Raw genomic sequence first — 220,367 nt, forward strand, 5'->3', positions numbered from 1 at the left:
ATCGCGCCGCTGTACCCCGAGGCCAATGTCGCGATGGGGCTGCGGATGACCCAGGACATGGCGTTCGACGCCACGCCCGCGATCCGTGATTTCGGCTGGGCCGCCCGCGATTTCCGTCCCCGCTTCGATCAATCCATGAACACGACCGTCTTGCGGCCGTTGAGGATGACGCGGTCCTCGAGGTGATAGCGGATCGCCCGCGCCAGCACGCGGCGCTCGATGTCGCGGCCCTTGCGCACGAGATCCTCGGGCGTGTCGCGATGGCTGATCCGCTCGACGTCCTGGTCGATGATCGGACCTTCGTCGAGATCGCTGGTGACGTAATGCGCCGTGGCACCGATCAGCTTGACGCCGCGCTCATACGCCTGGTGATAGGGCTTTGCGCCCTTGAAGCCAGGCAGGAAAGAGTGGTGGATGTTGATGCAGCGCCCTGACAGGCCGGCCGACATCTCGTCCGACAGGATCTGCATGTAACGGGCGAGCACCACGAGGTCGGTCTGGGTGTCAGCGACCAGCTTCAGGATGGCCTGCTCCTGGTCGCGCTTGGTGTCCCTGGTCACCGGCATGTGGTGGAACGGAATGTCGCCGAAATCGAGTCCGGCATAGGTCTCGCGCGGATGGTTGGAGACGATCGCGGTCGGGATCATCGAGAGGTCGCGGGTGCGCCAGCGATAGAGGATGTCGACCAGGCAGTGGTCGAATTTCGACACCAGCAGCATCACCCGGCGCTGGCCGGCGCGGTCGCGCATCTGCCAGTCCATCGCAAAGCGCTCGGCAATCGCCGCGAAGCCGGTCTGCAGCGCCGGCAGGTTGACAGCAAGATCGGCCGCCGTGAACACCACGCGCATGAAGAAGTGACCCGTCTCGAAGTCGCCGAACTGCTGGGCATCGAGAATGTTCTGACCATTGTGGGCGAGGAAGGTCGAAACGGCGGAGACGATCCCGGGACGATCCGGGCAGGACAGGGTCAGGACGTACTGGTGGTTGGACATGGCGATAACGTCACCGGGCAGGATGAAGTGAGAATGATGCGGCAGGCTTGTCGCCCGTTCGGGCCCTGCTCTATCACCGTCCGCAGGCTTGCGCCAACGCTCGGCGTACAGGCAGGATGAACAAAACATCCCCCCTCGAGCTTCGAGCACGACCATGGCTGACAGGCTGACCGGCAACCGCATTCTGATCCTGGAAACCCGCGAGGAGGCCCAGTTCTCGCGGCTGCTCGCCGAGCAGGGCGCGGACGTGCTGCAATGTCCGATGTTCACGATCCAGGACGCGCCGGACCCGGCCCCGGTCGAGGCCTGGATCCGCCGCTGCATCGACCGGCCGTTCGATGACCTCGTGCTGATGACCGGCGAGGGGTTGCGGCGGCTGATGACCGTGGTGCGCCGAATCGGGGTGGAAGCGGAGTTCATTGCTGCGCTGGGCAAGGCACGCAGATTCACCCGTGGGCCCAAGCCGGGGCGCGCCCTGCGAGAGCTCGGGCTGGAGGCGCAGGTCACGACCGAGAAGCCGACCTCCGAGGGGGTCGCCGAACTGCTGGCAAAGCACGATCTCAAGGGCCATCGGCTCGGCCTGCAGCTTTATCCCGACAAGGACCATTCGGCGCTGATCGATGCCATCAGCGCCACCGGCGCCGACGTCGATCCCGTGCTGCCCTACGCCTACGACGCCAAGGCGGCCGACGCCAACATCCTCACCGCCATCGACGAGATGACCGCCGGCAAGGTCGATGCGATCGCGCTGACCAGCTCGGGACAGCCGCGGCGATTGTTCGATGTCGCCAAGGCGCATGGCGTGGAGAATCGGCTGCGCCAGGGCCTGGCGCGCACGCCGATCGCGTCGGTGGGTCCGGTGGTCACCGATGAGTTGGCGGCGCACGGGCTGTCGCCGTCGATCACGCCGGCAGGCGAGGCGTATTTCATGAAGCCGCTGATCTCGGCCATGGCGACGGCGCTGGGCGTGAAGGCGCCACGCGTTTCACCCAACTAACGGTGTCGTCCGGGCTTGACCCCGGGCTTGGCCCGGGACCCATACCGCGTGATTTCCGAAATGGGCAGGCGGCCCGTACCGCGCGTCCCGCGACGTTCGGTGGCTATGGGTCCCGGCTCGAGGCCGGGACGACGGCGGAGGGCTCAGCGGCCTGGCCCGTCTCCTTCAGGAATGCTTGATACGCGCGCGCGATGCCGTCCTCCAGCGACGTCGTCGCGCGCCAGCCGAGCCTGGCGAGCCGCGAGACGTCGAGCAGCTTGCGCGGCGTACCGTCGGGCCGCGAGGGATCGAAGCTGATGCGGCCCTGATAGCCGACGGCTTCGGCCACCACACGAGCGAAATCGGCGATCGTGATGTCCTCGCCGGTGCCGATGTTGACCAGTTCGTCATGCGAATAGGTCTTCATCAGATGCACGCAGGCATCCGCCATGTCGTCGACGTAGAGAAACTCGCGCCGCGGCGTGCCGGTGCCCCACACCACGACATCAGGCGCATCCGAGAGCTTCGCCTCGTGGAAGCGACGGATCAGCGCCGCGACGACGTGGCTGTATTCGGGATGATAGTTGTCGCCGGGACCGTACAGATTGGTCGGCATGACGTTGATGAAATCGGCCCCATACTGGCTGCGATAAGCCTCGACCATCTTGATGCCCGCGATCTTGGCGATCGCATAGGGCTCGTTGGTCGGTTCGAGAGGGCCGGTCAGCATCGCGTCCTCGCGCAGCGGCTGCGCGGCGAGCTTCGGATAGATGCAGGAGGAGCCGAGAAACATCAGCTTCTCGACACCGTTCACATGCGCGGCGTGGATGACGTTGGTGGCGATCGCAATGTTGTCGTAGATGAACTCGGCGCGCAGCGTATTGTTGGCGACGATGCCGCCGACCTTGGCGGCCGCCAGGAAAACCACCTGCGGCCTGGCCTGCGCAAACCACGCGAACACCGCAGCCTGGTCGCGCAGGTCGACCTCGCTGCGCGGCACCGTCAGAAGCTCGACGCCCTCGTTTGCCAGCCGCCGCGCCAGCGCACTGCCGACCATCCCGCGATGGCCAGCCACGAAGACACGTTTGCCCGCAAGCTCAAACGGCGCTGCCATGGGCAGCCTCCTGCCGCGCGGCACTCAGATCGCTCGAGACCATTTCCCTCACCAGCTGCGCGAAGCTCGTCTTCGGTGTCCAACCGAGCTTGTCGCGCGCCTTGCTGCAATCGCCGATCAGGAGGTCGACCTCGGTGGGCCGGAAATAGGTCGGATCGATCCGCACCACCGCCTTGCCGGACTTGCAATCGATGCCGGTCTCCTCGACCCCCTCGCCCCGCCATTCGATGCGGCGATCGACCTCGGCAAATGCGAGCTCGACCAGCTCGCGCACCGAATGCGTCTCGCCGGTCGCCAGCACGAAATCGTCCGGCGTATCGGCCTGGAGGATGCGATGCATGCCCTCGACATAGTCGCGGGCATGGCCCCAGTCGCGCTTGGCCTCGAGATTGCCGAGATAGATCGTCTCTTCCAGGCCGGTCTCGATCCGGGCGACGCCGCGGGTGATCTTGCGCGTGACGAAGGTCTCGCCGCGGATCGGACTCTCATGGTTGAACAGGATGCCGTTGCAGGCGAACATCCCATAGGCCTCACGATAGTTCACCGTGATCCAGTAGCCGTAGAGCTTGGCGCAGCCATAGGGCGAGCGCGGATAGAATGGGGTGGTTTCCCGCTGTGGGATTTCCTGGACCAGGCCATAGAGCTCCGAGGTCGAGGCCTGGTAGAAGCGCGTCTGCTTCTCCATCCCGAGAATGCGAATGGCTTCCAACAGCCGCAGGACGCCGAGGGCATCCGCATTGGCGGTATATTCCGGGCTCTCGAAGCTGACGCCGACATGGCTCTGGGCGGCGAGGTTGTAGATCTCGTCGGGGCGAATCTGCTGCACCAGCCGGATCAGGTTGGTGGAATCGGTCATGTCGCCATAGTGCAGCAGGAACGGCACGTCGCCTTCGTGAGGGTCCTGGTAGAGGTGATCGATCCGCGCTGTGTTGAAGGACGATGATCGCCGCTTGATGCCGTGCACCGTATAACCGAGGCCGAGCAGGTATTCGGCCAAATAGGCACCGTCCTGCCCGGTCACGCCCGTGATCAGCGCCACCCGGCCTCTGCAGTCCTGCCTCGCCATCTTCACTCCAACACCGTCGCTGCCCTTCCGGACCTCCATTCCAAGTGAGCAGTCCATAGCCGAGGCCGTGGGTCAAGCGCACTGGAAATCGCCCGCCGGCGCGCCGGAGTGAGCGTCCGGCGCGGGGTCTGATCTAGTCCCCGTAGCAGCGCAGGCGGTCGAGGTCGAGGACCGTCACGCCGCCATACTCCACCCGGAGCAGGCCCTCGCGTTCCAGCGCCTTGAGACATTGGTTGGCGTTTTGTCGCGACAGGCCCGACAGCGCCCCGATCTCCTCCTGGGTGATCTCGAGGTGGCGGGTCGTGTTGGGATAGAGGATCGGATTGAACAGCGAGGCGATGCTGCGGGCGAGCCGCGCGGTGGCGTCCAGCGTGCGGCCGACCTCCACCAGGCCGATGAACTGGCCGAGGCGCTCGTTGAGCTGGGTGACGAGGAAGCGGTTGAAACCGACGCTGTTCTCGAACAGCCACATGAAGGTCGGCCGCTCCATCAGCGCAACGCGGGTGGCGCGTAGCGCCACCACGTCGTAGCGGCGCGGCTCGTTCTTCAGCACGCTGCCCTCGCCGAACCAGGCGCCCGCCGACATGCCAGCGAAGGTCGTCGCCTTGCCGCCGCGCGAGACGGTGCTCATGCGCGCAAGACCAGTGACGATCCCGGTCCAGTAATCGAACTGGTCGCCGCGCAGGAAGATGTGCTCGTTGGCCGCGTAGGATCGCTCGACGACGCCGGCCGACGCCGTATCGATTTCATCGGGCTTCAAATGGCGCGACCAGGGCGCGATGCGCAGCAGGGTATCGGGAGAGATCAAGCCGTCATCTCGTCACTTCGACTCTTGCGGCGACGATATTGCATCGCAACAATCCGGTGGTGAATTTTGCCTGGGAAATGTCAGGCGCAAGACAGTTCCTGATAGCGCTTTCCCCTATCGAGGACCACCGCAATCGGCGCCCGAATCCCGCTGCGGACAACGCTGGGCGCTTCGAGATGCGGCAAAATGCGCCCGCCCGGGCGGCCCGTCATTCGTCGGATGGCGCGGAACCTGCCCCCGGGATAGGATCGCAGCCAAAGCGACGAACGAACGTCGCGCGACACGATGCCTGAAGAGCGCGCCAAGCGCCTAAAACACCGTTCGGGAGGACGACTTGGACTATACGTTGGAAGCGCGCGGAGTTTCGTTGCGTTTCGGTGGGGTGCGAGCCCTGACCGACGTCAGCTTCGGCGTTCGCGAGGGCGAGCTGTTCTCGATCATCGGACCCAACGGCGCGGGCAAGACCTCGATCGTCAACTGCATCTCCGGCCGCTACAAGCCGACCGAGGGCCGCCTGTTCCACCGCGGCCGCGACATCACCGGCATGCCGCCGAATGCGCGCGCCAATATCGGCATCGGCCGCACCTTCCAGAACCTCGCGCTGTTCCACCACATGAGCGTGCTCGACAACATCATGGTCGGGCGGCACCATCTCCTGAAGAACAACTTCCTCACCGGCTCGCTGTACTGGCTCACGGGTGCGCGGCGCGAGGAGCTGAAGCATCGCGAGAAGGTCGAGCAGATCATCGACTTCCTCGACCTGCAGTCGGTGCGCAAGGCACCGGCCGGCACCCTCTCCTACGGCCTGCGCAAGCGCGTCGAGCTGGCGCGCGCTATGGCGCTGGAGCCGCATCTCATTCTCCTCGACGAGCCGATGGCCGGCATGAACTTCGAGGAGAAGGAGGACATGGCCCGCTACATCGTCGATCTGAACGAAGAATACGGCATGACGGTCGTGATGATCGAGCACGACATGGGCGTCGTCATGGACATCTCCCATAGCGTCATGGTGCTCGATTTCGGCCGCAAGATCGCGGAGGGCGATCCCGCAGCCGTGCTCGCCGATCCGCATGTCAAGCGCGCGTATCTCGGCGAGGAGGACGAGCTGCTGGTCGATCCAGACGAGGCGCCGTCCATCGCGGAGGACGCCGCATGATGGACTATGCTGATCGCGTCAAGCAGGCCGACACCTATCCGAAGCTGCTGCGGCTCAATGCGAAAGAGCACGGCACGGAGATAGCGCTGCGCGAGAAGGATCTCGGTCTCTGGCGCACCTACAGCTGGGCGGACTACCAGGCCCGTGTGCGCGATTTCGCCCTGGGCATGACCGAACTCGGACTCGGCAAGGACGACGTCGTCGGCATCATCGGTGACAACCGGCCGGACTGGGTCGCCGCCGAGATCGCGACGCATGCGATCCGGGGCCATAGCCTCGGCCTGTATCGCGACGTGCTCGACGACGAAGCGGCCTATCTCCTGAACTACGGCGAGGCGCGACTCGTGTTCGCCGAGGACGAGGAGCAGGTCGACAAGCTGCTGAACCTCGCCGAGCGGGTGCCGGCGCTGAAGCACATCGTCTACTCCGATCCGCGCGGCATGCGGAAATACGACGATATCAGGCTGATGCCCGCCGACAAGCTCGCCGAACTCGGCCGCGCCCGCGCGGCGCGCGAGCCCGATCTCTACGACCGCATGGTCGATGCGACGGTCGGCGATGACGTTGCCATCCTCTGCACCACCTCGGGCACCACGTCGCATCCCAAGCTCGCGATGCTCTCGGCCGGGCGCGTGCTCAAGCACTGCGCCACCTATCTCGCGTTCGATCCAAAGGGACCGGACGACGAATACGTCTCGGTGCTGCCGCTGCCGTGGATCATGGAACAGGTCTACGTGCTCGGCAAAGGTCTGCTCTGCCGGATGAAGGTCAACTTCGTCGAAGAGCCGGATACGATGATGAACGATTTTCGCGAGATCGCGCCGACGTTCGTGCTGTTCGCGCCGCGCGTCTGGGAGCAGATCGCCGCCGACGTCCGTGCCGCTGTCATGGATGCCTCGCCGCTGAAGCAGCGGCTCTATCACATGGGCATGTCGAGCGGCCTCGCCGCACTCGAAAAAGGCCAGCATTCCAGTTTTGCCAACATGCTGCTGTTCCGGGCGCTGCGCGACCGGCTCGGCTTCACCCGGCTGCGCTCGGCCGCAACCGGTGGTGCGGCGCTCGGGCCCGACACCTTCAAGTTCTTCCGCGCCATGGGCGTGCCGCTGCGGACGCTGTACGGCCAGACCGAGCTGCTAGGCGCCTACACGCTGCATCCGGACGACAAGGTCGACCCCGATACGACCGGCGTCCCGATGGCTGCCGACATCGAGATCAAGATCGAGCAGCCCGACAGCCAGGGCATCGGCGAGATCCTGGTGCGCCATCCCAACATGTTCTTAGGCTACTACAAGAATCCGGAGGCCTCGACGGCCGACATCAAGGACGGCTGGATGCATTCGGGCGATGCCGGCTATTTCAACGACGCCAAGCAGCTCGTCGTCATCGACCGCATCAAGGACCTCGCCGAGACCGCGCGCGGCGAGCGCTTCTCGCCGCAATATATCGAGAACAAGCTGAAATTCTCGCCCTATATCGCCGAGGCAGTCGTGCTCGGCGCCGGCCGCGAACATCTCGCGGCGATGATCTGCATCCGCTACTCAATCATCTCGAAATGGGCCGAGAAGAACCGCATCGCGTTCACCACCTATTCCGATCTTGCCTCGCGCAACGAGGTCTATGCGCTGCTGCAGAAGGAAGTCGAGACCGTCAACACGCATCTGCCGCCGGCCCAGCGCATCGCCCGCTTCCTGCTGCTCTACAAGGAACTCGACGCCGATGACGGCGAGCTGACCCGCACCCGCAAAGTGCGACGTAGCGTGATCAACGAGAAGTACGCCGATATCATCGACGGCATCTACGGCGGCAAGCCGGCCATCCCCGTCGACACCGTCATCCGTTTCCAGGACGGCACCACCCAACGCATCCGCACCACGCTGAAGGTGGTCGATCTGGGTGGGCACGGTGCCGTGGCGGAGGCGGCGGAGTGATGCGGATGCTCCAGCAAGCCGCGCTGCGCATGGCTGCGCCCTCTCCCCTTGTGGGAGAGGGCATCTCCGCCGGTCAACGCGGACGCGGTCGGGTGAGGGGTCTCTCTCCCCTGGCTCGCCCGCGGAGAGAACCCCTCACCCGGCTGCGCTGCGCGCAGCCACCCTCTCCCACAAGGGGAGAGGGGTACAGCGTGCCCACACCATGAACACCGCCTTCCTCATCCAGCTCCTGGTCAACGGCCTCGTTGTCGGCACGCTCTATGGCGTGGTCGCGATGTCGTTCGTGCTGATCTACAAGGCCACCCAGGTCGTCAACTTCGCCCAAGGCGAGCTGCTGCTAATCGGCGCCTGGGTGTGCTGGACGATGCTCACCAAATTCCAGGTGCCGTTCTGGGCCGGCATGCCGCTGACGCTGATCTTCATGTTCGCATTCGGCATCGCGGTGCAGGTGGTGATCCTCAGGCCGATGATCGGCGAGCCGATCATTTCCGTCATCATGGTGACGATCGGCCTGTCGACCGTGTTCCAGGCGGCGCTGAAATGGATCTACGGCGTCAACCCGCAGCCGTTCCCGCCGGTGTTCGCCAGCAAGGCGGTCGACATCTTCGGGCTGCAGATCCAGACCGTCTACGTCATGAGCTTGGTGGTGTCGGTGCTGATGATGCTCGGCATGGCCTGGTTCTTCAAAGCATCGAAATACGGTCTCGCGATGCGCGCCACCGCCTTCAACCAGCAGGTCGCGCAATCGCTCGGCATCTCCGTGAAGAGCGTGTTCGCGATGGCATGGGCGATCTCGGCGACGGTGTCGGCCGTGGCCGGCGTCGTCGTTGCCGTGGTCAACGGCGTCTCCTCGGGCCTGTCGGCCTACGGCATCAAGGTGTTTCCGGCGGCGATCCTCGGCGGTCTCGACTCGGTCGGCGGTGCCGTGCTCGGCGGCATCATCATCGGCCTGCTGGAGAACATCGCACAATATGTCGACAGCGAGTATCTGCACTGGGGCAATCTGTACGAGATCGCACCGTTCTACGTGCTGATCATCATCCTGATGATCAAACCTTATGGCCTGTTCGGCACCAAAGACATCGAGCGGATCTGAACCATGGTCGCACGTTCCACCATTCCCGCCGGTGACTTCCGCACCTCCTATGCGGCCGACACCACGATCTTCCCGACCAGAACCAGCCGCAACTTCGCGATTGCCGGCGTGATCCTGCTTTGCTTCGCGCCGCAGGTGTTCACGGAATTCTGGTTGTCGATCGCGATCCAGATCGGCATCTTCTCGATTGCCGCCCTCGGACTGAACATCCTGGTCGGTTTCACCGGCCAGATCTCGATCGGCCAAGCCGGCTTCTTCCTGCTCGGCGCCTTCACCTCGGCCTATCTCAACAACGCCTATGCCATCCCGGTGTTCTTCGCGATCCCGCTGGCCGGCGTGGTCACGGCGCTGGTCGGCCTCGTGTTCGGCATTCCGGCGGCCCGGCTGAAGGGGCTCTATCTCGTCATCGCCACGCTCGCCGCGCAATACATCCTGCTCGACTTCTTCTCGCGCGCGGAGTGGTTCTCCGGCGGCTCGGTGCCGGCCTCCGCCAATCCATTCTCGATCTTCGGCTACACGTTGCGCGGCGACCGGCAATATTTCTACGTGGTGCTCGCTTACGTGCTGGTCTGCTACCTCCTGGTCACCAACTTGATGCACACCCGCGACGGCCGCGCGCTGATCGCAATCCGCGACCATTATCTCTCAGCCGAGATCATGGGCATCAACCTGACCAAGTACCGCACGCTGTCGTTCGGCCTCGCCGCATTCTTCGCAGGAATCGCTGGCGCGCTTTATGCGCACTACCAGCTGGTGGTCTCGCAGGAAGGTTTCGGCATCGAGCGTTCGATCCTGTTCCTGGCCATGATCATCATCGGCGGCACCGGTTCGGTCATGGGCACCTTGATGGGAACCGCCTTCGTCGTGCTGCTGCCGGAATCGATGGAATGGCTTAGCCATCATCTCAAGGGCGGCGCCATCGACAAGGCACTCGCGCTCAACAACAACATCACCTTCCTGCGCGAGATCGCGATCGGCCTGATCATCATCGGCTTCTTGATGTTCGAGCCGGATGGGTTGGCGCATCGCTGGCGACAGATCAAGACGTACTGGAAGCTCTATCCGTTCTCACATTGATTCCAACCAACAGGGACCGGCGACAATCCGGCCCAGACCACCACAGGAGGAAGCACTATGACGATGAAATCATGGCTCGGCTCGGCGGCGCTGGCGCTGCTCGCAGGCGCCTTCGCCACCTCGGCCCAGGCGCAGCAGATCGCGATCGGCCATCTGCAGGATCTCTCCGGCGGCACGTCGGACGTCGGCACGCCCTACGGCCAGGCCGTGGTCGACACCTTCGCCTGGATCAACAAGAATGGCGGCGTCGGCGGCAAGCAGCTCGCGGTCGACAGCAACGACTATGGCTACCAGGTGCCGAAGGCGATCGCGCTGTACAAGAAGTGGTCGGCGCCGGACAACAAGGTCGCGGCAATCATGGGCTGGGGCACCGCCGACACCGAGGCGCTGACCGGCTTCCTCGCCAACGACAAGATCCCGGACATGTCCGGCTCCTACGCCGCCGCGCTGACCGATCCGGAAGGCACCAGCGGCAAGGCCAAGCCCGCGCCCTACAACTTCTTCTACGGCCCGAGCTACTCGGACGCGCTGCGCGCCGAGCTGACCTGGGCGGCTGAGGATTGGAAGGCCAAGGGCAAGCCGGGCAAGCCGAAGTTCGTCCACATGGGCGCCAACCATCCCTACCCCAACGCGCCGAAGGCCGCGGGCGAAGCGCTCGCCACCGAGCTCGGCTTCGAGGTGCTGCCGCCGCTGGTGTTCGCGCTGGCGCCGGGCGACTACAGCGCGCAGTGCCTGAGCCTGAAGAGCTCCGGCGCCAACTACGCCTATCTCGGCAACACCGCGGCCTCCAACATCTCGGTGATGAAGGCCTGCAAGAATGCCGGCGTCGACATCCAGTTCCTCGCCAACGTCTGGGGCATGGACGAGAACGCCGCCAAGACCGCGGGTGACGCCGCCGATGGCGTGATCTTCCCGCTGCGCACCTCGGTCGCCTGGGGCGGCGATGCGCCGGGCATGAAGACGGTGCAGGAGATCTCGAAGATGTCCGACCCCACCGGCAAGATCTATCGCCCGGTGCACTACGTGGCCGCAGTCTGCTCCTCGCTCTACATGAAGGAAGCACTTGACTGGGCGGCGAAGAATGGTGGTGCCACCGGCGAGAACGTCGCCAAGGGCTTCCACCAGAAGAAGGACTGGGTGCCGGCCGGTATGGAAGGCGTCTGCAGCCCCTCGACCTGGACCGAGAAGGATCACCGCGGCACCTTGAAGGTCGACCTCTATCGCGCCCGCGTCTCGGGTCCGACCGATGGCGACCTCAACGACCTCATGGCGAAGGGCGTGATCAAGCTCGAGAAGGTCAAGACCATCGAGCTGCCGCGCAAGGCCGAATGGGCGGGTTGGTAAGCTAGCGAGCGGCGGCTGAGTAACCTCGGCAGCCGCCATACACGATCGTCATCCCCCGCGAAAGCGGGGGATCCAGTACGCCGCGGCCTCTCGATCGAGCATCGGCGTCTCTGGAATACTGGGTCCCCCGCCTTCGCGGAGGACGACAGCAGTGGACAGCTACAATGACCGAGACACTCGACACTCCGCGAGCCGGCGCAGCCAGCGCGACAGCCGCCCCGCTGCTCTCTGTGCGCAACATCGAGGTCGTCTATGATGACGTCATCCTGGTGCTGCGCGGGCTCAGCCTCGATGTGCCCAAGGGCGCGATCGTCGCGCTGCTCGGCGCCAATGGCGCCGGCAAGTCGACGACGTTGAAGGCAATCTCCGGCCTGCTCAAGACCGAGGATGGCGAGGTCACGCGCGGCGAGATCATGTTTGACGGCGCGCGGATCGACGGCATCGATCCGGAGAAGATCGTCCGCCGCGGCATCTTCCAGGTCATGGAGGGCCGCCGCATCGTCGCCGACATGACCTCGCTCGAAAACCTCAAGCTCGGCGCGTTCACGCGCAGCGACCGCGAGGTCAACAGCGACATCGAGATGGTGTTCAACTATTTCCCGCGGCTGAAGGAGCGCACCGGCCTCGCCGGCTATCTCTCCGGCGGCGAGCAGCAGATGCTGGCGATCGGGCGTGCGCTGATGGCGCGGCCGAAGATGATCCTGATGGACGAGCCGTCGATGGGCCTGTCGCCGCTGCTCGTGAAGGAAGTGTTCGCGATCATCAAGGAGATCAACAGGGATCTCGGCGTCACCATTCTTCTCGTCGAGCAGAACGCGCGCGCGGCGCTGTCGGTGGCCAGCCACGGCTACATCATGGAGCAAGGCAAGGTGGTGCTCGACGGCACCGCGGACAGCCTGCGCGACAATGAGGACGTCAAGGAATTCTACCTCGGCGGCGCCGGCGACCAGCGCAAGAGCTTCAAGAACCTGAAGAGCTTCAAGCGGCGGAAGCGGTGGCTGTAGCCGAACTCTCTCCCCGTCATGGCCGGGGCTTGACCCGGCCATCCATGCGCGAGCCGCAACGATGAACGACGTGGATGCCCGGGACAAGCCCGGGCATGACGACCGCAAGATTCAAGGACTGGGTACGATGCCCCACTACGACGCCCTCGAGACCCGCGATCCCGCCGCGCGCGAGCAGGATCTGTTCCGCCGCCTGCCCGACGTGCTGCGTGCGGCCACGAAGGCGCCCGCTTATGCCGAGCGTCTCAAGGGCATCGACCCCGGTGCCATCACAACCCGCGCTGCGCTGGTGCAGCTGCCGGTCCTGCGAAAGTCCGAGCTCCCGGCCCTGCACAAGGCCGCGCCGCCATTCGGCGGCTTCGTCGCGCAATCGCCCGGCGCGTTCTCGCGGCTGTTCACCTCCCCCGGACCGATTTTCGAGGCAGAGGCTGCGCACAACGATCCCTGGCGCGGCGCACGCGCCCTGTTCGCCTCGGGCTTCCGCCCCGGCGACGTCGTCCTCAACACCTTCAGCTACCATCTGACGCCCGGCGGCTTCATCTTCGACGCCTCGGCGCGCGCGCTCGGCTGCGCGGTGATCCCCGCGGGGCCCGGAAATACCGAGGCGCAGTTCGAGCTGATCGACGCCTATCGCCCGATCGGCTACAGCGGCACGCCCGACTTCCTGAAGATCCTGCTCGACGGCGCCGCCAGCGCCAGCCGCGACGTCTCCTCGCTCAAGCGCGCGCTGGTGTCGGGCGCCGCATTCCCGCCGTCGCTACAGGCAGAGATCAAGGCACGCGGCATCGATGCCTATCAGGCGTTCGGCACCGCCGACCTCGGCATCATCGCCTATGAGACGAGCGCACGCGACGGCATGGTCGTGAACGAGGATCTGATCTTCGAAATCGTCCGCCCTGGCACCGGCGATCCGGTTGCGCCCGGCGATGTCGGCGAGATCGTCGTCACCTCGCTCGATCCCCACCATCCCTGGATTCGCCTGGCGCTCGGCGACCTCACCGCCGCCCAGCCCGGCGTCAGCCCGTGCGGCCGGACCAACATGCGCATCAAGGGCTGGATGGGCCGCGCCGACCAGACCACCAAGGTCAAGGGCATGTTCGTGCGCCCCGAGCAGGTCGCCGAAATCGGCAAGCGCCATCCCGAGCTCGGCCGCCTCCGCCTGGTCGTCACCCGCGCGGGCGAGACGGACGCCATGACCTTGAAGGCCGAATGCGCCTCGCCGTCGGACAGCCTTTCCGAGGCGCTGAACGCCAGCCTGCGCAGCGTTGCCAAACTCGGCGGCCAGGTCGAGTTGGTCGCGCCGGGCACGCTGCCCAACGACGGCAAGGTGATCGCCGACGAACGCTGAGTCCGGTTCCAGCGCGGCCAAGCCTTGCAGCGGCGGCATGAGCGGCGCGGCCGGCACCGCCCATGCGCAATTGTCGCTTCACGCGCCCTCTCCTATACAGCCATGTCAGCTTCCTCGGAGTTCATCCGCATGGCCTTCCCGCGCGCGTCCAAAGCCCTGTCCCGCTTCACGGTGCTCGATCTGACGCGGGTGCGCGCCGGCCCGACCTGCGCGCGTCAGTTCGCTGACTGGGGCGCCAATGTCATCAAGATCGACGCTGTCATGGAGGATGGCGGCGAGGCGCTCGGCGGTCCGCGCCGCGGTGCCGACTTCCAGAACCTGCATCGCAACAAGCGCGCGATGGCGCTCAACCTGAAAGACTCCCGGGGGGTCGAGGTGTTCATGCGGCTTGCCAAACAGGCCGACGTCGTCATCGAGAACTATCGCCCGGACGTGAAGACCAAGCTCGGCATCGACTACGAGGCCGTGCGCAAGGTCAATCCGCGCATCGTCTATGGCAGCATCTCCGGCTTCGGCCAGGACGGCCCCTATGCCAAGCGGCCGGGCTTCGACCAGATCGCGCAGGGCATGGGCGGACTGATGTCGATCACCGGCGCGCCCGGCGAAGGCCCGATGCGCGCCGGCATCCCGATCGCCGACCTCTCCGCCGGCCTGTCCTGCGCGATGGGCATCCTCACCGCGCTGCTCGAGCGCGAGGTCTCCGGCGAAGGCCAATGGGTCCAGACCTCGCTGCTGCAGGCGCAGATCTTCATGCTCGACTTCCAGGCCGCGCGCTGGCTGATGGAGAAGGACGTCGCGCCTCAAGCCGGCAACAACCATCCGACCAGCATCCCGACCGGCGTGTTCAGGACCTCCGACGGCTACATCAACATCGCCGCGACCGGCGGCCGCATCTGGGAACGGCTGTGCCAGACGCTCGGCGCACCCGAATGGATCGACCATCCGGACTACGCGACCGCACCGGCGCGCTCGAAGAACCGCGACGCGTTGAATGCCGAGATCAGCGCGCGCACGCTGGCGAAATCCAGTGAGCAGTGGGTCGCGGAGCTGAACGCCGCCGGCGTGCCCTGCGGGCCGATCTACGCGATCGATCAAATGTTCCAGGATCCCCAGGTGAAGCATCTCGGCATGGCGCAGCCAGTGCCCAACGATGATGGTCGCGACATCACGCTGGTCGCGCAGCCCTTCACCTTGTCCCGCACGCCGAGCCGGATGGCGGCGCGGCCGCCGGAGTTCGGCGAGCAGACCGAGGAGATCCTGTCGGAGTTCGGCTTCACCGACGGCGAGATCGCCGATCTCCGGCTGCATCGCGTCGTGTGAGCAGTTGCAATATGACGACGCCGCGGCATCCCGCCGCTGTGGCCCAGATGTCACCACGATGGAACTTCGACCTGGGCGGGATTGAGGCCAAGGCAAGACAGCGCTAATCTCTTTTCATCAGTTGGCGCGGACCTCAGGGCCCGTGCGTGTGTGAGGAGTAGGCTTCATGAGCGCGACGGAATTGAACGATTTTCTGACGGCGATGGACATCGTGCGCGACGTCAACGCGGCCGCTCTGAGCCATCCCGGCGCTCTTCCGTTCGACGAGACGATGCTCGACAACGACTCCGACTGGTACGACATGCCGGTCGTCGAGAAGGCCAACTAAGAGTGTTCTGAAGCGCGCGTCTCTTCTCATATAAAATCTGCTCGAAGCCTTCGTCTCGGACAGTCCGGACGGAGGCTTTTCCTTTTCGAGCGTAGAGCCGATCGACCTACCAAGTGGCGAGCGGGCCTGATCCATCTCTCCGCAACAAAAAAAAGCCCGACGCAAGCGCGCCGGGCGAGGTGATCGTCTCGGGAGGAAACATCAGGGCGCGATGACCAGAGATCAGGCACCGCGCGTGAGCAGCACAACGTCTGCCCATGAATGAAGCCTACCACCGCGCTGCCTAAAATGCTGTCATCGCAAAGACACAACCTCTGGAGAAGCGCGGAAGCGTTTCGAACAACGGTCCGTTGCAGCCAAAGACGGTCTGAAAAGCGTGGCGGCGGTGCCACAGTCCGGCTGGGAATCGCTTCAACGGCATCTCGAACCATGCGGTCCGAGACACCGCAGCATCTCCTCTTACGCCTCTGCCTTCGCCGCCGGCGCGTTTGATTTGCCGAAACTCGCCACCAGCCGATCGATCAGCGGCCAGAACAGCAGCACGATTGCCAGCGTCGTGATGGTGCCGACCAGGCCGTTCGCCCAGAACACCTTCATGTTGCCGCCGGAGATGATCATCGACTGCCGGAAGGCGTCCTCGGCGCGGCTGCCGAGCACCAGCGCCAGGGTGAACGGCGCCAACGGAATCCTGATCTTCTTGAAGACGTAGCCGACGACGCCGAAGCCGAGCATCAGCCAGACGTCGAACATCGCGTTCTGGATCGCGTAGGCACCGATCGCGCAGGACACCACGATCATCGGCGCAACCGCCGCGAACGGCACACGCAGGATCGAGGCGAAGATCGGGACGGTGGAGAGCACCAGCACGAGGCCGACGACGTTGCCGAGATACATCGAAGCGATCAGGCCCCAGACGAAATCCTTGTGCTCCACGAACAGCAGCGGTCCGGGATTGAGGCCCCACACCATCAGGCCGCCGAGCAGGATCGCCGCCGTGCCGGATCCGGGAATGCCGAGCGCCAGCATCGGCAGCAGCGCCGCGGTGCCCGAGGCATGCGCCGCGGTCTCCGGCGCGAACACGCCCTCGATGCGGCCCTTGCCAAAACTGTCAGGATTTTTCGAGAACCGCTTGGCGAGATTGTAGCCCATGAAGGAGGCCGCGATCGCGCCGCCCGGCGTGATGCCGAGCCAGCAGCCGATCGCCGACGAGCGCAGCAAGGTCATCCAGTATTTCGGCAAGTCCTTCCAGACCGCGAGCACCGTGCGCAGCGAGATCGACGCGGCGTGGCCGCGCAGCGCGAGGCGCTCCTCCATGGTCAGCAGGATCTCACTGATGCCGAACAGGCCGATGACGGCAACCAGGAAGTTGATGCCGCGGAGCAGATCGGTCGAGCCGAACGTCATCCGCAACTGTCCGGACACGGTGTCCATGCCGACGCCGGCGAGCAGCAGGCCAAGCGACATCGCAATGACGGTCTTGTGCTTGTCCTCGCGTCCGAGACCGACGAAGGAGCAGAAGGTGAGCAGATAGACGGCGAAGAACTCCGGCGGGCCGAACTTCAGCGCAAAGGACGATATCCATGGCGCCAGGAAGGTGATCAGCAACACCGCGACCAGCGAACCGATGAAGGACGACGTGAACGCCGCCGTCAGCGCTTCCGCCGCCTTGCCCTGCTGCGCCATCGGATAGCCGTCGAAGGTGGTTGCGACCGACCACGCCTCGCCTGGGATGTTGAACAGGATCGAGGTGATGGCGCCGCCGAACAGTGCGCCCCAGTAGATGCAGGACAGCATCACGATGGCCGAGGTCGGATCCATCGAAAAGGTCAGCGGCAGCAGGATGGCGACACCGTTGGGGCCGCCCAGTCCGGGCAAGACGCCGACGAACACGCCGAGCACCAGCCCGACCATCATCAGCGCCAGCGTCTTCCAGGTCAGGAGAACCGCGAACCCGTGCAGCAGCAGACCCAAGGCTTCCATAATTACAATCCAACTGTTTCCACGTCATTGCGAGCGAAGCGAAGCAATCCAGTTTCGAACGCGCTGCCCTGGATTGCTTCGTCGCTTCGCTCCTCGCAATGACGGAGGAGAGACTGGTGTCAGTACCCGAACGCCGCTTCGAGCGGTCCCTTGGGCATGAGCACGTCGAACACGATATCGAAGGTCACGAACATCACGGCGCTGAAGAGGATCGCCGTGAGCAGCGATTTCCAGATCGCGATCTTGCCGACGATGCGCATGAAGCCGGCGATCAGCAGGAAGCTCGCGACGTAGATGCCGAGAAACTGCATGGCGATGCAGAACAGCAGCGTCGGCACGAACACCGCCATGACGCGGCGCAGTTGCGCCCGCGTCACAAAGGTCTCGACTGCCTCCTTGCGCGACAGATACGCCGCGCCGATGCCGTAGAGGCTGGCGCCGCCGAGGATCACCGAGAGATAGAACGGGAAGTAGCCAGGCTCCGGACCGGTCGAATCCCAGGACGCGCCGGTCCGCCAATTGTCCCAGGCGAGCACGACGGCCAGCGCAAGCAGCAGCAGCGATACCGCGACGTCGACGGCCCGGCTGGAGGTGACCGCCGGAGAATTCTCCTCCGGCGCGGTCGGATCGTCGACGGCGATCTCGAGCTCAGCGTTGGACATCGACCTTCCCTAATCCCCTCGCCTCGCCCGGCCTATTTGGCGACGAAGCCGGCTTCCGTCATCAGCTGCTTGTTGAGCAAGCCGTCCTCTTCGAGGAACTGCAGCATGTCCTTGCCGGTGAGGAAGATCGGCTTCAGCGCCTGCTTCTCCATGTAGTCCTTGTATTCAGCCGTCTGCACCAGCTTGCTGAACAGGTCGACATAGAACTCCTGCTGCTCCTGGGTCACCTTGCCCGGCAGGAACATGCCGCGCAGCATCAGATACTGCACGTCGAGCCCCTGCTCCTTGCAGGTCGGGATGTCGTTCCAGGACTGCGTCTCCGTCACCTTGGCGGTGTAGGAGATGCGCTCCTTGTCGAACACGCACAGCGGGCGGACCTGGCCGGCGCGCCAGACTTCGAGATTCTCTGACGGATTGTTGACGTTGGATTCGGTGTGGCCGCCAACCAGCTGGGTCGCGGCCTCGCCGCCCGACTTGTAGGGCAGATAGGAGAACTTGGCGCCGGTCTTCTTCTCCATGAACACCGTGAGCACGTGGTCCTCGCGCTTCGAGCCGGTGCCACCCATCTTGAACGGCGAACTCGACGCCTTGGCGGCCTCGATGAACTCCTTCACGGTCTTCGGACCGTTGACGTTGTCCCACAGCACGAACTGATCGAGCGCGATCACGGCGATCGGCGACAGTTCTTTCCAGTCGAAAGGCAGCTTGGCCGACAGCGGCAGCATGTAGATCAGCGAATAGGCGATCAGGATCTTGTTCGGATCGCCGTCGCTGGACTTCATGTACATCAGCGCTTCGGCACCCGATGCACCGCCCTTCAGCGAGACCACAACCGGCTGCTTCAACAGGTTGTTCTTCTGGATCGCGGCCTGCATCATCCGCGCCATCTGATCGGACGCACCACCGGCGCCGGCAGCGACGACGATCTCGACCGGCTTGGTCGGCTCCCAGCCGGCAAGGGCCGGCGCGGCTGCGAAAAGGGCCACCGTGGTGGCCGCGATCTTGATCAGGTTGCGCACGTGTTTTCTTCCCCGTTCCAAGCGCCTGCTTGTATCCTACCAGGATACTGCCGCCTTATTGTGATCACTTCAAGAAAACAAGCAAGATGCAGCCTCATGGCGTCGACATAAGGTCGCAAGAGCAGCATCGGACTACTTGCCCTTCCAGTTCGGCGTCCGCTTGTTGAGGAAAGCGTCCATGCCCTCGCGGAAATCCTCGCTCATATAGGCGCGCAGGATCAGGTCCTCGCCCTCGTCTCGCGACAGCGTGCGGCGGATGCGGCGCACCGCCTCCTTGGTCACTTCGAGCGTGATCGGCGCATGCGAGGCGACCAGCTTCGCGGTCTCCAATGCACGCGACTGCAGGGTGTCGACGTCGGGCACGATCTCGTTGAGCAGCCCGAGCGCGAGCGCCTCCGGCGCCTCGACCAGCCGCGCCTTGAAGATGAGATCCTTGGTGCGCGCCGGTCCGATCAGCGACACCACCCGCGAGATGTTGGACATCGACAGGCAGTTGCCGAGGGTGCGGGCGATCGGAAAGCCCATGCGGGTGGTTTCGGTGCCGATGCGGATGTCGCAGCAGGCGGCGATGCCGGCGCCGCCGCCGGTGCAGGCGCCCGCGATGGCTGCGATCACCGGCACGCGGCACATTTCCAGCGTGCCGAGCACGCGGTCGATGCGCGCCTCGTAGTCGAGCGCGTCCTGCGCGGTCTTGAAGGCGCGGAACTGGGAGATGTCGGTGCCGGAGGCGAAGGCCTTGTCGCCGGCACCAGTCAGGATCAGCGCCTTGATCGACCGGTCGGCGTTGATGGCCTCGCAGATCGAGGCCATCTGGTCGTACATCGCGAAAGTCATCGCGTTGCGCGCCTGTGGCCGGTTGAAGGTGATCTTGGCGATGCCGTCGTCGACGGCATGGATCAGATCGTCGGAGCCGGTCACAGGTGCGGTCATCAGGCCACCTTCGGAATCGGCGCCGCCTCGCGCGCCTTGAGGACGTCCATCGCCGCGAGCACGCCACCGGCGCGATGCGGCACGCCAGCGAGCGCAAGGCCCATCTCGACGCCTGAGAGCGTGCCCATCAGCATCAGGTCGTTGAAGTGACCGATATGGCCGATGCGGAACACCTTGCCCTTGATCTTGTTCAGGCCGGTGCCGAGCGACATGTCGAAGTTCTCCAGCACCGTCTTGCGGAACTGATCGGCATCGTGACCCTCGGGCATGACGACGCCGGTCAGCGCCGGCGAGTGCGCCTGCGGATCCTGGCACTGCGTGTCCAGGCCCCACGCCTTGACGGCGGCGCGCGTCGCGAGGCTGTGACGGCGATGGCGCGCGAACACGTTCTCGTGGCCCTCCTCCTCCAGCATCTTCAGCGCCTCGTTGAGGCCCATCAGGTGATTGCAGGCCGGCGTATACGGGAACGTGCCGAGCTTGTTGAAGGTGATGATCTCCTGCCAGTCCCAGTAGGAGCGCATGCCGGGATTGGCCTTGGCGACGGCGAGCGCCTTCTCCGAGACGGCGTTGAAGCCGAGGCCCGGCGGCAACATCAGGCCCTTCTGCGAACCGGCAACGGACACGTCGATGCCCCAGGCGTCGTGCTCATACTCCATCGAGCCGAGGCCGGAGATGGTGTCGACCATCAACAGTGCCGGATGGCCGGCGCGGTCGAGCGCCTTGCGCACTTCGAGCGGCGGCGTGAGGCAGCCGGTCGAGGTCTCGTTGTGCACGACGCAGACGGCCTTGATCTTGTGCGCCTTGTCATCGACCAGCCGCTGCTCGATCGCGGCGATGTCGGCGCCATGGCGCCAGTCGCCGGCGACGAAGTCGACATCGAGCTTGAACTTGTCGGCGATGCCCTTCCACAGCACCGCGAACTGACCGGTCTCGGCCATCAGCACCTTGTCACCGGGAACGAGCGTGTTCACGATCGCCGCTTCCCATGCGCCGGTGCCGGACGACGGATAGATGATCACCGGCTGCTTGGTGCGGAAGATCCGCTGCGACGCCGCCAGCACGGCGAATCCGAGCTCGGCGAACTCGGGACCGCGATGGTCCAGCGTCGGCATGTCCATCGCGCGCAGCACGCGGTCGGGCACGTTGGTCGGCCCCGGAATTTGAAGAAAATGCCGTCCTGTGTGCACAGTCATTGGCGTCCATCCCCGGTCATTTGGTTGGTGCGCGGACGTGGCATCCCACGCGTTCGTCGCGCTTTTCTCCCGCCAGACCGCTGGCGTCAACAAAGAAGACGCGAGCACCGATCGCTTCGGGCTGACATCTTTCGGATGCACACAAAACTCCCACTCCTGTGCAGTGCGGCATGATCGGACCGTCGCAGCAGTTGCACCCGATCGGCCTCATTTCACCATCGCGAGATGCCGTGGCGTATTACCGGGCAAGGGTTGCTCCAGAACTTCCATCGCTGCATCCGCACCGCCCGCCCGATGCGGCACGCCGGCGACGCGCAGCCCCATCTCGACACCACTCAGCGCCGCCATCAGGGTCAGCGCATTGCACTCGCCGAGATGGCCGATGCGGAACACCTTGCCTGCGACCTTGGAAAGGCCCGAGCCGAGCGACATGTTGTAATTGTCGAGCACGACCTGACGGAACGCATCGGCGTCGTGCCCGGGCGGCATCAGCACAGCCGTCAGCACCGGCGAGTAGTCCCTCGGCTCCTGGCACAGCACCTCCAGGCCCCAATGCGCGACGGCGGCGCGGGTCGCCGCCGCGAGCTTCTGGTGGCGTCCGAAAACCTGGTCCAGCCCCTCTTCGAGCAGCATCGCAATTGCTTCACGCAGGCCGTAAAGCAGGTTCGTCGCCGGTGTGTACGGGAAGAAGCCGTTCGCGTTCAGCTTCAGCATGTCCTCCCAATCCCAGAATGACCGCGGCATCTTGTTGGTCTTGGCGACCGCACGGGCCTTGTCCGAGATGGCGTTGAAGCCGAGCCCCGGCGGCAGCATGAAGCCCTTCTGCGAGCAGGACACGGCGACGTCGACCTTCCACTCGTCGAAGCGGAAGTCGGCCGACGCCAGCCCCGAAATCGTGTCGACCATCAGCAGCGCCGGATGCCGGGCGCGATCCATAGCGGCGCGGACCTCAGCGATCCGGCTGGTCGCACCGGTCGAGGTCTCGTTGTGCACGACCATGACGGCCTTGAGCTGATGCGCCGCGTCGGCCGTGAGCTTCTCCTCGATCACGGCCGGATCGACGCCGCGGCGCCAGTCGCCGGAGATGAAGTCGACCTCGATGCCCCACCGTGCCGCCATCTGCCGCCACAGCGTGGCGAAATGGCCGGTCTCGACCATCAGCACCTTGTCGCCCGGCGCCAGCGTATTGACGATCGCAGCCTCCCACGCACCGGTCCCCGAGGACGGATAGATGATCACCGGGCTCGTCGTCTTGAAGATCGTCCGTGAGCCGCTGAGCACGGCCTTGCCGAGTTCGGCGAATTCGGCGCTGCGGTGATCGATCACGGGCATATCCATCGCCCGCAGCACGCGCTCGGGGACCGGACTGGGACCCGGAATGTGCAGGAAATGACGACCTTGGTGGCGGGTCACGGCAGAACTCCGGATAGACGGCATCAAGACACCGATAATTGCATTCAAAATTACTATTACACAAGACAAAATTGCATTCATATATGAGGTCGACCCAATTGGTATCACCCGCTACAATCGCATCATATGAGTTCCACGATTCCCGACATCGAGACCCACTCCGTGGCAGATCCCGGCGTTCGCCCGCCCTCGGCGCGCGACGAGACCTCGTTGCATGACGAGATCCTCGCCCGGTTGCGCCACTACATTGTCGAGGGCCACGTCGCCGATGGCGGCCGGCTGTCCGAGCGGCAATTGTGCGAGATGCTCGGCGTCTCACGCACCCCGTTGCGCGAGGCTCTCAAGGTCCTGGCCGCCGAGGGTATCGTCGAACTGCTGCCCAACCGCGGTGCCCGCGTCCGCCCCTTGAGCGCGGCCGACATCCGCGAGCTGTTCGACCTGATGGGCGGCCTCGAAGGCCTCGCCGGGCGCCTCGCCTGCGAGAAGATTTCGGATGAAGCGATCGAAAAAGTCGAGCAGCTTCATCATGATATGTACGGATTTTACATGCGGCAGGACATGCAGAACTACTTCCGCGTGAACCAGCTCATCCATCGCGCGATCGTTGAGGCTGCGGCCAACGCGACGCTTCAAGCGACCTATGAGAGCCTCGCAGGACGCATCCGCCGAGTGCGCTTCTCGGCCAATTTGGCCCACAAGCGCGAACGCTGGAGCGAGGCCATGCGCGAGCACGAGCAGATCCTGGATGCGCTGCGCCGGCGCGCCGGCAGTGAGCTGTCGGACATCCTGTTCCTGCACCTCCGCAACAAGGGTGCGGCCGCGATCGCGTACTTCGCAGAAGCCCAGGGCGGCGCGACATTCGCCGGCGCAAAGCCGGCCGGGGTAGACTAAGGTCGAGGGCAGCCGGACAAAATTGCATGCAATCCGGTTGACGCTACATCTTAAATGATTGACATCGGGTCGAGGCCCGTGGAACTGCGACACGACCAGGGCCGCCCCAGAGATCATCATGCCGCACGTCAAAGCCGGTCCGTCCAGCCTCGAACAGAAGCTCCGCGCCGAGATCAAGGGCGATGTCTTCTTCGACGCCTTCAACCGCGGCCGCTACGCCACCGATGCCAGCTTCTACCAGGTCATCCCTGCCGGCGTGATCGTGCCGCGCACCATGGACGAGGCGCTGCGCGCGCTGGCCATCGCCCGCGACGACGGCCGCATCGTCACCCCACGTGGCGGCGGTACCTCGCAATGCGGCCAGACGGTCAACGAGGGCATCGTCGTCGACTTCTCCAAGCACCTCAACCGCATCGTCTCGCTCGACGTCGCGGGCCGGACCTGCGTGGTCGAGCCCGGCATCGTGCTGGACGACCTCAACCGCCAGCTGAAGAAGCATGGCCTGTGGTTTCCGGTCGACGTCTCCACCGCCTCGCGGGCGACGATCGGCGGCATGGCCGGGAACAATTCCTGCGGTGGCCGCTCGCTGCGCTACGGCACGATGCGCGACAACACCATCGCGATCGACGCCGCGCTCGCCGACGGCACGCTGGCGCATTTCGGCGAAGTGCCGCGCGATCTGAATGACGTCAATGCGCCGGATGAGGCCCGCGCGCTGTTCCGCGACATGCTGGCACTGGGCCAACGCGAGGCCGCCGAGATCGCCGACAAGTTTCCCAAGGTGCAGCGCCGCGTCGGCGGCTACAATCTCGACGCGCTGACGCCGCGCAACGCTGCCAACAACCTCGCCCACCTGCTAGTCGGCTCGGAGGGCACCCTCGCCTTCTCCACCAAGATCGAGCTGAAGCTATGGCCGCTGATCCGCACCAAGGTGCTCGGCGTCTGCCATTTCGGCAGCTTCTATCAGGCGATGGACGCAGCCCAGCACCTCGTCAAGCTGAAGCCGATTGCGGTCGAGCTGGTCGACCGCACCATGATCGGGCTCGGCCGGGACATCGCGATGTTTCAGCCGGTGATCGCGGCCGCCGTGCGCGGCGATCCCGACGCGATCCTGGTGGTGGAGTTCGCCGAGGAGACCAAAGACGAGAACCTCGCCAAGCTGAGGCAGCTCTCCGAACTGATGGGCGATCTCGGCTTCTCTTGGAGCAATGAGCCGCGCAAATGGGGCGGCGTGGTCGAGATCACGGAGCCTGCGCTGCAGACCGCCGTCGCCGACTTCCGCGCCGCGGGGCTCAACGTGATGATGTCGATGAAGGAGGCCGGCAAGCCGGTGTCGTTCGTCGAGGATTGCGCCGTACCGCTGCCGCACCTCGCCGACTACACCGCCCGCCTCAATGAAGTCTTCGCCAAACACGGCACCCGCGGCACGATGTATGCGCACGCCTCCGAAGGCTGCCTGCACGTTCGTCCGGTGCTGAACCTGAAGCTGGAGAAGGACGTCAAGGCGATGCGCGCGATCGCCGAGGAGGCCTTCGCGATGGTCCGCGAATACAAGGGCTCGCATTCCGGCGAGCACGGCGACGGCATCGTGCGCTCGGAATTCCACGAGCAGATGTTCGGCAGCCGCATCGTCGCCGACTTCAGGGAAGTGAAGCAGCGCTTCGACCCGCACAACATCCTCAACCCCGGCCGCATCGTCGATCCGCCCAAGATGGACGACCGGTCGCTGTTCCGGTATCCGCCGGACTATCGCGTCGACGACATCAAGCCCGTGCTCGACTGGTCGGCCTATCCCGGCGCCGCCGGCGGCTTCCAGGGCGCGGTCGAGATGTGCAACAACAACGGCGCCTGCCGCAAGCTCGACGGCGGCGTGATGTGCCCTTCCTATCGCGCTACCCGTGACGAGAAGGATGTCACGCGCGGCCGCGCCAACACGCTGCGGCTGGCGATCTCAGGCCAGTTGGGCTCCGGCGCCCTCTCATCCGACGAGATGATGGAGACGCTGAAGCTGTGCGTCTCCTGCAAGGCCTGCCGCCGCGAGTGTCCGACCGGCGTCGACATGGCGAAGATGAAGATCGAGGTATTGGCGGCACGAACTCAAACGCACGGCCTCACCCTGCGCGACCGGCTCGTCGCCTATCTGCCGCGCTATGCCGACCTGGCCGCCCGCTTTGCGCCTCTCGTGAACTTGCGCAATCACGTCGCGCCGTTGCGGGCGCTAATGGAGGGTGTTGCCGGCATCAGCGCCAAACGCAAGCTGCCGGTTTTTCGACGCGACACCTTCCGCCTCGATGCCGAAGCGTTCGGTCCTGAGGATGGCCGCGAGGTGGTGCTGTTCGGCGACACCTTTAACCGCGTCTACGAGCGCGAGAATCTCGACGCCGCGTTACGCGTCCTGATCGCCGGCGGCTACCGCGTCTACCTGCCCCGCCCCGCCGATGGCGGCCGCGCGCTTTGCTGCGGTCGGACGTTCCTGTCCGCGGGTCTGGTGGACGAAGCCAAATCCGAGCTGCAGCGTCTGGTCGAGACCTACGCGCCGTTTGCATCACGTGGCGTTCCGATCATTGGGCTAGAGCCGAGCTGTTTGCTGACGCTGCGCGACGAGCTGCTGTCGCTGCGCAACGACGCCCCGGCAAAGACGATCAGCGCGCACGCACTGCTGCTGGAGGAATTTTTGGCACGCGAGGCGGAAAGCGGCCGGCTCGCGCTCCCGCTCGCCCCACTCCCCGGCAAGGCGCTGCTGCACGGGCATTGCCACCAGAAATCCTTCGCCGCCTTCAAGCCGGTCGAACAGGTGCTGCGTCTCATTCCGGAGCTGGAGGTGGAAACGATCGAATCCTCCTGCTGCGGCATGGCCGGCGCCTTCGGCTATGGCGCCGAGACCTACGAAGTGTCCATGCAAATGGCCGAAGCCTCGCTGCTGCCGGCCGTGCGCAAGGCGGACAGCGCCACCTTCATTGTCGCCGACGGCACCTCCTGCCGTCACCAGATCCGGGACGGGGCCCACCGTGGCGCCCTTCACGCCGCGCAGCTCCTGGCGATCAGCCTGGAGCGAGCGAAGCCGAGCGCGTAGTTCATGCGTAGGCAGCCGCGGAACGCGATCGCAATGTTCGTCATCGCGAGGAGCCAACGGGTCCGCGCAAAGCGCGGCCCGATGACAGGCTCCGCGACGAAGCAATCCAGGGTTTCTTGCTTGGCCCCTGGATTGCTTCGCTTCGCTCGCAATGACGGCCGATAGAGCCAACCTTCAATTCCAGATCACAAAGGACACCAACATGACCGACCTCACGCTCGACACCGCCCGTAAGATCCTCGACGCCACGCTGGCCAAGGGCATCGAGCAGAAGCTGAAGCCGCTCGCCGTGATGGTGCTCGACGACCGCGGCTGCCTGAAGGCGGCCGCTGCGCAGGACGGCACCAGCCTGATGCGGGCCGAGGTTGCGCATGGCAAGGCCTATGGCGCGCTGGCGCTCGGCCTCGGCTCCCGCGCGCTGTTCCAGCGTGCCCAGGAGCAGGCCTATTTCATCGACGCCGTGAATACGCTGGCACAGGGCCGCATGGTTCCGGTGCCCGGCGGCGTGCTGATCAAGGATGGCACCACTTTGCTCGGCGCCGTCGGCGTCTCCGGCGATACCTCCGACAATGACGAGATCTGCGCCATCGCAGGCATCGAGGCGGCCGGACTCAAGGCCAATGCGGGCTGAGCAGCGAAGCCCGAGCGACCTTTCGACACTCTGCGGCTCCCTCGGTCCGCGGACCGACGAGCCCGCATCACCCGGATCCCTCTGCCGGCGTTGACCGGCGGAGCAAGGCTGATCTCCCCTAAGAGAGCCTACCAAGGTTTCATCGGCGCGGTTGGGCCCGGCCGAAACATTGCCGCGGGCTGCACGTTTGTACGACGGGGCGCGTGGAGAAACCGGACATGCCTCGCAGACCAGCCCGCACCATCATCATCACCGGCGCGTCCGCCGGCGTCGGCCGCGCCATGGCGAAACGCTTTGCGGACGCCGGCGACCGCGTTGGCCTGATCGCCCGCGACGAGGAGGCGCTGCGCGACTTGCAGCAGGAGTTGCAGGAACGCTTTGCTCATGCCGAGTATGAGGCGGTGGATGTCGCCGACGCGCAGGCGCTGTTCGACGCGGCCGAGCGGCTCGAGCAGCGGCTGGGTCCGGTCGACATCTGGATCAACGATGCGATGGAGACGGTGTTCTCGACCGTCGCCGACATCACGCCCGACGAATTCCGCCGCGTCACCGAGGTGACCTATCTCGGCTTCGTGCACGGCACGATGGCGGCGCTGCGCTCGATGCGCCAGCGCGGCAAAGGCCGTATCATCCAGATCGGCTCGGCGCTCGCCTATCGCGGCATCCCACTGCAGGCAGCCTATTGCGGCGCCAAGCACGCCATCCGCGGCTTCACCGATTCGTTGCGCGGCGAGCTGATGCACGAGCGCTCGCACATCACGCTATGCATGGTCGATCTGCCGGCCGTGAACACGCCGCAATTCGACTGGGCGCGCGCGCACCTCGCACATACGCCACGACCGATGGGGCGGCCGGTCGAGCCGGAAGTGATTGCCGACGCGGTCTACCGCGTCGCCGATGGTGGCTTCCGTGAATATTGGATCGGCTGGCCGACGCTGCTCACCATCCTCGGCAACGCCGTCGCACCCGCCGTGCTCGACCGCTATCTGGCCGCCAAGGCGATCGCGGGGCAGCAAACCGATGTGCCGCTGGTCCCCGACCGCACCGACAACCTCGACAGGCCGGTGACGCGCTTGCACCGCACCCGCGGATCCTTCAGCCAGGGCGCCGCCCGGCAGGCCGTGCTCCTGCCCGGCGATGTCGCCCGCGCTGCGACGGTTGCGCTCGGGGCCGCAATCTTCTTTGCGCTGGGAGCAACGATGGGCCGGCGTCGGTGGCGCTAAACTGCCTGTCGGCTCTTGCGTGATACCGGTGAGCTGCGCTTCTCTGGTCCGCGGTGTCCATTCCGGTCCGGAGCGTTTCCATGACGATCGAGAGCATCAGCGCGATCACCATCGCCACCCACGACATGGCGCGTGCGGTCGCCTTCTATCGCGCGCTTGGCTTCGACGACATCCCCTATGGCGGCGCGGAGTCGCCGTTCACGACCTTCCGCGTCGGCGAGAGCTTTCTCAACCTGATCGCGATGCCCCAGGACAAGCAATGGAGCTGGTGGGGCCGCATCATCTTCCACGTCGCGGATGTCGACGCCGTCTACGCCAAGGCGCTGGACGCCGGCTTCTCACCCACGACTACGCCGCGCGACGCCGAATGGGGCGAGCGCTATTTCCACCTCACCGATCCCGACGGCCACGAACTGAGCTTTGCGCGGCCGCTCAAGCGCTGATCTAGTCTAGCCGAGCTCGAAGGTCGTGACGCCGAACACGCGTTCGGTGCGCCGCGGCGGGATCGGTCCGGTGTACATGCGCGCCGTCTCGAACACGGGCTTGAGGCCGAGACCTTCGGCGAGCGCCACCGCGTCCGGATTGATCGCCGGCACGTCGAGGAAAATTTCGCCATCGCCGATCGCGCCACACAACGCAGCAATAACGGCCTCGGCATCGGCGCGGCGATCCGCCACCAGCGGGCCGATCTTGTAGCCGCTGCGACAGGGACGGATCACGCCCCAAGCCACCAGTTCACCGCCTCTCACCAAAGCCAGGCCGACATGGCCGGGCGTGCCGATCCAGGCCTGCAGGAACGCGCGTCGCGGCGCCGGAAACACGGTCGCGTCCGATGCCTCGATCTCGGCGATAGGCAGATCCGCCAGGGCGACGAGATCGGGCTCGGCCGCGGCCGGCAGCGCCGCAGCACGGCCGCCATAGCGGATGTTGGCATAAGCGTAGTTGAAGCCGGACTTGCGATAATTGTCCTGCTGCGCGACCACGCCGTCGAGACCGACGATGCGCGATCCCGCATGCGCCATCGCCGCATCCCAGAGCCGCAGGCCGTAGCCGCACCCGCGCATGTCCGGACGCACGATGTAGAAGCCGAGAAAGGCAAAGTGGTCGTCATAGTTCACGCAGGACACGGTTGCGACCGGCGCACCGTCTCGTTCGGCGATGAGAAAGCCGTGAGGATCGACAGTGGCGAAGCAGGCCGCATCGGACAGGCCCGGATTCCAGCCCTCGGCCGCCGCCCAGTCGATGGCCAAACCAAGCTCGTCGGCACGCATCGGCCGGATGGTGAGGCCGTCGGTTGCAATTGGCCCATTCTGCGTCATCTCACAACGCTAGCGCCAACTGCCATTGTCCGCAGCAACAAAGATGCCTCCAGCTGGAAAATACGAAGCACAGCGATGGTTGCGCATGACGCTGCTCACAGCTAACGTCCATGTTCGCATGATGAGGACAAAGGCAGAAACGAAGCGCATGATCCCTCGCTGGCTGCGATGGACACTGCGGGGATGCATCGTCAGTGCCGCCTTGCTCGCCACCGGGCTGGCCGTCGTCTTCATCATGAATCCGCTGGCGGGGCAGCTGTTTCTGGCGATGCTCACCTCGCCCCTCTTCATGAACACGCGGCCACCTCCGATGTTCGAGCACGACGTTGCGGACTCCTGGGGCAAATGGGTGGAGAGTGGACAACGGCTCACCGCTCATCTTCAGACGGAATTCCCACCGGGAACACCCGCGGCCGCCTTGAAATCAACGCTGCTAAAGCAGGGATTTGAACCCTTCCCCGAATGCGTCCGCGACGGGAAGATCGTGGTCCGGCTTGGGGATATCCATGCTCCATGCCGAACGTCCGAGACCGCCAATGCGCACACCTACCGGTGGGGCAATCCCGTGTGTGTTCAGACGATTCACGTGAACTGGCAGGCGAATGGCGAAGGAGCCATCACCGACGTGCAGGCAAGCCCTGGTGCCGCCTGCTTATGAACGTCGAAGCCGCCTCTTCTCCCGCTGATGAGTTCTCATCCGCATGATCTTTCCGATCAGTTCTGACGATCTGCCGGCCCCCGCCTCTCGTGGCGAGCGGCTGCCGGCCATCGACATCCTGCGCGGCCTCGCCCTGTTCGGCGTCATGGCGATCAACGTCGTGTTCGAGTTCCGGGTCTCGATCTTCGGCCAGTTTCTGCCGGCATCGAGACCACATGAGTGGGGCACGACCTTCTTTGCCGGATCCTTATCGCCCGACATGACCGGGCTGCTGTGGGCCATCATCGGCGACTCGCCCTTCAATCGCGCGATTGAAGATGGTCTCGCACGGGCCGTCTCCATGAAGGCCTTCGCGCTGTTCTCGCTGCTGTTCGGAATCGGGCTGGCGATGCAGTTCGAGCGGATCGCGGCGCACCGCCGTGTCGCCCTGCTGCTCCGGCGATTGCTCGTCCTGCTCGCAATCGGCCTCGTGCATCTGACGCTGCTGTGGAACGGCGACATCCTGACCGAATATGCGCTCGCCGGACTGATCGTGCTGCCGTTCCTGTTTGCACCGAATTGGCTCGTGATCGCGTCCAGCCTCGCGTTGCTCGGCCTGTACTTCACCGGATGGCTGGTCAACGTGCTGCCGCTGCCGAGTTCGGCCTGGATGACGCAGCATGTGGCCGATGCCAATCGCATCTATGCCAGCGACAGCTTCCCTCAGATCCTCGCCTTCCGACTATCGGAGATCGGCGCCATCGCGCCGCTGCATCTCTGGATCTTTCCGCGCACGCTCGGGCTTTTTCTCGCCGGCATCATCATCTGGCGCTCCGGCGTCCTGCGCGATGCATCCCGTCATCGCGCCATGTTGCTGCTGACGGCGCTGGCCGCGCTTGCTGTCGCGATCGACGCCGGCCCCTCGCTGGCGACGGTCAGTCTGGCGATTGCCTACGCCGCGCTGATCCTCGCTGCAGCGAATACCGCATGGGGCGTCCGACTGCTCGGCTGGGCGGCCCCTGTCGGGCGGATGGCGTTCACCAACTACCTGATGCAATCCTTCGTCTTCAGCCTCGTGTTCTACGGCTTCGGCCTGTTCGGCCGCCTCAGCGTCTCGCTCGCGCTCGCCGTCGGCATCGTCGTCTACGTGGTCCAGGTGATCGCTAGCTGGTGCTGGCTGCGGCTGTTTCAGTTCGGCCCGGTCGAATGGCTATGGCGCAGCCTGATGTACGGCGCGCGCCAGCCAATGCGCCTCCCTCCAAAGTCCTGATCCGGCTACTTGCCCGGCCACACCGGCTTGCGCTTCTCGGCGAACGCCTTCAGACCTTCCTTGGCATCTTCAGTCATCGCAAGCAGCGCGATCTGGCTTTCGAGATAGGCGATCGCCTCGTCGAACGACATCGAGGCGATGGCGCGCATCGCGTATTTGCCGCGGCGGATGGCGGTCGGCGACTTGTCGATGATGCGGCCGATCAGCCAATCGACCTTGGCGTCGAGCTCGGCTGCCGGAACGACGTGGTTGAGAAGTCCGGCAGCCTGCGCGGCGTTCGCGTCGAACGGCTCCCCGGTGAGGGCCCATTCGTTGACGAGCCGCGGCGGGGCGATGCTCTGCAGCAGGCTCAGCACCTGCATCGGGAACACGCCGACCTTCACCTCAGGCAGGCCGAAAACAACGTGGTCCGCGGCGACCGCCATATCGGTCATGCACAACAGGCCCATGCCACCGGCCATGCAGACGCCGCCGACCCGCGCAATCGCTGGCTTGGTGGCATTCTGCGACAGCCGGAGCAGATCGGCGTAGTCGACATTGGGGCGCGAGAAATCCATCGCAAAGGCGGCACCCGAGTTCTGCAGATCGGCGCCGGCGCAGAACGCCTTGTCTCCCGCCCCCGTCAGCACGATCACGCGCACCGCCGGATCGTCGTGAGCCTGTCGATAGCCGCGCGATATCCCCGCGATGACGTCGCCATTAAGGGCATTGCGCTTCTCAGGCCGGTTGATGGTGATCCAGAGCGCCTGCCCGCGCTTGTCGATCAATACGCTGTTGTCGGTCATCGCCACCCTTGCCTATTCGTGAATTGCGAGATTGTGACGGGATAGCCGCGGCGGGCAAGGAAAACTTGCGTCAGCCGGCCGCGCGGCGGCCGATCTCGGCGATCACGCCGCGGAGTAGCGGAGGACGCACCGGCTCGAACTGGCCGTGGCGCAGAAATGCGATCGTCTGCCGGAACGACGTCGGATGCACCAGAAGGCTCATATGCGAGGCCTTGATCGTGGTATGATCCGCCATCTCGGCGAGCTTGCAGCTTTCGACCGAAACGCGCCCGTCATTGGGTGACGGCAGCAGGAACAACCCGGAAATGGGATCGAGGAAACGGCTGCCGGCAATCACGCCGATTTCATAGTCAGCCGGCGGCAGCGACGCGAGCGTGAGGTTCTTCGTCGTCACCAATTGCAGGCCTGCGGGCCCGAAATAGGCGCGATAGAGCCCGACATTCTGCAGCCGGTCGGCGATTTCGCTCCCGCCATTGGGGGTGCCGATCATGACGACGCGACCGAGCCGCGCCGGACGATGCCGAGCCATGTAGACCCGCGCCAATAGCCCGCCCATCGAATGGGTCACGAAATGGAGCGGACCGTCGAGCCCGGCAGCGAAGTCGGCGACTGCCGGGCGAATATCCTCCGCAAGATCCTCGAGCGGCTTCTTGCGGCTCTCGTAGTGCAGATTGAGTGTCGCAAACCCCGCGCGCTGCAGCCGCCTTTCGAGCGGACGCAGCATCAGCGAGCGGCCGGCGATGCCATGCAGCAGGACGACCCCCGCGTTGCGGGGGCCATGCTGTTGAGGACGCCGGCGCAGCGATGCCATCACGCGACTTCCCGCTCCTCCGCATCGCGATCCGGAGCGGTCGTCTTGGCGGCATCCTCGGCGAGGGCCTTGGCACCGACATAATCGGTCTTGCCCGAGCCGAGCAGCGGGATCTTGTCGACCACCATCACGACGGCAGGTACCGCAAGTTCCGGCGCGCCCTGCGCCTTGGCCTGGCGCTGCATTGCCGAGCGCTCGGCGTCCTTCTGCGTCGTGATCAACACGATGCGTTCTCCCTTGCGCTGATCGGGGATCGACACGGCCACCGATGCCGCCTGCGGCCACAGCGTCGCGGCGATCTGCTCGACCACCGTCAGCGACACCATCTCACCCGCGATCTTGGCGAAGCGCTTGGCGCGGCCCTTGATCGTGATGAAGCCCTGAGTGTCGATGGTGACGATGTCGCCCGTGTCGTGCCAGCCGTCCGGCAGCGCTTCGAGCACGCCGGGATTCTCCGCCCTGACGTAACCGAGCATGACGTTGGGGCCGCGGACCGAGAGCCGGCCGCCCTCCTCGATGCCCGGCACCGTTTCGAGCCGATACTCCATCAGCGGCGAGAGGCGGCCGACAGTGCCGACGCGGTTGGCCATCGGCGTGTTCATCGCCAGCACCGGCGCGGTCTCCGTCACGCCGTAGCCTTCGAGCACGCGGATGCCATAGCGCTCCATGTAGATCTGACGCGTCCGATCCTTGACCGGCTCGGCGCCGGCGATCACCAGCCGCAGCGTCCGGAAGTCATAGGCATGGGCCGATCGCGCGTAGCCGGTCAGGAACGTATCGGTGCCGAACAGGATCGTGGCACCGGTCTGGTAGATCAGCTCGGGCACGATCCGGTAATGCAGCGGCGACGGGTACATGTAGATCGGGATGCCCGCCAACATGGGCATCATCATGCCGCCAGTGAGGCCGAAGGAGTGGAACACCGGCAAAACATTGAACACAAGATCGTTAGCGTTGGCATCGACCCTGGCCAGCGCTTGCGCGGCATTCGCCAGAATATTGCGATGAGACAGGACGACCCCCTTCGGCGTCCCCTCGGACCCCGACGTGAACAGGATCACGGCCGGGTGATCGGCGTTGCGAGCGACGCGCGGCTTGGTGCCGTCGAGCACGCCCTTGATCTTGTCGGCAAGGCTGACGGACGCCTTGACGTCCTCGAGATAGACCAGACGGGCCTGCCCTTCGATCGCAGCGATCAGCTTGTCGAGCTTGCCCTTCTCGATGAAAGCGCGCGACGTCAGGACGGTCGTGACCTGCGCCGCCTTCATCGCCGCCAGAACGTTCACCGGACCGGCGGAGAAATTCAGCATCGCCGGGACCCGACCGATCGACTGCAGCGCCATGAAGACGACGGCGACACCGGCGGAGTTCGGCAGCAGCACTCCGATATTCTCGCCGACCATCGTCCCCTGCTCGAGCTTGCGCGACAACACCTGGGAGCCGAGCAGAAGCTTGCGATAGGTCAGCTTGGTGCCGAGCGGATCCTCGATCATGACCTTGCCGGTGTCATGGTCGCGATGGGCATGGGCCAGCGCCTCGAACAGCGTGCGGTCGAGCATGGCGTTCTTGACCATGGCTTCGATCATGACATCCTGAAGCGCTGCACCGGCGGCGTTGCGGCGGGTCTTGCCCTTCAGCGCCGCATCGACGGCAAGCTTCACCGGCGGCAGGATCGTCACGGTCACCTTGGGAAACCACGAGCGCTTGATCTGGCCGTCCTTGAGATAGCTGAGATGCGAGCGCTGCGCGCCCTCGATGCGCACGGGCACCACCACGGCATCGGCCTTGTCGGCGATCATCGCGGTGCCGTCATAGACCTTCATCAGCGAACCCGACACGGTGATTCGGCCCTCCGGGAAGATCACCACCGGCTCCTGGCTGGCGACGAGCTTGATGAGATCGCGGGCGCCGAGCGGCTTGGTCGGGTCGATCGTGATGTGACGCACCAGCTTGAGGAAGATCTTCGCCCACCAGGCCTTGGAGATGCCGGTGTCGACTGCGAAGGTCGCATCGATGGGCAGCACCGCGTGCAGCAGCGGGCCGTCGATCAGGCTGACATGGTTTGGCGCGATCAGCATGCGGGTGCCGGCTGGCGGCAGGTTTTCGAGACCGCGCACTTCCGTGCGGAACAGCGCGCGGAACAGCATCGCGCCGAAGTCGCGCACGCCCTCCCGGCCCCATTTGTTGAGCACGAACCACACCGCGCCGAAGCTCGCCAGCGCCAGTCCGAAGAAGATCCATGCGATCGCGACACCGGCCGCCTGCAGGCCTGCAACGCCGAGCGAGCCCACCACCATGAAGGCGGCCTGCAGCACATTGCCGGCGGCGATGACACGAGCCCGCTCGGTCGGCTCCGACCAGGCCTGCACGGCTGCAAATGCCGGAACCACGAACAACCCGCCGCCGAAGGCAAACAGGGCGAAATCGATCAGCATGCGTGCACCGGCCCAGGTGCCGACGAAGGCGAGTGGCGCAACGCCCTGCGCGGACTCGGTCGTGGCGATCGTCCACGCCAGGTCGAGGCCGAGCACGCCCATGACGATCGCGCCGATCGGCACCAGGGCAAGATTCGGTCTGACATGGCTGAGATGCGCCGCAAACAGCGAGCCGATGGCGATGCCGATCGCGAACACAGCAAGGCACAGCGTGACGACGCCTTCGGTCCCGCCGACAACATCCTTGACCAGGGCCGGCAGCAGCGACAGCACGACGGCGCCGACCAGCCAGAACCACGACACGATCACCATGCCGTCCCACAGCCGCGGCGCAGCGTGGAGCGATTTGAGAAGGTGCGACGTCGAGGTCCAGGGGTTGGCCGTGATGCGCAGATCCGGTGCTGACGGCGCTGTGTGCGGAATGCGCGACGCCGAAGCCCAGGAGATCACCGCGAGCCCGATCACTGCGAGAGCGACCCATCCCATATGCGAGGAGCCGGAGACGAGTTGGCCACCGGCGATCGTGCCGATGAGAATGGCCATGAAGGTCGCGCCCTCGACGAGCGCATTGCCCGTGGCGAGTTCGCCGACGGTCAGTTGGTCCGGCAGCATGGCGTATTTCACCGGACCGAACAGTGCAGCGATGACGCCGAACAAGCCCAGCGCGACGAACAGCAGCGGGATCGAATGCATGAAGAAGCCGAGCGCCGCAAATCCTGCCGCGAAGATTTCCGCGAACTTCAGTCTGCGCGCGACGACGCCCTTGACGTATCGGTCGGCCAACTCGCCACCGAGCCCGGAGAGCAGGAAGAACGGGAAGATGAAAACAGCCCCGGCCATGGTGACCAGCGCATCACCGTGCGCGGCCGCAGCGCCGTAGAGCAGCATGATGACAAGCGCGTTCTTCAGAACGTTGTCGTTCAGCGCGGAGGCGAATTGAGCGCAGAACAGCGGAGCAAAACGGCGCGACGACATCAACTGCTTGATCATGGTCATTTCCTGGTGTGTCGCGGCGGCTCTGCCGCTAGGATCGTGATTTGTCGAATTGGTGCTGAAAATGGACTGCGCTCGGCCGCGAGAGCCCTCTCAAGCGCGACGACCGGACCGGTTTGCATGACCCGCCGCTCGCAGCGGATTTTGCGATACCAGCGCAATGGTGTCGGCCAAGGTGAGGGACGACCACACCAGCGCGACAAGCGCCGTTGCAAGTCCACCCCGCAGTGACCAGTCGAACGGCAGCGCAACGATGCCGCCGCCGACCAGCACGAACGATATCGCGAAGGTCGTATGCAAAAAGCTTATCCACCGCGAACGCCGTCGGACGAACATCAAATGACGTGACGACATGGTGACCGCTTCCTTGTGCGTGAGCAGGAGTTTTGACCGACGTCAGCTCAGATCGCTGAGGTAGTGAAAGCAGCCGAACATCCCGCCACGACGGCTCCGGTGGCCCTCCCGGCCGGCGGCCCGAAACAATCCCCGGCCGGCAGGCTGTCTTGATCGTCGCGCCGCAAGCAGACCTGCGACATCACACGCATTGGCGATGCGCTCCACCGGGGCTGTGAGGAATTGCGACACCTTGCGGACCAAAGCCCTCAAGGGCGTGCGGACATCGGCGTCGAAGAACTGCGAACCGTGAAAGCTGAGCGTGTGCATGGTGGTGTTTCCTTTCTTGAGCAACGCTCAAATCAATATATGTATTTTGAGCATTGCTCAAGAACAATTCGCGCGCAAGGACGGCTGCGTGAACACGAGTTTGTGAGCTGTGTCTAATTACCGACACGGCTCGCAACCGTTTTTGACTGAGGTGTTTTTTGAAAAGACCGCGCGGAACCTAACCAGCCGCCTTGCGCAACCAGACCTTGTTGTCGTGGAAGGCGGCGCCGCCGATCGGCGCAACGGTGTCGGCAGCGGTGAGGGAGTTGATGCCGCGACCACCGATATGTGCGGCATTTGGATGAATCGATTCGGCAATCAGCACGCCCCGCCGGACCCCTTCGAAGAGCCGGGCTGTCAGCGAGGTCTGTCCCCGCTCGTTGCCGAGCGCAACCTCATCTCCGTCCTCGATCCCGAGCACCGCCGCGTCGAGCGGATGGATCATGACCGAAGGCACCCTCTCCCGCTGTTGGGACGAGGGCGTTTCGTTGAAGGATGTATTGAGGAACGAACGTGCCGGGCTGGTCGCCAGCCGAAACGGATGCTGCTCATCCGTTTCCTCGGTCACGGCCCAGTGGTCCGGCAGCGACGGCATCCGCTCGGGATTGCCCATCACGCGGCCGAACGGAGGATGAGCCCAATCGGCCCTGAAATGGAATTTGCCGTCCTTGTGCGCGAAGCCGTCGAGATAGTGCGAGGTGCGGAAATCCGGCTGCAGGTCGCGCCAGACATCCGCCTCGAGGCCGGCGATGTCGCCGTGGCCGCTCTTTCTCAGAGTGGCGTCGATCAGATCCCGCGGCGTCATCTCGAAGCCGGGATGAACTGCCCCCAACCGGCGCGCCAAGCCTTGCAGCACCTCATGGTTTGAGCGGCATTCGCCCGGAGGATCGATCAATTTCGGTCCAACCGAAATGTGCTGATGACCGCCGCCGTAATAGAGGTCGTCGTGCTCCATGAACATCGTCGCCGGCAGCACGATGTCGGCCATGCGTGCCGTCTCGGTCATGAACTGCTCATGGACGGCAACAAACAGATCTTCGCGTGCGAATCCCTGACGAACGAGATCCTGCTCCGGCGCGACCGTCATCGGGTTGGTGTTCTGGATCAACATCGCCTTGACCGGCGGGCCTCCGTACAGAGCCTCCTGATCTCCCGTCAGGATGCGTCCGATCTTGGATTGATCGAGGAACCGCGTGGAGTGGTCGATCGCGTCATGGCCCTCGATGATCGATTCGTCGAAATGCCAAAGCGCCGCATTGTTGAAGAATGCCCCGCCTCCTTCGTATTGCCAAGCGCCGGTCACGGCCGGAATGCAGGAGGCCGCGTGCATCTGCGTCGCACCGTTTCGGCTGCGTGTGAAACCATAGCCGAGGCGGAAGAAGGTTCGCTTAGTCTCCCCGACGAGCCGGGCAAAGTCCACGATGTCGGCGACCGGCACTCCGCAGATCTGCGATGCCCATTCCGGTGTCCGTGCCTCCAGATGCGCCTCGAGCTGGTCTGGACAATCCGTGTACTTTGCCATGTAGGCACGATCGGCAAAGCCATCGCGAAACAGCACGTGCATGACGCCGCAGGCGAATGCGCCATCAGTGCCGGGACGCAGAATGATCTTGACGTCGGCCTGCTTCATCGTCTCGTTGTCGTAGATGTCCACCGCCGCGATCTTGGCCCCCCTTTCCTTTCGCGCACGCGCGGCATGGGTCATGACGTTGACCTGGGTGTTCACGGGATTGGTTCCCCAGATCACCACCAGATCCGAGAGCGCCATCTCGCGCGGATCGACGCCGGCGATCTTTCCCGTGCCAATGGCAAAGCCAATCCGCGCAACATTGGCGCAGATCGTGGAATAGAAACGCGAGTACTTTTTCACATGGGTGAGGCGGTTGATGCCGTCCCGCATCACGAGCCCCATCGTTCCGGCGTAGTAGTAGGGCCAGACCGATTGAGCGGAGAAGTCGCGCTCGGCCTGCAAGAATCGCTCGGCAATCGTGTCCAGCGCGTCGTCCCAGGAGATGCGTTCGAACTGCCCCGAGCCCTTGTAGCCCACGCGGCGCATCGGATGCATCAGGCGATCTGGGTGGTGAATGCGCTCCGCATATCGCGCCACCTTGGCGCAGACGACACCCGCCGTGTAGGTCTGCCGTTTCGAGCCGCGCACCCGACCGATCGCTTTGTCATCGATGACCTCGACGTCCAGCGCACACGCCGACGGACAATCGTGCGGACAGGTGGAATGGCGAACTTTGATACGAGTCTGCTGATTCATTCCGTAACGCTAACATCAAAGCTCTCGTCATCCGAGAGCATTCACGCTGCACTCGCGGAGGATCGCGTTGCAGATCCGGAATGCTCGTCGGAACCACGCCACAAGCAGAAGGGATGACGTGCAGCTCTTGAACGCCCATCCCGCCTCAGGCGACCTCACGCACGAACTTTGCGGCGCACCATGATCACCCTTCGGGAAACTAGGAATATTTGTTGCCAACCCATATTAATATATTAATATATCAACCGAGGATACGCTCATGCCTGGTCGTGCTCCAAGGAAGTTGGCCCCGGCGCCCCGGCCCGTGGTGGCGCGAATACGCCGCAACGGTCGGCCGCGTGGCGCGACGGCGGCGTCGCGCATCTACGCTGATCTCAGGGCTGAGTTGGTATCCTTGGTGCGGCGCCCGGGCGAGCCGATTTCCGAAGCGCAGATCGCAACGGCCTATGGTGTCAGCAGGACGCCGGTTCGCGAAGCCATTCTGAAGCTTTCCGATGAAGGATTGGTCGAAATCTTCCCTCAGTCCGGAATTTTCGTGGCCCGCATTCCGGTTGCGGCGCTCCCGGAGACGATCATCATCCGCAAATCCCTGGAAGAGACCACCGCACGAATGGCGGCGGAGCAAGCAACCACGAGCCAACTCCTGAACCTGCACGCGACGCTGCAACGTCAGCGCGAGGCATGCGCTGCGAAGGATCGCGAGGCCTTTCACCAGGCGGATGAGTCGTTTCATGCCGGGATCGCTGAAGTTGCCGGCTATCCTGGGATATGGAAGCTCATCTTGCAAGTGAAGGTTCACGTTGACCGCTATCGCCGCCTCACTTTGCCTCAAATCGGACGGATGTCGGAAGTGATCGCTGAGCACGAGCCGATCGTGGCGGCAATCGAACAACGCAATCCGGACGGAGCGCGTGCAGCCATGGCAAGGCACCTGGAAAGACTGCTCGACGACATCTCGGCCATCCAAACGCTCAATCCGGACTACTTCGATCAACCAACCTAGCAACGAAGCCGCAGCATCCGACCGCGGGATCGACGATCAGGCAAAAGTCCGTGGGAGACACGACATGAAGCGACGCGATTTCATCAGACTCACTGTAGGGACTGCTGGCGCCGCGGCACTGCCACCGTTCTCGGCTGCTTTTGCGCAATCGAAGTCCGTGTTCAAGGCATCGGATGTACAGCCGCCCGGCTATCCGACGGTCGCAGCGACCGAAAGCCTTGGCAAGAAGCTCGCTGCCGCGACCAACGGCCGACTGACGATCCAGATCTATCCCTCCGCCCAGCTTGGCGCCGAGAAGGAAACCATCGAACAGACCCAGATCGGAGCGATTCAGATGTTGCGCGTCAGCGCCGGCGCACTCGGTCCCATCGTCGACGACGTCAACGTCGTCAACATGCCATTCCTGTTCAAGAGCATCGCGCATTCCGAAAAGATGATGGACGGTCCGATCGGGCAGGATCTGCTCGACCGCGTCAGCGCCCATCCAAGCGCAACTCTCGTGGCGCTGTGCTGGATGAACTCCGGCGCGCGCAGCATCTACAACACCAAGAAGCCGATCAGAACGGTCGAGGACGTCAAAGGCCTCAAGATCCGCGTGATCGGCAATCCGATCTTCATCGACATGATGAACGCGCTCGGCGGCAACGGCGTGGCGATGGGGTATGATCAGGTGTTCAGCGCGCTGCAGACCGGCGTGATCGACGGAGCCGAGAACAACCTACCGAGCTACGTATTCAGCAATCACTATACGGCTGCCAAATACTACTCATTGACCCAGCATCTTGTCATTCCGGAAGTGCTCGTGTTCTCGAAGCGGGCTTGGGCGAACCTTTCGAACGATGACCAGGCAATGATCAGGAAGTTTGCGCGCGAGGCTCAGATGGAAGAGCGGGAGCTATGGAAGGCCTATGAACGCGAGGCCATGGAAAAAGCCAAGGCGGCCGGCTGCGAGATCATCGACATTGCCGACAAGGCGCCATTCCAGAAGGCCGTCAAGCCGGTCTGGGACAAGTATGGTCCGAAGTATCAGGACATGATCAAGCGAATCCAGGACATCGCTTAGCGGTCGCGGCTGGTTACAGGCTCAATTTGCATATGAGCTTGTCCCACTTGCCAACCAGACGCCGCCGAAGGTCCGACGGCTTCTCGATATGCTCGCGCAACTGATAATGGCCCGCCCGGTTCATGCCGGCGTATCGTGCCTGCCGCTCGGCTTTTCGCTGATCATGCCGTGAGCGGCATTCTTGGCGACGGACATTGAATGGGGGCGAGCCGTCAACGCGGTCGGATCGCCCTAATCATCCTCGTCCTCGTCCGCCTCCACCAATCCGCGCAACGGCTCGGGATTGAGCAGGACAATCGCGCCGTGTTCGAGTCTCACCCAGTCTCGCCCGGCCCAGGCGCGCAACTGCTTGTTGATGCTCTCGCGCGTCATGCCCACCATCTCGCTGATCTCCTGCTGCGTGATGGCGATGGTGCGGCTGGCGGGATCCAGCTTCCGCTTCTCGGTCAAACCCAGCAGAGCGCTGGCCAACCGTCGCGGAAGATCCTGCAGAATGACCTGCTCGACCTGATCGCTGGTCCAGCGCAGCCGATCACAGAGCAGCTCGATGAACTTCATCGCGAGAACGGGCTGGCTCTTGACGAAGGGCAGAAACTCGCGACGGTCGATGACCAGTATTTCGCAGCTCGTGTTCGCCGTCGCATCGGCGGTTCGTTCGCGCCCATCAAGCAGGGCGACTTCGCCGAAGATCTCACCTGCGCTGATGAGGTTGAGAATCGCGTTGCGGCCGTCGGGGGACGACACGCTGATTTTGACGGTCCCGCTGATCACCGCGTAGAGGCTCAAGCCGGCATCGCCTTTCGAGAAGATAGTTGCCCCGCGCTTGAGCGAGGTCGGCTTGGCGTAGCGGCAGAGCTGGTCGAGCGCCTCCGGCTCGAGCTCGCGAAACATCGGGTGCTGGCGCAGCACCGTCAGCTTGCCGCTGCTGGACGATCGGCTGTTCGCCTTCTTCTCGTCAGTCACACCGCATCTCCCCAGCCGCCCCTATTCGCCGACCGAAGGAGATGTCGTGAGCTGGTGCTGGTCGCAAAAGGTGCCAAGGATCCCGGGCACGCCTGCAGGCACCAGCAAACACGATCCTTCGGCTCGCGACCGCCCATCCCCGGATTTCCACTCGGCTCCGGAATACGGCAGATCAACAGTTTGTCCAGGAAAATGCGCCGAAGATCAAATGCGGGTATCACAAATCGCTATGCCCCGGGGGCATCAAAGCCACCGAGGCACGAACGAGGCAAGAATTTGCAGTGCGGATAACCGTGCCCGACCGCGGTTCTCCAGCCGGAGAATGACGCGCCCATTCAGCACCGCAAAGGAATCCCGGCTTCAGCTCCGCTGCTTGGTCTGCGAATCAGCCCACAACAGGACCCCTGCAAACGCGACGAAAACAGCTACGACCGCAAAGCTGACCATCATGGCGTCGAAAGGCATGTCTCTCCCCCTCTTTGAGTTTGAGACATTGTTCCCCAACCACCGAACGCGGGTCTTTGACCCAAATCAATGCAAAGCCGCGGGGTAGAAGAACGCGGTTGAAAATCAGGCCGCAGCTAGCGCCTCTGCGCGCGCCGAGTCCCGAAGCGATACGCCACCAGGAAGGATGGCAATGATTCCTTCCCGCTCGAGCTTCGTGAACGTCCGGCTGACCGTCTCAATGGTGAGGCCGAGATAATCTGCAATATCCTGCCGGCTCATGGGCAACGGTACAATGTTAGAGGGGCCACGAAGCTCGACCAGCCGGTCCCTCCACCCGACGAGAAACGTCGCAACCTTTTCCTCAGCCGACCGGCGCCCGAGCAGCACCATGTGATCACGCGCTTGGTTCAGCTCTTGAACGGCCAATTCGTTCATCCGCCGCAGCAGGTTCGGCTTATCCTCGGCGAAACGGCCGAACGGTCCCTTCGCGAACTGGCAGACGGTCACCGGACCGATTGCGTCGGCCGAAAACCCGTGCCGCTCTTCGATGGTCATTCCCACGAAATCGCCCGGCAGCAGAAAGCCCACGATTTGCCTGCGGCCGTCGGGTAGGAGCTTATAGAGCCGCATGACACCATCGAGAAGATTGTAAAAGCAAGACGACATATCCTCCTGAGCGAAGACCGTCTCGCAGGTGGCGAAGTTGACGCGGCGGCTCAGCTGCTCGAACTCGCGCATCTCAATCTGGTCGAGTGACGCGCAAACGCTGAATCCCCTCACGGCACAATCCGCGCAGCCCTGCCCATGGAAATCGACTGCAACCAGAGACGTCTTCATAAAGGGCTCCGCTGGGCCACACGCAAGGAAGATAGCCGCATTCTACCGGATGCTCTGAGTTCCAGTTGATTCAAGTCAAATGAGTGCAGGATCGGGGCTCTATCGTGGCAGAAAATGCCCTGTGCTATGGACGTAATGCATGCAGCGGTCTGCCTTCTGCGTTCTTCTCTTGATCTCCTGCTGGATCTTGCCGTCGCATGCGGCGTCGACGCCGGAGCAGCGGGGACGAGCTTTCGCCAAGGCTCATTGCGCGCGCTGCCATGCCATTGGCCGGACTGGGGAAAGTGCATTCAAGCCAGCGCCGCCGTTCCGAACGCTGCACTTGCTTTATCCGATCGAAACGTTGGGCGAAGCCCTGGCCGAAGGAATCGTGACCGGCCATCCGGCCATGCCGCAATTCGAGCTGCAACCGCCTCAGATCAATGACCTGCTGTCGTATCTCAAGAGCCTGGAATAGATCGGCTTGCCGTTAGGGCTTTCGATTTAGAGCGCCTGTATCGTCCACGCCAGAATCGATTTGGCAATCTGGCCGAAAGCTGCGTCGAAGGCGGTCACGGCTTCAGCAGGTTGGAGCCGCGAGAGCGGCTCGCTCGCGTCAAACAAGCGCGAAGCGATGACCTTGCCGCTCTTGTCCACCAGACGAGCCGACAGGCCAATGTCCGCCACCGCAGCCGTCTCAGTGTTGATGCGAAACCGCCGAACATCGATCAGCAACTGAAAATCGGGCTGGCCGAGGTCCGTCGCCCTCAATGGCGCGTGTGCGACGTCGTAATTCTCGAACGTGTCGATCAGACGTGTCTGCAGCAGCTTCGGAATGCTGTCCGCCCATAGGACGTCGCCAAACCCGGGATAGTCCTTGGCTGGTGAAAACAGTATACGCTGCGTCTGCAACATCGCCACGGCCGTCGGCTCTGGAATGGCGAGTTGTCCCTTGAGAGTCTTGCTGATCGGACCAAGGTCCCGAGGCGCCGCCAGGTCGTAAGTGGTCTTCTGCGCCGGAGCGCCGCCGCCCGTCATTTTCTCGAGGCCCGACACAATCCCGTCCAGCTTCCCGGTATTTCGCGCAAGCCCCTCCGAAAACGTCTTGAGGTTGGCGATCGTATCTTTCAGAGGCCCAGCATTCTCCGCCAGGACGGCATCGACGCGCCGCAAGGCGTCGCGTGCGGCCTGCGTCATGCTCTGGCCCGCACCCGGCTCGGCGGTCAACGTCGAGCCGGCCGCCGCCGTTGCCGTCGACGAGCCGCCTTCCAGCGCGATCACCGGCACGCCCGTCAGTCCCTGAAACTCGAGTCCAACCCTGGTGTCGGTTCGGACCGGTGTGGTCGACGCCACGGAGATCGTTGCGTTGACCCGGCGCGGATCGTCCGGTGCCAAACCGAGCTCAGTCACCTCGCCCACGCGGATTCCGTTGAAGAGAACAGCAGCCCCAACCAGCAGCCCCGGCACGGATCCTTCGAACCGCACGTGATACGTCGTGCGTGGCCCAAGTCCTCCGGTGTTGTTCAGCCAATACACGAAGCCGAAGATCGCGACGATGGCCGCCAGGACGAAGCCGCCAATCACAGCAAATGGCGCACGCGTTTCCATCTTCAACTCGCTTTCGGTTGCAGCATCTGAGATCGCTTGCCGTGAAAATAGGCCTTGACCCAGGGATGTTCTGATCGGAGCAGATCGCTTATCGGACCAATCGCGACGATCCTGCCGTCGGCGAGGGCCGCAACGCGATCGCAGACGGTGTTGAGGCTCGCCAGGTCGTGCGTCACCATGAATACGGTCAATCCAAGCGTCTTCTGCAGCGTCTTGATCAGGGCATCGAAATCACCCGCCGAGATCGGGTCGAGGCCCGATGTCGGCTCATCGAGAAACACGATCGCCGGATCAAGCGCCAGTGCGCGCGCCAGTGCGGCACGTTTGGTCATTCCGCCCGATAGCTCGGCAGGAAATTTCTCGCCGTCCTCGGCACGCAGTCCAACCATTTCGAGCTTGGCGATTGCAATCTCATCCATCAAGCTCTGCGACATCTGCAGATTCTCACGCAGGGGAAACTGCACGTTCTGCTTGACCGTGAGCGACGAAAACAGCGCGCCCTGCTGAAACAGGATGCCCCAGCGGGTCGCTACATCCTGCGTGGCGCGTTCCTCTGCCCCCCCGAGAGGTATTCCCATCACTTCGATCGTCCCGCCGCGTCGTGGGATAAGTCCGATGATGGTCCGCATCAAGACCGACTTTCCGCCGCCGGATGCCCCCACCAAGCCCAGAATCTCACCCCGCCGGACGTCCAGCGACAATTTGTTCAAAACGACCTGCTGGCCAAAGCCGACGATGAGATCGGTGACGCGGATCGCACTGGACACGTCGAGATCCGCCATTGCTACATTCCAATGGATGCGAAGAACACGGCGAACAGACCATCCAGGACGATCACGAGGAAGATCGATTTCACGACGGATGTCGTCGTCTGCTGCCCCAACGACTCGGCACTGCCCTTGACCCGGAGGCCTTCGCTGCAGGCGACAATACCGATCACGAGGGCCATGAACGGCGCCTTGAGCATTCCGACCTCGAAATGGGTAACCGAAATCGCTTCGTGCAATCGCGCAATGAAGATCGCCGGGCCCATGCCGCCATACAGTTGGGCAACGAGCCCTCCCCCATATAGCGCCGCCATCGAGCCGATGAAGGCCAGCACCGGCAGCGTCAGGATCAACGCCACGATACGGGGCAGGATCAGCACCTCGACCGGATTCAGACCCATCGTGACCAGAGCGTCGATCTCCTCCCGCATCTTCATCGACCCGAGCTCGGCCGTGTAAGCGCTTCCTGATCGGCCCGCGACCATGATCGCAACGATCAGGACGCCGAGCTCGCGCAGCACGAGAATGCCGACCATGTCGACAACGTAGGACTCGGCGCCAAAGCGTCGAAAGTGAAAGATCCCCTGTTGAGCGATGATCGCGCCGATCAGAAACGTGATCAACACGACGATCGGAATGGCCTGCCAACCGATCCGGTACATCTGGTAGACGAGCGATGTCACCCGCAGCGACCTGGGACGGCGCAGTGTCCGCACCAAGGCAAACGCGAGCGCCGCTAGCATGTCGAGGAACACTGTGAAGTCGCCTGCTGCATCCAACGTGGAGCGCCCGAGATCGGTGAGCTTGGCCACGACCGGGTTCGGCGTCGGCCGTGACTGGGTCTCGTGTCGGTTGACCTGCCGGACCTCTTCGATCAATCCAAGGTAATTTTCTGCGACCCCGGTGATCTCGACAGAGCGGCCGGCAGCTGCCGCGCGGCGGCCCAGCTTTTCGAGCAGCCAAGCTCCGACCGTATCAATCTCGCTGATGGCCCCAAGATCGAGCTTGACCGCTCTTGCGTTGTTGACGGTGACCTGGGCAATGCTGGTCAGGCTCTCCAGTTCCGCCACGTCGCGGCATACCCAGGGTCCGCTCGGACGAAGCTCCAGAACGTCGCCCATCGCTTCGGCGGTCAATTTTGGATGAACACGCAATAGGATGTCTCCCTCACCGAGCAACAAGGCAGTTCCTAGATCCCACCGAGCGGCCAACCTTGATATGCCTCAACAGGCTTCGCGCCGCCAATTGAGCGAAATCAAGCCGGTGGCCGGGCTTCGTCCTAGAGTTATTCTAGCGACAGGATAAAGCATGACCACCCTTTCCGCGCGCCTCACCAAAGAGCTGGACGAACTGATGCAAGAACTGCGTGCGCTGGGCGGGCCGTTCAGAGATCCCGAGAGTGAGCACGCAGACGCGATTGCCAAGCCCGTCGCTGCGCTCATCGAAAGCCTTCGCGCCGATCTACGCGGCGCCGACATTCACTTGGAGCGATTGATCAGAACACGTCCGATCGCGGCGACAGCATGTGCGCTCGCGGTCGGCTTGGCCCTAGGCCTCCTTCTCCGGAGAACTTGAGTGGATACGGAAAACGCCCTCAAACACCTGCGCCTGCTCTGGCGCACCGACCGTGTCATCGCCGACATCAGGCTCCGGCACCTGCTCGCCGGCGCGGGTCTCCGCGCGTTTGCGGCCCTGATCGCGGTCTTCGGTCTCCTGATGCTCGAACTGGCCGCCTATCTCGCATTGGTCCAGATCACATCCGCCGTCTTGGCCGCTGCCGCGCTGGGGGCCTGCAATTTCCTGATCTCGGCAATCCTGCTCATCATTGCCGCACGTGCACCGTCCGGCCGTGAACTTGAGCTGGCCAACGAGATGCACTCCGCCTCGATGGATGCGCTGCAATTAGAAGCACGATCCCTGCAGACGAAGATCTCGAGCGCAGTTAACCACCCTCTCCTCAGCCTGCTTCCCTTGCTCATCATTCCGATGCTGACGATGCTCGTCAGGACGCTCCGATCGCACGGCGCGTCCGATGGCGAGGCCACAGGGCCCTCGACCGGCGACGCCTCCGCAACGTGATTTCGGACCAGCAGGCCTGGAGATGACGCTTCAGAGCGTCAGCTTGACATTGCACAGATCCCGCTCGGCCGGGTCGGTCTTGACCTCGAAGCCGAGATTCCGGCACATCTCCAGCATGACGACGTTCTCCTGCAGAACGTCGCCAGAGATCATCTTCAGGCCTTCGGCCTTTGCATATTCGATGATCAGCTGCATCAAGGCCCAACCGAGCCCTCGTCCCTTCAGATCCGACCGCAGCAGGATTGCGTATTCGCCGCTCTCATAGATCGAATCGGAATGGATCCTGACGACTCCGACCAATTCGTTCGTCGCCTCATCAAGCGCGACGAAAGCCATTGCGCGTGCATAATCGAGCTGCGTCAGGCGTGCGATGAATTCATGCGTGAACTCCTTCATGGGCGCGAAGAAGCGCAGGCGGAGATCCTCGGCGGTCACGTGCTTGAGGAACTCATGGATGATCGGCTCGTCTTCCGGTCGGATCGGTCGGGCAAGAATGCGCCAGCCATCCTTGACCTGGAGGTGCCGTTCCCACTGGCTCGGATAAGGCCGCACGGCGAAGTTTGACGGACCGGACCCCTTGAATTTCGGCGGTACCCTGCCGACGGCGACACGCGCATCGACAGCCAAGACGCCGCTTTCGTCGGCAAGCAACGGGTTGATGTCGAGTTCGCGAATCTCGGGAACGTCCGCCGCGAGCTGCGCGAGCTTGACGAGAACCATCGCGACCGCGTCAGGCTTGACGGCGGGGACATCCCGATAGGCCCGCAACAGGCGCGAGACACGCGTGCGCTCGATCAGATTGCGCGCCAAGTGCAGGTCGAACGGCGGTAGGCCGAGCGCCTTGTCGTTGATGATCTCCACCGCAGTACCACCGCGCCCGAAGACGACCACCGTGCCAAAAGTCGGATCATCGGCAATGCCCATGATCAACTCGCGCGCTTTGGCCCGCACGACCATGGCTTGTACGATCACGCCGGATATCCGCGCCTCAGGCCGCACAGCTCTTGCGCGCGCCATGATCTCGTTCGCCGCGTTGCGAACAGCCTCGGCCGTGGTCAGGTTGAGAACGACGCCGCCGACGTCGGATTTATGAATGATGTCGCGAGACAGGATCTTGAGCACCACCGTGGCGCCCTGAGCAAACAATTGATTCGCATAGCCGACGGCTTCGTCGATCGAAGACGCCGCGAATGTCGGCACCATCGCGATATCATAAGCTTCCAGGAGGCGGCTGATTTCGACGGGATCAAGCCAAGTTCTTCCGTCAGCCAGAGCGGCCGTAACGATGCCGCGGGCGACGTCAACATGCGGCGCAAAGGAGCTCGGCATGGCCGGGGGCACTGCGGCAAGCGACTCCACCACTTCGCGATGGCGGACGAGATGCATGAAACCTCGGACGGCGTCATCCTCCGTGGGATAGTTCGGAATTCCCGCGCCGCTCAATGTTTCAATGACCGGCTGCTCAGCACCGACCCATGCCGCCAGCACCGGCTTGGCCCAGCGCCGATGCTGCTTGCGGTAGTTGCTGACGAAGTCCGTGACCGCGATGGCAATCTCGCTCGCCGACGCAATCGCGGTCTGAACGTTCATCACGAGAATTGCATCGTTGGCCTGATCTGCAAGCAGTGCCTCGAGTGACGCCGTGTAGCGTCCTGCATCTGCATCCCCGACGATGTCGACCGGATTCGATCCAGACCAGGTAACCGGCAGCACGGCGTCGAGCTTGTCGTGAACGGCGGGAGAGAGCGTCGCGGCGACCCCGCCGAGCTCAACCAGCCGATCGACGGCGAGCACACCTATTCCGCCGCCGTTGGTCAGAATGGCAAGGCGCTTGCCTGTGGGCGATTCCACCCGCCCCAAGGTCTCGGCGCAGTCGAACAGCTCGCGCAGGTCTGAAACCCGCAAGACACCGGCACGCCGAAAGGCTGCATCGTAGACAGCATCTGCCCCCGCCAATGCGCCCGTATGCGTCGCGGCTGCTCTCGCTCCCGCGGCGCCCCGGCCCGACTTCACGACGACGACAGGCTTCACCCTTGCCGCCGCTCGCGCCGCGGACATGAACTTGCGGGCGTCCTTGACGGCTTCGATATAAAGCAGGATTGCGCGCGTCCCACCGTCCATCGCGAAATGATCCAGAAGATCACCAAGATCGACGTCCAATTGGTCACCGATCGAGACGATGCCCGAAAATCCAACGCCGCGCTGAGCTGCCCAATCCACCATTCCCGCGGCGATCGCACCGGATTGCGAGATCAGCGCCAAACTCCCTGCAATCGGCATGTGAGCGGAGAAGCTCGCATTGAGCTTGATCGAAGGCATCATGATGCCGAGACAGTTTGGACCGACCAGGCGCATGCCGAACTTCTGCGCGGCCCTCTCGACCTGGTCAGCAAGAGAATCGGGGCCGTGCCCGAGCCCCGAAGTGATGATCAGCGCGGCGGCCGTTCCCAAGCTGCCTGCGCGGTCGATCAGGCCCGGAATGGAGGAAGGTGGCGTCGTGATGACCACCAATTCCGGTACGAACGGCAGCTCATCGATGCTGCCCACCGACTTGACGCCGGCGATCTCACGATAGCGAGAATTGATCAGACCGACTTGACCTTGGAAGCCTGCCTTGATGATGTTGTCGAGGATGGCCCTTCCAACCGAGTTCGGCCGCGGACTTCCTCCGACCAGGGCGATCGAGCGAGGCAACAGCAGGTTCCGCAAGCGGTAGGTCGACATCTCGATATCCAATGTTGAGCGCAGAAGCCGGCAGTTTCCAATACATCAGTCTAGTTTCAAACCACCGGCGGTCCAGCGCGACGTATCAGCCCAGGACGAGATGATTGTGACGGACGCGTTCCTCGATACCTGCCTGCGGCTGCCGCCGAGGCGTTGATCGCCGTTCAACGCGCCGTGAGCCTTGACCGACATCAAAGGCGCAAGGTGCAGCATGATCTATCCCGCCAAACGTGGCCCACAAGGAGGCTCGTCATGCGCGCGATGGTGCTGCAAAAGCCGGGCACCCCCCTCCAGTCCAGCCATCTCGCGGACCCCGAGCCGGGTCCTGCCGAGATTCGCGTCAGGGTCAGCGCATGCGGTGTGTGCCGTACCGATCTGCATCTGTGCGATGGCGAGCTTCCCGACATCCCCTACCCCATCATTCCCGGACACGAGATCGTCGGCCACATCGATCGAATCGGACTTGCCGTGACGACACACAGGCTGGGCGACCGGGTCGGCATTCCCTGGCTGGGCCACACCTGCGGGCACTGCACGTTCTGCCAGCATGGCATGGAGAATCTGTGCGACGAGCCTACGTTTACCGGTTACACGCGCCACGGCGGCTATGCGACCTACGCGATCGCGGATGCGCGCTACGCATTTCCGCTCGAGGGCCCGATCGATGACGTGACCGCCGCGCCGTTGCTGTGTGCCGGCCTGATCGGCTGGAGATCCCTGGTCATGACGGGCGAAGCACAACGGCTTGGCATTTATGGCTTCGGCGCAGCCGGTCACATCGTTGCCCAGGTCGCCCGCCGGCAAGGGCGGCAGATCTATGCCTTCACCCGAAACGGGGACCTTGAGGCACAGGCTCTTGCCCAGCAGCTGGGCGCCACATGGGCCGGCGGATCAGACCATCTGCCTGACGTAGCTCTCGATGCAGCCATCATCTATGCCGCTGCCGGCGAGCTCGTTCCAGCGGCGCTTCGGGCCGTTCGCAAGGGCGGGCGGGTCGTGTGCGCGGGCATCCACATGAGCGACATCCCCAGTTTTCCATATTCTCTTCTCTGGGGAGAGCGCCATGTGATGTCCGTTGCCAACCTGACGAGGCAGGATGGCCTCGACTTCCTGCGCGTTGCCCGGGAGGCTCAAATCCGGCCTCATACGACCGCTTATCCGCTCTCCGATGCGAACGCCGTTCTTGCTCGCTTGCGCGCGGGTGACATACTCGGAGCGGCCGTCCTCGTCCCAGACAATTGAACGATTCGGAGCGCAACAGCGCCCATGGTGTCTCCATCCGATCAGGACCTCGTGTTCTCGTTCTTGAGCGATACGAACCTTCATCCCGGGGTTCGCCGCATCGACACGCACGCCGCGTCCGTTTTCCTGCTCGGCGACCGCGCGCTGAAGATCAAGCGGGCGATTCGGTTGCCCTTTCTCGACTATTCGACGCTCTCGCTGCGAAAGGCGGCGTGCACGAAGGAGATCGAGATCAATCGTCCGTTTGCGCCGGATATCTACCGTAGAGTAGCTGCAATCACCAAGACCTCGGACGGAAAGCTCGCTATCGATGGGACCGGCACAGCTATTGAGTATGCCGTTGAGATGCGTCGCTTCGATGACAGTCAGACGCTTGATCATCTAGCAAGAGACCATCAGATCAGCGCCGACACGGCGTCGTTGCTGGCCGACACCATCGCCACGTCACACCAGCTCGCGATTCGATTTGCGTCCAGCACGTGGATCGATTCAATCCCGCGGTGGATTGACGCGTTCATCACGAGCTTCAGAGCCAGCCGCCGATTTGACGTGACGGAAATCGATGAGCTCGAACTTGCTTGCCGTTCAACCCTCGCACGGCTGAAACCGCTGCTTCAGCAACGTGCTGACGCGGGGTACGTCCGGCGCTGCCATGGCGATCTCCATTTGGCAAACATCGTCATGGTCGACGACAAGCCGGTACTGTTCGATGCCATCGAATTCGACGACCGGATCGCCATCATCGACGTCCTCTATGACCTCGCTTTTCCGCTGATGGACCTGCTTCATTTTGAGCAGTCTGCCGCGGCCAATCAGCTTCTGAACTCCTATGTCTTCGTTTCATCGCCTGACGAGATGGAGGGCCTGGCCGCATTGCCGCTTTTCATGGCCATTCGCGCAGCCATCCGGGCCCAGGTTTTTCTGGCGAAACTCGACCGCGACCAAGCTGATCACTCTGAAGCCGATCGCTCCGAAATATTCGATACCGCCAACAGATACTTTCATTTGGCGCGCAGGCTGATTTCACCGGCGCCACCACTGATGATCGCGATTGGCGGCCTCTCGGGAACCGGGAAGTCCGCTTTGGCACGGGCGCTTGCGCCACTGACGATACCGCCGCCCGGCGCAATCGTTCTGCGCAGCGACGTTCTGCGCAAGCAATTGGCTGGCGTCGCGCAAACCGATCGCCTACCGAAAGCGGCCTATACGGCTGAGGCGAGCGCGGAGGTTTATCGCGAGTTGATGAACCGGGCTGCCCGCTTACTGGCCCAAGGGGTCACGGTCATCGTCGACGCCGTGTTTGCGAAGCAGAACGAGCGAACCGATATCCAGGCGCTCGCGAAGCGATTGAACGTTCCGTTCTCCGGGCTCTTTCTCGTCGCAGACCTGCGCATCCGGAAGGAGCGGATCCACCATCGGGTCAACGACGCCTCCGATGCGACAACCACCGTCGCCGAGGGGCAGGAAGGCTACGACCTCGGCGCCCTGGATTGGCTGCAAGTCGACGCCTCGGGGAGCCCAGAACAGACTTTGCGTCGGAGCCTAGCCTTGCTCGGGCTGCGAAATTGAACTCCGATGGGTGAAATCGCGAGAGCGGCGGCGGCGCGCTTTCACGTGTGCACATAGTCTCCCGGCGCGCAGCCAAGGTCGGTCGAGCCCTCGATTCCGACCTGCGGCGGCTGGCCCGGCACTCCTGAATGCTGGCCTAGCCAGCTGAACCAGGTCGGCCACCACGATTCGTCGATCCGAGGGGAGGTCTTCTGCCACTCGTCCGGCCCGAGATATGGCGCATCGGCGGCCTTGGTCCGCACCTGATGTGAATGTCCGGGCTCATCCGGCGGAGCCACGATGCCCGCATTATGCCCGCCGCTCGCCAGCACGAATGTCACGTCCGCATCGACCTCGTAGTGGATCTTGTAGGTCGACCGCCAGGGCGCGACGTGGTCGCGCACCGTCCCGACCACGAACATTGGCGTGTGAATGTCCGACAGAGCCACCGGCTTGCCCTCGACCTGATAGCGGCCCTCGGCAAGATCATTGTTCAAGAACAGCTTACGCAGGTATTCCGAATGCATCCGATATGGCAGGCGGGTCGCGTCTGCGTTCCAGGCCATCAGGTCGCTCGGATTCGCTCGCTCGCCGAGCAGATAGTCGCGCGAAACCCGCGACCAGATCAGGTCGTTGGAGCGCAACAGCTGAAATGCTCCAGCCATCTGAGTGGTGTCGAGATAGCCTCGCTCCCACATCATGTCTTCAAGGAACGCAACCTGGCTTTCGTTGATGAAGAGCGTCAGCTCGCCAGCTTCCGTGAAATCGGTCTGAGCCGCGAACAGCGTGATCGTCTTCAGACGATCATCCCCGTCCCGCGCCATGGCGGCCGCCGTAATCGACAGAAGCGTCCCTCCAAGGCAATAGCCCGCAGCATGGATCGGCACATTCGGCACGATCCTCCCGATAACGTCCAAGGCGGACATGACGCCAAACGAGCGATAATCGTCGAACGCGAGGTTGCGATCTTCCGCTCCTGGATTCCGCCAGGAGATCATGAAAACCGTGAACCCCTGATCCGTAAGGTGCTTAACCAGCGAATTGTGCGGCGACAGATCCAGGATGTAGTACTTCATGATCCAGGCCGGCACGATCAGGACGGGTTCGGGCCGCACCATCTCCGTCGTCGGCGCGTACTGGATCAGTTCGATCAATTTGTTGCGAAACACGATCTTGCCGGGCGCGGTGGCGACCGTCTCTCCGACGACGAAGTCCGGCGTGCCGCGCGAGGATCCGCCGGGCTGCAAAACCTGCATGAGGTCGCTGAGCCAGTTCTGCCAGCCGAAAACGAGATTTTCCCCGCCGCTCCGAAGCGACTTTTCGATCACCTCAGGGTTGGTCGCCGCGAAGTTCGACGGCGCGAACGTGTCGAGCAGCTGACGAATGGAAAAGTCGACGACGGCCTCGTTGGCAGGGTCGACGCCGCGCACGCCGGTGGTCGCCTTGTGCCACCAATCTTCCCCGAGCAGGAAAGCCTGGGCGAACAGGTTGAACGGCTGCGTGGCCCATTGCGGCTTTGAAAAGCGGCGATCCGTCGGCTGGGGCTTGATCAGGTCCCATGGTTGACGGTTCGGATCGGCAAAATGCACTGAACGCTCAGCGATCTTCCTCAAGGCCTGAAATGCCTGGTGCGCAACATCGATTTGACGCTGCGGCGCAGCCGCCAGATGACATGCCCAATCGAGATACGCCATCGACAGCGCCGCCGGCGAGATTCCGCCGGTCATCCGCGCCAGAACCGCGCTGAATGCCTTGTCCAGCTCATGATCCTCACGGCTGAATTCGCGGCCATCGGTGCCCGCGTCTAGCGAAATCGGCCTCGCTTCGGGCATCGCGAGCTGATCCGGCATCTTCGACGGAGGCATCTCATCTTTGGAAATCGCGTCGCCGCCTTGGACGACAACATCGTTGACGACAACGTCCTTCTTGGCGTCGCGGCTGCGCCGAGCCGGCCGCGCACCACCTGCGTTCTTCAGTTTCGCCACCGTTGCCCCACGAGATTTACGCTCGCCTCAATGAGGCGCTGACCATGCTTGAAAAGCCGGTCGCAATCCCGCCTGACAAAGTCAATCTGATGCCGCCCGCATTCTTCGGCCATCGTCTGGATTCCCTTGACGGAATGCACACCGGCCAGCTTGGATGTGAATTCCGCGAGAAGATGAGTTTCCGTTCGAACGCGATCCAGCGCCTCGTTGCTGGCGAACAAGATCTCCTCCAGAATGATCTGCTGAGAACCGACCAGCAACTCGAGCGCATGCTTGTTGGACAGCGCAACACGTTCCGACAGTTCGGCCGTTTCGGCGGCTAGAGCCTTTGCCCCGGAGAGCTCGGACATGGCACCCCTCCTCTCGCTGATTTGGAGATGTTACATACCACCACCTCAGGCGGGAACCTTGAGCTGCATCAATGACAAGGCAGGCGCCCTTTTGACCTGCGTCAATTTACGACCGCGACGACGGATTATCTTTAAATAAGCCCTGACATTGGAGTACGCCATGCGCGCCCATCAGATCATGACTCGCCCCGTCATCACCGTCACTCCGGATACGTCCATCGTCGACGCGGCCAACATCATGCTTCAACGGCATGTCAGCGGCCTTCCCGTGGTGGAGGCGAACGGCAAGCTCGTTGGCGTCGTATCGGAAGGAGACTTCATCCGCCGGACCGAAATCGGCACGGGCCGGCAGCGCGGACGCTGGCTCCGCTTCATTCTCGGGCCCGGCAAATCAGCTGCCGACTTCGTTCACGAGCACGGACGCAGAGTGTCGGAAGTGATGACGAAGGCGCCCCTGACGATCACGGAAGACGCCGCCTTGGCGGAAATCGTAGAGCTGATGGAGAAGAACCACGTCAAACGATTGCCGGTGGTGAAGGGCGATCAGGTGGTGGGGATCGTGTCACGCGCCAATCTCTTGCAGGCCGTGGCCAGCCTCGGCCGGCAGGTTCCGGATCCGACCGCCGACGACGACCACATCCGCAATCGCGTCATCGATAGTCTGGAGAAGGCCGACTGGTGCCCGTTCGGCCTCTCGGTCATCGTGAAAGACGGCATCGTTCATCTGAGTGGCGTCATCACCGAAGAGCGATCAAGGCAGGCTGCGGTGGTCGCCGCCGAGAATGTATCGGGCGTCAAGAAGGTTCATGATCATCTGTGCTGGGTCGACACCATGTCCGGCATGTACTTGAACTCGCCCGAGGACGACGACATGGCGAAAGCCAGCTGAGGCCGGTTGCGAGCGGCGCGGCGTCCGATTCGGCGCCCGTCACGACGGATGTGCCGACAAGGTTCATGCCGAGCCTGCGCTTTTGCCAAAGACGCCGGCTTGGCGCAGGGTATCGATCGCTTGCTCGGTGTATCCTAATTTGTCGCGCAGGACGGCGAACGTATGCTCACCCAGGCGCGGCGCAGCGCTCGGCTCGACCGTTGGCGTCAATTGCATGGAGATCGCCGGCTCGATGTTGGGGATCGAGGTCGCCGTCGGGTGCGGAAGGCGACAAATGCGGTCGCGCGCGCGGACCTCTGGGGCATTGAAGGCCTGCTCGACCGTCCGAACGCGACCGACGGGAACGCCGGCCTGATTCATTCGGCTGATCCAGACGTCCATCGGTTCAGCTGCAAAAATCTCGGCGATCATCGCGCGCAGCTTGGCACGGTTGGTCCATCGCGCCTTGCGCGTGGCAAAGCGGGCATCGATCAGAAGATCCGGACGAGCAAACACCTCCGTCACCAGCCGGTGATAGAGCCGGTCGTTGGCACAGGCGACATAGAGCGGCCCGTCCGCAGCTTCGAACACGCCGACTGTCGGCGAGTCGTTGGGGGAATTCCCGGTCCGGGTCGGGTTCACCCCGTTCATCAGATAAGCCGTTCCGAAGAAGCCAGTCATGGCCAGCGCCACGTCGAACAGGGCCACTTCGACGTGCTGCCCACGACCGAGCCGATGCCTGGCGGCGAGCGCCAACAGGATGGCGTTGCAAGCGGACATGCCGGTTGCGAGGTCGACGATGGGCGGACCTGTCCGCACCGGCGGCCCATCAGCGAAACCATTGAGCGACATGAACCCGCTTTCTGCCTGCGTGATCGGATCGAAGCCCGATCGCCATGCGAACGGTCCCGTCCGGCCATAGGCCGAGATCGAGCAGTAGATCAGCCCAGGATTGGTGGCGGCGACACTCTGATAGTCCAGACCAAACTTCTCCATCACCGACGAGGAGAAGTTCTCGACCACCACATCGGCCTTCGCGATCAGCGCCCGCGCGACCTCTCTGGCCTGGGGAACGGCGAGATCCAGCACCATCCCCTGCTTGTTGCGGTTCAGACTCAGGAAGGCCGCGCTCTCGCCGCCGCGTTCGGCATGCTCGTATGCGCGGGTATCGTCGCCCTTGCCGGGCTGTTCGATCTTGATCACGTCGGCGCCGAAATCCGCCAACGTCTGCGTGCAGGCCGGCCCGGCGACGACGCGCGTAAAATCGATGACCAGAAGACCGGACAAGGCGGCCGGCGCATCGGCCGCCCGTGGTCCGCGGTCTGGCAGCGCGACCTCAGCCGGCATCCGGAACGTCCTTCCCCTTTACGTCGATCGTCGCGAGCGATCGCTCCTTCGTGATCCGGAGTGCTTTGCAGCGGCGCCGAATCCCCTATCGTTAGCTCAATCATGCCCGCGAAAAAAGCCCGCCGAATTTCCGCGCCTGCTGCAGTGCAAACGGCCCGGATCGCGCGATTACGGCTGGATCAGCTTGCGCCAGTACAGCGAGGTCGGCCACGCCCAGGGCTGCGCCGGCTGGAACAACACATATCCGCAGCGGATGAAGTTGTTCGCCGAGGCGACATTGCCCGTGGTGTCGGACACGATGCAGCAAAGTCCGGATCGTCGCGCGCGCCGCTCGATCGCCCGCATCATTCGGCGCTGCAGACCGCTGCCACGCACGTCGGGAACGACGCCTACTCTCGAGAGATATCCCACTCCGATGCCCATGATCGATGGGATCATGCCGGCAAAGGCAATCGGCCGCCCCATCTCCGTCGTCGTCCACCACTGTCCGACCTCGAAATTCGGCAGCGGCGCATGACCGAGAAACGAGCGCTCATGAAGGTCCTTCAGGGTTTCGAGGACATCCGGCTCGCACGCATCGACCTCCCTGATGCGGAAGCAGCGTTTCCGTTGCAAGTCCCGGCTTGGCATGGTCTACCTGCCGAGCACGACTTTGACGCCGAGCCAGATCGCTCCGACGAGACCGGTCGCAATCACCGTGATCACGGCCTTGAATGTATAGCTCTGGGCTTGTTCCACGCTCTTGCGCCAGCGCCGCAAATGCTGAAAATCGGCACGCAGCTCGGTGATGGTTTTCGACATGGGCCGTTCCCGGGGATTGCTGATGTCTAGGGTGATGGAGGTCGTCACGAGATCGCATCGGCGGCTGCGATCATCACGAGACCTATCAGGGCGAGCACGATCAAATAGGCGGTCATCGTCGTCTCCCCTGCGTGCAAAAAAGCGCGGCAGATCGCAGCCGGAGCGCGATCGTTTCGGGCGCGAACCCTATCCCTCTGCTCACGAGGGGCCGCAGCAGGCGCAGCGACGGTCGCCACGCCCGCGGACCGGCCGGTTCGCGCCGGCCGGCCAATATCTCCAACTTCAGTCGCGTTCTTGCGTGCCTGATCGACCAGGACAGCCCGTTAGGAACCGCCGTCAATGTTGTCGTAACAGCGCGTTGCGCGCGGCGAAGCAAGCAGGTTACGGCGAAGCTTGCGAGGGCAGACGCCTTCGGGCTCACCGCCAGTTATTTCTGAAAATCAGACAATGACACTATGCCGGTGATTTGCCCGACGTGTCAAATTTGATCGAAAGCCGGCGATTGAACCTTACGGTTTCAGTAACCGCACAGCGGGTTTCGGCCCCTCGCAAACAAAAAGCCCGCTGCCGGATGTCCGGCGCGGGCTCTATGATTTTTTCGATGGTGGCAAAATGCACCTGATTTGCCCGACGTGTCAAGCGCGGTGAGCTAGCGAAGCGTGAGCGCATCGCGAACTGCCCGTCGGGCCAACAGCAGAAGGAGATGTATCGATGTATGTCGTCGCGATCGCTCTTGCTGTCCTGTCCGCGCTGTTTTACGCCGCCGGGCAGCATCAGCTCGGCTCCGTCGGCAGCGATGTCTGCCACTATGGCAGCCTGTTCTGCGACAAGCCGCACTACATGATGACGAGCGCGGTGCTCGCCGGCCTGTGGGGCAAGTTCGTCAGCATGCGCTGAGCCGAGAACATGCCCAGTGCCGCGCCGGTCAGTTCTTGATCGCGTAGAGCGGCGTCCTCACCGTGAGCTGATAGACCGGCTTGGGCGCCCAGGCAATCTGCGCCGTGACGCCGAACAGCCGGTTGTCGTCATCGTCCATGCGATCAAGATCGAACCGGATCAGCGGCTGGGTATAGGATGCGATCGGCGTGATCGCGAGCAGCTGCGCGCCGCCGAACGACTGGAGCCCGACCCGCGCCGAGACCTTCCAGTTGTTGTCCCACTGATAGAAGCCGCCGACATAGCCGGCCGTGGTGTCGCCGACCCGTGCCAGCGAGGCGTCGACGTCGATATGCGTGTACTGGACGCCGGCGAGCCAGCCCCGCGTTTCGTCCGGGTCGAGCGCGTACTTCGCCTCGACGACGGTGTTGAACGAGGTGGTCGCGAGCGGCGAGGACGGCACCGCGCGCGTCACGGTCGACTGCAGCGTGACGGTCGGAAGCGCGCCGCCATTCTGCTGATAGACGTCGGCCTGAAAACCGAGAAACCAGCTCGTGACGGCGACGTCCGACCAGCCGGACAGACCGTTGTAGGATGCGCTGCCGGTGAAGCCGCCGTAGAGCGACAGCGAGTCGCCGAGATCGAAGGTGAGCGGGACATCGACCCCGACGCCCTGGTTGGTCGGCGCCGACAGCTGCGGCAGTCCGGGGAGCGGCGGCCGGTCGAGCAGCTTCCGCAACGTCGCGATCTGCGACAGGGTGCCGAACAGGGAACTCTCACCGAGGCCCGTCGACAGCCCGCCGCCGGGCACGTAGGCATAGTTCGTGCGAAAATCGATGTAGACGTTGGGCGCGTCCGATGATGCATCGTCCGCTTCGTCGTCTGGTGCGCCTTTCGCGTCCTTTGCTAGCGCGCGGCCGCTCGCGACCATCGCCGCGCAAGCCATCACGGCGAACACCAGCCGCAACGTCCGCGCACGCCCCCGCAACCATTGCTCAACCGCCATCTGACGTCCCCCAGCGGATGAATTATGCCGGGTCGAGGCGCCGCTTCAAGAGCCGGTGAGGACTCTTGCACGGCTTGCAGGGCACAGCCGAACGGACGGTTATCCGGTGGGGGCCTGTTCCGGACCCACAGGGCGCGCGGCCATGACCTGACGCAGCACGCGCGACAGCTCGTCGACCGAGTAGGGCTTGTGGATCAGGCTGAACCCATGGCGATCGCCGTCGGCCAGGATGTCGCTGTAGCCGCTGTTGAGCACGATCGGAATCGAGGGCAGCCGCCGGCGAATCTCCAGACCGAGCGTGACGCCATCCATGCCGGGCATCACGACGTCGCTGAGCACGAGATCGAACCCCGCCGGATTGGCCTCGATCATGCGCAGCGCGTCGTGACCACTACGCGCCAGCGCGGTCCTGTAGCCGAGGTCCTCGAGCAGCTGCGTCGAAAACTCGCCGATCTCCGGGTTGTCCTCGACGACCAGCACGTTCCATCGCGCAGCGAGCAGGTCCGGACTGCGCTCCGTCCGCTCATGCGGCCCGAGCGGCTTGCCGGTGAGCGGCAGCAGCAAGGTCAGCGTCGTTCCCCGGCCGACCTCGCTGTCGGCCAGCACCTGGCCACCCGACTGATGCACGAAGCCATAGACCTGCGACAAGCCCAAGCCGGTGCCGCGGCCGACTCCCTTGGTCGTGAAGAACGGCTCGAAGATCCGGCCGAGCTGCTCCGGAGGAATGCCACAGCCGGTGTCGCTGACGGCGATCGAGACGAATTGCACCTGTCCGGTCGGCCCATCCTGCCGCACGAGGTCACCGCGAATGGTCAGTACGCCGCGGCCACTCATCGCGTCCCGCGCATTTGCGACGAGGTTCACCAGTGCGGTATCGAACTGATTGACGTCGGCGTCCACCGGCAGCGGCCGGGCGCGCAGGTCGAGCTCGATCACGGCCGGTGCGCCGAGCACGGTCTGCAGCATCTCCGCGATCTGCTCGACATGTCTCGCCACATCGAACACCTGCCGCTCCATCGGCGTGCGGCGGGCGAACGCCAGCAGCTGTCCCGTCAGCTTGGCAGCCCGGTCCGCCGTATCGGAAATGGCATCCACGTAGCGGCGCATGCGCTCCGGCGGCAATTGACGCCGGCGCAGCAGGTCCGCCGAGGATCGGATCACGGTCAGGAGATTGTTGAAGTCGTGCGCGACCCCGCCCGTGAGCTGGCCGATCGCCTCCATCTTCTGCGCCTGCCGGAACGCCTCCTCAGCCTGGCGCCGCTCCGTCAGCTCGATCGCCTCGGGGACGATCGCCGCGACCTGGCCGTTCTCGTCACGCACGGGGCGCATCTGGAAGTCGAACCAGCGCAAGCCCCCGACCGGCAGGTCGAGCTGAATTTCCCGGCGCGCCACGTCACCTTGCGCGACGATCTCCACCAGCGAGCGGATCACGTCGGGCATGCCCGGCGTGCCCGTGAACCAGGGCGTCTCCCAGAACGGCTGCCCGGCGACCTCGTTCAACGGCGCGGCGATGGCCTCGAGCGACGTCGCATTGGCATCGAGCAGCGCGCCATCGCTGGACAGCAGCGCCTGGAACGTATAGCTCGCCTCGAACACCGTTCGAAGCCGCGCCTCCTTGGCCTGCAGCTCTGCGGTGCGCTCGGAGACCTGGAGCTCGAGCCGCTCGTTGAGCTCGCGCAACGTGGTCTCGGCCTCACGCCGCACCCGCGCGAGATCGATGTTGACCCGGACACGCGCGAGCAGCTCGCGCGCGCTGAACGGCTTGCTGAGGTAGTCGTTGGCGCCGGCGTCGAGCCCCTCGACCTTTGCCTCCTCGCCAGCCCGCGCGGACAACATCACCACCGGGATGTCACGTAGCTGCGGATCGCTGCGCAGGGTCCGCAGCAGCCCGAACCCGTCCAGCTCCGGCATCATCACGTCGGTCAGGACAAGATCAGGGCGGCGGCGGCGCACGGCGTCCAGGGCCGCCGAGCCATCGGCGACCGCCTCCACCTCGTAGTCCTGACCGAGCAGGCGACGCACGTAGTCGCGCATGTCCGGATTGTCGTCCGCGAGCACCACCCGGTCCCGACCGGCCGCGATCAGGGTCCGCAGTCCCAGATCGTCGGGCGACGACGCATTCGGCAGCTCGGGCGGCCGGCCTCCGTTCAGCCAGCCCAGAGCCTCGTCGAGATAGGCTTGCGCCCGCATGTTGGTCGTGACCTGCGTCCGCGACGACCCGAGCTGCCGCTGCGGCAGATGCGCCGTGCCGAGCGGCATTCGCACCGTGAAGACGGAGCCGCGTCCAAGCTCGCTTTCGGCGATGATCTCGCCGCCATGCAGCTTCACCAGCTCCTGGACCAGCGCAAGGCCGATGCCGCTGCCCTCGTAGGAGCGGCCCCGCGCCCCCTCGACCCGACGAAAACGCTCGAACAGATGCGGCAGCTCATCGGGCGGAATGCCGGTGCCGGTGTCACGAACCGCGATCTCTGCATGCTGCCCGTCCGCGGCCAATCCGACGGTAACGGCGATTTCGCCCTCGAAGGTGAACTTGAAGGCGTTGGAGACGAGGTTGAGAACGATCTTCTCCCACATGTCGCGATCGACATGCACGGGCTCGGGAAGAGGCTCCGCATCGATGGCAAGGCGCAGCCCGGCGCGGTCGGTCGCGGACCTGAAATTGGACACGAGCTCGGACGTCAGGGCCACGAGATCGACCGGCTCGAAGCTCGCGGTCATGCGACCGGCCTCGATCCTGGAAAAATCAAGCAGCGTGTTCACCAGCTTCAGGAGACGGATGCCGTTGCGATGGATGACGTTGAGCTCGGCCTGCTCGGCCGCGCCGAGCTGGGCATCCGAACGCGCGAGCATGTCTTCGAGCGGGCTCAACATCAACGTCAGCGGCGTGCGAAACTCATGACTGATGTTCGAGAAGAACGTCGTCTTGGCGCGATCGATTTCCGCCAGCGCCTCGGCGCGTCGCCGTTCCGCCTCGTACGCGGTGCCATTGCTGGCGGCAGCGGCGATCTGGCCAGCCACGAGGCTCAGGAAGCGGGCGTAGCTCTCATCGTAAAGGCGGAACGGATTCAGCCCGGCAATCACGAAGCCGCTGTCGCCGGTCTCGCCGGACATGACAATCGGAATCACCACCGCCTGTTGTGGCGGCTGTCGCCAGCCGCCACTCGGGAAGTCCACGCCGAACGTCTGGCGAAGATCGCGCACCACGACCGGCGCCTGCAGCCGCAGCGCTTCAGCGAGCGGCCAGGTCGCCTCCGGCCCGATCGGCAGGCGGTGCTGTACCGCGGGATGAGTCTCGTCGATGCCAGTGAGTGCGGCGAGCTGCGCATTGGCGCCATTCTCGTGGCTCATGTAGATCATCACGAACGGAAGATCGCGCGGCTCCTGGGCCAGGGCTTGGGCACAGCGCGCGCAGGCCTGGTCGAGGCTACGGGCCTCAGCTGCCGCATTGGCGAGCTCACGCAGCAGCGACAGTTGGCGCTCGCTGATGACGCGCTGCGTGTCATCGGTGTTGGCGCAGAAGATGCCACCTGGAGAGCCGTCATCGTCCGGAATCGGGCTATAGGAGAACGTGTAGTACGTCTCCTCGGGAAACCCGTTGCGCTCCATGATCAGGAGCTGCGCCTCGACATAGGTGCCCTGGTCGCCGCCGCTCGCCTTGGCCAGCAGCGGACCGATGTCCTCCCAAATCTCGTGCCAGACGACGGAGGTCGGACGTCCGAGCGCCCAGGGATGCTTGCCGCCGATGATCGGTTTGTAGGCGTCGTTGTAGAGGTAGATGAGCTCTTTTCCCCAGCCGATCCAGATCGGCTGCTGCGAGGTCAGCATGATCCTGACGGCCGTCTTCAGGCTCTGCGGCCAACGCTCCGGCGGCCCGATCGAGGTGCCACCCCAGTTGAACTGCAGCATCAGTCCGGCGAGCTCGCTGCCGCCGGAAAACAGCCTTTCGCGTTCGGCCGAGCCGTGTCCCTGATCCTCGGTTGATCGCCGTTGATCCGGCAAGCCTGCCCCCACTCCCTGATGCACCGAAGCTTGCAAACGCAGGTCCTCACCTCCGGTTCCCACAGCGGGAACAAAAAGAGGCCGTGCGACTTCGAGAGACATGCACTGCGCTCCCGGGGAAGTTCTGACATGACCATGATCGTTGCGTCCGAGCCGAACAAGCCGAAGCGATCCACCTGGAGCGTATTCAGGCTACTCGGCCCGGGTCTGGTGACCGGCGCCGCCGATGACGACCCATCGGGCATCGCGACCTACTCTCAGGCCGGCGCGCAGTTCGGCTACGGGCTGCTGTGGACGGTGTTTCTCACCACCCCGTTCATGATCGCCATCCAGCTCGTCAGCGCGCGGATCGGCCGCGTCACCGGCAAGGGACTGGCCGCCAACATCACCTCGCTGGCGCCGCGTTGGATCGTTCTCGTCCTCGTGGCCCTGCTCGTCGGCGCCAATACGTTCAACATCGCGGCCGACATCGCCGCGATGGCGGAGTCGCTGTCGTTGGTGATCGGCGGGCTCAACCACGAACACGCGCTGATCTTCGCGGCGGCGTCCACGCTGCTGCAGGTGTTCCTGCCCTACCGACGCTACGCGCCGGTCATCAAGGTGCTCACGCTGTCGCTGTTCGCCTACGTGGCCACGGCGCTGATGGTCAAAGTGCCCTGGGGCACCGCGCTGCTGGCGGCGGTCTGGCCGTCTCCGTCCACCGATCCGGATTACCTGCTGACGGTGGTCGCCGTGCTGGGCACCACGATCAGTCCCTATCTGTTCTTCTGGCAGGCCTCCCAGGAGGTCGAGGAGATGAACCAGGGCAAGGTGGACCGTCCGCTCCGCGAGCTGTCGAAGAAGACTCATCCGGAGCTGCGGCGGATGAGGATCGACACGACGATCGGCATGATCTTCTCGAACGCGATCGCCTTCTTCATCATCCTGACGACGGCCACCGTTCTGCACGCCAATGGCGTCACGCATATCGATTCGGCGGCGCAGGCGGCCGACGCGCTGCGTCCGCTCGCAGGGGACTTCACCTTCCTGCTGTTTGCCCTCGGCATCATCGGTACCGGCATGCTGGCCATTCCCGTGCTGGCGGGCTCCGCCGCCTATGGCGTTGCCGAGATCTTCGGCTGGCATGCGACGTTGGAAGCCAAGCCCGACGAGGCCGTCGGCTTCTACAGCATCATCGCTGCAGCCACCCTCATCGGCTTCGGCCTCGGCTTCACCGGCATCGATTCGATCCACATGCTGGTGTGGAGCGCCGTGCGCAACGGCATCGTCGCGGTCCCGATCATGGCGATGATGATGGTGATCGTATCGAACGCCGAACTGATGGGCCGTTTCCGCGCCCGCTCCTGGCTGATCGCCCTGGGTTGGGTCGGCACCGCGGTCATGGCGGTGGCCGTCCTGGCGCTGCTGTGGTCGTTCGTCACAGGGCGCGCCTAGCCTCCAACCACAACGTCGATTCGCGTACATCCAACGCAGTTGCACAACGTCATTGGTGCAATGCGGCGCGGAAAGTGTGGTAACAGACCGGTCCCGCCACGCTGCCCCAATTGACGCCGATCAACGCAGACCGGCTCCGGCATGGCGAGGCTCGAAAAGGACCTCGGAGACTGCCGCCTTGACCCAACCGCAACGTATGAGCGCACCGACGCTCCCCACCTACTCCCCGCGCGGACTTGCGCTGCTCCGTGATCCACTGTTGAACAAGGGGACCGGGTTCACCGAGCAGGAGCGCGATGCGCTCGGTCTGCGCGGCTTTCTTCCTGCGGGCGTGATGTCGATGCAGGCGCAGGCGGAGCGGATTCTCGTCAACCTGCGCAGCCTCCCCGGCGATCTCGAGAAGTACGTGGCGCTCAATGCGCTGCACGATCGCAACGAAGCGCTGTTTTTCCGGGTGGTGTGCGACAACATCGACGAGATCCAGCCTCTGATCTACACACCGACCGTCGGTCTCGCCTGTCAGAAATACGGGCTGATCTTCCAGCGGCCGCGCGGCCTGTTCATCTCCGCCAATGATCGCGGCCGGATCGCGGAGATCCTGGCCAACTGGCCGTATCGGGCGAAGCTCATCGTGGTCACCGATGGCGAGCGCATCCTCGGCCTTGGCGATCTCGGTGCCAACGGCATGGGCATTCCCGTCGGCAAGCTCTCGCTCTACTCGGCTTGCGCCGGCATTCATCCGGAGCAGTGCCTGCCGGTGATGCTGGATGTCGGGACCAACAACGAGGAGTTCCTCCAGGACCCCTACTACATCGGGTTGCGCCAGAAGCGCATCACGGGCGCGGCCTATGACGAGTTCGTCGACGAGTTCATGACGGCGGCGCGCGCGGCCTTTCCGGGTGTGCTGATCCAGTTCGAGGACTTTGCGAACCACGCCGCCTTCAAGCTGCTGCACAAATATCGGGACGACACCTGCGTCTTCAACGACGACATCCAGGGCACGGCGGCCGTGGCGCTGGCGGGCCTGTTCTCGGCGCTGCGTATCACCGGCGGCAAGCTTCGCGACCAGCGGGTGCTGTTCCTCGGCGCCGGCGAGGCCGCCACCGGCATCGCCGATCTCGTCGTCTCGGCCATGATGGCGGAAGGCCTGTCCGAAGCCGAGGCGCTGCGGCGCAACTGGCTGACGGACTCGCGCGGGCTCGTCATCAAGGGCCGCGAGAATCTGCACGGCCACAAGCTGCGCTATGCGCATGAGCAGTCGCCGATCGGAGACTTCCTGACCGCGATCAAGACGCTCAAGCCGACCGCGATCATCGGCGTGGCGGCGGTCGGAGGTGCCTTCACTCCCGACGTGCTGCAGACGATGGCCGAGCTCAACGAGCGCCCGATCATCTTCGCACTGTCGAACCCGACGTCCAAGGCGGAGTGTTCGGCGGAGGCCGCCTATCGCTACACCCAGGGACGCGCCTTGTTCGCCTGCGGCAGCCCGTATGATCCGGTCAAGCTCGAAGGCAAGACCTTCGTGCCGCGCCAGGGCAACAACTCCTACATCTTCCCGGGCGTCGGGCTCGGCGCAATCGCCAGCGGTGCGCGGCTCGTGACGGACGAGATGTTCATGGCCGCGGCCCACACGCTCGCAAATTGCGTCACCGGCGCCGATCTCGAGCAGGGCAGCCTGTATCCCGCGCTCCCGCGCATCCGCGAAGTGTCCGCGCTGATCGGCGCGGCGGTCGCAGGGGTCGCCTATCAGAATGGGCTCGCCTCGGGGCCCGCGCCGAACGACCTGCTCGGCTTCGTCGAGTCCCAGATGTACGACGCGCGTTACTGAGCCCGACGCGGCGGATGTCCTGCAGGCGATGGCAGGGCATCCGCTCCGCTTCGCCGAGGCTCCTATGGACTGCGCCTTTTCGAGCGTTGTTGCTCAGGCGATCGCATTGCTCGGCGTCGGCCGGTCGGTGATCTGCTGGCCGAACAGGCTGCCGATCAGTTCGACCGCGACCCGCGCCGTCTTGCCACGCTCGTCGAGGAAGGGATTGAGCTCGACGATGTCGACCGAGCGGACCAGGCCGGAATCGTGCAGCAGCTCCATGATGAGATGCGCCTCGCGATAGGTCGCTCCGCCCGGGACGGTGGTGCCGACGCCCGGCGCGACCTCGGGATCGAGAAAGTCGACGTCGAAGCTGACATGCAGGACTCCGTTGCGTGCGCGGACCTTGTCGAGAATCCGCCGCATCAGCACCCCGACGCCGAACTCGTCGATCGCCCGCATGTCCGCTATGCTGATGCGCCGCAGACGCAACAGCTCCTTCTCCGCCCTGTCGATCGAGCGGATGCCGAACAGCTCGAGCTGCTCCGGCGGAAGGCTCGCCCGCATCTCGTCACCGAGCAGCCCGTCGAGGCCTGGCTCACCACAGAGAAACGCCGCCGACATGCCGTGCATGTTCGCCGTCAGCGTCGTCTCGGGCGTGTTGTAGTCCGCATGGGCATCGAGCCAGAGCACGAACAGGTCGCGTCCCTGCTCGTGCCAATGCCGTGCGACGCCGTTCACGGAACCCATCGACAGTGAATGATCTCCGCCCAGAAATACCGGGATCGCGCCGGTCTGCGCCAGCTGATGGCTCCGGCGCGCCAGCACCCGGGACCAGCGCTGGATCTGACGGTAGTGCTTCGCCCGGGTCGGCGGCTCGTCGTCGAGGTCCGCCATGTCGCTGATGCCGAGATCGCCATAGTCGGTGACCTCGAGCCCGAGGCTCTCCAGCAGCGTCACGAGGCCCGCCGTTCGCAGTGCGGCCGGTCCCATCAGCGTACCCCGCACGGACGCGCCGAGATCGATCGGGGCGCCGAGGATGGCGATGCGGTGAGGCGAGGCGTTGTCTGCAGGGGCCACGGTCTGGTCCTTTCATTGGGCAGAAGGAGCTTAGCTCGCCCGCGTGTGCGGCCGATGCCGGTTTCCCGCTCGATCCACCGGTTTCAAGAGACGTCAGGAATAGACGGAACCAATCACCTCAGCCCGCATTTCTGGATCGCGACGGACGACCGTGTCCACCCCCCCGATCGGACCGATGACAGTCTCTCAACCCGGCCGATGAGCGTCGAGAAGGCAACCAAAGTGAGCAGCGAAACGTTCGAAACTCCTCCGCAGCCGGGCGTGGCCGAGCGCGCACTCGACACCGCGACCGACGTGTCCCGCTCTCTTGGCGAGGTGATGGGCACGCTCAGTGCAGCCGTTGACCGGCTGAGCGAGGTCGCACGAGACGCGCGGCGCCCGGGCACTGCCCTGTCGACCCTGAGCGCCATCACGCGCGAGGCGCCGCTGGCGAGCCTGTTCGTGGCATTCCTGTTCGGTGTTGCGGTGGCGCGGCGGCGCTGACTTCGCGCTCGATCAGAATAGCCGCGGCCCGCGCCGGTCGAGCTTGGATTCCCACGTCAGCAGCGTCGCAGCGATGACCATGAGGAGGATCCCGGCGGCGCTGACCAGCACCTGCATGGCGAAGCCGCTGGAGACGTCCGTCAGGACGACCTGCCCGATGAACGCCAGCAGCACGCCGAGACAGTACATCGACAGCGAATTTTCCCCGCACCTGATCATCGCAGCCATCACGGGCCTGATCCGACCGTGCCACTCGAGCGGCACCAGTCGCGACACGACGAAGGCGAGCGACAGGAAATGCAGCAGTCGCACCGGCGCCAGGTGGCTCTTGTAGATTGGATAGATCATGCCCATGACGCCGGAGGGAATCAGGCTTTCCAACGACTTGAACTCCCAGCTCAGGGCCATGAACAGACCGAACGCCAGAAAGGCGAGAGCCAGGATCAGCAGCGCCCGTGAGTCCAGCAAGGGGCGCAGCCTTGCCGAGCCGACATAGGCGTACCAGGCGCCGATCACGAACAGGAACTGCCAGGCAAACGGATTGAAGTAGAGTTCGCCGCTCGGCCATGCCGGCACCTGCCAGCTGAACAGCTGCACCATCATGTACAGTACGAACGATGCCGACAGCGTCACGGTCGGACTACTCATCATCATCCACAGCACGATGGGGAAGCAGATGTGGAGGATCGCAAACGTGAGCAGAATGTCGGTATTGACCGGCGCGAATTGCAGCATCGCGACATGCAAGAGCGTGGGACCGGGCTCGCGAAAGAAGAACCCGGTGTTGGTCTCGTCGATGAATCGCGTTCCCTCTCCGATGACCCACACCAATGCCGCGTAGGCGAGCAGGAGCACCAGAAAGGCCGCATAGATTTCCCATGCGCGGCGCATCGCGCGCACGATAGTGGTGGCCCACCCCCGCTCCGGCAAGCCTCCGCCATAGGCAAGCATGCACGTGTAGCCGGAGATGAAGACGAACACTTCCGAGGTGTCGCTGAAGCCGTAGTTGCGCAGTGTCAGCCAGGCGAGCGAATTGTCCGGAACATGATCCACGAAGATGAACCACAGCGCGAGCCCCCGGCACGCATCGATGCGCAAGTCGCGTTTTCCATCGCGGGTTCCAACTCCCACGCCATCAGCATTCGCAGGCTTTCGATCATCCGCTGTCAATTTGGGCCCCGTCGAGGATCAGAAACGTTGTTGCAGATTCCTGCTGCGCTGTCCGACCTGGTTATCGCCTGGAACCTGCTGCTCTTACCGTTCACGTCGTGCGTGTGTGCACGTAAAACGTGCACACGAAACGTGACGCTCCTCGGAACATTTCCCGTGTTTGGGTGTTAACCAATTCACCTTCGTACGGCTGTCAATTGTTCCAGTCCCGTAGTTACCCGGATTGATTGTACGATGGTTAGACGTTGACTTGGAGTGGAAGAGTTAAAGGGGGGTTCCGTGATCCACCGAGGTGTCCAATATACGGTCGTCGCGACTGCTGAACCGGACATTTGGGAATGGCGGTACGAGTTCGGCGATCAGGTCAAGACCGGTCGGACTCAGACCAGGCTAGCCGCCCTTGCCGCACGGCGCGTGAAATCGAAGATCGATGCCGCGCTGCGCGCAGCGCAGTCCGGTTCCGTCCCCGCGGCCAATGTCGCCGAGCGGATGAGCATGTCCAAGGCGACGTCGCATGGATTGACCTGACGCACTCCCGGGTTGGCGCTCCGGCGCCACCATCAGGTCCCGGCTTTCCACCTGTTGAGACAGATCAAGGCGCCCGCGCCGGGATTTGTCATACTTATCAGATGGAAACTCTCGTATTTCGCTGCTCCCAGACGGGGTCAAACGTGCAGATCGGCGTGGTCGGGCCGCTGGTGGCCGACGACGCCTATTCGTACGAAGCCGTCGCATGTCCTTCATGCGGTCGCCTGCACCTCGTCAACAGGTGGACGGGAGAGATGCTGAGCGACAGAGGGGGTCGGACATGTCCTACGCTGCCCAGGAACTGACGACGGCCGCCGCCTCGCCCTTGCCATCTGTCATCGGCCGCCTAACTGCGCTGATCAGGACGCTTCTCAGCCGGATTGATCTCTCGCATTTTCCCAAATCCTGCTGCAACTGATCTGACAGAGCGTTTCCGATCTGGCTGCGAAACGCTACTCCGCGCGCGTCTTCCCGCCGGCGAACGACCGGCGAGCCGGCTCGAGACCGGGTTTCTTCGGCGCGGCCTGACAACGAGCACTGGTGAATCACACGCGACCGGGGAGTGTCTGTATGCGCGTCTACGCAATGAGAGTTCTGATGGCTGCCCTCTTCACGACGGCGGCCGGCCCGGTCTGGGCCGCCGATGCCGATCACGGCGCTGACCTGGCGCGCCGCTGGTGCGCATCCTGCCATCTGGTCGAAGGAACGCAGAAGCAGGCCAGCGCCGACGTTCCGTCCTTCGCTCAGATCGCGCAGAAGTCGGATTTCACTCCGGAGAAGGTCGCGTTCTTCCTGCTCGATCCGCATCCGAAGATGCCGAGCTTTCCATTGAACCGGCTCGAGGCGGCCGACATCGCGGCCTATATCGCCTCACTTCGCAAGTAACGTTTTTCGATCGGCGGCATCGCGCCGCCGATCACCGGCCATCGCCGATGCAAGCAATGGCCGGGACCGGGGTTGAGACCTTAGGATTTGGGCTCGGTGGCCTTGGTTGCCGCGGCCATGATCCCGGCGGTGATGGTCTTCATGTGCTCGCCGGCGTTCGTGAACTGGCTGCGCAGGAATTCTGACTGGATCCGCATGGCCTCCTCGAGCTCGGTGGCGTGAACGAGCTTGCGCGCGTGTTCGAAAGCGGTCCTTATGTTCTGCTCGGTGAGCGTCAGCGCCTGCTTCGACATGTCCGCGGCGGGACCCGGAACAGAGGTGATCGATTTTCCGGCCGCGTCGAAGAACATTTCGAAGGCTCTTTCCGCCTGCGCAATGGTCTTCTCGGCAAGATCGCGCAGTTCGGCGGGCACTTCCAGCTTGGTTTGGGTCATTGTAGCGTCCTCCACACACGGACCCAACTACCACATCTGCCGTGCCGCGTCCCGGTCGATTTGCGGTCGCGGCTCATGGAGGGGCTTCACAGTGCGGCGCGCTCCCGCGCAATCCGCAGCGACAGCTCGATGGATGCGAGATGGCGATCATAGATCCGCCGCTCCTGCTCGCCTTGAACCAGGCCGAAGATCTCACGCGCATGCTGCAGGGCGAGATCGAGCAGAATGATCGTCCTGCGAATATCGTCCTGACCGTCAGGTGGCCTTACCCGAGCGGCGCCGGGGCGGCCGGTTGCCGCGGCCGCAAGTCTGCCGTTGGAGTTCATCAGCGAAGGATCGGACACGGCCCTTCGGCGAAAGGGTACGATGTTGGTCATGGCCTCTCCCCGCTGCTCCGCAATGCGGATGTGATTCAATTTTTCGATTTAATACACACAGCATTTTACTGAAGCCTTCGATCGATCGCACACGGCACGGCCGCTCCGGCCGCATCGTCGCTGATGCGATTAACCCGAATGCAAAGCGGCGAGCCCAGCCGACGCTGACGGGCGTCGGCGCTGACGGCTCCAAGGCTCACCTCGAAAAGCAAGGCTCAGCTGAACAGCACGGCTCAGCTTGAAAAGCGGCGACGGTATTCCGAGGGCGACACACCGAGATGCCGCAGGAAGGCGCGGCGCATGCGCTCGTCGTCGCCGAAGCCGGCTCTCTGCGCGACCTCGACGACACTTCCGACCTGACGGCCCTCCAGCAGCAGCCGTGCCGTCTCGACACGCAGCGCCTCGACACCCTGCGCAGGCGTCATCCCGGTGCGGCTGACATAGGTGCGGGCAAATGTGCGCGGCGACATGCCGGCGCGTGCGGCCAGCGTCTCGACCCGCAGATCGCTCGCGATGTTCTCGATGATCCAGGCATGCAGCGAGCTGAACCGACCTTCGACGTCGGAGGCCTGCGCAGCCAGCACCGTCGAGAATTGGCTCTGCCCTCCGGGACGCTTGAGGAAGACCACCAGCCGGCGCGCGACGTCGAGTGCGATGGTGTGGCCGAAATCCTCCTCGATCATCGCCAGCGCGAGATCGATCCCGGCGCTGACACCAGCCGACGACCAGACGCGCCCATCCTGAACGAAGATGGCGTCCGGCTCGACCTTGACGTTGGGAAAGCTGTCTTGCAGGCGCGGACAATAGCGCCAATGTGTCGCAGCGCGCTTGCCTTCTAGCGCCCCGGCCCAGGCCAGCGCAAATGCGCCGAGGCAGACCGATGCAATCCGCCGGGCACCAGGCAGCACCTGCGAGATCCACCGCATCACGGTCTCGTCCTGCCGTACCTTCCAGATCCCGGGGCCGCCCGGAATCAGCAGCGTATCGACCCCTTGCGGGTCGACCGCTTCGAGCGGCGCCGTATCGATCATCAGGCCGACATCGGTCGGCACCAGGCCACCCTGCTCGGAGACATAGCTCAGCGCGTATCCAGGGGCCGGCAGCTCGATCTCGGCAAGCTCGGCAAAAACCTGGGCTGGCCCGGACACGTCGAGCAGCGTGACGCCGGGAAAGGCCAGGATCGCGAGCCGCCTTTCGGCCCCGTCCGGACGCAGCGCGGACCGCCGCGGCTTGGCAGAATTCGAGGGCATATTGTCCTTTAAGCCATCGGACGCGCGCTTGTATAGCCTGAGTTGCAGAGCTGGAGTTGTGCCATGGCGTTCAACCTGGATGGTCGATACCCGACGATCGCCTCCCCCTGGGACGACTACGGCGTCTATGGCTTCCACGATGCGTCGCTCATCGAAGTGTCCGATCGGCAACCGATCATGGACGCGATGAATGCGATCATTGCGGTTAACTGGAAAGCAACCGAGCCGCATTGGACCGCCGCGTCGTCGCCATTCGACGGCAGATTCAGTCTCGTTCTGGTCTACGATCACACCGGGCTGATCGCCTTTTCCGTCTACCGCGTGATGACCGTCGCACAGCGAATGGCCATTTACCGGAGTGGAACGGAGGTGCTGCCGGCACACCAGGGGCGTGGCCTGTATGGGTTCTTTACCTCGCAGATTCTCAAGCATCCCGGCTCGACCCCGCACAGCGAGGCCATCCTCTATGGCTGGCGGACGCGCAATCCGATCGTGTGGGCTGCCAACGCCAGGATCTGCGAGAAGGTTGCGCCGTCGCTGCTCGACGACGCCGCTGATCCCGAACTGCAGGCCGCGGGCGTCGAGATGTGCGCCCGGCTCTATCCGGGCAAATCGCTCGAGGTTCCCGGCATGATCATGCGCGGTGCCTACGGACACATCGAGCACATTCGGCAGGACTATCGCGGCACGGCCTCCCTCGTAGAGCAAGCCATGTCGCGCATCATCCCGAACTCGGCCGACGCGCTGTTCTCGATCGGCTACGCGAGGGCATGATGGCGGTGCTCGGACAACAGGCCGTCTCTGCTCCATCGATCAGGCTTGCGGACCGCGCCTATGTCGCATGGTCGGCGGTTGCCTTCGCTTATGCGATCGCTTTCCTGCAGCGGATGTCGCCGCAGACGGTCGGCCTCAGCTTCATGCGCGACTTCGGCACCGATGCCTCGGGCGTCGCGATGCTCGCCTCCAGCTATTTCTGGGGCTACACGTTGATGCAGATTCCCGCCGGCCTGCTGGTCGACCGCTATGGCGTCAAGCGCGTCGTCCTCTGCAGCATGGCCGCGTCGGTGATCGGCAGCTTCGCTTTCGCGCTGGCGCCCACCCTGCCCACCGTATTCATCGCGCGGCTGATCGTCGCCTGCGGCGACGCGCTGGTCTTCACCGCGCTGCTGAAGCTGGTCGCGCAGAGCTTCTCCGACGAGCGCTTCGGACTGATGTCCGGCATCTCCCAGGTGTCGGGCTACGCCGGCGGCGTGGTCGCCACCACCCCGCTCGCGGCCGCGGTCAGCGGCTTTGGCTGGCGCGCCTGCTTCATCGTCATCGCATGCGTCGGCCTCGCCAATCTTGGTTGCGCGGCCGTCGCATTGAGAGCCACACCGGCCAACCACAACGCAAAGACCCTGACGAGCGTGCTGCAGGCGAGCTGGCTCGCGCTCGGTTCAGCCGCGAATTGGGGCTGCGCGATGAGCTTCGCGTCGCATTTTGCCGTCGTCACCACGCTGGCTGGCGTCTGGGGGATTCCGATGGTGTCGCACTATTTCGGCATCTCGCCGTCCGCCGCCGGCGGTCCGCTGCTCGCATTCATGGTCGGCAATGCAGTCGGATCGATCTTCCTCGGCCATGCGGCCGATCGAACCCGATCGCTGGATACAGCGTTGATACGTATCAGCCTGCTGCGAATGCTGCTGGTCGCGATGCTGATGCCGGCGATCGCTCACACCTTCGGGCTGCTCTATGTCGGCGTGGTGTTTGCGGTGCTCGGGCTGGTGGCCGGAGGCACCGTGCCCCTGATCCTGAAATGCACCAAGCATCTCTACACGGCGGAACGGATCGGCGTCGGCGCATCGATCAACACGACGTCCGCCGGCATCTTCGCCGGGCTCGCGCAGCCGGTGATCGCTTTCGCCATGGTGGCCGCCAGCGGTCTTCATACCGGACCGGACACGAAGCTGCATGCCGTTGCGAACGACGCAGGCTACGCCACCTTGATCGCAATCCTGTTGCTGATGTCGCTGCCGGGAATTCTCGGCCCGCTGATGATGCGGCGAAAATTGATACTGGGTAAGCAAGCATAAAAAGAACAGAGAGGGTCAGTATGTCGCGTTTGTATTTGAGAAAGGACGAGGTCCGCGCCAGCTATCAGGTCAGCAGCTGGCAGAGCGTTCTGTTTTCGGAATTCGAAGCTCAGATGAGCAGCGATGCGCGCCCTTTCCCCTGCATATTCGGCGTGGCCGGCTATCGCCACGACCAGCTCCGCTATCTGTTCCTGGATCCCCTCGACGTCGACACTCTCGGCAAGCAGCTTGCTCTCTTCGTATCGGAATGTCGCTCGCATGGACCGAACACGTCCCTCGTGCTGTTCACGCGCCCGCGTCCGGTGCAGACTCTCGATGCGTACTACAAGAAGTTCTGGCGGCTCCTCGATCATCTGGCGCGGATCGACGGGAAGCCCTGGCCCGAAGAGATCCCGCAGGCCGTCGACGATCCGATGTGGGAGTTCTCGTTTGCCGGCGAGCCGATCTTCGTCGTCTGCAGCACGCCGGCGCATGTGATGCGGCAGAGCCGGCGCTCGAGCGCCTTCATGCTCACGTTTCAGCCCCGCTGGGTGTTCGAGAAGATTCTCGGCACCGACCAGGCCGCCGCCAAGTCGTTCGGCGAAGTGCGCAAGCGGCTGGTGCCATTCGATACGACGACGCCGTCACCCCTGCTCGGGCGCTACGGCAACCCGGAAGGGCGCGAGTACAAGCAGTACTTCCTCTACGACGAAAACCAGCCGCCGCCGGCGTGTCCTTTCCACAAGCTCGCGCAGACCAAGCCGCCTTCGATCGAAGACAAGGAGCAGGCCGCATGACCCAGATCATCGCCGGAACGAAGACCGAATTCACGATCGATCCCGATATCCTCGCACTGCTGCCGCGGCAGGGCTGCATCGAACTGCAGCACGACGCGGCCGGAAAGGTTCATTCCTTTCACACGCATCCCGTCGACGAAATTCTCGTGGTGATCCGGGGACGGCTGACCTTCAGGTGGGAGGGCGGCGAACGCATCTGCAGCGCCGGAGACAAGATCCTGCTGCCAGCCGGGACGCTGCACGAATCGGAGGCTCTGGATGATGCGATCTACGCGATCGCAACGCAGCCGGTGGCGGCGAGCAAAGAGAAAGGATGACGTCAGGACAGGGGACGGTCGGTTTCCGATGAGCGCTCTGACGTCAGCCGCTCAACCAATTCGATCACTTCAACACGCTGGCCGGGCGCCAGCTGCAGGAAAGCCTTCAACAGCCGAAGGCTTTCCACCGCATCGCTCGATGGGGCTCCGAGCTTGGTGTGCAGCTCCGCGATGAATGTGGAATTCTTCATCTCGCACCTTTGACAGGAAACGGTAATGCCAGTCCTTAGCAAACGTGAAGGCCTTGCGCGCAAGGTTGATACTGCAGCGATCGAGGCCGAGAGCCTCGGTTTGACGACAGCGACCCTGATCCTCCGAATGGCCCGCCTGGAAATCGACCGCGCGGAACCCGACGAGGTTGAAAGTATGCCAGCGAACAACTCCTGCAGCAAGCCAAACTGACCAGTCGGTCGATTTTGGCGGCACAATTTGAGCTTTCTGGCAGTTTCTGGCTACCGAAGCCAGCGAAAATGGTCGATTGGCGAACACCAGAGCGGATTACGGTGGAGGTAAGCTTGTCCTCCACATTAGAGGTCTTCTATACTTTGCCCGGGAGGACGATGGGTTGCGGATTTCGTGAGGGCTCCGCAGTCCCATTCCCGCGACAAAGTGGCTGCAGGAAGACCATGCGAACGTATTATTTCGACATGAAGGACGGCGTTCCGACCCGAGACCGCACCGGTCTCGAGTTCGCGACCCGCGCCGGAGCGATCGAGCATAGCCGGGATCTCGCCCGGCGGCTTCGTCACGATCCGCGCATCACGGATCGCAGACTATCGATCGTGGTGGTCGACGAGTCCGGCGCGGAAGTTCACCGCGAACCGGTCTATCCCGCGATCGCCAAAGCCAGCCTGTCCTGATTTTTCATCACGACGCCCGCCAAGCCCGGCCTGTGCCGCAAGTTTCCACCTATCGTCGAGAGCAAGGCCCCGCACACAACTATTAAGTGTGCACTCCGACGAAAATCATATCGGCCGCACGATAGATCCAGGCCTTGCGCGACGCCATTTCAACGTCGATCCGTCCGGACTTCGGGCCGTCCAGTTCTCATTGCTGCTTTTCCCAGAACGACAGCAGACCCTGCGAGGCGGAGCCGCCGATCACGCAGGGAATTCCAACGGCGACCTGGCCGAGGGCAGCCGCCGAGACGCAGCCGAGCGCCAGAGCCCCCACCCCGAGTTGCCCCCAGAAGTCCATGTTGCGGCGTGCGTCGGAGCCCTTGATCTTGAGTTCCTCGACCGCGGCGACGGCGTCCTTGCGCACCGCGCCGAGCTGTACCGTGTCGGCGGCCTCGACGACCTCGGCCAGCGGCGCCTTGACCGGACCGGTCTGCCGCGCCAGTTCGCTGCGCAGATAGTCGCGCAGGCCGGCGTCGCGCACCGAATAGCTGGCGAGCGTGTAGCGCGCCATGCTGCCGATCGTCAGCTTGTCGACCGTGTCGCGGCTCTTGGACCACGGCAGCATCTGCACGATGCGCTGGATCGGCACGTGCGAGCCCGTCGCGAAGTAGTAGCCCCAGAGAATGTCGAGCAGATCCTGGTGGGTCGCGTAGCTCAGCCGGGTATCGAGCTTGCGCTCTTCCTTCTTGAACGGGTTCTGCGTCATCGCACCGCGCAGCTTGTCCATCATACCGGGCTTGGTTTCCTCGAGAGGAATCTCCATCAGCGTCTGCTGCGTGCCGCTGAGATAGCCCTCGATCATGACGCGACGGCCCGGCATCTTCGGCGCCACCTTGCGCATGAGGTTGCGCCAGTCCGGCACTCCCGAATAGGCGATCGCGCGCACGATCACCCACTCCTCCTCGGGAGGAACGGGGAAGAAGCTGGTTACGAGCTGCTCTGCCTTGGCGGGGTTGGAGCCGATGGCCCCTGCGATGAAGCCGAGATAGATGCCCGCGTTCTCCGGCTCCTTGAACGTCTGAGAGTGGAACATGACGCGGACCGCCGCAGGCACATGCGCGTAGTCAGGCTTGGTCCGATAGTTGTAGATCCATTGCTGGACCACGGCGAGCGACGTCTGCGGATCGATCTCCGGAACGGGCGCCGCCGCGACGACGGATTGCAGGAAAGTACAGGCGATGAGGGCCAGCGCGATCACTCGCATGGTCTGCTCCCATTGACACACGCCACATCAGGCTCGGCGACAGGACCGCACGAGCAAAGGCATCCAGCGTTTGGATCGCGTCTGCGTCGAAACTGCGACGAACATGCATTCCAGCGGCTGCCGTCATCGCAAATGTGATCGCGGGCCAACAACGCACCACGGCCAAGACATGATTTGGCCGCGCACCCGAACTTGCATCGCGGCGATGACGAGCATGCAGGGACATCCCGTGATGAGCGCCCGGAGCACAGGCGGACGCGGCTCCGTCAGAGTCCGGCGCACCATGCCGCTTGTTGCGGCACTGGCCGTGATGTCGATCTCAGCTGCCAGCGCGGCAGATTCGATTGTCGTGCAGGGAAACAAGCGGATCGATTCCGATACGGTGCGCGCCTACTTCCACGCTGACGCACGCGGCCTCTACGATGCGGCCGCCATCGACGCAGCGCTGAAGGGGCTGGTCGCGACCGGATTGTTCGACGACGTTCACGTCGATCGCGGCAACGGACGGGTCGTCGTGCGGGTCTCCGAAGCAAAGGTGCTCGACCGGGTTGCCTTCGAAGGTAACAAGAAGGTGAAGGACGCCGACCTCACCACCGCCGTCCTGTCGAAGCCGCGGGCCGGCTTGCAACGCGCAACGGTCCAGGGTGACGTCACCCGCATCATCGAGGCCTATCATCGCGTCGGACGCGACGACGTCCGGGTGGTGCCCGAGATCATCGACCGCGGCAATGATCGCGTCGACCTCGTGTTCACGATCACCGAGGGCAAGAAGACCCCGGTCAGGACCATCAGCTTCGTCGGCAATCATGCCTATGGCGCACGGCAATTGCGCGCCGTGATCAAGACATCGGCAACGCACGCGCTGAGCTTCTTCACCGGAGGCGATGTCTACGATCCCGACCGGATCAACGCCGATCGCGAGCAGATCCGGCAGTACTACCGCGATCACGGCTATGCCGACGCCGAAGTGACCAGCGTCAATGTCGACTACGACCGGGCCAACAGCGGGTTCGACGTCACCTTCGCGATCGATGAAGGCCCGCTCTATCGCTTCGGCAAGATCGAGCTGTCGTGCAACGTGCCGGATCTCGCCTGCGAGCGCCTGCGCCCTCTGCTGCTGGCGCAGGACGGTGAGACGTTCGACGACGGCAAGCTGACGAAGACCACCGAAGGGCTGACGGCCGAGCTCGGCAAGATCGGCTTTCCGTTCGCGCAGGTCGAGCCGGTCATCCTGCGCAATGCGCCGGCACGTCTCGCCGATATCCGCTTCCAGATCGACCAGGGCCGGCGGAGCTACGTGGAGCGCATCGATATCCACGGCAACACGCATACACACGACGACGTGGTGCGCCGCGAATTCGACTTCGCCGAGGGCGACGCCTACAACAAGTCGCTCGTCGACCGCGCCGAACGACGCCTGCGCAATCTCAACTACTTCAAGACCGTCAAGATCTCGCAACGGCAGGGCTCGACGCGGGATCGCGTGGTGCTGGATGTGGAAGTGGTCGACCAGCCGACGGGCGACTTCAATGTGTCCGGCGGCTATTCCAGCACCGACGGCCTGCTGGCGGAAGTCAAGATCGGCGATCGCAACGTGCTCGGCACCGGCAACACGGCGCAGGCCACGTTCACCTATGGTCAGTTCGCCCGCGGCGCCACCCTCGCGTTCACCTCGCCCTTCGCGCTAGGCCGCACCACACCGGGATTCGAGCTGTTCGGCCGCCAGAGCACTGCGACCGCGTTCCAGTCGTTCGGCAGCAATACCTACGGTGGCGCAGTCACGCTCGGCATGCCCGTGAGCGAGCAGACCGCCATGCTGTGGCGCTATTCGCTGTTCGACCAGAACGTCGTCCTGTCTCCCGGCGTCAACCCGGCCACGGTGTCCTTGCCCGTCCGGCAAGCCGCAGCCGCCGGACGGCAATTGGTGTCGCAGCTCGGCACCACCGTCACCACCAGCACGCTCGACAACAACAAGCTTCCGACCAGCGGCATTCGTTCCCAACTCAGCCAGGATCTTGCAGGACTCGGCGGTGACGTGCGGTTTCTACGTACGACCGGAGATGTCCGCTATTACCGGTCGATCAACAGCGACCTGACGGGAATGGTTCGCGCCCAGGGCGGCTACGTCACGGGCTGGGGCGGCAAGCAGGCGCCGCTGCTGAACAGCTTCTTCGGCGGTCCGACCATGGTGCGCGGCTTCGCCCCCGGCGGCTTTGGGCCGCGTGATGTGACGCCGGGATCGACCATGGACAATGTCGGCGGCAGCTACTATTGGGCCACGACCGCGGAGCTGCAGAGCAACATCCCTGGACTGCCCCAGGAATACGGGTTGCGCGCATCGGCCTTCGTCGACGCCGGCACCGTGTTCGGCTATCGGGGGCCGACCCAGAACGTCCAGGTGGCCAACAGGAACGTCCTGCGATCATCGGTCGGCGTCGGGATGACCTGGGCCTCGCCATTCGGGCCGCTGACGGTCGATTACGCCGTGCCGCTGAGCAAAGCGGCGTACGACATCGTCCAGCCGCTGCGCTTCAGCGCCGGCGGCTTCTGACGCCTGCCCTCTGTCGGCTTGCAGGTGAGGCGGCAGCGCTAAAGCGCTGCCGCCCGGCCTTGTCTCAATACGGATGATAGTAGTGGACCCGCGGCCTATAATAGGGGTGGCCGTAGTACGGGTGGCCGTAATATGGACGCGGCGCGTAGTACACCGGCGGCGGTCCATAATATCCCGGTTGGGCGTAGTAGCCGGGACCGGCATAGTAATAGTCGTCATCGTGCTGATGCGCGGCGATCGCGCCGATGGTTCCGATCATCGCGCCCATGATCGCGAGACCGGCGGCAGGATTGCCGCGGTAGTGACGACGATAGCGCCGGCGGGCGCTGAGATCAGTCGCATCGCCGGACGTACCGGTCGTGAGCAGCTGTTTGCCGGCTGGTCCAGACGACCGGGCGAGCACCGTGGTCGGCTCGCTCGCCGTCATGATCAGCATCGCCATGGCTGTGAGTGCGATCTTCCGGCCGGTCGAACCAAACAGATAATGTTCGCAGGACATGTGATCCCCCGTCTCTTCGCTCATTTCCAAATTACAACACGACGCGAGATGCAGCTTGATCTGCGTCAACCGGCAATTCAACCCGGTTGCGCGCAGCAAATTTCCATCCGCCCCCGAACGTGCTTAGACGCACGTCCACACTGTCGGGTTCAATCCAGATCTCACCGATTTTTCGCGAACCAACTGCCCCTCATTGGAAACCAATGCCTTGCACGTTCATGACCATGACGGCCACCCGGCCAAGAGGATATTCGATGACTGCCAAGCTCGCGCGATTGTTCGGAGCCATTGCCATGCTGACTGTTACCGCCTCCTCCGGCATGGCCGACGATACCAAGACGTCGCTGTTCAAGGTCGTCACCGTCAAGGACGAGATCGTGATCGGCCTGAGCGCTGACGAGCTGAAGACGATCGGCGGCACCGACGCGGGCGCCATCGCGCATGCGCTGGCGCAGAAGGGCGACCTGACGGCGTGGCAATACAACGTCCATCGCGGACCGAACGGCGAGCTGCAGATGGCGCCTTCGGCCAAGATTGCCCTGCTCGCCCACGCCTCGCTGCGGGTCGAGCCCTATAGCACCACCTATGCCGTGACGCCGCATCCTTGATCCCAAGAGAAGTGCGGGCGCCCGCGAAACGCGATCGGTTCGCGAGCGCCCCTCCCGCTGGTTAAGGCCAGGGATCGATCCGGCGGGTCGGACGCGTCGCCTCCCGATACGACCCAGCGGGTCGTCCGTTCGAAAAGCCGTAGACCACGGCCAGCCGATCCAGGCATTCCTTGAAGCGGCGCGCGAAATAGTCATTCCAACGCTGGCTGGCCAGACCTCGCTTGTGCCCGACCAGCTCCATCGTGAGACCATGCACCAGGATGTCGTGCACGATCGCCGCCCCATCTGCGCCGAGCTCGCGCTCGGCCCGGTTCAGCCTGACCATGGCCTGACGCTGGCCTTCGGTGAGAAGCTCCCGGCCCTGGGCACCATCCACGTGATCACGCGAGGGATCGATCGCCTGGGGCCCTCGCTCGGCGCGCTCCCAGTCGGACTGGAAGGCGCGGCCGGCGCGATATTGCGCATCATCCAGCTGCTTGTGCGCGTGCAGCCGTCCAAGCGGGTCGTTGCGCACGGATCGAAGCGCGACGATCTTCTCGCCCGGTTCGAGCGCGAGGGGATCGTCGATTTCGACGGCGACCACATCGGCATGCGGCGGCAGATCATGAGCCCTGCGGTCATGGCTCTTCGAGATGCGAATCGACTTGCTGCGTTTGGGTCGCGCCATTTTTGTCCTCCGGCATGCGGGTTGAGATCGGGTCTGGTCGGCGGTGCCTGCCGGCTACGCCGCGGCAACGAGCCGCAAGATCAATGGCCGCATCGGGCGGTCGGCGATGACCTCCGGATTGCGAGTCAGGTGGAAATGCGGGCTGCAATAGCTCGAGCCGGGCCGGCGCGGATGGCCGCAGAAGGTGATGGGATCGTCGTCGCGGTCTCCGCCGTAGGGATAGCGGCAGTCGCCGGGCTCGAGCTGATCCAGCGACAGCAGCCGGGGACTGATGCCGACACAGCGAAGCCGCACCGGGGCCGGCAGCTCGGGAGCCGAAACCGGAATCCGCCTGCCGTCCGTCTCCTTTTGGTCTCTGACCCGGCGTCGGCGGCCGGATCCCATGAAGGCAGGTGCCGGCCGGAGATCCGGTCCGCGCGCGGCTTTCGGGCCGCCCGGCGCCGCCAGCCCCAACCGCTTGCCGCGGCCGAGCGTCGCATTCCGGGTGTAGGCGGTGCCGAATTCGGTATTCAGGGCCCGCGCGATCTCCGCATAGGACAATCCCTTGGCATGAAGCTCTCGCAACATCAGTGAATGTCGCTCTGGCCAATCGGTGGACTGCATTCTCGCCTCTTCGTCTGCATCGGGGAGCGCCGGGACGGCCGCGCCTTGGCGCGCTCCTCTTCCCGACCGGCTCAATTTCCGATATTCCGAACGAAAAGTCAAGCTTGAGTTCTGATTATCGGAAAGATATAGTGCTTCATCAGATTCGCAACGGAGAAATGAAGTCATGTTGGACGTCGCCATGATCGAGCGTGCCCTGGAGAAGCCGGGGAAGACCAAAGGCGGCCTGGCCCGCGCCATGGGGGTGCGCCCGGGGGCCGTCTCCGAGATTCTCGGGGGGCAACGGCTGATCAAGGCCGCCGAAATTCCCCTGATCACGGATTACCTCGAGCTGAACTCGGTTCCGATCATGGGGCGGGTTGGCGCAGGCTCCGTCATCGAGCCGGAATACGAGCAGGTGCCGCTCGAGGGCCTGGGAGAGGTCGCCCTGCCCTTCCCGATTTCGGAAGAGACCATCGCCTTCGAGGTCTCGGGCGATTCGATGCTGCCGAAATATGAAAACGGCGACGTGATCGTGGTCTACCGGGACCAGCGGCACCCGCTGTCGAGCTTCTACGGCGAGGAAGCGGTGGTGCGGCTCAAGTCGGGCGAGCGCTATCTGAAGACGATCGAGCGCGGCAAGTCGTCGTCCCTGGTCAACCTCAAGAGCTTCAACGCCAAGCCGATCGTGGGGGTCAAGCTGGACTGGATCGGGGAGATCTTCGTCACCCTGCCGCGCGGCCAGATCCAGCGGATGCGGAGCAAGTCGGCGGCCCGCGCCCGGGCGGCACGAGCTGCCAGCAAATAAAGCAGGACGGAGGGCGACCTCCGTTCCTGCCCCCGCACCGGTGAACATCACCATTGACATTTTTCTGTTTTTCAGAAATAATGCCGCGGTAGTGACGACTCACCCGAGCTGGCGGTGCATGCAGTACTTCGTCGTGATGATCGACTACGGCCGTCGGGGACGGGAGGCCGTGGTCGACCCCGAAATGACCCGGCGCGACGTGATTGCACGCGTGGCGTCGGGGGAGTTTTCGAACATCAGCTTCATCCATGAGATCCTCGACCACTCTGTCGAGGACATCACCGCGGACATCATGTCCGAAGCGGCGGTTCCGGAGCTGGTCGGCATCGACGCCGACCTGCAGGCCGCGCGGTTCGATCATGAACGCGATCTGCGCAAGCACGAGCAAGTCTAGCGGAAATCGCGCGGGACGCTGCCGGTGCGAGCCGAGGACCGGCGGGCCGCTGTAGAGCCGGTCCGCCGACTGATCGTCAAACCAGATCAGACCAGAAAAACGGTCGAACCGGTGGTCTTGCGGCCGGCCAAGTCGGCGTGGGCCTTGGCGGCGTCCTTGAGCGGATAGGTCTGGTTGACTTCGATCTTCACGGCGCCCGACCTGACGACGTCGAACAGCTCGTTCGCCATCGCAACAAGGCTCTCGCGCTTGGCCGCATAGGTGAACAGGGTCGGCCGGGTCACGAACAGCGAACCCTTCTGCGCCAGCAGCCCGAGATTCAGCGGATCGACCGTACCCGAGGACTGACCGAACAGCACCGCGTAGCCGAGCGGCGCCAGGCAGTCGAGCGACTTCAGGAACGTATCCTTGCCGACGGAATCGTAGACCACAGGCACCTTCTTGCCCCCGGTGATCTCGCCGACGCGCGCGACGAAATCCTCGCGCGAATAGATGATGGTGTGCTCACAGCCATGGGCCTTGGCCTGCTGCGCCTTGTCGTCGCTGGAGACGGTGCCGATGACGGTAGCTCCCAGATGCTTGGCCCACTGGCTCAGGATCAGACCAACGCCGCCGGCCGCCGCATGCAGCAGAATGGTGTCGCTGGCTTTCACCCGATAGGTCTGCCGGATCAGGTATTGGACGGTCAGGCCCTTCAGCATCATCGCCGCCGCCGTCTTGTCGTCGATCTCGTCGGGAAGCTTGAGCAGCTGGGCCGCCGGGATCAGACGCGCTTCGGAATAGGCGCCGAGCGGTGATGAACCGTAGGCGACGCGGTCGCCGACCTTGAGATCCGAGACTCCTTCCCCCAACTCCTCGATCACGCCGGCACCCTCGCTGCCCAATCCGCTCGGCAGCTGGACAGGATAGAGGCCGGAACGATTGTAGATGTCGACGAAATTGAGACCGACGGCGGTGTGCCGGATACGGGCTTCGCCTGGACCAGGCTTGCCGACGCTGACCTCCTCCCAGACGAGCACCTCGGGACCACCGGTTTTGTGGAAACGAATGGCGTTTGTCATGGTCTTTGTCCTCCCTGTTGGACCAGTGCCGTCCCGTTCGGCCGCCTCATGGCTTGGCCCGAACGGTGCCACATCCGGGCACGACGGCGACCTCATGTCCGTAGCCGCTCCCGCCGCCGTTTGGCAATCCGCTTGGCGGCCGCCCGCGGCCCGGCCGGAACCGCCGATACGGTCACGCGTTCTCAGGCGAAAGCGGAGGACACCGACCATGCCGCCCAAAAAGCGCCGCACGCGGATCACCCCGGCGATCCTGATCGAGCTTGCCTGTCATACGTTCATGGGCACGGCGCTCGGTCTCGGCTTCGCCTTCGCACTGACCCACCTGGACGCATTCGGGATCTCGCAGCTCATTGCGCACAGCGTCGAACCGAGCATGACCCTCACGATCATCGTGGCCGCCTTGACGCTGTCCTTTGCAGTCGGCGCGACGCTGACCGGAGCGGTCTTCACGATGATGGATGAGCGGTAGCTCGGTCACTCACCCCATCGGCAGCGGTGGCCCCGCGAAGATCTCGGACCGCACCCGGCTGATCTGTGATCCGTACGTCGCGCAAAACATGCAGATGGTCGACACGTTCGACCGGAGCGTCGGCATGATCGGGCTGAAGCTGAACTCGCCGGTCTGAATCGTCCGGATTGCGCCAGCAGCGCGCAAGTGCGACACCGACGAATACTGCAAGAGCAAGCCATTTCAACGCGTTCGATGATCCGTGCTGCGCGCCGGCTGATTCGAACGAATCTATGGCGTCGTCCGACACACCGATGTGACGGCCTCGTTACCGGTAAGCCCTGTCGATCTGCCTTAATGTTCTCTTAACGAGGCGCGACCGTTCACCGCTAACAACAGGATCAGCTGCATTGCAGCAGCGCGCAGGAGATCATTCAAATTTGAATTAATCCGTCGGCGGAACGGGCGTAATCAAGCGCCGTATCACTACGGATGCATGAAGGTCGCATCTTCGTCACGCGGACTTTCTAAGACGAATGCCAAACGTCCAACATTCGAGGCAGCATGAACGCGGAAATCGAACACGAGCTCACGCCGGACCAATGGGAAACGCTGAAGGCGCTTCGCATTCCCGCCCGCGAGCGCCGCCGGCTGAATGGCATGATCGTCAATCAACTCGCTGCGCTGGAACTGGCCAGCATCAGCGATGGAATTGCAGAGATCACCAAAATGGGGCGCAAGGTTCTGATCAGAGGATCATCGCGCCTGCTCGATGTCGCGGCCTGACGGCGAGCAACGAGATGGCTCCCGGCCATTGCCGGGCCCGCTCACCACATCGTCTTACGTGCGCGCTCCGGCCATTCGCGGTCATACTGCGCGCCGTCGATACCGTCGGTCATTGCTGCCAGGATCTGTCCCGGCGTCGGCAACTGCCGCGGGTCGATTCGCTTCTCGGGATTCCAGAGATCGGCGCGCACGATCGCGCGCGCGCACTGGAAATAGATTTCGTCCACCGTCATGACGATCACCGAGCGCGGCAGCTTGCCTTCCATGCGGAATGACTCCAGCAGGTCGGGAGCAGCCGAGAGATGGCCTCGTCCGTTGACACGCAGCGTGTTGCCCGATCCAGGAATCAGGAACAGCAGGCCGATCCGGGGATCGCGCACGATGTTGCGCAGCGAGTCGATGCGGTTGTTGCCGCGGCGATCGGGCATCATCAACGTCTTGTCGTCGTGAATGCGGACGAAGCCCGGAAGATCGCCGCGCGGCGAACAATCCAGACCTTCCGGTCCTGACGTCGCAAGCGCCACGAACGGCGACGCCTCGATCATGATCCGATAATGCGGCGTCACCCGATCGGCGACTTTCGCCGTCGATGCGAGCCCCGTCTCACCATAGATCGCCTCGAGCTGCTCAATCGTGGTGATGATCGACATCGCCGCTTGCTCCTGTGGCTCTGGTCGGCATCGCATCGGTCCGCCCTCTGATCACGTCGACCAGCCGGCGCCCGTGTGCCGCGGGATCGCCGACATTGACGATCGTCACGTCCGCGGCAACCGTCTCGTCCGAGACGGAGCGCTGCAGACGCTCGCCGATGTCGCCATCGCTCGCGCGATGCCGCTTGCCGAGCCGCTCGGCAAGGACCTCCGCCGGCGCCGTGATGGAAACGACGACCACATGCGCGTAGTCGCGCCGCGCCGCCGGGATAGCCGTCCGCGACACGTTCACGACCACCGTGCGTCCTGCGAGAATGTCGTCATTGATCGTCCGCGGCACGCCATAGTCGTGCCCGTGGGCCTCCCAATGCAGAGCGAACTGGCCGGTCTCGAGAGCCTCGCGAAAAGCCGATGCCGTCATCTCGAGATTGTCTTCGAACGCCGAGGCCTCGCGGGTGACGATCCGCCGTGGAAAGACGATGCGATCGTCACCCACGCATTCACGGCGCGCAACGTTGAGCAGCGTATCCTTGCCGGCGCCACTGGGCCCGACCACGAGCACGAGACGGCCGGGGCCGAGCCGATCGGAGCCAAGTGATTCGGAGCCAGTCGATGAAGCCGGGATGTCGGTCATGCGACCCGCAATCCTTCCCGCCAGACGCTGCGCACCACCGCGACGTCGCCGGCCACGTGAACCCGAATGAGGTCCGCGCGCTTGCCGGCGGCGATTTCGCCGCGGTCGCGCAGCCCGACCGCTTCCGCCGGTGCCTTGGTGACGGTCCGAACCGCCGCGGCGAGGTCGATCGCCGGGACGCGCTGCGGCAATTGCAGTGCGCCCATCAGCAGGCTCGACGGCACATAGTCCGACGACAGAATGTCGAGCAAGCCCTCGCGCGCGAGGTCCACAGCCGCGATGTTTCCGGAATGCGAGCCGCCGCGCACGACGTTGGGCGCGCCCATCAGGATGCTGATGCCCGCGTCGTGCAGGCCCCGCGCCGCTTCGATGGTGGTCGGAAACTCCGCCACCGCGATGCCATCCTTGATCGCGTCGGCGACATTCTCGTCGGTGGTGTCGTCATGGCTGGCGAGCGGCACGTCGTGCGTCTTGGCGAGCGCGACGATCTCGCGCATGTTGGCCGCCGCATAGGTCTGCTGATAGGCGAAGCGGCGCGCGAACATGACATCGAGCTCCGCATCGGTCTTGCCGCCGCTCTTGCCGCGGTAATAGTCGCGCAGCTTGCCTTCGTCACGGAACTGGCGCTGGCCCGGCGTGTGATCCATCAGCGACATCAGACGGACATCCGGACGGCCCGCCAACTGCGTCGCTTCATCGACCACCGTCGGCATCGGCACCTCGCAGCGCAGATGCAGGAAGTGATCGGCGCGCAGCAGACGCGCGTCGCGCGCCCGCCCGATCGCGTCCGCGAGCACATTGGCCTGGCCGTCGACGCCTTCGGCGCCCTCCTCGCTCCAGACCCGCAGCGAATCCAGCACGGTGGTGATGCCTGCCGTGGCGAGCTGGCCGTCATAGGAGATCACGGCCGCGACCGGATCCCAATAGACCTTCGGCCGCGGCACGAAGTGGGCTTCGAGGTGATCGGTGTGCAGTTCGACGAGGCCGGGCATCAGCAGATCGCCCTCGGCATCGAGACTGCCGGCCGGGCTCGCGCCTTCGCCAACTTCTGCGACCCGCCCTCCGACCATCGCCACCCAGCCCCGCTCGATCACGCGATCCGCGAGGACCAGCCGGGCGTTGCCTATCACGGTTTCAGACATGTTGGCATCCATCTGCTGTTCTGCCCTCTACGCCGCGGCTGCGAATGTCGTCACGTCGACGATGCGGTCAGCGATCGCGATCCTGATATCATCATCATGCACGATCGCCAGCATCGCGACGCCGGCCTGCTTCTTCGCCGCGATCAGATCGACCACGACGGCCCGGTTCGCTGCATCAAGCGAGGCCGTCGGCTCATCCAGCAGCAGGATCGGGAGCTCCGAGATGAAGCCACGGGCGATGTTGACGCGCTGCTGCTCGCCGCCGGAAAACGTCGACGGCGGCAGCGACCACAGCCGCTCCGGAATGTTGAGCCGGGCGAGCAGCGCGCCGGCACGCGCGCGCGCCTCGTCCCGCGACACGCCGGCCGCGAGCAGCGGCTCGGCGACGACGTCGAGCGCCGGCACCCGCGGCACGGCCCGCAGGAACTGGCTGACATAGCCAATCGTCTGCCGCCGCGCGTTGAGCACCAGCCGCGGCTCGGCTCCCGCGATGTTGGTGATCTCACCATCATGACGGACGCCGACGCGGCCGCCATCGCAGCGGTAGTTGCCGAAGATCATCTTCAGGATCGACGACTTGCCCGCGCCCGAAGGTCCCGCCAGCACGACGCATTCCCCGGCCCTGACCTGGAACGACACGCCGCGCACCACGGGCAGCAAGATGCCGCCCTGCAGGTGCATGGTGAAGGTCTTCTCGGCATTTTCGATATCGATCATCACGGTCATTGCATGAGGCTCATGGCGGCAGGATCGAGGATACGAGGAGCTGGGTGTAGGGCTCGCGTGGATCGTCGAGCACCTGGTCGGTGAGGCCGGTCTCGATCACCCGCCCCTCCTTCATGACCATCACACGGTGCGACAACAGCCGCGCCACGGCCAGATCATGCGTGACCACGATCGCGGCGAGGCCGAGCTCGTTGACGAGGCTGCGCATCAGGTCGAGCAGGCGGGCCTGCACCGACACGTCGAGCCCGCCGGTCGGCTCATCCATGAACACCAGCCGCGGCTCCGTCACCAGGTTGCGCGCGATCTGCAGCCGCTGCCGCATGCCGCCGGAATAGGTCCGCGGCGCATCGTCGATGCGGCCGACATCGATCTCGACCCGCGTGAGCCAGGACGAGGCCGTCTGCCGGATGCGGCCGTAGTTGTTCCAGCCGACGGCCATTAGCCGCTCGCCGACATTGGCGCCGGCGGACACCGCCATGCGCAAGCCCTGCGACGGGTCCTGATGCACGTAGCCCCAGTCGGTCCGGAACAGGAAGCGCCGCTCAGCCTCGCCAAGCTGCGCGAGATCGCGCAGCACGCCGTCACGCATCCGATAAGACACGTGGCCGCCGCTCGGCGTGAGCTGCGCCGACAGCATCTGCAGCAGCGTCGACTTGCCCGACCCGGATTCGCCGACGATGGCGAGCACCTCGCCCGGATAGAGCACGAACGACACGTCGCGGCAGGCCGACAGCCGGCCATAGCTCTTCGTCAGGCCTTCGGCGACCAGCAGCGGCTGATCGGTGGCACGGGTCACCTCAACCATGGGCGGCTTCCTTGTGCGGGGCTGCGTTCTCCGTGCCGCGATGTCCGGCCGCCTGCCGGCCTTCGCAATAGTCCGTGTCGGAGCAGACGAACATGCGGCTGCCCTTGTCGTCGGTCACGATCTCGTCGAGATAGGAGTCCTCCGCGCCGCACAGCGCACAGGGCGCATCGAACTTGTAGCGCGTGAACGGATGATCCTCGAAGTCCAGCGAGACCACCGACGTATACGGCGGGATGGCGTAGATGCGCTTCTCGCGCCCGGCGCCGAACAGCTGCAGCGCCGGGCAATTGTCCATCTTCGGATTGTCGAATTTCGGCGTCGGCGACGGATCCATCACGTAGCGCGCATTGACCTTCACCGGATAGGCGTAGGAGGTCGCGATGTGGCCGAAGCGCGCGATGTCCTCGTACAGCTTGACGTGCATCAGCCCATACTCGGCCAGTGCATGCATGCGCCGCGTCTCGGTCTCGCGCGGCTCGAGAAACCGCAGCGGCTCGGGGATCGGCACCTGATAGACAAGCACCTGTCCCTCGCGCAGCGGCGCCTCCGGGATGCGGTGGCGGGTCTGGATCACGCTCGCCTGTTCGGTCGACGTCGTCGTGGCGACGCCGGCGGTCTTGGCGAAGAACTTGCGGATCGAGATCGCGTTGGTGGTGTCGTCGGAGCCCTGGTCGATCACCTTGAGCACATCGTCCGGGCCGAGAATGGCTGCGGTGACCTGCACGCCACCGGTGCCCCAGCCATAGGGCATCGGCATCTCGCGGCTCGCGAACGGCACCTGATAGCCGGGAATTGCGATCGCCTTGAGGATCGCGCGGCGAATCATCCGCTTGGTCTGCTCGTCGAGATAGGCGAAGTTGTAGGTCGGCGCGTTCATTCCGCAGCCTCCTTCAGCGCGGGAGCGGCGTTGGCGTCGGCAAATTCCTGTCGCAGCTTGCGCAGCAGGCCGAGCTCGGACTGGAAGTCGACATAATGCGGCAGCTTCAGATGCTCGACGAAGCCCGTGGCCTGCACATTGTCGGAGTGCGACATCACGAACTCCTCGTCCTGCGCCGGCGCGATCACATCCTCGCCGAGCTCGCGTGCGCGCAGCGCGCGGTCGACCAGCGCCATCGACATCGTCTTGCGCTCGCTCTGGCCGAACGCAAGGCCATAGCCACGTGTAAAACATGGCGGCTCGGTCGCCGAGCCCTTGAACTGATTGACCATCTGGCACTCGGTCAGTTCGACCGATCCGAGCGGCACCGCAAAGCCGATCTCCTCGGCGAAGAACTCGACCTCGACCTCGCCGAAGCGGATCTCGCCGGCGAACGGATGGTTGCGGCCGTAGCCGCGCTGGGTCGAATATCCCAGCGCAAGCAGAAAACCCTCGTCGCCGCGCGCGAGATTCTGCAGCCGCAGATCGCGCCCTGCAGGAAAGGTCAAGGGATCGCGCGTGAGATCGCCGACCGGCGCGTCGGCCTCCTCTGCGGGCGACGGCTCGATCAGTCCGTCCTGGCCGAGGATGTCGGTGACACGCGGCATCGGGGCGTCGGAGGTTGCCGCGAGACTCGGCGCTTCCGGATCACCACCCGCAGCCAAGCTGGGGTCGAGCAGCCGGTGCGTGTAGTCGAACGTCGGTCCCAGCACCTGGCCGCCTGGAATGTCCTTGAAGGTCGAGGAAACACGCCGCTGCACCCGCATTGCACCGGTATCGACCGGCTCGGTGGCGCCGAATCGCGGCAGGGTCGCGCGGAAGGCGCGCACCAGGAAGATCGCCTCGATGAGATCGCCCCGCGCCTGCTTGATCGCCAGCGCCGCCAGCTCGCGGTCATACAGCGAGCCCTCGCTCATGACGCGATCGACCGCGAGCCCGAGCTGCTCGGAAATCTGCGGCAGCGACAGCTCAGGCACGTCGCGCGCGCCACGGCGCGCATGCGCCAGCAGCCGATGCGCGTTCTCGATCGCGCGCTCACCACCTTTGACGGCCACATACATGCGTCAGGCTCCTGCAGATGCGAGTCGGGTGGTGCGCGGAATTGCGACCAGTGAACGGTCGTCGACTAGGATCACGTCGATGCCGCGCGGAAACAGCTGCTCGTTGATCGACAGCCGGTCGAACAGGTCGGCAGGCTCGAGTATCACTGTGAGCGATGTCGTGCGACTGATCCCTGGACCACGCAGATGAAAGGTCCGGCCTCGGGACAGACTCGGCACCTGCAGAATCAAGGTCGTCGACCGGTCTGGATATTCGGGCGTGCCCAACGCAAACGAGGAGAGATCCGGCAGCATGGCCGACTCCGCGATCAACGCGAAGCTGGCCGCATCCTGCCGGTCCACGATCGGCGCACCGGTGTGAAACCGCAGCCAGGCACCGACATCAGGCGCGCTGGCGAAAGCCGGATCGAGCCAGAGCGGTGTGTCCTGGTCCAGCAAGGTCAGCGCAATCGCCGCGACGCCGGCCATCATCGACGGAGGACGACCGACCTCATCGGCGACCGGCATCACCTGCCCCGGCCGCGCCATCGCCTCCATCACAGTGCGAAAGGTCGATTGCGCCGACAGCACCTTGTCGGCGAACCCCGGCTGCAGATCGACGTTCGCCGCTGCCATCACCCTTCTCCCCGCACCATCGTGTAGAAATCCACGCGTGTCGCCGCAGCTTCCGCGGCGGTTCGCTTCCACCCCGCCTGCATCTGCGCCCGCAGGGGAGCCACGACCTCGGTCTCGATCGCCTCGGCATGTTCAGGTGACTGCAGCAGCGCGTCGCACAGCGCGATCAGATGCGCCTTGTCGCCATCGCGTCCGAGCACGTAGCCGAACCCAACCTCGCCGCTCGCGAGCCGGACGGCGGCACGCGAGACAGTCGCCTCGCCGAGATTGAACGGCGCACCGTCGCCACCGACCCGGCCGCGCAGCATGACCAGACCATTTTCGGGCGTTCGCAGATCCTGATGCGGCGGGACAGCGACATCGTTCATCCGCGTCGCAATGTCGGCTGCCTGCACATGCGCCAGCACCCGCATCGCCTCCCGCCGCCTCTCGCGCATCGCGATCTCGCCGCTCATCACCATCCTCGACCTTGCCCGGCTGAAGTTGTCTATGATAATAGACAACTTGATAAGAGAGCGCCATGACTGTTTGATGACATGGCCGTGATTTCCACGATCCGCGCGAGGAGCTGCGATTGAGCATGCAGAACGCCGATTCGGGCGTCGCCCTGTGGCGCCGGGTCGCCGACGGCATCGAGCGCGACATTGCCGATGGCCGCTTCGCCGCCGGGACGCGCCTGCCCGGCGAGACGGAGATCGCGGAGACCTACCGGGTCAACCGCCACACCGTGCGGCGTGCGCTGGCGACGCTGGCAGAGCGCGGGCTGGTGCGCGCGGAGCGCGGTAGCGGCACTTACGTGGAAGCCCCTCGCTTGTCCTATCCGCTGCGCTCGCGCACCCGATTCTCGGAGATCGTGGGCGCGGGCGGCCGCGAGCCGCGGGGACAGCTGATCGCAGCCTCCGAGGAGCCCGCCACGCGCGAGCTCGCGCGCCTCCTGGGATTGAAGACCGGCACGCCACTCGTGCGCATCGACGCGCTGCGCTTTGCCGACAAGACGCCGATCTGCGTCAGCACGTCGTGGCTATCGGCCGAGCGGTTTCCGGATGCGGGACAGGTGTTCGCCGCGACCCGCTCGATGACCGCGCTGCTGGCGCATTACGGCATCCGCGATTATCGCCGCGGCTCGACCCGCATCACGGCGGCCATCGCGGATGCGAGCGATGGCGCGCGGCTCGAGCTTGCGCTCGGACGACCGGTCCTGGTGGTCGACAGCACAGACGTCGATGCCGACGGCACGCCGCTCATCAGCAAACGCTCGCGCTTCGCGGCCGAGCGCGTGACCTTCGAGGTGGAAGGCTAGTCCGCCTCAGGCCACGGCGCGGCGCCCAATGATGGCAAAGCGAAGCTTGTTCGAGATCCAGTCGATCGCCGCCACGGCCACCAGGATCATCAGGATCAGGAACGACACCTTCTGCCATTCGAGCACGCGGATCTGCTCCGCAAGCTGCAGACCGATGCCTCCGGCGCCGACGATGCCGATGATGGTCGCCGAGCGCGTATTGGATTCGATGAAGTAGAGCACCTGGCCGGCAATCACAGGGAGCACCTGCGGCAGCAGGCCGAAGCGGATCTCATGCAGCGCATTGCCGCCTGCGGCGCGCACGCCTTCAACCTGCTTGCGATCGGCGCTCTCCATCGCCTCCGAGAACAGCTTGCCGAGCGCACCGAAATCGGACACCGCGATCGCGAGCACGCCGGCGAACGGCCCGAGTCCGACGACATTAATCCAGACCAGCGCCCAAATCAGCGTGTCAACGCCGCGGATGGTGTCGAACAGCCGGCGCACGGGAAACCGGAAGATTGCTGATGGAATCACGTTTCGCGCCGCAAGAAGGCTGACCGGAAACGCGACGCAGGCCGCAAGCGTGGTGCCGAGCACTGCAATCGACAGCGTCTCGCCGAGCGCCTTGAGATAGGTCGGCAGCGACGCGCCGGGATCTGGCGGCAGCATCAGGCGTGCGATCCAGCCGAGCTGGCTCAGACCCGCCAGAATGCGCGACGGCGAGAACTCCAGGTCCACGAGGCCGAAGACGAACACTGCAAGCGCGAGCAGCAGCACCAGTGGCGTCGCCAGCCGCGCCGACATCGGCCGATTGAAGACCTGCGGATAGCGCTCACGAAGCTGCACCTGATCCGGCGTATCCGGGAGGCTCATGTCCGCACCTCCGCGCCGAACAGCCGGCCGCGGAGCCAGCCGGTGCCGATGTCGATCAGGAACACCGTCACCACGATCATCACGAGGATGGCGCTGACATCGGAATAATAGAACTTGCGGATTGCCACCACGAGCTCCTGGCCGATACCGCCGGCGCCGACGAAGCCCATCACGGACGCCTCGCGGACGTTGATTTCAAAGCGCAGCAGCGTGTAGCTGGAGAAACCGGCGATCACCTGCGGCAGCACCGCGAAGCGCATGCACGACAGCCAGCTCGCGCCGGTGGCTCTGATACCCTCGACCGGCTTCATGTCCGCGTTCTCGACCACCTCGGAGAACAGCTTGCCGAGCGCGCCGCTGGAATGGAGAGCGATCGCGAGCACACCGGGGAGCGGCCCGAGGCCAAAGGCAATGACGAAGATCAGCGCGAACACGATGCCGGGAACCGTGCGCGCGAATTCGAGCAGCCGGCGGACCGTGAACCGGACCCACGGCGCCGGCGAGGTGTTCTCGGCCGCAAGGAAGTTGAGACAAAACGCGAGCAGCATGCCCGCGAGCGTGCCGACATAGCTGATCAAGAGCGTCTCACCGAGCAGCTTGATCCACTTCCTGAAGCCCCAGAACCATTCGGGAAAATTGGTCCAGACGCGGTGACCGTCATCGAGCGTGAAGAGGCGGTCGAAATAGCTGACGAAGTTGCCGAAATACGTGAAGAGCGTCGCCAGATTGACCTCGGCGCCGACGGCGGCAACGAGGAGAACGGCGAGAAACGCCGCCATCGAGACCGCAAACCGCAGGCGGCGTCGCGCGACCGCCCGGCGATAGGCGTCGTTCAGAGCCGCAAGCTGCTGGCTCGGAAGGATGGAAACGGCGACCGTCATCGGGCCTTTGCTGTCCTTGCTTCAAGACGACTCGGTTTGCCGCACGACAAGAGCGGGGCCTTTACAGGCCCGGCTCACCGTCGCAGGCAGTTCGGATCAGGACGCCTTCTTGCGCAGGCTGTCGACGAACTTGATCAGGTCAATCGTGCCATCCCAGTCCTTCGTCGTGGCCGGATGGAACCCCTTCTTCTGGCCGTCGGAGAGACGGTCGAACGCAGCCTTGTCCTTGGTCGGGGCATCGAAGAACGCTTTGGCGATCGCCGCCTTCAGATCCGCGGGCAGATCCGAATTATAGGCATAGGGGCCGTTGATGATCGGCGCCGACTTGTGAATGATGCGGAAGTCTTCCTTCTTCATCGGCGAGCCGTCGGCGTTCTTCAGCATGCCCTTGGTGAGCATCTGCGCCAGCGTCGAGTCGTTGTCGCTGGTCCATTGGTTGGCTGCGACGTCGACGGTGCCCTGGGCGAGAGCGAGGACGGCGTTCTCGTGGCTGCCGGCGAACACCACCTTGCTGAAATAGGTCTCGGCATCGGTCACACCCATCTTGTTGAGTTCGAAGCGCGGCACGTTGTTGCCGGAGGTCGAGTTCGGATCGACCAGACCGAGATTCTTGCCCTTGAGGTCTTCGACCTTCTGGTACGGGCTGGCTGTCTTAACGAAGAACACCGAATAATAGCCGGTGCTGCCGTCGGCGTTGATGTCGTTGGCGAAGGCATCGATCTTGACGCCGGTCAGGCGCGCACGGGCGAACGAGGCTGAGCCGTAGCTCGCGATGTGGATGTTGCCGGCGCGCTGACCTTCGATCACGGCCGCATAGTCGTTGGCGATGCGGAGCGTCACCTTGGTGCCGAGCTCCTTGGACAGGTAGTTGACGAACGGCGTCCAGCGCTCGGTGACGCCGGAGGCGTTCTCGGCCGGGATGACCGCGAAGGTCAGCTCCGGATATTTCGTCTTCCAATCCTCGGCCGAGGCCGAACCGGCGAAGGCAAGCGCGGCAACGCCCGCCAGGATGACGCGACGATTGATCATGGCAAATCCTCTTGTTGCTGTCGTACGGTTGGGCCGCCGCGAGATGCGACGGCTGAAATCAGCGTGACTCACGCCTCAGGCCACGGCGGCTTCGCCGAAAGCCGGAACGGTTACGGGTGGCACGGGCCGGACGCTATCCATGACGTCGTCGGCCTCGAGATCGTAGAGCTCGCGCGCGATCTGCGCCGTCAGCGCGGCGGGCAAATCGTCGAAGACCACGCGTCCAGCGGCCATGCCGATCAAGCGATCGCAATAGCTGCGCGCCAGATCGAGCGAATGCAGGTTGCAGACCACCGTGATTCCGAAATGCTTGTTGATGCGCAGCAGTGCGTCCATCACGATCCGGGTGTTGCGCGGATCGAGCGAGGCGATCGGCTCGTCGGCCAGGATGATCTCGGGGTTCTGCACCAATGCGCGGGCGATCGCGACACGCTGCTGCTGTCCTCCCGACAATTGATCGGCACGTTGCGCGGCCAGCGACGCCATGTCGAACTGCTCGAGCGCGGACAACGCCATGGCAACATCCTCCGCCGGCCACAGCTGCGCCAGCGAGCGCCACGACGGAACCTCGGCAAGCCGGCCCATCAGAACGTTGGTGAGAACATCGAGCCGGCCGACCAGGTTGAACTGCTGGAAGATCATCGCCGACCGCGCGCGCCACTGCCGCAGCTCGCGGCCGCGCAGCGCCGTCACGTCGAGATCCTTGAACAGAACTTTTCCGGAGCTGATCGGGCTGAGCCGGTTGATCGAGCGCAGCAGGGTCGATTTTCCGGCGCCCGAGCGTCCGATCACGCCGACGAAGCTGCCGGGCGCCACCGAAAAGGACGCATTGTCGACCGCGGCTTTCGCGCCGAAACGGCACGTCAGACCATTGACCACCAGCATGAAATTCTCCAGACGCCTCGCTCTGCCCCATCGCTAGCGTCTGGACTCAACAGTTATATGACAGTCCGCTTACGCCGGCTCCCTCATCCACATCGGCGGCAGCGCCGTCATCATCGTGTCACGCAACTGTCATGACGAGCACCTTAGACCTTGTTGTCGATTTCCAAAGGAATAGAACCAGACATGGCCGGCAAATCGCTTTCCATTGCACCCACCGTCGATGCCAGCGCAAAACTCCACGAGACGCGCCTCGGCGCCTATTGCGAGGTCGGAGCCCGCAGCATTCTTCACGAGGTGACGATTGGCGACTACTCCTATGTCGTCAACGACGCCCAGATCACCTACACGACGATCGGAAAATTCTGCTCGATTGCGGCGATGACCCGCATCAATCCGGGCAATCATCCGATGCATCGTGCGACCCAGGCCCACTTCACCTACCGCGCCAGCGCCTATTTCGAAGGTGAAGCCGACGACACGGAGTTCTTCGCCTGGCGCAGGCAGCATCACGTCGACATCGGTCACGACGTCTGGATCGGCCATGGCGCGATCGTGCTGCCGGGGCGCAACATCGGCACCGGCGCCGTGGTGGCGGCGGGTGCCGTCGTCACCAAGGACGTGCCCCCCTACACCATCGTCGCCGGCAATCCCGCCCGGGTGATCAAGCGGCGCTTCCCGATCGATATCGAACAGCGCCTCGTCACGCTCGCTTGGTGGGATTGGACCCATGACGCACTTCGCGCGGCGCTGCCGGATTTCCGGGGGCTCGAGATCGGCGCGTTCCTGGACAAATACGAAGCGGCTCTCGACGGCGGGCGCCTTGTGCGGCAAAGTGCCGCCCAATGACCAACATTTCCATCTTCTCCGGCCGCTGCCTGATCGGCTCCGACCTTGCCGACACATCGCTGCAGATATCGAACGGCGTGATCGCCGGCCTCGATGGCGCGACGCGAGGCGCAGATCTCGATCTGGATGCATCCGGCCTCACGGTGCTGCCCGGGATCGTCGACATCCACGGCGATGCGTTCGAGCGCCAGATGATGCCGCGCGCCGGCGTCGATTTCCCGATCGACGTCGCGCTCGTCGACAGCGACCGCCAGGCGATCAGCAACGGCATCACCACGGTTTTCCACGCCACGACGTGGTCGTGGGAACCCGGCCTGCGCAGCGCCGGCAATGCGCGTCAATTGCTCGAGGCGATCGAAAGCCTCAGGCCGAGGCTTGCCGCCGATACGCGCTTCCATCTGCGCCACGAGACTTTCAATCTCGACGACGAGGACGAAATCAGCCGATTGCTCGCGGCGCGCCGCATCGACCTGTTCGCCTTCAACGATCATATGGCTTCGACCGTCGCGAGCCTCGACAAGCCGCACAAGCGGCAGCGCATGGTCGATCGCACCGGCCTGTCCGGCGAGGCGTTCGATCGTCTCGTCGCTGATATCGTGTCCCGCGCCGATGCCGTGCCGGCCTCCGTCGCGCGTCTCGCCGCCATGGCGCGCCGGTCCGGCATCCGCATGCTGTCGCACGACGACGAGAGCCCGGAGATGCGCCGCGCCTTCCGCGGACAGGGTGTCGAGATCGCGGAGTTTCCCGTTAACGAGGAGACCGCACGCGAGGCCGCCGCTGGCGGCGACGCCATCGTGTTCGGCGCACCCAACGTCGTGCGCGGCGGCAGCCACACCGGCTGGACCAGGGCGAGCGACATGATCGCCAAGGGCCTGTGCTCGGTGCTGGCGTCCGACTACTACTATCCCGCGCCGCTGCTGGCCGCCTATCGCCTCGCCGCCGACGGCATATTGCCCTTGGCGCAGGCCTGGAATCTGATATCCGCCGGCCCTGCGCGCGCGGCCGGCTTGTCGGACCGCGGCGCTCTCGCCGCCGGGGCTCGTGCAGACATCGTGCTTGTCGACGACAGCATGCCGATGCGTCCGCGCGTCGTCGCGGTGATCGCGGCGGGCCGGCTGGTCTATCTCACGGAGGTCGGGCGCCTCGGTAACGGCGCGGCGACTCGCGCGATGGCGGCGGAGTAGCTTCGATGGCCGACGTCCCGCGTTATGCGATCTACTACGCGCCGGCGCCGGAGATGGCGTTGGCCGCGTTTGGTGCGGATCTGCTCGGCTACGATGCGTGGACCGGCAGCGAACGGCCGTTTCCGAGCGAGGTCGTCGATGCGCTGCCGGATTGGGCCGAGCTGACCGCGGACGCCCGCAAATACGGCTTCCATGCCACGCTGAAGGCGCCGTTTCCGCTGAACGACGCCAGCACCGAAGCAGAGCTGTGCGCCGCCTGCGCCGCCTTTGCGGCGGCTTGGAAGACCGTGCCGATCATCCGTCCCGTCGTGGACGCAATCAGCGGCTTCATCGCTGTGATCCCCGGCGAAGGATCACCTGACCTGCAGCAACTCGCGGCCGCTTGCGTCGAGACGTTCGAGCCCTTCCGGGCCCCCATGAGCGCGGACGACCGCGCCCGCCGCAAGCCGGATTTGCTGACGCCGCGCCAGCGCGACCACCTCGACCGCTGGGGCTATCCCTATGTCATGGACGATTTTCGCTTCCACATGACTCTGACCTGTCGGCTTTCCGATGAGCGGCGGCGTCCCATTCTCGCGATGCTGCAAGACCGCTTCGCGGCGCTCGGCCTCGCCAAGCTCGTCATCGACCGGATCGCGCTGTTCCGGCAGCCGAGCCCTGCGAGCCGCTTCAGCATCGTCGAGAGCTGGCCGATCGCCGGAAGCTGACGTCAATTCGGCGGTCACGCTTCGGTCGGTTGCCGGTAGGGATAAAGGCCGCGTCCATGCCCTTGTCGGCCGAAAAAAACGATCGATCTGTGAATACGGCCGGCCTTGTCCGGCCGCATTTGTCCGGGACGCTTCGCGCATTGGTTGTATCGCCCCAAGGCCCGCCACGCGGCATATGTCGCGTCAAAGCGACGCGAACACAACAGTACGAACGACGCGATGGTATCCAAACACTCCAACTCCCGCTCCCGCGCCGCGCATCTTTCTCAGCGGTTTCGCGTACTGCGAGCATCGGGTCAGCGAGCCGGCCGGGAAATTTCCATAGAATAGCCTCACCTACTCACCCTTCCCGCCAAGAACATTGATCAGCTTAAAGGTAAGAAGAACGATTGTGACCAGGACGCGCAAAAGGGGTGACGCGCATGTCGGAAGGAAACCGTATCGGCAGGAGCGTTGGTGCCGCTTCCCGGCTCCGCTTCAATATGCGAACCTCGGTTGGATTGCGCGCGCCTGACGCCCTGACGATCTCTTCCACGACTCGATCGTGGGAGGCAGGAGGCTAGTAATGAGTGCTCCAGTTCAGAACCAATCAGTCAAGCCGACGGCGCCTTGGGCCGCCGAGGAGCTCAGCAAATACGCTCCGCGGCGGCATCACAGCGATGGTGGTTCGGATGGTTCCGAATCGCTTGCCGAGACCGTCCCGTTGCCCTCACATCTGATCGCCCGGCCAAATGCGTTGATGGCGCATCCTGCCGTCAACGATCTGGCCGATGATCAATTTCGCCGCGGCCTGTTGAGCCCAACGCTTGATCCCGTCGTCATGCCGCTTCCGCCAGAAGACAATGACAAGTCGTTTCGCCTCGGGGGCCTGATCAAGGTCGGCGCGGCGATCGGCATTGCCGCGTCCGTGGCCATGATCGTCGTCAACGTGGTGAACTTCGAGGACACCGGCTCGCCCCAGGGCAAATCTGCACTGATGCCGACCGCGGTGCTCGAGAGCCTTGCCCAGATCGACCCGGCCGAAGCGAAGATTGCCCAGGAGGACACGCCGAGCGCGACCTCGGCCATCATCGCGGCTGCCAGCCCCGACACCACCGCGCGAACCTGGCCGCCAACGTCATCGCCGTCACCGGCTCCGAACAATTCGAACGCCCTGGCCCTCGCCACCCCCGCTCCAGCACCAGCCGCCGTGCCGGTCCGCACCACCGTGCCCTTGCCGCGCGAGGAAGTCGACGCGCTGATGAAACGTGGACGAGCTCTGCTGGCCGCCGGGGACGTGGCAAGCGCACGGCTGATTCTCACCCGGCTCTCCGACGCAGGAAATGCCGACGCTTCGCTGCTGCTCGCGCGGACCTATGATCCGATCGAGTTGACGAAGCTGAGGCTGCTCGGTGCGATTCCCGACGCCGCCAAGGCGAGGGCCTGGTATCTTCGGGCCGCCGAGCAAGGCTCGCTGGAAGCAAGCCGACGCATTCAACAATCCGCCGTCCGCTAGCGCGGCATCACCAAGACATCGACCTGAACCAACGCGATCACGCCGCCTTCAATGAGGAACGGCGATCGCGATCAATCGTCTGCGCTCAATGAAGAGACTTCGACGGGAGGATTGACGATGCAGGGCATCAATGCGGCGGGCTCGGGCTGTACGGCAAGGACGCGAAACAGCCAGCTCCGGCCGCGAGCGGCTGGCATCGGCGGCGGCTGGACGGGCGCATGCCTCGCCCTTGGGCTCGCGCTCCTGCTTGCCACAGCGCACGCTCGCGGCGCTTCGGCCGCCGACAACGAGATCCGCATCGGCAATACGATGCCCTATAGCGGACCTGCGCTCGCCTATGGCGTCATCGGCAAGACGATCGCGGCGTACTTCAACAAGATCAACGTCGAGGGCGGCATCAACGGCCGGCGCATCAACTTCATCTCCTATGATGACGGCTACGTGCCGCAGAAAACCTTGGAGATGACGCGCAAGCTCGTCGAGGAGGACAACGTCCTCTTCATGTTCGCCAGCCTGGGCACCGCCACCAGCCTCGCCGCCCGCCCCTATCTGAACGTCAACAAGATTCCGCAGCTGTTCGTCGCCTCGGGCTCCTCGCAATGGGATCAGTCGCGCGACTTCCCCTGGACCATGGGCTTTCAGCCGAGTTACCAGACCGAAGCCCACATCTTCGCGCAGTACCTGCTCGAGACCCACACCAAGGGCAAGATCGCGATCCTTTATCAGGACGACGATTTCGGCAAGGACTACATCAAGGGCATCAAGGACGGCCTTGGCGGCAAGATCCCCGTCGTGGCGGAGGCCGCCTACAAGGTCACCGACGCCAATGTCAACCAGCAGATCGCGACCCTGAAGGCCTCGGGCGCCGACATTCTGCTCGACGTCACGACCCCCAAATTCGCCGTCATGGCCATCCGCCGTGTTGCCGAGATCGGCTGGCGGCCGGATCATATCCTCACCTCGGTGTCGGATTCGGTCTCCGCGGTGATGCTGACGGCAGGCGCGCAGAATTCGGAAGGCATTCTCTCGGCCAATTATTTCACCGACGAGGAGGATACGGCGACCGCGGACGAGCCGGCGCACCGTGAATGGGCGGCCTTCATGGATCGCTATCTGCCGCAGGTGTCCCGCAGCAATGGGCTTTCGGTCTACGGCTACATCGTCGCCGAAACGATGGTGGCGGTCCTGCGCAAATGCGGCGACGACCTGTCGCGTCAGAACATCATGAAGCAGGCCTCGTCACTGAAGGGGCTCCAGGTGCCGATGCTGACGTCCGGCATCACCATCAACACCAGCGTCCACGACCATGCGCCGCTCGAGCAGATGCAGATGATGCAGTTCACCGGGGGAAAGTGGCAGCGCTTCGGTCCGGTCCGCAGCGGTATCGATCCCGGCACCGTGAGCGAGTCCTTCAAGACGATCTTCCGCTACGGCACGGCGAAGAAGGACCTTGCCAACCAGCTCAACGCCAACACCGTGACGGTGATGACCGGCTCGTTCGGCAGCACCTATGCGAACATGGGCGCGGATCTCGCATCGGTGCTCGACAAGGGCGCCGAGTTGCGCGTACTGCCCGTGATTGGCCGCGGCTCCGTACAATCCGTCGCCGACATCCTGCTGCTGCGCGGCGTCGATGCCGGCATCATCCGCAAGGATACGCTGGCCTTCCTCGAGCGCAAGGATTTCGCCAACAACGTGCGTGAGCAGCTGGTCTATGTCGCCAAGCTGTTCAATGAGGAGATGCACGTGGTCGCGCCGAAGTCGATCACCAGCCTGAACGACCTCGACGGCAAGACCATCGCGGTCGACCTTCCCGATGGCGGCACTTTCGTCACGTCGATCAACATATTCGAGCGCCTGGGCATCAGACCGCATCTGCTGTACATCGAGCCGCGGCTGGCGCTCGACATGCTGCGACGGGGCGACATCGACGCGATCATCGCGGTCGAGGGCAAGCCGCTGCAATGGCTCAGCCAGGTCAACGATCCGAATCTGCATCTGGTGCCGGTCGAATACGACAAGACCTTGCATGACGAGTATCTTCCGGCGCAACTCTCCGCAGACGACTATCCGAACCTCGTGAACAGATCTGCGCCCGTCAATACGATCGCGGCCGAAGCCCTGCTCGCCTCGTACAACTGGCAGCCCGGAAGCGACCGCCATCGCCGGCTGTCGCTGCTGGTCGAGGCGCTGTTCGGCGATCTGCAGGCGCTGCAGCGGCCGCCGTTTCATCCCAAATGGCAGGAGGTCGCGCCGCTGGCGCCCATCGCGGGCTGGACCAGATTCAAGACCGCGCAGGACTGGCTCGACCGCAACATGCCGGCTGCGCAGGTGCTCGGAGCGAACGCCCAGGTCAACGATTCCAGGCCGAGTGGCACGCCGTCCGACCCCAAGCTGTTCCGCGAATTCCTGGAGTGGCGGGCGGCTCGCCAGAAGCACCCGGCCGCCCGCCCGGCGCCATAGATGCTGCCGGTCAGGGCACAGACGCTCTTGCGATCCGGACCTGGACGTCGCGAGGGCGGGCCTGATACGGCGCTGACGTGACCAGCAGGTCGGCGCCGGCTGCAGCGTAAGCCGCCGCGTTCTGTACATTGACGCCGCCGGCGGCGGCAACGATCGGCCGCATTCGAAGGGCGGCCATCGCGCCGATCCGCCTGACCAGCGCCTCGATGTCAGCCGGGGCGAACTTCTCGGCCTGAATGACCTCGAAGCCGGCCGACGCGGCCGCCACGGCCTGCTCGACGGTCGAGACCTCGATGACGAGCCGTTTCTCCGGCGCGCTCTGCCGCAAGCGCTCGACGATATCGGCAAGAGAAGCGTCCCCAAGAAGCGCCCGATGCTCGGGAAAGACGAGCACCGTTTCGGACAGTCCAAGGCGATGCATCACGGCACCGCCTGCCTTCACCGCCGCGACCGCAAAGTGCTTCGTCCCCGGCACGTTCTTGCGCGTGCAGGCGACGGCAATGCCTGGCGTCACCGCGCGGGCCGCACGGACGATCGCCGCGGCCTCGGTGGCCACCCCGGACCAGATCTCGATCAGCGTTTGCGCCACCTTCCAGCTGCGCAGCAGAGCGGCCGCGGGCCCATGCGCCCGTAGGATCGGCGCCCCCTTCTCCAGTACCATTCCGCTGGCCACGAGCAGTTCGACCCGGCAGCCGCTGAGCTCGATCAGCGCTGCGGCATCCTCGACCAGCGCCAGGACCATCTGATCTCGCGCAGCGAAGTGCATCTGCCCCGGCTCGGCGCCGATCCCGAGCGCGTCCGTCGTCAGATCCCCATAGGGAACGTCGTCACGGAGCAGGGCCTCGAGGTCATGGAGACTGGCAGTCGTCGGCACGCGATATCCCCTCTTTCTCTTCAGGCCGCATCATCGATATAGTCGCGGCCGGCTGCCCGCACTCGATCACCAGACCAGCATGGCCTGGCAGGCCGGACGGACTCACTGCAGCCCTCCGAGGCCCCCCTGCGATGTCGCATCATCAATCCGATCCATCCGGTCTCCAGCCGCCCCGCCTCGCTGCGATCCTCTATGGACCGGGCGACGACGCCGATGTTCTGCTCGACGATTTCGCCCAGGGACTGCTGCGGCGCGGCGTCCGCGTCGGCGGCATCGTCCAGCGCAATACACGGAACGAGATCGGCCGGAAGAGCGGGATGGACGTCATCGATCTCGGCAATGGTGATACGATCTCGATCTGCCAGGACCTCGGCCGCGGATCCACGGCCTGCAAGCTGGATTCGGCCGGCCTGGCCGAAGCCGGCATGGCCGTTCACCGCGCCATCGCCGCTCATGCCGACCTCATCGTCATCAACAAGTTCTCCAAGCAAGAGGCGTCGGGCAGCGGCCTGCGCGGCGAGCTGGCCGACGCGATCACCTCCGGCATTCCGGTGCTGACCGCGGTGCCCCAGAAATGCATCGAGGACTGGCGGAGCTTCACCGGGGACATCGGCACGCTCCTGCAGCCATCGCACTCGGCGATGGACGCGTGGTGGCTCGACCTGAGCGCGGCTCGCCCGCCGGGCTGACCCACGCGAGCGCCCCGCAGCAGGTCGCTATTTCCCGATCATCACGTCCGACGACTTGATCACGGCGGACACCTTGTCGCCGACCGCGAGCCCGAGCTCCTCGACGGCCTCGTTGGTGATGGCCGAGAACACCGTCAATCCTGGGGCGAGCTCGACCCTGACATGCGCCGTGGTCGCTCCCTTCGCGACCGAGACGACCGTTCCCGGCAGGACGTTTCTTGCGCTCAGCTTCACAGGCTGCTCCTCGTGCGGTCGCAGCACCGTTGCTGCACCCGGATGTAAGCAAAGCTGCCGCCCAAACACAATGATCTATATCTCATACGATATAGCATGGGCGGGATGCAGCAGCGCGATGTCGCAAACCCGACACGGCATCGCCTGCCCGTTCCGGTCACCGGCCTCAGCCGAACTTGAACAGCACGCCATAGCCGCCGCGTGGATAGCTCCACTCGATGTCGCCGCTGGCCTCGCCGATGACACGGCAGGTGCCGCATTCGATGCAGCCATCCACCGTGATCTCGACCTGGCCGGAATCATTCAGCTCATAGCAGCGCGCCGGACAGGCCTTGAGCAGCGCCTTCAGCTGCGGGCTCGGCGTCGCGTGCGGACGGACCTTGATATGGGCCCGGCCGGAATCGACCTGATAGCGATTGTAGAACAGCTTGTCCTCGACCCGCACCGCGACATCCGTGCTCATCTCCGATCTCCCTTCGCTTCAATTACTTGCTTCATTCCCTGACTAGCGCCACGCCCGGGCAAACTTGAAGGCGTCACCGAACAAGCCAGTCCACGACCTCGCGCTCACGAAGGAGCGCAGCATGCTGCTCTCCTTCTCCTTCTTCGGGGTGCCGTCGACGCGCACAAAATTCTGCATCGCCTTCGAGACCAGCTGCGGATAGGTCAGGAAGAAATTCTGCGACTGATTGTGCAGCAGTGCCGGCATGTCCTTGTATTTCTTCAGGTCCTTGATGACGAAGGAGTCCTCCAGCATCTTCTTGTAGAGCGCGAGGTTCTCCCTGGTCATCGGATCACGGCGCGACTTCACCTGGAAGATCGCCTCGGCCGCGATGCGGCCCGACGTCATGGCGAGGTTGGAGCCCTCGCGATGGATGGCATTGTTGAGCTGGGCGGCGTCACCGACCACGACCCAGCCGTCGCCGCAGAGCTGCGGGATGGCGTTGTAGCCGCCCTCGGGGATCAGATGCGCCGAATATTCCTTGACCTCCGAGCCCTCGATCAGCGGCGCCACCGACGGATGCTGCTTGAAGCGCTCGAGCAGGCCGTAGGGCGTCTCGCCGGTCTTCTGGAAGTCGGACACGAGGCAGCCGATGCCGAGCGAGATGCACTCCTTGTTGGAGTAGATGAAGCCCATTCCCGTCATACCGCGGGAGATCGTGCCGGCGGCCTCGATCACCGCCCCCTCGTCGCCCTTGAGGTTGAAGCGGGCCTCGATGGTCTCGCGCGGCAGGAAATGCATCTCCTTGACCGCCAGGGCAACGTTCTCCGGCTTCGGCCGCTCACGCAGGCCTGCGCGGGTACCGAGCAGGCCGTTGACGCCCTCGGCAAGCACGACGACGTCGGCGTGGATCTCACCGTCGCGCCGGTCCGTCTTGACGCCGATGACCTTGCCATAGGCGTCCTGCGCCAGCTCGGTCACCGTCGTCTCGCACAGCACCGTGGCGCCGGCTTCCTTGACCTTGGACGAGAACCATTTGTCGAACTGAGCACGAATGATGGTGTAGCGGTTCGGCTTCTCCTCGTTGAAGTCGTCCGACTTGTAGTGGAGGCCGACATGCGACTTGTCGTCAAGCATCCAGAACCGCTGCTCGACCAGGTGCCGCTCCAACGGCGCCTCCTCGCGGAATTCCGGGATCAGCTTCTCCAGCATGTCGGCATAGAGGATCGCGCCCTGCACGTTCTTGGAGCCGGAATACTCGCCCCGCTCGAGCTGCAGCACCTTCATGCCGCGCTTGGCCATGGTCAGCGCGGCCGCATTGCCGGCCATGCCGGCGCCCACGACGATCGCGTCGAAACGTTCCTCGATCATTGCCCTGCTCCTCTGGTGGCTAGCTTGCGATGCGGTCGCGCGAATGCGGCGACAGTCGTGCGCGGAAGGCCTCGGTCAGCGCCGGCAATAGCCGGATCGCGTCCGTGACGATGCCGACATGCGCGAAGTCGAAGATCGGCGCGTTCTTGTCGGTGTTGATGGCGACGATCAGGTCGGCCCCCTCGACGCCGACCCGATGCTGGATCGCGCCGGAGATGCCGGCGGCGATGTAGAGCTTGGGACGGATGGTCTTGCCGGTCTGGCCGATCTGCCGGTCCGAGGTGACCCAGCCCTTCTGCACCAGCGGCCGCGAGCAGCCGAACTCGGCGCCGAGCACCGACGCGAGACCCTTGACGAGCTGGAAGTTCTCCGGTGAGCCTAAGCCCAGGCCGCCAGCAACGACGATGTCGGCGTAAGCGAGATTGGACTTGGCGGAGTCGCGATCCGGGATGAACGACAGCACCTTGGTGACGATGTCCTCCTCGACCATGCCGAGCTTGTGCTCGATGATCCGGGTCGCGGGCTTTTCGACGCGCTCCGGCATCGGCATCACGCGCGGGCGCACCGTCGCCATCTGCGGCCGGTAGTTCAGCGTGTAGATGGTGCACAGCAGCGAGCCGCCGAAGGTCGGGCGCGTGGCTGCGAGCGAGCCGTCGGCATCGACGTCCAGCGCGGTGCAGTCGGCCGTGAGACCCGTCAGCAGCGTGGTCGCGACCGAGCCCGCGAGATCGCGCCCGAGCGTGGTGGCGCCGAGCAGCAGGATCTCCGGCTTGAAGGTGTTGACCGTATCGGTCAGCGCCTTGGTGTAGGCCTCGTTGCGATAGTCGGTGAGAACCTCGTCGGCCACGATATAGGCGAGATCCGCGCCATAGCAGAACGACTCGGCGGCCGCGTGCTGAACGGCCTCGCCCGGCGGTCCGATCACGACGGCCGCGAGATCGACTTTCAGCTTGTCGGCAAGCTCACGGCCGGCGCCCATCAGCTCCCAGGACACCGGGTGAACCTGCCCGCGCTCCTGCTCGATGAACACCCAGACGTGCTTGTAGGCCTTGAAATGCTCCGGCAGCTCCTTCTTGGTCGCGGCGCGACCGGCTGCGGCAGGCGGTGCTTTGGTGGGCTGGCTCATGGTCGTCGTCCCGTTGATCCGAAGGAAGCTCGATGTCGCGTGCGGGGGTCAGAAGCCGTGCGCCGAGGTGACGAGCTCGGCTTCGAGCTTCGGCTGGCGCTTGAACAGTTCCTCGATCAGCGCCTCCGCCGGCGGTCGCGTCGAGACATCGACGAAGACCGCCTTATCGGCGCGAGCCGACGGCGCGAACACGCGCTTCACGATGGTCGGCGAGCCCTTCAGGCCGCACTTGGAAATGTCCTCGACGCCGGCGTCCTTCGCGCTCCAGGTCACGATCTGCGCGCGCGCCGCGCGCAGCGCGTCGGCCATGGCGCCGCGGCGGATCTCGTTGGTCGCCTCGAGCATCGTCACCAGGCAGGGCAGCTTCGTCTTCAGCACCTGCACACCACCTTCCGAGCGGCGCTCGGCTTCAATGGTGCGCGCGGCCGGATCGACCTCATTGATCTTCGCCACATAGGTGAGCTGCAGAAGGCCGAGCCGCTTGGCGATGCCCGGCCCGACCTGCGCGGTGTCGCCGTCGATGGTCTGCTTGCCGGTGAACACGATGTCGGGCGCCCCGAACGTGTCGCTGATCTTGCGAATGGCCGTTGCCAGCGCGTAGGTCGTGGCCAGCGTGTCGGCGCCGGCAAAGAAGCGATCGGTCAGCAGCACCGCGCGATCGGCCCCGTAGGTCAGGGCCCGGCGCAGCGAGTCCTCGGCGGACGGCGGCCCCATCGTCAGCACCGTCACTTCGCCACCGAACTTGTCGCGCAGCTGTAGCGCCGCCTCCAGCGCGAACAGGTCGTAGGGATTGATGATGGTCGGCACACCCTGGCGCATGATGGTGTTGGTCACCGGGTGGACGCGGATCTGCGCGGAGTCCGGGACCTGCTTGATGCAGACGACGATATGCATGCGATCGCTCCGGTGTGTGGGCCTGCGATGAGGACAGCAATTGCCGTACCAGTTTCGGATGCGGCTGATTCCGGCACGGTTTCAGGTACTTGGGGCGGAGACCTGATTTTTGGCTGCGAACGCTTGCAGAGGTCCGACACGTCGCAAGCAACACGCGTCGGGAATGCGACAGACGCAAGGTGGCGCATCGATCGCCGAAACGAGGAAGCGCCGCCAGATGGCTGACGGCGCTTCGAGATGTCCTGATGAGTTCGGCTGTTACTTGAGGGACGTCAGCGGCACGAACGGCTTTGGCGCCGGCTTGGGCGGCGCGACCGCTTCCTTGAGCACCTTGAAGACGCGCTGATCGAGTGGCGTGGAGACGACGAAGTCCTGGTAGGCCTGCGCCAGGAATGACTTGCAGCGGCTGGCGATCTCCTCGTTGGAAACCTCGGAGAAGTCCTCGCTGATGAGATACTGGCCCATCCGCCGTAGAATGTGCAGCCGGCACACATTCAGGACCTTCGGATCGTAATCGACCTCGAGCAGCTTGAAGAACTCCTCGGCCGCGGATGTCTGCTTCAGCTGATCGAGCACATTCGGGGTTGCCGCACTCATTGTTTTGCTCCTTGGGTCAGAGTCGGATCGACCTCGCAGCCGCTGGTCGGGGTCGGCGGCGGTGGTCCCTGGCGCACCTTCTGCCGGACATGGGCGAGCTGGGCTTCGAGGAACTCGATGCGGTCGAGCATCACAGACAGCGCCTCGCCGACCGGATCCGGCATAAGGTGATGATCCAGATCGATGCGGCCGACGGTGCGCCGGTGGGTGAACTCCGGCCGCACCACCTTGGCCGGGATGCCCACCACGGTGACATCCGGCGGCGTGCTCTGGATCACGACGGAGTTGGCGCCGACACGGGTGCGCGGCCCGATGGTGATCGGTCCAAGGATCTTTGCACCGGCACCGACCACGACTCCGTTCTCCAGCGTCGGATGCCGCTTGCCCGGCGACCAGGATGTGCCGCCGAGGGTAACGCCGTGATAGAGCGTGACGTCATCGCCGACCTCGGCGGTCTCGCCGATCACGACACAGGCGCCATGGTCGATGAAGAAGCGCCGGCCGATCTGCGCGCCCGGATGAATGTCGACATTCGACAGGAAGCGTCCGAGCCACGACAACAGCCGCGCCGGAAAGCGCCAGCCGCGGATCCAGAGCCGGTGCGCGAGGCGGTGCCAGATCAAGGCGTGGATGCCCGGATAGGTCAGCAAGGTCTCGACCTCGCTGCGCGCCGCCGGGTCACGCGAGCGGACGCAACCGATATCCTCGCGGATCAGGCCGAGCAGCGTCGGGACGGCAGCTTCTGCTGCGATGGGCTTCATGGGGGTCTCGGCGATATCGCTCATGGTCAGGCAAAGCTCGCGAGCGGGTGATCACAGACCTCGCGCCAGATGGCGGCGACCGCCTCCTTCGGCACCGGCCCCTTATGCGCGACCGCATGCTTGCGCACGCGGGCCAGGATCCGCTGCGCCTGATCAGCGCTGGCGGGCAGCCGCAGATCGGACAGCAGCGACGTGATCGCCGACAGCCCCGAATGCTTGCCGATCACGATGCGGTTGGAGCGGCCGAACAGCACGGGATCGAGCGCCTGGTAGGTCCGCTGATCCTTCAACAATCCATCGACGTGAATGCCGGATTCGTGGGTGAAGACATGCTCGCCGACGATCGCCTTGTTGAGCGGGATGGCGCGGGCCGCCGCGGCCGCGACGACGTTGGCGACATGGTCAAGCTCCGCCAGCACGATGCCGGTGTCACGCCGGTAGAGCTGCCGCAAGGCGACCGCGACCTCCTCCAGCGGCGCATTGCCGGCGCGCTCACCGAGACCGATGACCGTGACCGACGCATGTGTCGCGCCGGCCTTGATCGCGGCGAGCGTGTTGGCGGTCGCGAGCCCAAGATCATCATGGCCGTGAAACTCGATCTCCAGATCCGTCGTCGCGCGCAACGACTTGACGAGCGCAAACGTCGCGTCGGGATCGAGCACGCTCAGCGTATCAGCGACCCGGAAGCGCCTGGCCCCTAGCGATTTCGCCGTCGCGATGACCTCCACCAGGAAGCCGACATCGGCGCGCGACGAATCTTCGCCGCCGACGGCGACGTCCAGGCCGCGGCTTCGTGCATAGCGGACCACGCGCTTGAGCAGGTCCAGGGCAACGCTGCGGCCGCCGCCGAGCTTGGCAGCGATCTGCACGTCCGATGTCGGAATGGAAACATTCACCATCGAGACGCCGGCCGCGATGGCGGCATCGACATCGGCCTCGCGCATCCGGCACCAGCCGATGATGGTCGCCGGCAGATCCGCCTCGACGATCGCGCGAATGGCTGCGATCTCGTCGGCGCCCATCGCCGGCGTGCCGGCCTCGATCTCGGGGACGCCAGCCCGCGCCAGCGCGCGCGCGATCGCGACCTTCTCTCCGAGGGCAAAGGCGACACCTGGCGCCTGCTCGCCATCACGGAGCGTGGTGTCGTTGAGGATGACCCGGGGCCCCGAAACGGCGCCCCCTTCAGTCAAGCCGGCATCCCGGGCCTTCCTGGGCCCGCGCTGTCCGAAGACGTCAGGCATTCTCTTGCTCCGTCGCAACCTGTGTCGACCGGGGAAGCACAGCGCTCCGTCACGGCCTGCAAGTCACTCAGCAACCGCCATGCCAGCGCTAAACATCACTTTAAATGACTGATTTACCGACACTTTCTTGACGAGCCCGCATTGTCGGATTCGTAACAGGGTCGGAAATCGACGTGGACGGCTTGCGGGGGAAATGCGCGGGTGCTGCGCCAGCCTGCGAGGTCAGGCGTGGCGCTTGCGGCGCAGATGGATGACGACGTCGATCCGCTCCATGCCGTAGCCCGGCAGCGGCTCCGGCAGTTGCTCGAACGCGACATGCCCGGGCACGTCGACGAGCTCACCTTCGTCCTCATAGAAGAAATGCGGATGGATCGTGGTGTTGGTGTCGAAGAACGACCGGGAGCCGTCGACGCCGATCTGCCGCAGCAGGCCGAGCTCCACGAACTGATTGAGCGTGTTGTAGATGGTGGCCTGCGAGATCTTCATGCCGGTCGCGACAGCTTCGGCATAGAGCACGTCAGCCGTGATGTGACGGTTTCCGTTGCCGAACAGAATCCGGCTAAGTTGCTGGCGCTGCTGGGTGGGGCGCAAGCCGGCCAGTCGCAACGCATCCTCGCAGCGGCGCATCAGCACCTCGCCAGCGTCGCAGGTGTCCGCTTCGGGACATCGCCCGTTCTCGGAATGGCACGGCGATCCAGGCTGGGGGTCCATCAACATCGTCGCAGTCCTCGACCTCACATCGCGGCGCTTGCCGCCTCCTGCAGCGCCACCTCGCGGCGCCGCTCGGCCATGCGGCTCTCGCCGCTCTCCTCGCCGAAGCAGAGCTGAAAATCATTGCATTGGGTGCAGACCGGCGTCGTGCACATCACGAAGCCGTCGTCCTCGCACAGCATGCGGTAGAAGAAGCGCTTCCAGCGCATGTTCCTGGTGTTGCGGCTGGCCAAGGGCGCAAAGTGCCGCATCAGCAGCCGCGACAGCTCGGAGCGCTCGCGCAGGCCGAGATCCTCCCAGAGATGGTTCGGCTCCATCGCGCGCCGCGCGACCATCGCCGCGAGCCAACGGCTGACGCCGCCATCGGTCGAGCGCTGCGCGGCAAGCAGATCGCGCACCATCGCGATCTCGTCATCGTCAGGCGCGGGAGCGGCGCCGCTGATCGGCAGCCAGGAGGAATCGATCGGTGCGGCAGGAAACAGCTGCGCCAGCAGGGCAATCAACTCGACAGTCGAAAGCCCCACCCGCTCCGCCAGTGCGCCGTGCTCCATGGCTGACACAGCCAGGATCGATGCGACCACGTGACGGTCAAAGCTCAAATCGCTGTCGATCACGGCGTCGGCCGGGTCATTGCCAGTCAGCAAGCGATATATTGCACGACCTCGCTGCCGCTTGTCGTCTTCGAAAGCAAGCGACGTTTGCAGGTGGATCGCAACGGCGTTCGACATGTCGACAACGGCGATGGTCATGGCGCGATCCCTTGCTGAAAGCCAACGCGATCCTCGAAGAACAGGTACCGGCCTTCCGACGGGAGGAAGGCCGGTACCAAGACTGCTTAAGCCGTTGCGGCGAGATCGGCGGCAGTCTTTCCGATTTGGCTCTCGTCGACCGCCTTCATGATGCCGTGCTCCATCAGCATGTCCTCGAGCTCGTCCATCGTGATCGGGGTCGGGATGATGCCCTTGCCGGCGTTGACGTGGATCTTCTGCGCCAACGAGCGGTAGTGGCCGGCCTGGACCGAGTCGGGCGCATACTCCAGCACGGTCATGCGGCGCAGCTCGGCGTGCTGCACGATGTTGTCGCGCGGCACGAAGTAGATCAGCTGGGTGCCGAGCTTCTTCGCCAGAGCCTCCGCCAGCTCCAGCTCCTTGTCGGTCTGGCGCTCGTTGCAGACCAGGCCGCCGAGGCGCACGCCGCCGGAGTTCGCGTACTTCAGAATGCCCTTGGAGATGTTGTTGGCGGCATACATCGCCATCATCTCACCGGACATCACGATGTAGATCTCCTGCGCCTTGTTCTCGCGGATCGGCATCGCGAAGCCGCCGCACACCACGTCGCCGAGCACGTCGTAGGACACGTAGTCGATGTCCTCATAGGCGCCGTTCTCTTCCAGGAAGTTGATCGAGGTGATAACGCCGCGGCCGGCGCAGCCGACGCCCGGCTCCGGACCGCCGGACTCGACGCAACGGATGTCGCGATAGCCGACCTTCATGACCTCTTCGATCTCGAGGTCCTCGACGCTGCCGGCGGCAGCGGCCAGGCTGAGAATGGTGTCCTGCGCCTTGGCGTGCAGGATCAGGCGGGTCGAATCCGCCTTGGGGTCGCAGCCGACGATCAGGATCCGATGACCCATCTCGGCGAGCGCCGCGAGCGTGTTCTGCGACGTCGTCGATTTGCCGATGCCGCCTTTGCCGTAAAATGCGATTTGTCGAAGTGATGCCATTCTGCTCTCCATCAACCGATTGCTGTTGTCGCGCCCGCGTCCAGCGGAGCGTGACCGCGTCCTCTCATGTGTCCGAACCGGCAGACGGGTTGTTGGGAAGGAGAGCATCGCTCGTCCGAAGCGTCAGCGTGCACTCAGCCCTCAACCATTGCCTGACCAGAGTTTTGCAACGGCTGTGCCACGCTCCCGCGCAGAGGCAAAAGGGTCGTGTTTAGAAGGAGATGCAGAACAATCCGCGCGCCGAGGCATGTTGTTGCAAATCCGACATCGGAACGCCTCGCAAGATCGGACGCAGGGCAGCGCTGTCCGAAATGACACAACAACCGCCGATTTTCAGCGGCGTCGGGCCCGGAACGGGATTTGCTAGATCCTCATCGCAGCCTTGCGCCAAGGTTTGAGGAGGATGCGATGCAGATCGGAGTTGAGACGGCAAAAGCGGTGGACCAGCGGCGGGTGTTCGTGATCGATGACGATGAGATCACCCGCGCGGCCCTGCAGTTCATGCTGCACGATGAGATCGAGACTCATGAGCTGGCGACGCCGGAAGAAGCTTACGCGAAGGGCGTCGACTGGCTGGCGCCCGACGTGGTGCTGCTCGGGGTGTCGTTTCTGAAACAGCGCGGACCCGAGCTGGTGCGCGAGATCATCGACAGGTTCAAGGGCGTACGGATCCTGATCGTGACGGCCAAGATCGACGAGGCGATCGCGATCGAAGGGCTGAAGGCCGGCGCGCACGGGGCGGTCGTGAAGCCGCTCACGATCGAGTCGGTGCGCAAGAAGGTCGACACCATTCTCGGCCGCGCCGGCGGCGCGCCATTGGTCCAGCTCGGCGGGCTCTGACGTGACCACCGTTACATTCTATGAGAAGCCGGGCTGCGGCACCAATGCCCGGCAGAAGCTGATGTTGACGCGCGCCGGCCATGAGGTCGTCGCGCGGAATCTGCTGACCGAACCTTGGACCGGCGAGCGGCTGCGCGCCTACTTCGCCGGAACGCCGGTCTGGTCCTGGTTCAATCCGGCCTCGCCGCGCGTCAAATCAGGCGAGATCGAGCCGGAGGCGATTGAGGCCGTCGCCGCGATCGACCTGATGCTGGAAGATCCGCTGCTGATCCGCCGTCCACTGATCGAGGCCGACGGCCAATGCTGCGCCGGTTTCGATCGTGAGCCCGTGCTGTCGCTGCTGCAGCGGGATGATGATCTCGACGACGTCCAGGGCTGTACGCGTCCGGAGGCGTCGCCCTGCCCGGAGCCGCGCTGAGCGGCTCCGGTCGAAGCTTCAGCGCTTCAGCACCATCACCAGGCGGTCGACGCGCTTGCCCTGCTTGAAATGGGACTCGACGATCTCGTCGATGTCCTCCGGCTTGGTCGGCCGATACCAGATGCCGTCGGGATAAACCACCATCATCGGGCCGGCGCTGCAGAACCCAAAGCAGCCGGCGGCGGTGATACCGATGTCGGTCAGCCGCTGCGCCTCGATGGTCTTCGTCAGATGGTCCCACAGCGGCTGCACGCCGAGCGCGCCGCAGCTGCCGCGCGGGTGTCCCGGCGGACGCTGCGTCAGGCAGACGAAGGCGTGATATTTGTAGAGCTGCGGAATCTCGAAATCGTCGTCCGCTGCGACCACGCTGGTATCGCTCATGAGGCGGACGCCTTGATGCCCTTGTCCGCCAGCAGGGTTGCAAGTTCACCGGCCTGGAACATCTCGCGCACGATATCGCAACCGCCGACGAACTCGCCCTTGACATACAGCTGGGGAATGGTCGGCCAGTTGGAAAACTCCTTGATGCCCTCGCGGATGAAGGGATCCGCCAGCACGTTGACGCTTTCGTAGGCCACGTCGAGCTTGGCCAGGATCTGCGCGACAGCGGCGGAGAAGCCGCATTGCGGCGCCGCCGGCACGCCCTTCATGAAGAGAACGATGTCGTTGCTGTCGATCAGCTTCTGAATGCGTTCGGATGTCGACATTGATGTTATCCTTGTGTCCCTGGAGGTGTCGCGATCATTTCGGCAATGACGTCTCGAGCGCCAGCGCATGCAGTACGCCGCCCATCTGACCCTTCAGCGCCGAATAGACCATCTGATGCTGCTGCACCCGGCTCTTCCCCGCGAAAGCCTGTGAGGTGACGCGCGCCGAATAATGGTCGCCATCACCAGCCAGGTCCTCGATCACGACGACCGCATCCGGGAACGCCTCCTTGATGAGACGCTCGATATCAGTTGCCGCCATCGCCATCGCTGGTACTCCCGCTGGTTTGGTCACAGCATCATGCAAGCTCCGAACCAGTCGTTTGGACCTGCCGAACACTGCGGCGGCGCCGTTCGAGCGCCGAAAGGGCGGCCGGCGCGTCATCTTTGCGACAACGACAAGGATGTGGCCGGGACGGGCGTTCAAAATCCAACATCTTGCCCTGCTTTTCGCCGACGTTGTCATCGCCAAGGCCTCTGCTGCACCACTGCAAAACGGTCCGCGTCTTGCAATGATTTGATCGAGGTCAATGCAGATGCTCGAACTGGTCAGCGAACCCGACACGATCAACTTCGGTGATCTTCCCGAGGAGATCGACGCGCTGCTGCAGCAGGGCGTGGCGGCGTATCGCCGCGATCACGCCCGCGCCGACCGGCTGTTTCGCCAGGCCTTGGCCGCCGCACCGCAGGAGCTGCCGACCTATTTCTGCCTCTATAAGATCCACACCTATCAGGGCCATCTCGACGAGGCCAAGGCGGTCGCCGAGCTCGGCCTCGCCGAGGCGGCGCGCCAGGCCGATTGGTCATCCGATTGGCGGCAATGGGCGCCGCACGATCCGCTGCCGGATGGCGCCGGCCGCTTCGCGCTCTACACGCTGAAGGCCCTGGCCTTCATTCATCTACGCAAGAACGATCCCGACAGCGCGGCCGAGATGCTCGCAGCGCTGCGCCGGCTCGATCCATCAGGCGCCGTCGGCTGGCCGGTCGTAGCGGCTCTGGCCGATGGGCTCGGCGCGGGGTGAGGCACAGCCATGCTGACAGCCAGCGCAATATCGACACGACTTCGAACGACTATCCCTGGTGCGAACCAGGACCATGAGAGGAACCAACGCATGATGAGCATGCACGCCGCGCCCCCTCCTTCCCCGGCCCAGAGCGCCGTCGCGACCGGCTCCCAGGATGCCGCCGAAAGCGTGATCGCCGCGCTGCGGACGGTCTATGACCCGGAGATCCCGGTGAACGTCTACGACCTCGGCCTGGTCTATCGGATTGCGCATGAAGGCGGTGGCGCCGTCGAGATCGACATGACCTTGACGGCACCCGGCTGCCCGGTCGCGAGCGAGATCGTTCGCATGGTCGAGAACGCGGTGCAGGCGGTCGACGGTGTCGCCTCGGTGAAGGTGACGCTCGTGTTCGAGCCGCCGTGGGACAAGTCACGCATGTCCGAGGAGACCGCCCTGGAGCTGGGCTTGTTGTAACGCGCGCCGACCGCGCAGATACGGGAGCATCACATGCCGACAGAGAGCACCATCAAGCTCACAGCCAATGACGGACATACGTTCGAGGCGTTCCGAGCCGATCCGGCCGACACACCGAAAGGCGCCGTCGTCGTGCTGCCCGACGGCAACGGCGGCAGCAAGGTCCGCAAGGTCGCCGATGCTTTCGCGGCGAGTGGCTATGTCGTGATCGCGCCGGAGCTGTCGCCGCCGGCGGCTGTCGAGGCGGCGGCCGATGGTGCTCCCGCGGCGGCCGCGCAGGATCCCGTGGCCCCGCTGCTTGCCGAGATCCAGTCGACGGTCGATAGCGTCAAGGAATGCGGCAAGGTCGCGGTGGTTGGCTACGGCGCCGGCGGCGGCCTTGCCTACAGCGCAGCGAACAGCGTGTCCGGTCTCGCCTGCGCGGTCAGCTACTACGCCACCGGCGTCGTCGACGCCGCCGGCGCGAAGCGCAAGGTCCCCACCTTGCTGCATTTTGGCGAAGCCGACCCGGTCGTGCCGTTCACGGCCGTCAGCATGTTCCGTGCCCATCATCCCGAGGTCAGCGCCTTCTCCTATCCCGGCGCCGCGCATGATTTCGACGACGACGGTGCCAGCCATGACGCGGCAGCCACCTCACTGGCTCACGAGCGGACGCTCGCCTGGATCTCGCAATATGTCGTGGGCCAGCCGCCGATCACGTTGAAGAACGCCGGCGCCTACGCGCTCGCCAAGACCGACAAGAAAAAGAAGAAGAAGGCCGACGACGACATGGGACCGCCGATGGAGTGAGAGCGCGATGCTGCCGACCACCATCCTGATCGACGAGCGGCCGCGCTGCGTGGTGCGGCCAAACGATACCAAGGACCTCAACCGCTTCATTCGCAACGGCAAGCCGTTTCTGCTCGCCGAGCAGCCGGACGGCAAGATCACTCACCGCAGCGCCAGCGACACCGAGATGCAGCATTGGCAGAACGCACTGGCCCTGCACCGCGCCTGGGGCGGCGATGAGGAGAATTTCTTTGGCGTGCCGTTGTATTAGTTGGTGTCCGTAGTCCGTAGGGTGGGCAAAGGCGCCACTGACGATCATGAGTTTGCGCGGCTAGCTGCACGCCGTGCCCACCATCCAACACCAACGGATAGCGTCGCGGTGGGCACGCTTCGCTTTGCCCACCCTACGAACCACCGGCCATTGCATTCCGTCATTGCGAGCGCAGCGAAGCAATCCAGGGCGACACGAGGACTCTGGATCGCTTCGTCGCCTCCGGCTCCTGGCAATGACGATGCGGCGGGGTTCGCCGCGATCTCACGGCCGCGCCGCACGGGCATCGTGCGGGTTGCCGGCCTGGTTGCGCATCCAGTCGGCGAGCTTGGTCATGGCGGCGTCGACGTCCTGGCGGGCCTGAACATCGGCCACGGTCTCATCGAGCGCGCCGCGCATGCACAGCAGCCACGCATCGCGCTCGGCGCTGCCGATCGGGAAACCCATGTGACGCTGGCGCAGGCGCGGGTGGCCCTTCTCCGGCGAGTACAGTTTCGGGCCGCCGAGCCACTCCGAGAGATAGCGCTTCAGGATGACCTTGATCGGCCCGAGATTGGTGCCGTGCATGTCCCGGATCGTCTTGGCCTCGGGCAGCGTATCCATCCGGTGATAGAACGACTCGACCAGACGATCGACCACGACGGCGCCGCCGATCCGCTCATACGGCGTGATCACCGGCGCGGTCTCCGATTCTGCCGTCTGCGAAGTCCCAGCGTCTGCCATCCAACTCGTTCCGTCTCTATTCGTCCAAGCTCGGTTGCAGGATCACCTCGGCGGGTGCGCCGGGCCCCTGCTCGTCCACGAGCTCGAGCGCATCGACGCGCGACAATCCGGCGCCGGAGTCCATCAGCACGATAGCGTCCTTGGGCATGCTGGCAAGAGCCTCGATCAGCTTGGCGACGGTCACGATGCCCCCTCTCACGCGGCGTCCTGCCCGGCCACAGCGGCGCCGGTCTCGTCGAAACAGAGCGTCACCGGATCCTCGTCGAGCATCACGATCTCGGCACGGCGCAACGTCCCGTTGGCGTGATAATCATACCGATGGGTGAGCTCGATCTCGCCGTAAACGACCTTCTCGAATCCGGTCAGCGCACCCGCGGCATTGAAATAGCCGCGGATGAAGGTGTTGCGGTTCGACAGCTGCTCCGGTGCGATCGCCGTCACCAGGCGCAACGGCAGCTTGACGCCCGTATACGACACGAAGAACTGGACCATATCGGTGCTCATGCCGCCGCTCGCATCGATCGCCTGCAGCGCACCGTCACGCGGCGGCTGCGGCCTTCAGGGCCTCGACATCGTCGCGGGCAACCTTGAAGACACCGCGGCCGCCGGCGAAGGTCTGATAGGCCTTCATGCCGATCGCCTCGCTGAGCTTGTTGAACCATTGCTGCGGCGTCAGCGCGGCCGGCCGTTCACTGATCTCGGCAACCGTGCCATCCGGGGCAAAGCGAACGTGAAGCGTGATGTTGTCCATGTGATCCTCCTGTTAGAAGCCTGACGAAAAGCCGAGCAGCTCGATCTTGACGTTCTCGGTGCCGAGGATCGTCGCCTGGCACGCGAGGCGGGACTTCGAGCCGACACCGACGATGGTGTCGAGCTTCTCGTTCTCGAGCTTGCTGACCTTCGACACGCCCTTGCGTCCCTCCTGCAGGAAGATGTGGCACGAGCCGCACTTCGCCTGCCCCTCGCATTTGTGCGGGATCTCCACCTCGGCGGCGAGCAGCGCCGCGAGAATGGTGGTGCCCTCGCCCACCTCGATCGTCTTGCCGGAGGGCATGACCGTCAGAGTTGCCATTGAATGTCTCCTTTGCTGGGTTGAACTGATGTCAGTAGATCGCCGCGCCCGCTCCGACATTGACCGAGGCGTCCTTCATGGTCGCGACGATGAAGGCGATCTGGTCGGTCGTCAGATGGACATGGAATGGCAGGGCCACGACGCGGTCGGCGACCTTCTCGGCGACGAGACAGTCGCCGCGCCGATAGCCCATGTCGAAATAGTGCCGCTGCAGATGCAGCGGATTGGAATAGGCGACGGCCTCGACCTGCTCGACCCGGAGATCCTCGACGATCGAATCGCGGCTCGACTTGGAGAAGCGCGTGCCAAGATGCACCTGGTACAGGAACCAGTTCACCTCGGTGACATCAGGGCCGATATAGGGATCCTTGATGCCCTCGAACGACTGCACCTGGCTGTAGTAGATCTGCTCGATCAGCCGCCGGCGCTCGAGGATCTCGTCGACCCGCTTCAACTGGGCCAGACCCAGTGCGGCCGTGACATCGCTCATCACGGCCTGGTGCGACGGGCTGCTGCTGACCACCACCGAGGCACGCTCATCCAGCCGGTGCAGCCGATGGCGCCGCACGGCAACCGCGATATCGATGTCGTCGGTTACGATCATGCCGCCTTCGCCACAGGTCAAGGCGAATGGCTGCGAAAAGTCGAACACCGAGGCCGCGCCGAAGGTGCCGACCAGCGCGCCCTTGTATTTCGAGCCGATCGCCTCGGTCGAGTCCTCGAGCAGCGTCAGGTTGTGAGCCTTGGCGATCTCCTGCAGCTCCGACCATTTGGCCGGATGGCCATTGGTGTTGCCGGCGAGAATGGCCTTGGTCTTCGGGGTGATCCGCGCCTCGATCTTGCTCGGCGCCAGCGTGCCCGAGTAATAATCGATATCGACGAACACCGGTTTGGCGCCGACGATGCTGATCGCATGCGCGACCTCGCGGAACGAATAGGACGACGCGATCACCTCGTCGCCTGACCCGATCCCCAGGCCCTTCAGAACCATAACGAGGCCAAGCGTTCCGCTCGGGACGGCAATGGCATATTTGCGTCCGAGATAGGCGGCGAACGCTGCCTCGAACTCCTCGACCAGCGGTCCGCAGGACAGCCGCGGCGAGCGCAATGCGGCATCCACTGCTGCGATTTCTGCGGTCGTGATATCCGGATCGGACAGCGGGATGAAGCCCGCCTCGACCGGCGTCAGTTCGGCTTCCTCCTGCTCCTGCCGATCGGCGTCATGCACCAGATAGGGCTTCATGATCAGCTCCGTTTGGCCAGGATCAGGCCGGTGGCTTTAGCCGGATCGTCCGTCACCCCTGCGCAATGGTCGCTGGCATCGAGCAGATGCAGGTCGAACGCCGCATAGCTGCGGTAAGGCGTCTCGGTCACATCCGAGGCATCGCAGCGGGTCAAAGCGAGCTTCGGAAAGCGACGGCGCAACTCGGCGAACGCTGCTTGGCTGGCGTCCGGTTGCTCGAGGACCTGCGCAATCTCATTCAGCTCCTGTTCGGCCAATGCCATCTCACCCGTTCTCCTCGTTACTGCCAGAAGATCCGCTCAGGGTCGGCGTTCAGCTCGTCGACCGCCGCGGTCAACCGCTGGTGCACGCTGTGCAGCTCCCAGATCCCTTGCGCATGATCTCTCCAGAACAGCTTCCATATCGTTTTCGCCGGGTCGTGACGCAGCAGAGCCACGTCGATCACCCCGCCGTCCTTGTCGATGTTGCGCGAGCAACATGGACTGCGGACCTGATAACCTTCATCGACCGGCAGAATCGTCGGCTCGACGTAGCGGTAGCGCTTGCGTGACTGCAGCGCACGCTCGATCCGCTTGCGATCCAACTCATTGGGATGCGCGGGCCGCACGAAGCTGGGTTTGAGCGCAGCTGCCACCATGACTGATCCTCATCCCCTAGACCGGGACGATCTCCTCTTCCAGACAGCCGACTACAAGCTGCTCGCCGAACTCGACGAGATAGATCGGCATGTTCGCCTCTGTGTGGGTCCCGACTTGGACGATCTCGCCCATGTCGCCGACGGCGACCAGCTTGGCCTCCGCCGGCGCGTTCGGGAACGAGCCGTCGTTGACGAGGTCGATCAGCGCCTTCACGCGCTGGCCCCATTGATATTTCGGCATCCGCGGCTCGATCATGATCTGTACGCTCCCGGCAGCGGCAGCTCGTCCTCGGCGTCCCCGCGGGGGACGGTGGATTCGAGCTCCTTGCGTTTCATGCCGACGCGGTTTCCGCTTTCGAGGAACTCGACGCCGTAGATGTAGAACTGCTGCAGGAAGGTGCCGATCGAGACGACGTAGCCGATCTCGCCCTTCTTCGCGAGGATCTCACCGATCTCCTTGCCCGCATAGGTGCCGTCATTGCGGATGGTACGCTTCGCCTTGACCTTCTCGCCGAAGGTGAAATACGGCGGCGCCGACAGCTCCACAACCTCGCTGTCACGAACGATGTTGCTCATGCCGGTTTCTCCATCGCTGCTCCAGAACGGTTGTCGAGCCGGCCGCGCGCCATCTCCTGCACCAGCGGATCCTCGTCGCGCACCAGCTCGGCGAGCTCACCGAGCGGAATCCGGCTCGCGACCTCGTGGCGGACGCGCCAGTCGGCGTCCTTGCGCATGGCCGTCAGGAGATCCGGCGCCAGACGCTCCGCGATCTCCAGCCGTACCCGCGCATCGGGATCGCTGATCATGCCGAGCAGCCAGTCGCTTGGAATCCGCCGCGCAACGACGCGGCGGACCTCGGCCTCGGGATCGCCCATCATGCGGCCGAGCACCGAGGGCACGATGCGGCGCGCGACGACCAGACGGACGTAATAGTCGTCGTCCATCATCATCGGCATCAGGTCTTCGGGATCGAGCACGGTGGCGATGCGGATCCGGACCTCGCGATGCGGGTCATGGCGCAGCCGCAGAACCAGCCGCTTCGGCAGCCGCCGCGCCGCATTCCAGCGCACCGTTTCCTCGGGATCGTCGAGCAGCGGCGGCAAATAGAACGGGCTGGCGTGCTTGGCGGCGATCGCGCGCACCTCGAAATGCGGATGCTTGACGTAGTCGTTGGCGAGTGCCGGATTCCAGTTGAAGAACCGGTCGATGCGCCGCGCGTAGCGGTCGTGCACGCAGGCGTGCCGGATCCTGCAGCGGCCGGCCGCGCTCAGCTGCTCATGCGCGCAGCCCGCGCAGCTGATCTCGTTGCCCTGCCAGTCGATGGCTTCGTCGATGTCGTCACTCATCGTCGAGCTCCACCCGGTCGACGACCTCGAGCAGGACGCGTGCGCCGATCTTGTCGCTGGGATCGAGGTCGAGCAGCTTCTGCACCGCAAGCCGCCCCTCGACGAGATTGCCGAGCCGCATCTGCAGGTAGGCGTAGCCCTTCAAGGTGAACATGAAGAAGCGCGGCAGCATGTGGTCGAAGCTGCCGAACTCGGCGTGCTCGGGCCGGACGTCGCGCCAATGCGGCGGCAGGTCGTTCTCCACCGCGGCCTTGGCGAGGCAGCGCTTGGCAATGCGCAGCGCGTCGGTCAGGCGGCCCTTGTAGAAATAGAAGCGGTAGAAGCCGATCAGGACCGCGGCATGATCCGGCGCCAGCGCTTCGGCTTGCTTCAGATGCGTCTCCGCGACATCATCGACATGATAGCTCTGGCCCGCCAGCCACAGATGACGCTCGGCCTCCTCCGGCAGGCCGCCACCGAGCAGCGCGTCGGCAAGCAGCGCGTCCTCGATGGCAGTCTGGGAGCTGGGCCGGGCGTCGGTCGGCATGATTTGCTGTCCTAGTCCTGCAGCGCCTTCAGCGCGTGGCTGGAGCACGATACCTGCTTCGGATCGTGGAACACGAGGCCGGTCTGAGCGGCGGTGTCGGCGAAGTCGATGGTGACGCCGTCGAGCAGCAGCCGGCTTTCCGCCGGCAGGAACAGCTTGACGCCGTCACGCTCGACGACCGCGTCCCCGGCAAGCGGCGTGGCGAGCACGCTGATATCGGCGGCGAGGCCCGAGCAGCCGCCCGGCGACACCGCGAGGCGGAAGCCGGAGCCGGCGGTGCCGTCGGCCCGCAGCATCATGCGCATGAACTTTTGCGCGGCTGGCGTGAGGGTGAAGTTCATCTGGCTCTCCTCAGGCCGGCGGCTGATAGCGCGGGAACGAGTTGTCGATGACGCAGGTGTTGTCGACCGGGCAGACCGCCGCGCATTGCGGCTCGTCGAAATGACCGAGGCACTCGGTGCACTTCTTGGGATCGATCACGAAGGTGCCGTTCTTCTCGGAGATCGCCACGTTCGGACATTCGGGCTCGCAGGCCGAGCAGCTCGTGCACTGCGAAGCAATGATCTTCAAAGTCATGAAAGAGCTCCTGTCGAAAAAGGCCGGCGGCGGCGGGGCGCCGCCGGGTTCACGTGTCAAGCGGCGGAGATCAGTGCGCCCTGGCGGATCTCGGCGTCACCGCGCACGACGTGCTCGATCTCGCCGCTGTTGACCTTGTCGAGATAGCTCTTGAACCAGGCGATCGCCGACTTCTCGATGAACTCGTGGGCGAACTGGTCGACCGGTTCGATGCCGGCGGTCTGCAGGTCGCTCTTCGGGCAGCCGCCGATCTTGGCCACGAACACCGCGTGACAGTCGTTGATGGCGCGGATCACGGTCTCAAGGCTGTCCTCGTCGCCATAGCCGCCCTGGCAGTACAGGTCGACGCGGCGGTGTCCGACGAACTTCGCACCGGTTGTCGAGAGTTCATAAACCTGGAACTCCTTGGCGTGGCCGAAATGCTCGTTGATCAGGCCCGAGCCCTTGGTCGCCACCGCGACCAGCAGCTTGATGTCGCTGGACTGGCCGGCGAGCGAGGCGAGCTCCTCCTGGCGGGCGACAACCTTGGCGACACGCTCGCTCTCGACCGCCTCCTGATAGGCCTTGCGGCTGTCGATGTCGTAGTTCACCTCCATCGCCATGATCTTGTCGGTGGTGAACTCCGCGGAGCGGTCCTCGCCGAGCAGGCCGACGGCGTCGGCGCGGCACTGGCGGCAATGCCGCATCATGTTCATCTCGCCTTCGCAAGCGTCCTGCAGCGCCTTCAGCTCCTGCGCGGTCGGGCCGCGCTGGCCAGTCAGGCCGAACACGGTGCCGTGCTCCGGCGAGGAGATCAGCGGCATGATGTTGTGCAGGAAGGCGCCCCGCGACTTCACCGCCTTGTTGACCTCGACGAGGTGCTTGTCGTTGACGCCGGGGATCATCACCGAGTTGACCTTGCAGAGGATGCCGCGCTCGGTCAGCATCTCCAGGCCCTGCAGCTGCCGGTCGGTGAGCAGCTTGGCGGCCTCGACGCCGGTGTAGCGCTTGTGCTTCCAGAACACCCAGGGATAGATCTTGGCGCCGATCTCGGGATCGACCATGTTGATGGTGATCGTGACGTGGTCGACGTTGAAGCCGGCGATGGTGTCGACATGGTCGGGCAGCGCCAGGCCGTTGGTCGACAGGCAAAGCTTGATGTCCGGCGCCGTCTTTGCGATCAGCTCGAAGGTCTTGAAGGTCTTCTCGGGATTGGCGAGCGGATCGCCGGGGCCGGCGATGCCGAGCACGGTCATCTGCGGAATGGTCGAGGCCACCGCGAGCACCTTCTTGGCGGCCTGCTCGGGCGTGAGCTTCTCGCTGACGACGCCCGGACGCGACTCGTTGGCGCAATCATATTTGCGGTTGCAGTAATTGCACTGAATGTTGCAGGCGGGCGCCACGGCGACATGCATGCGCGCGTAATGATGATGCGCTTCCTCGCTGTAGCAGGGATGGTTCTTCACCTTTTCCCAGATCTCCGGCGGCAGGTCGTTCTCGCCGGCGCCCGAGCCGCAGCTCGCCTTGCCGCTGCCGCCCGAGGTGCCGCAGCCCTTGTGTTCCGCGATGGTCTGCATCACCGAGCTCAGCTTGTCGCCGTCCGGTATCGTCGCCTGGTCGTGCTGCACTGACGCGTCCATGTCCGCTCCTTACGTTGCTGGCGAGCCGCAAACCGCCTTGGGATCAGTTCAGCAACTCGCGTGCCACGCCGCGGACACGTTCATTTCATCGGACTATCAACGCCTTAGCAGAATCATTGCAGCTGTCGCCTTGCCAACATGCGAAAGCTTCTCGTTTGGTGCGTTGTTAGAAACGTTACAGACTCGGATCGAGCAGAGGGCGCACAGCAAAACAGCGCGGCTTGCGGCCGCGCTGTTCGTGTTGTGACAAATCTGGCTCAGCCGCCGATGATGATCTCGGTGGCACGCGCGAGCGGAATCGCGATCGGCGTCAGGCGCTCGGCGATGAAGAATTTCAGCTCGTTCTTCGACAGCGAGTCCGGTTCGACCAGGACGTGATGCTCGGTGCCCGAGCGCTTGATGACCTGGCGGCCATAGGTGCGCAGCAGCTGGTCGTTGAAGCGGCAGCCGATGAACAGGAAGCCGCGATCGGTGCGGCGATCCTTGACGGTGTCGGGAATCGGCGTCTGGATGTCGATGTCGGTCAGGACCTCGACATAGTCCGCGTCGGTGATCAGGAAGTTCTTCGCCGGCGTGATGCCGCCATGCGGCTTGTACAGCAGCGTGGTCCAGCCACCTGCCTTCTCGCGATCGCTCTCGCCGCCGGCAGCGTCGTAGAAGCGATACCAGCGGTCCTCGCCGATATGGGCGCGGGTGATACCCTGCACCTCGCCCCAATCGCCGCGCCCGGCCAACGCGGTGCGCATTGCGCCATCGTACCAGCTGTCAACGATCATCGGCAGCGGCAGCGACGCCAGATGCTGCTGCAGCGGCGTCGGAGCCACCGGCGCGGCGAAAGCCTCCGCCATCAGCGCCGTCACCGTCGAGCGATGGCGCGTGCTCTCGATGTGCTGCGCCGAGGCCCAGGCATTGCCCTTGGCGCGGCGTGGCAGCGCCACCTTGGTGCCGAAGAACGCGGCCAGCGCCTCCGGGTTCATCGGCACCGCAGCGCCGGACTGCTCCGAGACGGCGGGACCGAGAAACGGAACGACCTTGCCAGCTTTCAGCCTGGCGACGACGTCCTTCAGCAGCGCCTCGGCGTCGGCCTGCTTGACGATGTCGATATGAGGAAGCGGCGCATTCATTACTCGTCCCCTTCTCCACCGCGCTTGCGCGCATTGATCGTGATCGGCAGCCGCGTGTCGGCGGCCATCTGCGGCAGCTCGAGCACCCAGCCATTGGCGATGCGGATCCAGCCGCCCCACAACGTCTCGTGCTCGGTCTCGACAATCGGCTCCTCCAGATCCTTCTTCGGGACGTAGATCGAGAGGCCGGTTTCCGGCGAGCGGCGGATCATGACTTTCATTGCGTAAGCTCCGTGGGACGAAGGGCGTCCGCCGCATTCGACGGGTGATGTTGCAGCCAGGCTGGCGAGGTCTCGCGCAGCCGGCCGACGATGTCGGGCAGGACCTGCAGCACGCGGTCGATGTCATCGTCGGTCGTGTCGCGCGACAGTGAGAAGCGCACGGCTCCGCGCAGCAGATCCGGGGGCACGTTCATCGCCCTGAGCACATGCGAAGGCTCCATCAAGCCGGAGGCGCAGGCCGAGCCGAGCGAGGCCGCGATGCCCGCCTGGTTCAGGCGCATGACGATCGGTTCGCCCTCGATATCCTGGAAGGCGATGTTGGCGGTGTTCGGCAGCCGCTCCGCGACATCGCCGAGCACGGTGCAATGACCGACGCTCTGGATGATGCCCTGCTCCAGCCGGTCGCGCAGCGCGCGCACCCGGCCCTGCTCGTCGGCGAGATGTTTTGCTGCCAGCTCCGCCGCCTTGCCGAGGCCGACGATCGCCGGCACGTTCTCGGTGCCGCCGCGCCGGCGGCGCTCCTGCGGACCACCGCGCACCAGCGGCGCGAACGGCGCGCCCTTCTTGATGTACAGCGCACCGATGCCCTTGGGCCCGTGCAGCTTGTGTCCGGACAGCGACAGCATGTCGACGCCGGCGGATTTCAGGTCGATCGCGATCTTGCCGACGGCCTGGACGGCGTCGGTGTGGAACAGCGCGCCCGCGTCGTGCGCGAGCTTGGCCAGGTCCGGAATGGAATTCAGCGTGCCGGTCTCGTTGTTGGCCCACATCACCGAGGCGATCGCCGTCCGCGGCCCGAGCGCGCGCTTGTATGCTTCGAGATCGAGCCGGCCGGAAGCATCGACGCCGATCAGATGCACCGTGATGCCGCGCTTGTCCCTGAGATGCTCGACCAGCGACAGGATCGCGGGATGCTCGACTGCCGTCGTGACGATCTCGCCCCGTCCTTCCTGCGTCTCAAGCGCCGACAGGATCGCGGTGTTGTCGGATTCCGTCCCGCCCGACGTGAAGACGATCTCGTGATCGAAAGCGGCGCCCAGCAGCGCCTGCAGGCTCTTGCGCGCCTGGCGGACGGCGCCCGCGACCTCGCTGCCGAAGGCATGCGACGACGAGGCATTGCCGAACTGGTCCGTGAAGAACGGCAACATCGCCGCGACGACTTCGGGGTCGACGCGCGTCGTGGCGTTGTTGTCGAGGTAGACCGGACGCAAGGCCGCTCCTTAATGCCGCGCCTTGGGTGCGCCGGCGACCGGAACGAGACGGACGAACTCACCGAGCTTCTCGATCATGCGGGCCTGGATGCCCTCCAAGGTCGCGCTGGCGAGCTTGCAGAAGATGCAGGCGCCGGCGAGCTTGACCATGATCTTGTTGCCGTCGATCTCGACGAGCTCGCAATCGCCGCCGTCGCGTTTCAGGTTCGGACGGACCTCCTCGATCACGGCCCGGATGATGCGCTCGCGCTCGCTCATCTGAGCCGGCGCTTCGACGATGCCCTGGGATTCGACCAGCATGATGTCAGTTCTCTCGTGTTGGATGATCAAGCGAGGGGATCAGGCGAACGGCCTTTTAAGCAAACGACTTGCCGCAGCCGCAGCTCGACTTCGCGTTCGGATTCTCGAAGGTGAAGCCGGAGCCTTCCAGCGCGATGACGAAGTCGATCGTCGTGCCCTCGAGATATTCCAGGCTCTTGTGATCGACGAGCACGCGCACGCCCTCGCGCTCGATCACGGTGTCCTCCGGCTCGCTGCCGCTGACGAGACCCATGTTGTATTTCAGCCCGGCGCAGCCGCCGGCTTCGACCATGATCCTGAGGCCGTCGACCGGCTTGTCGGAGGTCGTGATCGCGTTGCGAACCGCATTGACGGCACTATCGGTCAGGTTGATCATCTTCCGGCCTTTCCATTCGACTGTTGCGAACGTGGCTCGCAAGTCTCGTGCCATGCGGCAATGGGCTGAAATGACACGACTTTCAGCAATGTCGCTGTGGCGTTTCCGACGCGTGTCGGCTTTCCGACAGGGCCGCTTTCGCTCCGCCACGAACCGGCTCGCCGGGTGTCGCGGCGGAAATCCGACAATGCCCCGAGGAGGCGAACGAAAGCGCAGGCAAATCAACGCGCCACATACATCGGCAGACAATTTGCATCACGGCCTCATGACCTCGCCGTGCGGCGAGACGGCTCATGACACCATGCGAGGGGATTGCTGATGACGACATTGGAGAAAACGGTTGCGATCGAGACCACGGCGCTCGCGCAGCTCGACAAGGAAGGACGGCTGCTGAACGCCGTGCTGAAGGCGCCGACCACCAAGCCCGGCCGGTTCGGCTTCCGCGGCGACATCGCGCTGAAGTTCCAGACCCAGGTCGCGGACGAGAAGCGGCCGCCGGATTTCTCGGTCGAGCAGGTGCTGACGATCGTGAATGACGGCGAGCCGACCATTCCGGTGCTCGTCGGTTACATCCATTCGCTGGCCTATCTCGAAACCGCGGTTGAGGTGCTGAAGGACCTGCTGAAGCCGGATGGCAGCTACTTCATGTTCTGCAACAACATAGACCTCTTGGCGAAGTACCGCATCAAGATGGGCGACGTGACGTTCTATGTCCTGCCCTGCGACGAATCCACGGTCTGGAAGGAGATGATGGATCTCCTGAGCATCGACAAGAACGATATCAAGAAGCTCGACACCGCCGGCAAGCTCGACTACGTGCTCGATGCGGCCAAGAAGTTCAGCGAGACCTACGAGTTCATCGCGTATGCGGATGCACTGGCCAAGATGGAGCCCGTCAAGAACCGCAACGAGAACCGGCCGGTCTGAGCGCCGTCTTGCCTTCACACGCAAGGTGAAGTCCCGACACTCGCGTCGGGACTTCGTGTGAGATTTCAGCCTTCCTCACACTGCAGGCCGGTCTCTTCATCGTCCTCATCATCTTCGACCAGGGTCACGCCGGTCACGCAGATGTCGCCGTCGAGCACGGTCAGCGCCACCGGCGTCAGGCTTTCGCCCTTGCACGGGCCGTCGACGCACATCCCGGTGCCGATCTCGAACAGCGAGCCGTGCTTGCCGCAGAGGATGCGCAGGCCGTTGCCGTCCAGGAACTGGTTGCGCTCCCAGTCGAGATTGACCTTGTCGTGCGGGCACTTGTTCAGATAGCCGAACACCTGCTTGCCCCAGCGAATCACGAAGATCGGCCACGGGCGATGGCTGCCGTCCTCGGCCACAACCATGAGCTGGAAGCCCATGGCGCGGCGGCTCGGGATGTCGTTGAAGCTGCAGATGGCGTAGGCGACGTCGGTCGTCATGTCAGGCCTCATCGATGTCTGGCGCATGTCCGACATCGCCGCTGTCAGCGGAGCTGTGAGCGACCGTCGGCTCGCTGACAGATCACGTTGCAAGATTCGCGCAACTCCGCCGCCGCACCAGTCTTTCTCGCTGTTGCGAGAGACTGGCACAGAACTTGAAAATTTCTCCTGCAAACGCGCCTTTGTAAGGAGATCGACATGAACGTGACACTGGACTTCGTCGAAAGCTCGCTCGACGACATCAAGGCCGCTTTGGACGGCGGCACGCTGACGGTCTACTCGGTGGCACGCCCGACCACCGCCGACAAAGCCGTCGACCGCAGCGGCGTGCTCGCGACCTTCACCTTCGCCTCGCCCGCCTTCGGACCCGCGGTGGACGGGGCGGAGCAGCCGAACTTCGTCACTGCCGCGGTGCCTGCGGCTACCGTCGGTACGCCCGGCTTCGCACGGGCGCGCAAGGCCGACGGCACCACGGTCGCCGATTTCTCCGCCGGTCCCGGCGAGCGCGAGATCAAGTTTACCGAAGTGTCGTGCTCCCCCGGCGCGCCGGTCACGGTGGCGACATTCAAGATCATCGCCGATGGCGGCTGGCCGGAGCGTCCGGAATATTACGACAGCCATCCGCGCCCGGGCTTTGCGATGCCGAAAACGCTCTGACGCGCGCGCGTCAGTCAGATTGACCCCATCACAATCGCGAGCGCATGCATGAGCACGGACTTCTCTGACACCCTGGTCAGCTCCGAATGGCTGGCGCAACACCTGTCCGATCCGGACATCAAGATCCTCGACTGCACCTGGCACCATCCGAGCACCAACCTGGATGGTCGCACCCAATATCGCGGCCGGCACCTGCCCGGCTCGGTACATTTCGATATCGACCAGGTCGCCGACAAGACCAGCCCGCTGCCGCACATGCTGCCGACGGCCGAGGATTTCGCCCACAAGGTCGGCCTGCTCGGCATCAGCAATGCCGATCGCGTCATCGTCTATGACCGCCACTACGGCGGCTCGGCCGCAGGACGCGTGTGGTGGATGTTCCGCGTGTTCGGGCACGACAATGTCGCCCTGCTCGACGGCGGCTTCGGCAAATGGACCAAAGAGAAGAAGCCGGCGGAGATGACGCCGGTGCGTCCCGCGCCGGCAAGCTTCACCGCGAGCTTCCGACCCAACCTGGTCGCGACGCTAGCGGATATGCAGCGGCTGGCGCAGAGCGGCGCGCAGCTGATCGACGCGCGCGGCCCGGGCAAGTTCGACGGCACGCAGCCTGATGTCTTCACCTTCAAGCGCCAGGGCCACATTCCCGGTGCGATCAACCTGCCCTGGGCGGATCTGGTCGATCCCGACACCGGCGTCTTGATGGCGCCCGACGCGCTCGCCGCGCGTTTCACAGACGCTGGCGTCGATCTCGGCAAGCCGATCGTCTCCACCTGCGCCTCCGGCATCACCTCCTGCATGCTGGCGCTGGCGCTCTACCGGCTCGGCGTCCTCGATGCCGCCGTCTATGACGGCTCGTGGGCGGAGTGGAGCCAGCTCGACGATACGGCCGCGGCGGCGTGATCCAGCTGATAGCAACGACGGGAGTACGAGCATGGCAAAGACCCTGGTCAAGACCACGCAGGACGGCCGCAAGGTCGAGGTGATCGGCCTCGCGATCTGTCTCGACGGCGAGCTCGAGGCGTTCGAACTGGTCGAGGTGAAGCTGCATCCGAACCGGCGCAAGATCTGGGAGGCCGCACCCGACGCCACCCACATGGCCGGCCGCATCACCCTGACGAAGGAAGAGGCCGCGATCGTCGAGGGTGCCTTCGCCACGGCCCAGGCCGAGATCCTCGCCACCCCCGCCGCGATCAACGAGCGCTTCCGGATCGCCGCGATGTGGAAGGCCCGGGAACAGGGAATCGAGTAGGCCCTCCTCGTTCGGATTGGCCCCATCTCCCTCCGCCGTCATTCCGGGGCATCGCGCAGCGCGAGCCCGGAATCCATAGCCACGACCGGTTATGAGGTGCGAGATGTCCGTGGCGCTCACCTCAGAAAACAACAATCGGTCGTGGTTATGGATTCCGGGCTCATCGCTGCGCGATGCCCCGGAATGACGCGTGGATGGACCGAGCTTCTCGTATGGCGGCAGTGGATCGGCAGGAACGAATGTAGGGTGGGCAAAGCCAGCGGCGACGCGAAGCGGCGTCCGATGGCGTGCCCACCAAGGTCGTTCCGCACGCACAGATGGGCGGTGGGCACGGCGCGATACACCAAGCGCCTGATTGTGAGACCACCCAGGCGCCTTTGCCCACCCTACGGCCCAATGTCCGTCATCGCGAGCACAGCGACGCGATCCAGGGCGGCGCGAGGACTCTGGATTGCTTCGTCGCCTGCGGCTTCTCGCAATGACGGTTGTGGCAGCGAGCCAAACTACTGAAAAACCCGCCCACGGTAGTGGTAGCTGCCGCCGTCGTCGACGTCGAACAGCTCGCCGATATCAGGATGCTTCACCGGCTCTCCCGAGACATCCGCCACCAGATTCTGCTCCGGCACGTAGGCGATGTAGCTGCTGTCGCCGCTCTCAGCGAGCAGGTAGTAGAACGGCTGTTTCCGGTCGAGCCGCTTGTCCATGGTGATCGCCCGCCAGCCCTCCTCCTCGGAGAACGACAGGTCGACGTCGAACACGACACCGCGCAGATCGTAGACGCGGTGCCGGGTCACCTGGCCGATCGTGAACTTTGCCTCCATCCGCACCATGGCCGCACGCTCGTCAGTCTCACGCCGCCGGCGAATGGGTCTGGCAGTTGGTCGGGCAGACCCGGGCGCAGGCGCCGCAGCCGATGCAGGCGCCGGTGTCGTGCATGACCATGATCTTCTTCTCGACCTCGTCATCCTCATCGTCGTCGAGCTCGACGAACTCGCCCTCGTCGTTGATACCCTTGAGGGTCATGACCTCGCGGCCACACACCTTGTAGCAGCGGCCGCAGCCGATGCATTTCTCGGGATTGATCGCGACCAGATAGTCCGGCCGCCAGTCGCGGCCGTCGCGGGTTGAATTGGACATGGTGACGAGTCCTCGTGTGGGTTCACGCGGCCTCGAGCTTCTTCAGCTCGGCCCGCTTCTTCTCCAGCTCGGCGAACGCCTCATGGGCCTTCTGAGCCGTCGGCAGGATCTGGTCCCAATTGATGGGCAGCTCCTCCGACAAGTCGTGCAGGTTCATCTTGGCATCCATGGCGCGCGCCGACAGCTTCTTGATCTCGGCCTTCAGGGTGTCCAGGTCGCTCATCTCTCTCATCCTTGCCGTTCAGTAATTCGCGACGTCCTTGAACTTCTCGATCATCTCGACGCCGGCCTTGACAAACTTGTCGCCCTCGTCGGCCAGCTTGCCGAGATTGTCGAAGCCGAAGCGGTGCACGTCGCGCAGCTGCTTGTTGACCACGATGAGCCGGCCGCCGATCAGCACCATGCGGCCAAAACCCTCGTGGCTCATCTTCAGCATCGGCGAGATCATCACGCCGGTGGCTTTCTCGATCGACAATGCAATCGCGTTGAAGAACAGCTCGAGCCGCCAGATCGTCTCCGGATCGGGATCGCCGATGATCGGCAGCGCCCGCCGCTTCTCCTTGTCCAGGATGTACGGCTCGAGCAGGTCGATGTCCTTCTTGCCCTCCCAGGCACCATGGGTGTCCTGGGCACGCCAGACCTTGATCAGTTCCTTGACGAAGGGCCGCTGCTCGGCGGCGACCGGTTCGACTGCTACCGCGATATCAGACATGTTGGTTCCTCAGTCCTCGAAATCGAGTGTGCGCTCCTGGCCCTTGGCAAGAGCCTTGCGGAGCCATGGTGGCGGATTGCCCTTCAGCACATCCTGCAGCTTGCCCAGAAGATCGCTGATCTGCTCAGGCTGGGCGACCTTCATCGGATGGATGTTGTTGGCGACGACGCGCGCCGCGCCGGAGCCGCCGATGGCGGCGACATAGAGGATCGCGCAATCCTTGATCGCCTCGATCTTCGGCGCCAGCTTGTCCTCGTTGCCGTCTTCCTTGAGGTCGCCGTCGAACTCGACCGTCTCGACGAAGCGGTATCCCTCGGGATCGAGATCGTAGATCGCGATGTTCTTGGCCCAGCCGAAATGGGCGTCGACGCGTTTCAGATCCTGGGTAGCGAATGCGACTTTCATGTCGTCGGTCCTTTCTCCTCAAGCGTCAATGCAGCGGCGCCACGACGGCGGGGTCGGTCGATCCCTGGAAGTCTTTCCAGGGATCGAGCCAGGTGCCGGGTGTCGGCTGATGGTTGTCCTCGCGATCGGCGATGATCAGATTGGCGAGCGCAAAGACCAGATCGCGGGTGCCGCGATAGCCAACCGTCATCAGGTGCCCAGCGCCCAGCCGGTCGAACATCGGGAAGCCGATCCGGTAGAACGGAATCTTCAGCCGCGCCGCGGCCTGGCGGCCGTGCGAATGCGTCATCATCAGCCCGCAGTCGCGCTGCTTCGCCAGGTTTTCGAGATCCTCGAGATCGCCGATCAGCACCTCCTCGCACGGCATCCGCTCGAGCACCGGCGACTGCGTGGTGGTGATGGCGACGGAGATCTCCGCACCCATGTCGTGCAGCATGCTGGCGACGTCGAACAACAGATCCGGCTCGGCGCCGATGGCGAGCCTGCGGCCACCGATATGGAAATGCGCGTCAAGCATCGCATCCGCGAGCTGGCCGCGCTGGCGGCGGTACTTCGCCGGCACCGGGCGTCCCGAGATCTCGCTCAGGAAGGACATGAACTCGTCGTTCGGCAGCAGGCCGCAAAGCCGCTCGAACAGCCGGTACGGCACGCCCGTCTTGGCCTGCATCGCCTCCGCCGCGCGCTTCGTCTGGGCGCCGATCGCGATCGTCCAGCTGGCGCTGCCCATGACCGCGATCTCTTCCAGCCCGATGCCGCCGATCGTGGTCGGCGTGAACTCGTCGGGGATGTGACCATCGAGCGAGCCGCCAATATCCGGCAGGAACGATGGCTCCAGCCCGAAATCCTCGAAGATGGTGCGCAGCTCCTCGATATCGCCTGGTGTCAGATGGCAGCCGGGCAGCACATTGACCCGCGCCGGATCGCGGCGCGTCGAGGTCGGCTTGTCCACGAGCACCTCGACCATCTTGGCAACCGTCTTCTCCCAACCGTCCTGGAACGCGTCCTTGAAGTCCGGCGTCGAGACGTAGACCAGCGGATAATTGGCGAGCTCCGGATGCTTCTCGCGGATCAGCCGGATGTAACCGTCGACATCGTCGCCCTTGGTCTCGGTGACGCCGGTCGAGCAGATGCCGATGATCTCGGGCTTTTGCCGCTTGTGGATGTTGAGGATCGCCTGCTCGACGTTCTCGTAGCCGCCGAGCACGGTCGCGACCTCGCTCATCGCGGTCGTCTGCATCGGCACCGCTTCCTTGAAGTGGCGCACGAACAGCGTCAGACCGAACGAGGTGCAGCCCTGCGAGCCGTGCAGCAGCGGCATCGCACCGCGCAGGCCGAGGAAGGCGAACGAGCCGCCGATCGGCTGGCTCATCTTCAGCGGGTTGACCGCACAGGCCTTCTTTCCAATGGTGACCTTGGCCATGAGCGCCGTCCTACTCCGCCGCCTGCAGCAGCTCGGCCGGTGCCTTCTGCTCCGCCAGGATGTCCTCGACCCGCCCGGCGCAGGCGCCGCAGCCACCCGAGGCATTGGTGTGCGTGCGCACGCCGGCGACATCCATCAGGCCGTTTGCCTTGATCGCATCCTCGATGGTGCCGAGATCAACCGACTTGCAGTGGCAGATCTTCTTCGCGCGTCGCGCAGCTTCCGCTGCGACCGGATCGGCGGCGAGCGCCGCGGCTTCGGCATTGGCCTGCGCGATCGCCTTGGCCTGCCAATTGTTGCTGGCCGTCTCCCAGGGCGCCCGCTTACGCAGCTGCTCCCACATCGGGTTGTAGATGGCCTTGTCGATCTCGGCGACCAGCTTGACCATGCCGACATAGCCCATATAGGCGTGCGCGCGCTCCTGGTTGATGTCGAGCCAGGGCATCGCGGCCTTCAGCGCGACGAACTGCGACTTGCCGCCGGACAGCATGATGTCCGCTTTGGCGTCCTTGAGCATCTTGTACATCTCGCGCGGCGCCATATCGTCGATCATGTGGGCATCCTGGCCCATCAGCTCCTTGATGCGCTCCTTGTCCTCCTTGGTGGACTTCTTGACGGAGGTGCCGACCAGCTCCATGCCGGCCTCCTGCAGCGCCGCCACCACCGACCACGACTTCACGCCGCCGGTGATCAGCAGCACCTTCTTTCCCGTAAGCCGCTTCTTGAACGGCTCGATCGCCGCCCAGGCCTTCGCCTCCTCGCGCGCGATCACCGCCTCGGTGCGGTCCAGCAGGTCCGCCGGTGCGCCACGCTCGACCAGCAGGCGCGCGATCTCGCGCAGCGAATCCGAGGAGTCCTGGATGCCGTAGAACGAGCCCTCGAAGAACGGAATGCCGTAGCGCTCCTCCATCTTGCGGGCGACGTTGATCATCGCCTTGGAGCACACCATCATCGCGGCACGGGCGCGGTGCGACGAGGCGACATCCTTGTAGCGGCCGTCGCCGGAGATGCAGGCCGAGATGCGGATGCCGAGCTCGTCGAACAGCGGCTTCACCTGCCAGAGCTCGCCGGACAGATTGTATTCGCCAATGATGTTGAGGTCGTAGGGCGTCGTCACCTCCGGCTCGACGGTGCCGATGACGTGGTCGAGCAGCGCCTCGCCGGCAAGCTTGTTGCCGAGGTTCTTCGGCCCGACGAATCCTGGCGAATTGACCGGAATGCACGGCTTGCCGAACTTGGCGGAGGCTGCCTTGCAGACCGCGTTGATGTCGTCGCCGGTCATGGCAGGCACGCAGGTCTGGTAGACGAAGACCGCCGGCGGATCGTACTTCTCGATGATTTCCTTGATCGCCTTGTACAGGCGCTTCTCGCCGCCGAACACGACGTCGGTCTCGTTGATGTCGGTGGTGAAACCGGTGCGCCAGATCTGCGCGCCCGACGAGGCCGCGCCGCGGTTGTCCCAGGAATTGCCCTCGCAGGCGATCGGCCCGTGCACCAGATGCGCGACGTCGGTCAGCGGCTGCAGCGCGACCTTGGCCCCGTCGAAGGCGCAGCCGCCGGCCGCGCCGCCCGGCTGCAGCTGCTTGGTGCAGCCCTTCTTGCGCTCGGCCTCGGACTTGTTGGCGTTCTTGCCGCAGCCAGGCTCGTTGAAGACGTTCTGGATCGTGGCAGACAGCGAGCTCATCGGCTTCTCCTGTTGGCGGACCTTCTGCGCGTCTTTTGAGAAGAGGAGGCTCCGGCCTCTTCAGCCTTCCCCGTGAGCCTCATCGTCCAGAGCAAAGCGCGGCGGACCTTGAGGGACCGCCGCGCGCCGTCCTTAGCGAATGATGTCGAAGCTGTAGTCCGACTTGGCCGGCACATTGGTGTTACGGTCGATCTCGTCGAAGATCTTGTCGAGGATCGTGACCAGCACGTTCATGCCGCCCTGATAGCCCCACACCGGGTAGCGGTGCTTGTGGTGGCGATCGAAGATCGGGAAGCCGATGCGGATCAGCGGCGTCCCGGTGTCGCGCTCGAGATACTTGCCGTAGGTGTTGCCGATCAGGAAATCGACCGGCTCGGTGAACAGCAGCGAGCGCATATGCCAGAGATCCTTGCCGGGATACACGTGGCAGTTCTTGCCAAACGGCGAGCTATCGAACACCGCCTGCACCCGTTCGGCCCACTCCTTGTTGCCGTTGGTGGCGAGCACATGGGTCGGCTCGGCGCCGAGCTCGAGCAGGAACGACGCAAGGCCGAGACAGAGGTCCGGATCGCCGTAGATTGCGAACTTCTTGCCGTGGATGTGCGCGCTGGAGTCGGCGATCGCGTCGACCAGGCGGCCACGCTCCAGAGCCAGCGATTCCGGGATCTCCTTGCCCGAAATGCGCGACAGCGCCATCACGAAGGCGTCGGTGCCGGATACGCCGACCGGATGGTGGAACGAGACGACTTCCTGGCCGTGGTTCTTGATGAACGGCAGCGTCTTCTCGGTGCAATAGTGCTGCATCGAGATCGTCGCCTTGGCGTGCACGGCGTTGGCAGCGTCCTCCAGCGTCGTACCGCCGTCATACATGCGGAACTCGCCGTCGGTCGGGGTGTCGAACACGTTCGAGTTGTCGCCGAGGATCGTGTATTCGATCCCCATCTCCTCGAAGATATGCTTGACCTCGCGGATGTTGCCGACGGTGTAGCCGTCGAAGCCGCCGATGAAGTTGATCTTCTCGTTCGGGACGCGCTCCAGCTTCGGCGCGGTGCCGGCCTTGCCGTCCCAGAAGTGGTCGAGGATGCCCTTCATCGCATTGTCGTAGCCGGTGACATGGCTGCCGACGAAGGCGGGAGTGTGGGCGAAGGGAACGTCGTACTCGGCCGGAACAGAGCCCTTTTCCTTCGACGTCTTGATGAAGGCGTTGAGGTCGTCACCGATGACTTCCGCCATGCAGGTGGTCGAGACCGCGATCATCTTCGGCTTGTACATGTTGTAGGCGTTGGCGAGGCCGTCGATCATGTTGTTGAGGCCGCCGAACACGGCTGCGTCCTCGGTCATCGACGACGACACGCAGGAGCTCGGCTCCTTGAAGTGGCGCGACAGATGGCTGCGATAATAGGCCACGCAGCCCTGCGAGCCGTGCACGAACGGCAGCGTCTTCTCGAAGCCGACGGCGACGAACACGGCGCCGAGCGGCTGGCAGGCCTTGGCCGGATTGACGGTCAGCGCCTCGCGGGCGAAATTCTTCTCGCGATATTCAGGCGTCTTCGCCCATTCGCGGATACGCTCGACGTCCGCGGGATCGCGCGGATTCTCGAACATTTTCTTCTTGTTGGCCAGCATCTGCTGGTATTCGGGACCACGGAAGAGCTCGAAGTGATCGAGCACATGTTCGGCAGACTGTGTCATGGGAATAACCCTCTCTATGTTCCTGTGTCGATCAGGGAGCGCTGGCTCTCCGCCGAAGGAGAGCCAGGCCGTGGGTGGTCGTTACTCGGCCGCCTGGAGCAGCGGCTGCGGCGCCTGCTTCCAGGGCGCCTTGGTCATCTTCCAGACCGGCGAGTTGATCGCCATGTCCATGTCGCGGGCGAAGATCGCGCACCCGTCATAGCCATGGTACGGGCCCGAGTAGTCCCAGGAGTGCATCTGGCGGAACGGCACGCCCATCTTCTGGAACACGTACTTTTCCTTGATGCCCGAGCCGACCAGGTCCGGCTGGACCTTTTCGACGAACTTCTCGAACTCGTAGCCGGTCACGTCGTCATAGATCAGCGTGCCGTCCTTGACGTAATGCTGGGCGGTGCGCTGATAGTCGTCATTGTGGCCGAACTCGTAGCCGGTGCCGACGACCTCCATGCCGAGGTCCTCGTAGGCGCCGATCACGTGGCGCGGACGCAGGCCGCCGACGAACAGCATCACGGTCTTGCCTTCGAGGCGCGGCCGGTACTTGGCGATCACGGCGTCCATCAGGGGCTGGTACTTGGCGATGACGCGCTCGGCACCTTCCTTGATCTTGTCGTCGAAATAGCTGGCGATCTTGCGCAGCGATTCCGCAATCTTGCTCGGCCCGAAGAAATTGTACTCGCACCACGGAATACCGAACTTCTCTTCCATGTGCCGCGAGATGTAGTTCATCGAGCGGTAGCAGTGCAGCACGTTCAGCTTCGCCTTCGGCGTCGCCTCGAGCTCGGCCAACGAGCCGTCGCCCGACCACTGGGCGATCACGCGCAGGCCCATCTCCTCGAGCAGGATGCGCGATGACCAGGCGTCGCCGCCGATGTTGTAGTCACCGATGATCGCGACGTCGTAGTCCGACGGCTCGAAGCGCGGCGCGGCGTCGGCCGGCAGCTTGTCGAACACCCAGTCCCGGATGGCGTCGTTGGCGATATGGTGGCCGAGCGACTGCGAGACGCCGCGGAAACCTTCGCAACGCACCGGGACGATGGTCTTGCCGTCATACTCCTTCGACTTGACCTTGGAGACGGCCTCGATGTCGTCGCCGATCAGGCCGATCGGGCATTCCGACTGCACGGTGATGCCGTTGTTCAGCGGGAACAGCTCCTGGATCTCGTCCATGATCTTGGCGAGCTTCTTGTCGCCGCCGAACACGATGTCCTTCTCCTGGAAGTCGGAGGTGAACTGCATCGTCACGAAGGTGTCGATACCGGTCGTGCCGATGTAGTAGTTGCGGCGCGCCGCCCAGGAGTACTGGCCGCAGCCGACCGGGCCGTGGCTGATGTGGATCATGTCCTTGATCGGGCCCCACACCACGCCCTTCGAGCCGGCATAGGCGCAGCCGCGGATGGTCATGACGCCGGGGATCGACTTGATGTTCGACTTGACGCCGCAGTCCGACTTGCCGTTCTCATGCACGTTGAGATGCTTGGCGCGGCGCTTGGCGGTCTTTTCCGGATAGACCTTCAGGACCTCGGCGATCAGTTCCTTGTTGCGTGCCTTGACCTCGGCAACGCTCTGTTTCTCGGTAACGCTCATCTGGCTTTTTCCTCGATGATCGGTTGCGGAGATCGCCCGGCCCGTCGAACATGACGGGCCGGATGACCGGTGACGCTTTAAGCCGTGGCGGCGAGATCGGCGGCGGTCTTGCCGATCTGGCTCTCGTCGACGGCCTTCATGATGCCGTGCTCCATCAGCATGTCCTCGAGCTCGTCCATCGTGATCGGGGTCGGGATGATGCCCTTGCCGGCGTTGACGTGAATCTTCTGCGCCAACGAGCGGTAGTGGCCGGCCTGGACCGAGTCGGGCGCATACTCCAGCACGGTCATGCGGCGCAGCTCGGCGTGCTGCACGATGTTGTCGCGCGGCACGAAGTAGATCAGCTGGGTGCCGAGCTTCTTGGCGAGAGCCTCCGCCAGCTCGAGCTCCTTGTCGGTCTGGCGCTCGTTGCAGACCAGGCCGCCCAGGCGCACGCCGCCGGAGTTAGCGTACTTCAGAATGCCCTTGGAGATGTTGTTGGCGGCATACATCGCCATCATCTCGCCGGACATCACGATGTAGATCTCCTGCGCCTTGTTCTCGCGGATCGGCATCGCGAAGCCGCCGCACACCACGTCGCCGAGCACGTCGTAGGACACGTAGTCGATGTCCTCATAGGCGCCGTTCTCTTCCAGGAAGTTGATCGAGGTGATGACGCCGCGGCCGGCGCAGCCGACGCCCGGCTCCGGACCGCCGGACTCGACGCAACGGATGTCGCGATAGCCGACCTTCATGACCTCTTCGATCTCGAGATCCTCGACGCTGCCCGCGGCAGCGGCCAGGCTGAGGATGGTGTCCTGCGCCTTGGCGTGCAGGATCAGGCGGGTCGAATCCGCCTTGGGGTCGCAGCCGACGATCAGGATCCGATGACCCATCTCGGCGAGCGCCGCGAGCGTGTTCTGCGACGTCGTCGATTTGCCGATGCCGCCCTTGCCGTAGAATGCGATTTGTCGAAGTGATGACATTCTGCTCTCCATCAACCGATTGCCAATGTCCCGCATGCGCCTTGCATGAGGAGACCGCGTCCTCTCTCCAGAACCGGCAGACGGGTTATTGGGAAGGAGAGCATCGCTCGTCCGAAGCGTCGGCGTGCACTCAGCCCTCAACCATTGCCTGAACAGAGTTTTGCAACGGCTGTGCCAGAGCTTTGGAATCGTTAAAAAGGCCATGTTTTGAAAGAGATGCGGCCAAGCTCGGCAGTAGACTGCACGCTGTTGCAAACCCGACATCGGGGTTTTTCACCCGACGCTTCCGCGCCGTGCTGTCCGAAACGACACATGGCATCGCTCTCCCCACCGGCACTCCGGCGATTGACGCTCGGCAAGCGCCTGCGTGAGGCCCGCGACAGGCGGCGGTATGGAGTTTGCTTGATGTAGATCAAACCCGTTCGCAGACGGGCAGCAGGAGTCCTTCGATGTCGGGCAAGACGTGCATCTTTGTCATTGAAGCTGATCAGGTCGTCCGATCGGCGCTCGGCTACATCCTCAGTGAGCGTCACGAGACCTTCACCTTCGCGGAGACGGCCGATGCGCTCAGCAAGGCCGCGCGGGCCACGCCCGATGCCGTGCTGGTCGGGAGCAGCATCCTCGAGGACGCCGGTGCGGAGACGGTCGGCATGTTGGCGCGGAAGCTGAACCAGGCCGGCATCATCGTCGTTGCGGGATCCACCAGGTCGCCGCTTGCGCTGGCGGGTCTCCGCCAGGGCGCCGAAGCCATCATCGCCAAGCCGATCACGTTCGACGGCGTCACGGATGCCGTGGAGTCGGTGCTGGCGCGGCGCGGAACGGATCAGGGCCTGGCGCCCCTGTCGCCCTGATCGTCGAGGTCAGCAGATATGAGGAGAAGAGCATGTTGAAGATGGCCCAGAGCGCGGCGCCGGCCAATCCGGATATCGCGGACATTGTCGAGAACTTCGCCCTGCTCGACGACTGGGACGATCGCTACCGCTACGTCATCGAGCTCGGCCGCGGCCTGACGCCCCTGCCAGATGCCGATCGCAACGACGGCAACAAGGTCCAGGGCTGTACCAGCCAGGTCTGGGTCGCGACGTCGATCCGCCGCGGCAGCGCGGCGCCGGTGCTCGATTTCATCGGCGACAGCGACGCGCACATCGTTCGCGGCCTGGTCGCGATCCTGCTGGCGATGGTGTCGGGCCACACCGCGCCGGAGATTTTGGCGGCTGATCCCATCGCGCTGTTCGAGAAGCTCGGCTTGCGGGAGCATTTGACCCCGCAACGTTCGAACGGCTTTCGCTCGATGGTGAGCCGGATCAAGGCCGATGCCCAGGCGGCGTTGGTGGCGGCGGCGTAGGTTCGTTTATTGAGTTGGTTTGGTTTTTGATGAGCCGTTCATAGCACGGCGAACTCGGTGCACCCTCTCCCCTTGTGGGAGAGGGTGGCGGCCAAAGGCCGCCGGGTGAGGGGTTCTCTCGGCACACTCAAGCGGTCGTGGGGCGCCGAGACAACCCCTCACCCCAGTGAGTCTGGAGCTGACAGCGGCGTAGCCCTCTCCCACAAGGGGAGAGGGCACAGCAATTGGCACCGCTTCATCCAGACACTGCGCGGTAGAGCGGCGCGCTTCTAGGAAAAGAACTCCTGCGCCTTCTTCAGCGCGCGGACCAGCACATCCACCTCTTCCCGCGTGTTGTACATCGCGAATGACGCCCGGCAGGTCGCGGTGACGCCAAAACGCTCCAGCAGCGGCATCGCGCAGTGGGTGCCGGCGCGGACGGCGACGCCGGAGCGGTCGATGACGGTGGCGAAGTCATGCGCATGGGCGCCCTGCATCTCGAACGAGACGATGGCGCCCTTGTCGGCGGCGTTGCCGATGATGCGCAGCGAGTTGATCTCGCGCAGCTGCTCGGTGGCATAGACCACCAGATCATGCTCGTGCGCAGCGATGCGCTGCTTGCCGATCGAGGCGACGTAGTCGATCGCGGCGCCGAGGCCGGCGGCTTCGACGATCGGCGGCGTGCCCGCTTCAAACCGGTGCGGCGGGTCGCCATAGGTCACCCAGTCGCGCGCGACCTCGCGGATCATCTCACCGCCGCCGTTGAAGGGCGGCATCGACGCCAACAGCTCGCGCTTGCCATAGAGCGCGCCGATCCCGGTCGGGCCGTAGATCTTGTGGCCGGTGATGCAGTAGAAATCGGCATCGAGATCGCGGACGTCGACCTCCATATGCACGGCCGCCTGCGAGCCGTCGATCAGCACCGGAATGCCGCGCGCATGCGCGATACGGATGACCTCCTTGACCGGGACGACGGTGCCGAGCACGTTCGACATCTGCGTCATCGCCACCATCTTGGTGCGCGGCGACAGCAGCTTCTCGAACTCGTCGAGCAGGAAGTTGCCGTCGTCATCGACGGGAGCCCATTTGATCACCGCGCCCTGGCGCTCTCGAAGAAAATGCCAAGGTATGATGTTGGCGTGGTGCTCCATGATCGAGAGCACGATCTCGTCGCCCGGCCCGATCCGCTCGCGACCAAAAGTCTGCGCCACAAGGTTCACCGCCTCGGTGGCACCGCGGGTGAAGATGATCTGCTCGGGGCTCTCGGCATTGAGGAACGACGCCACCTTGGCGCGGGCGCCCTCATAGGCCTCGGTGGCGGCGTTGGCGAGATAGTGCAGGCCGCGATGTACGTTGGCGTATTCGGAGGTGTAGACCTGGTGCATCCGGTCGAGCACGGCCTGCGGCTTCTGCGCGGACGCCGCGTTGTCGAGATACACCAGCGGCTTGCCGTGCACCCGCATGCCGAGAATGGGAAAATCTGCCCGGATGCGGCCGACATCGTAGCCGCTCCCCTGCACCGCTGCATGCATCATCTACTCCCGTCGTCCGAGCCAGCCCAGCATCGCCTCCGTCAGCGCGTCGCGCACGCTCTCATTGGCCGCGCCCTCGATGATCTCGCCGATGAAGGCCTGGATGAGCAGCGCCTTCGCCTCCGCCGGCGGGATGCCGCGCGCCATGAGGTAGAACAGCAGCTCGTCATCAATCGCACCTGTCGTCGTGCCGTGGCCGCATTGCACGTCATCGGCAAAGATCTCGAGCTCCGGCTTCGAACAGGCCTCGGCCTCGTCGGACAGCAGCAGCGCCCGCGACATCATCTTGGCATCGGTTTTTTGCGCACCGGGGCTGACCGTGATCTTGCCCTGGAACACCGCGCGCGCGGTGTCGCCGACCACCGCCTTGAAGGTTTCGCGACTCTGGCAGTTCTCGGCGGCGTGCTCGATCGCCAGCGTCGTGTCGGCGTGCTGCGTGCCCGACAACAGCGAGCCGCCACGGATGTCGGCGACCGTGCCCTCGCCCGCGACATGCACAAACAGTTGGTTGCGGACCAGGCTGCCGCCGGCCACGAAGCCGAGCTGGTTGAAGGTCGCGCGCGCCGATATTGGCGAGCAGCGAGCCGATGTGCAGCGCGCTGCTGCTCTCGCCGACCACCTTGATGTGATCGATCCGCGCCTCGTCGCCGACGACGAGCTGCATCGCGGTGTTGACCTGGTACTCGCTGCCGTCAGGCCCCTGATGCGATTCGACGATGGTGGCGCTGGCGCCGGCACCGATATTGACCAGGGAGCGCGTGAACATCGAGGTCGCGACCCAGTTGGTCGTGACGAAGGCGACATGGATGGAACGGACGAGCGCCGTGCCCGGCGCGACGAGAATGACGACACCATTGGCCGCCAGCGCCGTGTTGAGTGCCAGGGCCGCATCGTCGTCGGGGACCACGGGGCCAAGACGCTGCGACAGCAGCGGCTTGTCGGCGGCCAGCGCATCCGACATCGGCTGGATGGTGAGGCCAGGCTCGAGATCGGCGAGATCCGACAGCTCGGCCACGAAGGCGCCGTCGACGATGACGAGCTTGCGGAAGCCGGCGCCGGCGAACAGGTCCTTGGCCTCGCGCGCCCTCGTCTTGGCGGCATCGTCGGGCAGTGACGCCAGCCGCTTGGCTTCCTTCATCTGCGTGCGCAGATCGGTGTAGCGCCAGGCCTCGACGCGCCGGTGCGGCAGACCAACCGCGTTGAAGCGGTCGAACGCGGCGGCGCGCACCGCCGTGATCTCCTCGCCGCCCGGCAGGTAGCGGCGGGCGCCCTGGTACAAATCGGCCAGTCCGAGCTCGGCCTTGGTCTTGCGGATCGCGACGCCCATGCCCTGCCCCTTACGCCGCTTCGCCGTGGTACTGCGCGTAGCCGGTCGCCTCGAGCTCGCGCGCGAGGTCCGCACCGCCGGTGCGGACGATGCGGCCCGCCGCGAAGACGTGGACGATGTCCGGCACGATGTAGTCGAGCAGCCGCTGGTAATGCGTGATGACGATCATGCCGCGCTCGGCCGAGCGCAGCGCGTTGACGCCGTTGGCGACCACCTTCAGCGCGTCGATGTCGAGGCCCGAATCGGTCTCGTCGAGCACGCACAGCGAGGGCTGCAGCAGCGCCATCTGCAGGGTCTCGTTGCGCTTCTTCTCGCCGCCGGAGAAGCCGACATTGAGCGGCCGCTTCAGCATCTCGGCGTCGATGTTCAGGGTCTTGGCGATCTCGCGCACGCGCTTGATCAGATCCGGCGAGGACAACTCCTCTTCGCCGCGCGCCTTGCGCTGGGCGTTGAAGGCGGCGCGCAGGAACGTCAGCGTCGCCACGCCCGGAATCTCCAGCGGATATTGGAACGCCAGGAACACGCCCTTGGCGGCCCGCTCGTCCGCTTCCATAGCCAGCAGGTCCTCGCCGTTGAGATAGACCTCACCCGCCGTGATCTCGTAGCCCGGCTTGCCGGCGAGCACGTAGGACAAGGTCGACTTGCCGGCGCCGTTCGGGCCCATGATGGCGTGGATCTCGCCCTTGTTCACGGTGAGGTCCAGGCCCTGGATGATCTTGCGACCACCGGAGATCTCGGCATGGAGCCCCTTGATTTCGAGCAAGGCCGTCATCGAACACTCCTCATCTGTTGTCGCCGCGCGCGACGTCCTTATCCGACCGAACCTTCGAGGCTGATCGAGATCAGCTTCTGCGCCTCGACCGCGAACTCCATCGGCAGTTGCTGCAGCACGTCCTTGACGAAGCCGTTGACGACGAGCCCGACCGCTTCCTCCTGGCTGAGGCCGCGCTGGATGCAGTAGAACAGCACGTCCTCGGAGATCTTCGAGGTCGTCGCTTCGTGCTCGAACACCGCCGACGAGTTCTTGGCCTCGATGTAGGGCACGGTGTGCGCACCGCATTTGTCGCCGATCAGGAGCGAATCGCAGGCGGTGAAGTTGCGCGCGCCGGAGGCCTTGCGGTGCGCGCTGACCAGGCCACGATAGGTGTTCTGCGACTTGCCGGCAGCGATGCCCTTGGAGATGATCCGGCTCGACGTGTTCTTGCCGAGGTGGATCATCTTGGTGCCGCTATCGACCTGCTGGTAACCGTTGGATATCGCGATCGAGTAGAACTCGCCGCTGGAATTGTCGCCGCGCAGGATGCAGCTTGGATACTTCCAAGTGATCGCCGATCCGGTCTCGACCTGGGTCCATGAGATCTTCGAGTTGACACCACGGCAGTCGCCACGCTTGGTGACGAAATTGTAGATGCCGCCGACGCCCTCGGAATTGCCGGGGTACCAGTTCTGCACTGTCGAGTACTTGATCTCGGCGTCGTCAAGCGCGACGAGCTCGACCACGGCGGCGTGCAGCTGATTCTCGTCGCGCTGCGGCGCTGTGCAGCCTTCGAGGTAGGAGACGTAGGCACCCTTGTCGGCGATGATCAGCGTGCGCTCGAACTGGCCGGTGTTGCGCTCATTGATGCGGAAATAGGTCGACAGCTCCATCGGGCAGCGTACGCCCGGCGGCACGTAGACGAACGAGCCGTCGGAGAACACGGCCGAATTCAGCGTCGCGAAGTAGTTGTCGGTGGTCGGCACGACCGTGCCGAGATATTTCTGCACGAGGTCGGGATGCTCGCGCAGCGCCTCGGAGATCGGCATGAAGATCACGCCGGCCTTCTTCAGCTCCTCTTTGAAGGTGGTAGCGACTGACACCGAGTCGAACACGGCGTCGACCGCGATCTTGGTGCGCGGCGCAGCCACCTCGCCGTCCTCGGTCTCGACGACCGCTGCGGGACGCTCGACACCTTCGAGGATCTCGACCTCGCGCAGGGGAATGCCGAGCTTCTCATAGGTCTTGAGAATCTCCGGATCGATCTCGTCGAGCGAAGCGACCTTCTTCTTCGGCTTCGGCGCCGAATAGTAATACAGATCCTGATAGTCGATCTTTGGGTAGCCGACGCGCGCCCAGGTCGGCTCGGTCATGGTCAGCCAGCGGCGATACGCCTCCAGCCGCCATTCCAGCATCCAGGCCGGTTCGTCCTTCTTGGCAGAGATGAAGCGGATCGTGTCTTCCGACAGCCCCTTGGGAGCCTTCTCCGATTCGATGTGTGTCTCGAACCCGTAACGATATTGATCGACGTCGATGTCCTTGACGCGATCGATCGTCTCCTGAACCGCTGCCATCTCTCACTCCGCTTCCAAGGCTCAAGACGAGGTGCCCGCGTCAGGCGGGCACGCAGGTGTCCGGCACCGGACAGACGGCAGCACATTGCGGCGCGTCGAAGTGGCCTTCGCACTCCGTGCACTTCTTCGGATCGATGATGTACATGTCGTTCTTCAGCCGAATCGCCGCATTCGGGCATTCGAACTCGCAGGCCCCGCAGACCGTGCATTGTGAGGCGATGATCTTGTAGGCCATGCTGATCTCCCCGCGCTTCAGCGACATCGAGCGATGTCATTCGAGCGCTATCTTTCAAGCGCCGTGCCAGAGCGCATTTGTTTGATTTCTAAGGAAGATTCTAAACTCGCGGATCGCGGTCAGCTGTCGCTCTCCCGACAGCATGTCGCAAGTGCGACAGGGAGACGGGGCGTGTCATCAGGGCGGGACTCTGCAGGCGATGGCGATGGGCACGCTCTCCTTGACTGCAGTGGTCGAGATGCTCGCCCGTCTCTCCTCCGTCATTCCGGGGCGTGCGCAGCACGAGCCCGGAATCCATCGACCGGCAGAACGCGCAGTCAAATGGATTCCGGGCTCGTCGCGCTTTGCGCGCCGCCCCGGAATGACGGAGGAGAGTGGAGCAACGCCGGAGTGTCAAAGCAAAGTTCAAACAAAAAGGGCGCACCATCGGCGCGCCCTTCCGAAACACTTCGCGTCAAACCCGCTCAGAACCGTTTGACCTCGATGTTGTGCTTCTTCAGGGCGTAGCCGATCTGGCGTGGCGTGAGGCCGAGCAGGCGCGCGGCCTTGGCCTGGACCCAGCCGGAACGCTCCATCGCCTGCACGATGCGCTCGCGCTCGGGGACGGCGCCACCGTCCATCACCTCGTTGAAGTCGCCATCATCGGCATCCGCCATCGGCAGTTCGGTCGGAGCTTCGATCGGCGCCGAAGAGCGCGGCAGGATCGGCAGCGGCACCATCGGCTGGCCGCGCGGCGGCGGCGGCGTCACGGTGTTGCCCTTCCACAGGATCGCCGACATGCACTCGTTGCGGCTGCAGGCGAAGTCGTCCATGCCGATCGCCGAGCCCGTCGCCATGGTCGCGGTCCGCTGCACGCAGTTCTCCAGCTCGCGCACATTGCCCGGGAAGCCGCAATGCATCAGCACCTCGATGGCGCTGACGTCGAAGGTGAGGTCGCGCTCGTTCTCGCAATTGAAGCGGCGCAGGAACTCGCGGGCCAGCTGCGGAATGTCGCTGCGGCGCTCGCGCAGTGGCGGCAGCTTGATCGGCACGACGCTGATCCGGTAGTAGAGATCGGCGCGGAACTCGTTGCGCGTGACCGCCTCTTCGAGATTGCGGTTGGTCGCGGTGACGATGCGCACGTCGACCTTGATCGTCTGGTTGCCGCCGACGCGCTCGAACTCCTGCTCCTGCAGCACGCGCAACAGCTTGGCCTGGAACGCCGGCGAGATCTCGCCGATCTCGTCGAGGAACAAGGTGCCCTTGTCGGCAAGCTCGAAGCGGCCCTTGCGCGCATTGATCGCGCCGGTGAAGGCGCCCTTCTCGTGGCCGAACAACTCCGACTCCAGCACCGTCTCCGGCAGCGCCGCGCAGTTGATCTTGATGAAGGGACGCTTGGCACGGTTCGACAATTCGTGGATCGCCTTGGCCACCAGCTCCTTGCCGGTGCCGGATTCGCCGCGCAGCAAGACCGGCGCATTCGACTTGGCGACGACGTTGATCTTCTCCAGCAGCGCGCGCAGCGCCGGGCTGTCGCCGACGATGCCGTCCACCAGTACCTTCTTGCCCTTGCTCGGCGCCGGCTTCAGCTCCATGAGCTCCTTCTGCAGCCGATGACTTTCCGCCATCAGCCGCTCGCGATCGCGCGCGACGACACGATGCAGCTTGATGGTCTGGCCGATCAGATTGGCGACCATGGTCAGGAAGCGGACGTCGGAATCGAGCCGGAACACGGCACGGCCATCCCAGACGCGATCGATCGTCAGGGTGCCGACCACGCGCTGGTCGATGCGGATGGGCACGCCGAGAAACGACACACGGATGTCGGCGCCGGCGCCGAGCGTGACCGCGTCGGCGGCGCTGAAGGCGGGATGATCGGCGACGTTCTCCGCAATCAGCGGCACGGCGGTCGCGACGATCTGGTCGATCGCCTTCTGCGGCAGGCGCTCGCGGTAGCGCTCATCGCTGCCTTCGCTCCAACCGGCCCCGACGGCGAGATCGGGAATGCCGTCATCGGCCAGCAGCGACACGACACCATGGCGCATCTGCATGAACGACTGCAGCAGGTTCACCACATTGGCGAGGGTGATTTCCAGCCGCGTCGGCGCGGCCAGGATTTTTGATATTTCGAAGATTCCCGTCAGGGCGATCTCGCTGAGCGGGATTGGTGCTGCCGTGGACCTGACGTCCCGAGCTTCGACCTGACGTGTTTCCGTTTGGACCATGGTCGCTTCTCTGATCGTCACGGACGCTCCTGAAAGCTATCCGTGGTTGTCGGTGTTGTAACATCCTCCCTTAACTGCTGATGATTGTCGTGCCTAACTTTGCTGCATTGCCGCAGAAGTAGTGTGCAATGAAAAGAACAGAAAAGCTGCAGGCTTTCATGACGTTAACAAATTAGTTTGCAGCCCTTATGGCCCGTGCGTTGCGTAGCCGCCGGTATCCGGACGACGACGCGCGCGCCGTTTTGTGTTGTCTTCCCGACGCCTAGAACTCGACCTCATTCGGGGTGCCTGCAACCGGATCGCAACAGCACGAACTGAACACCAACTTTCCACTCCGCGTCTGGCAGTCGCGGTGCTCGGCTGCCAGCTGCAACGGTCGCCTTGACGGCATGTGAGTGCGACGTATTTCACGTCGGTGCTAGAGGTGCTGCCCTCCGTTGATCTGAATCTCCTCGCCGGTGACGTAGCTCGCCGCATCCGAGCACAGGAAGAACAGCACCTTGGCGACCTCCTCCGGCGCTCCGATCCGGCGCATCGGGATCAGCGGCGAGAACCGGGCCTCGGTCTCCGGCGAGACCATCTCGGTCTTGATCTCGCCGGGCGCGATGGCGTTGACGCGGATGCCGTGCGGCGCGAAGTCGTGGGCCATCTCGCGGGTCAGGCAGGCCAGCGCGGCCTTCGAGGTCGCGTAGGCTGTGCCGGCGAAGGGATGGACGCGCGTGCCGACGATCGACGTCACGTTGACGACGGCCCCCTGCCCGCGCTTCAGTTCCTCGAACAATCCGCGCGCCAGCAGAATCGGGCCGAGAAAGTTGACGTGAAAGACGGTCATCCACGTCTCGACTGACGTCGCGAGCGAATCGAGCCGGCCGCCGCCGTCGGCCTTCGGCGAGATGGCGGCGTTGTTGATCAAGGCGTGCAGCGGCGCGCCGTCGAGCCGGGCCTTGATGTCGTCAATCGCGCGCGGGATGGCGCTGCGGTCGCTGAGATCGACCTGGACGTGATTGTCCGGACCGGCGTCCCAGGGACATCGCCCGCCGTCGAACGGCTGGCGCGAGCATGTGATGATGCGCCAGCCGGCGTCGGAGAACAGCCGTGCCGTCGCGTGGCCGATGCCGCGCGAGCCGCCGGTCAGCACCAGCGTCTTCTGCTCGGTACGCTCCGGAAGCTCCGCTGCCGCCATGTCGCGATGAAACGGGCACGACGCGATCGTCTCATCCGCATCGATTGCGGGCGCACGGACGTCCTGGTCGAGATCGAGACTCATGCCGTCCTGCTCATGCGCCGCCATGCCACAGCGCGGTTGTGCAGAATCCGGGCCAGCGGAAAATGCAGCGCCGAACCATTAGGCGCTGTCGTGTTCACGACAGATTGGCGGGTTCGTCACACGACGCGCGTCGACTTTCCGCCGTGCTGACCACAACGCCTGAAATGGCAATGTTTTTCGGCGCGCTTGCTCGTGGTCCGACTCTTGCTCGACGTTGCACCGAACTGGAACGTGGCTTGCCGGCCGCAGAGCTGGCAGCCACGAAACGTCGTGCGGCATGGACCGGGACATGGGGACGAATGCAGCGCGCTTCGCCGTGATCCTCGGGACCAACGAGGTCGCGTCCGCGATTGGCGTCCACCTCCACCGCGCAGGCTTCTGCGTGGTGCTGTCGCACGACCCCAATCCACCGGTCATACGCCGCAAGATGGCGTTTCACGATGCCTTGTTCGGCGACGCTCTCCATGTCGAGGATGTGATCGGCACGCGCATCGACAGCCCGATGGACGTGTTCAAGGCGCTCGGCAATCCGCAGCACGTTCTGGTCACGACGCTCGGCCTGCTCGATCTGCTTCCGATCCGCACCATCGACGTGCTGGTCGACGCTCGTATGCAGAGGCGCGAGCCGACGCCCAATCTGCGCGGCATGACCCGGCTGTCGGTCGGCATCGGGCCAGGCTTCTCGCCATCAGCCAATTGCGACCTCGCCATCGAAACCAGAGCCGACCGGCTCGGACAGATCGTGGGCCAGGGCTGGACCTCGGCCACCAATGATTTCGGCGACATTGGCGGCCTGGTTCGATCGGATCATGAAGGCCGCTGGCATAGCCCGGTCGAGATCGGCGCGCGCATCTACAAGGGCTTCGTCATCGGCCATCTCTCCGGCGTCCCGGTCACCGCACCCGCCGATGGCATGCTCCGCGGCATCGTCCGCGACGGCAGCGACGTTGCGGCCGGCGTGGCGCTCGCCGAGATCGATCCGCGCGGCCGCCACGCACAGTGGACCGGCATCGACGCGCACGGACAGGCGCTCGCGCAGACGATCCTGGCTGCCATCCGCCTGCACGCCGCGGACCACACCGCCGCAACCCCGGCGGCTCCACGCTGAGCGCGCCGTTTTCGAGCGATTCTGATTAGCCGTTTGGCCCGCAGCCGACCTTGGCATCGCCGTTGCTTATCGTTGGCAGGAGCGAGCAACAGCCATGATCATTTGTTCCTGCAACGTCATCACCGATACCGCCGTTCGCAACGTCGTCACGACGGCGGACATCACCTTCGGCTCGCCGGCACAAGTGTATGATTGTCTCGGCTGCTCGGTCCAATGCGGGCTGTGTTCGCGCTCGGTGAAGCGGATTCTCGATGAGCGGCAGGGCGATACGGCCACCGCGGCGGTATGGCCGGTGCATGCCGAGCCCGCGCCTTGCGAGCTGATGTCGGTGGCGTGAGGAGGCAGCCGCGCGACGTATCGCATCGCGCTGTCGGATGTCGGACAATCGACATGCAGCGGTGAGGCTGGCATGTTGCGCCGACCGCTTCGAGGACGACATCCGGTGCGATCGGCTGAGCGGATATCGATCTGACGACTGATACCACCCGTGTAGCTGCCCCTCACCCCAACCCTCTCCCAGTAAGGACGGGGAGAGGGAGCGCACTGCATTCGCGGTGAGCAGACGGACCGGCATGGATCCGAGAGTTCGACATCGCTTCGTGCGCGGAGAAGTCAGTCCCGCGCATGCGGATCGATGAGATCTGATCAAAGAGGTAAGTTTCTGTTAGGCTGAGCCGACTCATCCGGAATATTGCTTACAGGAAACTCCGGCGCGACCTGTCGCCACGAGGCGCGCTGCACTCCCTCTCCCCGTTCTTACGGGGAGAGGGTCGGGGTGAGGGGCAGCTACACGGGAAGTCTCTCGAGCTACGCCCGCGCCTCACTTCCTCGCAAGCCTCAATGCGTCTTGGTCTCGCCCCACTTCTCGAGATCCTTGGCCGCCTCCGAGCGTTGCTCGTTTTCCGGCTTCTCGGCCCACGGCTTATCGGTCTGCTTCATCGAGCCCCAGTCGTTTTCCTTGCGCGGATCGTCCTTCGGCGTTTCCTTGCTCATAGCCAATCCTTCGGTTGTTCGTGCCGGTCAATCCGGCAACATCGTCGGCGGTGGCGCAGTGGCTTCGTCGTGCAACTGCTCGGCTTCGCGGACCTCGCGCTCGGCCTGGTGCCAGAACTCATCCTCGCGGCCGTCCGGGCGCCCCGACTGCTCCCACAATCGATGGGCGCGTTCGCGAATCCGTTCCTCAAGGCCGGTGTCGCTGCTCTGTTCCATGGTGCTCCTCGCATCAGACTGCCATACGGCATGACCTGCGTGGCAATAACCCTGACCGAGCGGAGTTCCAAAGCGAGGCCGCGCAGAGGACCATCGGCCGCAGTGCCGATCGCTGCGTCGGATGCACTGGCTCGGCTGCCCGTCAGCTCAGATTGCCCGGCATGAAGCAGCGGATCGAGGTGCCGAGCGAGCCCTTGATCGGCCACACCATCGTGCGCCCGGCGCGGTTGGGCTCGGTGATCACGGCATCGTCGGGAACGACGATCCATTGGCCATCGAGCCGCACGCGGTAGTGCGTGCCCTCCATGTCCCAATCGGGATCGGAGACTGCGAAGCCGTCCGCATCCGAGCAGCACGGGCCGCGACCGCTCCTCAGGCTGTCGAACCAGCCTTTGAGCGGCGAGTTGGCAAACCGGCCGTCGTCGCGCGCGACGGCATGATCGTAGGACAGCGCAGCCAGGAGGGCTGCGCCGCTCAGCGCAGGCAAGGTTCTCATCTGATCACCGCAAGCTACCGGCGCGTGCTCCGGACCGCGGCTCACGCGGATTGCAAGTAGCCCGTTGAATGCGCCATGGAACAGTTTGTTCCAAACGTTGAACTCACGCCGCCTCGGCCGGCACCATCGCCTCGATGGTGACGCCGGTGCCGGTCGAGGCCACCGTCAAGGTGCCGCCGAGCGCCAGCAGCCGCTCGCGCATGCCGGTGAGGCCGAAGCCGAGCTTGTGCTCGGGGGCAAGCCCGCGGCCGTCGTCGCGGACGCGCACCCGCGTGTAGCTGCGGCGATGTCCGGCCGTGGTCTGCTGCAGCGGCTCGATGGTGACGTCGACCGACGTGGCCTCGGCGTGACGGAACACGTTCGTCAACGCTTCCTGCACGACGCGGTAGATCGTCAGCTCGGCGGTCTCGTTGCTGCAGACCACGTTGTCCGGGAACGTGGTCTCGATCGCGATCTCCGGCCGCGATTCCCGCCACAGCCGCACCAGCGCGCCGAGCGCCTCGCGCAACCCCAGCTCGGCGAGGCCGACGGGGCGCAGCCGCTCCAGGATGCGGCGGTTGAACTGCTGCACTTCATTGACTTGGTCGAGGATCGCCTGGCCATGCCGGCGCATCGCGGCGACGTCGAGCGGGACCGTGTCCGGCAATCGCATCAGCGCGCTGGCATGGGCGCGCAGCGCGAACAGATGCGGCCCGAACTCGTCATGCAGCTCGCGCGCGATCTCCTTGCGTTCGAGGTCCTGCAGCGAGACGGTCCGCTCGGCCAGCCGCCGCTTCTCCTCGACCGCCTCGCCGAGGACGCCGGCAAGGTGGTTCAGCTTGGCACACAGCGCGGCGAGCTCGGGCGCGCCGCCCGGCTTGACGCGGGCGTCATAGGCCCCCGCTTCGATCCGGCTCATGGCGTCGGCGAGATCCGACAACGGCGCCAGCGCGCGGCCGACCACCAGCGTGGTGATCCCGAACAGGGCGAAGCCGACCAGCGAGCCGACGATGAGCTGCGTGATGATGCCGTCCCAGATCTCGGCGATCTCGTCGTCGGGATGCGAGGTGATCACCAGCGTCTCGGCGCGCCCGGCGACGGTGACGGGCATGGTGACCGAGGTCTTGTCCGGGTGCACCAGCGCGATGAACCAGGCCGGCGTCGCGCGCGCGCCCTCCCCCGATGGCGGCCGCGGCCGTGCCGCGGCGGGCTGCCTGATGACGCTGACGTGACGCAGCTGGCCGAGATCGCCGACGATCCGGTTCAGCCGCGCGTCAGGGTCGGGCGCACCATTGACCTCGTCCATGATGGTCTCGATGAAGGCACGGGTCAGGCGGATGACGCTCTGATCCTCGGCGAGCACGCGCGGCGCCGCATCCAGCACCAGACGGCCGATATTGATGGCGAGCCCCAGCGTCAGCACCAGCGCGAGCAGCACGTTGATGCGCGTCCGCAACGACCAATTCTGCCACATTCTCTCCGCCTCGCCGCCGCCGTGTTTCACGCGCCTCACATTGACAGACAAATCCGCCAGCGATCTAATTGCAACATCATGCAACATCGCGCCGCAGGCATCCATGATGCATTGCAGCAATGAGGCGAGTTGGAAGTCCGGGACCCCAAGGCCATGCGCGTTCTGATCGTCGACGATCATCCCATCGTTGCCTCCGGCTGCCGGGCCCTGCTCTCGGGCGATGCTGACGTCGTGCTGCTCGAGGCGGCGGACGCGGAGAGCGGCGAAGCCAGCTTCATCGCCGAGCGCCCCGACGTCTGCGTCGTCGACATCAACCTGCCGACCGTCTCCGGCTTCGAGCTGGCGCGCCGCATCCTGGCGCACGATGCAAACGCCCGGCTGATCATGTTCAGCATGAACGACGATCCGGTGTTCGCGGCGCGCGCCATCGACATCGGCGCCAAGGGCTACGTCTCGAAGAGCGGCGATCCCAACGACCTCGCCGAGGCGATCCGCGAGGTCGCGCGCGGCGGCAGCTACCTGCCGCCGGCGATCGCCCGCAGCATCGCCTTCGCCGGCGCCGCCGTGGCGCAGAGCCCGCTGGCAAAGCTGACCTCGCGCGAGCTCGAGATCCTGCGCCTGCTCAGCGCCGGCAAGAGCCTGTCGGAGATCGCCTGGCTGATCCACTCGTCCTACAAGACCGTCGCCAACACCTCCTCGATCATCCGCCAGAAGCTCGGCGTGCGAACCTCCGGCGAGCTGGTGCGTCTGGCGATCGAGAACGGCGTCGCTTGACTTGCGTCGACTGAACGACGCAGCTTGACCCAGACCGGCGACATCATCGCCATTGCTCCGACATCATTGCCGAACAGGTGATCCCATGACGCTCACGACCGTGTCCCAGAACAAGTCCCATGGCGGCGTCCAGGGGGTCTACCGGCACGCCAGCCAGGAGACCAAGACCGAGATGACGTTCTCGGTGTTCGTGCCTGCCCATGCCGAGGGCGCGAAGCTGCCGGTCGTCTGGTATCTCTCCGGCCTGACCTGCACGCACGCCAATGTCACCGAGAAGGGCGAGTTCCGCGCCGCCTGCGCCGAGCTCGGCCTGATCTTCGTCGCGCCCGACACCTCGCCGCGTGGCGACGGCGTCCCGGGTGACGCCAACAACGCCTATGATTTCGGCCTCGGCGCCGGCTTCTACGTCGACGCGACGCAAGAGCCGTTCGCGAAGAACTACCGGATGTGGAGCTACGTCACCGAAGAGCTGCCGAGCGTGGTCGCGGCCAACTTCCCGGTCGATCCCCGCCGGCAGTCGGTGATGGGCCACTCCATGGGCGGCCATGGCGCGCTCACGGTGGCGCTGCGCAACCCGGACCGCTATCGCGCCGCCAGCGCGTTCTCGCCGATCGTCGCCCCCTCGCAGGTGCCGTGGGGCGAGAAGGCGCTGGGTGGCTATCTCGGCAGCGACAAGGCCGCATGGCGCAAGCACGATGCGGTCGCGCTGATCGAGGACGGCGCGCGCGTCTCCGACCTCCTGGTCGATGTCGGCACCGCCGACCAGTTCCTGACCCAGCAGCTCCGCCCCGAGCTGCTCAAGGCCGCCTGCGACAAGGCCAACATCCCGCTGCTGCTGCGCAAGCAGGACGGCTACGACCACAGCTACTACTTCATCTCGACCTACATGGCCGATCACCTGCGCTGGCATGCGGCGCGGCTTACACGCTGACATCAGTCACGGCCCTGATTTGCCCGACGGGCGCAGTGGCGCGTCCGTCGAGGCGATCTTGTCGGTCTCAATGCCCGGACTTCGCGTGCGCGACGAGACTATTTTCGCTCGGCACCACAAGGCGATGCGCCTGTCCAGCCCGGCACCGCGAAAGATATGTCTTTCGCTTTTACAGAAAACGTGTTTGTGTGGGCGCATCCCGCCTCATCGAGAGGGCGTATCGCGGTCGTCACGAACGTGGAGGTGGGGATGCGGTGGACGCCGGCGGCGCGCAGCAGGCTCGCGAGAGCATGCGGACGAACGCGCCACGGCGTACGGCCAAGTCGCGTGGTCCTGGCATCCCGACGCTGATGCCCCCGCGGCGGCGCGCGAGAAGCGCGTCGTCGCGCACGGTGACCAGAAAGCCCGGCGCACCGGGGAGCACGCGAAGCAACCGTTAAAGCCATCGCGCAGGGAGGGCCGGGATGTCCGAGCCGAACCTGTGGTACTGCCGCCTGCATTTTTTCTGCAGGCGGGCCATGGGGGCGGCAGGCTCCCGGCCTTCCCTGCGCCTCTTGTTGTCGAGGCGCGATCGATCAGCACAGCTCGGGCCTCCGCGGCCGCGAGGATGCAACGTCATGTCCGATAGCTACTGCGCCTGCGGCACGCCGTAGTTCGGGGCCAGCAGGCGGTTGCGGAGCAGCCAGGCCATGGTGCGGGTCCAGGATTCGTCGGTGTTGCCGCGCATGTCGGCGGTCATGATGGCGACCGGCTGGCCGGTGTGAGCGTCGCGCAGATAGATGTTCATGTTGAGGATCAGATTGGAGACCTTCTGCACCGTGCCGGTAATGGCGAGATCGGCGCCGATATCGGAGGCGAGCTTGACGTCGCAGCCGCCGCAGGCCTGCAGATTGCTGTGGTGCGCCGCATCGTTAACGGGGGCGATATCGAGCACGCGAAATTTGCCGGACTCCTGCAGCGCCGCGCGGAGCTGCTCGGCGGCATGCGCCAGCCTCTGCTGCTCGTCCTGACGCGGGCCCTGCACCTCGCCCTGCAGGCTGGTGTCGATCAGCTCGAAATCGAACACCGCCACCTTGGGCGGCTCGGCATGAACTGACGTTGCAGACATCAGGACCAGGGACGCGAGGACAGCAGCGAGTTTCAAGGTCGTGATCCGAAATGATGCAACAGCGGCCAAAAGTGGGGTTGAAAGCTAGGCCAATTCGGTCATCTTGCAAGACGAAACCTTGCCGAAAAACGACGAGGGAACAATGGGAGGACATGTGGTCCTGCGAGTTCTGGCCCGATCTCTGATCGGCGCGATCGGCCTCATTGCCGCCGCAACTGCCGCTGTTGCCGCAGAGCCGGTCGACATTGCGATCGGCTATCTCGGCCGTGCCGGCGTGCCGCAGACGTTGTCGCCGCTCGACCAGCCGGCGGCCGATGACGGCGTGGCCGGCGCCAGGCTCGCCATCGAGGACAACAACACCACCGGCAAGTTCCTCAACCAGCGCTTCACCCTGATCGACCGCCGCGTCAAGGATGACGAGGACGCAGGCCAGGCGGCGAACGAGCTCGCCGGCAAGACCGGCTTCATCCTCGCCGACCTTCCCGCGGATGCCCTGCTGAAGGTCGCCGATAGCCTGCGCGGCCGCGGCATCACCCTGCTCAATGTCGGCGCGACCGACGACCGGCTGCGCGAGCAGGACTGCCGCGCCAACGTCATCCATGTCGCGCCGACGCGCTCGATGCTGGCCGATGGCCTTGCGCAATACCTGGTGTGGAAGCAGTGGAAGCGCTGGCTGCTGGTCACCGGCTCGCACGACAATGACAAGCTGTTCGCCGACGCGTTGCGCCGTGCCGCCACCCGTTTCGGCGCCAAGATCGTCGAGGAGCGCACCTTCGAGGACACCGGCGGCTCGCGGCGCACCGATAGCGGCGTGACCTTGATCCAGCGCCAGATGCCGGTGTTCACGCAGAAGGCGCCGGCCTATGACGTGCTGGTCGCCGCCGACGAGAGCGAGGTGTTCGCCAACTATTTGCCCTATCGCACCTGGGACGCGCGCCCGGTCGCCGGCTCCGCCGGCCTGCGGCCGACCAGCTGGGATCCATCGCAGGACCAGTGGGGCGCGACGCAACTGCAGAACCGCTTCATGAAGCTCGCCTCGCGCCGCATGGATGCGCTCGACATGCAATCCTGGATGGCCGTGCGCATGGTCGGGGAAGCGGCCTCGCGCACCAACTCCGGCGACGCCAAGACGATGACCGACTATCTGAAGAGCCCGAACTTCACCATCGCCGCCTTCAAGGGCACGCGCCTCTCTCTTCGCGACTGGAACCTGCAACTGCGTCAACCTATCCTGCTCGCCGATGGCCGCATGATCGTCTCGGTGTCGCCGCAGGAGGGCTTTCTCCACCAGGTCTCCGAACTCGACACCCTCGGCGTCGATCGCCCCGAAACCAAGTGCAAGCTGCAATGATGTCGGATTGGATGATGTTGATGAAGATGGTGAGTCCGACGGGGCAGACGCAGCGCGATGCGCTGCTGGGCTCGACGACATCCGTCGGTGAGGAGGCCACGGTCAACGCCGCGAGCGCGGTGCCAGCCTCTCCCCGTCCTTCACGGGGAGAGGCCGGATTGCATCGCAGATGCAATCCGGGTGAGGGGCTCGCTCCGCGCACCGTGCGCGTGGAGAGAGCCCCTCACCCCGACCCTCTCCCCGTGAAGAACGGGGAGAGGGAGCGCACCGGCCGTGCCGCGATATCTCGAGTCCATCCGACGATAGGTCGAATGAGTAAATTGCAGAATCTGCTTCTGAAGCGCACGGCCCTGGTTGCAGCCGTGCTCACCGCCGCTCTCTCCCTGACCTGCATCGCCCCCGCCTCCGCCTACGTCGCGTTCGTCTCCAACGAAAAGGGCAACACCGTCTCCGTCATCGACACCGACACCTGGACGGTCACCAAGACCATCAAGGTCGGGCAGCGGCCGCGCGGGATTGCGTTCACGCGGGACGGCAAGTTCGTGATGGTGGCGGTCGGCGATGATGACACCATTCAGGTGATCGACGCCAAGAAGCAGGAGATCGTCGACACACTGCCCTCCGGCCCCGATCCCGAGCTGTTCGCGCAGGACGCCCAGGGCAAGACGCTCTATGTCGCCAACGAGAACGACAACACCGTCACCGTGCTCGACCTCGATAAGCGCGTGCGCATTGGCGACGTCCAGGTCGGCGTCGAGCCGGAGGGCATGATGCTGAGCCCCGACGGCAAGATCCTGATCTGCACCTCCGAGACCACCAACATGGCGCATTTCATCGACACGGCGACGCGCAAGATCGTCGCCAACGTGCTGGTCGATGCCCGGCCGCGCTATGCCGAGTTCAAGACCGACGGTTCGGAGCTGTGGGTCTCCGCCGAGATCGGCGGCACCGTCTCGATCATCGATCCCGCCAAGCGCGAGGTGACCGGCAAGATCAAGTTCGCCGTGCCCGGCCTGCGCAGCGAGGCGATCCAGCCCGTCGGCATCGCCCTGACCAAGGACGGCAAGACCGGCTTCGTCGCGCTCGGCCCGGCCAACCGCGTGGCGATCGTCGATGGCGTCACCCACGAGGTGAAGAAATATCTGCTGGTCGGCCAGCGCGTCTGGCACATGGAGTTCACGCCGGATGAAAAATATCTCCTGGTCACGAACGGCGTCTCCAACGACGTGTCCGTCATCGACGTCACCGCGCAGAAGGTGATCAAGACCATCCAGGTCGGCGAGCTGCCCTGGGGCATCACGATTGCACAGCCATGACGACGCAGAACGCACCCGCTCTCGATACGACAGGCGCCGCACCGCAGCCGGCGCCAATTCAGGTCCCGGCGCTGTCGGTCGCCGGCGTCAGCCACTCCTACGGTGCGCGCAAGGCGCTGACCGACGTCAGCTTCGCGGTGCGCCCTGCAAGCTTCACCGCCCTGCTCGGCCTCAACGGCGCCGGCAAGAGCACGCTGTTCTCGCTGATCACCCGCCTATTCGCGGTTCAGACCGGACAGATCAGCATCTTCGGCCATGACATCGGCCGCACACCGGGCGAGGCGCTGCGGCTGCTCGGCGTCGTGTTCCAGCCGCGCACGGTCGATCTCGACCTGTCGCTTCGGCAGAACCTGCTCTACCACGCCGCGCTGCACGGCATCTCGCGCCGCGAGGCGCGCGCGCGCAGCGAGGAGCTGCTGACGCGGATCGGCCTTGCCGACCGCGCCGGCAACAAGGTGCGCGACCTCTCCGGCGGCCAGATGCGGCGGCTGGAGATCGCTCGCGCGCTGCTACATCGTCCGCGGCTGTTGCTGCTGGACGAGGCCACCGTCGGCCTCGACGTCAAGGCACGCGCCGACATCGTCGGCCATGTCCGGCAGCTCGTCACCGAACAGGGCATCGGCGTGCTCTGGGCGACGCATCTGTTCGACGAGATCGCAGCAAGCGATGACCTCGTGGTGCTGCATCAGGGCCGCGTGCTGGCGCGCGGGCCAGTGCCGCAGGTCATCGCGGAATCAGGCGCGTCGGACGTCAACGCCGCCTTCGCCCGGCTGACGACCCAGGCCAGCCCTGCACGGAGCTCGGAGCCATGACCGTCACCACCGTGCACGCGCCCGCGCCGACACGCAGCGGCTTCTCCGTCGGCGAGTACATCACCTGCCTGATCGGTATCGTCTGGCGCGAGGGCCTGCGCTTCCTGCATCAGCGCGAGCGCTTCGTCTCGGCGCTGGTGCGGCCGCTGGTCTGGCTGTTCATCTTCGCCGCGGGCTTCCGCCAGGTGCTCGGCATCTCGATCATCCCGCCCTACGAGACCTACATCCTCTACGAGGTCTATATCGCCCCCGGCCTGATGGCGATGATCCAGCTGTTCAACGGCATGCAGTCGTCGCTGTCGATGGTCTACGACCGCGAGATGGGCAACATGCGCACCCTGCTGGTGAGCCCGCTGCCACGCGGCTATCTGCTGTTCTGCAAGCTGCTCGCCGGCACCGCCGTCTCCGTGCTGCAGGTCTATGCCTTCCTGGTGATCGCCTGGTTCTGGGAGATCACGCCGCCGCCGATGGGCTATCTCACCGTGCTGCCGGCGCTGATCCTGTCCGGGCTGATGCTCGGCGCGCTGGGCATGCTGATCTCATCCGGCATCAAGCAGCTGGAGAACTTTGCCGGCGTCATGAACTTCGTGATCTTCCCGATGTTCTTCGCCTCGTCGGCGCTCTATCCCCTGTGGCGCGTCGAGGAAGGCAGCCCGTGGCTCGCCTATCTCTGCGAGGCCAATCCCTTCACCCACGCGGTCGAACTCATTCGCTTTGCGCTGTACGGCAAGCTGAACTGGGTATCGCTCGCTGTCGTCGGCGGTTGCACCGCGGTTTTCATGATCGGCGCGATCCTGGCCTACGATCCGTCGCGCGGGTTTGTCAGGCGTGGTCCCGGAGGCGAGGCATGAGATTGAAATCCATAGTGCTGGCCATCGCGCTGGTCACATCAGCCGGTGCTGCGCGTGCCGCCGACCCGCGCTACCCGGACTGGCCCTGCCCGCAGGCGAAGGTGCCGGAAATCTCGATCGCCGCCGTCTGGTCCGGCCCTGCCATCGACGACGTCGGCGCAAGTTGGAAGAACGATGCCAAGCTTGCCGAACTCGTCGCCAAGCTCGCCGCGCGCCGCATCCCGCTCGAGCAGGCGCAGAAGGACGTCGCCGATTTCCTGACCGGCACGGCCGAGGAGAAGACCCGCAAGGGCAAGCTGCTGTTCGCCGGCCTGTTCGATACACTCAACGCCCAGCGCACCTCGGTCATGAACGGGCTGGAGCGCGTGATGCGCAAGCAGCGCGAGGCCGTCGACAAAGTGCGCGCTGACACCATTGCCGTGCAGGAGATGCACAGCAGCGCCAACCCGGATCAGGCCAAGATCGAGGAGATGACCAACCAGCTGAACTGGGAGACCCGTATCTTCGAGGACCGCCGCCGCGTCATGAAGTTCGTCTGCGAGGTGCCGACCGCCATCGACCAGCGCCTGTTCGCACTGGCCCGCGAGATCCAGCAGGACATGGAGTAGGTCCACGGATGCGGCTCGCTCTGGACCACGAAAGCCTAGGAGGAGCGCGCCACTGCTTCAGCGTCGTCATGGCCGGGCTTGACCCGGCCATCAACGTCTTTCCACGCGGCACCAGGTGGATGCCCGGGCCTTCGCCGCGCCGAAGCGGCTTCGGCCGCGCAGGCGGGTCAAGCCCGGGCATGACGAAGAAACTGGTTGGCAGCGACGTTAGCGGACAGATGCGACGGCGCTCACTCCTCCGGCCGCGGCTCGGGTTGGGTCTGCTGCAGCGGCAGGTCGGCGCGGGCCCAGCCGTCGGTGCCGTCGGGATACCAGGCGACGTTGCGGTAGCCGTAGGTCAGCGCGCGCCGCGCGGCATTCCACGACATCCAGCAGTCTTCGAGGCAGTAGAATACGAGCGGACGGCCGAGATCGCCGTCGGAGGCGCGCGCAAGGCCGCGCTTCAGATAGTCCTCCGTTGCTGCCGCCAGCACGCCATAGCCGGTGTCGGGCAGCCAGATGCTGCCGGGAATGTCGAGCCGCGGCTGCTCGCGCCACACCGTGCCGGCCGGCAGATTCTTCGGCTTGGGCGGCCGCGGCAGCACGTCGATGAAGGCGGCGGACTTGGCGCGCCAGATCGCTTCGGTGTCACGCGTCGACAGCACGCGCGCGCCGCTCAACGTCGTCGGCACCGGCGCGCGGTAGTTCTCGGTGCGATAGCTGTCGGGCTCCGGCACGAGATCGTCGGCCCGCACCGCCGCGGCGATCAGCAGCACGCCTGCCAATGCCGCAGCGGTGAGCCGAGCGATCATCATGGCTTCGCGGCAGCCTCGGCGGTGATCAGATGATTGCTCTCGTCCAGCAGCGGCACGCCGAAATCGAGCAGGATCTTGTTGATCTCGCCCTGGTTCTCCTGGATCAGCTTGTTGAGCTGCCGCCGCCAGTTCTGGTCCGCACCACGCACGCCCATGGCGATGCGATAGATCAGCTTCGGCCCGGAGGTTTCCTTCACCAGCGGCGTGACGTGCAACTGCGGGCTGGCCTGCTTGGCATAGTAGCCGGCCATCGGGCCCCACAGCACGCCGGCATCGATCTCGCCGGATTTCAGATCGTTGATCATCGCTTCCGCCGACGAATCCACCCGCGTGTCGATCATCAGCGGATAGGGTTTGGCCGTCGTCATCAGCCCGGCCAGCGCCATGTTGGTCGCCGGCGGCGTGCCCGCCACGATGCCGATGTGCTTGCCCTTGAGCTTGGCGTCCTCCAGCGTGGTGACGTCGGCAAGGTCCGAGCCCGGCTTGGTGACGATCGCGTAGGCCGTCCGGTAATACGGAGTGGTGCTCTGCACCAGGTCGTCGCCTTGCGGGAATCCCATGATGACGTCGCAGCGATGCGAGCCGAGCGTCATGCGCACGAAACCGGTGGCTTGCGGGAAGAACGTGTAGTCGACCTTCTTCTGCAGCTTGGCGGCCAGGAAGTCGGCCAGCTTGTTCTCGAAACCGTCGCCCTTCTCGTTGGAGAACGGCAGATTGCGCGGGTCGGCGCAAACCCTGAGAACCTTGGGATCGATCAGTTCGATCGACAGGTCCAGGCCATCATTGCTCTGCGCAAAAGACGCGGCCGGCCCGAGCAGGGTGAGCCCGCCGGCAACGGCCAGCAGGCAAGCAAGACTGTGACGCTTCGTCATCCGTATTTCCATCCCTATGGAGCGCATCGAGGTATTTTTGAAAATGCTAGGCCGCCGGCCTCGCGGGCGCAACACTTGCCATCATCGCGAAGAGTTGACCGGGTGCTGCGCCGCAACGTCAGCCGCCAGCACGCGTCGCATGCGGACAAGGCTAACAGATGGTGAAGTGGCTCGTCATAGCCCTCATGGCATGGGGCGCTGTTGTGCTGGAGAGCCCGGCGCATGCCCAGTCGGGGGAACTCGCGGTGAACGAGGTCGCCCCGGGCGTTTTTGTCCATATCGGCCAGACCGCGCTGATGACGGCCGAGAACGAGGGCGCCATTGCCAATGTCGGCTTCATCATCGGCGGCGGGGCGGTCGCCGTGATCGACACCGGCGGCAGCGTCCGTGAGGGACGCGCTCTCTTGGCCGCAATCCGGGCGCGCACCGCCAAGCCGATCCGCTACGTCGTCAACACCCATGCTCACCCCGACCACGTCTTCGGCAACGCCGCCTTCCAGGGTGACGCAACGAGCTTCGTCGGTGCAAAGAACCTGCCCCGCGCACTGGCGGTGCGTGGACCGCATTACATCGAGGCGTTCCGGCGGCTGATGGGCGCCGAGCTGATCGACGATGTTCGCCTGGTTGCGCCATCGATCGTCGTCGAGGACCAGATGTCGCTCGACCTCGGTGGCCGGACGCTAACCCTGAAGGCGTGGAGCACCGCGCACAGCGACTGCGACCTGACCGTGTTCGACGAAACGAGCCGGACCCTGTTCGCAGGCGATCTCTTGTTCCTGCGTCACGTCCCGGTGATGGACGGCAGCCTGCGCGGCTGGATCACCGATCTAGGCGCGCTCGCCGCGATATCCGCCGATCGCGTCGTGCCGGGACACGGGCCGATCAGCCCCTGGCCGCTCGCGCTCGGGGACGAGCGCCGCTACCTGGACACCCTCGCTCACGACGTGCGTGGGCTGATCAAGGCGGGCAAGCCGATTTCCGATGCGGCCGGCGCCGCAGCGGCGGAACGCGGCAAATGGGAGCTGTTCGACGATTACAATGCGCGCAACGCCACTGCAGCCTTCTCGGAAATGGAATGGGAATGAGCCATGGGAATAAGCCATGGGACGCGCTATGATCGCCGATAAACCAGAACGCTTTTGGAGGACCGCGCCATGATCGGGCACCGCTTGCCGTCCACATTGCTTCTTGGCGCCTGGCTTCTCGGCGCATGCCTCGCATTCGCACCTGCAAAAGCTGCCGATGGCTACGATCCGTGGCCGGGGCTGGTGCAGGACATCTTCAACAACAAGCCGATGCAAGATGGTTCTGGCGTGCTGGCGATCGAGATGCCGACGCGCGCCGAGGATGCGTCGGTGGTTCCGGTCACGCTGCGCAGCAAGCTCTCGCCTGCCGACGAGCGCCGCATCAGGACCATCACGCTGGTGATCGACCAGAACCCGGCGCCGCTGGCGGCGAAGTTCACGCTGGGTGCCGAGGCCAACGTGACGGCGATCTCGACCCGCGTTCGCGTCAACAACTACACCGACGTGCACGCCGTGGCGGAGTTGACCGACGGCCAGCTCTACGTGGTCAAGACCTTCGTGAAGGCCTCCGGCGGCTGCTCGGCACCGGCCGCCAAGAATCCGGAGGAGGCCAACGCGCGCATCGGCCAGATGCGCTATCGGCAGTTCAGCCAGGCCGGCGATGGCGCCAGCAGCGGCATCCGCGAGGCGCAGGTCATGGTCGGGCATCCCAATAATTCGGGGCTGCAGATGGATCAGGTGACGCAGCTCTACATTCCAGCTTTCTTCGTCGACAAGCTGACGCTGTCGCAGGACGGCAGTCTGGTGCTGTCGGTGGAAGGCGGCATCTCGATCTCGGAGGATCCCAACATCCGCTTCACCTATGTCTCGAACGGCGCCAAGCATTTCCGCGCCGAGGCGAAGGATACGCAGGGCCATGTGTTCGAGCATGAGTGGCCGGCGCAGAGTTCAGGCACCTGATGGCGAGGCCAGGCCGCGAGGCGTCAGAAACATCTCACCTCGGCCTCGGCCTGCGCCCGGCGCAGGTCGTTGAGCGCATTGGCGGCCTGCTCGGAGGTGCGGAACTGCGTGCCGAGATTGCTGCGCACCTGGGACATGCTGAGCACCGTTTCGGCGGTGACATAGCGCTCATAGGGAATGATCGAGGCGATCACGTCGATCGAGCAGGAGCACTGCGCGATCGACTGGCGCGACTCGCCATTGGCTTTCATGCAGCCGAACACGTATTCGGCGCGCGCCGAGGTCGGATAATCGTTGAGGTCTTCGGCACGGGCCGGCCCAGCCAGCGCGGTCACGGCAAAGAAGGTGGCGACAATCGGTCCTACCGGAACAGCGCAACGCATGACAATCCTCCGCAGCATCGCTGTCCAAGCTATGCTAAGCGAATGAGGCTGAAAAGAACCCATCTCGAGGAAACGCAGACGCGCCCATGACCCTGCTCGGTCGTTTGTTGATTGCATTCCTCGCCTGCGCGCTGCTGCCGGCCTCGGCCTCGCGCGCCGCCGAGACCGTCAAGGTTGCGGTGCAGAAGACCGGCACCTTCGCCTGGGAATTGGCCGTCATCCGTGCCCACAAGCTCGACATCCAAGCGGACATCGCGATCGACGCGGTCGAGCTCGCAAGCCCCGAAGCCGGCAAGATCGCGCTGCGGGCAGGTAGTGCCGACATCATGGTGTCGGACTGGCTGTGGGTGTCGCGCGAACGCGCGCTCGGCGCCAAGCTGACGTTCTTCCCCTACTCCAGCGCGCTCGGCGCCGTGATGGTGCCGGCCAGCTCGCCGCTGAAGGCGCTGGCTGACCTCAAGGGACGCAAGCTCGCGGTGGCGGGCGGGCCGCTCGACAAGAGCTGGCTGTTGCTGCAGGCCGCGCTCAAGCGCGACGGCGTCGAGCTGAAGTCGCAGGCGACCATCACCTATGGCGCACCGCCGCTGCTCGCCGCCAAGCTGGCGGACGGCGAGATGGACGCGGGGTTGAACTACTGGAATTTCTGCGCAGCGCTGGAAGCGAAAGGCTTTCGCCGCCTCGCCGGCATCGAGGACATCCTGCCCGCATTCGGCGCCAAGGGCCGCACCGCGATGATCGGCTATGTGTTCGACGAGGAGTGGGCAGGCAAGCATCGCGATCTCGTCGCACGCTTCCTGTCGGTCACGGCCAAGGCGAAGGAGATCCTGGCGACGTCGGATGCCGATTGGCAGACCATCGCGCCGCTGACCGGCGCATCCGATGAGGCGACGTTGCGCGCCTATCGCGACCGCTATCGCGAGGGCATTCCGCGCCGCTCCGTCGCCGACGAAGAGGCCGACGCCCGCGTTCTCTATGGCGTGCTCGCCTCGATCGGCGGACGCGACCTGGTCGGCCCCGCAGCCGAGCTCAGCCCCGGCACTTATTACAGGGCGGATGCGAGGGAATAGTGCTGCGGCTGTTGTCCTTCGCGCTTCTGCTCGCGACCTGGTGGGTGGCCGCGACGATGGCCGGCAGCGCCAAGCTGCCGCCGCCCTGGGCCGTGCTGGCGGTCGCCGTCGCCGAAGCCAAGTCGGGCGCGCTGTTCCTGCATCTCGGCGCGACGCTGGCCCGCGTCGCGCTGGCCTTCACGCTGTCGATGGCGATCGGGTCGGCGCTCGGCTATTGGATGGGCCGCAGCCGGCTCGCCAACCGGCTCGGCGATCCCTGGCTCATTCTGCTGCTCAACCTGCCGGCGCTGGTGGTGATCGTGCTGGCCTACATCTGGGCCGGCCTCACCGAGGTTGCCGCGATCGCAGCGATTGCGATCAACAAACTGCCGACCGCCGTCGTGACCTTGCGCGAGGGCGCCCGCGCTCTCGATCCGTCGCTGGACGAGATGGCAAAAGTGTTCGCCTTCCCGCGCGGCCGCATCCTTCGTCATGTCCTGTTGCCGCAGCTCGCGCCGTACATCGCCGCCGCGGCGCGCTCGGGGCTGTCGCTGGTGTGGAAGATCGTGCTGGTCGCCGAACTGCTCGGGCGTCCCAACGGCATCGGCTTCGAGATCGGCGTTGCGTTCCAGCTGTTCGACATCCCGCTCCTGCTCGCCTACTCGCTCAGTTTCGCCGCCGTCGTGCTGGTGATCGAAGCTCTCTTCGTGCAGCCGTTCGAGCAGCGCGCATCCAGGTGGCGGCTCCGTGCGGCTTGAGGTCGATATCAGATCGAAGAGCTACACCAGCGCCAACGGCAAGCGCCAGGAGGTGATTGCCGGCATTTCGTTTGCGCTTGAGCGTGGCGAGGTCGGCGTCGTCGTCGGCCCGTCCGGCTGCGGCAAGAGCACGATGTTGCGGATCCTCGCAGGCCTCGACCCGGACTATCAGGGTCATGTCTCGCAACCCGCCGGCGCGCGGCTGGCGATGGTGTTTCAGGAGCCGCGGCTGTTGCCGTGGCGATCGGTGGAAGACAATGTCCGGCTGGCGGCGCCCGATGTCGCCGATGACCGGCTGGCTGCGATCTTCGGCGTGCTCGAGCTCCAGGCGCATCGCAGCCATTTTCCCGGCGAGCTGTCGCTCGGTCTTGCCCGCCGCGTCGCGCTGGCGCGGGCGTTCGCAGTCGAGCCGGACTTCCTGATCCTCGATGAGCCGCTGGCCTCGCTCGACGACGCGCTCGCCGCACGGCTGCGCGAGGAGATCGCGACGCTGGTCGCCTCGCGGCCGATGATCACCCTCCTGGTCACGCACAGCATGGACGACGCGGCAAGGCTCGGCGACCGCATCTTCCTGCTGTCCTCGCGCCCTGCCCGCCTGCTGCATGCTGTCCCGATCGGCCTGCCGCGCGCGCAGCGCAGCAACGAGGTCATCGCCAGGATCAAGACCGATCTGGCGCGACCGGATTTCTCCGTGTCATAGTCATGGCAATTCAGGGGAAACACCATGAGACGCGCATTTGCCGTGACGGCAATGATCCTAGCCAGCCTGCCAGGTCCAAGTTCCGCGCAGAGCAAGGGCATCAGGCTGTGGAATCTCACGACCGCGACGATGACCGGCTTTCAGCTCTCGCCGGCCGGCCAGAACAACTGGGGTCCGAATCAGACGTTGAACGACAAGGACAAGGAACTCGATCACGACGAGCGACTGAAGCTCAGCGGAGTGGAGCCAGGCCGCTACGACGCCAAGGTGAGCTATGCGGGCGATCGGCAGTGCATCGTTCGCGGCCTCGACATCAAGGCCGACGCCGTCGTCTCGATCGCCGACAAGGACCTCAAGGAGTGCACGAAGTAGGCAACACGGAACGTCGTCGCGACCCTGCTCTCAGGCCTTGTCGTTGCTGTGCGGATATTCGCAGCGCCAGCGCACCGCGGTCCATTTCGGATGCTCGCCGATCCATTGGGCGATGTAGGGCGGCGCCTTCATCGCGCATTGCTGCAGCGACGCTCCGCCGTCGGCGAAAACGAGATGCTGCTCCTCGCAGGTGGTCGGCGACAGCACCGCGCAGACGGTGATGACGAGATCGATGGGGCTCATGGCTCGATGTCCTTCGATAAGCCGGAAGCAGAGTACCTGAAATTACGACCTTCGGCCGCATCGGTTTCTCTTTGCGCGCCACTTTCTGTTCGGAACCATGCAAGCCACGACCATCAGTCGGCCAATCTGGTGCTGCCGCTTGATCCCGACCGGCAGATCGGCTGCAATGGCGGCGGTCGATCGACCTCAAAAAAGCGAATGCGGAGGAAGCAGATGCCCAAGGTTCTCGTACTCTACAAGACCCCCAAGAGCGCCGAGGCGTTCGACAAGCACTATGCGAACATTCACGTGCCGCTGGCGAAGAAGATCCCCGGCCTCAAGAGCTACGACATCAGCCGTGGCCCGGTGAACGGACCGGCGGGCCCGACCAATATCCACCTGGTCGCCACGCTGGCATTCGATTCGATGCAGGCGCTACAGGCCGGCATGGGGTCGGCGGAAGGCAAGGCGGCGGCGGGAGATCTGCCGAACTTCGCCGATGGCGGCGTCGACCTGTATATTTTCGATACGCAAGACGCCTGATCGAGCAACGATTCCGACAACGGACCCGCCAAGCCGAAACGATCAAGCATCGCTTGCGGCTTGGCGGATCGCTAAGGCTTACTTGCGCGCCGCGCAAGCGTACATGTTGATTTCCATGCCGACCGGCACTTCGACGATCTTCGGTGTCTTCCAGGCCATTTCCAACTCCCAGGTTCAGCTATCGTTGACAGGCGCGCTGCTCGCGCCGAGGTCAAAGCTAGGGCCGCGGTTGCATGAACGCAAGGCTCGCCGGCAGCTGACGGCTGCGCAGTTTGGCCAACAACGACCATCGGCCGCTTGCATCAGACCGCCAGCCCCTGCGCGCCTCTTCCCGCCCAACATGTGACGCAGTCGCGACACGGCGTCCGCCAGCAACCGCTCATGCGCCGCCCGGTTGCACATAGCAGAACACATATCGATTGCGGCTCAGGAAGATAATGCCATGACCGGTGGGATTTCCCTTGTCCCATTTCAGCTTGTTATCGGGGACCTCGATCTCCGTTCCGACATCGACATGCGGACGCCCGCGTGGCTCATCAGGACGGTCGTCGGTGATGGTCACATAGGTCTTGCCGTCACGCACATGGATTTCGTCGGCGAAGTAGGCATCAGCCTCGCCACAGCACGAAGCGGTCGGCACGTCGGGCTGCATCAAGGCTTCGTACCATTGGCGCAGGGAAGAATCAGCCGATCCCCATTGACCGAGATCACGCGCACTCGCACTCACCCAAAGGCAACAAAGCATCCCAAGCCAAAGGATGGATCGTCTCATCCGCCTACTCCTCTGTTGTCCCGGCATGATGGAATGAAGCAATGTTCATGCCGCAACGCAGCAGAGACCGGCGACCATCTTGGCGATAGAAAAACTATCCATTTTCCAGATACTTATGCAGACGCCGACGCACACTGACCGTGGCTTGCATTCCGGCCTGCGGCAGGCGACTGCCCACCATTTCGTATTGACGGTTCCTGGATTCGAGCGGAGTGTTGTTGCCGCAGCGTCAGGATAGGCGCGCATGAAAAAGTCTTTGGAGGAAATGAATGAAGCGGATCGCGCTGGCCGCAGGCCTCGCTATGTTTGCATCACATGGTGCAATCGCGCAGAGCGCTGATCAGTTGGTCAAGGGTGCCACTGATACGGCGAACGTCCTCAACTACGGGATGGGCTACAACCTGCAGCGGTTCAGTCCGCTCACGCAGATCAACAAGGACAATGCCAAGAATCTGGTCCCGGTCTGGAACTACAGTTTCGCCGATGATCGCAGCGAGGAATCGCAGCCGCTCGTGTACCAGGGCGTGCTCTATGTCACGTCCCACAACGCGACGATGGCCGTCGATGCCAAGACCGGCAAGCAGATCTGGAAGAGCAAGGTCGACTATCCCGCCGAGACGCCGCGTGTCGTCTGCTGCGGCATCATCAATCGTGGCGCCGCGATCTATGACGGCAAGATCTTCCGGACGACGCTCGATGCCAACGTGATCGCGCTCGATGCCAAGACCGGCAAGGAGCTATGGCGCCAGAAGGCCGCGGACATCAAGGAAGGCTACTCGATGACGGTGGCACCGCTGGTCGCCGACGGCGTCGTGCTGACCGGCATCTCCGGTGCTGAGTTCGGCACCCGCGGCTTCATCGACGGCTGGGATCCGGCCACCGGCAAGCATCTGTGGCGCACGCACACGGTGCCTACGCCGGACGAGCCCGGCGGCGACACCTGGAAGGGCGACACCTGGAAGCTTGGCGGCGGCTCGACCTGGATCACCGGATCATACGATCCCGAGCAGAACACCGTGTTCTGGGGCGTCGGCAATCCCGGTCCGTTCAATGCCGCTGTGCGCCCCGGTGACAATCTCTACACCTGCTCGGTGCTGGCGCTCGATCCGAAGACCGGCAAGATGAAGTGGCACTTCCAGTTCTCGCCGAACAATCCGTTCGACTACGACGCGGTCGCCGAGATGGTGCTGGCCGACATGAACGTCGAAGGCAAGCCGACCAAGGTGTTGATGAACGCCAATCGCAACGGCTTCTTCTACGTGCTCGACCGCACCAACGGCAAGCTGCTGGCGGCCAACCCCTATGTGAAGGTGAACTGGGCGTCCAGCATCGACCTGAAGACCGGCAAGCCGGTCGAGACCGACGTCACGCGTGACGCACGCGAGGGCAAGAAGGTCACGGTGTATCCGTCGATTCTCGGCGGCAAGAACTGGGAGCCGATGTCGTTCAATCCGCAGACGGGATTGGCCTACGCCAACACGCTGGTGTTCGGCGGTCACTACAAGACGGAGCCCGCGACCTACAAGGCCGGCGAGTGGTACCTCGGCATGGACCTGACCGACCTGTGGGATTGGCCGGAGGGTCCGCGCGGTCAGTTGAAGGCCATCGATCCGATGACCGGCAAGACCAAGTGGGAGCAGCCGAGTGACATTCCGCGCTTCTCCGGCGTGCTGTCGACCGGCGGCGGCGTGGTGTTCTCGGGCAAGCTCACCGGCGAGTTCGAGGCCTTCGACGCCGACAGCGGCAAGAAGCTGTGGCAGTTCCAGACCGGCTCCGGCATCGAGGGACAGCCTGTGACCTGGCAGCAGGACGGCGTGCAGTATGTCGCCGTCACCTCGGGCTACGGCGGCGTGTACTCGCTGTTCTCCGGCGACGAGCGTCTGGCCAACGTGCCGGCGGGCGGCTCGCTCTGGGTTTTCGCGGTCAAGAACTGAGCGCGGATTGCCCGTGAGACAGAACAGGTTCATGAAAACGGCGGCGATTTTCGCCGCCGTGGTGGCAGGTTCGGCCGTCATATTGCCGGTCGCTCTCGCCCAACAACAAGACGACAGCGCTGCGCACAGCCAAGTGGCCCCTCAGGTGGACCTGGGCAAGACGACCTTCGCTCAGAAGTGCTCGCATTGCCACGGCCCGAACATGGTGAACTCCGGCACGATCACCCCTGATCTACGCCGATTTCCGGACGATCAGCCGCGCTTCGTCACCACGGTGAAGCAGGGCAAGAACGGCCGGATGCCGCCCTGGGGCGACATTCTCAGCGACGACGAGATCACCGCGCTTTGGGCCTACGTATCGAGCCGGAGAACGCAGTGATGCGCCGCCTCTTTTGGCTAGTGGCCGCTCTCATGATTTCTACCGTGTCGACAGCAGCCTCGGCTGCCGACGACGTGCTGCGCATCTGCCTGGACGAAAATCTTCCGCCGCTCTCCGTGCATCATCGCGGCAAGCCGGGCAGCGGTTTCGACGTCCTGCTCGGTCAGGCCATCGCGGAACGGCTTGGCAAGACGCTCGAGATCCAGTGGTACGAAAGCAAGTTGGACGAAGATTCGAGTCCTGCACTGGAAGCCAACGCGCTGCTGTCGGATGGACGGTGCGCCCTGATCGGCAGCTACGCCTTCACCCAGGACGGACTGGTTGCGCCCGGTGTGAAGACCGCCAAACTGCCCGATTTCGATGGCGCGACCCGCGACGATCGGCGTCGGCGCATTGCGCTCGGCGCACTGGCGCCGAGCAAGCCGTACATGTTCTCGACCTTGACCGTCGTTCTCGGACCCGGCGCCAAACAGCGCCAGATCACCGACATCGGCGACCTGGCCGGACTGCGCCTTGCCATCGAGAGCGGCACGCTGGCCGATGCGATCCTGATGACCTTCGACAAGGGTCGCCTGATCGACGACATCACGCATTTGATTCCGACACGCGATGATCTGCTCGGCGCTCTCGAACAGGGCGAATTCGACGCCACCCTTCTCGACAACAGGCGCTTCGATGCCTATCGGGCTGCTCATCCTGATACCAGTTTGACGCGGTCAGGCTATAACTATCCGATTGGTGTCAACCGCGGCTATGTCGGCCTCTCGAGCTCGGCCGATTTGCTGAAGTCGGTCGACAAGGTGCTGTCGGAGCTCGATGGGTCCGGTACCCTGGCGAAGCTGGGAGCCGATGCAGGCCTGACCTATGTGCCACCGCGCGAGCCGCTCATCCTGGGCGATGCGTTCCAGAAGATCATCAGGAGTGGTGCGCGCTAGGCGCGCACCACCGGGGATCGCTCAGCGCGCCGCCGTCTTGTGAACGGACGACGGCACGACGCCGAAATACTTCCGGAACACGCGGCTGAAATGCGACGAGCTCGAGAAGCCCCATGAGAAGGCGACGTCGGTGATGGTCTTGCCGGTCTGCGCCTCGAGCTCCTGCCGGCAGTGCTGCAACCTTGCACGCCAGATGTAATCGCTGACCGTCATCCCGCGGTCACTGAACACCATGTGAAGGTAGCGCTTGGTACAACCCAAGGCTGCCGAGATCTGATCGATGCTCAGGTCGGGATCGCGCAAATGCTCGCGAATGAACGCCTGCGCCCGGATGTAGACGGCTTCGGGGCCGGCGCGATCGAGCATCCGGTCGGCTTCACGCAGCGGCAGCAGCAGCAAATCGATCAGCGATTCGGCGACACTGAGCGCCGAGTTGGGCGACAGCCGTGTCGCCTCGTCGAACGCCGCATGGGTCACATCGTGCGCGATACGGCCGGTCCCGCTCCGCGCCGACAGCTTGTAGGCCGGCATCTTCTCGGACCGGAAGCCGCGCTCCCGCAACAGCTCCTTGGGCACGATCACCACGTCATGACGCGTCAACGCGGGGCTGACGATGGTGTGCGGCGAGGACACGTCGTAAGCGAGACAATCGCCGGGGCCGATCTCGATCTGGCGCCCATCCTGCTCAAAATACGACGTTCCATAGGTCTGGAAGAGAATCTTGATGTAAGGATGCGCCGTCTCACGAGCGCGCGCGTAGGTATGTGCGATCCGATGCTGGCTTGCCTCGATCTGGCACAGCTTCAGGCGGGAGACCGTCGTGAAATTGATATGCCCCTCGAACGACGCCCCCTCCAGCGGGTCGACGTCGAACCTTCCGCAGAGATCGGTCAGTGCATCTGACCAACGTTGAATCTGGCTCTTGGGCGAGAAGCCCATGGTGCTAAGCGAGCGGATCGTATCGGACATATTCATCCACCGATTCAGGATCGAAACGCAACGTGTCCGCCGCAGGACGACGAACGAGACTGCAGCCAGATTACTCCTAATTTAAGGCCGCGGGACTTTCGCGGCGCATTAGTTCCATAAAGCGCCCCAAATGATCCTCCGCCTTCATCTCTGTAAGGTCAAGAAAAACATCAACCTTCGGTGGAACCAGCATGCTGCGAATTGATGCTGCGCAGCAAGAATGCCCCTCATGTTGCGGACCAGCAAAGCAAATCTTCTTCAAAAACTTCTCTCCGCTTCACTCTTGAGCAAGCTCGTTTCTCTTTTGGGCAAGTTTCCCGGTTGGGAAGTGGATAATCAATGATGCCGAAAACGAATACTGGGCCGCGTGCTGCGGAACCTCAGTTGAACCCGGGAGGAAAGACGATGCGAAGAGTGCTACTCGCAACATGTCTGACGTCAGTCGCGGCGCTTGCCGCGGGTGGCGCGTGGGCCAGCGAAGAGCTGGTCAAGATGTCGGCCAACCCGAAGGACTGGGTGATGCCGGCGGGAGATTACGCCAACACGCGTTACTCCAAGCTCAACCAGATCAACGCACAGAACGTCGGCAAGCTGCAGGTCGCGTGGACCTTCTCCACCGGCGTGCTGCGCGGCCATGAAGGCGGACCGCTCATCGTCGGCAACATGATGTATGTGCATACGCCCTTCCCCAATAAGGTGTATGCGATCGATCTGGCCAACGACAACAAGATCGTCTGGAAGTACGAGCCCAAGCAGGATCCGAACGTCATTCCGGTGATGTGCTGCGACACGGTGAACCGTGGCGTCGCCTACGGTGACGGCAAGATCTTCCTGCACCAGGCCGACGACAAGCTGGTGGCGATCGATGCCAAGAGCGGCCAGCAGGTGTGGACCGCCGTCAACGGCGATCCGAGCAAGGGACAGACCGGCACGTCGGCCCCGCTGGTGGTCAAGGACAAGGTCCTGGTCGGCACGTCCGGCGGTGAATTCGGCGTCCAGTGCAGCATGACGGCCTACGACATCAAGACCGGCAAGCAGGCCTGGAAGGCCTATTCTGAAGGTCCGGATGACCAGATCCTGTTCGACGCCAATACAACGTCGCTCGGCAAGCCGGTCGGCAAGGACTCGAGCTTGAAGACCTGGCAGGGCGACCAGTGGAAGACCGGCGGCGGCTGCACCTGGGGCTGGATCTCCTATGACCCGCAGCTCGACATGGTCTACTACGGATCGGGCAACCCCTCGACCTGGAATCCGAAGCAGCGTCCGGGTGACAACAAATGGTCGATGACGATCTTCGCGCGCGCGGCCGACACCGGCGTGGCGAAGTGGGTCTATCAGATGACGCCCCACGACGAGTGGGACTATGACGGCGTCAACGAGATGATCCTGTCGGACCAGGCGATCAACGGCCAGCCGCGCAAGCTGCTCACGCACTTCGATCGTAACGGCCTCGGCTACACGCTCGACCGCGCCAGCGGCGAACTGCTCGTCGCAGAAAAGTTCGACCCGAAGGTGAACTGGACGACCGGCGTCGACATGGACAAGAACTCGGCGACCTATGGCCGTCCGAAGGTTGTCGATCAGTACTCGACCGACAAGCAGGGCGAGGACGTCAACACCAAGGGCATCTGCCCGGCCGCGCTCGGCACCAAGGACGAACAGCCGGCGGCCTACTCGCCGGACACCCAGCTGTTCTACGTGCCGACCAACCACGTCTGCATGGACTACGAGCCCTTCAAGGTGAGCTACACCGCAGGTCAGCCCTATGTCGGCGCGACGCTGTCGATGTATCCGCCGGCGGGTGAGACCCACATGGGCAACTTCATCGCCTGGGACGGCAAGACCGGCAAGATCGCCTGGTCGAACAAGGAGCCGTTCTCGGTGTGGTCGGGTGCCCTTGCAACGGCTGGCGGCGTGGTGTTCTACGGCACGCTGGAAGGCTACCTCAAGGCAGTCGACGCCAAGACGGGTAAGGAGCTCTACAAGTTCAAGACTCCGTCCGGCATCATCGGCAACGTCTCGACCTATGAGAACGGCGGCAAGCAGTACGTGGCCGTGCTCTCGGGCGTCGGCGGCTGGGCCGGCATCGGTCTTGCGGCGGGCCTGACGGATCCGACCGCTGGTCTCGGTGCGGTCGGTGGCTATGCAGCGCTGAGCAACTACACCGCGCTCGGCGGCACGCTCACCGTGTTCTCGCTCCCGCAACAGTGAGCTGAACGGTCTGCTTCCGGCGCATGGATCTCGTCCATGCGCCGGTTCGCCTGCCTCGAAAACCTGGGGATGACGCCCTTGCGTAAGATTTTGATTGCGGTCGCTGCGGCCCTGTGCGCGGCAACCGGCGGGATGACTGTCGCCGGAAATGCCTGGGCTGAAGGCCCGGGAGATCCAACGGCCGTCAAATCCGAAGACGGCAAGTATTTCGATAAGGACGGTAATCCGACCTACAAGGTGGCTGCCGACGGAACGGTCGACTGGTACACGTACTCCGGATACCGCCGCTATCACTCCGAATGCCATGTCTGCCACGGCCCCGACGGCATGGGATCGACCTATGCCCCCGCGCTCAAGGACTCTGTCAAGAACCTGAGCTATGGCGATTTCATCGGCGTCATCGCCAGCGGCCGCAAGAATGTCAGCACGGCCCAGGAGAACGTCATGCCGGCCTTCGGCGACAACCCGAACGTGGCCTGCTACATGGACGACCTCTACATCTATCTGCGCGCCCGCGGCAATGATGCGGTGGGACGCGTCCGCCCGGGCAAGCACGAGGACAAGCCGCCAGCCTACACAGAAGCGGAGAACTCCTGCATGGGCAAGAAATAGCCGACGACTGGACCGCGCCTGAACAGTTGCCCTGCGCAGAGCCGCGGACCTTGAGAGACTAAAACAGGAGTTGAAGACATGAAGACGCGCGCCGCGGTCGCTTTCGAAGCCAAGAAACCGCTGGAGATCGTCGAGGTCGACCTCGAAGGACCGAAGGCCGGCGAAGTGCTGGTCGAGATCAAGGCGACCGGCATCTGCCACACCGATGCCTACACCCTCGACGGATTCGACAGCGAAGGCATCTTCCCCTCGATCCTCGGCCATGAAGGCGCCGGCATCGTGCGCGAGGTCGGCCCTGGCGTGACCTCGGTCAAGCCGGGCGACCACGTCATCCCGCTGTACACACCGGAATGCCGCCAGTGCAAGAGCTGCCTCAGCCGCAAGACCAATCTCTGCACCGCGATCAGGGCCACCCAGGGCAAGGGCTTGATGCCGGACGGCACCTCGCGCTTCAGCTACAAGGGCCAGACCATCTATCACTACATGGGCTGCTCGACCTTCGCCAACCACACGGTTCTGCCCGAGATTGCGGTGGCGAAGATCCGCGATGACGCCCCGTTCGACAAGAGCTGTTACATCGGCTGCGGCGTCACCACCGGCGTCGGCGCCGTCGTGAACACCGCCAAGGTCACGCCCGGCTCGAACGTCGTCATCTTCGGCCTCGGCGGTATCGGCCTCAACGTCATCCAAGGCGCCCGCATGGCCGGCGCCGACAAGATCATCGGCGTCGACATCAACGACAGCAAGGAGGAATGGGGCCGCCGCTTCGGCATGACCCATTTCGTCAATCCCAAGAAGGTGACCGGCGACATCGTCCAGCACCTCGTCGCGCTCACGGATGGCGGCGCCGACTACACCTTCGACTGCACCGGCAACACCACCGTCATGCGTCAGGCGCTGGAGGCCTGTCATCGCGGCTGGGGCGAATCGATCATCATCGGTGTCGCCGAGGCCGGCAAGGAGATCGCAACCCGTCCGTTCCAGCTCGTCACCGGCCGTGTCTGGAAGGGCACTGCGTTCGGCGGCGCGCGCGGGCGCACCGACGTCCCCAAGATCGTCGACTGGTACATGAACGGAAAGATCGAAATCGACCCGATGATCACCCACACGCTCTCGCTCGAAGACATCAACAAGGGCTTCGACCTTATGCATGAGGGCAAATCGATCCGTTCCGTCGTCGTGTTCTGACCCCAAGCACGCAAAACTGAGGAGGATTGCGCCATGACTGTCCACATCCACCCGTCCGTCGACCATGGAGTGAAACAAGGGAGCGGCCATTTCGGAGGCGGCACCCTGGTCTGCAAGTGCCACGACCGTCCTGTGAAGGTCGGCATCAAGGGCGACGTGGCGCACAACCATGCCTGCGGCTGCACCAAGTGCTGGAAGCCGTCGGGCGCGACCTTCTCGGTCGTTGCGGTGGTACCGCGGCAGAATGTCACGGTGCTGGAGAACGGCGACAAGCTGAAGATCGTCGATGCCTCCGCGGTCATTCAGCGCTACGCCTGCACTGGCTGCGGCACTCACATGTATGGCCGCATCGAGAACACCGGCCATCCGTTCTACGGCCTGGACTTCATCCATCCCGAGCTGTTCCAGGAGCAGGGTTCGGCGGCGCCGGGCTTTGCGGCGTTCGTCTCCTCGGTGATCGAGTCGGGCGTGAAGCCGGAACAGATGGGAGAGATTCGGGCGCGGCTGAAGGAGCTTGGGCTGGAGCCCTATGACTGCCTGTCGCCGGCCCTGATGGATGCGATTGCCACGCACGTGGCGAAAGCAAAGGCGGCCTGAGGGCCGTAACGTACCAAGCGTACCAAACTGAAGCGTTCCTTCCTGAAGACTTGGTGCCTCGCCTGCCCCACGCTGGCGAGGCATTCTTTTTGTGCGATGCCATCTCGTGCGATGCCATTGTCTGCAATGCCATCGCCCCGCATTCGAGATGTTGCGGCGCAAGTCGCCGAGCCGCACCGTTTGCGTCGCAGCGCAGGTACACGCGCTGCTGATGACGGGCCTGACAACACACGAGCGTGTGTAGACAGATGGCAGTCGCGGTCTGCTATCATGAGCAGCTTTCCGACAACTCTCAATTGAGCCGGCGCGTGCATCTTGGACATGTGGTCCCGCGCGCGTCCACCAACGATCAGAACTGACGACCAAGGGTCCGACAGAGCGAGGGCGAACATGATCAAGGTGAAAGTCAATGGACAGGAGCAGAACTGGGATGGCGATCCGAGTCTGCCGCTGCTGTGGTATCTGCGCGATGAACTCGGCCTCACCGGCTCGAAATATGGCTGCGGCCAGGCGCTGTGCGGCTCCTGCACCGTGATGGTCGACAAGCAGGCCGCCCGCGCCTGCATCACCGCATTGTCCGATGTCGCGGGACGCGAGGTCACCACCATCGAGGGCCTGCACCCGACCGGCGATCATCCCGTCCAGAAGGCCTGGCGGCAGGTCAACGTGCCGCAATGCGGGTTCTGCCAGGCCGGGCAGATCATGCAGGCCGCAGCGCTGTTGAACGAGAACCCGAAGCCGTCGCATGACCAGATCAGGGATGCGATGTCCGGCAACATCTGCCGCTGCGGCTGCTATCAGCGCATCGAGAACGCGGTTCATCTGGCCTCGACGGGAGTGTGATCATGAACATCATCGCAAACCCCGACAAGGCGAACGCCACTTCGCGCCGCGGCTTCGAAAGGCATCTCAAGGTCGAGAACGTCTCGCGCCGCGCCATCCTGCAGACGCTGGGCATCGCCGGCGGCTTCGTGCTCGCAGCACCCTTGCTGTCGCGCCCGGCCTTCGCCGCCTACGAGACCGGCGCCGGCAAGATGCCCCACGGCACGGTCGTCGATCCCAAGGTCTTCGTGTCGATCGCGCCCGACGGCATCGTCTCCATTCTCGCGCATCGCTCCGAGATGGGCACTGGGATACGCACCAGCCTGCCGCTGGTCGTGGCGGAGGAAATGGAGGCCGACTGGACGCGCGTGCGGGTGGTCCAGGCCCCCGGCGACGAGGTGAAGTTCGGCAACCAGGACACCGACGGCTCGCGCAGCACCCGGCATTATCTGCTGCCGATGCGCCAGATCGGCGCCATGGCGCGCGCGATGCTCGAGGCGGCTGCCGCGAAGAAGCTTGGCGTCCCGGCAAGCGAGGTGAAGGCGGTCAATCATGAGGTCGTGCACAGCGCCAGCGGCCGGCGCCTCGGCTTCGGCGAGCTCGCCGCCGATGCCGCCAGCCAGCCAGTGCCGGCAGTCGACACCATCAAGCTGAAGTCGCCGAAGGACTTCCGCTATCTCGGCAAGGGTCAGGTCAGCATCGTCGACCTGCGCGACATCACCGTCGGCAAGGCGCACTACGGTGCCGATGTGCGATTGCCCGGCATGAAGTACGCGGTCATCGCCCGGCCGCCGGTCACCGGCGGCAAGATGAAGTCGTTCGATCCAGCTGACGCGCTCAAGGTCTCCGGCGTCGAGAAGGTGCTCGAGGTCAAGGGCTGGCCGTGGCCGTCGAAATTCCAGCCGCTCGGCGGCGTCGCGGTGATCGCACGCAACACTGGTGCGGCGATCAAGGGCCGCGACGCGCTGAAGATCGAGTGGGAGGATGGACCGAACGCGGCCTATGACTCGGTCGCCTACCGCGCCGAGCTCGAAGCCGCCGCACGCCAGCCGGGCCTCGTCGTCCGCCAGGAAGGCGACGCGGACGCCGCGCTGAAGTCGGCCGACAAGGTCATCACCGGCGAGTACTATCTGCCGCATTTCGCCCATGCCAGCATGGAGCCGCCGGTCGCCGTGGCCGACGTCAAGGGCGACAAGGCGGAGATCTGGGCGCCGGTGCAGAGCCCCGGCGGCACCCGCGAGGACGTCGCCAAGACGCTGCAGATTCCAATCGAGAACGTGACCGTCAACGTCACCCTGCTCGGCGGCGGCTTCGGCCGCAAGTCGAAGTGCGACTTCGCCCTCGAAGCCGCCCTGCTCTCCAAGACCCTGGGCGCGCCGGTGAAGGTGCAGTGGACGCGTGACGACGACATCCATCACGACTTCCTGCACACGGTCTCGGTCGAGCGCATCGAGGCCGGACTCGACAAGAGCGGCAAGGTGGTGGCCTGGCGTCACCGCAGCGTCGCGCCGACCATCCTGTCGACTTTCGCGGCCGGTGCCGATCATGCGGCGCCGTTCGAGCTCGGCATGGGCCTCGTCGACATGCCGTTCGAGATCGCTAACATCCAATGCGAGAACCCGGCCGCCAAGGCGATGACCCGCATCGGCTGGTTCCGCTCGGTCTCGAACATCCCGCGCGCCTTCGCCGTGCAGTCGATGGTCGGCGAGATCGCCGCCGCCACCGGCCGCGATCAAAAGGACATGCTGCTCGAGCTGATCGGCAGTCCGCGTATCGTCAAGCTCGCCTCGGTGAAGGACCTCTGGAACTACGGCGAGCCCTATGAGAGCTACCCGATCGATACCGGGCGGCTGCGTCGCGTCGTCGAGTTCGTCGCCGAGAAGGGCAATTGGGGCCGGTCGGTGCCCAAGGGCCATGGGCTCGGCATCGCCGCGCATCGCAGCTTCGTCAGCTACATCGCCACCATCGTGGAGGTGTCGGTCGACGACAAGGGCAAGCTGACCGTGCACCAGGTCGACAGCGCGATCGATTGCGGTGTCTTCGTCAACCCCGAGCGCATCCAGTCGCAGCTCGAGGGAGCGGCGATCATGGGGCTGAGCCTCGCCAAATATGGCGAGATCAGCTTCAAGAACGGCCGGGTGCAGCAGCGCAACTTCGACGACTTCCAGGTGGTCCGGATCGACGAAGCGCCGCTGGTCACCAACGTGCACATCGTGCCTGTCGATGCCGACACGCCGCCGAGCGGCGCCGGCGAGCCGGGCGTGCCGCCGTTTGCGCCGGCGCTCGCCAATGCGATCTTCGCCGCCACCGGAAAGCGCCTGCGGGCGCTGCCGATCGGCAAACAGCTCGCGATCTGAGCGAGCGGCGATGACGACAGCATCGGCCGGAGCGATCCGGCCGATGATCCCAGGAGGAAGCCAGCGCGGCTCGTTCAGCCATTTTCGTATCCGCAACCCCTCCTCTAGCGATTCACGAACCGGTCGCGCGCGGACAGCACGACGTGCCCGCTCGCATCGAGCGCCTCGAAGGTGACGTCGGCGTCCGCAGGCTCCTGCATCGTCAAGGTCACGCGCAGCGTCTCCGAGCCGTCCGGCTCGACCTCGATCACTGAGGCCTGCGCATGGCCGACGATCGCGAGCGCCGCGTCGACGCCGCCGATGGCGAGCCTGAAGCTCTGCACGGCGGACGACTTGTTGAGCAGCTTCACCGTGTAGGCGTTGCGGACCGAGCCATCCGACAGCCGCACCGCCATCGGATCGCGATCGTGCTGCACCGACAGCACGGCGGTGGTCGTTGTGACGAACGACACAGCAATGATGCCGGCGAGCGCAAGACAGGCGAGCGCCAGCCCGATCGTCTTCGGTCGCACCAGCCGCGAGACACGCGGCTCGCCGACGCGACCTCGCTCGATGTTGCGCCAGCTCTCGTAGTCGATCAGCCCGCGCGGACGGTCGAGCTTGGCCATCACGCCGTCGCAGGCATCGACGCAGAGGCCGCAATTGATGCAGGCGAAATTCGGCCCCTGGCGGATGTCGATGCCGATCGGGCAGACCGCGACACAGGCGCCGCAATCGACGCAGTCGCCGGCCGGCTCGCCTTGCGCCCGCGCCTCGGCCGCCTTCTTCGCCGACATCCTTCTCTCGCCCCGGTAGTCGCGATAGTTCACGGTAAAGGCCTCGGGATCCCAGATCGCGCCTTGAAGACGCGGCCACGGGCACATGAAGGTGCAGACCTGCTCGCGCGCGAAGCCGGCGAGGCCATAGGTCGTGCCGGCGAAGACGAGCATCCAGGTCAGCGCCGTCGCGGACATCTCGCCATGGACGACATCGCGCACCAGGTCGGGCGCATCCGTGAAGTAGAAGATCAAGGTTCCGCCGGTGCCGAGCGCGATGAGCATCCACAGCGCATGCTTGGTCGCGATCTGTGCGACGCGCTTCGTGGTCAGCGGCGCGCCGATGTTCTTCAACCGCTGCCGGCGGTCGCCCTCGACGAGGCGCTCGACCAGCAGGAACAGGTCGGTCCACACCGTCTGCGGACAGGCGAAGCCGCACCACAGGCGGCCGGCCAGCGCGTTCACGAGAACGAGGATGAACGTCGCCAGCAGCATCGCCGCGGTGATCAGATAGAGGTCCTGCGGCCAGATCTCGGCTGGGCCGAGATAGAGTTTTCCATGCGCGAAATCGAGCAGCACCGCCTGATCCGGCGCGTTGGGGCCGCGGTTCCAACGGATGAACGGCGTCACGTAGTAGACGCCGAGCGTGAGGACGAGGATCAGCCATTTGAGGCGACGGATCGGCCCCTTGACACCCTGAGGGACCACGGGACCGCCGGCCTGGCGCGGTGATCGCGAACTGCCCGATGATCGCACCGGGCTGCGGACCTGCGTCTTACCTTGGCTTTGGCCTTCGCCCTGCGCCATCCGGCGCGTCCTGGCGTGATCGATCTCGATGGTGATGGCCACGTCTGCCCTCGTTCGCTTGCGTCTTGCAGACGACGGTACGGGGCTCGGCCGGGCGGCTCTTTGTCGGCCGACAAACTTGCGAACGGCTGGCAGTGGGTGTTTGCGCGGGAACAACGATGGCGGATAGCCGGCAGGCGATGAGAGGCGCGGCACCGCGAGTGCCATGGCGGCAGGCGCAACATCCGAGGGGATGGGTGTGGCTGCCGCCCTCGTAGGGATCGCGTGCGGGAGAGCGTCTGCGACTGACGACCGGAGTTTTACGCTCAGGTCTCTCAAGGTCGTCATGGCCGGGCTTGTCCCGGCCATCCACGTCGTTCGGCATCCTGTGAACGACGTGGATGCCCGGGACGAGCCCGGGCATGACGGAGCAACTAACTGGGAGGATTGTTCGTCGCGACAGTCTCGAATCTCGATAGGTGGATCCTCCGCCTGCGAAGAGGCCGGATTGCATCGAACATGCAAGGAGGATTTTCCGCCAGGCTGGTGCGTGTGGCTGCCCCTCACCCCAACCCTCTCAGCGCGAGCGAAGCTCGTCGCGCCCCCGTGAAGAACGGGGAGAGGGAGCGCACTGCCATCTTGATGACGACGTTTGTCTCGATCGTCGGATCGGGAACATGCTCCACGAGACGTGCGATCTGGCCGCAGCCCTCACACGATCTTGATCGACATGTCCGGCAAGCCCTCCAGCTTGCACAGCAGCACGTCGCCCTTGACGACCGGGCCGACATTCTCCGGCGTGCCGGAATAGATGATGTCGCCGGCCTTGAGTTCGAATGCCTCGGAGAGTTTTGCGATCTGCTCGGCGACGCTCCAGATCATCTTGGTGAGATCGGAATTCTGCCGCACCGTGCCGTTGACGGCCAATGAGATGCCACCCTTGGTGAAGTGACCGACCTTCGCCACCGGATGGATCGGGCCAAGCACCGCGGCATGATCAAAACTCTTGCCGATCTCCCACGGCTTCTTCTCGGCGGCCATGCCGTTCTGCAGGTCGCGCCGGGTCATGTCGAGGCCGAGTGCGTAGCCGTAGACGTGGTCGAGCGCGGATTCGACCGGGATGTTGGTGCCGCCGGATTTGAGCGCCGCCACCAGCTCGACCTCGTGGTGATAGTTCTTGGTCAGCGACGGATAAGAATGCTCGGCAACCTCGCCGATGGCGACGTTCTGGATCGCGTCGGTCGGCTTCTGGAAGAAGAACGGCGGCTCGCGGTTCGGATCAGAACCACGCTCGATCGCATGCGCCGCGTAGTTGCGGCCGATGCAATAGATCCGGCGCACCGGGAAGACGCCCTGCTCGCCTGCGATGGGAATGGTGATCGCCGGCACCGCGAAGATCGGCTGGGGTCCGGCCTGCGCTGCAGTTGGGCTCGTCTCGGTCACGATCGCGGCGGCTGCAGCAAGGCTGCCGGCGCCGACAAGAAGATTGCGTCGTGAGGTGTCTGCCATTGGTTCCTCCTGGGATCAGCCGTTCGGGTCGCGGCTTGTTGTGTTGAGCGCAGCATTTGGCGCCTCGACTGCTAAGCATATCCAGTATGCCAGCGCCACTATCCACTCACGCGCCGTCGCTCTCGCGGCGCAACACGCGCCCGAAGCTGTCATCGAGACCCTCGCCGAAAACGCGAGGGCGCAGGGAAGACCGGACCTCGACTGAGGCCCGTGGCCCGCCTGCGGAAAAAAATGCAGGCGGCAGAACCACAGGTCAGCCGGACGACCCGGCCTTCCCTGCGCGATGGGCTTAACGTCTGCTCCGTGCTCTCCCCGGGGACCGGCTTGTTTGCCCCCGTCACCCGCGCGATGCACCGGCATCGTCGCGACCTTGGCGCCAGCTTCGGGGCGCCAGGACCACACGGCTTGAACGTCCGCAGGCTTGCCAATCGTCCGGCGCATCAGCACCTGACAGGCCCGCGGCCACCGCTCCCCACCCCAACGTATCGTGACGACGCGTACGTCCCTCTGCATGAGGCGGGATGCCGGGAGGAGAGCATGATTTCTGCTTAAGCGAAACAAGAATATTTTTGGCCGGATATCTGGACAGGGGTGATCGTGTTGAGGACGCTGCAGTAATTTCGCTTCGCGCGCAGGATGAACTTGCGCCTGCCGCAGCCGCGCAAATGCAAAAACGTATCTCAATTGATCATCGTCGCTGCTTGATTTGCCCGACGGGACGCTGAAAATCTGATCCGCAGGACCTCTCACCTCGTTCCCTCGTTGATACCAACAACGGCGCAGCCGCCATGACCGAGCCGATACCACCGAGGAAACGCCGCATGCTGATCTGGATCGCAGGCGCCGCCGTGCTCGTCGTGGCCGGTGCCGCCATTGCCGCAGGACCGATCATGAGCCGGGTCGAACAACCCAAATACGACATCGTCTCGCGCGACGGCGATTTCGAGATTCGCGCCTATGCGCCGATGATCATCGCGCAGGCCGAGGTGCAGGGTGCGCGCAGGCCGGCCATCGAGGAAGGCTTCCGCATCATTGCCGGCTACATCTTCGGCGCCAACCAGGGCAGGATGAAAATCGCGATGACCGCGCCGGTGCAGCAGCAGGCGGCCGCGTTGCCAGCGGCGGAGGACAAGACCGGCAGCGACCGCTGGAGCGTCAGCTTCGTGATGCCGTCGAGCTGGTCGCTCGAGACGCTGCCGCCCCCGGCCGACGGCAGGATCAAGCTGACACAAGTGCCGGCCCAGCGCATGCTGGCGCTGACCTTCTCGGGCGCCTATTCCGACGGCATCCTGGCCGAGAAGACCCGCGAGCTGCGCGACTACGCGCAGCGGAACGGGCTGGCCGTGTCGGGTGCACCACTGCTGGCGTTCTACAACCCGCCCTGGACCTTGCCGATGCTGCGGCGGAATGAAGTGATGCTGGCGTGTAGTTGCTAGTCGATCTCTTCACGCCGATGGCGGTGCGCTCCCTCGCCCCGTTCTTACGGGGAGAGGGTTGGGGTGAGGGGCAGCCACACGGGAAGTGTTGCATTTTCGCAAAGATGTTTTCGCATCCACCTCGAAGCGAGCGCGCCCGTCCGACGGACTTAGGATGCGGCTACGTATGTGCCATGCCCCTCACCCGGATTGCTGCGCAATCCGACCTCTCCCCGCAAAGGGCGGGGAGAGGTTGCACCGTCCGTGCTGAGAGAGGGGGCCTCACCCCTCGATGATCGCCACCGCCCGCGTCCAGCCGGCCGACGCCCGCTCGATCTTCACGGGGAAGCACGACACCATGAACCCCGTCGACGGCAGCTGCTCCAGATTGTGCAGCTTCTCCAGGTGGCAATAGCCGATGTGGCGGCCGGCCTTGTGGCCTTCCCAAATCAGCGATGCGTCGTGGGTCTCGGCGTATTTCTGCGCGGTGAACACGAACGGCGCGTCCCAGCTCCAGCCGTCGATACCGGTCAGGCGCACGCCGCGCTCCAGCAGATACATCGTCGCCTCGTAGCCCATGCCGCAGCCGGAGTTGACGTAGTTGGCCTGGCCGTAGCGCGCACCGGCTGACGTGTTGACGACGACGATCTCGAGCGGCGACAGCGTGTGGCCGATGCGCTTCAGCTCCGCCTCGACGTCCTTGGCCGTCACCACGTAGCCGTCGGGGAAATGCCGGAAGTCGAGCTTCACGCCGGGCTGCAGGCACCATTCCAGCGGCACCTCGTCGATAGTCCAGGCGCGCTCGCCGCGGTTCATCGTGGGATGGAAATGCCAGGGCGCATCGAGATGCGTGCCGTTATGCGTCGACAGGCTGACCTGCTCGACCGCCCAGCCCTGCCCGTCCGGCAAATCCTCCGCCTTCAGCCCGTCGAAGAACTGCAGCATGCGCGGCAGGCCCTGCTGATGATCGATGTAGGTGATGGTCGGATGCGCGCCGGGCGGATCGGCCGGAACGTCGTTCTGCAGCGGCACGGAGATGTCGATCAGCTTGCGGGCCATGTTACGAGCCATGGGCGGTCCTCTCGTTTGTTGTTGTATTTATCTGCTTCAAGTGTCGATGGTCGCGGGATCACACGTCCTGCCGCTCGACCTTGTTCTTGAGAATGCCGATCTTCTCGACCTCGAGCTCGATCACGTCGCCATGTTCGAGATACCAGCCGAGCTCCAGACCGCAGCCATTGCCGACGGTGCCCGAGCCGATGAACTCGCCCGGCATCAAGGTCTCGTCCTTGCTGACATAGGCGATCAGCTCCTCGAACGAGAACAGCATGCCCTCGCTGATGCCGCGCGAGCGCACCTCGCCATTGACGCGCGCCTCCATCTTGAGCCGATAGGGATCGCCGATCTCGTCGGGGGTGACGATCCACGGCCCCATGACGTTGCCGCCGTCAAAGCTCTTGCCCTTGGAGGGACCGAGCCGGCCGTCCATCTCGATCCGCTGGGTGTCGCGCGCGGAGAAGTCGTTGAAGATGGTGAAGCCGAAGATGTGGTCGCGCGCCTTCGCGGCAGAGATGTCCTTGCCCCGGCCCTTGGTGATGATGCCGAACTCCAGCTCGTAGTCCATCACCTTGCTGTAGCGCGGCCACTTCACCGTCGTGTTTGGACCGCGCACGCTGAAGCGGTTGGTGATGTAGAAGATCGGCACCTTGCGATAGACCTCCGGCAGCTCGCCGAGCGGCTCGGCATCGATGCGCGCGAGCTCATCCATATCGCCGCGCTGGCGCGCCGCGAGCTTCCGCTGGCCGCGCGGCGCCTGCAGGATGTGCAGTGGAAACGACATGCCGTCGCGCATCTGCCGTGGCTCCGGGACAGGAGCGAGCAGCTCGGTCGCAGCGACGTCGCGCGACAGGCTCTCGTCATCACCGTACCGGGCGACCAGCCCACGCGCCTCATCGAGGGCGGCGTCGCCGGCATCGATCAGCGACAGCATCGAGACGAAGGCTGGATTCCTCCTGCCGGCACGGTCGGCGGCTGCCGCCAGATCGAACAGCTTGGCGTCGGCGCCATGGACCACGCCGATCCGCTCCCTGCCATCGCTCCGAAATGTCGCAAGCTTCACGCCGTCCTCCCCTTGTGTTCTGTCTGAAAATATACAAACATACAAAATATCGATAAACAAGAGGCGACCGCGATGGGGCGCCCAGGGAGGGGTTCAACGATGCGTCATCGGCTCATGGGTGCTGTTGTCGGCTGCATGCTGACGTTCGCGCTGACATCCACTGCGGCACAGGCCGAGAAGATCCAGATCGGCTGCACCGCGACCTCCGACTGCGCCTCGGCGATGGTCGCGGTCGACGAGGGCCTCTTCAAGAAGCACGGCCTCGACGCCGAGATGGTGCTGATCGGGATCAACTCGAACATCCCCGCTGCCATCCTCTCCAACTCGATCCAGATCGGCGGGCCGACGTCGACGGTGTTCCTGCAGGCGGCCGATGGCGGGCTCGATCTCGTCGCGGTCTCCGGCGCCTCGATCATGAACAAGACCTCGAACGACGCCATCGCCGCCTTCGTGCGTAACGGCATCACCATCAACGGCCCGCAGGATTTCAAGGGCAAGAAGGTCGGCGCGCCCGGCATCGGCGCCTTCCTGCACGTGCTGTTCGTGAAATGGCTGGTCGAGAAGGGCGTCGATCCGAAGAGCGTGAACTTCGTCGAAGTGACGTTCCCGACCATGGCCGACACCATCAAGTCGGGCGGCGTCGACGCCGTGCTGACCGCCGAGCCGTTCGTGATGCGGATGACCAATGCCAATCTCGGCACGGTCGGGGCGCGCTACGCGGCGGAGCTCGCCCGCACCGAGCCGATCATCTTCTACGCGGCGTCGCGCGACTGGGCGGAGAAGAACCAGGAGACGGTGAAGAAATTCCGCGCCGCCATCGCCGAGGCGGCTCCGATCGTCAACAATGATCGCGAGAAAGCCTCGGCCGCAATCGCGAAGTTCACCAAGCAGCCGTTGGAGCTGGTCAAGCTGACGCCGCCGAACCATTCCGAGCCGGTGCTGAAGCCCGAGCAGCTCGCCTGGTGGATCGACGTGATGTCGGCGCAGAAGATGCTGCAAAGCAAGCTGGACCTCAAGAAGCTGATCCTGAACTGATGACGGCGGCTACTCCGATCCTGCCCGCTGAGCCGGCAAGCGACACGCTGAGTGAGCGCGCCGCGGCGCTGATCGAACGCGACATCGTCGCGGGCGTTCTTGCCCCCGGCTCGCGGCTCGGCATCGTCGAGCTCGCCCAGCGCTACGAGATCGGTCCGACGCCGGTACGCGAGGGCCTCTCGCGCCTGGTCTCGCGCGGGCTGATCGTCGGCATCGGCCAGCGCGGCTTTCGCGTCGCCGAGGTCAGCCGCGACGACCTCGTCGACATCACGCGGATGCGCACCGTCGTCGAGAAGGAGGCGCTGCGGCTGGCGATGCAAAGCGGCGGCGACACATGGGAAGCCGGCATCATCGCGGCGCTGCATCAGATGCGCCGCTACATCGAGCGCATGGAAAGCGAGTTCCGTGAAGGCGCGGCGGACTTCGATCGGCTGCACAAGGCATTTCACACCGCCCTGCTGTCGGCCTGCGGATCGCGCCGCCTGCTCGCGGCGCATTCCGATCTCTACGACCAGGCCTACCGCTATCGCCGCGTCATGATGCGCAGCTTCGACGACGGCAACGGCTTCATCCGGGAACACGAGGCCCTCGCCGACCTCGTGCTCGCCCGCGATGCCGCGGCGGCCGCGGCGCGGCTTGAGGCGCATCTGCGCTCGACGATCGCCATTGTCTATCCCGAGCCGAAGCGGGGAAGTGGCAAATGATGGTGAAAAGCCAGAGCGGCAAAGTTATCCGCCAATTAGTTACTCGTCATGCCCGGGCTTGTCCCCGGGCATCCACGTCGACCCAGGACTTCGAAAGACGTGGATGGCCGGGACGGAGCCCGGCCATGACGGCGGGGACAGAGCTTACCCAAAGCTTAAATCTCAATAATCTTTTGCGCTACTTTCCGACTGGAGTCTGAGATGGCAGAGCCCGCCCTCGCTTTGGTGCAACCGTCTCCCTCGCCGGCCCTGGCACAAATTGCGTTCGACAAGGTCGCGCTGGTGCTCGGCGAGAAGGCTATCATCGACACGATCAGCCTGGAGGTCGCCGCCGGCGAGATCCTGTGCATCGTCGGCGCCTCCGGCTGCGGCAAGACCACGGCGCTGCGGCTCGCCGCCGGCCTCTATCAACCGACCGGCGGCAGCGTCCGTTTCGAGGGCGAGCCGATGCACGCGCCGCGGCGCGAGATCGCGGTCGTCTTCCAGGATTACGGCAAGGCGCTGCTGCCGTGGCGCACCGCCGCCGGCAACATCTCGCTGGCGCTGGAGACGATCGGCATGCCCGCCGCCCAGCGCGAGGTGCGTATTGCCGAGCTGCTGGCCAAGGTCGGGCTTGCCGGCCATGCGACGAAATATCCGACCGAGATGTCCGGCGGCATGCAGCAGCGGCTGCAGATCGCGCGCTGCCTCGCGCAGGATCCGAAGGTGCTGCTGATGGACGAGCCGTTCGGCGCGCTCGATGCGATGACGCGGCAGGGCCTGCAGGACGAGATGCTGGAGCTGGTCGCCTCGACCGGCGCCACCGTCGTATTCGTGACGCATGATCTCGAAGAGGCGATCTATCTCGGCGACCGCGTCGTCGGCCTGCTGCCGCATCCCGGCCGCGTCGGCCTGGAAATGAAGATCGACCTGCCGCGACCGCGCGACCAGTTGGCAACACGCGAGCATCCGGAGTTCCTGCGGTTGCGCAGAGAGCTGTTCGACTTCATCAAGGCGAGCGAATGAGCATGCCGGAGCGCATCAAGCCGGTGCTGCTGCCGCTCGCGACGCTGCTCGCCTTCGAGGCCTGGATGCGGCTCGCCGCCGTGCAGAGCGACTCGCTGGCGCCGCCGAGCGCGATCGCGCTGGCGCTGGTGGGCGCACTGACCGACGGCTCGCTGCTGACGGCGACGCGCGACACGCTGGCCTCGGCGTTCGCCGGCCTCGTGCTCGGCGGCGCGATCGGTCTGGTGCTCGGCATCGCGCTCGGTCTGTCGCAGATCTTCGACCGGCTGATGGAGGTCACGATCGAGGCGATCAGGCCGATTCCGTCGGTCGCGCTGCTGCCGATCGCGCTGATCGCCCTCGGCTTCGGCTATCGCATGGAGATCGCGATCGTGGCCTTTGCCTGCGTCTGGCCCGTGCTGATCGTGACGCGCGCCGCCGTCGGCAGCATCGAGCCGCGCCTGATCGAGGTGGCGCGCGTGCTGCGCCTGTCGCAGCTCGATCGTATCAGCAAGATCGTGATTCCCGCCGCCCTGCCCCGCATCTTCCTCGGCTTCCGGCTCGCCGCTGGCATTGCGCTGATCGTCGCCGTCACGGTCGAGATCGCGATCAATCCGCTGGGTCTCGGCGCCGGCATCATGATCGCGCAGCAGGCGCTGCGACCGGATCTGATGCTGGCTTATCTCGTCTGGATCGGCGTCACCGGCTTCGTGCTCAACGCCGCGCTGATGGCTGCGCAACGCGGCCTGTTCGGACGCGCCGCCGCCGCGGGAGAGCAGGCATGAGATGGTCCGTGATCGCCTGGCGCCTTGCCAGCTTTGCCGTCGCCGCCGGCTTCATCGCAGCCTGGCAGCTCGCAGCTGATCAACGATGGGTCTCGCCGGTGTTTCTGCCCGGTCCCGATCGCGCCTGGGCGTCGCTGCTGCGCGGCTTCACCACGGGTGATCTGCTGACCAAGCTCGCGGGCACCCTGACCCACATGGCCTATGGCTGGCTGCTCGCCTCGATCGTCGGTGTCGCGCTCGGCGCCATGATCGGCTCGTCCAAGGCGATGCGCAGCTATGTCGCGCCGAGCTTGGAGTTGCTGCGGCCGCTGCCGGTGTCGGCGATCATCCCCGTCGCGATCGCTGCGCTCGGCCTGTCGCAAGGCATGGCGCTGTTCGTGATCGCGTTCGGCTCGCTCTGGCCGATGCTGCTCGGAACGATCCACGGCTTCGCCGCGGTCGAGCCGCGGCTCTACGAGGTCGCGCGCGTGCTGCACATGTCGCGGCTGGCGGTGGTCGCTAAGATCGCGCTGCCGTCGGCCGCGCCCGATATCCTCGCCGGCATGCGGCTGAGCCTCACGGTCGCGCTGATCCTCGCCGTCGTCTGCGAGATGCTCGCCGGTCTCGACGGCCTCGGCCAATGGGTGCTGCTGTCGGCCCGCTCGTTCCGCTCCGCCGACCTGTTCGCCGGCGTGATGCTGCTCGGCGTCATCGGCTACGTCACCGCGCTCGCGATGGGCGCCGCCGAAAGCCGGCTGCTGCGCTGGCAGCACGCCCGGCGGTGACTTAGCGCGCCAGCCCGGCGACACGGCCGAGCGCGACGGCGGTGAGCAGGCCGTTGCCGGAGAGATAGCCGGAAGCATCGGCCCCGGAGACGCCGCAGGCGGCGCCGCCGGCGGCAAACAGGTTGTCGAACACGGTGCCGTCGGTGCGCATCACGCGCGCGCGGTCGTCGATCACGAGGCCGCCTTGCGTGTGGAATAGCGCGCCGGTGACCCGGACCGCGCGATAGGGCGGCGCGAGTTGCGGCACGCCGGCGAAGCTGCGGCCGAAACGGTCTATGTGCTGCTGCGCCTTGGCCTCGTTCACATCAGCGCATGTCGCGGCAAGGACATCGGCCGGGACGCGCATCGCTGCAGCGAGGCTGGCGACATCGTCCGCCTCCAGCATAGCACCGTGCGCGACAGCGTTGCGAAAATCCTCGAACTGCGCGGCGATGCCGGCGATGCGCGCATCGAACATCGTCCAGGCGATGCCGTCCGGCTGCGCCAGCACATTGGCCGCCTGCTCGGAATAACCGGACGCCTCGTTGGAGAAGCGCTCGCCCTTCGCATTCACCTGGAAGCCGCCCTCGGTGATGGTAGCCCAGCTGATGAGGATGCCCGCGGGATGCGCCACTGAGCCATGGCCCTGATGACCGCCGAGATGGCGCGTCGCCGCGCCAAGCTGCTCGCCCCAAGTCAGCGCATCGCCCTGGTTGCCGATATGGCCGAAATAGGTGGCGCTCGCCATCCCCGGGATGTGCCGCGCGACCAGCGCCGGATTGCCGCCATAGCCGCTGCAGGCCAGGATCAGGCGGCGGCAACCGATCTCGTCAGTGGTGCCATCGGGCCGCGTGAAGCGTACGCCGACGATGCGCCGCGTGAGATCGACCAGCAGCGTCGTCGCGTGCGCGTTGCAGAGGATATCGATGCCGGCGGCCTCCGCCGCGGCGCGCAACCGATCGATCAACTCGCGCCCGGCGCGGCTCGGCAGGCCGTGCATGCGCAACGCCGAATGTCCAGGGTAGCTGAAATTGTCGACCAGCGAGAACGGCAGCTGATGCCGGTCGGCGAGCCATTCGAGGGTCGGGCCGATGGTGGTCGTCACGAGGTTCACCAGCGCAGCATCCGGCTGATCATGAGCCTTGTGCATGATGTCGGTGGCGAAGCGTGCGGGGCTGTCGTCGATGCCGAGCGCGACCTGCCAGCGCGTCCTCGCGGCGGGGATCAGTCCAGCCGACAGCGCGGTCGAGCCCTGCGGCACGCCATCGCGCTCCAGCACCAGCACGCTCTCGCCATTCTCGACGGCTGACAACGCAGCGACGAGACCGGCAGCACCGGCACCGATGATGAGGCAGTCAACGACGACCTCTGGAACGCGATCGATCTGTTCAACCGAACTCATGCCGCCGCCAGCTCCGTCATCGCCTCCGCGATCGACGCCACGCGGCACACCGGTTTCAGCGCCGCGATCGCGGTGGCATGCGTCTCGGCCGTGAACGCCGCGCAGCCATCCTCCAGCACGACCGTCTCGAAATCGCGGATATGCGCGTCACGCACGGTCGATGCCACACCGCCATTGGTGACAATGCCGGCGACGTAGAGCTTCTCGATGCGGCACTTGCGCAGCACCCATTCGAGCCGCGTCATGTAGAACGCCGAATAGGCGATCTTCTCGATCGTGACGTCGGCCGGCTGCAGCACGTCGACCAGTTGATGGCCCCACGCGCCGGGCAGGAAGTCGCCCTTGGCGAGGAACGGCCGCAGCTGCTTCAGATGCGGCGAGATCAGCGGCTCGCCGCCCTTGGCCGGCACCAAGGTGAACTGCGTCGAGATCACGAAGCCGCCCTTGGATCGCATCAGATCCGCAAAGGGCTTGAGCCGCGGCGGCAGCGCCGCGATGTCCGCCGCCGTCTGGCCGGCGCGGCCATAGGCCCCCTTCGGATCGAGGAAGTCGTTCTGCAGATCGACGATCAGCAGCGCGCTCTGCGCGGCCGGGATGACGTGCTCGCTCATGCACTGCGCTCCACGATGACGTTGCCGAACTTGTCCACCCGCGCCTTGAAGCCGGGCGCGATCACCGTCGTTGCATCCGGCTGCTCGAGGATCGCGGGCCCCGTAATGTCACTGCCGACGGGTAGATCGAGCCGCGCATAGATCGCCGTGCTCCACCATTTGCCATCGAACCAGACATCCCGGCTGCCCAGCCGGGCCTTGACGAGATCGGCGCCGGCATCAGGCGCGAGCGCCGAGAGATCAAAGCGCGGGCGCACGCCGATCGCAGCCGTGCGCAAATTGACGATCTTGATCGGCACGCCCGGCAAAAGCCGGCTGAAGCTTTTCTGATAGGCCGTCTCGAACGCCTTGCGGACATCCTCGACGGTGAGCCTGATCGCGCCGTCACGGATCTCGGCCGGCAGGGTCGCGCGAATGGTGTGGGTCTGGCCGACATAGTGCATGTCGAGCTCGAACAAGGTGTCGATGCGCTCGACCGCGAGCCGCGCGTCCTTGACCACCGATTGCGCATGCTCGGCTTCGGACAGCATCCAGCGCGTCAGCGCCGCGATGTCGAGGCCGTCGACGAACATGTTGAGCGTCTGCACCTGATCGTGGCGGATGTCGGCGATGACGCAGCCGAGCGCCGAGGTGACGCCGGGATAGCGCGGCACCAGCGCCGCCTTAAGGCCTACATCCTTGATCAGCGCCGAGACGTGCAGCGCGCCGCCGCCGCCGAATGGCACCGCCGCGAAGCGCGCCGGATCATGGCCGCGCTCGATCGACATCAGCCGGATCGCGCCCGCCATCTTGCTGTCGGCGATGCGCACGATCGCCTCCGCCGCCTCCATCACGCCGAGACCGAGCGGCTCGCCGACGTGCTTGGCAATGGCGCGCTTCGCAGCCTCGACGTCGAGCGCCTTCAGCTTGCCGCCGATCGGCCTGTCAGCATTGATGCGGCCGAGCACGACATTGGCGTCGGTCAGCGTCGGCCGCTCATTGCCGCCGCCATAGCACACCGGACCGGGACGCGAGCCCGCGCTCTCCGGGCCGACCTGCAGCAGGCCGCCGGCATCGACATGGGCGATCGAGCCGCCGCCGGCGCCGATGGTGGTGATTTCGATCATCGGCGTGCGCACGACCAGGCCGAAATCGATCGTGGTCTGCGCCGCCAGCGAGGTCGCGCCGTCGACCACCAGCGACACGTCGAACGAGGTGCCGCCGAGATCGCCGGTGATGACGTTGGGGAATCCCGCCGCCTTCGCGATTTCGGCCGCAGCGATCACGCCGGCTGCCGGTCCCGACAGCGCGGTACGGATCGGGAAGCGCCGCGCCGCGTCGGTCGACATCACACCGCCATTGGACTGCACGATGTGGAAGCGGCCGTCGAAGGCCTCACCCGCCAGCGCGTTCTGCAGTTTCTGCAGATAGGAGCCGACCACCGGCTGCAGATAGGCGTTGAGCGCCGTCGTCGACGTCCGCTCGAACTCGCGGATCTCCGGCAGGATCTGGCTGGAGCAGGCAACATTGTCGTTCGGCCAGATCGCCTGCACGGCGTCGAGCGCGCGGCGCTCGTTGTCGGGATTGGCGAACGCATTGATGAACACGATCGCCAGCGCCTGCGCGCCCTTGGCCAGCAGTTCGCGCGCAGCCGCTTCCACCTGCGCAACGTCGACAGCTGTGCGGATGGTGCCGTCAGAGAGCACGCGCTCATCGACCTCGGCGCGCATGTCGCGCTCGACCACGGGGATAAAGTCGCCCCACAAGCCCCAGGTGTTGCGGCGGTCACGGCGGCGCATCTCGAGCACGTCGCGGAAACCACGCGTGGTGATCAGGCCGATGCGCGCGCCCTTGCGCTCCAGCAGCGCGTTGGTGCCGACCGTCGTGCCGTGGACGATCGAGGTGAGATGCGAGATCGCGCCGAAGCCCTGGAGGCCTTCGAGGAAGCCTGTGGCTTCGTCGCCGCGGTTCGATGGCACCTTGTTGGTGCGGAAGGTCCGCTTCGCCTCGTCGAAATAGAACAGATCGGTGAAGGTGCCGCCGACGTCGACGCCGACGATGGTGCCGAGCTTGCTCATGCCGCACCTCCTGCACGGAGCGTGCGCGTCGCGGCCTCGTCGACCGCGCCGTCAGCTTTCACGGCGACCTTGTAGACTTCACGCGCCTTTGCCGGCGAGACGAAGCCGAGTGCGACGTCATGTGCAACGGCCGCGACCGGCCGCGCCTCCGGCGGCCCCCAGCCGCCGCCGCCCGGGGTTTCGAGCCGCACGCGCTTGCCTGCCTTCAGATGCAGATCGGTGATCTTGGAGACCATCGGCGGGCTCGCCTCGCCCTGCTCCGTCTGCCACGCGAAATGATTCAGCGCGGCACTGCCGCCGCCGGCGACGCCGAACGGCGCCGCCTTGCCGCGCTCGCCGAGCAGCGCGACGTCGGCATCGGCCAGCAGCTCGACTTCGTAGACCGCACCGACGCCGCCGCGATGCGTGCCGGCGCCGGCGGAATCCGGGCGCAGCGCCCATTGCGTGAACATCACGGGATAGGCTGCTTCGAGAATTTCCACGGGCGGGATGGTCGCAGTCGAGATCGGGTTGTTGGCGTGGTTGAGGCCGTCGGTCGCGGGGTTGCCGCCGAGGCCGCCGCCGAAGAACGAGAACATCACGAAGCGGCTGTTGTCCTTGCGATGGCCGGCGATCGACAGCGCGTTGATGGTGCCGAATGGCGCCGCGGTGGCGCGCGACGGATCGGCCTTGGCGAGCGCGCCGAGCACGACGCCGATCAGACGCAGGATGGTCTCGGTGTAACCAGCCACCGGCTTCGGCGGCCCGGCCGCCAGCAGCGAGCCGTCGGTGATCGCGAACGAGATCGGTCGCAGGCAGCCGGCATTGGCCGGCACCTCGGTGAAGACGTGCTTGAGCGCGACATAGCAGGCCGCGATCGTGGTCGAGCGCGAGATGTTGATCGGGCCCTTGCAGGCACCGGAGGAGCGCGTGAAGTCGAGCGTCAGCGTATCGCCGGTGATGGTGACGTCGAGCGCGACCGTCAGCGGTTCGTCGACGATGCCGTCATTGTCGAGCACGTCCTCGAATGAATAGGTGCCGTCCGGCAGCGAGGCGATCGCCGCGCGCATCAGGGTTTCGGCGCGATCCGAGAACGCCTCGAACGCGTCGGCCACGGTCTTGTCGCCGTAATCGTCGAGCAGCGCGCGCAGGCGACGCTCGCCGAGATCGAGCGCGTTGAGCTGGCCGTTGAGGTCGCCCCAGTTCGACATCGGCACGCGCGAATTGGCTTCGAGGATGCCGAGAATATCGTGGTTCATGCTCCCCGCAGCGATCAGCTTGACCGGCGGAATGCGCATGCCCTCTTGAAAACTCTCGACCGCCTTCGGATTGTAGCCGCCGGCGACGTTGCCGCCGATGTCGAGCCAGTGGCCGACCGAGGCGATCCAGCAGAACACCCGGCCGTCGCGGAACACCGGACGCACCAGACGGAAGTCGTTGAGATGCGTGCCGCCGTCATAGGGATCGTTGAAGATGAAGGTGTCGCCCTCTTCGAGACCGCCATCCTTCTCGACCTTGGCGATGACGGCGCGCACGGCGAAGGCCATCGCGCCGACGAAGATCGGCAGCCCGCCCTGCCCCTGCACCAGCGTATCGCCTGTTGTCGCATGGTAGATGCCGTGACAGGCGTCGCGTGCTTCGGCGATGGTCGGATTGAAAGCGGAGCGATACAGCGTCGCATCCATCTCGTCGGCGATCTGCTCCAGCCGGCCCTTCAGCACCGCCAGCGTGATCGGATCCAAGGTGGTCATGCCCGCGGCTCCTCATCGGTGGACGCGTAGCGCGCGCCGTTGGCCAGGATGTCTGACGTGCCGAGCATCGCATTGAGGCCGTTGAAGTCGAGCATGCGGTCGGCAAACGGCTTGGTCGAGCCGGCCTGCGCCAGCGACGCGTAATAGGCGCGCGCGGCGAAGGCGAGTGCGCGGACGATGCCACCGGGGAAGATCACGAGCTTGAAGCCGAGCGCGCCGAGCTCTGAGGCCGCATGGATCGGCGTCGCGCCGCCCTCGACCATGTTGGCGAGCAGCGGCCGCTTCGACGCCAGGCGTGCGGCGATCGCCGAAAGTTGTTCGTTGCTCTTCGGCGCCTCGACGAAGAGCACGTCGGCACCGGCCTCGGCATAGCGCTCGGCGCGCGCGATCGCGGCCTCCATGCCCTCGATCGCCAGCGCATCGGTGCGCGCGACGATCAGGGTCTCGGCCGACTGCCGCGCATCGAGCGCGGCCTTGATCTTCCCGACCATCTCGCCGGCGCTGATCACGGTCTTGTCGGTCAGATGGCCACAGCGCTTCGGCGTGGTCTGGTCCTCGAGCTGGATCGCGGAGGCCCCCATGCGCTCGAACAGCCTGATCGTACGCTGCACATTCAGCGCATTGCCGAAGCCGGTGTCTGCGTCGACGACCAACGGCACGTCGACGCGGTCGCGGATCATGGCGATGGTGTCGGCGACCTCCGTCATCGACACCAGGCCGATATCGGGACGTCCGAGCTTGGTGTAGGCGATTCCGGCGCCGGTCAGATACAGCGCCTTGAAGCCGGCCTCGGCGGCAATGCTCGCGGTCAGCGCGTCGTAGACGCCGGGCGCGATCGTCGTCTCGGCGGATGCCAGAGTGGATCTCAGGCTCATTGTCGTTTCCTTAGTTTGTCTCAACTGTTCGCTGACGCTGTCGTCACAGACCGAGATAGGCGCGCTTCAGCTCGGCGTTGGATTTCAGTTCGGAGGCCTGGCCGGAGAGCGTGATGATGCCGTTCTCCATGATGTAGGCGCGGCCGGCGAGCTCGAGCGACTGCACGACGTTCTGCTCGACCAGCATGATGGCGAGGCCTGATGCTGCGAGCCGCGCGATCAGCGCGAACATTTCCTCGACCATCAGCGGCGACAGGCCGAGCGACGGCTCGTCAAGGATCAAAAGCTTCGGCTCGCCCATCAGGCCGCGGCCGATCGCCAGCATCTGCTGCTCGCCGCCGGACAGCGTGCCGGCATATTGCCGCGCACGCTGCTTCAGCTTCGGAAAGGTCGTGTAGATCTGCTCGATGCGCTCGGCCCGACCGTGCCGCGGCCGGCAATAGGCGCCGAGTTCAAGGTTCTCGCGCACCGACAGATTGGGGAAGATCTTGCGCCCTTCGGGTACGTGAATGAGCCCGGCCATGACGATGTCGGGCGCCGCCGCATGTTCAAGCGCTGCGCCGTTGAAGCGGATCGTGCCCGACGTCGCCGGCACCACGCCTGACAGCACCTTGTTCAAGGTCGTCTTGCCGACGCCGTTGGAGCCGAGCACGGCGACGACCTCGCCCGCATTGACGTCGAGGCTGACGCCGCGCAGCACTTCCGTCCCGCCGTAGCCGGCGCGGAGATCGCGGATCTCAAGCATGGGCCTGCTCCGCGCGCAGCCGCTCCGCGGCGCCATGGCCGAGATAGGCTTCGATGACCTGGGGATCCTCGCAGACGGCCTTGGGTTCGCCCTCGGCGATCATGCGTCCCTGCGACAGCACATAGACTTTGTCGCAGAGATTCATCACCGCCTGCATGATGTGCTCGATCATCAGGATGGTCACGCCCTGGTCGCGGATATCGCGCACCAGCGGCAGCACGTCACGAATCTCCGACGGGTTGAGGCCGGCCAGCACCTCGTCGAGCAGCAGCAGCTTCGGCCGCGTCGCGAGCGCGCGCGCGACCTCCAGCCGCTTGCGGCCGGCGACGGTGAGATCCGACGAGGCCTTGGCAAGGTCGGTGCCAAGGCCGACGCGCTTGGCGATTTCAGCGGCCTGTCGCATCGCCTCGTTGGCGTCAGCCGTGTGCAGATAGGCGCCGACCGCGATGTTCTCCTGCACGTTCAGGCCTTCGAAGGGCTGCACGATCTGGAAGGTGCGGGCGATGCCCTGACGGGCGCGGACATGCGGGGCCAGCGCCGTGATGTCACGGCCGTCATAGCTGACGCTGCCGCCGTCCGGCTGCAGGAAGCCCGCGACCATCGCGAACAGCGTGGTCTTGCCGGCGCCGTTCGGTCCGATCAGGCCGGTGATCGAGCCCTTGGCGACCGACAGCGAGGCCTGGTCGACCGCAACGAGGCCGGAAAAGCGCTTGGTGAGCGACTTGACCTCCAGCATCACGCCTCCTTCGCTTTTGACGGCGCACGCAGGCCGAGGCTCTTCATCAGCATCACCAGCCCGTTCGGCGAGAACGCCACCGACAGAACGAGGATGACGCCAAACACCATCAGGTCCATGCCCGGGATACCGCCGGAGAGTCCCCTGGTGAGTTCGCCGAGGCCGAGCAGCACGATCGCGCCGATCAGGGGGCCGAGCACGGTGCCGGAGCCGCCGACGATCGCCGCGAACAGCGCCTCGATCGAGATCCACGAGCCGAACGCGACGTTGGCGTCGATGAACAGATAGTTCTGCGCGTACAGGCAGCCGGCGGCGGCTGTCAGCGCGCCGGAGATCACGATCGCCTTCATCTTGACCGCGAACACGTCGACGCCGAGCGCCTGCGCCGCCTGCTCGTTCTCGCGCAGCGCGACGAGATAGGCGCCGAAGCGCGAATGCTCCAGCCACCAGCTGACGACGAGGCCGATCGCGACGAAGGCCAGCGCAATTAGCAGGAAATAGCGGCGGTCGGCGAACTGCAGGTATGGCAGGCCGGTCTGCAGCTTGATGAGGATGCCGGCGGCGCCGCCGGTGAAATTCCAGCTGTTGGCGAGGATACGCGCGACCTCGGCGAAGGCCAGCGTGATCAGCGCGAAGTACGAGCCTTTCAGGCCGGAGCGGAAGCTGAGAAAGCCGATGAAGGCGCCGACCAGCGCGCCGAGCGCGATGCCGATGACCAGCGCGATCCAGGCATTGACGCCGAAGCGGGTCTGCAGCACCGCCATCGCATAGGCGCCGGCGCCGAAGAACGCGGCGTGGCCGAACGACGACAGGCCGGCATAGCCGCCGAGGATGTTCCAGCCCTGCGCCGCCAACGCGATGATCATCATGAAGATCATCAGATTGAGCAGCGCGCCGGACAGACCGGTGAAGGCGATCGCGGCTAGCACGGCAACGATGATCGCAAGGGTCGAGAGCCGCGGCTTGGTCATGCGCGCGCTCCGAACAAGCCGGTCGGGCGCACCAGCAGCGTGACGATGAAGATCAGGAAGATGCCGATCTGGCCGAGGCTGTCGCCGAGGAACAGGCTGGACGCGGCTTCGACGACGCCGATCAGCAGACCGCCGATCAGCGCACCGGGGATCGAGCCCATGCCGCCGAGCACGACAATGGTGAAGGCGACCAGCACGAACGCCGCACCGGTCTTCGGGCTGACATAGAAGGACTGCATCAGCAGGCCCGCGGCGACCGCGAGGCAGGCGCAGCCGATCGCAAAGGTCATGGCGTAGACATGCGGCACGCTGATTCCGACGAGCGCGGCGCCGAGCTTCTCCTTCGCCACCGCGCGGATCGCCTTGCCGATGTCGGTCTGGTGCAGCACCAGCCAGAGCAGCAGCGTCGTGGCGATGGTGACGCCGAAGCCTATGACACGCGGGAACGACAGCAACAGCGGGCCGAGCTCGACGACGCGGAACGAGTAGTCGGTGGTGATGGTGCGGGTGTCGGACTGGAAGGCAGCGAGCAGCGCGTTCTCGATGATGATGGACAGGCCCAGGGTGACCAGCAGGATGCCGTTGTCCTTGCCGTGGCTGGCCGGACCGATGATGAAGCGCTGCAGGGCATAGCCGAGCGCGAACATCACGGGGGCGACGAAGACGATTGCGAGGTATGGGTCCATCCCGTAGCGCGCGCAGGCGAGCCACACCATGAACATCGCCACCGTCAGCAACGCGCCGTGGGCGAAATTCACGATGTGCAGCACGCCGTAGATCAGGGTCAGGCCAAGCGCGATCAAGGCATAGATCGCCCCCAGCATCAGCCCGTTCAACAGCGCCTCCACGACGATCTGGGGCGAGTACATCGAATCCTCTGGTTCAGCAGATGCGGTGAGCGATCTACCTGGTCCTGTTCCGCGACACCCTCGTCGCCTGCTCGGTGCTAGCCTCTCCCCGCCTGCGGGGAGAGGCCGGATTGCATCGTCAGATGCAATCCGGGTGAGGGGGCTGTCCGCACGGTCGGTGGGTGTGGCTGCCCCTCACCCCGACCCTCTCCCCGTGAAGAACGGGGAGAGGGAGCACACCGCTCGTGGTGCCAAGTGCTCGAACTCGGCTACGAAGGACGACGGCAAGCAGATAACCGCCGCCTGCCCGTCCCTCACCTGCCCTGCCCCCTCACCCGTTGATCGGGAACACCGGCTTGGCTTCTGCGTACTCCGCCGGATAGATCACCTTGATGTCCTTGCCCTGCACCTGCGTGTTCATCGGCAGCGCGCTGGTGTTCTGGCCCTTGGCGTCGAACTTGGTCTTGCCGTAGGGCATGATGCCGCTGTCGAACTCGTTCGCTGCCAGGGCCTCGATGATCTTGGCGCGGTCGGCGCTGCCGGCTTTCTCGATCGCCTGGGCGAACACCTTCATCAGCGAGTAGTTGATCGGGGTGTTGTAGGCGTAGAACTTGCCGGCGGCGGTCACGGTCTCGCGCAGCTTGGCGGTGATCGGGCTCTTCGGATCGCCCCAATGGTTGCAGTCCATCACACCCTGGGCGGCCTCGGGGAACTCGTTGACGAAGCGATAGCTCGAAGCAGCGCCGCCGAACACGGCGTAGATGCCCTTCGGCCGCACGCGCTGCTGCAGGGTGCGCGCCATCAGCACGAACTCGTTGAAATAGTGCGACGGCACGATCAGGTCGGGATTGAGCGCGCGCAGCCGCAGCACGACGTTGGTCATGTCACGCGCCGGGGTCGGATGCGCGATGGTCTCGACGATCTGGAAGCCAAGCGGCGGCAGCTTTTCCTGCATGATCTTGGCGAGGCCCGAGCCGAACAGGCCGTCCTCATGGACGATCGCCACCGTCTTGATCGGCTTGCCGGCGTCGTCGTTGAGCTTGACGAGGTTCTTCAGCGCGACCGCGGTCGCCATGCTGAAGTTGGGATTGAAGCGGAAGGTATTCTTCAGGCCGCGCTCGGTGATGGTGTCGGCCACCGCGCAGTCGACCACGAACGGCAGATCGTAGCGCGCCGCAGTCTGCGTCGCGGTCAGCGCGATGCCGGAGGCGAAGCCTCCGAGCACGCCGACGACGCCGGCGGACTGCAACTCCTCCGTCGCCTGCGCACCGGCTTCGGCGTTCGAGCGGCTGTCGCCGACGACGAGCTCGAGCTTGGCGCCGCCGAGCGCCTTGATGCCGCCGGCATCGTTGATCTCCTTGACGGCGAACTCGGCGCCGATCTTGGCGAGATCACCGTCGAGCGCGAAGGCGCCGGAGATCGGCTGCAGCAACCCAACCTTGACCGGCGCCGGCTCGGCGCGCAGCAGGCCGGGCGCTGCCAGCATCGAGGTGAGCGCGACACCGCTCTTGAGCACGGTACGGCGTGACGGTGAGTTCTGATGACGCGTCATGACTTCCCCACTTTCCTGACTGGCGGCCGCCGGCGCGGGCGCTCCCTGCGGTACACCTCGGCGGTCGGGCTCCAGTGCCGGTGCCCTTCGTCGCCCGTCCGTTCGAGGTTCATCTGCAATGTGTAGCGATCGGGCCGGTAGAGCGCCTGCAGGTGCTCCATCGGCTGGCCGTCCTTGCCGTAGACCGTGCGGCGCAAGGCCACCAGTGGCATGCCGACATCGATGTCGAGTGCCGCAGCCACATCGGGGCTCGACAGCACAGCACTGATCTCCTGCCGCGCCGAGGCGCTGGTCCGCCCCGAGCGCTCGATCAGTTCGAGCAGCGGCCTCTGTGCGAGATCCTCGCGCGAATAATTGCGCCCGATGCGCTCCGGCACGTGCGCGATGAGATAGGAGAACGGAACGCCGTCGACGAGGCGGACGCGCACCGAGCGCTGCGAGCGCTCGTCGGGGGCGAGCTGCAGGGCCTCGCGGATCTGGTCCGGCGGCGTGACGTAGTCGAACGACAGCAGGCGCACGTCGGTCGTGCGCCCCATCTCGATGAGATGCGCAAACACGTTGGCGACGTCGGCCAGCACCGTGCGCACCTTCGAGGCCGGGCGATGCACGAAGGTGCCGAGCCCGCTCTTCTTCTCGATCAGATCTTCGGAGGCGAGCAGATCGAGCGCCTGACGGATGGTGACACGGGAGACGTTGTGCTCCTCGGCCAGCGCGAACTCGCCGGGCAACCGCTCGCCATCCGCAAGCTCGCCGGATGCGATCTTGTCCTTCAGCAGCAGGTAGATCCGTCGTGCCTTCAGTGGCTCGGACGCGGTGCGCAAGGGCGGGAGGTCCCGTTGATGAGAGCTATCTTGCTTTCAATACAGTAGGTGTATAGAAAATATGACAGCTTCGGTCAACCGGCTCCAGTGCCGAGATCTTAGCAAGGATCAAGCCATGGGCGGCTTCCCGGGAGGATCACGCGATTTGTCGCAGCATCAGCCATATGCAAGGGCGATGAGCCCGCTGGACGTCGGCCCGCTGCGCTTCCGCAACCGCATCTTCGTTCCCGCGCACACCACCAATTTCGGCGAGAACCACCTGCCGAGTGCGCAGCACCTCGCCTATCACCGCGCCCGCGCACGCGGCGGCGTCGGCGCCATCATCTTCGAATCCATCCGCGTGCACGCCAATTCGCTGGGCCGGCCGCAGGCCGTGTGCGGCTTCGATCCCGCCTGCATCGGACCGTTCCGGCGCATCGCCGATGCGGTGAAGGCCGAGGGCGCTGCCATGTTGGGCCAGATCATCCACCTGGGACGCCAGGTCGAAGGTGATTTCGAGCGCACGGTGTCGTGGGGCGCCTCGCCGATCCCGTGGTCGATCTCGGCGCTGCCGCCACGGCCGATGGACGAGTTCGACATGGAGCAGGTGATCGAGGGCCATCTCGTCACCGCGCGCAATCTCGTCGCCGCCGGATTTGACGGCATCGAGCTGCAGATGGCGCATGGGCATCTGCTGCAGCAATTCATGTCGCCGCTGTCGAACAAGCGCGACGACGCGTATGGCGGTTCGCTGGAGAACCGGCTGCGCTTTCCGGCGCGCGTGCTCGCGGCGTTGCGGGCGGAGCTTGGCGACGGTTTCTGCCTGGGCGTCCGCATCAGCGGCGAGGAATATGCCGACGGCGGCCTCGGCATCGACGAGGCCGAACGCATCGTGCCGATGCTGGCACGGCAGACGCAGATCGACTTCGTCAACGTCTCGCATTCGGCCTATGTCGCGAGCTACTCGCTGGCGACGCAGATGGCCGACATGGCGTTCGACCCGGCGTCGTTTCGCACCCTGCCCGCGCGCATCCGCCATTCGCTGCGTGCGGAAGGCTTCGCGACCCCGGTGTTCGCCGTGTGCCGCTTCACGGGACTCGACGAGGCCGATGCGATGATCGCGGCGGGAGACGCCGATGCGGTCGGCATGGCACGCGCGCATCTCGCCGAGCCGGCGATCGTGAGCAAGTCGGTCGAGGGCCGTGTCGACGAGATCCGCCGCTGCATCGGCTGCAACCAGGGCTGCGCCGGCATGCTCGAGCGGAACCTGCCGATCCGCTGCCTGATCAATCCGATCGCGGGACTGGAAGCACAGTTCGAGGAGCCGGAGGCACTGCCGCGCATAGCGCCCCGGCGCATTCTGGTGGTTGGCGGTGGGCCTGCGGGACTGGAAGCCGCGCGCGTTGCCGCTGCGCTGGGACACCACGTCACGCTGTGGGAGCGCAGCGATCAGCTTGGCGGTCAATTGGGCACGGCGTGGCTGATGCCGAAGCGTGCGAACTTCAAGGCGTTCGTCGAGTTCCAGATCGCGGCCCTGACACGGTTCGGCGTAGCGGTCGTTTTCAACAAGGACGCGAACGCGGCTGACATCACGGCCTTCGGCGCCGATCGCATTGTGCTGGCGACGGGCTCGGCCACGACTGCCATGCCCATTCCCGGCAACGGCCCGGTGTTCACCCTGCCCGACGCGCTGCATGCGCCGGAGAAGCTCGGCGCATCGGTCGCCGTGTTCGACCGCACAGGCGAATGGGGCACGCTCGCTGCGCTGGAACATTTCGCCGATCTCGGCAAGGCCGTGACCTTGTTCGTGCCGGCGACGAACTACGCCTGGCGCACCACGATCTATTCGTCGCTCGCCAACAGCCGCCGGCTGCGTGAGCGCAAGGTGCGGATCGCGACCTTGCGTGCGGTGCGCTCGTATGATGGCCAGACCCTGGAGGTCGAGGATCTGTCGACCGGCGAGGTCGAGCGCATCTCCGGCTTCTCGGCGCTGATCGCCGTCGATCACAACAGCGCCGATCAATCGCTCTATCTGGCCTTGCGGCGCGCCGGGCTGCCGGTGATTCAGGCCGGCGACAACAATGCACCACGCACGGCGCTGGAAGCCGTCTATCAGGGCCACATGGCGGCCCGCACCCCCTTCCCTGCGGGCTCGGCAGTGACGACATGAGCAATCGATGACGCCGGGATCGATCGAGGACGCCAGGACATGACGGATGCAGCGCGGCTGCCGCAGACGCTGTTCGACAAGGTCTGGGACACGCATGTGGTGACCCGCCGCGAGGACGGTGCGGAACTGTTGTTCATCGACCGGCACCTCGTGCACGAGGGCTCGTTCCACGCCTTCAACAAGCTGAAGGAGAAGCGCGCCAAAGTGCGGCGGCCCGATCTGACGATCGGCGTCGCCGATCATTACGTGCCGACGCGGACGCGCGTGCTGAGCGAGATCGCGCCCGAGATCGCCGGCATGATCCGTCAGCTCGATGACAATTGCCGCGCCCATGACATCAGGATGTTCGGCTTCGACGATCCGCGCCAGGGTATCGTCCACGTGGTCGGACCGGAGCAAGGCCTGACGCTGCCGGGCCTCACCATGGTCTGTGGCGACAGCCACACCTCGACGCATGGCGCGTTCGGCGCGCTCGCCTTCGGCATCGGCGCCTCCGAGGTCGCGCACGTGCTGCTGACGCAGACGCTGTGGCAGAAGAAGCCGAAACGGATGCGCATCACGGTCGACGGCGCCACCGCGCCGGGCATCACCGCCAAGGACATCGCGCTGTCGATCATCGCGCGGATCGGCGCCGACGGCGCGCAGGGCCACGCGATCGAATATGCGGGCACCGCGATCCGCGGGCTCACCATGGAGGGGCGGCTGACGCTGTGCAACCTCTCGATCGAGAGCGGCGCACGCTGCGGAATGATCGCGCCTGACGAGACCACCTTCGCCTATGTCCAGGGACGGCCGTTCGCGCCCGAGGGCGACGTGCTGGAACGCGCCATCTCGGCGTGGCGCGCATTGCCGAGCGATGCCGGTGCGGAGTTCGATCGCGAGATCGTTCTTGATGGCCTCGACATTGCGCCGACCGTGACCTGGGGCATCAGTCCCGAGGACGCGTTGCCGATCAACGCGCGCGTGCCGGATCCAGCCAGCCTCGACGATTCCTCACATGCGGGACATGTCCGCGAGGCGCTCGACTACATGGGGCTGACGCCGGGGCAGGCGCTCGACACGATCGGGATCGACCGCGTCTTCATCGGCTCCTGCACCAACAGCCGCATCGAGGATCTGCGGGCCGCGGCGAGCGTTCTCGCCGGCCGCAAGGCCCGCGTGCCCGGGCTGGTGTCGCCCGGATCGCATCTCGTCAAGCAGCAGGCCGAGCAGGAAGGCCTCGATCGCATCTTCATCGATGCCGGTCTCGACTGGGTCGGCGCGGGCTGCTCGATGTGCGTCGGCATGAACGGCGACCTCGTGCCATCTGGCGAGCGCTGCGCCTCGACCACCAACCGCAACTTCAAGGGCCGCCAGGGGCCGGGCGCGCGCACGCATTTGATGTCGCCGGCCATGGTCGCGGCCGCGGCGGTGACAGGGCGTCTGACCGACGTGCGGCCGCTGCTGAGGAGCGATGCATGAAACCGTTCGACATCCTCACGAGCACTGCCTGCGCGCTGCCGCTCGCCAGCATCGACACCGATCAGCTGATTCCCGCGCGCTTCATGAAGCGCTCGCGCGCCGACGGCTATGGCCAGTATCTGCTCCACGACCTCCGCTTCGACGAGACGGGCAAGGCGCGAACTGATTTCCCGCTCAACGCGCCGAGCGCCGAGGGCGCCGAGGTGCTGGTCGCCCGGCGCAATTTCGGCGCCGGCTCCTCGCGCGAGGCGGCGGTCTATGCGCTGGCCGATTTCGGCTTCCGCTGCGTGATCGCGCCGAGCTTCGGCGACATCTTCGCTTCCAACGCCGTCAACAACGGATTGCTGCCGGCCAGGGTCAGCGAAGCGGATGCCGAGGAGATTCTCGCGCTGCTGCAAACGGGAACGACTATCACCGTCGATCTCAAGGACGGCCTGATCCGCCTCGGAAACCAGACGTTTACCTTCTCGATCGATCCGATCTGGCGCACCAAGCTGATCAACGGCTGGGACGATCTCGATCTGACGGCATCACGGGCCGGTGATATCGCCACCTTCGAAAAGCGAGACGCGGCTGATCGGCCCTGGATCGAGCTGGGAAGCCGGCGGGCCTGAACCTCAGAGCCACAAAGAAAGAAGCCGCCCGCACGTTCAGTGCAGGCGGCCCAAGTCCAGGGAGGAAACGCCCCAAGAAGGGCTGGATTTGGTGTACCCGATCAACTGATTCGCGGGTATCCGGTTGATACCGGAGGTTGCGATCTAGTTGACGGGTTCCCGACCCGGCCCGAGATACCTATGGTCAGGCCGGCTGCCGTTGTTCGTGCCGGACGAACGGCAGCTTGATCTTTTCGACGTTGCAACGATCCACTTCGCCACCCGCACTTGGCGCTTAGTCCTGCGCGGCATACGCGACGGCGTCGCGATCAGCGCCACATCGTCGGCGTCACGAGTTGCGCCTTGGCGCAAGCATCCTTGTGCTCGTGGTCAAGCTGGTCTTCGTTGATCTCGGCGCCCGTCGCAGGCCCGATCGCCGGCGACCTCTCGAGCTGGATCAGTTGTGCGGTCGTGACGCCAATGACGCCATCAGGCTGGCCTGCGGCGGCGGCTCCATGGGAACTCGGCGGATCACGCGGCTGGTCAACGGGGTCGTGCATGTGGCAGCTCCGAGCCCTGATGCGACTTAACTAATCCTCTCGGGAGACTAAGCGATATCAACTGCGTTAATCCATGCGCGATGTCGCCGCGCCAACGGATTCGACCGCGCCGCAGCAGATCATGGCGGTTCCATGCCATCGGTTCGTGGCTGCCTGATGACGACGCGCTGCGATCACCAGACCGTGTGCTGCACACGCAAGCAGCTCGCGCCATGATGAGCGAACCTCGGTCGCATCACTTGGCTGCGCTCAGCCGATCGACATCAGGCTGGCATTGCCGCCCGCGGCTGCGGTGTTGGTGGAGACACTGACTTCGATGATCAGCCTGTCGAGGTCATAGCAACCGTCTGAGGCGCGGGGCGTCACGAGCGGGATGATCGGCCCTGGGCGCGCGGCGAGGTCGCGACCGAGCGCGATCAGTTCCTGCGTATCGCCGTCGGAGAGGACGGCTTGCAGGCCGCCAAGGACCCGCCAGCTGTCCGCGATTCGCAGCCGGCCGCGCAGTTGGCTCATGACAGGTTCCAGCACGCCGGCGGCTGGATTCGCGCCTTCAACGAATGCGTCGTTGCCGGTCATCAGGATGACGCCGATCTGGATCAGCAATGCCTGCTCGCTTCGCGCCAGCGCGGCCACGGCCCCGCGTGAGGTGATGCGATAGATGTTCTGCTCGCCGACGGGGCCCTGCAATTCGATCTCAAGGCCGGCCAACGCGCGTGGCAAATGGGTCTCGCAATGCATTGCCGCGTCGTCCCGTCGATTGGCGCGCAACCAGCCGAGATAGACACGCATCGATTCGTCGGGCTGATGAGCAGGAGTAAGGCTTGGTCTCGGCGGCGTTGCGAACAGCCGGCGCAGATACAGCGGACCACCGGCCTTCGGCCCCGTTCCCGACAGGCCGGAGCCGCCGAACGGCTGCACGCCGACGACGGCGCCGATGATGTTGCGGTTGACGTAGATGTTGCCGGCCGCACTGTGGCTCGTCGCGCGGGCGATCGTCTCCGTGATCCGCGAGTGCACGCCGAAGGTCAGGCCATAACCCGTGAGGTTGATCACTTCGATGAGGTCGACGAGCTGTTCGCGGCGATAGCGCAGCACGTGGAGCACCGGGCCGAACACCTCGCGCTCGACATCGAAGATATTCGCGATCTCGATGATGGCCGGCGCAACGAAGCTGCCAAGAGTGGCCTGCGGCGGTAGCGGCAGCTCATCGACGGCGTTGCCGCGCGCGCGCATGGCGGCGACATGGGCCGAGAGCGTCGCGCGCGCCTCCGCGCTGATTACGGGACCGACGTCGACGGACAACAGGGACGGATTGCCGATCTCGAGCTCGCGCATCGCCCCGCGCAACATCGACAGGATGCGGTCGGCGACATCCTCCTGCAGGCAGAGGATGCGCAGCGCAGAGCAGCGCTGGCCGGCGGAATCGAAGGCCGACGCGATGACGTCACCCACGACTTGCTCGGCAAGCGCGGAGGAATCCACGATGAGCGCATTCTGGCCGCCGGTCTCGGCGATCAGCGGCACGGGCTGTCGATGCGCGCCGACGCGCTCGGCGAGTTGACGCTGGATCAGCCGCGCGACCTCGGTCGATCCCGTGAACATCACGCCCTGCACGCGCGCGTCGCCGACCAGGGTCGCGCCGACGCGGCCGTCGCCCGGCAGCAGTTGCAGGACATCCGCCGGCACGCCGGCCGCATGGATGATGCGCACCACCTCGGCGGCGATCAGCGGCGTTTCCTCGGCCGGCTTCGCCAGCACGGGATTGCCGGCCGCCAGCGCCGCCGCGACCTGGCCGGTGAAGATCGCGAGCGGGAAGTTCCACGGGCTGATGCAGACGATCGGGCCAAGCGGCGCGTGGCCATCGTCCTCCGTCACCTGCTCGATCTCGCTCGCATAGTAGCGCAGGAAGTCGACGGCCTCGCGCACGTCGCCGCTGGCATTGGCGAAGGTCTTGCCCGCTTCGCGCACGATCAGGCCGATCAGCACGGTGCCGCGCGCCTCCAGGGCGTCGGCCGCGGCCCGCAGAGAGGCCGCGCGCGTGCCTGCGGGCGTTGCCGCCCAGGCGGAGGCCGCATCGGCCGCCCGCACAAGCGCGGCTTCGATCTCGAATGAGCTCGCATCCCTGACCTCGCCGACGATGTCGTTGTGGTCGGCTGGGTTGCGGATCAGGCGCGTGCCTTGGCTGTCCGCGGCGCCGGACGGATGAGCCGTCCAGGCACAACTGACACTCGCGACGAGTCCTTCGCCGAGATGCGCCAGCGCACCTTCATCGGAGAGATCAAAGCCAGCCGAGTTCATGCGGGCCGTGCCGAACAGCTCGCGCGGACGCCTGATTTTGTCGTGAGCTGCACCAGGATGCGCCGCGGCCCGCACGATCTCGACGGGATCTGCGATCAGCTCGTCGATCGATACGCCGGGATCGGCGATGCGGTTGACGAACGAGGTGTTGGCCCCGTTCTCGAGCAGCCGCCGGACGAGATAAGCCAGCAGCGTCTCATGCGAGCCGACCGGCGCATAGATCCGGCAGGGGCGGCCAAGCCTTCCGGGACCGACGACCTCCTCGTAGAGTGGCTCGCCCATGCCGTGGAGGCACTGAAACTCGTACTGCCCTTGATAGTAGTTCGGTCCGGCGAGTTCGACGATCGCGGCCAGGGTTCGCGCGTTGTGGGTGGCGAACTGCGGGAACACCGCGTCGGGCGCGCGCAGCAGCTTGCGCGCACAGGCCAGATAGGACACGTCGGTGTGGGCCTTGCGGGTGAAGACCGGAAAGTCCTCGAGGCCGTCGACCTGCGCCCGCTTGATCTCGCTGTCCCAATACGCGCCCTTGACCAAACGCACCATCAGCCGGCGCTGCGAGCGGCGCGCCAGATCGATGATCCAGTCGACCACGAACGCGCAGCGCTTCTGATAGGCCTGGATCACGAAGCCGATGCCGTTCCAGCCGGCAAGCTCCGGATCGAAGCAGAGCGCTTCGAGCAGGTCGAGCGACAGGTCGAGCCGGTCGGCCTCCTCGGCATCGATGTTGAGACCGATGTCGTAGTGCCTGGCGAGCACCGCCAGCTGCTTCAAGCGCGGCAGCAGTTCGTCCATCACCCGGCCCCGCTTGCTTCTGACGTAGCGCGGGTGCAGCGCCGAGAGCTTGATCGAGATGCCGGCTCCCTCGTAGATGCCGCGCCCGGCGGAATGGCGCCCGATGGCATGGATCGCCGTCTCGTAGGCGGCGAGGTAGCGCGCGGCATCATGCGCGGCGGTCGCGGCCTCGCCGAGCATGTCGTAGGAGTAGCGAAAGCCCTGCGCCTCCCAGCGCTGACCGTTCAACAGTGCCTCGGCAATGGTCTGCCCCGACACGAACTGCTCGCCCATCAGGCGCATCGCGAGCGTCACGCCCTGGCGGATCACCGGCTCGCCGCCGCGCGCAATCAGCCGCGTCAGCGCCGAGGCGAGGCTATCCTCGCTGGCCGCCGCCGTGAGCCTGCCGGTGACGATCAGCCCCCAGGTCGCGGCATTGACGAGGAGCGACGGACTATGTCCGATATGGGCCCGCCAATCGCCGGTCGCGATCTTGTCGCGGATCAGCGCATCGCGCGTTGCAACGTCCGGGATCCGCAGCAGCGCCTCGGCGAGGCACATCAGCGCAACGCCCTCCTGGCTCGACAGCGAATATTCCTGGATCAGGCTTTCGATGCCGCCCGCCCCCGCCTTGCTGCGCAGCCGGACGACGAGGTCGCGCGCCAGTGCAGCCACGCGCTGCGAAGCGGTGTCGGAGAGCGCGGCCAGGTCGAGCAAAGGCTTCACACAGTCTGGCTCGGCACGGCGGTAGGCCGCCGTGATCGCCGCCCGCAGGCCGCTTTGACGTACGACGGTCGCGTTGAATTCGGCAAAGGCGGGTGACGAATGGGCGAGCCCGAGGGTCGTTGTCCCAAGCGACATCGCAGCCTCCTTCCGTGCAGCGGGATGCGCAGCATCCTAGCCGATGTTGAGCAGCCATACGTCCCGTTGCGAGCACGCCCCCCAGCAGGCTTTTGCGGTTCCGAGTCTTGACCAGCCCCGCCGCCTGCGCGGCGGTATCGGGCGACAGAAAGCGCACGTCACGCTGACCGGGAACGCCGTGTCTCAGATTCACCGGCCAAAAGGTTCATTTGC

General features: G+C 64.7%; 234 protein-coding genes and 1 pseudogene (1 of these 235 running past the window's edge). 98 read left to right on the forward strand and 137 right to left on the reverse strand.

Annotated elements, in window-relative coordinates; all coding sequences use genetic code 11:
* Positions 1-186, forward strand: the 3' end of a protein-coding gene (locus tag ACQR07_RS05540; protein WP_434901334.1) for an NAD-dependent epimerase/dehydratase family protein. Its footprint begins 729 nt before the window's first position; only the last 186 of its 915 coding nucleotides appear in the window; its start codon lies beyond the left edge, outside the window; it ends in the stop codon at positions 184-186.
* On the opposite strand, the gene purU is transcribed toward ACQR07_RS05540, so the two are convergent.
* Positions 129-992 (reverse strand): formyltetrahydrofolate deformylase, encoded by an 864-nt coding sequence (gene purU / locus ACQR07_RS05545; RefSeq protein ID WP_434870331.1) that lies wholly within the window; start codon positions 990-992, stop codon positions 129-131. The genes ACQR07_RS05540 and purU overlap by 58 nt on opposite strands.
* A 154-nt stretch (positions 993-1,146) precedes the next feature.
* Between purU and ACQR07_RS05550 the strand changes: the two genes are divergently transcribed.
* Complete coding sequence (locus ACQR07_RS05550) at positions 1,147-1,989, forward strand: uroporphyrinogen-III synthase (RefSeq protein ID WP_434901335.1); 843 nt, start codon at positions 1,147-1,149, stop codon at positions 1,987-1,989.
* Between the two features lie 103 nt (positions 1,990-2,092).
* On the opposite strand, the gene fcl is transcribed toward ACQR07_RS05550, so the two are convergent.
* The 3 genes from fcl to ACQR07_RS05565 all read right to left on the reverse strand — a co-directional run bounded on the left by fcl (position 2,093) and on the right by ACQR07_RS05565 (position 4,956).
* Positions 2,093-3,082 (reverse strand): GDP-L-fucose synthase, encoded by a 990-nt coding sequence (gene fcl, locus ACQR07_RS05555; RefSeq protein WP_434901336.1) that lies wholly within the window; start codon positions 3,080-3,082, stop codon positions 2,093-2,095.
* A complete protein-coding gene (gmd, locus tag ACQR07_RS05560; protein WP_434901337.1) occupies positions 3,066-4,148 on the reverse strand; it encodes a GDP-mannose 4,6-dehydratase in 1,083 nt (360 codons plus the stop codon). Before gmd ends, fcl begins: the two co-directional genes overlap by 17 nt.
* A 133-nt stretch (positions 4,149-4,281) precedes the next feature.
* Positions 4,282-4,956, reverse strand: coding sequence for a Crp/Fnr family transcriptional regulator (locus ACQR07_RS05565; RefSeq protein WP_434901338.1), 675 nt, complete (start codon positions 4,954-4,956; stop codon positions 4,282-4,284).
* Between the two features lie 334 nt (positions 4,957-5,290).
* Here ACQR07_RS05565 and ACQR07_RS05570 point away from each other — a divergent pair, with 334 nt between their 5' ends.
* The 9 genes from ACQR07_RS05570 (at position 5,291) to ACQR07_RS05610 (ending at position 15,557) form a co-directional block, all read left to right on the forward strand.
* The gene (locus ACQR07_RS05570; protein WP_434901339.1) at positions 5,291-6,112 is read left to right on the forward strand and encodes an ABC transporter ATP-binding protein; all 822 of its coding nucleotides are present in this window, start codon (positions 5,291-5,293) and stop codon (positions 6,110-6,112) included.
* The gene (locus ACQR07_RS05575) at positions 6,109-8,040 is read left to right on the forward strand and encodes a long-chain fatty acid--CoA ligase (RefSeq protein ID WP_434901340.1); all 1,932 of its coding nucleotides are present in this window, start codon (positions 6,109-6,111) and stop codon (positions 8,038-8,040) included. Before ACQR07_RS05570 ends, ACQR07_RS05575 begins: the two co-directional genes overlap by 4 nt.
* Positions 8,041-8,242: 202 nt before the next feature.
* Entirely contained in the window at positions 8,243-9,136 is an 894-nt protein-coding gene (locus tag ACQR07_RS05580; RefSeq protein WP_434870338.1) for a branched-chain amino acid ABC transporter permease, read from the forward strand.
* Between the two features lie 3 nt (positions 9,137-9,139).
* On the forward strand, positions 9,140-10,213 hold the full coding sequence (locus ACQR07_RS05585) for a branched-chain amino acid ABC transporter permease (RefSeq protein WP_434901341.1): 1,074 nt from the start codon (positions 9,140-9,142) through the stop codon (positions 10,211-10,213).
* Positions 10,214-10,270: 57 nt separating this feature from the next.
* Positions 10,271-11,557: an ABC transporter substrate-binding protein gene (locus ACQR07_RS05590; protein ID WP_434901342.1), complete on the forward strand. Its 1,287-nt coding sequence runs from the start codon at positions 10,271-10,273 to the stop codon at positions 11,555-11,557.
* Positions 11,558-11,721: 164 nt separating this feature from the next.
* Positions 11,722-12,561, forward strand: a complete 840-nt coding sequence (locus tag ACQR07_RS05595; protein ID WP_434901343.1) for an ABC transporter ATP-binding protein — start codon at positions 11,722-11,724, stop codon at positions 12,559-12,561.
* Between the two features lie 127 nt (positions 12,562-12,688).
* Positions 12,689-13,909, forward strand: a complete 1,221-nt coding sequence (locus ACQR07_RS05600) for a phenylacetate--CoA ligase family protein (protein ID WP_434901755.1) — start codon at positions 12,689-12,691, stop codon at positions 13,907-13,909.
* A 129-nt stretch (positions 13,910-14,038) separates the two neighbouring features.
* A complete protein-coding gene (locus ACQR07_RS05605) occupies positions 14,039-15,229 on the forward strand; it encodes a CaiB/BaiF CoA transferase family protein (RefSeq protein ID WP_434901344.1) in 1,191 nt (396 codons plus the stop codon).
* 166 nt (positions 15,230-15,395) lie between these two features.
* Positions 15,396-15,557, forward strand: a complete 162-nt coding sequence (locus tag ACQR07_RS05610; RefSeq protein WP_434901345.1) for a hypothetical protein — start codon at positions 15,396-15,398, stop codon at positions 15,555-15,557.
* 459 nt (positions 15,558-16,016) lie between these two features.
* Here the strand turns inward: ACQR07_RS05610 and ACQR07_RS05615 are convergent, their stop codons facing one another.
* The 6 genes from ACQR07_RS05615 to ACQR07_RS05640 all read right to left on the reverse strand — a co-directional run bounded on the left by ACQR07_RS05615 (position 16,017) and on the right by ACQR07_RS05640 (position 22,754).
* A complete protein-coding gene (locus ACQR07_RS05615) occupies positions 16,017-17,537 on the reverse strand; it encodes a tripartite tricarboxylate transporter permease (RefSeq protein WP_434901346.1) in 1,521 nt (506 codons plus the stop codon).
* A gap of 119 nt (positions 17,538-17,656) precedes the next feature.
* Positions 17,657-18,199, reverse strand: coding sequence for a tripartite tricarboxylate transporter TctB family protein (locus tag ACQR07_RS05620; protein ID WP_434901347.1), 543 nt, complete (start codon positions 18,197-18,199; stop codon positions 17,657-17,659).
* 32 nt (positions 18,200-18,231) lie between these two features.
* Positions 18,232-19,218 carry a tripartite tricarboxylate transporter substrate binding protein gene (locus ACQR07_RS05625; RefSeq protein ID WP_434901348.1) on the reverse strand — a complete coding sequence of 329 codons (987 nt, stop codon included), beginning with the start codon at positions 19,216-19,218 and terminating at the stop codon, positions 18,232-18,234.
* 132 nt (positions 19,219-19,350) lie between these two features.
* Complete coding sequence (locus tag ACQR07_RS05630; protein WP_434901349.1) at positions 19,351-20,148, reverse strand: enoyl-CoA hydratase/isomerase family protein; 798 nt, start codon at positions 20,146-20,148, stop codon at positions 19,351-19,353.
* Positions 20,148-21,341, reverse strand: coding sequence for a pyridoxal-phosphate-dependent aminotransferase family protein (locus ACQR07_RS05635; RefSeq protein WP_434901350.1), 1,194 nt, complete (start codon positions 21,339-21,341; stop codon positions 20,148-20,150). Before ACQR07_RS05635 ends, ACQR07_RS05630 begins: the two co-directional genes overlap by 1 nt.
* A gap of 207 nt (positions 21,342-21,548) precedes the next feature.
* Positions 21,549-22,754 (reverse strand): pyridoxal-phosphate-dependent aminotransferase family protein, encoded by a 1,206-nt coding sequence (locus tag ACQR07_RS05640; protein ID WP_434901351.1) that lies wholly within the window; start codon positions 22,752-22,754, stop codon positions 21,549-21,551.
* 126 nt (positions 22,755-22,880) lie between these two features.
* On the opposite strand from ACQR07_RS05640, the gene ACQR07_RS05645 reads away from it, so the two are divergent.
* The 5 genes from ACQR07_RS05645 to ACQR07_RS05665 all read left to right on the forward strand — a co-directional run bounded on the left by ACQR07_RS05645 (position 22,881) and on the right by ACQR07_RS05665 (position 29,015).
* Positions 22,881-23,645, forward strand: coding sequence for a GntR family transcriptional regulator (locus ACQR07_RS05645; RefSeq protein WP_434901352.1), 765 nt, complete (start codon positions 22,881-22,883; stop codon positions 23,643-23,645).
* Between the two features lie 118 nt (positions 23,646-23,763).
* Positions 23,764-26,718, forward strand: coding sequence for an FAD-binding and (Fe-S)-binding domain-containing protein (locus ACQR07_RS05650; RefSeq protein ID WP_434901353.1), 2,955 nt, complete (start codon positions 23,764-23,766; stop codon positions 26,716-26,718).
* Positions 26,719-26,920: 202 nt separating this feature from the next.
* On the forward strand, positions 26,921-27,349 hold the full coding sequence (locus tag ACQR07_RS05655) for a GlcG/HbpS family heme-binding protein (RefSeq protein ID WP_434901354.1): 429 nt from the start codon (positions 26,921-26,923) through the stop codon (positions 27,347-27,349).
* 218 nt (positions 27,350-27,567) lie between these two features.
* Positions 27,568-28,572, forward strand: coding sequence for an SDR family oxidoreductase (locus tag ACQR07_RS05660; protein ID WP_434901355.1), 1,005 nt, complete (start codon positions 27,568-27,570; stop codon positions 28,570-28,572).
* A gap of 80 nt (positions 28,573-28,652) precedes the next feature.
* The gene (locus tag ACQR07_RS05665) at positions 28,653-29,015 is read left to right on the forward strand and encodes a VOC family protein (RefSeq protein ID WP_434901356.1); all 363 of its coding nucleotides are present in this window, start codon (positions 28,653-28,655) and stop codon (positions 29,013-29,015) included.
* Between the two features lie 6 nt (positions 29,016-29,021).
* On the opposite strand, the gene ACQR07_RS05670 is transcribed toward ACQR07_RS05665, so the two are convergent.
* Complete coding sequence (locus tag ACQR07_RS05670) at positions 29,022-29,891, reverse strand: GNAT family N-acetyltransferase (RefSeq protein ID WP_434901357.1); 870 nt, start codon at positions 29,889-29,891, stop codon at positions 29,022-29,024.
* Between the two features lie 85 nt (positions 29,892-29,976).
* Here ACQR07_RS05670 and ACQR07_RS05675 point away from each other — a divergent pair, with 85 nt between their 5' ends.
* Both ACQR07_RS05675 and ACQR07_RS05680 read left to right on the forward strand, forming a co-directional pair.
* Positions 29,977-30,549 carry a hypothetical protein gene (locus tag ACQR07_RS05675; protein ID WP_434901358.1) on the forward strand — a complete coding sequence of 191 codons (573 nt, stop codon included), beginning with the start codon at positions 29,977-29,979 and terminating at the stop codon, positions 30,547-30,549.
* A 43-nt stretch (positions 30,550-30,592) separates the two neighbouring features.
* On the forward strand, positions 30,593-31,798 hold the full coding sequence (locus ACQR07_RS05680) for a DUF418 domain-containing protein (protein WP_434901359.1): 1,206 nt from the start codon (positions 30,593-30,595) through the stop codon (positions 31,796-31,798).
* Positions 31,799-31,803: 5 nt separating this feature from the next.
* On the opposite strand, the gene ACQR07_RS05685 is transcribed toward ACQR07_RS05680, so the two are convergent.
* The 6 genes from ACQR07_RS05685 to ACQR07_RS05710 all read right to left on the reverse strand — a co-directional run bounded on the left by ACQR07_RS05685 (position 31,804) and on the right by ACQR07_RS05710 (position 39,751).
* Positions 31,804-32,583, reverse strand: a complete 780-nt coding sequence (locus tag ACQR07_RS05685; RefSeq protein WP_434901360.1) for an enoyl-CoA hydratase/isomerase family protein — start codon at positions 32,581-32,583, stop codon at positions 31,804-31,806.
* Positions 32,584-32,653: 70 nt separating this feature from the next.
* Entirely contained in the window at positions 32,654-33,394 is a 741-nt protein-coding gene (locus ACQR07_RS05690; protein ID WP_434901361.1) for an esterase/lipase family protein, read from the reverse strand.
* Entirely contained in the window at positions 33,394-36,819 is a 3,426-nt protein-coding gene (locus ACQR07_RS05695) for an acyl-[ACP]--phospholipid O-acyltransferase (protein WP_434901362.1), read from the reverse strand. Before ACQR07_RS05695 ends, ACQR07_RS05690 begins: the two co-directional genes overlap by 1 nt.
* A gap of 96 nt (positions 36,820-36,915) precedes the next feature.
* Positions 36,916-37,176, reverse strand: coding sequence for a hypothetical protein (locus tag ACQR07_RS05700; RefSeq protein WP_434901363.1), 261 nt, complete (start codon positions 37,174-37,176; stop codon positions 36,916-36,918).
* Between the two features lie 42 nt (positions 37,177-37,218).
* Positions 37,219-37,485, reverse strand: a complete 267-nt coding sequence (locus ACQR07_RS05705; protein ID WP_434901364.1) for a hypothetical protein — start codon at positions 37,483-37,485, stop codon at positions 37,219-37,221.
* A gap of 178 nt (positions 37,486-37,663) precedes the next feature.
* Positions 37,664-39,751 carry a molybdopterin oxidoreductase family protein gene (locus ACQR07_RS05710; RefSeq protein ID WP_434901365.1) on the reverse strand — a complete coding sequence of 696 codons (2,088 nt, stop codon included), beginning with the start codon at positions 39,749-39,751 and terminating at the stop codon, positions 37,664-37,666.
* Positions 39,752-40,067: 316 nt separating this feature from the next.
* On the opposite strand from ACQR07_RS05710, the gene ACQR07_RS05715 reads away from it, so the two are divergent.
* Together ACQR07_RS05715 and dctP are read left to right on the forward strand one after the other, a co-directional pair.
* Entirely contained in the window at positions 40,068-40,754 is a 687-nt protein-coding gene (locus tag ACQR07_RS05715) for a GntR family transcriptional regulator (protein ID WP_434901756.1), read from the forward strand.
* Between the two features lie 64 nt (positions 40,755-40,818).
* Positions 40,819-41,817 carry a TRAP transporter substrate-binding protein DctP gene (gene dctP / locus ACQR07_RS05720; protein ID WP_434901366.1) on the forward strand — a complete coding sequence of 333 codons (999 nt, stop codon included), beginning with the start codon at positions 40,819-40,821 and terminating at the stop codon, positions 41,815-41,817.
* A gap of 231 nt (positions 41,818-42,048) precedes the next feature.
* Here dctP and ACQR07_RS05725 read toward each other — a convergent pair whose 3' ends face one another.
* On the reverse strand, positions 42,049-42,780 hold the full coding sequence (locus tag ACQR07_RS05725; protein WP_434901367.1) for a Crp/Fnr family transcriptional regulator: 732 nt from the start codon (positions 42,778-42,780) through the stop codon (positions 42,049-42,051).
* A gap of 570 nt (positions 42,781-43,350) precedes the next feature.
* Complete coding sequence (locus ACQR07_RS05730; RefSeq protein WP_434901368.1) at positions 43,351-44,064, reverse strand: helix-turn-helix domain-containing protein; 714 nt, start codon at positions 44,062-44,064, stop codon at positions 43,351-43,353.
* A 139-nt stretch (positions 44,065-44,203) separates the two neighbouring features.
* On the opposite strand from ACQR07_RS05730, the gene ACQR07_RS05735 reads away from it, so the two are divergent.
* Entirely contained in the window at positions 44,204-44,521 is a 318-nt protein-coding gene (locus tag ACQR07_RS05735; protein ID WP_434901369.1) for a c-type cytochrome, read from the forward strand.
* A gap of 26 nt (positions 44,522-44,547) precedes the next feature.
* Here ACQR07_RS05735 and ACQR07_RS05740 read toward each other — a convergent pair whose 3' ends face one another.
* From ACQR07_RS05740 to ACQR07_RS05750, 3 genes are read right to left on the reverse strand one after another with little or no spacing between them, the layout of a single operon-like run.
* A complete protein-coding gene (locus ACQR07_RS05740; protein ID WP_434901370.1) occupies positions 44,548-45,651 on the reverse strand; it encodes an ABC-type transport auxiliary lipoprotein family protein in 1,104 nt (367 codons plus the stop codon).
* 2 nt (positions 45,652-45,653) lie between these two features.
* Positions 45,654-46,433 carry an ABC transporter ATP-binding protein gene (locus tag ACQR07_RS05745; protein ID WP_434901371.1) on the reverse strand — a complete coding sequence of 260 codons (780 nt, stop codon included), beginning with the start codon at positions 46,431-46,433 and terminating at the stop codon, positions 45,654-45,656.
* Positions 46,434-46,435: 2 nt separating this feature from the next.
* Positions 46,436-47,572 carry an MlaE family lipid ABC transporter permease subunit gene (locus tag ACQR07_RS05750; RefSeq protein ID WP_434901757.1) on the reverse strand — a complete coding sequence of 379 codons (1,137 nt, stop codon included), beginning with the start codon at positions 47,570-47,572 and terminating at the stop codon, positions 46,436-46,438.
* Positions 47,573-47,726: 154 nt separating this feature from the next.
* Here ACQR07_RS05750 and ACQR07_RS05755 point away from each other — a divergent pair, with 154 nt between their 5' ends.
* On the forward strand, positions 47,727-47,993 hold the full coding sequence (locus ACQR07_RS05755) for a hypothetical protein (protein WP_434901372.1): 267 nt from the start codon (positions 47,727-47,729) through the stop codon (positions 47,991-47,993).
* Complete coding sequence (locus ACQR07_RS05760; protein WP_434901373.1) at positions 47,994-48,497, forward strand: phage holin family protein; 504 nt, start codon at positions 47,994-47,996, stop codon at positions 48,495-48,497.
* Between the two features lie 30 nt (positions 48,498-48,527).
* Here the strand turns inward: ACQR07_RS05760 and ACQR07_RS05765 are convergent, their stop codons facing one another.
* Positions 48,528-51,221, reverse strand: coding sequence for a bifunctional acetate--CoA ligase family protein/GNAT family N-acetyltransferase (locus tag ACQR07_RS05765; protein ID WP_434901374.1), 2,694 nt, complete (start codon positions 51,219-51,221; stop codon positions 48,528-48,530).
* Between the two features lie 45 nt (positions 51,222-51,266).
* A complete protein-coding gene (locus ACQR07_RS05770; protein WP_434870372.1) occupies positions 51,267-51,434 on the reverse strand; it encodes a hypothetical protein in 168 nt (55 codons plus the stop codon).
* A gap of 39 nt (positions 51,435-51,473) precedes the next feature.
* Here ACQR07_RS05770 and ACQR07_RS05775 point away from each other — a divergent pair, with 39 nt between their 5' ends.
* Both ACQR07_RS05775 and ACQR07_RS05780 read left to right on the forward strand, forming a co-directional pair.
* Positions 51,474-52,463 (forward strand): zinc-dependent alcohol dehydrogenase family protein, encoded by a 990-nt coding sequence (locus ACQR07_RS05775; protein ID WP_434901375.1) that lies wholly within the window; start codon positions 51,474-51,476, stop codon positions 52,461-52,463.
* A gap of 24 nt (positions 52,464-52,487) precedes the next feature.
* A complete protein-coding gene (locus tag ACQR07_RS05780; protein WP_434901376.1) occupies positions 52,488-54,032 on the forward strand; it encodes an AAA family ATPase in 1,545 nt (514 codons plus the stop codon).
* Between the two features lie 41 nt (positions 54,033-54,073).
* Here the strand turns inward: ACQR07_RS05780 and ACQR07_RS05785 are convergent, their stop codons facing one another.
* Entirely contained in the window at positions 54,074-55,843 is a 1,770-nt protein-coding gene (locus ACQR07_RS05785) for a PHA/PHB synthase family protein (RefSeq protein WP_434901758.1), read from the reverse strand.
* Positions 55,844-55,983: 140 nt separating this feature from the next.
* The gene (locus tag ACQR07_RS05790) at positions 55,984-56,346 is read right to left on the reverse strand and encodes a hypothetical protein (RefSeq protein WP_434901377.1); all 363 of its coding nucleotides are present in this window, start codon (positions 56,344-56,346) and stop codon (positions 55,984-55,986) included.
* 160 nt (positions 56,347-56,506) lie between these two features.
* On the opposite strand from ACQR07_RS05790, the gene ACQR07_RS05795 reads away from it, so the two are divergent.
* Positions 56,507-57,235: a CBS domain-containing protein gene (locus ACQR07_RS05795; protein WP_434901378.1), complete on the forward strand. Its 729-nt coding sequence runs from the start codon at positions 56,507-56,509 to the stop codon at positions 57,233-57,235.
* Positions 57,236-57,298: 63 nt separating this feature from the next.
* On the opposite strand, the gene ACQR07_RS05800 is transcribed toward ACQR07_RS05795, so the two are convergent.
* From ACQR07_RS05800 to ACQR07_RS05810, 3 genes are all read right to left on the reverse strand, one after another.
* On the reverse strand, positions 57,299-58,561 hold the full coding sequence (locus ACQR07_RS05800; RefSeq protein ID WP_434901379.1) for a CaiB/BaiF CoA transferase family protein: 1,263 nt from the start codon (positions 58,559-58,561) through the stop codon (positions 57,299-57,301).
* 168 nt (positions 58,562-58,729) lie between these two features.
* Complete coding sequence (locus tag ACQR07_RS05805) at positions 58,730-59,176, reverse strand: GNAT family N-acetyltransferase (RefSeq protein WP_434901380.1); 447 nt, start codon at positions 59,174-59,176, stop codon at positions 58,730-58,732.
* A gap of 18 nt (positions 59,177-59,194) precedes the next feature.
* Positions 59,195-59,410, reverse strand: coding sequence for a hypothetical protein (locus ACQR07_RS05810; protein WP_434901779.1), 216 nt, complete (start codon positions 59,408-59,410; stop codon positions 59,195-59,197).
* Positions 59,411-60,073: 663 nt separating this feature from the next.
* Here ACQR07_RS05810 and ACQR07_RS05815 point away from each other — a divergent pair.
* A complete protein-coding gene (locus ACQR07_RS05815; RefSeq protein WP_434870379.1) occupies positions 60,074-60,259 on the forward strand; it encodes a hypothetical protein in 186 nt (61 codons plus the stop codon).
* Positions 60,260-60,287: 28 nt separating this feature from the next.
* Here the strand turns inward: ACQR07_RS05815 and ACQR07_RS05820 are convergent, their stop codons facing one another.
* Both ACQR07_RS05820 and ACQR07_RS05825 read right to left on the reverse strand, forming a co-directional pair.
* The gene (locus ACQR07_RS05820) at positions 60,288-61,244 is read right to left on the reverse strand and encodes a hypothetical protein (protein WP_434901381.1); all 957 of its coding nucleotides are present in this window, start codon (positions 61,242-61,244) and stop codon (positions 60,288-60,290) included.
* Between the two features lie 99 nt (positions 61,245-61,343).
* On the reverse strand, positions 61,344-65,243 hold the full coding sequence (locus ACQR07_RS05825) for an ATP-binding protein (RefSeq protein WP_434901382.1): 3,900 nt from the start codon (positions 65,241-65,243) through the stop codon (positions 61,344-61,346).
* Between the two features lie 129 nt (positions 65,244-65,372).
* Here ACQR07_RS05825 and ACQR07_RS05830 point away from each other — a divergent pair, with 129 nt between their 5' ends.
* Positions 65,373-66,677, forward strand: coding sequence for an NRAMP family divalent metal transporter (locus ACQR07_RS05830; protein ID WP_434901383.1), 1,305 nt, complete (start codon positions 65,373-65,375; stop codon positions 66,675-66,677).
* Between the two features lie 196 nt (positions 66,678-66,873).
* A complete protein-coding gene (locus tag ACQR07_RS05835) occupies positions 66,874-68,505 on the forward strand; it encodes an NAD-dependent malic enzyme (protein ID WP_434901759.1) in 1,632 nt (543 codons plus the stop codon).
* 93 nt (positions 68,506-68,598) lie between these two features.
* On the opposite strand, the gene rocF is transcribed toward ACQR07_RS05835, so the two are convergent.
* Positions 68,599-69,564, reverse strand: a complete 966-nt coding sequence (gene rocF, locus ACQR07_RS05840; RefSeq protein ID WP_434901384.1) for an arginase — start codon at positions 69,562-69,564, stop codon at positions 68,599-68,601.
* 222 nt (positions 69,565-69,786) lie between these two features.
* On the opposite strand from rocF, the gene ACQR07_RS05845 reads away from it, so the two are divergent.
* Complete coding sequence (locus tag ACQR07_RS05845; protein WP_434870446.1) at positions 69,787-70,047, forward strand: hypothetical protein; 261 nt, start codon at positions 69,787-69,789, stop codon at positions 70,045-70,047.
* Positions 70,048-70,059: 12 nt separating this feature from the next.
* On the opposite strand, the gene ACQR07_RS05850 is transcribed toward ACQR07_RS05845, so the two are convergent.
* Positions 70,060-71,217 (reverse strand): OpgC domain-containing protein, encoded by a 1,158-nt coding sequence (locus tag ACQR07_RS05850; protein WP_434901385.1) that lies wholly within the window; start codon positions 71,215-71,217, stop codon positions 70,060-70,062.
* A gap of 279 nt (positions 71,218-71,496) precedes the next feature.
* Here ACQR07_RS05850 and ACQR07_RS05855 point away from each other — a divergent pair, with 279 nt between their 5' ends.
* Together ACQR07_RS05855 and ACQR07_RS05860 are read left to right on the forward strand one after the other, a co-directional pair.
* Positions 71,497-71,745, forward strand: a complete 249-nt coding sequence (locus tag ACQR07_RS05855) for a hypothetical protein (RefSeq protein WP_434870447.1) — start codon at positions 71,497-71,499, stop codon at positions 71,743-71,745.
* A 585-nt stretch (positions 71,746-72,330) separates the two neighbouring features.
* Positions 72,331-72,630, forward strand: coding sequence for a c-type cytochrome (locus ACQR07_RS05860; protein WP_434901760.1), 300 nt, complete (start codon positions 72,331-72,333; stop codon positions 72,628-72,630).
* 80 nt (positions 72,631-72,710) lie between these two features.
* Here the strand turns inward: ACQR07_RS05860 and ACQR07_RS05865 are convergent, their stop codons facing one another.
* The 3 genes from ACQR07_RS05865 to ACQR07_RS05875 form a co-directional block, all read right to left on the reverse strand.
* On the reverse strand, positions 72,711-73,064 hold the full coding sequence (locus ACQR07_RS05865) for a phasin (RefSeq protein WP_434901386.1): 354 nt from the start codon (positions 73,062-73,064) through the stop codon (positions 72,711-72,713).
* An 86-nt stretch (positions 73,065-73,150) separates the two neighbouring features.
* Entirely contained in the window at positions 73,151-73,441 is a 291-nt protein-coding gene (locus tag ACQR07_RS05870; protein ID WP_434901387.1) for a hypothetical protein, read from the reverse strand.
* A gap of 233 nt (positions 73,442-73,674) precedes the next feature.
* Positions 73,675-74,691: a GlxA family transcriptional regulator gene (locus ACQR07_RS05875; RefSeq protein ID WP_434901388.1), complete on the reverse strand. Its 1,017-nt coding sequence runs from the start codon at positions 74,689-74,691 to the stop codon at positions 73,675-73,677.
* A gap of 63 nt (positions 74,692-74,754) precedes the next feature.
* On the opposite strand from ACQR07_RS05875, the gene ACQR07_RS05880 reads away from it, so the two are divergent.
* From ACQR07_RS05880 to ACQR07_RS05895, 4 genes are read left to right on the forward strand one after another with little or no spacing between them, the layout of a single operon-like run.
* Positions 74,755-75,465 carry a hypothetical protein gene (locus ACQR07_RS05880; RefSeq protein ID WP_434901389.1) on the forward strand — a complete coding sequence of 237 codons (711 nt, stop codon included), beginning with the start codon at positions 74,755-74,757 and terminating at the stop codon, positions 75,463-75,465.
* Positions 75,465-76,763 carry an MFS transporter gene (locus tag ACQR07_RS05885; protein ID WP_434901390.1) on the forward strand — a complete coding sequence of 433 codons (1,299 nt, stop codon included), beginning with the start codon at positions 75,465-75,467 and terminating at the stop codon, positions 76,761-76,763. The genes ACQR07_RS05880 and ACQR07_RS05885 overlap by 1 nt, the downstream gene beginning before the upstream one ends.
* 20 nt (positions 76,764-76,783) lie before the next feature.
* Entirely contained in the window at positions 76,784-77,539 is a 756-nt protein-coding gene (locus tag ACQR07_RS05890; RefSeq protein WP_434901391.1) for a YqcI/YcgG family protein, read from the forward strand.
* Entirely contained in the window at positions 77,536-77,856 is a 321-nt protein-coding gene (locus ACQR07_RS05895) for a cupin domain-containing protein (protein WP_434901392.1), read from the forward strand. The genes ACQR07_RS05890 and ACQR07_RS05895 overlap by 4 nt, the downstream gene beginning before the upstream one ends.
* A 2-nt stretch (positions 77,857-77,858) precedes the next feature.
* Here the strand turns inward: ACQR07_RS05895 and ACQR07_RS05900 are convergent, their stop codons facing one another.
* On the reverse strand, positions 77,859-78,047 hold the full coding sequence (locus tag ACQR07_RS05900; protein ID WP_434901393.1) for a hypothetical protein: 189 nt from the start codon (positions 78,045-78,047) through the stop codon (positions 77,859-77,861).
* 25 nt (positions 78,048-78,072) lie between these two features.
* On the opposite strand from ACQR07_RS05900, the gene ACQR07_RS05905 reads away from it, so the two are divergent.
* Together ACQR07_RS05905 and ACQR07_RS05910 are read left to right on the forward strand one after the other, a co-directional pair.
* Positions 78,073-78,258 carry a hypothetical protein gene (locus tag ACQR07_RS05905; protein ID WP_015665493.1) on the forward strand — a complete coding sequence of 62 codons (186 nt, stop codon included), beginning with the start codon at positions 78,073-78,075 and terminating at the stop codon, positions 78,256-78,258.
* 224 nt (positions 78,259-78,482) lie between these two features.
* Entirely contained in the window at positions 78,483-78,716 is a 234-nt protein-coding gene (locus tag ACQR07_RS05910) for a DUF6894 family protein (protein WP_434870394.1), read from the forward strand.
* 187 nt (positions 78,717-78,903) lie between these two features.
* Here the strand turns inward: ACQR07_RS05910 and ACQR07_RS05915 are convergent, their stop codons facing one another.
* The gene (locus tag ACQR07_RS05915) at positions 78,904-79,959 is read right to left on the reverse strand and encodes a hypothetical protein (protein WP_434870395.1); all 1,056 of its coding nucleotides are present in this window, start codon (positions 79,957-79,959) and stop codon (positions 78,904-78,906) included.
* A gap of 283 nt (positions 79,960-80,242) precedes the next feature.
* Between ACQR07_RS05915 and bamA the strand changes: the two genes are divergently transcribed.
* Positions 80,243-82,510: an outer membrane protein assembly factor BamA gene (gene bamA, locus ACQR07_RS05920; RefSeq protein WP_434901394.1), complete on the forward strand. Its 2,268-nt coding sequence runs from the start codon at positions 80,243-80,245 to the stop codon at positions 82,508-82,510.
* A 64-nt stretch (positions 82,511-82,574) separates the two neighbouring features.
* Here the strand turns inward: bamA and ACQR07_RS05925 are convergent, their stop codons facing one another.
* Complete coding sequence (locus ACQR07_RS05925; RefSeq protein ID WP_434901395.1) at positions 82,575-83,009, reverse strand: hypothetical protein; 435 nt, start codon at positions 83,007-83,009, stop codon at positions 82,575-82,577.
* A gap of 254 nt (positions 83,010-83,263) precedes the next feature.
* Between ACQR07_RS05925 and ACQR07_RS05930 the strand changes: the two genes are divergently transcribed.
* Positions 83,264-83,617, forward strand: coding sequence for a hypothetical protein (locus ACQR07_RS05930; protein WP_434901396.1), 354 nt, complete (start codon positions 83,264-83,266; stop codon positions 83,615-83,617).
* Positions 83,618-83,678: 61 nt separating this feature from the next.
* Here the strand turns inward: ACQR07_RS05930 and ACQR07_RS05935 are convergent, their stop codons facing one another.
* Together ACQR07_RS05935 and ACQR07_RS05940 are read right to left on the reverse strand one after the other, a co-directional pair.
* Positions 83,679-84,284 carry a DUF6456 domain-containing protein gene (locus ACQR07_RS05935; protein ID WP_434901397.1) on the reverse strand — a complete coding sequence of 202 codons (606 nt, stop codon included), beginning with the start codon at positions 84,282-84,284 and terminating at the stop codon, positions 83,679-83,681.
* Positions 84,285-84,338: 54 nt separating this feature from the next.
* Positions 84,339-84,887 (reverse strand): GcrA family cell cycle regulator, encoded by a 549-nt coding sequence (locus ACQR07_RS05940; RefSeq protein WP_434901398.1) that lies wholly within the window; start codon positions 84,885-84,887, stop codon positions 84,339-84,341.
* A gap of 166 nt (positions 84,888-85,053) precedes the next feature.
* Between ACQR07_RS05940 and ACQR07_RS05945 the strand changes: the two genes are divergently transcribed.
* Both ACQR07_RS05945 and ACQR07_RS05950 read left to right on the forward strand, forming a co-directional pair.
* Positions 85,054-85,674 carry a LexA family transcriptional regulator gene (locus ACQR07_RS05945; RefSeq protein WP_434901399.1) on the forward strand — a complete coding sequence of 207 codons (621 nt, stop codon included), beginning with the start codon at positions 85,054-85,056 and terminating at the stop codon, positions 85,672-85,674.
* Positions 85,675-85,792: 118 nt separating this feature from the next.
* Entirely contained in the window at positions 85,793-86,068 is a 276-nt protein-coding gene (locus tag ACQR07_RS05950; RefSeq protein WP_434901400.1) for a hypothetical protein, read from the forward strand.
* Between the two features lie 86 nt (positions 86,069-86,154).
* Here ACQR07_RS05950 and ACQR07_RS05955 read toward each other — a convergent pair whose 3' ends face one another.
* The gene (locus tag ACQR07_RS05955; protein WP_434901401.1) at positions 86,155-87,129 is read right to left on the reverse strand and encodes a quinone oxidoreductase family protein; all 975 of its coding nucleotides are present in this window, start codon (positions 87,127-87,129) and stop codon (positions 86,155-86,157) included.
* Positions 87,130-87,337: 208 nt separating this feature from the next.
* On the opposite strand from ACQR07_RS05955, the gene ACQR07_RS05960 reads away from it, so the two are divergent.
* The 3 genes from ACQR07_RS05960 (at position 87,338) to ACQR07_RS05970 (ending at position 88,363) form a co-directional block, all read left to right on the forward strand.
* Entirely contained in the window at positions 87,338-87,598 is a 261-nt protein-coding gene (locus ACQR07_RS05960; protein WP_434901402.1) for a hypothetical protein, read from the forward strand.
* On the forward strand, positions 87,588-87,755 hold the full coding sequence (locus tag ACQR07_RS05965; RefSeq protein WP_434901403.1) for a hypothetical protein: 168 nt from the start codon (positions 87,588-87,590) through the stop codon (positions 87,753-87,755). The genes ACQR07_RS05960 and ACQR07_RS05965 overlap by 11 nt, the downstream gene beginning before the upstream one ends.
* A 386-nt stretch (positions 87,756-88,141) precedes the next feature.
* Entirely contained in the window at positions 88,142-88,363 is a 222-nt protein-coding gene (locus ACQR07_RS05970; protein ID WP_434901404.1) for a hypothetical protein, read from the forward strand.
* A 41-nt stretch (positions 88,364-88,404) separates the two neighbouring features.
* Here the strand turns inward: ACQR07_RS05970 and ACQR07_RS05975 are convergent, their stop codons facing one another.
* The 9 genes from ACQR07_RS05975 to phnG are packed head-to-tail and all read right to left on the reverse strand — an operon-like array spanning position 88,405 to position 95,367.
* A complete protein-coding gene (locus ACQR07_RS05975) occupies positions 88,405-89,013 on the reverse strand; it encodes a pyridoxamine 5'-phosphate oxidase family protein (RefSeq protein ID WP_434901405.1) in 609 nt (202 codons plus the stop codon).
* Positions 88,991-89,647, reverse strand: coding sequence for a phosphonate metabolism protein/1,5-bisphosphokinase (PRPP-forming) PhnN (gene phnN, locus ACQR07_RS05980; protein ID WP_434901406.1), 657 nt, complete (start codon positions 89,645-89,647; stop codon positions 88,991-88,993). Before phnN ends, ACQR07_RS05975 begins: the two co-directional genes overlap by 23 nt.
* Entirely contained in the window at positions 89,644-90,801 is a 1,158-nt protein-coding gene (locus tag ACQR07_RS05985) for an alpha-D-ribose 1-methylphosphonate 5-triphosphate diphosphatase (RefSeq protein ID WP_434901407.1), read from the reverse strand. The genes phnN and ACQR07_RS05985 overlap by 4 nt, the downstream gene beginning before the upstream one ends.
* Before the next feature lie 15 nt (positions 90,802-90,816).
* Entirely contained in the window at positions 90,817-91,515 is a 699-nt protein-coding gene (gene phnL, locus ACQR07_RS05990; protein WP_434901408.1) for a phosphonate C-P lyase system protein PhnL, read from the reverse strand.
* 10 nt (positions 91,516-91,525) lie between these two features.
* Positions 91,526-92,320 (reverse strand): phosphonate C-P lyase system protein PhnK, encoded by a 795-nt coding sequence (gene phnK / locus ACQR07_RS05995; protein WP_434901409.1) that lies wholly within the window; start codon positions 92,318-92,320, stop codon positions 91,526-91,528.
* A complete protein-coding gene (locus tag ACQR07_RS06000) occupies positions 92,313-93,197 on the reverse strand; it encodes an alpha-D-ribose 1-methylphosphonate 5-phosphate C-P-lyase PhnJ (protein ID WP_434901410.1) in 885 nt (294 codons plus the stop codon). Before ACQR07_RS06000 ends, phnK begins: the two co-directional genes overlap by 8 nt.
* Positions 93,194-94,297, reverse strand: a complete 1,104-nt coding sequence (locus ACQR07_RS06005; RefSeq protein WP_434901411.1) for a carbon-phosphorus lyase complex subunit PhnI — start codon at positions 94,295-94,297, stop codon at positions 93,194-93,196. Before ACQR07_RS06005 ends, ACQR07_RS06000 begins: the two co-directional genes overlap by 4 nt.
* Positions 94,298-94,300: 3 nt before the next feature.
* Entirely contained in the window at positions 94,301-94,912 is a 612-nt protein-coding gene (phnH, locus tag ACQR07_RS06010) for a phosphonate C-P lyase system protein PhnH (RefSeq protein ID WP_434901412.1), read from the reverse strand.
* Positions 94,912-95,367, reverse strand: coding sequence for a phosphonate C-P lyase system protein PhnG (gene phnG / locus ACQR07_RS06015; RefSeq protein ID WP_434901413.1), 456 nt, complete (start codon positions 95,365-95,367; stop codon positions 94,912-94,914). Before phnG ends, phnH begins: the two co-directional genes overlap by 1 nt.
* 119 nt (positions 95,368-95,486) lie before the next feature.
* On the opposite strand from phnG, the gene phnF reads away from it, so the two are divergent.
* A complete protein-coding gene (phnF, locus tag ACQR07_RS06020; protein ID WP_434901414.1) occupies positions 95,487-96,212 on the forward strand; it encodes a phosphonate metabolism transcriptional regulator PhnF in 726 nt (241 codons plus the stop codon).
* A 6-nt stretch (positions 96,213-96,218) separates the two neighbouring features.
* Here phnF and phnE (ACQR07_RS06025) read toward each other — a convergent pair whose 3' ends face one another.
* From phnE (ACQR07_RS06025) to phnC, 4 genes are all read right to left on the reverse strand, one after another.
* The gene (gene phnE, locus ACQR07_RS06025) at positions 96,219-97,067 is read right to left on the reverse strand and encodes a phosphonate ABC transporter, permease protein PhnE (RefSeq protein ID WP_434901415.1); all 849 of its coding nucleotides are present in this window, start codon (positions 97,065-97,067) and stop codon (positions 96,219-96,221) included.
* Positions 97,064-97,948: a phosphonate ABC transporter, permease protein PhnE gene (phnE, locus tag ACQR07_RS06030; protein WP_434901416.1), complete on the reverse strand. Its 885-nt coding sequence runs from the start codon at positions 97,946-97,948 to the stop codon at positions 97,064-97,066. Before phnE (ACQR07_RS06030) ends, phnE (ACQR07_RS06025) begins: the two co-directional genes overlap by 4 nt.
* Before the next feature lie 96 nt (positions 97,949-98,044).
* Positions 98,045-98,977: a phosphonate ABC transporter substrate-binding protein gene (gene phnD, locus ACQR07_RS06035; protein ID WP_434901417.1), complete on the reverse strand. Its 933-nt coding sequence runs from the start codon at positions 98,975-98,977 to the stop codon at positions 98,045-98,047.
* A gap of 75 nt (positions 98,978-99,052) precedes the next feature.
* Positions 99,053-99,862, reverse strand: a complete 810-nt coding sequence (gene phnC / locus ACQR07_RS06040; RefSeq protein WP_434901418.1) for a phosphonate ABC transporter ATP-binding protein — start codon at positions 99,860-99,862, stop codon at positions 99,053-99,055.
* A 183-nt stretch (positions 99,863-100,045) separates the two neighbouring features.
* Between phnC and ACQR07_RS06045 the strand changes: the two genes are divergently transcribed.
* From ACQR07_RS06045 to ACQR07_RS06065, 5 genes are all read left to right on the forward strand, one after another.
* Positions 100,046-100,708 (forward strand): DapH/DapD/GlmU-related protein, encoded by a 663-nt coding sequence (locus tag ACQR07_RS06045; RefSeq protein WP_434901419.1) that lies wholly within the window; start codon positions 100,046-100,048, stop codon positions 100,706-100,708.
* Entirely contained in the window at positions 100,705-101,892 is a 1,188-nt protein-coding gene (locus ACQR07_RS06050) for an alpha-D-ribose 1-methylphosphonate 5-triphosphate diphosphatase (protein WP_434901420.1), read from the forward strand. The genes ACQR07_RS06045 and ACQR07_RS06050 overlap by 4 nt, the downstream gene beginning before the upstream one ends.
* 5 nt (positions 101,893-101,897) lie before the next feature.
* The gene (locus tag ACQR07_RS06055) at positions 101,898-102,599 is read left to right on the forward strand and encodes a DUF1045 domain-containing protein (RefSeq protein ID WP_434901421.1); all 702 of its coding nucleotides are present in this window, start codon (positions 101,898-101,900) and stop codon (positions 102,597-102,599) included.
* A 739-nt stretch (positions 102,600-103,338) separates the two neighbouring features.
* The gene (locus tag ACQR07_RS06060; RefSeq protein WP_434901422.1) at positions 103,339-104,094 is read left to right on the forward strand and encodes a sel1 repeat family protein; all 756 of its coding nucleotides are present in this window, start codon (positions 103,339-103,341) and stop codon (positions 104,092-104,094) included.
* 117 nt (positions 104,095-104,211) lie between these two features.
* A complete protein-coding gene (locus ACQR07_RS06065) occupies positions 104,212-106,557 on the forward strand; it encodes an ABC transporter substrate-binding protein (RefSeq protein WP_434901423.1) in 2,346 nt (781 codons plus the stop codon).
* Between the two features lie 10 nt (positions 106,558-106,567).
* Here ACQR07_RS06065 and modD read toward each other — a convergent pair whose 3' ends face one another.
* Entirely contained in the window at positions 106,568-107,431 is an 864-nt protein-coding gene (gene modD, locus ACQR07_RS06070) for a ModD protein (RefSeq protein WP_434901424.1), read from the reverse strand.
* 131 nt (positions 107,432-107,562) lie between these two features.
* Here modD and ACQR07_RS06075 point away from each other — a divergent pair, with 131 nt between their 5' ends.
* The gene (locus ACQR07_RS06075; protein ID WP_434901425.1) at positions 107,563-108,120 is read left to right on the forward strand and encodes a DUF2478 domain-containing protein; all 558 of its coding nucleotides are present in this window, start codon (positions 107,563-107,565) and stop codon (positions 108,118-108,120) included.
* Positions 108,121-108,147: 27 nt separating this feature from the next.
* Here ACQR07_RS06075 and ACQR07_RS06080 read toward each other — a convergent pair whose 3' ends face one another.
* From ACQR07_RS06080 to nifH (ACQR07_RS06130), 11 genes are all read right to left on the reverse strand, one after another.
* The gene (locus ACQR07_RS06080; RefSeq protein ID WP_434901426.1) at positions 108,148-108,354 is read right to left on the reverse strand and encodes a TOBE domain-containing protein; all 207 of its coding nucleotides are present in this window, start codon (positions 108,352-108,354) and stop codon (positions 108,148-108,150) included.
* Positions 108,355-108,520: 166 nt separating this feature from the next.
* Positions 108,521-108,817, reverse strand: a complete 297-nt coding sequence (locus ACQR07_RS06085) for a ferredoxin family protein (RefSeq protein WP_434901427.1) — start codon at positions 108,815-108,817, stop codon at positions 108,521-108,523.
* A gap of 42 nt (positions 108,818-108,859) precedes the next feature.
* Positions 108,860-110,167, reverse strand: coding sequence for an FAD-dependent oxidoreductase (locus tag ACQR07_RS06090; protein WP_434901428.1), 1,308 nt, complete (start codon positions 110,165-110,167; stop codon positions 108,860-108,862).
* 19 nt (positions 110,168-110,186) lie between these two features.
* Positions 110,187-111,293 carry an electron transfer flavoprotein subunit alpha/FixB family protein gene (locus ACQR07_RS06095; protein ID WP_434901429.1) on the reverse strand — a complete coding sequence of 369 codons (1,107 nt, stop codon included), beginning with the start codon at positions 111,291-111,293 and terminating at the stop codon, positions 110,187-110,189.
* 48 nt (positions 111,294-111,341) lie between these two features.
* Positions 111,342-112,187: an electron transfer flavoprotein subunit beta/FixA family protein gene (locus ACQR07_RS06100; RefSeq protein ID WP_434870431.1), complete on the reverse strand. Its 846-nt coding sequence runs from the start codon at positions 112,185-112,187 to the stop codon at positions 111,342-111,344.
* A gap of 258 nt (positions 112,188-112,445) precedes the next feature.
* Positions 112,446-112,784, reverse strand: coding sequence for a nitrogenase stabilizing/protective protein NifW (nifW, locus tag ACQR07_RS06105; RefSeq protein ID WP_434901430.1), 339 nt, complete (start codon positions 112,782-112,784; stop codon positions 112,446-112,448).
* Positions 112,781-113,569 carry a serine O-acetyltransferase gene (gene cysE, locus ACQR07_RS06110; protein WP_434901431.1) on the reverse strand — a complete coding sequence of 263 codons (789 nt, stop codon included), beginning with the start codon at positions 113,567-113,569 and terminating at the stop codon, positions 112,781-112,783. The genes nifW and cysE overlap by 4 nt, the downstream gene beginning before the upstream one ends.
* 2 nt (positions 113,570-113,571) lie before the next feature.
* Positions 113,572-114,786: a homocitrate synthase gene (gene nifV / locus ACQR07_RS06115; RefSeq protein WP_434901432.1), complete on the reverse strand. Its 1,215-nt coding sequence runs from the start codon at positions 114,784-114,786 to the stop codon at positions 113,572-113,574.
* Between the two features lie 222 nt (positions 114,787-115,008).
* Complete coding sequence (irrA, locus tag ACQR07_RS06120) at positions 115,009-115,503, reverse strand: iron response transcriptional regulator IrrA (RefSeq protein ID WP_434901433.1); 495 nt, start codon at positions 115,501-115,503, stop codon at positions 115,009-115,011.
* Positions 115,504-115,520: 17 nt separating this feature from the next.
* The gene (locus ACQR07_RS06125) at positions 115,521-116,246 is read right to left on the reverse strand and encodes a nitrogen fixation protein NifQ (protein ID WP_434901434.1); all 726 of its coding nucleotides are present in this window, start codon (positions 116,244-116,246) and stop codon (positions 115,521-115,523) included.
* An 86-nt stretch (positions 116,247-116,332) separates the two neighbouring features.
* Positions 116,333-117,220, reverse strand: coding sequence for a nitrogenase iron protein (gene nifH / locus ACQR07_RS06130; protein ID WP_284423629.1), 888 nt, complete (start codon positions 117,218-117,220; stop codon positions 116,333-116,335).
* Between the two features lie 408 nt (positions 117,221-117,628).
* Here nifH (ACQR07_RS06130) and ACQR07_RS06135 point away from each other — a divergent pair, with 408 nt between their 5' ends.
* Both ACQR07_RS06135 and ACQR07_RS06140 read left to right on the forward strand, forming a co-directional pair.
* Positions 117,629-118,060: a response regulator transcription factor gene (locus ACQR07_RS06135; protein WP_434901435.1), complete on the forward strand. Its 432-nt coding sequence runs from the start codon at positions 117,629-117,631 to the stop codon at positions 118,058-118,060.
* 1 nt (position 118,061) lies between these two features.
* Positions 118,062-118,478, forward strand: coding sequence for an ArsC/Spx/MgsR family protein (locus ACQR07_RS06140; protein WP_434901436.1), 417 nt, complete (start codon positions 118,062-118,064; stop codon positions 118,476-118,478).
* A gap of 18 nt (positions 118,479-118,496) precedes the next feature.
* On the opposite strand, the gene ACQR07_RS06145 is transcribed toward ACQR07_RS06140, so the two are convergent.
* The 3 genes from ACQR07_RS06145 to ACQR07_RS06155 are packed head-to-tail and all read right to left on the reverse strand — an operon-like array spanning position 118,497 to position 119,453.
* Complete coding sequence (locus ACQR07_RS06145) at positions 118,497-118,859, reverse strand: (2Fe-2S) ferredoxin domain-containing protein (RefSeq protein ID WP_434901437.1); 363 nt, start codon at positions 118,857-118,859, stop codon at positions 118,497-118,499.
* Positions 118,856-119,185 carry a Grx4 family monothiol glutaredoxin gene (gene grxD / locus ACQR07_RS06150; RefSeq protein ID WP_315752861.1) on the reverse strand — a complete coding sequence of 110 codons (330 nt, stop codon included), beginning with the start codon at positions 119,183-119,185 and terminating at the stop codon, positions 118,856-118,858. The genes ACQR07_RS06145 and grxD overlap by 4 nt, the downstream gene beginning before the upstream one ends.
* Before the next feature lie 34 nt (positions 119,186-119,219).
* Positions 119,220-119,453 carry a BolA/IbaG family iron-sulfur metabolism protein gene (locus ACQR07_RS06155; protein WP_006609694.1) on the reverse strand — a complete coding sequence of 78 codons (234 nt, stop codon included), beginning with the start codon at positions 119,451-119,453 and terminating at the stop codon, positions 119,220-119,222.
* Between the two features lie 262 nt (positions 119,454-119,715).
* Here ACQR07_RS06155 and ACQR07_RS06160 point away from each other — a divergent pair, with 262 nt between their 5' ends.
* From ACQR07_RS06160 to ACQR07_RS06175, 4 genes are all read left to right on the forward strand, one after another.
* On the forward strand, positions 119,716-120,207 hold the full coding sequence (locus ACQR07_RS06160) for a tetratricopeptide repeat protein (protein ID WP_434901438.1): 492 nt from the start codon (positions 119,716-119,718) through the stop codon (positions 120,205-120,207).
* Between the two features lie 93 nt (positions 120,208-120,300).
* Positions 120,301-120,663, forward strand: a complete 363-nt coding sequence (locus tag ACQR07_RS06165; protein WP_434901761.1) for an iron-sulfur cluster assembly protein — start codon at positions 120,301-120,303, stop codon at positions 120,661-120,663.
* Positions 120,664-120,696: 33 nt separating this feature from the next.
* The gene (locus ACQR07_RS06170) at positions 120,697-121,452 is read left to right on the forward strand and encodes a dienelactone hydrolase family protein (RefSeq protein WP_434901439.1); all 756 of its coding nucleotides are present in this window, start codon (positions 120,697-120,699) and stop codon (positions 121,450-121,452) included.
* A 7-nt stretch (positions 121,453-121,459) separates the two neighbouring features.
* Positions 121,460-121,702: a hypothetical protein gene (locus tag ACQR07_RS06175; protein WP_434901440.1), complete on the forward strand. Its 243-nt coding sequence runs from the start codon at positions 121,460-121,462 to the stop codon at positions 121,700-121,702.
* Positions 121,703-121,966: 264 nt separating this feature from the next.
* Here the strand turns inward: ACQR07_RS06175 and ACQR07_RS06180 are convergent, their stop codons facing one another.
* The 20 genes from ACQR07_RS06180 to ACQR07_RS06275 all read right to left on the reverse strand — a co-directional run bounded on the left by ACQR07_RS06180 (position 121,967) and on the right by ACQR07_RS06275 (position 132,676).
* Positions 121,967-122,425: a group II truncated hemoglobin gene (locus ACQR07_RS06180; RefSeq protein WP_434901441.1), complete on the reverse strand. Its 459-nt coding sequence runs from the start codon at positions 122,423-122,425 to the stop codon at positions 121,967-121,969.
* 16 nt (positions 122,426-122,441) lie between these two features.
* Positions 122,442-122,609, reverse strand: a complete 168-nt coding sequence (locus ACQR07_RS06185; protein WP_015665429.1) for a hypothetical protein — start codon at positions 122,607-122,609, stop codon at positions 122,442-122,444.
* Between the two features lie 11 nt (positions 122,610-122,620).
* On the reverse strand, positions 122,621-122,929 hold the full coding sequence (locus ACQR07_RS06190) for a DUF6156 family protein (RefSeq protein ID WP_434901442.1): 309 nt from the start codon (positions 122,927-122,929) through the stop codon (positions 122,621-122,623).
* A gap of 34 nt (positions 122,930-122,963) precedes the next feature.
* Positions 122,964-123,176, reverse strand: coding sequence for a hypothetical protein (locus ACQR07_RS06195; RefSeq protein WP_434901443.1), 213 nt, complete (start codon positions 123,174-123,176; stop codon positions 122,964-122,966).
* A gap of 12 nt (positions 123,177-123,188) precedes the next feature.
* Positions 123,189-123,497 (reverse strand): 2Fe-2S iron-sulfur cluster-binding protein, encoded by a 309-nt coding sequence (locus ACQR07_RS06200; protein WP_434901444.1) that lies wholly within the window; start codon positions 123,495-123,497, stop codon positions 123,189-123,191.
* Between the two features lie 31 nt (positions 123,498-123,528).
* Positions 123,529-124,743 (reverse strand): DegT/DnrJ/EryC1/StrS family aminotransferase, encoded by a 1,215-nt coding sequence (locus ACQR07_RS06205; RefSeq protein WP_434901762.1) that lies wholly within the window; start codon positions 124,741-124,743, stop codon positions 123,529-123,531.
* Positions 124,743-125,003, reverse strand: coding sequence for a hypothetical protein (locus ACQR07_RS06210; protein ID WP_434871178.1), 261 nt, complete (start codon positions 125,001-125,003; stop codon positions 124,743-124,745). The genes ACQR07_RS06205 and ACQR07_RS06210 overlap by 1 nt, the downstream gene beginning before the upstream one ends.
* A 17-nt stretch (positions 125,004-125,020) precedes the next feature.
* Positions 125,021-125,377, reverse strand: a complete 357-nt coding sequence (locus ACQR07_RS06215) for a DUF3024 domain-containing protein (protein WP_434901445.1) — start codon at positions 125,375-125,377, stop codon at positions 125,021-125,023.
* Between the two features lie 16 nt (positions 125,378-125,393).
* Complete coding sequence (locus tag ACQR07_RS06220; protein ID WP_434901446.1) at positions 125,394-125,633, reverse strand: nitrogen fixation protein NifZ; 240 nt, start codon at positions 125,631-125,633, stop codon at positions 125,394-125,396.
* On the reverse strand, positions 125,630-125,953 hold the full coding sequence (locus tag ACQR07_RS06225) for a nitrogen fixation protein NifZ (protein ID WP_006609680.1): 324 nt from the start codon (positions 125,951-125,953) through the stop codon (positions 125,630-125,632). Before ACQR07_RS06225 ends, ACQR07_RS06220 begins: the two co-directional genes overlap by 4 nt.
* Positions 125,950-126,723 (reverse strand): 4Fe4S-binding leucine-rich repeat protein, encoded by a 774-nt coding sequence (locus ACQR07_RS06230; RefSeq protein WP_434901447.1) that lies wholly within the window; start codon positions 126,721-126,723, stop codon positions 125,950-125,952. The genes ACQR07_RS06225 and ACQR07_RS06230 overlap by 4 nt, the downstream gene beginning before the upstream one ends.
* Positions 126,716-127,249, reverse strand: coding sequence for a hypothetical protein (locus ACQR07_RS06235; protein ID WP_434901448.1), 534 nt, complete (start codon positions 127,247-127,249; stop codon positions 126,716-126,718). Before ACQR07_RS06235 ends, ACQR07_RS06230 begins: the two co-directional genes overlap by 8 nt.
* A gap of 11 nt (positions 127,250-127,260) precedes the next feature.
* A complete protein-coding gene (locus ACQR07_RS06240) occupies positions 127,261-127,590 on the reverse strand; it encodes a HesB/IscA family protein (protein ID WP_434901449.1) in 330 nt (109 codons plus the stop codon).
* A gap of 10 nt (positions 127,591-127,600) precedes the next feature.
* Entirely contained in the window at positions 127,601-127,825 is a 225-nt protein-coding gene (locus ACQR07_RS06245; RefSeq protein ID WP_015665417.1) for a YfhL family 4Fe-4S dicluster ferredoxin, read from the reverse strand.
* 56 nt (positions 127,826-127,881) lie between these two features.
* Positions 127,882-129,444, reverse strand: coding sequence for a nitrogenase cofactor biosynthesis protein NifB (gene nifB / locus ACQR07_RS06250; RefSeq protein WP_434901450.1), 1,563 nt, complete (start codon positions 129,442-129,444; stop codon positions 127,882-127,884).
* A 257-nt stretch (positions 129,445-129,701) separates the two neighbouring features.
* Entirely contained in the window at positions 129,702-130,568 is an 867-nt protein-coding gene (locus ACQR07_RS06255) for an SIR2 family NAD-dependent protein deacylase (RefSeq protein WP_434901451.1), read from the reverse strand.
* Positions 130,568-130,789: a putative nitrogen fixation protein NifT gene (gene nifT / locus ACQR07_RS06260; protein ID WP_012029022.1), complete on the reverse strand. Its 222-nt coding sequence runs from the start codon at positions 130,787-130,789 to the stop codon at positions 130,568-130,570. The genes ACQR07_RS06255 and nifT overlap by 1 nt, the downstream gene beginning before the upstream one ends.
* Complete coding sequence (gene nifS / locus ACQR07_RS06265; protein WP_434901452.1) at positions 130,786-132,000, reverse strand: cysteine desulfurase NifS; 1,215 nt, start codon at positions 131,998-132,000, stop codon at positions 130,786-130,788. The genes nifT and nifS overlap by 4 nt, the downstream gene beginning before the upstream one ends.
* Positions 132,001-132,009: 9 nt before the next feature.
* Positions 132,010-132,300, reverse strand: a complete 291-nt coding sequence (locus ACQR07_RS06270) for a NifU family protein (RefSeq protein ID WP_434834915.1) — start codon at positions 132,298-132,300, stop codon at positions 132,010-132,012.
* 55 nt (positions 132,301-132,355) lie between these two features.
* Positions 132,356-132,676: a HesB/IscA family protein gene (locus ACQR07_RS06275; protein WP_434871187.1), complete on the reverse strand. Its 321-nt coding sequence runs from the start codon at positions 132,674-132,676 to the stop codon at positions 132,356-132,358.
* Between the two features lie 318 nt (positions 132,677-132,994).
* Between ACQR07_RS06275 and ACQR07_RS06280 the strand changes: the two genes are divergently transcribed.
* Positions 132,995-133,603, forward strand: a complete 609-nt coding sequence (locus tag ACQR07_RS06280) for a hypothetical protein (protein ID WP_434901453.1) — start codon at positions 132,995-132,997, stop codon at positions 133,601-133,603.
* Positions 133,604-133,668: 65 nt separating this feature from the next.
* Here ACQR07_RS06280 and ACQR07_RS06285 read toward each other — a convergent pair whose 3' ends face one another.
* Entirely contained in the window at positions 133,669-134,088 is a 420-nt protein-coding gene (locus ACQR07_RS06285) for a Rieske (2Fe-2S) protein (protein WP_434901454.1), read from the reverse strand.
* A gap of 198 nt (positions 134,089-134,286) precedes the next feature.
* On the opposite strand from ACQR07_RS06285, the gene ACQR07_RS06290 reads away from it, so the two are divergent.
* From ACQR07_RS06290 to ACQR07_RS06300, 3 genes are read left to right on the forward strand one after another with little or no spacing between them, the layout of a single operon-like run.
* On the forward strand, positions 134,287-134,745 hold the full coding sequence (locus tag ACQR07_RS06290; protein WP_434901455.1) for a hypothetical protein: 459 nt from the start codon (positions 134,287-134,289) through the stop codon (positions 134,743-134,745).
* A 48-nt stretch (positions 134,746-134,793) separates the two neighbouring features.
* On the forward strand, positions 134,794-135,645 hold the full coding sequence (locus tag ACQR07_RS06295) for a sulfurtransferase (protein ID WP_434901456.1): 852 nt from the start codon (positions 134,794-134,796) through the stop codon (positions 135,643-135,645).
* 31 nt (positions 135,646-135,676) lie between these two features.
* A complete protein-coding gene (locus ACQR07_RS06300) occupies positions 135,677-135,994 on the forward strand; it encodes a hypothetical protein (RefSeq protein ID WP_434871192.1) in 318 nt (105 codons plus the stop codon).
* Between the two features lie 503 nt (positions 135,995-136,497).
* Here the strand turns inward: ACQR07_RS06300 and hspQ are convergent.
* The 10 genes from hspQ to nifH (ACQR07_RS06350) all read right to left on the reverse strand — a co-directional run bounded on the left by hspQ (position 136,498) and on the right by nifH (ACQR07_RS06350) (position 145,593).
* Positions 136,498-136,824 (reverse strand): heat shock protein HspQ, encoded by a 327-nt coding sequence (hspQ, locus tag ACQR07_RS06305; protein ID WP_434901457.1) that lies wholly within the window; start codon positions 136,822-136,824, stop codon positions 136,498-136,500.
* 19 nt (positions 136,825-136,843) lie between these two features.
* A complete protein-coding gene (fdxB, locus tag ACQR07_RS06310) occupies positions 136,844-137,131 on the reverse strand; it encodes a ferredoxin III, nif-specific (RefSeq protein WP_434901458.1) in 288 nt (95 codons plus the stop codon).
* A 22-nt stretch (positions 137,132-137,153) separates the two neighbouring features.
* On the reverse strand, positions 137,154-137,354 hold the full coding sequence (locus tag ACQR07_RS06315; protein ID WP_006609662.1) for a CCE_0567 family metalloprotein: 201 nt from the start codon (positions 137,352-137,354) through the stop codon (positions 137,154-137,156).
* A gap of 18 nt (positions 137,355-137,372) precedes the next feature.
* A complete protein-coding gene (locus ACQR07_RS06320) occupies positions 137,373-137,843 on the reverse strand; it encodes a NifX-associated nitrogen fixation protein (RefSeq protein WP_434901459.1) in 471 nt (156 codons plus the stop codon).
* 9 nt (positions 137,844-137,852) lie between these two features.
* On the reverse strand, positions 137,853-138,248 hold the full coding sequence (gene nifX / locus ACQR07_RS06325; RefSeq protein ID WP_434901460.1) for a nitrogen fixation protein NifX: 396 nt from the start codon (positions 138,246-138,248) through the stop codon (positions 137,853-137,855).
* A 25-nt stretch (positions 138,249-138,273) separates the two neighbouring features.
* On the reverse strand, positions 138,274-139,668 hold the full coding sequence (gene nifN / locus ACQR07_RS06330; RefSeq protein WP_434901461.1) for a nitrogenase iron-molybdenum cofactor biosynthesis protein NifN: 1,395 nt from the start codon (positions 139,666-139,668) through the stop codon (positions 138,274-138,276).
* Positions 139,669-139,678: 10 nt separating this feature from the next.
* On the reverse strand, positions 139,679-141,352 hold the full coding sequence (gene nifE, locus ACQR07_RS06335; protein ID WP_434901462.1) for a nitrogenase iron-molybdenum cofactor biosynthesis protein NifE: 1,674 nt from the start codon (positions 141,350-141,352) through the stop codon (positions 139,679-139,681).
* A 132-nt stretch (positions 141,353-141,484) separates the two neighbouring features.
* A complete protein-coding gene (gene nifK / locus ACQR07_RS06340; RefSeq protein WP_434901463.1) occupies positions 141,485-143,044 on the reverse strand; it encodes a nitrogenase molybdenum-iron protein subunit beta in 1,560 nt (519 codons plus the stop codon).
* Positions 143,045-143,125: 81 nt separating this feature from the next.
* Positions 143,126-144,628, reverse strand: coding sequence for a nitrogenase molybdenum-iron protein alpha chain (gene nifD, locus ACQR07_RS06345; protein WP_434901464.1), 1,503 nt, complete (start codon positions 144,626-144,628; stop codon positions 143,126-143,128).
* A 77-nt stretch (positions 144,629-144,705) separates the two neighbouring features.
* On the reverse strand, positions 144,706-145,593 hold the full coding sequence (gene nifH, locus ACQR07_RS06350; protein WP_315756203.1) for a nitrogenase iron protein: 888 nt from the start codon (positions 145,591-145,593) through the stop codon (positions 144,706-144,708).
* A 449-nt stretch (positions 145,594-146,042) separates the two neighbouring features.
* Here nifH (ACQR07_RS06350) and ACQR07_RS06355 point away from each other — a divergent pair, with 449 nt between their 5' ends.
* The gene (locus tag ACQR07_RS06355; RefSeq protein ID WP_434901465.1) at positions 146,043-146,444 is read left to right on the forward strand and encodes a response regulator; all 402 of its coding nucleotides are present in this window, start codon (positions 146,043-146,045) and stop codon (positions 146,442-146,444) included.
* 32 nt (positions 146,445-146,476) lie between these two features.
* Complete coding sequence (locus ACQR07_RS06360; RefSeq protein ID WP_434901466.1) at positions 146,477-146,938, forward strand: SufE family protein; 462 nt, start codon at positions 146,477-146,479, stop codon at positions 146,936-146,938.
* Between the two features lie 269 nt (positions 146,939-147,207).
* On the opposite strand, the gene ACQR07_RS06365 is transcribed toward ACQR07_RS06360, so the two are convergent.
* From ACQR07_RS06365 to ACQR07_RS06395, 7 genes and pseudogenes are all read right to left on the reverse strand, one after another.
* On the reverse strand, positions 147,208-148,449 hold the full coding sequence (locus tag ACQR07_RS06365; RefSeq protein ID WP_434901467.1) for a cysteine desulfurase: 1,242 nt from the start codon (positions 148,447-148,449) through the stop codon (positions 147,208-147,210).
* 3 nt (positions 148,450-148,452) lie between these two features.
* A pseudogene (sufD, locus tag ACQR07_RS06370) lies at positions 148,453-149,776 on the reverse strand (Fe-S cluster assembly protein SufD).
* Positions 149,777-149,786: 10 nt separating this feature from the next.
* Positions 149,787-150,548 carry a Fe-S cluster assembly ATPase SufC gene (sufC, locus tag ACQR07_RS06375; protein WP_434901468.1) on the reverse strand — a complete coding sequence of 254 codons (762 nt, stop codon included), beginning with the start codon at positions 150,546-150,548 and terminating at the stop codon, positions 149,787-149,789.
* A 38-nt stretch (positions 150,549-150,586) separates the two neighbouring features.
* The gene (gene sufB / locus ACQR07_RS06380; protein ID WP_434901469.1) at positions 150,587-152,104 is read right to left on the reverse strand and encodes a Fe-S cluster assembly protein SufB; all 1,518 of its coding nucleotides are present in this window, start codon (positions 152,102-152,104) and stop codon (positions 150,587-150,589) included.
* A gap of 40 nt (positions 152,105-152,144) precedes the next feature.
* The gene (locus tag ACQR07_RS06385; RefSeq protein WP_008961670.1) at positions 152,145-152,339 is read right to left on the reverse strand and encodes a 4Fe-4S dicluster domain-containing protein; all 195 of its coding nucleotides are present in this window, start codon (positions 152,337-152,339) and stop codon (positions 152,145-152,147) included.
* A 464-nt stretch (positions 152,340-152,803) separates the two neighbouring features.
* Positions 152,804-154,543 carry a nif-specific transcriptional activator NifA gene (nifA, locus tag ACQR07_RS06390; RefSeq protein ID WP_434901763.1) on the reverse strand — a complete coding sequence of 580 codons (1,740 nt, stop codon included), beginning with the start codon at positions 154,541-154,543 and terminating at the stop codon, positions 152,804-152,806.
* Between the two features lie 418 nt (positions 154,544-154,961).
* Positions 154,962-155,810, reverse strand: coding sequence for an SDR family NAD(P)-dependent oxidoreductase (locus tag ACQR07_RS06395; protein ID WP_434901764.1), 849 nt, complete (start codon positions 155,808-155,810; stop codon positions 154,962-154,964).
* A gap of 289 nt (positions 155,811-156,099) precedes the next feature.
* On the opposite strand from ACQR07_RS06395, the gene ACQR07_RS06400 reads away from it, so the two are divergent.
* The gene (locus ACQR07_RS06400) at positions 156,100-156,918 is read left to right on the forward strand and encodes a xanthine dehydrogenase (RefSeq protein WP_434901470.1); all 819 of its coding nucleotides are present in this window, start codon (positions 156,100-156,102) and stop codon (positions 156,916-156,918) included.
* Positions 156,919-157,012: 94 nt separating this feature from the next.
* Positions 157,013-157,255 carry a (2Fe-2S)-binding protein gene (locus ACQR07_RS06405; RefSeq protein WP_434901471.1) on the forward strand — a complete coding sequence of 81 codons (243 nt, stop codon included), beginning with the start codon at positions 157,013-157,015 and terminating at the stop codon, positions 157,253-157,255.
* A 500-nt stretch (positions 157,256-157,755) separates the two neighbouring features.
* Here the strand turns inward: ACQR07_RS06405 and ACQR07_RS06410 are convergent, their stop codons facing one another.
* The 4 genes from ACQR07_RS06410 to ACQR07_RS06425 form a co-directional block, all read right to left on the reverse strand.
* Positions 157,756-157,911 carry a hypothetical protein gene (locus ACQR07_RS06410; RefSeq protein WP_434901472.1) on the reverse strand — a complete coding sequence of 52 codons (156 nt, stop codon included), beginning with the start codon at positions 157,909-157,911 and terminating at the stop codon, positions 157,756-157,758.
* 27 nt (positions 157,912-157,938) lie between these two features.
* Positions 157,939-158,127, reverse strand: a complete 189-nt coding sequence (locus tag ACQR07_RS06415) for a DUF2934 domain-containing protein (RefSeq protein ID WP_434901473.1) — start codon at positions 158,125-158,127, stop codon at positions 157,939-157,941.
* Between the two features lie 142 nt (positions 158,128-158,269).
* Entirely contained in the window at positions 158,270-158,623 is a 354-nt protein-coding gene (locus tag ACQR07_RS06420; protein WP_434901474.1) for a hypothetical protein, read from the reverse strand.
* A gap of 103 nt (positions 158,624-158,726) precedes the next feature.
* Entirely contained in the window at positions 158,727-160,076 is a 1,350-nt protein-coding gene (locus ACQR07_RS06425) for a histidine kinase (protein ID WP_434901475.1), read from the reverse strand.
* Between the two features lie 153 nt (positions 160,077-160,229).
* On the opposite strand from ACQR07_RS06425, the gene ACQR07_RS06430 reads away from it, so the two are divergent.
* Both ACQR07_RS06430 and fghA read left to right on the forward strand, forming a co-directional pair.
* Positions 160,230-160,850, forward strand: a complete 621-nt coding sequence (locus tag ACQR07_RS06430; protein ID WP_434868822.1) for a response regulator — start codon at positions 160,230-160,232, stop codon at positions 160,848-160,850.
* 85 nt (positions 160,851-160,935) lie between these two features.
* Positions 160,936-161,781, forward strand: coding sequence for an S-formylglutathione hydrolase (fghA, locus tag ACQR07_RS06435; RefSeq protein WP_434901476.1), 846 nt, complete (start codon positions 160,936-160,938; stop codon positions 161,779-161,781).
* Positions 161,782-162,409: 628 nt separating this feature from the next.
* Here fghA and ACQR07_RS06440 read toward each other — a convergent pair.
* Positions 162,410-162,889 carry a DUF3280 domain-containing protein gene (locus ACQR07_RS06440; RefSeq protein ID WP_434901765.1) on the reverse strand — a complete coding sequence of 160 codons (480 nt, stop codon included), beginning with the start codon at positions 162,887-162,889 and terminating at the stop codon, positions 162,410-162,412.
* Between the two features lie 142 nt (positions 162,890-163,031).
* Here ACQR07_RS06440 and ACQR07_RS06445 point away from each other — a divergent pair, with 142 nt between their 5' ends.
* From ACQR07_RS06445 to ACQR07_RS06465, 5 genes are all read left to right on the forward strand, one after another.
* Positions 163,032-164,240 (forward strand): ABC transporter substrate-binding protein, encoded by a 1,209-nt coding sequence (locus tag ACQR07_RS06445; RefSeq protein WP_434901477.1) that lies wholly within the window; start codon positions 163,032-163,034, stop codon positions 164,238-164,240.
* Positions 164,241-164,551: 311 nt separating this feature from the next.
* Positions 164,552-165,556, forward strand: a complete 1,005-nt coding sequence (locus ACQR07_RS06450) for a YVTN family beta-propeller repeat protein (protein ID WP_434901478.1) — start codon at positions 164,552-164,554, stop codon at positions 165,554-165,556.
* On the forward strand, positions 165,553-166,368 hold the full coding sequence (locus ACQR07_RS06455) for an ABC transporter ATP-binding protein (RefSeq protein WP_434901479.1): 816 nt from the start codon (positions 165,553-165,555) through the stop codon (positions 166,366-166,368). The genes ACQR07_RS06450 and ACQR07_RS06455 overlap by 4 nt, the downstream gene beginning before the upstream one ends.
* On the forward strand, positions 166,365-167,219 hold the full coding sequence (locus ACQR07_RS06460; RefSeq protein WP_434868827.1) for an ABC transporter permease: 855 nt from the start codon (positions 166,365-166,367) through the stop codon (positions 167,217-167,219). The genes ACQR07_RS06455 and ACQR07_RS06460 overlap by 4 nt, the downstream gene beginning before the upstream one ends.
* The gene (locus ACQR07_RS06465) at positions 167,216-167,827 is read left to right on the forward strand and encodes a hypothetical protein (RefSeq protein WP_434901480.1); all 612 of its coding nucleotides are present in this window, start codon (positions 167,216-167,218) and stop codon (positions 167,825-167,827) included. Before ACQR07_RS06460 ends, ACQR07_RS06465 begins: the two co-directional genes overlap by 4 nt.
* 230 nt (positions 167,828-168,057) lie before the next feature.
* Here the strand turns inward: ACQR07_RS06465 and ACQR07_RS06470 are convergent, their stop codons facing one another.
* Entirely contained in the window at positions 168,058-168,618 is a 561-nt protein-coding gene (locus tag ACQR07_RS06470; RefSeq protein ID WP_434901481.1) for a PQQ-dependent catabolism-associated CXXCW motif protein, read from the reverse strand.
* Positions 168,618-169,493 carry a substrate-binding domain-containing protein gene (locus ACQR07_RS06475; protein ID WP_434868830.1) on the reverse strand — a complete coding sequence of 292 codons (876 nt, stop codon included), beginning with the start codon at positions 169,491-169,493 and terminating at the stop codon, positions 168,618-168,620. The genes ACQR07_RS06470 and ACQR07_RS06475 overlap by 1 nt, the downstream gene beginning before the upstream one ends.
* A 185-nt stretch (positions 169,494-169,678) precedes the next feature.
* Between ACQR07_RS06475 and ACQR07_RS06480 the strand changes: the two genes are divergently transcribed.
* Positions 169,679-170,578, forward strand: coding sequence for a quinoprotein relay system zinc metallohydrolase 2 (locus tag ACQR07_RS06480; RefSeq protein ID WP_434901766.1), 900 nt, complete (start codon positions 169,679-169,681; stop codon positions 170,576-170,578).
* Between the two features lie 69 nt (positions 170,579-170,647).
* Positions 170,648-171,478: a quinoprotein dehydrogenase-associated SoxYZ-like carrier gene (locus ACQR07_RS06485; protein WP_434901482.1), complete on the forward strand. Its 831-nt coding sequence runs from the start codon at positions 170,648-170,650 to the stop codon at positions 171,476-171,478.
* A gap of 23 nt (positions 171,479-171,501) precedes the next feature.
* Here the strand turns inward: ACQR07_RS06485 and ACQR07_RS06490 are convergent, their stop codons facing one another.
* Positions 171,502-171,861, reverse strand: coding sequence for a hypothetical protein (locus tag ACQR07_RS06490; RefSeq protein ID WP_434901483.1), 360 nt, complete (start codon positions 171,859-171,861; stop codon positions 171,502-171,504).
* An 86-nt stretch (positions 171,862-171,947) separates the two neighbouring features.
* On the opposite strand from ACQR07_RS06490, the gene ACQR07_RS06495 reads away from it, so the two are divergent.
* Genes ACQR07_RS06495 through ACQR07_RS06510 form a run of 4 tightly spaced genes read left to right on the forward strand, consistent with a single transcriptional unit; the run spans position 171,948 to position 174,737 of the window.
* On the forward strand, positions 171,948-172,928 hold the full coding sequence (locus tag ACQR07_RS06495; protein WP_434901484.1) for an ABC transporter substrate-binding protein: 981 nt from the start codon (positions 171,948-171,950) through the stop codon (positions 172,926-172,928).
* On the forward strand, positions 172,928-173,665 hold the full coding sequence (locus tag ACQR07_RS06500; RefSeq protein ID WP_434901485.1) for an ABC transporter permease: 738 nt from the start codon (positions 172,928-172,930) through the stop codon (positions 173,663-173,665). The genes ACQR07_RS06495 and ACQR07_RS06500 overlap by 1 nt, the downstream gene beginning before the upstream one ends.
* Positions 173,655-174,365 carry an ABC transporter ATP-binding protein gene (locus ACQR07_RS06505; RefSeq protein ID WP_434901486.1) on the forward strand — a complete coding sequence of 237 codons (711 nt, stop codon included), beginning with the start codon at positions 173,655-173,657 and terminating at the stop codon, positions 174,363-174,365. The genes ACQR07_RS06500 and ACQR07_RS06505 overlap by 11 nt, the downstream gene beginning before the upstream one ends.
* A 24-nt stretch (positions 174,366-174,389) precedes the next feature.
* Positions 174,390-174,737 carry a hypothetical protein gene (locus tag ACQR07_RS06510; RefSeq protein WP_434901487.1) on the forward strand — a complete coding sequence of 116 codons (348 nt, stop codon included), beginning with the start codon at positions 174,390-174,392 and terminating at the stop codon, positions 174,735-174,737.
* Between the two features lie 30 nt (positions 174,738-174,767).
* Here ACQR07_RS06510 and ACQR07_RS06515 read toward each other — a convergent pair whose 3' ends face one another.
* Entirely contained in the window at positions 174,768-174,980 is a 213-nt protein-coding gene (locus ACQR07_RS06515; RefSeq protein WP_006609620.1) for a hypothetical protein, read from the reverse strand.
* 213 nt (positions 174,981-175,193) lie between these two features.
* On the opposite strand from ACQR07_RS06515, the gene ACQR07_RS06520 reads away from it, so the two are divergent.
* Complete coding sequence (locus ACQR07_RS06520; RefSeq protein WP_434868838.1) at positions 175,194-175,502, forward strand: EthD family reductase; 309 nt, start codon at positions 175,194-175,196, stop codon at positions 175,500-175,502.
* 78 nt (positions 175,503-175,580) lie between these two features.
* Here ACQR07_RS06520 and pqqA read toward each other — a convergent pair whose 3' ends face one another.
* Together pqqA and ACQR07_RS06530 are read right to left on the reverse strand one after the other, a co-directional pair.
* Positions 175,581-175,661: a pyrroloquinoline quinone precursor peptide PqqA gene (gene pqqA / locus ACQR07_RS06525; protein WP_009031067.1), complete on the reverse strand. Its 81-nt coding sequence runs from the start codon at positions 175,659-175,661 to the stop codon at positions 175,581-175,583.
* Positions 175,662-175,881: 220 nt separating this feature from the next.
* Positions 175,882-176,274, reverse strand: a complete 393-nt coding sequence (locus tag ACQR07_RS06530; protein WP_434901488.1) for a hypothetical protein — start codon at positions 176,272-176,274, stop codon at positions 175,882-175,884.
* 269 nt (positions 176,275-176,543) lie between these two features.
* Here ACQR07_RS06530 and ACQR07_RS06535 point away from each other — a divergent pair, with 269 nt between their 5' ends.
* From ACQR07_RS06535 to ACQR07_RS06545, 3 genes are read left to right on the forward strand one after another with little or no spacing between them, the layout of a single operon-like run.
* Positions 176,544-178,208, forward strand: coding sequence for a methanol/ethanol family PQQ-dependent dehydrogenase (locus ACQR07_RS06535; RefSeq protein ID WP_434901489.1), 1,665 nt, complete (start codon positions 176,544-176,546; stop codon positions 178,206-178,208).
* Positions 178,209-178,239: 31 nt separating this feature from the next.
* Positions 178,240-178,587, forward strand: a complete 348-nt coding sequence (locus tag ACQR07_RS06540) for a c-type cytochrome (protein WP_434901490.1) — start codon at positions 178,240-178,242, stop codon at positions 178,585-178,587.
* Positions 178,587-179,522, forward strand: a complete 936-nt coding sequence (locus tag ACQR07_RS06545; protein WP_434901491.1) for a substrate-binding periplasmic protein — start codon at positions 178,587-178,589, stop codon at positions 179,520-179,522. Before ACQR07_RS06540 ends, ACQR07_RS06545 begins: the two co-directional genes overlap by 1 nt.
* Before the next feature lie 21 nt (positions 179,523-179,543).
* On the opposite strand, the gene ACQR07_RS06550 is transcribed toward ACQR07_RS06545, so the two are convergent.
* A complete protein-coding gene (locus ACQR07_RS06550; RefSeq protein WP_434868843.1) occupies positions 179,544-180,491 on the reverse strand; it encodes a helix-turn-helix domain-containing protein in 948 nt (315 codons plus the stop codon).
* A gap of 405 nt (positions 180,492-180,896) precedes the next feature.
* Here ACQR07_RS06550 and xoxF5 point away from each other — a divergent pair, with 405 nt between their 5' ends.
* The 6 genes from xoxF5 to ACQR07_RS06580 all read left to right on the forward strand — a co-directional run bounded on the left by xoxF5 (position 180,897) and on the right by ACQR07_RS06580 (position 188,278).
* A complete protein-coding gene (gene xoxF5 / locus ACQR07_RS06555) occupies positions 180,897-182,702 on the forward strand; it encodes a lanthanide-dependent methanol dehydrogenase XoxF5 (RefSeq protein WP_434901492.1) in 1,806 nt (601 codons plus the stop codon).
* 132 nt (positions 182,703-182,834) lie between these two features.
* A complete protein-coding gene (locus ACQR07_RS06560) occupies positions 182,835-183,314 on the forward strand; it encodes a c-type cytochrome, methanol metabolism-related (protein ID WP_434901767.1) in 480 nt (159 codons plus the stop codon).
* A 78-nt stretch (positions 183,315-183,392) separates the two neighbouring features.
* On the forward strand, positions 183,393-184,502 hold the full coding sequence (locus tag ACQR07_RS06565) for an S-(hydroxymethyl)glutathione dehydrogenase/class III alcohol dehydrogenase (protein WP_434868845.1): 1,110 nt from the start codon (positions 183,393-183,395) through the stop codon (positions 184,500-184,502).
* Positions 184,503-184,535: 33 nt separating this feature from the next.
* The gene (gene gfa / locus ACQR07_RS06570; protein ID WP_434901493.1) at positions 184,536-185,099 is read left to right on the forward strand and encodes an S-(hydroxymethyl)glutathione synthase; all 564 of its coding nucleotides are present in this window, start codon (positions 184,536-184,538) and stop codon (positions 185,097-185,099) included.
* A gap of 390 nt (positions 185,100-185,489) precedes the next feature.
* On the forward strand, positions 185,490-185,942 hold the full coding sequence (locus tag ACQR07_RS06575; RefSeq protein WP_434901494.1) for a (2Fe-2S)-binding protein: 453 nt from the start codon (positions 185,490-185,492) through the stop codon (positions 185,940-185,942).
* Between the two features lie 2 nt (positions 185,943-185,944).
* On the forward strand, positions 185,945-188,278 hold the full coding sequence (locus tag ACQR07_RS06580) for a molybdopterin cofactor-binding domain-containing protein (protein WP_434901495.1): 2,334 nt from the start codon (positions 185,945-185,947) through the stop codon (positions 188,276-188,278).
* Positions 188,279-188,382: 104 nt separating this feature from the next.
* On the opposite strand, the gene ccoG is transcribed toward ACQR07_RS06580, so the two are convergent.
* Together ccoG and ACQR07_RS06590 are read right to left on the reverse strand one after the other, a co-directional pair.
* Complete coding sequence (ccoG, locus tag ACQR07_RS06585) at positions 188,383-189,882, reverse strand: cytochrome c oxidase accessory protein CcoG (RefSeq protein ID WP_434901496.1); 1,500 nt, start codon at positions 189,880-189,882, stop codon at positions 188,383-188,385.
* Positions 189,883-190,530: 648 nt separating this feature from the next.
* The gene (locus ACQR07_RS06590; protein ID WP_434901497.1) at positions 190,531-191,328 is read right to left on the reverse strand and encodes a fumarylacetoacetate hydrolase family protein; all 798 of its coding nucleotides are present in this window, start codon (positions 191,326-191,328) and stop codon (positions 190,531-190,533) included.
* Between the two features lie 821 nt (positions 191,329-192,149).
* Here ACQR07_RS06590 and ACQR07_RS06595 point away from each other — a divergent pair.
* The gene (locus ACQR07_RS06595) at positions 192,150-192,764 is read left to right on the forward strand and encodes an SOUL family heme-binding protein (RefSeq protein WP_434901498.1); all 615 of its coding nucleotides are present in this window, start codon (positions 192,150-192,152) and stop codon (positions 192,762-192,764) included.
* A gap of 261 nt (positions 192,765-193,025) precedes the next feature.
* Here the strand turns inward: ACQR07_RS06595 and ACQR07_RS06600 are convergent, their stop codons facing one another.
* Together ACQR07_RS06600 and ACQR07_RS06605 are read right to left on the reverse strand one after the other, a co-directional pair.
* The gene (locus ACQR07_RS06600) at positions 193,026-193,802 is read right to left on the reverse strand and encodes a cyclase family protein (RefSeq protein ID WP_434901768.1); all 777 of its coding nucleotides are present in this window, start codon (positions 193,800-193,802) and stop codon (positions 193,026-193,028) included.
* 70 nt (positions 193,803-193,872) lie between these two features.
* A complete protein-coding gene (locus ACQR07_RS06605; protein ID WP_434901499.1) occupies positions 193,873-194,862 on the reverse strand; it encodes a fumarylacetoacetate hydrolase family protein in 990 nt (329 codons plus the stop codon).
* A gap of 99 nt (positions 194,863-194,961) precedes the next feature.
* Here ACQR07_RS06605 and ACQR07_RS06610 point away from each other — a divergent pair, with 99 nt between their 5' ends.
* The 5 genes from ACQR07_RS06610 to ACQR07_RS06630 all read left to right on the forward strand — a co-directional run bounded on the left by ACQR07_RS06610 (position 194,962) and on the right by ACQR07_RS06630 (position 199,134).
* Positions 194,962-195,897: an ABC transporter substrate-binding protein gene (locus tag ACQR07_RS06610; RefSeq protein ID WP_434901500.1), complete on the forward strand. Its 936-nt coding sequence runs from the start codon at positions 194,962-194,964 to the stop codon at positions 195,895-195,897.
* Positions 195,897-196,601 (forward strand): GntR family transcriptional regulator, encoded by a 705-nt coding sequence (locus ACQR07_RS06615; protein WP_434901501.1) that lies wholly within the window; start codon positions 195,897-195,899, stop codon positions 196,599-196,601. Before ACQR07_RS06610 ends, ACQR07_RS06615 begins: the two co-directional genes overlap by 1 nt.
* 201 nt (positions 196,602-196,802) lie before the next feature.
* Entirely contained in the window at positions 196,803-197,606 is an 804-nt protein-coding gene (locus ACQR07_RS06620) for an ABC transporter ATP-binding protein (RefSeq protein WP_434901502.1), read from the forward strand.
* Positions 197,603-198,370: an ABC transporter permease gene (locus ACQR07_RS06625; RefSeq protein WP_434901503.1), complete on the forward strand. Its 768-nt coding sequence runs from the start codon at positions 197,603-197,605 to the stop codon at positions 198,368-198,370. The genes ACQR07_RS06620 and ACQR07_RS06625 overlap by 4 nt, the downstream gene beginning before the upstream one ends.
* Entirely contained in the window at positions 198,367-199,134 is a 768-nt protein-coding gene (locus ACQR07_RS06630; protein ID WP_434901504.1) for an ABC transporter permease, read from the forward strand. Before ACQR07_RS06625 ends, ACQR07_RS06630 begins: the two co-directional genes overlap by 4 nt.
* Position 199,135: 1 nt before the next feature.
* Here ACQR07_RS06630 and ACQR07_RS06635 read toward each other — a convergent pair whose 3' ends face one another.
* The 11 genes from ACQR07_RS06635 to ACQR07_RS06685 all read right to left on the reverse strand — a co-directional run bounded on the left by ACQR07_RS06635 (position 199,136) and on the right by ACQR07_RS06685 (position 211,461).
* Positions 199,136-200,515 (reverse strand): FAD-dependent oxidoreductase, encoded by a 1,380-nt coding sequence (locus ACQR07_RS06635; RefSeq protein ID WP_434901505.1) that lies wholly within the window; start codon positions 200,513-200,515, stop codon positions 199,136-199,138.
* The gene (locus ACQR07_RS06640) at positions 200,512-201,126 is read right to left on the reverse strand and encodes a cysteine hydrolase (protein WP_434901506.1); all 615 of its coding nucleotides are present in this window, start codon (positions 201,124-201,126) and stop codon (positions 200,512-200,514) included. The genes ACQR07_RS06635 and ACQR07_RS06640 overlap by 4 nt, the downstream gene beginning before the upstream one ends.
* The gene (locus tag ACQR07_RS06645) at positions 201,123-203,183 is read right to left on the reverse strand and encodes a hydantoinase/oxoprolinase family protein (protein ID WP_434901507.1); all 2,061 of its coding nucleotides are present in this window, start codon (positions 203,181-203,183) and stop codon (positions 201,123-201,125) included. The genes ACQR07_RS06640 and ACQR07_RS06645 overlap by 4 nt, the downstream gene beginning before the upstream one ends.
* Positions 203,180-204,913 carry a hydantoinase B/oxoprolinase family protein gene (locus ACQR07_RS06650; protein ID WP_434901508.1) on the reverse strand — a complete coding sequence of 578 codons (1,734 nt, stop codon included), beginning with the start codon at positions 204,911-204,913 and terminating at the stop codon, positions 203,180-203,182. The genes ACQR07_RS06645 and ACQR07_RS06650 overlap by 4 nt, the downstream gene beginning before the upstream one ends.
* Positions 204,910-205,788, reverse strand: a complete 879-nt coding sequence (locus ACQR07_RS06655; RefSeq protein WP_434901509.1) for an isocitrate lyase/PEP mutase family protein — start codon at positions 205,786-205,788, stop codon at positions 204,910-204,912. The genes ACQR07_RS06650 and ACQR07_RS06655 overlap by 4 nt, the downstream gene beginning before the upstream one ends.
* A gap of 43 nt (positions 205,789-205,831) precedes the next feature.
* Positions 205,832-206,533: an ABC transporter ATP-binding protein gene (locus ACQR07_RS06660; RefSeq protein ID WP_434901510.1), complete on the reverse strand. Its 702-nt coding sequence runs from the start codon at positions 206,531-206,533 to the stop codon at positions 205,832-205,834.
* Positions 206,526-207,269 (reverse strand): ABC transporter ATP-binding protein, encoded by a 744-nt coding sequence (locus tag ACQR07_RS06665; protein ID WP_434901511.1) that lies wholly within the window; start codon positions 207,267-207,269, stop codon positions 206,526-206,528. The genes ACQR07_RS06660 and ACQR07_RS06665 overlap by 8 nt, the downstream gene beginning before the upstream one ends.
* Positions 207,269-208,240, reverse strand: a complete 972-nt coding sequence (locus tag ACQR07_RS06670) for a branched-chain amino acid ABC transporter permease (RefSeq protein WP_434901512.1) — start codon at positions 208,238-208,240, stop codon at positions 207,269-207,271. Before ACQR07_RS06670 ends, ACQR07_RS06665 begins: the two co-directional genes overlap by 1 nt.
* Positions 208,237-209,109: a branched-chain amino acid ABC transporter permease gene (locus tag ACQR07_RS06675; RefSeq protein ID WP_434901513.1), complete on the reverse strand. Its 873-nt coding sequence runs from the start codon at positions 209,107-209,109 to the stop codon at positions 208,237-208,239. Before ACQR07_RS06675 ends, ACQR07_RS06670 begins: the two co-directional genes overlap by 4 nt.
* Positions 209,110-209,419: 310 nt before the next feature.
* On the reverse strand, positions 209,420-210,640 hold the full coding sequence (locus tag ACQR07_RS06680; RefSeq protein ID WP_434901514.1) for an ABC transporter substrate-binding protein: 1,221 nt from the start codon (positions 210,638-210,640) through the stop codon (positions 209,420-209,422).
* The gene (locus ACQR07_RS06685; RefSeq protein ID WP_434901515.1) at positions 210,637-211,461 is read right to left on the reverse strand and encodes a GntR family transcriptional regulator; all 825 of its coding nucleotides are present in this window, start codon (positions 211,459-211,461) and stop codon (positions 210,637-210,639) included. Before ACQR07_RS06685 ends, ACQR07_RS06680 begins: the two co-directional genes overlap by 4 nt.
* A gap of 175 nt (positions 211,462-211,636) precedes the next feature.
* On the opposite strand from ACQR07_RS06685, the gene ACQR07_RS06690 reads away from it, so the two are divergent.
* From ACQR07_RS06690 to leuD, 3 genes are read left to right on the forward strand one after another with little or no spacing between them, the layout of a single operon-like run.
* Entirely contained in the window at positions 211,637-213,610 is a 1,974-nt protein-coding gene (locus tag ACQR07_RS06690) for an FAD-dependent oxidoreductase (RefSeq protein WP_434901516.1), read from the forward strand.
* A gap of 39 nt (positions 213,611-213,649) precedes the next feature.
* Positions 213,650-215,071, forward strand: coding sequence for a 3-isopropylmalate dehydratase large subunit (leuC, locus tag ACQR07_RS06695; protein WP_434901517.1), 1,422 nt, complete (start codon positions 213,650-213,652; stop codon positions 215,069-215,071).
* Entirely contained in the window at positions 215,068-215,685 is a 618-nt protein-coding gene (leuD, locus tag ACQR07_RS06700; protein ID WP_434901518.1) for a 3-isopropylmalate dehydratase small subunit, read from the forward strand. Before leuC ends, leuD begins: the two co-directional genes overlap by 4 nt.
* 308 nt (positions 215,686-215,993) lie before the next feature.
* Here the strand turns inward: leuD and ACQR07_RS06705 are convergent, their stop codons facing one another.
* Positions 215,994-216,224, reverse strand: coding sequence for a hypothetical protein (locus ACQR07_RS06705; RefSeq protein WP_434901519.1), 231 nt, complete (start codon positions 216,222-216,224; stop codon positions 215,994-215,996).
* 249 nt (positions 216,225-216,473) lie between these two features.
* Positions 216,474-220,154: a trifunctional transcriptional regulator/proline dehydrogenase/L-glutamate gamma-semialdehyde dehydrogenase gene (gene putA / locus ACQR07_RS06710; RefSeq protein ID WP_434901520.1), complete on the reverse strand. Its 3,681-nt coding sequence runs from the start codon at positions 220,152-220,154 to the stop codon at positions 216,474-216,476.
* Positions 220,155-220,367 lie beyond the last annotated feature (213 nt).

The sequence above is a fragment of the Bradyrhizobium sp. HKCCYLS20291 genome (assembly GCF_051167715.1).
Classification (GTDB): Bacteria; Pseudomonadota; Alphaproteobacteria; order Rhizobiales; family Xanthobacteraceae; genus Bradyrhizobium.

Bases quoted from the DNA above. Each gene is read 5' to 3' on its own strand.
- ACQR07_RS05630 (WP_434901349.1), bottom strand. From the start codon at position 20,148: ATGACCGCACCTGTGACCGGCTCCGACGATCTGATCCATGCCGTCGAC.
- ACQR07_RS06650 (WP_434901508.1), bottom strand. From the start codon at position 204,913: ATGACCACCTTGGATCCGATCACGCTGGCGGTGCTGAAGGGCCGGCTG.
- ACQR07_RS06160 (WP_434901438.1), top strand. From the start codon at position 119,716: ATGCAGATGCTCGAACTGGTCAGCGAACCCGACACGATCAACTTCGGT.
- sufC (WP_434901468.1), bottom strand. From the start codon at position 150,548: ATGACGGCCTTGCTCGAAATCAAGGGGCTCCATGCCGAGATCTCCGGT.
- ACQR07_RS05610 (WP_434901345.1), top strand. From the start codon at position 15,396: ATGAGCGCGACGGAATTGAACGATTTTCTGACGGCGATGGACATCGTG.
- ACQR07_RS06210 (WP_434871178.1), bottom strand. From the start codon at position 125,003: ATGGCATTGGCCGAACAGGAGCTGAATGAGATTGCGCAGGTCCTCGAG.
- ACQR07_RS05865 (WP_434901386.1), bottom strand. From the start codon at position 73,064: ATGACCCAAACCAAGCTGGAAGTGCCCGCCGAACTGCGCGATCTTGCC.
- ACQR07_RS05575 (WP_434901340.1), top strand. From the start codon at position 6,109: ATGATGGACTATGCTGATCGCGTCAAGCAGGCCGACACCTATCCGAAG.
- pqqA (WP_009031067.1), bottom strand. From the start codon at position 175,661: ATGGCCTGGAAGACACCGAAGATCGTCGAAGTGCCGGTCGGCATGGAA.
- ACQR07_RS06385 (WP_008961670.1), bottom strand. From the start codon at position 152,339: ATGGCCTACAAGATCATCGCCTCACAATGCACGGTCTGCGGGGCCTGC.
- ACQR07_RS05710 (WP_434901365.1), bottom strand. From the start codon at position 39,751: ATGAATCAGCAGACTCGTATCAAAGTTCGCCATTCCACCTGTCCGCAC.
- ACQR07_RS05835 (WP_434901759.1), top strand. From the start codon at position 66,874: ATGAGCGCACCGACGCTCCCCACCTACTCCCCGCGCGGACTTGCGCTG.
- ACQR07_RS05870 (WP_434901387.1), bottom strand. From the start codon at position 73,441: ATGACCAACATCGTACCCTTTCGCCGAAGGGCCGTGTCCGATCCTTCG.
- phnE (WP_434901415.1), bottom strand. From the start codon at position 97,067: ATGAGCCTCCCGGATACGCCGGATCAGGTGCAGCTTCGTGAGCGCTAT.
- ACQR07_RS06175 (WP_434901440.1), top strand. From the start codon at position 121,460: ATGCTGCCGACCACCATCCTGATCGACGAGCGGCCGCGCTGCGTGGTG.
- ACQR07_RS06495 (WP_434901484.1), top strand. From the start codon at position 171,948: ATGACCCTGCTCGGTCGTTTGTTGATTGCATTCCTCGCCTGCGCGCTG.
- ACQR07_RS06230 (WP_434901447.1), bottom strand. From the start codon at position 126,723: ATGAGTGACGACATCGACGAAGCCATCGACTGGCAGGGCAACGAGATC.
- ACQR07_RS05830 (WP_434901383.1), top strand. From the start codon at position 65,373: ATGACCATGATCGTTGCGTCCGAGCCGAACAAGCCGAAGCGATCCACC.
- ACQR07_RS06410 (WP_434901472.1), bottom strand. From the start codon at position 157,911: ATGAGCAAGGAAACGCCGAAGGACGATCCGCGCAAGGAAAACGACTGG.
- ACQR07_RS05925 (WP_434901395.1), bottom strand. From the start codon at position 83,009: ATGTCCTGCGAACATTATCTGTTTGGTTCGACCGGCCGGAAGATCGCA.
- ACQR07_RS06075 (WP_434901425.1), top strand. From the start codon at position 107,563: ATGTCGCATCATCAATCCGATCCATCCGGTCTCCAGCCGCCCCGCCTC.
- nifT (WP_012029022.1), bottom strand. From the start codon at position 130,789: ATGAAAGTCATGATCCGCCGCTCGCCGGAAACCGGCCTCTCGATCTAC.
- ACQR07_RS06625 (WP_434901503.1), top strand. From the start codon at position 197,603: ATGAGCATGCCGGAGCGCATCAAGCCGGTGCTGCTGCCGCTCGCGACG.
- ACQR07_RS06660 (WP_434901510.1), bottom strand. From the start codon at position 206,533: ATGCTTGAGATCCGCGATCTCCGCGCCGGCTACGGCGGGACGGAAGTG.
- ACQR07_RS06215 (WP_434901445.1), bottom strand. From the start codon at position 125,377: ATGGTGGCAGCTGCGCTCAAACCCAGCTTCGTGCGGCCCGCGCATCCC.
- ACQR07_RS05660 (WP_434901355.1), top strand. From the start codon at position 27,568: ATGCCTCGCAGACCAGCCCGCACCATCATCATCACCGGCGCGTCCGCC.
- ACQR07_RS05780 (WP_434901376.1), top strand. From the start codon at position 52,488: ATGGTGTCTCCATCCGATCAGGACCTCGTGTTCTCGTTCTTGAGCGAT.
- leuC (WP_434901517.1), top strand. From the start codon at position 213,650: ATGACGGATGCAGCGCGGCTGCCGCAGACGCTGTTCGACAAGGTCTGG.
- ACQR07_RS05665 (WP_434901356.1), top strand. From the start codon at position 28,653: ATGACGATCGAGAGCATCAGCGCGATCACCATCGCCACCCACGACATG.
- nifH (WP_315756203.1), bottom strand. From the start codon at position 145,593: ATGTCATCACTTCGACAAATCGCATTCTACGGCAAGGGCGGCATCGGC.
- ACQR07_RS05890 (WP_434901391.1), top strand. From the start codon at position 76,784: ATGTCGCGTTTGTATTTGAGAAAGGACGAGGTCCGCGCCAGCTATCAG.
- ACQR07_RS06445 (WP_434901477.1), top strand. From the start codon at position 163,032: ATGGGAGGACATGTGGTCCTGCGAGTTCTGGCCCGATCTCTGATCGGC.
- ACQR07_RS06540 (WP_434901490.1), top strand. From the start codon at position 178,240: ATGAAAACGGCGGCGATTTTCGCCGCCGTGGTGGCAGGTTCGGCCGTC.
- ACQR07_RS06400 (WP_434901470.1), top strand. From the start codon at position 156,100: ATGGGGACGAATGCAGCGCGCTTCGCCGTGATCCTCGGGACCAACGAG.
- ACQR07_RS06515 (WP_006609620.1), bottom strand. From the start codon at position 174,980: ATGAGCCCCATCGATCTCGTCATCACCGTCTGCGCGGTGCTGTCGCCG.
- ACQR07_RS06290 (WP_434901455.1), top strand. From the start codon at position 134,287: ATGAACGTGACACTGGACTTCGTCGAAAGCTCGCTCGACGACATCAAG.
- ACQR07_RS06680 (WP_434901514.1), bottom strand. From the start codon at position 210,640: ATGACGCGTCATCAGAACTCACCGTCACGCCGTACCGTGCTCAAGAGC.
- ACQR07_RS06425 (WP_434901475.1), bottom strand. From the start codon at position 160,076: ATGTGGCAGAATTGGTCGTTGCGGACGCGCATCAACGTGCTGCTCGCG.
- ACQR07_RS06485 (WP_434901482.1), top strand. From the start codon at position 170,648: ATGATCGGGCACCGCTTGCCGTCCACATTGCTTCTTGGCGCCTGGCTT.
- leuD (WP_434901518.1), top strand. From the start codon at position 215,068: ATGAAACCGTTCGACATCCTCACGAGCACTGCCTGCGCGCTGCCGCTC.
- ACQR07_RS06430 (WP_434868822.1), top strand. From the start codon at position 160,230: ATGCGCGTTCTGATCGTCGACGATCATCCCATCGTTGCCTCCGGCTGC.
- ACQR07_RS06590 (WP_434901497.1), bottom strand. From the start codon at position 191,328: ATGGCAGACACCTCACGACGCAATCTTCTTGTCGGCGCCGGCAGCCTT.
- nifB (WP_434901450.1), bottom strand. From the start codon at position 129,444: ATGGACGCGTCAGTGCAGCACGACCAGGCGACGATACCGGACGGCGAC.
- gfa (WP_434901493.1), top strand. From the start codon at position 184,536: ATGACTGTCCACATCCACCCGTCCGTCGACCATGGAGTGAAACAAGGG.
- ACQR07_RS05620 (WP_434901347.1), bottom strand. From the start codon at position 18,199: ATGTCCAACGCTGAGCTCGAGATCGCCGTCGACGATCCGACCGCGCCG.
- phnK (WP_434901409.1), bottom strand. From the start codon at position 92,320: ATGGTTGAGGTGACCCGTGCCACCGATCAGCCGCTGCTGGTCGCCGAA.
- ACQR07_RS05910 (WP_434870394.1), top strand. From the start codon at position 78,483: ATGCGAACGTATTATTTCGACATGAAGGACGGCGTTCCGACCCGAGAC.
- ACQR07_RS06510 (WP_434901487.1), top strand. From the start codon at position 174,390: ATGAGACGCGCATTTGCCGTGACGGCAATGATCCTAGCCAGCCTGCCA.
- ACQR07_RS05635 (WP_434901350.1), bottom strand. From the start codon at position 21,341: ATGACTGTGCACACAGGACGGCATTTTCTTCAAATTCCGGGGCCGACC.
- ACQR07_RS06065 (WP_434901423.1), top strand. From the start codon at position 104,212: ATGCAGGGCATCAATGCGGCGGGCTCGGGCTGTACGGCAAGGACGCGA.
- ACQR07_RS06630 (WP_434901504.1), top strand. From the start codon at position 198,367: ATGAGATGGTCCGTGATCGCCTGGCGCCTTGCCAGCTTTGCCGTCGCC.
- ACQR07_RS05690 (WP_434901361.1), bottom strand. From the start codon at position 33,394: ATGGCATCGCTGCGCCGGCGTCCTCAACAGCATGGCCCCCGCAACGCG.
- ACQR07_RS06125 (WP_434901434.1), bottom strand. From the start codon at position 116,246: ATGACCATCGCCGTTGTCGACATGTCGAACGCCGTTGCGATCCACCTG.
- ACQR07_RS06190 (WP_434901442.1), bottom strand. From the start codon at position 122,929: ATGAGCACCGATATGGTCCAGTTCTTCGTGTCGTATACGGGCGTCAAG.
- ACQR07_RS06240 (WP_434901449.1), bottom strand. From the start codon at position 127,590: ATGAACTTCACCCTCACGCCAGCCGCGCAAAAGTTCATGCGCATGATG.
- ACQR07_RS05915 (WP_434870395.1), bottom strand. From the start codon at position 79,959: ATGCGAGTGATCGCGCTGGCCCTCATCGCCTGTACTTTCCTGCAATCC.
- xoxF5 (WP_434901492.1), top strand. From the start codon at position 180,897: ATGCGAAGAGTGCTACTCGCAACATGTCTGACGTCAGTCGCGGCGCTT.
- ACQR07_RS05930 (WP_434901396.1), top strand. From the start codon at position 83,264: ATGACTGCCAAGCTCGCGCGATTGTTCGGAGCCATTGCCATGCTGACT.
- ACQR07_RS06460 (WP_434868827.1), top strand. From the start codon at position 166,365: ATGACCGTCACCACCGTGCACGCGCCCGCGCCGACACGCAGCGGCTTC.
- ACQR07_RS06635 (WP_434901505.1), bottom strand. From the start codon at position 200,515: ATGAGTTCGGTTGAACAGATCGATCGCGTTCCAGAGGTCGTCGTTGAC.
- phnL (WP_434901408.1), bottom strand. From the start codon at position 91,515: ATGACCGTGATGATCGATATCGAAAATGCCGAGAAGACCTTCACCATG.
- ACQR07_RS06440 (WP_434901765.1), bottom strand. From the start codon at position 162,889: ATGTCTGCAACGTCAGTTCATGCCGAGCCGCCCAAGGTGGCGGTGTTC.
- ACQR07_RS06705 (WP_434901519.1), bottom strand. From the start codon at position 216,224: ATGCACGACCCCGTTGACCAGCCGCGTGATCCGCCGAGTTCCCATGGA.
- ACQR07_RS06480 (WP_434901766.1), top strand. From the start codon at position 169,679: ATGGCATGGGGCGCTGTTGTGCTGGAGAGCCCGGCGCATGCCCAGTCG.
- ACQR07_RS06155 (WP_006609694.1), bottom strand. From the start codon at position 119,453: ATGGCGATGGCGGCAACTGATATCGAGCGTCTCATCAAGGAGGCGTTC.
- ACQR07_RS06365 (WP_434901467.1), bottom strand. From the start codon at position 148,449: ATGCATGCAGCGGTGCAGGGGAGCGGCTACGATGTCGGCCGCATCCGG.
- ACQR07_RS05985 (WP_434901407.1), bottom strand. From the start codon at position 90,801: ATGGATGCCAACATGTCTGAAACCGTGATAGGCAACGCCCGGCTGGTC.
- fcl (WP_434901336.1), bottom strand. From the start codon at position 3,082: ATGGCAGCGCCGTTTGAGCTTGCGGGCAAACGTGTCTTCGTGGCTGGC.
- ACQR07_RS06245 (WP_015665417.1), bottom strand. From the start codon at position 127,825: ATGACTTTGAAGATCATTGCTTCGCAGTGCACGAGCTGCTCGGCCTGC.
- irrA (WP_434901433.1), bottom strand. From the start codon at position 115,503: ATGTTGATGGACCCCCAGCCTGGATCGCCGTGCCATTCCGAGAACGGG.
- cysE (WP_434901431.1), bottom strand. From the start codon at position 113,569: ATGAGCGATATCGCCGAGACCCCCATGAAGCCCATCGCAGCAGAAGCT.
- ACQR07_RS06655 (WP_434901509.1), bottom strand. From the start codon at position 205,788: ATGAGCCTGAGATCCACTCTGGCATCCGCCGAGACGACGATCGCGCCC.
- ACQR07_RS06180 (WP_434901441.1), bottom strand. From the start codon at position 122,425: ATGGCAGACGCTGGGACTTCGCAGACGGCAGAATCGGAGACCGCGCCG.
- ACQR07_RS06420 (WP_434901474.1), bottom strand. From the start codon at position 158,623: ATGAGAACCTTGCCTGCGCTGAGCGGCGCAGCCCTCCTGGCTGCGCTG.
- phnG (WP_434901413.1), bottom strand. From the start codon at position 95,367: ATGAGCGGCGAGATCGCGATGCGCGAGAGGCGGCGGGAGGCGATGCGG.
- ACQR07_RS05900 (WP_434901393.1), bottom strand. From the start codon at position 78,047: ATGAAGAATTCCACATTCATCGCGGAGCTGCACACCAAGCTCGGAGCC.
- fdxB (WP_434901458.1), bottom strand. From the start codon at position 137,131: ATGTCCAATTCAACCCGCGACGGCCGCGACTGGCGGCCGGACTATCTG.
- ACQR07_RS06575 (WP_434901494.1), top strand. From the start codon at position 185,490: ATGATCAAGGTGAAAGTCAATGGACAGGAGCAGAACTGGGATGGCGAT.
- ACQR07_RS06315 (WP_006609662.1), bottom strand. From the start codon at position 137,354: ATGAGCGACCTGGACACCCTGAAGGCCGAGATCAAGAAGCTGTCGGCG.
- ACQR07_RS06165 (WP_434901761.1), top strand. From the start codon at position 120,301: ATGAGCATGCACGCCGCGCCCCCTCCTTCCCCGGCCCAGAGCGCCGTC.
- ACQR07_RS06395 (WP_434901764.1), bottom strand. From the start codon at position 155,810: ATGAGTCTCGATCTCGACCAGGACGTCCGTGCGCCCGCAATCGATGCG.
- ACQR07_RS06545 (WP_434901491.1), top strand. From the start codon at position 178,587: ATGCGCCGCCTCTTTTGGCTAGTGGCCGCTCTCATGATTTCTACCGTG.
- ACQR07_RS05800 (WP_434901379.1), bottom strand. From the start codon at position 58,561: ATGCCGGCTGAGGTCGCGCTGCCAGACCGCGGACCACGGGCGGCCGAT.
- ACQR07_RS06450 (WP_434901478.1), top strand. From the start codon at position 164,552: ATGAGTAAATTGCAGAATCTGCTTCTGAAGCGCACGGCCCTGGTTGCA.
- ACQR07_RS06225 (WP_006609680.1), bottom strand. From the start codon at position 125,953: ATGAGCAACATCGTTCGTGACAGCGAGGTTGTGGAGCTGTCGGCGCCG.
- ACQR07_RS06355 (WP_434901465.1), top strand. From the start codon at position 146,043: ATGTCGGGCAAGACGTGCATCTTTGTCATTGAAGCTGATCAGGTCGTC.
- ACQR07_RS05875 (WP_434901388.1), bottom strand. From the start codon at position 74,691: ATGCCCTCGAATTCTGCCAAGCCGCGGCGGTCCGCGCTGCGTCCGGAC.
- ACQR07_RS06045 (WP_434901419.1), top strand. From the start codon at position 100,046: ATGGCCGGCAAATCGCTTTCCATTGCACCCACCGTCGATGCCAGCGCA.
- ACQR07_RS06285 (WP_434901454.1), bottom strand. From the start codon at position 134,088: ATGACGACCGACGTCGCCTACGCCATCTGCAGCTTCAACGACATCCCG.
- ACQR07_RS05815 (WP_434870379.1), top strand. From the start codon at position 60,074: ATGTATGTCGTCGCGATCGCTCTTGCTGTCCTGTCCGCGCTGTTTTAC.
- ACQR07_RS06415 (WP_434901473.1), bottom strand. From the start codon at position 158,127: ATGGAACAGAGCAGCGACACCGGCCTTGAGGAACGGATTCGCGAACGC.
- ACQR07_RS06690 (WP_434901516.1), top strand. From the start codon at position 211,637: ATGAGCCCGCTGGACGTCGGCCCGCTGCGCTTCCGCAACCGCATCTTC.
- ACQR07_RS06100 (WP_434870431.1), bottom strand. From the start codon at position 112,187: ATGCATATCGTCGTCTGCATCAAGCAGGTCCCGGACTCCGCGCAGATC.
- ACQR07_RS05895 (WP_434901392.1), top strand. From the start codon at position 77,536: ATGACCCAGATCATCGCCGGAACGAAGACCGAATTCACGATCGATCCC.
- ACQR07_RS05940 (WP_434901398.1), bottom strand. From the start codon at position 84,887: ATGCAGTCCACCGATTGGCCAGAGCGACATTCACTGATGTTGCGAGAG.
- ACQR07_RS05945 (WP_434901399.1), top strand. From the start codon at position 85,054: ATGTTGGACGTCGCCATGATCGAGCGTGCCCTGGAGAAGCCGGGGAAG.
- ACQR07_RS06195 (WP_434901443.1), bottom strand. From the start codon at position 123,176: ATGGACAACATCACGCTTCACGTTCGCTTTGCCCCGGATGGCACGGTT.
- ACQR07_RS06270 (WP_434834915.1), bottom strand. From the start codon at position 132,300: ATGCTGGTCGAATCCCAGGGCATCGTCGAAGCGCCGGCTCAGATGAGC.
- nifE (WP_434901462.1), bottom strand. From the start codon at position 141,352: ATGAGCTCGCTGTCTGCCACGATCCAGAACGTCTTCAACGAGCCTGGC.
- phnE (WP_434901416.1), bottom strand. From the start codon at position 97,948: ATGACGGTCGCCGTTTCCATCCTTCCGAGCCAGCAGCTTGCGGCTCTG.
- ACQR07_RS06300 (WP_434871192.1), top strand. From the start codon at position 135,677: ATGGCAAAGACCCTGGTCAAGACCACGCAGGACGGCCGCAAGGTCGAG.
- ACQR07_RS05960 (WP_434901402.1), top strand. From the start codon at position 87,338: ATGCCGCCCAAAAAGCGCCGCACGCGGATCACCCCGGCGATCCTGATC.
- purU (WP_434870331.1), bottom strand. From the start codon at position 992: ATGTCCAACCACCAGTACGTCCTGACCCTGTCCTGCCCGGATCGTCCC.
- ACQR07_RS06090 (WP_434901428.1), bottom strand. From the start codon at position 110,167: ATGATCGAGGAACGTTTCGACGCGATCGTCGTGGGCGCCGGCATGGCC.
- ACQR07_RS05775 (WP_434901375.1), top strand. From the start codon at position 51,474: ATGCGCGCGATGGTGCTGCAAAAGCCGGGCACCCCCCTCCAGTCCAGC.
- ACQR07_RS06610 (WP_434901500.1), top strand. From the start codon at position 194,962: ATGCGTCATCGGCTCATGGGTGCTGTTGTCGGCTGCATGCTGACGTTC.
- ACQR07_RS05605 (WP_434901344.1), top strand. From the start codon at position 14,039: ATGGCCTTCCCGCGCGCGTCCAAAGCCCTGTCCCGCTTCACGGTGCTC.
- ACQR07_RS06145 (WP_434901437.1), bottom strand. From the start codon at position 118,859: ATGAGCGATACCAGCGTGGTCGCAGCGGACGACGATTTCGAGATTCCG.
- ACQR07_RS06670 (WP_434901512.1), bottom strand. From the start codon at position 208,240: ATGACCAAGCCGCGGCTCTCGACCCTTGCGATCATCGTTGCCGTGCTA.
- ACQR07_RS05655 (WP_434901354.1), top strand. From the start codon at position 26,921: ATGACCGACCTCACGCTCGACACCGCCCGTAAGATCCTCGACGCCACG.
- ACQR07_RS06085 (WP_434901427.1), bottom strand. From the start codon at position 108,817: ATGAGCACGGATGTCGCGGTGCGGGTCGAGGACAAGCTGTTCTACAAT.
- ACQR07_RS06530 (WP_434901488.1), bottom strand. From the start codon at position 176,274: ATGAGACGATCCATCCTTTGGCTTGGGATGCTTTGTTGCCTTTGGGTG.
- ACQR07_RS05705 (WP_434901364.1), bottom strand. From the start codon at position 37,485: ATGCACACGCTCAGCTTTCACGGTTCGCAGTTCTTCGACGCCGATGTC.
- ACQR07_RS05740 (WP_434901370.1), bottom strand. From the start codon at position 45,651: ATGGAAACGCGTGCGCCATTTGCTGTGATTGGCGGCTTCGTCCTGGCG.
- ACQR07_RS06675 (WP_434901513.1), bottom strand. From the start codon at position 209,109: ATGTACTCGCCCCAGATCGTCGTGGAGGCGCTGTTGAACGGGCTGATG.
- ACQR07_RS06320 (WP_434901459.1), bottom strand. From the start codon at position 137,843: ATGTCTGATATCGCGGTAGCAGTCGAACCGGTCGCCGCCGAGCAGCGG.
- ACQR07_RS05645 (WP_434901352.1), top strand. From the start codon at position 22,881: ATGAGTTCCACGATTCCCGACATCGAGACCCACTCCGTGGCAGATCCC.
- ACQR07_RS05820 (WP_434901381.1), bottom strand. From the start codon at position 61,244: ATGGCGGTTGAGCAATGGTTGCGGGGGCGTGCGCGGACGTTGCGGCTG.
- ACQR07_RS06000 (WP_434901410.1), bottom strand. From the start codon at position 93,197: ATGAACGCGCCGACCTACAACTTCGCCTATCTCGACGAGCAGACCAAG.
- phnD (WP_434901417.1), bottom strand. From the start codon at position 98,977: ATGATCAATCGTCGCGTCATCCTGGCGGGCGTTGCCGCGCTTGCCTTC.
- ACQR07_RS06220 (WP_434901446.1), bottom strand. From the start codon at position 125,633: ATGATCGAGCCGCGGATGCCGAAATATCAATGGGGCCAGCGCGTGAAG.
- ACQR07_RS06295 (WP_434901456.1), top strand. From the start codon at position 134,794: ATGAGCACGGACTTCTCTGACACCCTGGTCAGCTCCGAATGGCTGGCG.
- nifW (WP_434901430.1), bottom strand. From the start codon at position 112,784: ATGAGTGCGGCAACCCCGAATGTGCTCGATCAGCTGAAGCAGACATCC.
- hspQ (WP_434901457.1), bottom strand. From the start codon at position 136,824: ATGGTGCGGATGGAGGCAAAGTTCACGATCGGCCAGGTGACCCGGCAC.
- nifN (WP_434901461.1), bottom strand. From the start codon at position 139,668: ATGGCCAAGGTCACCATTGGAAAGAAGGCCTGTGCGGTCAACCCGCTG.
- bamA (WP_434901394.1), top strand. From the start codon at position 80,243: ATGCCGCTTGTTGCGGCACTGGCCGTGATGTCGATCTCAGCTGCCAGC.
- ACQR07_RS06200 (WP_434901444.1), bottom strand. From the start codon at position 123,497: ATGGCAACTCTGACGGTCATGCCCTCCGGCAAGACGATCGAGGTGGGC.
- ACQR07_RS05975 (WP_434901405.1), bottom strand. From the start codon at position 89,013: ATGTCGATCATCACCACGATTGAGCAGCTCGAGGCGATCTATGGTGAG.
- ACQR07_RS06490 (WP_434901483.1), bottom strand. From the start codon at position 171,861: ATGCGTTGCGCTGTTCCGGTAGGACCGATTGTCGCCACCTTCTTTGCC.
- ACQR07_RS06360 (WP_434901466.1), top strand. From the start codon at position 146,477: ATGTTGAAGATGGCCCAGAGCGCGGCGCCGGCCAATCCGGATATCGCG.
- ACQR07_RS06005 (WP_434901411.1), bottom strand. From the start codon at position 94,297: ATGTATGTGGCCGTCAAAGGTGGTGAGCGCGCGATCGAGAACGCGCAT.
- ACQR07_RS06170 (WP_434901439.1), top strand. From the start codon at position 120,697: ATGCCGACAGAGAGCACCATCAAGCTCACAGCCAATGACGGACATACG.
- ACQR07_RS06275 (WP_434871187.1), bottom strand. From the start codon at position 132,676: ATGATCAACCTGACCGATAGTGCCGTCAATGCGGTTCGCAACGCGATC.
- ACQR07_RS05770 (WP_434870372.1), bottom strand. From the start codon at position 51,434: ATGCTGCACCTTGCGCCTTTGATGTCGGTCAAGGCTCACGGCGCGTTG.
- ACQR07_RS05600 (WP_434901755.1), top strand. From the start codon at position 12,689: ATGCCCCACTACGACGCCCTCGAGACCCGCGATCCCGCCGCGCGCGAG.
- nifX (WP_434901460.1), bottom strand. From the start codon at position 138,248: ATGAAAGTCGCATTCGCTACCCAGGATCTGAAACGCGTCGACGCCCAT.
- ACQR07_RS05755 (WP_434901372.1), top strand. From the start codon at position 47,727: ATGACCACCCTTTCCGCGCGCCTCACCAAAGAGCTGGACGAACTGATG.
- ACQR07_RS06520 (WP_434868838.1), top strand. From the start codon at position 175,194: ATGCCCAAGGTTCTCGTACTCTACAAGACCCCCAAGAGCGCCGAGGCG.
- sufB (WP_434901469.1), bottom strand. From the start codon at position 152,104: ATGGCAGCGGTTCAGGAGACGATCGATCGCGTCAAGGACATCGACGTC.
- ACQR07_RS06060 (WP_434901422.1), top strand. From the start codon at position 103,339: ATGGCGCATCCTGCCGTCAACGATCTGGCCGATGATCAATTTCGCCGC.
- gmd (WP_434901337.1), bottom strand. From the start codon at position 4,148: ATGGCGAGGCAGGACTGCAGAGGCCGGGTGGCGCTGATCACGGGCGTG.
- ACQR07_RS05730 (WP_434901368.1), bottom strand. From the start codon at position 44,064: ATGAAGACGTCTCTGGTTGCAGTCGATTTCCATGGGCAGGGCTGCGCG.
- ACQR07_RS05700 (WP_434901363.1), bottom strand. From the start codon at position 37,176: ATGTCGTCACGTCATTTGATGTTCGTCCGACGGCGTTCGCGGTGGATA.
- ACQR07_RS05965 (WP_434901403.1), top strand. From the start codon at position 87,588: ATGAGCGGTAGCTCGGTCACTCACCCCATCGGCAGCGGTGGCCCCGCG.
- putA (WP_434901520.1), bottom strand. From the start codon at position 220,154: ATGTCGCTTGGGACAACGACCCTCGGGCTCGCCCATTCGTCACCCGCC.
- ACQR07_RS06280 (WP_434901453.1), top strand. From the start codon at position 132,995: ATGACGACATTGGAGAAAACGGTTGCGATCGAGACCACGGCGCTCGCG.
- ACQR07_RS05675 (WP_434901358.1), top strand. From the start codon at position 29,977: ATGACGCTGCTCACAGCTAACGTCCATGTTCGCATGATGAGGACAAAG.
- ACQR07_RS05785 (WP_434901758.1), bottom strand. From the start codon at position 55,843: ATGCCCGAAGCGAGGCCGATTTCGCTAGACGCGGGCACCGATGGCCGC.
- ACQR07_RS05650 (WP_434901353.1), top strand. From the start codon at position 23,764: ATGCCGCACGTCAAAGCCGGTCCGTCCAGCCTCGAACAGAAGCTCCGC.
- ACQR07_RS05765 (WP_434901374.1), bottom strand. From the start codon at position 51,221: ATGTCGACCTACCGCTTGCGGAACCTGCTGTTGCCTCGCTCGATCGCC.
- ACQR07_RS05935 (WP_434901397.1), bottom strand. From the start codon at position 84,284: ATGGCGCGACCCAAACGCAGCAAGTCGATTCGCATCTCGAAGAGCCAT.
- fghA (WP_434901476.1), top strand. From the start codon at position 160,936: ATGACGCTCACGACCGTGTCCCAGAACAAGTCCCATGGCGGCGTCCAG.
- ACQR07_RS06615 (WP_434901501.1), top strand. From the start codon at position 195,897: ATGACGGCGGCTACTCCGATCCTGCCCGCTGAGCCGGCAAGCGACACG.
- ACQR07_RS05670 (WP_434901357.1), bottom strand. From the start codon at position 29,891: ATGACGCAGAATGGGCCAATTGCAACCGACGGCCTCACCATCCGGCCG.
- ACQR07_RS05970 (WP_434901404.1), top strand. From the start codon at position 88,142: ATGAACGCGGAAATCGAACACGAGCTCACGCCGGACCAATGGGAAACG.
- ACQR07_RS05580 (WP_434870338.1), top strand. From the start codon at position 8,243: ATGAACACCGCCTTCCTCATCCAGCTCCTGGTCAACGGCCTCGTTGTC.
- ACQR07_RS06580 (WP_434901495.1), top strand. From the start codon at position 185,945: ATGAACATCATCGCAAACCCCGACAAGGCGAACGCCACTTCGCGCCGC.
- ACQR07_RS06475 (WP_434868830.1), bottom strand. From the start codon at position 169,493: ATGACGAAGCGTCACAGTCTTGCTTGCCTGCTGGCCGTTGCCGGCGGG.
- ACQR07_RS05595 (WP_434901343.1), top strand. From the start codon at position 11,722: ATGACCGAGACACTCGACACTCCGCGAGCCGGCGCAGCCAGCGCGACA.
- ACQR07_RS05685 (WP_434901360.1), bottom strand. From the start codon at position 32,583: ATGACCGACAACAGCGTATTGATCGACAAGCGCGGGCAGGCGCTCTGG.
- ACQR07_RS06235 (WP_434901448.1), bottom strand. From the start codon at position 127,249: ATGCCGACCGACGCCCGGCCCAGCTCCCAGACTGCCATCGAGGACGCG.
- ACQR07_RS06470 (WP_434901481.1), bottom strand. From the start codon at position 168,618: ATGATCGCTCGGCTCACCGCTGCGGCATTGGCAGGCGTGCTGCTGATC.
- ACQR07_RS05880 (WP_434901389.1), top strand. From the start codon at position 74,755: ATGGCGTTCAACCTGGATGGTCGATACCCGACGATCGCCTCCCCCTGG.
- phnH (WP_434901412.1), bottom strand. From the start codon at position 94,912: ATGGCAGCGGCGAACGTCGATCTGCAGCCGGGGTTCGCCGACAAGGTG.
- phnN (WP_434901406.1), bottom strand. From the start codon at position 89,647: ATGACCGACATCCCGGCTTCATCGACTGGCTCCGAATCACTTGGCTCC.
- ACQR07_RS06050 (WP_434901420.1), top strand. From the start codon at position 100,705: ATGACCAACATTTCCATCTTCTCCGGCCGCTGCCTGATCGGCTCCGAC.
- ACQR07_RS05550 (WP_434901335.1), top strand. From the start codon at position 1,147: ATGGCTGACAGGCTGACCGGCAACCGCATTCTGATCCTGGAAACCCGC.
- ACQR07_RS05590 (WP_434901342.1), top strand. From the start codon at position 10,271: ATGACGATGAAATCATGGCTCGGCTCGGCGGCGCTGGCGCTGCTCGCA.
- ACQR07_RS06095 (WP_434901429.1), bottom strand. From the start codon at position 111,293: ATGAGCCAGCCCACCAAAGCACCGCCTGCCGCAGCCGGTCGCGCCGCG.
- ACQR07_RS06405 (WP_434901471.1), top strand. From the start codon at position 157,013: ATGATCATTTGTTCCTGCAACGTCATCACCGATACCGCCGTTCGCAAC.
- ACQR07_RS05735 (WP_434901369.1), top strand. From the start codon at position 44,204: ATGCAGCGGTCTGCCTTCTGCGTTCTTCTCTTGATCTCCTGCTGGATC.
- ACQR07_RS06640 (WP_434901506.1), bottom strand. From the start codon at position 201,126: ATGAGCGAGCACGTCATCCCGGCCGCGCAGAGCGCGCTGCTGATCGTC.
- nifH (WP_284423629.1), bottom strand. From the start codon at position 117,220: ATGGCATCACTTCGACAAATCGCATTTTACGGCAAAGGCGGCATCGGC.
- nifA (WP_434901763.1), bottom strand. From the start codon at position 154,543: ATGGTCCAAACGGAAACACGTCAGGTCGAAGCTCGGGACGTCAGGTCC.
- ACQR07_RS05885 (WP_434901390.1), top strand. From the start codon at position 75,465: ATGGCGGTGCTCGGACAACAGGCCGTCTCTGCTCCATCGATCAGGCTT.
- nifK (WP_434901463.1), bottom strand. From the start codon at position 143,044: ATGACACAGTCTGCCGAACATGTGCTCGATCACTTCGAGCTCTTCCGT.
- nifD (WP_434901464.1), bottom strand. From the start codon at position 144,628: ATGAGCGTTACCGAGAAACAGAGCGTTGCCGAGGTCAAGGCACGCAAC.
- ACQR07_RS06550 (WP_434868843.1), bottom strand. From the start codon at position 180,491: ATGTCCGATACGATCCGCTCGCTTAGCACCATGGGCTTCTCGCCCAAG.
- ACQR07_RS05585 (WP_434901341.1), top strand. From the start codon at position 9,140: ATGGTCGCACGTTCCACCATTCCCGCCGGTGACTTCCGCACCTCCTAT.
- ACQR07_RS06465 (WP_434901480.1), top strand. From the start codon at position 167,216: ATGAGATTGAAATCCATAGTGCTGGCCATCGCGCTGGTCACATCAGCC.
- ACQR07_RS06665 (WP_434901511.1), bottom strand. From the start codon at position 207,269: ATGCTGGAGGTCAAGTCGCTCACCAAGCGCTTTTCCGGCCTCGTTGCG.
- ACQR07_RS06620 (WP_434901502.1), top strand. From the start codon at position 196,803: ATGGCAGAGCCCGCCCTCGCTTTGGTGCAACCGTCTCCCTCGCCGGCC.
- ACQR07_RS05795 (WP_434901378.1), top strand. From the start codon at position 56,507: ATGCGCGCCCATCAGATCATGACTCGCCCCGTCATCACCGTCACTCCG.
- ACQR07_RS06135 (WP_434901435.1), top strand. From the start codon at position 117,629: ATGCAGATCGGAGTTGAGACGGCAAAAGCGGTGGACCAGCGGCGGGTG.
- ACQR07_RS06535 (WP_434901489.1), top strand. From the start codon at position 176,544: ATGAAGCGGATCGCGCTGGCCGCAGGCCTCGCTATGTTTGCATCACAT.
- ACQR07_RS06055 (WP_434901421.1), top strand. From the start codon at position 101,898: ATGGCCGACGTCCCGCGTTATGCGATCTACTACGCGCCGGCGCCGGAG.
- ACQR07_RS05680 (WP_434901359.1), top strand. From the start codon at position 30,593: ATGATCTTTCCGATCAGTTCTGACGATCTGCCGGCCCCCGCCTCTCGT.
- ACQR07_RS06255 (WP_434901451.1), bottom strand. From the start codon at position 130,568: ATGAATGCGCCGCTTCCTCATATCGACATCGTCAAGCAGGCCGACGCC.
- ACQR07_RS05955 (WP_434901401.1), bottom strand. From the start codon at position 87,129: ATGACAAACGCCATTCGTTTCCACAAAACCGGTGGTCCCGAGGTGCTC.
- ACQR07_RS05790 (WP_434901377.1), bottom strand. From the start codon at position 56,346: ATGTCCGAGCTCTCCGGGGCAAAGGCTCTAGCCGCCGAAACGGCCGAA.
- ACQR07_RS06560 (WP_434901767.1), top strand. From the start codon at position 182,835: ATGACTGTCGCCGGAAATGCCTGGGCTGAAGGCCCGGGAGATCCAACG.
- grxD (WP_315752861.1), bottom strand. From the start codon at position 119,185: ATGTCGACATCCGAACGCATTCAGAAGCTGATCGACAGCAACGACATC.
- ACQR07_RS05905 (WP_015665493.1), top strand. From the start codon at position 78,073: ATGCCAGTCCTTAGCAAACGTGAAGGCCTTGCGCGCAAGGTTGATACT.
- ACQR07_RS06595 (WP_434901498.1), top strand. From the start codon at position 192,150: ATGCTGATCTGGATCGCAGGCGCCGCCGTGCTCGTCGTGGCCGGTGCC.
- phnC (WP_434901418.1), bottom strand. From the start codon at position 99,862: ATGCTGGTGGTCAATGGTCTGACGTGCCGTTTCGGCGCGAAAGCCGCG.
- ACQR07_RS05950 (WP_434901400.1), top strand. From the start codon at position 85,793: ATGCAGTACTTCGTCGTGATGATCGACTACGGCCGTCGGGGACGGGAG.
- dctP (WP_434901366.1), top strand. From the start codon at position 40,819: ATGAAGCGACGCGATTTCATCAGACTCACTGTAGGGACTGCTGGCGCC.
- nifV (WP_434901432.1), bottom strand. From the start codon at position 114,786: ATGCCTGACGTCTTCGGACAGCGCGGGCCCAGGAAGGCCCGGGATGCC.
- ACQR07_RS06565 (WP_434868845.1), top strand. From the start codon at position 183,393: ATGAAGACGCGCGCCGCGGTCGCTTTCGAAGCCAAGAAACCGCTGGAG.
- ACQR07_RS06645 (WP_434901507.1), bottom strand. From the start codon at position 203,183: ATGAGCAAGCTCGGCACCATCGTCGGCGTCGACGTCGGCGGCACCTTC.
- ACQR07_RS05745 (WP_434901371.1), bottom strand. From the start codon at position 46,433: ATGGCGGATCTCGACGTGTCCAGTGCGATCCGCGTCACCGATCTCATC.
- ACQR07_RS06455 (WP_434901479.1), top strand. From the start codon at position 165,553: ATGACGACGCAGAACGCACCCGCTCTCGATACGACAGGCGCCGCACCG.
- ACQR07_RS05860 (WP_434901760.1), top strand. From the start codon at position 72,331: ATGAGAGTTCTGATGGCTGCCCTCTTCACGACGGCGGCCGGCCCGGTC.
- ACQR07_RS05615 (WP_434901346.1), bottom strand. From the start codon at position 17,537: ATGGAAGCCTTGGGTCTGCTGCTGCACGGGTTCGCGGTTCTCCTGACC.
- ACQR07_RS06600 (WP_434901768.1), bottom strand. From the start codon at position 193,802: ATGGCCCGCAAGCTGATCGACATCTCCGTGCCGCTGCAGAACGACGTT.
- ACQR07_RS05695 (WP_434901362.1), bottom strand. From the start codon at position 36,819: ATGATCAAGCAGTTGATGTCGTCGCGCCGTTTTGCTCCGCTGTTCTGC.